This is a genomic window from Pseudonocardia sp. ZF1, assembly GCF_056835605.1.
In genome coordinates, this window is the sequence record NZ_JAJNBY010000001.1 from 3,974,420 (window position 1) to 4,204,373 (window position 229,954).

The window sequence follows — 229,954 nt, forward strand, 5'->3', positions numbered from 1 at the left end:
GTCCGGGATGACCCCCCGCTCCCGCAGCCGGGTGTTGACCTGGGCGAGGTCCTCGCGGCGCAGCGTGACGTGCCCGCCGCGGCGGTCCGGGTCGCGCGGTGAGGCCACGGTGACGCCGTGCGGGGCGAGCAGGGTGTCGGCGAGGTCGAGGGCGAACCCGGTGAGCCGCACCGACTTCACGCGGACGGCGTCGATCCCGGCCTGCTCCAGCAGCTCCACCCCGCACTCCAGCGGCACCGACGCCAGCACCGGCGGGGTGCCGGAGAGCAGGGCGCGCACGTCGGGCGCCGGCTCGTGGCCGGGCCCCATCGCGAACGGTGCGCGGTGGCCGAACCAGCCGGTGATCGGCTGGCGCAGCGTCGTGGTGTGCCGGGCGGCGAGGTAGCCGAACGCCGGCGCGCCCGGGCCGCCGTTCAGGTACTTGTAGCCGCAGCCGACGGCGAGATCGGCGCCCCACGCGTCGAGCCGGACCGGGACCGACCCGACCGAGTGCGACAGGTCCCAGAGCACCAGGGCGCCGGCGTCGTGGGCGGTCCGGGTGATCGCGGGCGCGTCGGCGAGGAACCCGGAGCGGTAGGCGACGTGGGACAGCAGCACCAGCGCCGTGTCCGGCCCGACGGCGGCCGCGACCTGCTCGGGCGTCACGCCCGAGGTCGGGTCGGAGGTGATCCACCGCAGGACCGCGCCGCGCTCGGCGGCGATGCCCTCGAGCACGTAGCGGTCGGTCGGGAAGTTGTCGGTGTCGACGACGATCTCGCGGCGCCCCGCCGCCGCCTGGTGGTCGACGGCGGCCCGGGCCAGCTTGTAGAGCAGCACGGTCGTGGAGTCGGCGACGACGACCTGCCCCGGCGCGGCACCGAGCGCGGCCGCCCCGATCCGGTCCCCCAGGCTGCGCGGCCGGTCGACCCAGCCCTCGTCCCAGCCGCGGATCAGCCGGGTGCCCCAGTCCGCGCGCACGAACCGCTCCATCCGCTCGGCCGTCGCCCGCAGCGGACGACCGAGGGAGTTCCCGTCGAGGTAGGCGACGACGCCGTCGGCGGGCAGGAACCGGTCGCGGTACCCGGCGAGCGGGTCCTCGGCGTCGAGCCCCGCCGCGACGGCCGCGAGGTCGGTGCCGAGGTCGGTGGTCGGGTCGGTGCTGCGGTCGGTCACGGTGTCCCCTCCGGTCGCGGTGTGCCCAGCCGGTGCAGCCGCAACGCGAGCTGCAGCTCCAGCCCGTGGTCCGGGTCCTGCCAGCGCGGGCCCAGCAGCGACGCGACCCGTTCGAGCCGCTGGGCCACGGTGTTGACGTGCACGTGCAGCGCCGCCGCGGCCCGGGTCGGGCTGGCACCCGCGGCGTAGTAGGCCTCCAGGGTGCGCAGCAGCTCGCTGCCGCGGCGCGCGTCGTGCTCGGCGACGGGCCCGAGGATGCCGCGCACGTACCCGGCGACGTCCGGGCGCTCGCCGAGCAGCAGCCCGGCGAACCCGAGGTCCGACGCCGACGCGCACTCCCCCTCCCGGTCCAGCGCGACCAGCGCCTCCGCCGAGCGACGGGCCTCGGCCAGCGCCGCGTCCGCGCCGTCGGCCGGCTGCAGCGGGCCGGCACCGCCGACCGTCACCGCCCCGTCGGGGTCCTGCTCCGACGCCGGACGCGCGAGCCGGGCACCGGCCGCGGCCGGGTCCGTGCCCGGCAGCAGCACGACCACCGCGCCGTCCCGTTCCCCGACCAGCCCGGAACGGCCGCCGAGAGCGGCCGCCTCCCGGGCCAGCGCCCGTCGCCGGGCGGGGTGGCAGCGGCAGACCAGCAGCACGTGCGGCCGCCGGGGCGACACCCCGAGCGCGGCGAGCCGGGTCAGCGTCGTCGGTCGCGGGGCCCCGGACGCGGCGAGGAGCTCGGTGAGGGCGTCGGCGCGGTCGGACCGGTCGGCCTCGTCGGCGCGCTGGGCGAACAGCTGCACCAGCGCCGTGACCATCGCGGCCCGCTCCACGGTGCGGACCTGGCCGGGGGTCAGGGCGTCCCCGGCGCCGAGCCCGCCGAGCAGCAGCGTCCCGAGACGCTGACCACCGGCGATCACCGCGGTCACCCAGACGCCGCCGGCGCACGGCACCGGCACCGGGCGACCGCCGCCGTCGCACTCCCCGGCGCGGCGGGCCGCGGCGCGGGCGTCCAGGCCCGGCGGGATCGGGCCGTGGGCCGCGGCGGTGGCGCCGTCGCCGTCGAGCACCGCGACCCACCCGCCGAGCAGCCTGCCGAGCGCCTCGGCGATGTCGCCGACGTCGCCGCCCTCCAGGACGACCCCGGCGAACCGGTCGTGGGCATCGGCGGCCTCGGCGATCGCGGCGTGCGCACCGCGCAGCTCGCGCAGCGTGGTGGCGGTGTCGGCGAGGCGGCGGGTCTGCACCAGCGACACCGCGGCGAGCGCGGCCAGCGAGCCGAGCAGGGCGACGTCCTCGGCGGTGAAGGGCCGGGCGGACCGGTTGGCGGCGAACAGGACTCCGACGAACTCGTCGTCGACCAGCAGCGGGGTGCCGCAGATGCCGACGATGCCCTCCTCGGCGACCGCGGTGTCGATCTCCTCGGTGTGCCGGTAGCGGCCGTCGCCGGCGTAGCGGCCGGTCCAGTGCGGGGTGCGGCTGGCCGCGACGAGACCGCCCAGCCCGGCCCCGAGCGGGAGCCGCAGCGACTGGAAGCGGTGCGAGACCGACCCGGAGGTGACCCGCATGAACGTGTCCCCGCGCTCGGGGTCGTGCAGGGTCAGGTAGGCGATGTCGGTGCCGAGCAGCCCGCGGGCCCGGCGCACGATCGCCTGCAGCACCGAGCCGGGGTCGGACTCCGAGGCGAGGTCGCGGGCGATGCCGACCAGCGCGGCGAGCTCGGACTCGCGGCGGCGCCCGGCGTCCATCGCCGCCCGCACCCGCAGGGTCAGCGCGCCGGCCTCCGGCTCGGAGGCCGCCAGCTCCGCGACGACGCGGTCCAGCTCACCGTCGCGGGCATCGCCGTCGGCCCGGTCGGCCAGCAGCCGGAGCAGGTCGAGGACGGTGCGCACGCGTCCATCCTGCCGTGCGCCCGGGCTCAGCCGCGCCAGCGCCGCTCGTAGCGCTCCCGGGCCGCGTCCCGATTCCCCGCGTCGGCCTGCTCCCGCACGGCGGCGGCGTGCCCGACCGGGTACCCGGCCTTCGCGACGCGGTGCTCGGCGGACTCGTACATGTAGGCCACCGAGTAGAAGTAGCCGAGGATCGCCCCGGCCAGCACCGACAGCGCCCGGACGTACACGGGGCCGGGGATGAGCAGGTACAGCAGCACCCCGACCGGCAGCAGCTGCACGGTGGTGCGCACGAGGTGGCGCAGCTGCCAGGTCCGGGTCGTGACGTCGTGCAGCACCCAGCCGCGGTGCCGGGCGGGCAGCCCGGCGCCGTAGACGTAGGCCAGCCACCGCAGTGGGTTCGGCCGCTCGTTCACAGTTGGTCCCCCAATTCTTGGTGCACCAACAATGTACGATGTCCGTCATGGCGAGCGCATCCCCGGACGAGGGTGACACGCGTGACGGTGACACGGGTGACGGTGCCGCGACCGACGGCGACACCGGCGGGGACCTGCTGCGGCTCGACCGTCAGGTCTGCTTCGCCCTCGCCGTCGCGGCCCGCAACGTGATCGCGCTCTACCGGCCGCTGCTCGAGCCGATGGGCCTGACCCACCCGCAGTACCTGGTGATGCTCGCGCTGTGGGAGCACTCCCCCCGCTCGCTGGGCGAGCTGGCCCGCGCGCTCGCCCTCGACCCGGGCACCTTGTCGCCGCTGCTCAAGCGCCTGGAGGCGGCCGGGCTGGTCGACCGCCGCCGGGTCCCCGGCGACGAGCGGACGATGGCGGTCTCCCTCACCGACGCGGGCCGGGCGCTGCGCGCGCGGGCCGAGGCGATCCCGCCGACGATCGTGGAGCGGCTCGGGATGCCGCTGCCCGAGCTGGAGGAGCTGCGGGCGGTGCTGGACCGGGTGATCGACGCGTCGCGGGGCTGACCGCGACGGCGTTGCCCGTACCGTCGGAGGCGTGTTGATGAACGCAGGCAACGCCGTCCTGCTGCTGGTCGACCTGCAGCAGCGCCTGATCCCCGCCATGCACGACGGCGAGCGGGTCGTCGCCCGGGCCGCCCGGCTCGCCGAGGCCGCGACCCTGCTCGAGGTCCCCGTGCTGGCCACCGAACAGGTCCCGGAGAAGCTGGGCCCGACCGTCGAGCGGCTCGCCGGGCTGCCGCACCTGGTGATGCCCAAGACCCGCTTCGCCGCCGACGACGACGTGCTGTTGCCGCCCGGCCGCGGCGAGATCGTCGTCGCCGGGGTGGAGGCGCACGTCTGCGTGCTGCAGACCGTGCTGGAGCTGCTCACCGACGACCGCCGGGTGGTGCTCGTCGCCGACGCGGTCGGCTCCCGCTTCGTCGAGGACGAGCAGCTGGCGCTGCAGCGCGCCCGCGCGGCCGGAGCCGAGATCGTCACCTCGGAGATGGTGCTGTTCGAGTGGCTGCGCGACGCCGCGCATCCGCGCTTCCGCGAGGTCCAGAAGCTGCTGAAGTAGGCCCGGTCACCCGTTGCGGGGCTGCAGGTAGGCCGGGTCCGGGTCGGGCAGCGGCACGTCGGCCCGCCCGGCGACCAGCGGGTCGACGGCCGCGAAGAACGGCGGCGCCGCGACGGTCCCGCCGAACGCGCCGTGCTCGCAGTCGCCCAGGTGCACGGGGTCCCCGGGGCAGATCTCGGACGGGTTCGGGCCGTCGGCGAACACCATCGAGGACCCGGCGACGCCGTCGATGCCCCCGGTGCCCCCGACGAACGCGACCGACTCCGAGGCGTTGGTCGTACCCGTCTTGCCGATGGTCGGCCGCGTCCAGCCCGCGGCCCGCGCCGCGGCCGCCGAGGTACCGGACACGGTGTCCCCGCCGAGCCCGGCGGACAGGGTGTGCGCGATCCCGGGGGCGACGGCCTGCTCGCAGGCGGGCCGGTTCACCGGCACCGCGGCGCCGTCCCGGTCGGTCACCGACAGCACGGCGTCCGGGGCGCACCACACGCCGTCGCTCTGGACGGTCGCGGCCACGTTCGCCATCTCCAGGGTGGACACCGGGCTGACCCCGAGGGTGAACGACGGCAGGTCGGCGAAGAAGGCCGACTGCGGCTGGGAGATCCGCGCGTCCGGCGACGACGGGTCCGGCGTCCCGCCCGCCGCGTTCGACGCCAGCGTGTCGCGCAGTCCGAGCCGGCGCGCCATGTCGACGACCTTCGCGATGCCGGTGCGCTCCTCCAGGTCGACGAACGCGGTGTTCGGCGAGGTCGCGAGCGCGACGGGCAGCGGGATCGGGTCCGGGTAGTCCGGCGTGTCGTTGCCGACGGGGTAGCAGCTGCTCCCGGCGCCGGGGAAGCACGCCGAGGCCGGGTCGAGCAGCGTGCTGTCGTAGCCGACGGTGCCCGCCTCCAGCGCCGCGGCGGTGGTGAAGATCTTGAAGGTGGACCCGGCGCCGAAGACGTTCGACGGCGCGGCGACGAGGTCGCGGGTGGTGTCGCCGGCCGTGGCATCGGTGCCGGGCCGCCGGTTGGCGACCATGGCGAGGATCTGGTGGTCGCCGGTGGCGGCGTCGCCGTGGCCGGGCCGGATCAGCGCCAGGGTGTTGGCGACGCCGTCCTGGGTGCGCGGCACGTTCGTGTCGACCGCCTGCTGCGCCGACGCCGTCGCGGCCGGGTCGAGGGTGGTGCGGATCGTGTAGCCGCCGGTGTCGAGCTGCTGCTCGGTGAACCCGGCCCGCTCCAGCTCGGACACCGCGTACTCGCAGAGGAACCCGGCGCCGTCGGTGGCGCCGTAGCAGTTGTGCCCGGGGACCTGCGGCCCGCCGGCGCGCACCCCGAGCGGCGCGGCGGTGGCCTCGGCGGCCTGGGCGGGGGTGAGCGACCCGGCGTCGCGCATGGCCGCGATCACGGTGTTGCGCCGGTCGGTCGCGGCCCGCGGGTGGCGGAACGGGTCGAACAGGGTGGGGTTGTTGACCGCGCCCGCGAGCAGCGCGGCCTGCGGGACCGTGAGGTGCGCGGCGTCGGTGCCGAACCAGGCGCGGGCGGCGGCCTCGACGCCGTAGACGTTGCCGGTGAACTCGACGGTGTTGAGGTACCCGGCGAGCACGTCCTGTTTGGACGTGTCGTGCGCCAGGCGCTGGGCCAGCACCGCCTCGCGGATCTTGCGGGTGGGGGTGTCGGCGTGGTCGGCCCGCTGGGCGGCGGGGTCGTCGCGGTCGACGACGTCGATCAGCCAGTTCTTCACGTACTGCTGGGTGATGGTGGAGCCGCCCTGCACCGCGCCGCCCGCGGCGTCGGTGACCAGCGCGCGCAGGGTGCCGACGGGGTCCACCCCGGACTCGTCGAAGAACCGGCGGTCCTCGACGTCCACGATCGCGGCGACCATCGCCGGGGCGATCCGGTCGTAGGACACGGGGATCCGGTACTGCTCGTCGAGGTAGGCGATCGGGGTGCCGTCGCGGTCGGTGAGGACGGTGGCCGCGGGCAGCGCCGCGGCGCTCGGCAGGTCGCCGGTCGTACCCGGCGGCACGACGGAGGCGACCGCCGCGACGCCGACCGCGGCGGGCGCCGAGCACCCGGCGAGGACGAGCCCGCCGGCCAGGATCCCGATCGCGAGCCGCCGCAGCACCGACGGCTCCGGGCGCCGCCACCGCCTCGGGGTGCGGGTCTCCCGGAGACGGTCGTTCCAGTGCTGTGCGATCAGGCGTTCCCCCACGCGGGCGATTGTGCGCCGCAACGCTGAGGGGTGCCTGAGACCCGCCCGCGCGAGTCGCTGAGAGTCAGCCGGTCAGGGCATCGAGCGCGGCCCGGGCCTGCTCGCGGAACCGCTCGACGTTGCCGAGCTTGACGTCCTCGTAGCCGCGCACCAGCTCCGCGGTCCCGGCGACCTCGACCACCGCCTCGACTGTGTCGGGGGCCAGGTGGTCGAGCGCCGCGCGGACCAGCGTCTGGTACTCCCCCACCAGCTCACGCTCCACGCGGCGGACCCCGGCCCGGCCGAACACGTCCAGCGGGGTGCCTCGCAGCCTCCGGGCCGCGCGCAGTGCCCGGAACGCGGGCGCGGCCAGCCGTCCGTCGAGAGCGATCTTGCGGTTCATCCCCAGCGCGCGCAGCACCGGCGGGTGCAGCATCACCGACACCCGGGCGTCGGGCCCGAACGCGGCGTCGCGGCGGGCGGTCTCCACCGGGTCCAGGTGCAGCCGGGCGACCTCGTACTCGTCCTTGTAGGCCATGAGCCGGTGCAGGCCGCGGGCGTAGGCGGCGCCGACGCGCTCACCGGCCGTGTCCCCGGCCCGCGCGGCGGCGATGGCCGCGACCCGGCGGACCTCCTCGGCGTAGCGGTGGGCGTAGGCGGCGTCCTGGTAGCCGGTGAGGTCGGCGATCCGGGTGGCGAGCAGGTCGGTGAACCCGGTGCCCGCGGCGACCGAGCGGGCCAGCGCCGCGGACGCCTCGTCGACGGCGACCGGGGCCGGCTGCGGGGTGACGAGCGCGCTGTGCACGGCGGCGGCGTCGATCGCGGCGGCCCGGCCCCAGCGGAACGCCGTCAGCGTGGTCTCCACGGCCGCGCCGTTGACCCGGATCGCCTCCTCCAGCGCCTCGGCCGACACCGGGAGCACCCCGTGCTGGTAGGCGGCACCGAGCAGCAGCATGTTGGTCGGGAGGTGGTCGTCGAACAGCGCCTCGGACAGCGTCTGGGCGTCGACGGCGAGCAGGTCCCGGGTGACCGCGCCGATCCGCTCGACGGCGTCGTCGGTGGAGCCGGGCAGCACGACGCGGCCGGTGACCATGGCCGCGGTCGGTACGAGCGAGGTGTTGACGACGGCGACGGTGTGTCCGGGCCGGGCGACCGCGAGTGTCGCGTCGGAGGCGGTGCCGACGAGGTCCATGCCGATCAGCACGTCGGCGGTGCCGCGGGAGGCGCGCAGGATCCCGTGGTGGGGCTGCTTGGAGATCCGGACGTCCGAGACGACCGGGCCACCCTTCTGCGCGAGCCCGACCTGCTCCAGCCCCGCGGCGAAGAGCCCGTCGAGGTGGGCGGCCATCTGCAGGATCGCCGAGGCGGTGACGACACCGGTGCCGCCGATGCCCGGCATCCGGATCAGGGTCGCGTCCGGGTCGACCCGCGGCTCGGGGGCGACGAGCGTGACCGGCAGCGCCGGGATCTCCCGGCGGGGCCGGGTGCCGGGCACCACGGTGAGGAACGACGGGCAGTCGCCCTTCAGGCAGGAGTAGTCGGTGTTGCAGGACGCCTGGTGGATGGCGGTCCTGCGACCGAACTCGGTCTCCACCGGCAGCACCGACAGGCAGGTGGACGCCTCGCCGCAGTCACCGCAGCCCTCGCAGACCCGCTCGTTGATCAGCACCTTCTCGGCCGGGGCCGGCAGCTTCCCGCGCTTGCGCAGTCGGCGCTCCTCGGCGGCACAGCGGTCGTCGTGGATCAGGACGGTGACGCCGTCGAGGGCCTTCAGCTCCTCCTCGACCGCGGGGAGCTCGTCGCGGTGACGCACGCTCGCGATCGGGTCGAGGGCGATGCCGCGGTAGTCACGCGGGCTGTCGGTGGTGACGACGATCCGGCGCACACCCTCGAGGGCGAGCGAGCGCGTGATGTCGGGGACGTTCATCCGGCCCTCGGCGCGCTGCCCGCCGGTCATGGCGACGGCGTCGTTGTAGAGCAGCTTGTAGGTCATGGTGACCCCGGCGGCGACGGCGGCGCGGACCGCGAGCGAGCCGGAGTGGTGGAAGGTGCCGTCGCCGAGGTTCTGGACGAGGGTGCGGTCGTCGGTGAACGGGGCCAGGCCGATCCACTGGGCGCCCTCGCCGCCCATCTGGGTCAGCCCGATCTGGTGGCCGCGGTGCTCGCCGTCGAGGGCGATCATCGCGTGGCAGCCGATCCCGACCCCGACGAGCGTGTCGTCGCCGGTGCGGGTGGAGGTGTTGTGCGGGCAGCCGGAGCAGAAGTACGGCGTCCGGTTCCCGAGCAGGTCCAGCCCGATCCGCGACGGCCTGGGCGGTGCGAGGCGCTCCAGGTGCGCGGTCGCCGCGGCGGGCAGGATCCGCCCGGCGGCGGTGAGCCGGGCGGCGAGGGCACGGGCGACGTCCTCGGCGCCGAGCTGGCCGCGGGCGGACAGCAGCGGGCGGCCGCGCTCGTCGCGGCGGCCGGTGACCGTGGGCCGGTGGTCGCGTCCGTAGAGCGCGTCGCGCAGGTGGCCCTCCAGGAACGGCACCTTGTCCTCGACGACGAGCACCTCCGCGCAGCCTCCGACGAGCCCGGCGAGCGCGTCGGCGTCGACCGGGAACGGCATGGCGAGGCGGATCAGGCGTACGCCGAGCGCGTCGAGCTCGGCCTCGCCCAGGCCCAGGTCCTCGCACGCCCGCAGCACGGTGGCGTAGCCGGTCCCCGAGGCGAGCACGGCGAGGTGCGGGTCGCGGGAGGTGAAGGTGACGCGGTTGAGCCCGGTCTCGCGGGCGTACTGGCGGGCCAGGTCGAGCCTGCGGGTCAGCTGGTCGTGCTCGGCCTCGACGGCGGCGGGCCCGACGAGCGGGCCGGACTGCGCGCGGTCGGTGGCGGGCGGGGCGGGGACGCCGACCAGTTCCGGGCGCAGCGCGCCGAGGTCGACGGTGCAGGACGCGTCGGCGACGTCGGCGATGATCTTCAGGCCGGTCCAGAGGCCGGTGGCCCGGGACAGCGCCACGGCGTGCAGCCCGAACTCGATCACCTCGGACACCGAGCCGGGCGCGAGCAGCGGCATCGCCAGTGACTGCGCCATCGGCTCGCAGGAGCTGGGCACGGTGGAGGACTTGCAGGACGGGTCGTCCCCGATGATGGCGACGGCGCCGCCGAGCCGGGCGGTGCCGGCCAGGCTGCCGTGCCGGATCGCGTCGGCGGCCCGGTCGAGGCCGGGGTTCTTGCCGTACCACCAGCCGACGACGCCCTCGTGGCGGCGGCCGGGGACGGCGTCGAGCAGCTGGGTCCCCGCGACGGCGGTGGCGGCGAGCTCCTCGTTGAGCCCGGGCCGGAACACCACGCGCTCGGCGTCGAGGTGGGCACGGGCGCGCCCGAGCTCGGCGTCGAAGGTGCCGAGCGGGGAGCCCTGGTAGCCGGAGACGAACGAGGCGGTGTCGAACCCGCGGGCGGTGTCGAGGCGGGCCTGCTCGAGCACGAGGCGGACCAGCGCCTGGATCCCGCTCATCGGGGCCCGACCGTGGGCGGCGAGGTACTTGTCGTCCAGCACGGTCATTCTCGGCTCCTCGGCGAGTCGGGCGGCGCGTCCGCACCAGGACAGCGCGACGACGGCCCCGACACAATGCCTGCGGTGGTGATCGCCGCGGATACGCAACAGATACCGTCGACGATCCACGAGAACGTGGATCCGTTGCGCTGGAGGTGCCGTGCCCGAGCCCGAGGTCGACGACCTGGACCACGCGATCCTGCGGTTGCTGCACGAGGACGCACGCCGCACCTACGCCGACATGGCCGAGCGGGTCGGGCTGTCCACCGCCGCGACCAAGCGCCGGGTCGACCGGATGCGCGAGTCCGGGGTGATCACCGGGTTCACCGTGCAGGTGGACCACGCCAGACTGGGCTGGCCGGTCGAGGCGTTCAGCGAGATCCGCTACGCCGGCACCGCGAGCGTCTCGGAGATCGTCGACTCGGCGTCGCGCCAGCCAGAGGTGCAGGCGGTCTACACCCTGGCCGGTGACCTCGACGCCCTGGTGCAGGTCCGGGTCCGCGATCTCGCGCACCTGCAGGAGGTGATCGACCGGCTGCGGCGCAACGGCACGGTCACCGGGACCCGGACGCTGATGGTGCTGGGCCGCTGGACCCGCACCTGATCATTTGCTTACCGCAACGATCGGGTCGATCATGATCGGGTGCTCGTCCTCTGCAGTGTCACCGGTTCCCCCTCGCACGGCCGGGCCGTGCTCCCCTTCGCCCGCGCGCTGGGCGACGCGGGCCACCGGGTCGTGGTGGCGTGCCCGCCCGACGTCGCGGGGGTGTTCGACGGTGCGCCGGTCGTCGTCGAGCCGGTGTTCGCGACGATGGCCGATTCCGCCGAGCACCTCGGCCCGGCCGTCGCCCGGCTCGGTGGTCCCGCCGCGCTGGCGACGCTGACCGCGACCGAGGTGACGACGGCGCTCCTGCCCACCCTGTTCGCCGGTCCGCAGGTGACGGGCTCGGCCCGGGCGCTGCTCGGGCTGGTGGAGTCGCACGGGACGCCGGACCTGGTGCTGCGCGACGGCGGCGAGACCGCGGGGTTCCTGGTGGCCGAGCACCTGGGGGTGCCGTGCGTGGCGGCGCCGTCGGGTGCGGGCAACGTCCTCTCGCCGGACGTCGTGGCCGACGCGCTGGCGGAGCGTCGCGACGAGCTCGGCTTCGCCGCCCCGGACGACCCGGCCGCGCTGCACCGGTGGGGGCGGCTGGACTGCATGCCGCCGCAGTTCTCGCTGGCGGGCCCGCAGATCGCGCCGGCGCGGGCGTTCCGCCAGGACGACCAGGTCTCCCGCGGCGAGACGCTGCCCGGCTGGGTCGGCGCGCTGCCCGGGAGCCGGCCGCTGGTCGTCGCGGGGCTGGGGACGGCGATGCCGGCGATGGCCGGGCGTGCCGAGCGCCGCGCCCCCGTCGACCCGCACGCCGCGCTTCGCACGGTGGCCGAGGCGGCGTCCCGGCTCGACGCCGAGGTGGTGCTGTCCACCGGTGGCCTCCCGGTCGACGACCTGGCGCTGCCTGCACACGTGCATCCCGCGCCGTGGGTGCCGCAGCCGCTGCTCCTGCAGGTCGCGGACCTGTTCCTGACCCACGGCGGCTACAACGGCGTCCGCGAGGCCGTGCGGCACGGCGTCCCGCTGGCGGTGCTGCCGCAGTTCGGGGACCAGGAGCACAACGCCCGCCGGATCGCCGAGCTCGGGCTGGGCGCGCACTGCACGCCCGACGCCGCCGAGATCGCCGCGACGTGCACCCGGCTCCTGGGCGACGACGACGTCCGCGCACGGATGCGCTCGGCCCAGCGCGCGATGCTGGCGCTGCCGCCGGTGGAGGACGCCGTCGGCGTCCTGGAGGACCTGGCCGCGCGTCGGGTCCCCGCGCTCGTGGCCTGACCTGCCGGGTCAGGCGGGCGGGCCGTGCGGGACGCGCGGCCCGCAGGCGACGACGGTGCGCGCCCAGGTGCCGAACAGCACGAGCACCCCGAGCACGGTGACGATCAGGCCCGGCCCGATGTCGTCGGTGCCGGCGACCGCGGTCTGCCGCGACCACACCGCCCAGAGCCCGGTGACCGCGCCGACGCCGGTGACGGTGGCCGCGGTCCAGGCCAGCGGCCAGAGCCGGGTCAGGAGGGCGAGCACCGACGCCCCCACCGCGACGACCGCGACCACGGTGAACAGCCACGGCAGCGGCCCCATCGCGGCCCGGCCGACGAGGACCTCCCACCCGGCGCCGCGGGTGGACCAGGGCATGAGCAGGGCGGCGACGACGGCGGCGACCCCCGCCCCGGCGACGACCGAGGCGGGACCGGGGTCGATCCAGCGGTCGACCCGCCATGCGATGCGAGTGAGCTCGTCGGCGAGCTCGGGTGACGCCTGCGGGGACAGCGGGACCGGGCCGGGCGTACGCGGTGCGCTCATGCGGCTCCCTCGTCGTCACTGGTGCCGGGATGTCGGGACGGCCATTGCACCACGACGGCGCCGGCCGCGGCGCCACCGACGGGGTGGCACCGACGGGGTGGCACCGGGGGCCGGTCGGCGAGCCCGCCGCGCGCACCGCCCGGCGGTTCCGGCCGCACCGGACCGGCTGCCCCGGTCGGCACCGCTCCCCTAGGCGGCGCGCACGGCGCAGCGGCAGGGTGCGCCCTGCTGGCAACCGCAGCCGCAGGTACTCGCGCACCCGCAGGCCGAGGGCACCACACCCACCGGGGCACGTCCCGCCGCCCCGCTGCAGCAGCCGCCGTCGAGACAGCTCAGCCGCGGGACGGCCGGGAGCGGTGGTGCCGGTGCCGGGGCGGAGACGCCGAGCGCGGCGAGTACCCGGTCGGTGAGATCGGGGAGCGGGTCCGCCGGACCGACCCGCGCGAGCCGTCCGAGCCGGTCGGCGCCGTCGGCGAAGGCGCGGCAGGACGCGCACCCGGCGAGGTGGTCCTCGGCCGCCGCGCGCTCGTCGTCGCCCGCCTCACCGTCGAGACGGGCGGACAGCACCTCGCGGTAGCCCTGACAGTCCATACCGTCACTGTCGTACACGAGGCCCGTCCGGTTCCACCCGACCCCCGTCTGTGTTCCGCCCGCGCGTCCCGACACCGACGACATGCGCGGTGAGGACGTTGCGCAGCCGCCGCGAGCTCGCGGCGCTGCTGCGCGCCGACGGCTTCTCATGCGTCGACGACGCCGTGGGCGCCGACCTCTGACGCCTGCGGCGGCCGGTGTTCCCGCCGGCCCCCCCTCCTCGCACCCCACGTCGCACACCTTTCTGCGACCTCGCAGCCCCTGCAGAGGGTGCGAGGTCACAGGAAGGCATGCGAGGTGCGCCGACCCCACCGGCAGGACGGGACCGGATGCGACTCCCACGAGAGAGTTCCACGGCCCCGACCACCGGCCCCGGGGGACCCGCGCCAGGGACCACAAACAGACACACTCATGCCCGGCCGGGCCGGAATCACGCATCGGACCGAAAACAATCCGGAAATGAGAAATGCCCCGGACTCGACAGTCCGGGGCACATCCCATGAAAGTTGAATGTCGGCGGCGACCTACTCTCCCACACCCTGGCGAGTGCAGTACCATCGGCGCTGGAAGGCTTAGCTACCGGGTTCGGAATGGGACCGGGCGTTTCCCTACCGCAATGACCACCGACAACACTATCCAACTATCACCCCACCCCGAACCCGGGACAGGGGTCGAGCACACACACCGACTCCACACCGGCCCGGGCATACCCGGGGGGAAGGTGTGGATGGTTGTGGACTCAGGGTCACACAGTGGATGCGAACAACTCGTTGTGGCAAGCCCTCGGCCTATTAGTACCGGTCAACTCCACCCCTCACAGGGCTTCCATCTCCGGCCTATCAACCCAGTCATCTACTGGGAGCCTTACCCACTCGAAGGTGGTGGGAGACCTCATCTTGGAACAGGCTTCCCGCTTAGATGCCTTCAGCGGTTATCCCTCCCGAACATAGCCAACCAGCCGTGCCCCTGGCGGGACAACTGGCACACCAGAGGTTCGTCCGTCCCGGTCCTCTCGTACTAGGGACAGCCTTCCTCAAGTCTCCAACGCGCGCGGCGGATAGGGACCGAACTGTCTCACGACGTTCTAAACCCAGCTCGCGTACCGCTTTAATGGGCGAACAGCCCAACCCTTGGGACCTACTCCAGCCCCAGGATGCGACGAGCCGACATCGAGGTGCCAAACCATGCCGTCGATATGGACTCTTGGGCAAGATCAGCCTGTTATCCCCGGGGTACCTTTTATCCGTTGAGCGACACCCCTTCCACAAGGTGGTGCCGGATCACTAGTCCCGACTTTCGTCCCTGCTCGACCCGTCAGTCTCACAGTCAAGCTCCCTTGTGCACTTACACTCAACACCTGATTGCCAACCAGGCTGAGGGAACCTTTGGGCGCCTCCGTTACTCTTTGGGAGGCAACCGCCCCAGTTAAACTACCCACCAGGCACTGTCCCTGAACCAGATCATGGCCCGAGGTTAAGACACCCAATTCGACCAGAGTGGTATTTCAACAACGACTCCACCACCACTGGCGTGGCGATTTCACAGTCTCCCACCTATCCTACACAAGCCGAACCGAGCATCAATACCAAGCTATAGTAAAGGTCCCGGGGTCTTTCCGTCCTGCCGCGCGTAACGAGCATCTTTACTCGTAGTGCAATTTCGCCGAGTCTGTGGTCGAGACAGCGCCCAAGTCGTTACGCCATTCGTGCAGGTCGGAACTTACCCGACAAGGAATTTCGCTACCTTAGGATGGTTATAGTTACCACCGCCGTTTACTGGCGCTTAAATTCTCCGCTTCGCCCCGAAGAGCTAACAGGTCCTCTTAACGTTCCAGCACCGGGCAGGCGTCAGTCCGTATACATCGTCTTGCGACTTCGCACGGACCTGTGTTTTTAGTAAACAGTCGCTTGGGCCTGGTCTCTGCGACCGGCCGTCCCTAGCCCGCAAGGAGCCTCAAGACAACCGGCCCTCCTTCTCCCGAAGTTACGGAGGTATTTTGCCGAATTCCTTAACCACAGTTCGCTCGATCGCCTCGGTATTCTCTACCTGACCACCTGTGTCGGTTTGGGGTACGGGCCGCAACAGCACTCGCTAGAGGCTTTTCTCGACAGCATGGGATCACCCTCTTCGCCTCAATCGGCTACGCATCACCTCTCACCCTTCGATGAGCCCCGGATTTACCTAGGACTCGGGCTACAGGCTTACACCACGACAACCACCGCGTGGCGGAGCTACCCTCCTGCGTCACCCCATCACTTGCCTACTACCAGATCGGATCCCACGCTCCCCCACAAACAACACTCCCGAAGGAACGAAGGTGGGTTCGGATGGTTAGCATCACCAGCCTCGGCATGGACGCACTATCACGAGCACGGGAATATCAACCCGTTGTCCATCGACTACGCCTGACGGCCTCGCCTTAGGTCCCGGCTCACCCTGGGCGGAACAACCTGGCCCAGGAACCCTTGGTCATCCGGCGGCAGAGATTCTCACTCTGCATTCGCTACTCATGCCTGCATTCTCACTCCCACACCCTCCACCCGTAAATCACTCCCGGGCTTCACCAGATGCAGGACGCTCCCCTACCCAACAACACCTAAGTGTCATTGCCACGGCTTCGGCGGTGCGCTTGAGCCCCGCTACATTGTCGGCGCAGGACCACTTGACCAGTGAGCTATTACGCACTCTTTCAAGGGTGGCTGCTTCTAAGCCAACCTCCTGGTTGTCCGGGCGATCCCACATCCTTTCCCACTTAGCGCACGCTTAGGGGCCTTAGCCGGTGATCTGGGCTGTTTCCCTCTCGACCACGAAGCTTATCCCCCGCAGTCTCACTGCCGCGCTCTCACTCACCGGCATTCGGAGTTTGGCTGACTTCGGTAAGCTTGTCGGCCCCCTAGGCCATCCAGTGCTCTACCTCCGGTGAGAAACACACGACGCTGCACCTAAATGCATTTCGGGGAGAACCAGCTATCACGAAGTTTGATTGGCCTTTCACCCCTACCCACAGCTCATCCCCCAGGTTTTCAACCCTGGTGGGTTCGGGCCTCCACGACGTCTTACCGACGCTTCACCCTGGCCATGGGTAGATCACTCCGCTTCGGGTCTACACCCCGCGACTCAGACGCCCTATTCGGACTCGCTTTCGCTACGGCTACCCCACACAGGTTAACCTCGCCACGAAGCATAACTCGCAGGCTCATTCTTCAAAAGGCACGCCATCACCCCGAAAGGCTCTGACGGCTTGTAAGCACACGGTTTCAGGTACTATTTCACTCCCCTCCCGGGGTACTTTTCACCTTTCCCTCACGGTACTTGTCCGCTATCGGTCATCAGGTAGTATTTAGGCTTGACGGGTGGTCCCGCCAGATTCACAGCGAATTTCACGGGCTCGCTGCTACTCGAGAACACGCCCACAACAGAACCCAGTGTTTTCGCGTACGGGGCTATCACCCACTACGGCCGACCATCCCAGAGTCGTTCCGCTAACACAGGCACTTGCTGTCCCACCCTCGGCAGAAGATGAACGACACGTCTCACAACCCCGCACCCGCAACGCCTGCCGGCTTGACACGGACACGGTTTAGCCTCTTCCGCTTTCGCTCGCCACTACTCACGGAATCACTATTGTTTTCTCTTCCTGTGGGTACTGAGATGTTTCACTTCCCCACGTTCCCTCCACGCACCCTATGAATTCAGGTACGGGTAACGCCCCATGACGGGCGCTGGGTTTCCCCATTCGGACACCCTCGGATCACAGCTCGGTTGACAGCTCCCCGAGGCCTATCGCGGCCTCCCACGTCCTTCATCGGCTCCTGATGCCCAGGCATCCACCATGTGCTCTTAACAACTTGACCACAACAAGATGCTCGCATCCACTATGCAACACTCAACCCACAACCACACCCAACCAAGAAACAACCACCACCCACACACGCAGGCGTTAGGAAGCCCTCAACCAGAGCGGCCAAAGAAAACAACCCCAGCTCCGAAGAACCACAAGATGTCCTCTCAGGACCCAACAGTGTGCCAAGCCAAACGGTCCGACGTACTGCGTTCCACCCAACGCACCCGACCCACGAACGAGGCCGCAAATGCGATTCAATGAAGGAACCACAGACTCACCATGAGCAGAACTCACAGAGCATCGTGGCGCCCCATCACATGATGGGACTCCTTAGAAAGGAGGTGATCCAGCCGCACCTTCCGGTACGGCTACCTTGTTACGACTTCGTCCCAATCGCCAGTCCCACCTTCGACAGCTCCCTCCACAAGGGTTGGGCCGCCGGCTTCGGGTGTTACCAACTTTCGTGACGTGACGGGCGGTGTGTACAAGGCCCGGGAACGTATTCACCGCAGCGTTGCTGATCTGCGATTACTAGCGACTCCAACTTCACGGGGTCGAGTTGCAGACCCCGATCCGAACTGAGACTCACTTTAAGGGATTCGCTCCACCTCACGGTCTCGCAGCCCTCTGTATGAGCCATTGTAGCATGTGTGAAGCCCTGGACATAAGGGGCATGATGACTTGACGTCATCCCCACCTTCCTCCGAGTTGACCCCGGCAGTCTCCCATGAGTCCCCACCATTACGTGCTGGCAACATGGAACAAGGGTTGCGCTCGTTGCGGGACTTAACCCAACATCTCACGACACGAGCTGACGACAGCCATGCACCACCTGCACACCAACCACAAGGGAAGCCCTATCTCTAGGGATGTCTGGTGCATGTCAAACCCAGGTAAGGTTCTTCGCGTTGCATCGAATTAATCCACATGCTCCGCCGCTTGTGCGGGCCCCCGTCAATTCCTTTGAGTTTTAGCCTTGCGGCCGTACTCCCCAGGCGGGGCGCTTAATGCGTTAGCTGCGGCACAGAAACCGTGGAATGGTCCCCACACCTAGCGCCCAACGTTTACGGCGTGGACTACCAGGGTATCTAATCCTGTTCGCTCCCCACGCTTTCGCTCCTCAGCGTCAGTATCGGCCCAGAGACCCGCCTTCGCCACCGGTGTTCCTCCTGATATCTGCGCATTTCACCGCTACACCAGGAATTCCAGTCTCCCCTGCCGAACTCAAGTGATGCCCGTATCGACCGCACGCTCAGAGTTAAGCCCCAAGTTTTCACGGCCGACGCGACACACCGCCTACGAGCTCTTTACGCCCAATAATTCCGGACAACGCTCGCACCCTACGTGTTACCGCGGCTGCTGGCACGTAGTTGGCCGGTGCTTCTTCTCCAGGTACCGTCAATCGCTCTTCGTCCCTGGCGAAAGAGGTTTACAACCCGAAGGCCGTCATCCCCCACGCGGCGTCGCTGCGTCAGGCTTCCGCCCATTGCGCAATATTCCCCACTGCTGCCTCCCGTAGGAGTCTGGGCCGTGTCTCAGTCCCAGTGTGGCCGGTCGCCCTCTCAGGCCGGCTACCCGTCACCGCCTTGGTAGGCCATCACCCCACCAACAAGCTGATAGGCCGCGGGCCCATCCCCCACCGAAAAAACTTTCCACCACCAACCATGCGATCAGTGGTCCTATCCGGTATTAGACCCAGTTTCCCGGGCTTATCCCAGAGTGGAGGGCAGGTCACCCACGTGTTACTCACCCGTTCGCCGCTCGTGTACCCCCGAAAGGGCCTTACCGCTCGACTTGCATGTGTTAAGCACGCCGCCAGCGTTCGTCCTGAGCCAGGATCAAACTCTCCAACAAAACCCTGACTTGCAACAAACAACTAGCCACAACACCCGACGGGATCGAATGCTGTAACCAAACAAACAATTTGGCACAAAACGCCAAACCGAATCAAAATAGCTCGACACACTGTTGAGTTCTCAAAAGACACCCGCACCGCACTCACCCAACCCCCAACAAGGAAGCAGGATCCTGAAGACGGATCGCCTTGACCCACAAAGGTAACCACACCGAGAAACTCGATGAACCACCGGGGGTCGCCGTCCGCGGGGCCTGTTGACCGAACCCCTCAGGGCCCGTTCTGTCCGGCTCACTCGCTGACGGAAAGAAAGTTACACGGTCCGTCGGACGCCGTTCACAGGGGGGTCGGTTTTCCACATCGCCGCAGGTCAGCGGGCTCGTGGCGCCGCCACCCCGGCACGCTGGGCCGACGGGCCGCAGGCGCGGCGTCGTCGCACCCCGTCCGGGACCGGGCCGGCGCGTGTGATCGGGACATTGACGACAAACGATAACCGTCGTGGTTATCGTTCCGGTGATGTCGACACACCCGAACGGACCCGGCTCCGCCACCCCCCTGCTCGCGATCGAGGCGCTGACGGTCACCGTCGGCGGTCGCGACGTCGTCGACGGGGTGGGCCTGCGGGTCGGACCGGGTGAGCGGGTCGCGCTCCTCGGCCCGTCGGGGTCCGGCAAGTCCCTGACCGCTGCCGCGGTGCTCGGGCGCCTCCCCGCCGTCGCGTCGCTGCGGGGCCGCGTCCTGCTGGGCGGTACCGACGTGGGCGCGGTCACGGCCGCGCGGCGGGACCGCGCGGTCCGGCTGGCGGCCGTCGGGCAGGACACCCGCACCGCGCTCAACCCCCTGGTGGCGGTGGGGACCCAGCTGCGGGCCGCGGTGCGGGCCAACGGGGGTGACGACCGGCCCGGGGCCCTGCGGGAGGCCCTCGCGGCGACCGGCATCGAGGACCCCGGCCGCGTCCTGGGCGGGCATCCCGGCGAGCTGTCCGGCGGGCAGCGCCAGCGCGTGCAGCTGGCGCTCGCCCTGGCCTGCCGCCCGCACCTGCTGGTCGCGGACGAGCCGACCACGGCCCTGGACCCGGTCAACCGGCGGCGCGTGCTCGACCTGCTGGCGTCCGGCCTGGCCGGCACCGGGACCGCTCTGCTGTTCATCAGCCACGACACCGCCGCCGCGCACGAGCTCTGCGACCGCGCCGTGCATCTGCGCGGGGGGCGCGTCGTGGATCCCGCCCCCCTGCCGGCGCACACCCCGCGGCCCGCTCCCGCGCCGTCCGCCGGCCCCGGTGGCCCGCTGCTCGTCGCCCGTGGCCTGCACCGCGTCCACCCCGGGCCCGGACGACGTCGCCCGGCGCCGGTGGCCGCGCTGCGCGGGGTCGACCTCACCGTGCACGCGGGCGAGCGCGTCGCCCTGGCCGGGACGTCGGGGGCGGGGAAGTCCACGCTGCTCCGGATCCTGCTCGCCCTCGAGCCCGCCGACGCGGGGTCGGTCACCGCCGACGGCGCGGACGTCCGTCCCGGACCCGTGCGGCGGCTGCGTGCCTTCCGCCGCGCCGTGCAGTACGTCCCGCAGGACCCCGCCGGGTCGCTCGACCCGCGGATGACCGCGCGCGACCTCGTCGCCGAACCGCTGCGCCGCCTCGGGGCCCCGGCCGCCCGGTCCGCGGCCGGGCGGGCCCGCGCGGCCGCGGCCGCGCTCGACGACGTCGGCCTGCCCGCGGCGCTGGCCGACCGGCGTCCGGGCGAGCTGTCCGGGGGCCAGGCCCAGCGGGTCGCGCTGGCGCGCGCGCTCGTCGTCGGGCCGCGCCTGCTGCTCGCCGACGAGCCGGTGAGCGGGCTCGACCCGGCGCTGCGCGACCAGGTCGTCGACCTGTTCGCCGACACCTGTGCCGCTCACGGCACCGGGCTGCTCCTGGTGTCGCACGACCTGGCGGTCGCGGCGGCGCTCTGCCCGCGCACCGTCGTCCTGCACGACGGCCTGGTCGTCGACGACCGCCCGACCGCCGAGCTGCTCGCCGCGCCGCAGCACCCCGCCGTCGCCGCGCTCGTCGGCGCCACGGCCCCCCTGTCCGTCTGAACCGTCCCGCCACCCACGAACCCGGAGGACACCTGTGTCCCGACCCCGCCGCATCGCGGCAGCCCTCGCGCTCGGAGCGTCCGCGCTGCTGCTCACCGGATGCTTCGCCGCCCCACCGCAGACCGGCGGGACGGGCGCGGTCGGCGACCGCGTCGCCGTCGCGATGCTGCAGCCGCCCCGCTCCGGCCTGACCCCCTTCAGCGACGACGCGTTCAAGCTGTCCCGCTGGCGCACCGCCGAGACCCTGGTGCAGCTCGACGCCGCCGGCGACGCCCTGCCGATGCTCGCCACCTCCTGGTCCCGCGTCGACCCCACGACCTGGCGGTTCACGTTGCGCGACGACGTCGCCTTCCACGACGGCACCGCGCTGACCGCCGCGCACGTCGCCGACGTGCTCACCCGTGCGACCCGGGCCTCGCCGCCCCCGCGGATCCTCGACGGCGTCGACCTCGCCGCCCGCGCCGACGGCGACGACGCGGTGCTGGTGACCACCGGCGTGGCCGACCCGCTGGTCCCGCAGCGCCTGTCCAGCCCGCAGCTGTCCGTGCTCGCCCCCGCCGCCTACACCGGGGACCGCGTGGACCCGGTCGGGCACGGCTCCGGCCCGTTCCGGCTCACCGCGGTGCAGGGCACCACCTCGGCCACCCTCGACCGCCACGACGGCTACTGGGGCGAGCCCGCCCGCGTCGCCGGCGTCGACGTCACCTTCGTCCCGGACGGCACCGCCCGCGCGGCGGCGCTGCGCACCGGCACCGCCGACGTCGTCGAGGCCGTCCCGCCCGGCCAGTACCCGCTGCTCGACCCCGCGCTGGTGCACGAGGTCCCCATGCCGCGCACCAACACGCTCTACCTGAACACCGCCCGCGGCCCGTTCGCCGACCCCGCCGTGCGCGCCGCCGCCCGTGCCGCCGTCGACCGCGCCGCACTGGTCGCGAGCGCCTACGAGGGGCGCGCCGACGTCGCGCAGGGCCTGCTCGGGCCCGCGCTGCCGTGGGCCGCGCCGCTGCGCGACGACCCCTCCTACGCGCAGGCGCTCGCCGCCCGCCCCGCGCCCGCCGCGGTGCGCGGCGTGCCGATCACGCTGGGCACCTTCACCGACCGCAGCGAGCTGCCCGAGGTCGCGGTGCTGCTGGAGCAGCAGCTGGAGGCGGCCGGGTTCGTCGTCACCCAGGACGTGCGCGAGTACGCGGCGATCGAGGCCGACGCGCTCGACGGCGCGTTCGACGCGTTCGTGCTGTCCCGCGCGACCGTGCTCGACTCCGGCGACCCCGTCGCCTACCTGGCCAGCGACTTCGGCTGCGGCGGCGGGTTCAACATCTCCCAGTTCTGCGACCCGGGTGTGCAGGCCGCGCTGGAGCGCGCCGCGGGCACCGAGGCCGGACCGGAGCGCCGCGCCGCGACCGCCCGCGCCGAGGCCGCCGTCCTCGCCGCCGACGCCGCCGTCCCGCTGCTGCACGAGCGGGTGATCCAGGGCGAGTCCGCGCGCGTCGGCGGGGTCGCCCGCGACCCCCGCGAACGCGATCTGGTCACCACGGACACGGTGCTGGGGGCGCCGTGACCGCGGTGGCCGTCCCGGCGCCGGTCCGGCCGCGGCGGTCCGGGCCGCGCGACGGCGCCGTCGTCGCGCTGTCGCGGGTGCTGGCCGGGGCCGCGGTGGTCGCCGGCGTCGGTGTGCTGCCCTGGCTGTCGCAGCGCTCCCCCGAGCTCGCCGTGCTGCGGGCCCGCTCCGCCGAGCAGGAGGCGACGCCGGCGGCGCTGGCCTCGATCCGCGCGGAGCTCGGGCTCGACGCCGGGCCGTGGGTGGTCGTCGGACGCTGGCTGTCCGGTGTCGCGACCGGGGACCTGGGCACCTCGTGGGCCTCCGGTGCGCCGGTGCTCGGGTCGGTGTTGTCCGGGCTCGGGGTGTCGCTGACCCTGGTGGGCTTCGCGCTCGTCGTCGCCGCGCTGGTGGCGGCGGTGCTGGTCGTCCCGGCCCTGCGCCGCGGTGTGCGCGGCGCGCGCGCCGGGACGGCGGGGGGCTCGGGCGCGGCCGGCGCCGCGCTGACGGCACTGCCGGAGTTCCTGCTCGCGACGTTCCTGCTGGTGGTCGTCGCGGTCTGGCTCGGCTGGCTGCCACCCTACGGCTGGGCTGGCCCGCGGTACGCGGTCCTGCCCGCGCTGGCGCTGGGCCTGCCCGCCGGCGGCCTGGTCGGACGCCTGCTCGCCGAGTCCGTCGCGTCCGCGGCGACCGAACCGTGGGTCGGCACCTGGCAGACCGCCGGATTGCCGCGCCGGCGGACCGCCGCGGCGGTGCTGCGCCGCGCGACCGCGCCGGTGCTGCCCCAGATCGGGCTGGTGCTGGTCGGGCTCACCGGCGGGGCCGTCGCCGTCGAGCAGGTCTTCGCCGTGCCCGGGCTCGGGCGCACGACCCTCGGCGCCGCGGCCACCCTGGACCTGCCGCTGCTGCAGGGCGGGGTGCTGGCCCTGCTCGCCGGCGCGGTGCTCGCCGGCGCCGGGGCGGGGGCCGCCCGCCGGGCGGTGCTCGGCCGGGCCGCCCGCACCGGTGACGTACCCGTCCCCACCGCGGTGACGGCGGTGCGCCGCTCCCGCTGGGTCGTGCCCGGGGTCGCGGGCGGGGTGCTCGCGCTCGTCGTGCTCGCCGGGCTGCCGCGCGACCCGTTCACCTCCGCCCACCCGCGGCTGGCGTCGCCCTCGGCGGCCCTGCCGCTCGGCAGCGACGCCGTCGGGCGCGACCTGCTCGCCCGGGTCGCCCACGGGGCGCTGCTCACCACGGGGACCGCGCTGCTGGTCGTGCTGGTGGCGCTGGTCGTCGGCGTGCTGATCGGGCTGGCGCCACGGATCGCGACCGGGTTCGCCGAGGTCGCGAACGCGGCGCCGCCGGTGCTCGCCGGTCTGGTCGTCGCCGCGGTGCTCGGCCCCTCGGCCGTCGGGGCCGCGGTCGGCGTCGCCCTGGTGAGCTGGGCGCCGCTGGCCGCGCACACGGCGTCGCTGGTGGCCGAGATCCGGGCGCAGCCGCACGTGCGGGTGCTGCCCGTGCTGGGCGTCGGGCCGGCCCGCGCGCTCGGGGCGCACGTGCTGCCCGCCGCGGCCGGCCCGCTGGTGCGGCACGCGGTGCTGCGGCTGCCGGGCACCGCGCTCGCGCTGGCCTCGCTCGGGTTCCTCGGCCTCGGCCCGCAGCCGCCGAGCCCGGAGTGGGGACGGCTGCTGGCCGACGGCATGCCCTACGTCGAGCGCGCCCCCTGGGCCGTGCTGGCACCGGCCGGGATGCTCGTGCTCGTCGCGGTGCTGGCGGTGTCGCTCGCGGCCGCCGGACGGCGGCCGCGAACGCGCTGATTCAGGCCGCTCGGGCCGCCGCCGGGCGGCGCCGCAGCCCGCGGCGCTCCCGGCGGTGCTCGGACTCGCGGATCCCGCGGGCCGGCAGCGACAGCCGCCAGATCGACCGCGTGGCCTGCCAGAACTGCCGCGGGAACGGGCCCGTGGTGTAGGGCAGGTCGTACTTCTCGCACAGCGCCCGGATCTTCACCGCGATCTCCGGGTACCGGTTCGACGGCAGGTCCGGGAACAGGTGGTGCTCGATCTGGTACCCGAGGCTGCCGGACATGACGTGCATCAGGCGGTTGCCGGTGAAGTTGGCCGAGCCGAGCAGCTGACGCAGGTACCACTCGCCGCGCGTCTCCCCCTCCAGCTCCTCCTCGGTAAAGACCTCGGCGCCGTCGGGGAAGTGCCCGCAGAAGATGATCGCGTAGGACCAGATGTTGCGGACGACGTTCGCGGTGGCGTTCGCGGTCAGCGTCGAGACCGCGGCGGGGCCGGTGAGCAGCGGGAACAGCAGGAAGTCCTTGCGCATCTGCCGGGCGTGCTTGCGGCCGACGTCGAGCAGCTTGCGGCGGAACTCCTCGGGGTCCTCCAGCTGCATCTTCAGCAGGCCGTCGACGTCGAGGTCGTGCAGCGACACACCGTGCTCGAACAGCAGCATCAGCAGGACGTTCCAGAACGGCTGCCCCAGGTAGGCGGGGTGCCAGGGCTGGTCGGCGCGGACCCGGAGGATCTCGTAGCCGACGTCCTTGTCCTTGCCGATCACGTTCGTGTACGTGTGGTGCAGGTAGTTGTGCGAGTGCCGCCACTGCTCGGCGGGGCACACGTTGTCCCACTCCCACGTCGACGAGTGGATCTCCGGGTCGTTCATCCAGTCCCACTGGCCGTGCATGACGTTGTGCCCGATCTCCATGTTCTCCAGGATCTTCGCGACCGAGAGCATGGCGGTGCCGGCGAGCCAGAGCGGCGGGATCCGGCTGCCGAACAGCGTGACCCGCGCGGCGACGTTCAGCCGCCGCTGCCAGGTGATCATCGTGCGGATGTAGTCGGCGTCGTGCTGGCCGCGACGCTCCTCGACGTCGGCGCGGATCGCGTCGAGCTCGTGCCCGATCGCCTCCACGTCGGCCTCGGTGAGGTGGGCGAACTCCTTGACGTCGGAGATGGCCACGACGTTCCTCCTGGGTGTGAGCGGTGTCGGGTCTCGGTGTCAGATCTCCAGGACGCAGTCACCGGCGGCGGCGGTGATGCAGGTCTGGATCCTCTCGGCGGGGGTGTCGGGGTCGCCGCGGCGTTCGGTGCCGTCGCGCAGGTCGCGCACCGAGCCCGACCGCAGGCCGACGGTGCAGGTGTGGCAGATGCCCATCCGGCAGCCGTAGGGCAGGTCGAGGCCGGCCTTCTCCCCGGCGTCGAGCAGGGTGGTGGCGCCGTCGATGTCGACGGTGGCGTCGCCGTCGCCCGAGGAGGTGGCGGCGGAGCCGCGGCGGACGAAGGTGACCGTGCCGCCCTCCGCCTCACCCCCGCGCAACGACGCGGAGAAGCGCTCGACGTGCAGCGCCGCGCCCCGGCCCGCGGACTCCCACAGGTCCTCGGCCTCGTCGAGCATCGCCTCCGGGCCGCACGCCCAGGTGCTGCGCTCGCGCCAGTCCGGGCAGTACTCGGCCAGCCCGTCGGGGGTGAGCCTGCCGTGCTCACCGGTGAGGTGCAGCTGCACCCGCAACGACGGGTGCCGCGCGGACAGGGCGTCGAGCTCGTCGGCGAAGATGACGTCGCCGTCGCGCGGGGCCGAGTGCACGAGCACCACGTCGGTGACGGTGTCGCGACGGTCCAGGGTCCGCAGCATCGCCATGATCGGGGTGATGCCGCTGCCCGCGGTGAGGAACAGCAGCCGCTCCGGTGGCGGGTCGGGCAGCACGAACTCGCCCTGGGGCAGCGCCAGGCGCACCACCGTGCCGGGCCCGACGCCGTCGACGAGATGGCGGGACAGGAAGCCCTCCGGCATCGCCTTCACGGTGATCGAGATGTGCCTGCGGTCGCGGCGCGGCTCGGAGGTCAGCGAGTAGGAACGCCAGTGGAAACGGCCCTCCACCTCGACGCCGATCCCGACGTACTGGCCGGCGCGGTGGTCGAACGACCACCCCAGGCCGGGGCGAATGACCAGTGTCGCGGCGTCGGCCGTCTCGGGCACGACCTTCACCACCCGCCCGCGCAGCTCCCGCGCCGACCACAGCGGGTTGAGCAGCAGCAGGTAGTCGTCGGGCAGCAGTGGCGTGGTGAAACGGGCGGCCGCCTTGCGTGCGCGGCGCAGCCCCCTCGGCAGTACGGCGTCGGTCATGACCCACCTCGTCGTCGCGGTCGGGGACCATCGGACCCGATCTCGGTGGTGACGGCAAGTTGGGACGGCGACACCCCCGTCACCAGTGAGGACGGCGTCGGCTTCCGACCTGCAGGAACGTTACATCGGTTTCTCCGTCAACGATGTCGAGATCGACTGTCTAGGATCGTCCGGGTGGCGGACTTCCCGATCGAGGAGCTGGCCCGCCGGGCGGGGATGACCGTGCGGACGGTGCGGTCCTACATCACGCGCGGGTTGCTCCCGCCGGGCGAGCGGGCCGGCCGGGCCGCCCGCTACACCGACACCCACCTCGACCGGCTGGACCTGGTCAACGGGTTGCGCCGGCGCGGCTTCTCCCTCGGGGCGATCGAGGTGCTCGTCACCCAGGACCCCGAACGGACCGCCGAGGAGGCGCTGCGGCTCTACCGCGGGATGCTCGCCCCGTGGCAGCCGGAGGAGCCCGTCGAGGTCGACGGGACGGAGCTGCCCACCCACCTCGGGCTCGACCCGGACGCGGTGTCGGCCGACGAGCTGGTCCGGCACCTGTGCGCGACGGGTGTCGTCGAGATCGCGGCGCACGGACGGCTGCGCATCCTGCGGCCCGACCTCGCCCGGGCCGCCGCGGAGGCCGTACGGTTGGGCATCCCGCCCGCGGCGCTGGTGGGGCTGCGCCGGCGCCTCGACGACCACACCGGCGCCGTCGCCGAGATGTTCGTCGAGCTGTTCGCCCGGCAGGTGTGGGACGAGCACGTCGAGGCCGGGCTGCCCGCCGGCGACGCGCCCCGGATCCAGCAGACCGTCGAACAGCTGCAGCCGGTCGCGACACTGGCGCTGCTGTCGTCGTTCCGCTCGCGCATGCAGGACGCGATGGACGCCTTCATCACCCGGATCTCCGACGACATCTCCCCCGAGGCCGGACGCGCGATGGGGATCCGGACGACGGACCTGGACGATCGTTGACTCTTCAACGATGATGCGCCGGTGAGCACCGTGACGACGGACGTCCTCGTGATCGGCAGCGGGCCCGCGGGCTCCTCGGCCGCCCTGTTCCTCGCCGGTCTCGGCGTGGACCACCTCGTGATCACCAAGTACCGGTGGACCGCCGACACCCCGCGAGCGCACATCACCAACCAGCGCACCGTCGAGATCCTGCGCGACCAGGGGGTGGAGGCCGACGTCGTCGCCGAGGGGACGCCGTCGCACCTCATGGGCGAGACGGTGTTCTGCACCGCGCTCGCCGGCGACGAGCTCGGCCGGGTCCGGACCTGGGGCACCCACCCCGCGCGACGCGCCGACTACACCCTGGCCAGCCCGTCGTCGCACTGCGACCTGCCCCAGAACATCCTCGAGCCGATCCTGGTGGGCCGCGCCGCCGAGCGCGGCAGCCGGGTCCGCTTCGACACCGAGTACAGCCATCACGTCCAGGACGACGACGGCGTCACCGTCACCGCGCGCGACCGGCTCACCGGGGCGGAGCTGACGATCCGGGCCCGCTACGTGATCGGCTCCGACGGTGGGCGCAGCGCCGTCGCCCGGGACGCGGGCCTGCCCTTCGACGGCCGCGGCGAGCTCGCGGGCAGCATGAACATCGTCTTCGACGCCGACCTCACCGCGCTGGTCGAGCACCGGCCGAGTGTCCTGTACTGGGTGCTGCAGCCCGGTGCCGACGTCGGCGGCATCGGGATGGGCGTGCTGCGCATGGTGCGGCCGTGGACCCGCTGGATGGCGATCTGGGGCTACGACCTCGCCGGTCCCCCGCCGGAGCTCGACGACGCCGCGGCTACGGCGATCGTCCACGACCTGATCGGTGACGACTCCGTGCCGGTGACGATCCGCTCGACCTCGGTGTGGACGGTCAACGAGCAGTGGGCCACCCGCTACCGGTCGGGCCGGGTGTTCTGCGCCGGTGACGCCGTGCACCGCCACCCGCCGTCGAACGGGCTGGGCTCCAACACCTCGATCCAGGACTCCTACAACCTGTGCTGGAAGCTCGCGATGGTGCTGCGCGGCACCGCCGGGCCGGGGCTGCTGGACTCCTACGACGCCGAGCGCGCCCCCGTCGGCGAGCAGATCGTGCGTCGCGCCAACCGCTCGGTGGAGGAGTTCGGCCCCATCTTCACCGCGCTCGGGCTCACCCCGGGCGCCGATCCCGAGGCCATGCGCGCCTCGATGGCGGCCCGCGCCGACGACTCCCCCACCGGGGCCCGGCGGCGCGCCGAGCTGCGGGCGGCGCTGGAGGCCAAGGACTACGAGTTCAACGCGCACGGCGTCGAGATGGGCCAGGCCTACACCGGCCCCGGCGTCGTCGCCGACGGCACGCCCGAGCCGCCGCCCGGGCGGGATCCGGAGCTGTTCTACCGGCCGACCACCCGGCCCGGGCACCGGCTGCCGCACTGCTGGCTGGGTCGCGACGGGCACCGGGTCTCCACCCACGACATCACCGGCAAGGGCCGGTTCGCCCTGCTCACCGGCATCGCGGGCGGTGCCTGGGCCACGGCCGCGGACACCGTCGCCGCCGAGCTGGGGATCGACCTGGCCGCGCACGTGGTCGGCCCGGGCCGCGAGCACACCGACCTCTACGACGACTGGGCCCGGCTGCGCGAGGTCGGCGAGGACGGCTGCGTCCTCGTCCGCCCGGACGCCCACGTCGCCTGGCGCAGCGACGCGCTCGTCGCCGACCCGGCGGCCGCGCTGCGCGAGGTGCTGGGGAGCATCCTGGACCGGACCCCGGAGGTGACCGCATGACCGGCTTCGTCCACGACCCCTCCCCCGCGCGGGTGGTGTTCGGCCCCGGCACGCTCGACGACCTCGCCGCGGAGGTGACGCGGCTCGGCCGGTCGCGGGTGTTCCTCGTCGGCGGCCGCCACCCCGCGGGCGCGGCGGACCGGGCGCGGGCCGCGCTCGGGTCGCTGCTCGCCGGACAGTTCGACCGGGCCGCCGTGCACACCCCGGTGACGGTGACCGACGAGGCGCTGGCGGCGTTCACCGCGGCCGGGGCGGACTGCGTCGTCGCGATCGGGGGCGGCTCGCAGATCGGGCTGTCCAAGGCGCTCGCGGTGCGGACCGGTGCGGACCAGGTCGTCGTCCCCACGACGTACTCGGGCTCGGAGTGCACCGCGGTGCTCGGCGAGCTGGGGGTGGACACGCCGGGGGTGAAGACCACCCGGACCGACCCGGCGATCCGGCCGGAGACCGTCGTCTACGACACGACGCTCGTCGCCGACCTGCCGTCGCGGGTGGGGGTGCCGAGCGCGGTGAACGCGCTGGCACACGCCGTCGAGGCGCTGTGGAGCACCGACCGCGACCCGCTGACCGACGCCGCCGCCCTGGAGTCGGTGCGGCTGCTCACCGCGGGGCTGCGCGACGGCGACACCGACGCGCTGCTGCGCGGGGCATGGCTGGCCGGGACCTGCCTGGACCGGGCCGGCATGGCGCTGCAGCACAAGCTCGCCCACACCGTCGGCGGCTCCCTGGACCTGCCGCACGCCCCGACCCACGCGGTGCTGCTGCCGCACGTGATCGCCCACAACGCCGCCGCCGCACCGCGGATCGCCGAGGCGCTCGGACCGGACCCGGCCGGGACGGTGTTCGACCTGCTCGTCGCCGCCGGCGGGCCGACGTCGCTGGCCGGGCTGGGCGTCGACGAGGCCGACCTGGACCGGCTCGCCGACCAGGCCGTCGCGCGGCCGTACCCGAACCCGGTGCCGGTGACCCGCGACGGCGTGCGCGCCCTGCTCGGGCGGGCCTGGGCCGGGGAGCGGCCGGGCGACCCGGTGCGCGCCACCCTGGACGCGCTGACCGCGCAGGTCACCGCGTCGTTCGGCGGGCCCGACGAGCGGCTCCGCACCCTGCTGGCCGCGCTCGCGGCCACCCTGCACGGCTACGCGCGCGAGCACGACCTGACCCAGGACGAGTGGCAGGCCGCGATCGACTTCCTCACCCGGACCGGGCACCTCACCGACGAGCGGCGCCAGGAGTTCGTGCTGCTCTCGGACACCCTCGGACTGTCCAGTGTGGTGGACGTGCTGACCAACTCCCGCACCCCGGACACCACGTCCTCGGCCGTGCTCGGGCCGTTCTACACCGACGGCCCGCCGGAGCTGGACCAGGGAACCGACGTCTCCGCGGGGAAGAAGGGCACCCCGCTGTGGGTGGACGTGGTCGTCACCGACACCGGTGACGAGCCGGTCGCCGGGGCGGTCGTCGACATCTGGCAGTCCGACGAGGACGGCTTCTACGACCTGCAGCTGCCCGAGACCGAGGGCCCCGTCCTGCGCGGCCGGTTCCGCACCGACGACGCGGGCCGGCTGCGGTTCCGCTCGATCCTGCCCGCCGCCTACCCGATCCCGGCCGACGGACCGGTCGGGGAGATGCTGCACGCCACCGGACGGCACCCCTTCCGGGCGCCGCACCTGCATTTCCTCATCCAGGCGCCGGGGCACCGGCAGCTGATCACGCAGCTGTTCGTCGCCGGTGGGGAGCACCTCGACTCGGACACGGTGTTCGGTGTGAAGGAGGACCTGGTCGTGGACTTCGCGCCGCGCAGCGGCCCGATGCCCGACGGCCTCGAGCCCGACGGGGAGTGGCGGCTGCTGGAGTTCACCTTCCGGATCGCCCGCGATCGCTGATTCCTGCCCGATTCCGGGCAGATTCCTGGCCCTCCGCCCCATGGCCGGTCAGGATCGGCGGCGTGGATCCGGATCTCGTGCGGCACGTGGCCGCCACCACCGGGCTCGCCGAGCCGGTGGCGGCCCGCGTGGTCGCCGACGTCGTCGCCTACTTCGGCGAGACCACCGAGGAGTTCGTCCGCCGCCGGCACCGCGAGCTGCAGGCCCGCGACCGGCGCAACGACGAGATCTGGCCGCGGATCGCGGCCGAGCTCGCCGCGCGGGTGGTCGGCCCTGGTGACGTCTCCCAGCGGCGGCTGCGCCGGATCGTCTACGGCTGAGCGGACGACGGGGGAACGTGCATGTGCGGGATCGTGGGTTATGTGGGGCCGCGGGAGGCGGCGGGCGTGCTGCTCGACGGGCTGTCCCGGCTGGAGTACCGGGGCTACGACTCGGCGGGCCTGGCCGTGGCGCACCGTCGGAAGGTGACGGTGCGGCGCACCGCCGGGCGGGTGGAGGACCTGCGCACGCTGCTGGGTGACGCCCCTCCACCGGGCCGGTCGGGCGTCGCACACACCCGGTGGGCCACCCACGGCGAGCCGAGCGAGGCCAACGCGCACCCGCACACCGACGCGTCCGGACGGGTCGCGATCGTGCACAACGGCATCGTCGAGAACGCCGAGGCGCTGCGTGCCGCGCTCACCGCCCGTGGGGTCGTGCTGCGCAGCGACACCGACTCCGAGGCGCTCGCGCACCTGGTCGCCGAGGCCCTCGCCGGCGGGGCCGCGACCCTCGCCGACGCGGTGCGCACGGCGCTCGCCGGCGTCGAGGGCACCTACGGCCTCGCGGTGCTCGACGCCCGCACCCCCGACGAGATCGTCGTCGCGCGCAACGGCAGCCCGATCGTGCTCGGGATCGGCGACGGCGAGATGGTCGTCGCCTCGGACCTGGCCGCGGTGGTGCGGCACACCCGGAAGGTCGTATTCCTCGACGACGGCGAGATCGTCACCGTGCGCGCCGACGGCATCGAGGGCTCGACCCGCATCAGCCCGACCACCGTCGACACCGGTTCCGAGGACTACGCGCTCGGCGGCCACCCGGACTTCCTGGCCAAGGAGATCGCCGAGCAGCCCGACGCCCTGCGCCGCGCGCTGGCCGGGCGGCTCGACACCCGGTTCGCCACCGCCCGCCTGGGCGGCCTGGGGATGGACCCGCGCGAGCTGCGCGGGGTCCGCCGGGTGCTGTTCCTGGGCTGTGGGTCGGCCTACTACGCCGGGGAGATCGGCGCCGGGCTGGTCGAGCAGCTGGCCCGGATCCCGGCGACGGCCGAACCGGCCGGCGAGTTCCGCCACCGCAACCCGGTCGTCGACCCGGACTGCCTCTACGTCGCGGTCAGCCAGTCCGGCGAGACCGCGGACACCCTCGCCGCGGTGCAGGAGCTGCGCCGCAAGGGCGGCCGGGTGATCGGCGCGGTGAACGTGATCGGCTCGGCGATCTCCCGCGAGTGTGGCGCGGGGGTGTTCCTGCATTCCGGGCCGGAGGTGTCGGTCGCCTCGACCAAGGCCGTCACCACGATGAGCGTGTCGTTCGCGATGCTCGCGGTGCTGCTGGGCCGGGTGCGCGACCTCTCGGTGGCCGACGGCAGGCGGCTCCTCGACGGCCTGGCGGCGCTGCCCCGCCACGTCGAGGCCGTGCTCGCCGAGGACGCCGCCCACGGCACGGTCGCCGCGGTCGCGCAGCGCTGGGCGCACGCGTCGTCGATGTTCTTCGTCGGGCGCACCCGGTGCAGCCCGGTCGCGCGGGAGGGCGCGCAGAAGCTCAAGGAGATCTCCTACTGCCACGCCGAGGCCTACCCCGCCTCGGAGCTCAAGCACGGCCCGCTGGCGCTGGTCACCCCGGACATGCCCAGCGTCGTCGTGGTGCCCGACGACGAGCTGCTCGCGAAGAACGTCGGCACGATCGAGCAGATCCGGGCCCGGGGCGGGCCGGTGATCGCGGTGACCGACGCCGAGCTGCCCGCCGGGCTCGCCGACGCCGTGCTGCGGGTGCCGCGCACCGAGCCGGAGCTGGCCCCGGTCCTGCTCGGGATCCCCCTGCAGCTGCTGGCCCGGCACGCCGCCGTCGCGCTCGGACGCGACGTGGACCGGCCGCGGAACCTCGCGAAGTCGGTGACGGTGGAGTGAGGGTCCTCGGGCTGCACGTGGCCGCGGGGCGGGGTGCGCCGATGCACGACGTCGAGCGGGTCGAGGTGGTCGCGGGCAGCGGTGTCGTCGGCGACCGGTACTTCGGCACCCGGCACCGGCACGTCTCGGTGCAGAGCCGCGACGAGCTCGACGCCGCGGCCGACGCGCTCGGCGCCCCGGTGCCCTCGGGCGGCACCCGGCGCACCGTCACCGTCGACCACGGCACCGTCCCGACGACGCCCGGCACCCTGCTGCGGCTCGGCGACGTCGAGCTGGAGGTGGTGCGGAAGGCCGCACCGTGCCGGGTGATGGAGACCGCCGTCGGGCCGGGGGCGCGCCGCGCGCTGCACGACCGCGGCGGCGCGGTCTGCCGGGTGCTGACCTCCGGCGCGATCGCCGTCGGCGACCCGGTGCACATGCCCGACGGGACGTGACCCGTCCGGTCACCGGCCGTCACCCGTCGGTGACACACCGATGTGGGCGGACCGTCACGGGAGCCCCGTCCGTGCGTTGGAGAGGGGGACGGACGTCGACGAGCGGGGAGCACCGGTGACGGAACCGATCAGGCGCCGGAGGACGGCGGCGACGATGGCGGGGCTGGTCGTCCTGGCCGGGGTCGCGAGCGCCGGGGTCGCCGCGGCCGACGCCGGCGCGACCGCCGCCTCGGACGTCGCCGAGGGCGAGAGCAGCCAGGTCGCGCGACAGACGCACGCCGAGTCACCGGTGCCCGGCACGCCGTGCTCGGTGTCGGCACGGGCGTGCGTGGACCTGGACTCGCAGCGGGCCTGGCTGATCACCGACGGCACCGTGTCCTACGGTCCGGTCCCGGTCGCGTCCGGCGGGGCGGGCCAGGAGACCCCGGTCGGACACTCGTTCCGGGTGTACCGCACGTCCGCCGACCACCGCAGCGGCGAGTTCGAGACACCCGACGGTGAGCCCGCCCCGATGCCGTGGTCGGTGTTCTTCGCCGACGGCGGGGTCGCGTTCCACGGCGGCGACCGGGACCGGGCGTCGGCGGGCTGCGTCAAGCTCGACCCGGAGCCGGCGGAGGAGTTCTTCGCCGGGCTCCGGGTCGGGGACAAGGTGCAGGTGCTCCGCGCCGCCACCGAGCGCGAGCACCGCGCCGCTCTCAGCTGACCGGCGCCTCCGCCACGGTCCGGCGGCGGACCAGCAGCGACAGCAGGACGGCCAGCACACCGACCCCGCCCGCGACGGCGAACGCGGCGTGCAGCCCGGCCGCGTCCGGGGAGGCCCCGGTGGCGGCGGAGCCCAGCGCGGCGACGGTGACGAACAGGGCCGTCCCCAACGCGCCCGCGACCTGCTGCAGCGTGGACAGGATCGCGCTGCCGTGGGAGTACAGCTCGTCGGGCAGCGAGCCCAGCGCCTCGGTCATCAGCGGCGTCATCATCAGCGCGAGGCCGCCCATCAGGACCAGGTGGAAGCCCACGACCACGCCGAGCGGGGTGCCGGGGCCGAGGGTGGAGAACAGCAGCAGACCGGTCGCCATCAGCACCGCACCGGGGATCACCAGCGGGCGGGCGCCGACGCGGTCGAACAGCGCGCCGACCGGGCGGCCGAGCAGGCCGAGCAGCAACCCGCCGGGCAGCACCACGAGCCCGGAGACCAGCGTGCTCGTCCCGAGCACGGTCTGCAGGTAGAGCGGCAGCAGCACCGCGGCGACGCCGATCAGCGACAGCAGCACCAGCGCGGTGAGCACCAGCGCCACGACGAACTGGCGGCGCCGGAACGGGCGCAGGTCCAGCAGCGCGCGGTCGGAGCGCATCAGCCGCAGCTGGCGCAGCACGAACACCGCCAGCGCGATCAGCCCGACGACGACCGGCGCCCACGGCGGGAGCCCCCCGCCGCCGTGGCCGCCCAGCGAGGACAGCCCGTAGACCAGGCCGCCGAACCCGACGGCGGACAGCAGCACCGAGACCACGTCGAGCGGGACCGGGCGGCCGCCGCCGTCGATGCGCAGCCACCGAGCGCCGGCCGCCGTGGCGAGCACGGCCAGCGGCAGGACCAGCCAGAACATCCAGCGCCAGCCCAGACCGGACAGGATCGCGCCGCCGATCGTCGGTCCGATCGCGGGCGCGACCGCGATGACGATCGTGATCGTGCCCATCGTCGCGCCGCGGCGCTCCGCGGGCACCAGACGCAGGATCGTGGTCATCAGCAGCGGGATCATCATCGCCGTGCCGCCGGCCTGCACGATGCGGCCGACGAGCAGCACCGCGAACCCGGGCGCGAAGCCGGCGATCGCGGTCCCCGCGGTGAACAGCCCGAGCGAGGTGAGGAAGACCTGCCGCGGGGTGAAGCGGTCGAGCAGGTAGCCGGTGGTGGGGATGACCACGGCCATCGTCAGCAGGAAGCCGCTGGTCAGCCACTGGGTGGTGGTGGCGGGGACACCGAGGTCGACGCTCAGGTCACGCAGCGCGACGCTCAGCACGGTCTCGTTGAGGATCATCACGAACGCGGCGCCGACGAGGACGGCGATCAGCGGTCCGGTCCGGTTCGCCGGTACCGGTTCGGTACGGGACGGGGTGGTGGTCACGCGGGATCTCCTGCCCGGGGAAGGGTCGTGGTGGCCGCGCGCAGGGCGCGGCCGAGTCGGTCGACGGGGTCGGCGCACCGGACGCCCGCGGCGAGCTCGACGGCGAGGTCCTCGCCGCTGATCCGCAGGGCGGCGGCGACGGCGGCGGCGTGCACCCGGACGTCCAGGTCGCCGGGTTCGCGGCCGGCGCGGGCCGCGATCACCTCGGCGAGCACCGGCTCGGCCCGCTCGTGCACCGCCAGCCACACCGCCCGCAGCCCGGGCTCGGTGCGCGACAGCGCGATGACGGCCATCGCGGCGTCGGCGTCGGCGGCGTCGACCGGGTCATCCGGCGGGCGGTACTCGGCGAGCAGGTGCTCGTCGAGGCCCACCCCCGCCGGCCAGCGCCGCAGCGTCGCGACGACGGCGTCGATGCTGCGGGCGAGGAGCGGCTCCACGCAGCTCTCCTTGGTGCGGAACCAGCGCCACAGCGTCCGGCCGGACAGCCCGACCTCCTCGGCGATCCGCTCGCCGCTGGTGGCGTGCACGCCGTGCTCCCGGAACAGCGCCACAGCCGCACGGGAGATCTCGAGGCGCTGCAACTCGCGCCGGCGGTCGCTCATCGGCGCCCGCCCGCGTCTGATGTCGTCGAGTGTCTTCATGTCACTGCCTGACAGTAATGAGACCGGCCGGGGCCGACCACGAGACGCTCGTCTCGCAGTGCCTTTCGGCAGGGTCTGCCAGACCTACGCGGTGCGCGTCGGACCCTGACCGGCCGCGCGTTCGCCGTCGACGCCGTGGGTCGCGGCGTCGACGGCCGCCGACAGCCGCTCGCGCAGCTGCGCGGCCGGTGGACGGCGCCCGTCGGCGGTGGCGGCGGCGATGTCCTCGGTCGCGACCCGCAGCGCCCCGTTGAGCGCGGCGGCCTGCACCCGCACGGCGACGTCGCCGGGATCACGGCCGAACCGGCCGGCGAGGATCCCGGCGAGGACCGGCTCGGCCCGCTCCTGCACGACCAGCCAGATCGCGCGCAGCGCGGGCTCGTCGCGGCTCATCCGGATCACGGCGAGCACGAGGTCGCCGTCGTCCGGGCCCGCGTCGGGGTGCTCGGCGTAGTCCGCGGCGAGATGCTCGGTCAGCCCGACGCCCGCGGGCCAGCGGGTCAGGCTCGCGGTGAACGCGTCGGTGGCCAGGCTCAGCACCGGCTCGACGCAGCTCTCCTTCGTGCGGAACCAGCGCCAGAACGTGCGCGCCGACAGCCCGACCGCCTCGGCGATCTGCTCCCCGCCGGTCGCGGCGACGCCGTTCTCGCGGAACAGCCGGATCGCGGCCCGGGAGATCTCCAGGCGCTGCCGGGTGCGGCGACGGTCGCTCATCGGCCGCCGTCCGCGCCGGACCGCCGTCCCCTCCGTCACACCGCACCCCCGAGTGCTCGCCGGGCGGTCAGCCTAGACGGCGGGCGTTGGCCCGCACCCGGGTGCGGATCGGCTCCAGCGCCCGCTCGAGGGTCTCCGGCCCCGGCTTCGAGGTGACCAGGACGACCGCGGCCCGGGAGAACCCGTCGACCTTCTCGGCCCACATCCGGTGGAACTCGCGGACCTCACGCGCCGGGGGCGGGAAGCCCGAGGTGAGCATCCGGGCGGTGCGACGCGCGATGACCAGCGGCGCGAACACCGCGATCTCGGCGAGCGAGAGGACGGCACGAGTGGTGGCGGGCACGGGACGGACGGTAGCCCCTGCCCCCGACACCCACGGGCCGCGCGCCGGTCACCGAGGGCTCGCCGCCGGTCACCGCCGGTTCGGGTGGCGACACCCCCTCCCGCGTTAACGATGGGGCGCGGGGCCACGACAGGTAACCGAACGCGACCCCGGGGAGGGCTCACACGCATGGCCGCCGAGACGTTCTGGGACGGGCTGGAACGGCGCATCGCCGCCGGCGAACCGCCGTACGGGGAGCACCCGGGCGTCGCGCCGGACGGGGTGACACCCGAGGCGCTGCGCCGCGTCCTGGACCTCGAGGCGCACCACCTGCGCCGCTCCGGCACCGCGCCGGTCGCCCAGCACCTGCTCGCCGGGGCCGTCCTGGCCGGGGAGGCCGCGCTGGCCGGGGCCGCCCGGGCCCGGCTCACCGCCCAGGGCGTCCCCGCGCTGACCACCCGCTGGCGCACCCGGCCGCCGTCGGCCGCGCTGAGCCGGGTCCTGGAGGGCCACGGGGACGCGGTCGTCGCGCTGCTCGCCGGACCGGACGGCCTGTTGCTGTCGCTCGACGCCTCCGGTGAGAGCGGTGCCTGGGACGCCGGGACCGGGCACGCGGTCCCGGACCCGCTCGCCGGGCCCGGCGGTCCGCGGCCCCCGGCCTCCGCGGTCCACGCCCGGACGGTCGCCCTGTCCCCCGACGGCGGCCTGGTCGCCCTCGCCGGTGACGACCCCGAGGTGCGGGTGCTGGCCACCGACGGCCCGGCCCGCGGCGCCGAGGTCACGACCCTGGCCGGGCGGCCCGGCCCGGTGACCGCGCTCGCGGTGACCGGGACCGCCCCGACCCGGGTGGTCGCGGGCGGCGCCGACGGCGCGGTGCGGGTGTGGGACGTGACCAGCGGCGCGGCCGTCTCGGTCGCCCGCGGGCACGCCGGCCCGGTGACTGCACTGACCGCGACCGGCCAGGGCACCGTCGTGTCCGGCGGGGTGGACGGCACGCTGCGGTCCTGGGACCCGGCCACCGGGGCCCCGCTGGGGCTGCTGGAGGGCGGGCCAGCCGTGGTCGCCGTGGTGGTGCCGACCGCGGGGCAGCTGCTCGCGGCCACCGCCGACGGTGCGCTGCACGTGTTCGCGCTGGTCGACGGGGTGCCACAGGACGCGGTGCGGCTCGACGTCCCCGGCGACGGCGTCGCGGTCACCGCGGCCGCGTGCGCCGGTGCGGGCCGGGTCGTCGTCGGGCGGGTGGACGGGACCGTGCAGCTCGTCCCGACCACCGGACCCGGCCCGGTCGCCGAGCTCGCCGGGCACGGCGCCGCGGTGCGGGCGGTCACCGCCGACGCCGCGGGCACCGTCGTCGCGACCGGGGACGACCACGGCCGCGTCCTGGTCTGGGACTCGGCACGGGCCCGGCCGGGTGCCGGCGGGCACACCGGGGTCTCCCCCGCGGTCGGTGCGGTCGCCGCGAGCACGGGCCTGGTCGTCTCGGCCGGTCGGCGCTCCGACGGGCTGCTCGCGCACGATCCGGCCACCGGCGCGCGTCGCTGGAGCGTCCCGGCCGGTGCGGGCCCGCTGTGGTTCGACCCGTCCGGGACGAGGATGTTCGCCGTCACCGGGACCGCGACCGTCGAGGAGCACTACGCGACGACCGGGGTGCGGGCCGGCGCGGTGTCGCTGCCCGGCCGTGTGCTGGCCGGGCGGGGCGCGCTGGTCGTGACCGGTGAGCCGGACGGCACGGTCGCCGTGCGCGACGCGCGCAGCGGGCGGGCCTTCCGCACCACCCGGCTGCCGTCGGCACCGCGGGTGGCCGCGCCGACCCCCGGCGGGGCGACGGTGCTGCTCGCCGCGGACGGCCTGCTGGCCTGCTGGCGGCCCGCCGCGGCGGAGGTGGTCACGGTGGCGCTGCCGGCCGGGCTGGTCACCGCCGTCGCCGTCGACGACGACGGCTGCCACGGCGTGGTCTGCGACGCCGACGGCCGGGTGCACGTCTGGCGGGCCGGGTCGGCCGCGGTGACGACGGTGCGCGCCGACGCGGCGCACCTGACCGCGGCCGCCGGTGCGGGCCGGTGCCGCGCGGTGACCGCGGGCTCGGACGGCACGGCGGTGCTGTGGGACCTGACCTCGGCGACGGCGCTCGGCCGGGTGCCGCTGGACGCGCCGCTGACCGCGGTCGCGGTGGGGGGCGGGACGGTGGTCGTCGGCGACGGGTGCGGCGAGGTGCACTGCCTCGACCTGCTCGCCGGGGCCGCCGCGGCCGTCCCGGACGGTGTCATCCCCGAGCAGGGCGGCGCGGCCGTGGTCCCGGCGCCACGCACCGGGACCACGGACCGCGAGGCGGCCGCTCAGCTCAGCGAGTAGCCCTCGAACTTCTCCCGCAGGGTCTTCTTGGAGAACTTGCCGACGCTCGTCTTGGGCACCTCGTCGATGAACTCGACGGCGTCGGGGAGCCACCACTTGGCGACCCGGTCGGTGAGGAAGGCGAGGAGCTCGTCGGCGGTGAGGATCTCGCCGTCCTTCACCACGACGCAGGCCATCGGGCGCTCCACCCAGCGCTCGTGCGGGATCGCGATGACCGCGGCCTCGGCGACCTTCGGGTGCGCCATGATCTCGTTCTCCAGCTCCACCGAGCTGATCCACTCACCACCGGACTTGACCAGGTCCTTGGTGCGGTCGACGAGCTTGACGTAGCCCGAGCCGTCGACGACGGCGACGTCGCCGGTGCGCAGCCAGCCGTCGGAGGTGAACTGCGTGCCGCCGCCCTCGCCGCGGTAGTACTCCGAGGCGATCCACGGGCCCGCCACCTGCACCTCACCGCTGGTGGTGCCGTCCCAGGGCTGCTCGGCACCGGTCTCGGGGTCGGCGATGCGCAGGTCGACGAGCGGGACCGGGGGGCCCTGCAGGGCGCGCACGGTGGCCTTGTCGTCGTCGGACAGGTCGTCGTGCTGGGAGCGCAGCACGCCCAGGGTCGCCACCGGCGAGGTCTCGGTCATCCCCCATCCCTGCAGGACCGGCAGGCCGATCGCGGTGCGGAAGCCCTCCGACATCGACTTCGGCACCGCCGAGCCGCCGCAGAGCAGGACCCGCAGCGACGAGCAGTCGTACTCGCCGAGCCTGGGCAGCAGGCCCATCCAGATCGTCGGGACGCCCGCGGCGACGGTGACCCGGTGGTCCTGGATCAGTGTCAGGACCGCGTCCGGGGTCATGCCGGGCCCGGGCAGCACCAGCGAGGTGCCGGCGAGCAGGCAGCCGTAGGGCAGGCCCCAGGCGTTGGCGTGGAACATCGGGACGACCGGCAGGACCACGTCGCGCTCGCAGAGCCCGACGCCGTCGGCGAACAGGGTCGCGAGCGAGTGCAGCAGCGTCGAGCGGTGCGAGTAGACGACGCCCTTGGGGTTGCCGGTGGTGCCGGAGGTGTAGCACATGGCGGCGGCGGTGTTCTCGTCCTCCACCACGAACCGGCCCGCGAACGGCTCGGCCGCGGCCAGGAGCTCCTCGTGGAGCCGGATGCGCGGGTCGTCGGGGATCTCGGTGGGCGCGCCGTCGTCGATGACGACGACGTGGCGCACCGCGGTCATCCGGTCCACGTGCGGCCAGAACAGGCCGAGCAGGGAGCGCTCGACGAACACGACCTCGTCCTCGGCGTGGTCGGCCACGTAGACGAGCTGGTCGGGGAACAGCCGCAGGTTGAGCGTGTGCAGGACCCGGCCGGTGCACGGCACCGCCAGGTACAGCTCCAGGTGCCGGTCGGTGTTCCAGCAGAACGTCCCGACCCGGCCGTCGGCGGAGACGCCGAGGGTGTCGAGCACGGTGGCCAGCCGGCGGGTGCGTACGGCCCACTCGGCGACCGTGGTGGTGCGGACCGTCCCCGCCGGGGTGGCGGTGACGATCTCCTTGTGTCCGAAGTACTGCTCGGCACGGTGGAAGACGTGCGGCAGCGTCAGGGGACGGTCCTGCATCAGACCGAGCATCGTTGCTCCTGGGGGCTTCCGGGGTGGGGTCGGCCCGACCCTACCGTAACTCGAGATATGGATTGGACTATCCGGTCACTGCATCCGGGGGTCGCGAACGCGGCGTCCGGAGTAATCGGACACCCGCTGTCAGCAGGGATGACGCATTGTCCTAACGTTCTTCCCGACGTCCGCGAACCGTCAGGTTCCGGACGCGAGTACGCAGGGTCAAGCAACCGGCCCGGCATCCCGGGGTCCACCCCGGGAACCGTTTCCGCAGACATCATCTGCCGGACGCGCCGGGCCAGGTCTCCGGTGCCGCTCGCCGCGGCACCCGCCGAACCGTCGCGTTCCGGCGCGGCGGAGGTCAGATGCTTTCCGGGCCCTCGGACGCGCAGATCCTGCGCGCCTGCTGCGACGATCCCGTGTTCCGTGCCACGCGCTCCCCGTACCTGGTCGTCGACGGGGAGCTCACGGTCGTGGGGGCGAACGCGGCCTTCTGTGCGGCGACCCTGCGCGCGTCCGGCGAGCTGGTCGGCAGACCGCTGACGGCCGCGCTGCCGGACGACCCGCACCGGCCCGGCGCCGACGGCGTCGCCAGGCTGACGGCGTCGCTGTCGCGGGTGCTGCGCCTCGGGCTGCGCGACCACCTGCCGGTGCAGCGTCACGACGTGCCCGCGGCGACGGGCACGCCCGGCTTCGTCGAACGGGTGTGGGTCACGGTGAACTCCCCGCTGACCGCCCCGGACGGGCGGGTCGTCGGGGTGCTGCACCACGTCGAGGACGTCACCGGGTTGATCAGCCCCGGCGCCGACGGCAGCGACCTCCCCGCCGCGGCACTGGCCCGTGCCCTGGACACCGAGAACAGCCACCTGCGGGCCCGCTTCGCCCGGCACGTCAGCATCGAGCAGGCGAAGGGGGCCCTCATGGCCCAGCGCGGCTGCTCCGCCGACGAGGCGTTCACCCTGCTGCGCCGGCTCTCGCACGAGACGAACCGGAAGCTGCACGTGGTCGCCGAGGCGCTGCTGGCGGACACGGTCGGGCAGCGGCCCTGAGTCGTCACCACCCGTTCGCCCGCAGACCGTGCCGGAGCGCGATCACTGGGGCACGATGGGTGGTCACGAGTCGATCGACGGAGGCGACATGGTGGAGCCGCACGCGGCCGTCCCGGGCCGGACCGCAGGCACGCTGACCGGCCGGTACCTGCTGGTGCTCAGCGATGACCTGGTGGCCGACCACGACACGGCACGCTCGGCGGTGGCGGAGCTGACCGGCCTGTCCGAGGTGACCAGCAGCCGCGACGACACCCCGGGGGCCCACCCGACGCTGTTCGCCCGGCTCGGCGTCGCCGTCGCCGAGCTGGACCCGGCCCGGCTGCGCACTGTGCGGGCCGACCGCCGGGTGCTGTCGGTGGAGCCCGAACGCGTGCTGCGCGCCCTGTCCGGGCCCGGGCTGAGCGCCGACTACCTGCGCGGGTTCGCCGACGCGGCGGGCTTCCTGGCCGAGCGCGCCGCCGCGTCGGAGACCGACGCGCCCGCCGCGGCCCGGTTCGCCGACAACGACCAGGTCACCTGGGGACTGCAGGCCACCGGCGCGGACGTCGCCGCCGAGACCGGCGCCGGGATCACCGTCGCCGTCCTCGACACCGGCCTCGACCTCGGCCACCCCGACTTCGCCGGGCGGCAGATCGAGTCGCGCTCGTTCGTCGACGGCCAGGAGGTCGCCGACGTGCAGGGGCACGGCACGCACTGCATCGGCACCTCCTGCGGGCCGCTCGCCCCCGGTTCGGGACGCCGCTACGGCATCGCCCACGAGGCGAGGATCCTGGTCGGCAAGGTGCTCGGTGACGACGGCTCCGGCACCGACGCCGGCATCCTCGAGGGCATCGAGTGGGCGATCTCCTCCGGCGCGCAGGTCGTCTCGATGTCGCTGGGCGCGGACCTCGACGAGGTCTCCGCCGCCTACGAGAACGCCGGGCGGCGCGCGCTGGACGCGGGCACCCTGATCGTCGCCGCGGCCGGCAACAACGCCGAGCGCTCGGCCGGGAACGTCGGTTTCGTCGGTGTCCCGGCGAACAGCCCGTCGATCATGGCGGTCGCCGCGGTGGACGCCGCGCTGGCCATCGCCGACTTCTCCGCGGCCAGCTCCGCGGTCGAGGGCGGGCAGGTCGACATCGCCGGCCCCGGTGTGGACGTCTACTCGTCGTGGCCGATGCCCCAGCGCACCAACACGATCTCGGGCACCTCGATGGCCACCCCGCACGTCTCCGGGATCGCGGCGCTGTGGTCGCAGCGCACCGGGGCCCGCGGGCGCGACCTGTGGACCCAGCTCACGCAGGCCGCCCAGCGGCTGGCGCTGCCCTCGGGCGACGTCGGCGCGGGACTCGTCCGGGCCCCGGGCCGATGAGCACGACCGGGAGGCTGCTGGTGTCGGTGGCCGACGGGCACGTCGCCGACGACGTCGCGCGGGCCTGCGCGGCCGCCGGGCTGCAGGTGGAGAAGGTGCTCACGGGGGTCGGGGTGGTCGTCGGGACGTGCGACGACCCGGACGCCCTGCGGGTGGTCACCGGGGTCGCCGCGGTCGAGCCGGACCGCGAGGTCCACCTCGACCGCGATCAGCCGGGGCCCGCGTAATCGGTCGACGCGCAGCCCGTATGTCCGATACGGTGGTGCCAGTCGATCGCGCCCGGTGACACGCCGGCCGCGACGAACCGCCCGGACCGTCCCCGGGAGGCGCCCACCCGGCGCCCCGGCCACGGCCGGTGCCACCGACCCCGTACCGGCACCGCGCGATCCCGCGCGGCGCGGCACTCCGCCGCGTACCGGACACCACCTCGACCGAAACGACCATTCCTGTGCAGGCCTCCGTCCACCCACCCGTCACCGACCCCACCGTCCGGGGCGCCGTCGACCGGCTCACCGCCGAGTTCGCCGGTCGTTTCTCCCCCGACCTCGTCGACCACGTCGTGCGCGGCTCCCGCCGCGACCTCGACGTCGTCTCCGCCGCAGCGCTCCCCGAGATGGTCGAGCGCCTGGCCCGTCAGCGGCTGATCGAACACCTCTGATCCGTCCGGCCCCGTCGCCGGGCAGGATGGTCGCCATGTCGCGTCCGCTGTCCGGTCTGCACGTCGTCGAGTGCGCGAGTTTCGTCGCCGGTCCCACCGGTGGCATGACGCTCGCGCAGCTCGGGGCCTCTGTCATCCGCATCGACCCGCTCGGGGGCGGCCCCGACCACGGTCGCTGGCCCGCCGCCGGGCACGGCACCGGCGACTCCTACTACTGGGCCTCGCTGAACAAGGGCAAGCGGTCGATCAGCATCGACCTGCGCTCCGACGAGGGCCGCGAGCTCGTCCTGGGCCTGGCGACGGCGCCGGGCCCGGACCGCGGTGTCCTCGTCGACAACGTCGTGGGCCGCCGCTGGATGGCCAACGACGCGCTCGTCGCGCGTCGCCCGGACCTGGTGCACGTGCGCGTGCAGGGCTACCCGGACGGCCGACCCGCCGTCGACTACACCGTCAACGCCGAGGTCGGGATCCCGCAGATCACCGGCAGCGAGGAGGGCGCGGCCCCGGTCAACCACGTACTGCCCGCGTGGGACCTGGTCACCGGCATGTCGGTCGCGACGGCCGTGCTCGCCGGGGTGTACCAGCGCTCCCGCACCGGCGCCGGGGTGTACTCCGAGATCGCGCTGTCCGACGTGGCGCTGGCCGGCGTCGCGAACCTGGGCTGGCTCTCCGAGGCCGACGAGCGCGGGCACGAGCGGCCACGGCACGGCAACCACGTCTACGGCAGCTTCGGCGTCGACTTCGCCTGCTCCGACGGGAACCGGGTGATGGTCGTCGCGCTGACCCCGGCGCAGTGGAACGCCCTGGTGTCGGTCACCGGGACCGGTGACGTGTTCGCCGCACTGGAGCCCGCCCTCGACGCCGACCTGACCTCGGAGACCGAGCGCTACCGGCTGCGCGAGACGATCGCGGCGGTGCTGCGGCCGTGGTTCGCCGCGCGCGACTCGGCGACCGTGGAGTCCGAGCTGAACCGGGCCCGCGTGCTGTGGGGCCGCTACCAGGGGATGACCCACGTCGTCGCCGAGCACCGCGCCGGAGGGCACCCGCTGCTCACCGATCTGGCGCTCCCCGGTGGCGCCACCGGTATCACCGCGCGCTCGCCGATCCGGTGGGACACCGACCACGGTGACCCCGGTGCCGCCCCCGAGCTGGGCCGGGAGACCGACGAGGTACTCGCCGACGTCCTCGGTCTCGACGAGCGCACCATCGGCGGGCTGCACGACCGCGGCGTCGTCGGGTAGAGAATCCCCGTGACCGACGCACAGCTGACCGAGGCGCGGTGGACCCACGTCGCGCTGCCCACCGGCGACCTCGACGCCGCCATCGACTTCTACACGACGATGACACCCCTCACCGTCGTCGAACGCTTCTCCGACGACGCCGGGCGGAGCGCCTGGCTGTCCAACGCCGGTCAGGTGGAGACGCCGATGGTGCTGGTCCTGGTGTCGTTCGACGCCGAGCAGGGTGGCGAGCTGGGGTTGCTGCGCCCCTTCGCCCACCTGGGGATCGAGGTGCCGACCCGCGACGACGTCGACGCCGCCGCCGACCGCGCCCGGGACGCGGGGTGCCTGCACTGGGAGCCGCGGCAGATGCCGGGGCCGGTGGGGTACATCTGCGCGCTGACCGATCCGGACGGGAACGTCGTGGAGTTCTCGTACGGGCAGAAGGTGTTCACCTCGGTGCGGGAGAAGTGGGGCTGAGGGCCCTGTCGGGCTCCGCGGTTCCGGGTCACGTCGGCCGGGTGGCGGCGTCGCTCCGGTGGCCGCACTCGTCCGCGCGTCGCCCCCCCGGCGCGGTCGCCGGACCCCGACCCGGACCGGTACCCAGAGCCGTGCGCGATCCGTCCTCGCCACCTCCTGCCGGTGGCAGCAACGCCGTCACGACGGGTACCCGGTGCGGCCGTCCCTCTCGCGTCACCTCACGACGCAGCCGGTCGGCATCGCACTGTCCCCTTACGGTGCGCAGTCACCCACACCACGAGGCACCGTCGCGAGCGGTCCGCATCACCGCAGGCCACGGATTCGCGATCGCGAACGGAAACTGGTCATCGAACACACGTTCGAGTATCCTCGATGGTGTGACCGCCACCCAGGAACCACCCGCCCACGCCACCGGCGTGCTCGCAGGTGGGTTCCCATCGGTGACCTCACCCTGCTCCGGTTCCACCTCGACCACGCCCTCGCCGCCGACACCTCCACGTTGTCCGAAGCCGAGCTGATCGACCAGATCCAGGAGATCGAGTCGCTCCGGGCCTCGCTCGCCGCACTGCAGTCGACGCGCATCCGGGCCTTCGCCCACACCCACGTGGAGAACGGCCCGACCGACCTGGATCCCGACAAGCTCCACCGCAGCGTCGTCGCCCAGATCCAGCTCGCCTGCCGGGTCTCCACCACCGAGGCCCGCACCCGCGTCGCCGACGCCCGCGACCTGCACGCCGGGCTCGACGACGTCCGGCGCCTCCATGAGACCGGGCAGCTCAGCGCCGCCAAGGTCACCGCGATCGCCGTCGAGTGCCGCGACCTCAACACATCTCAGCGGGCGCGGGTCGATATCCGGCTCGCCGCCGTGCGTGACCTGACCCGGTACGGGATCGGCCGGCTGCGGGCGATGACGCGGCGGCTGGTCGCCGAGATCGCCCCCGACCGTTTCCGCGCCCGCGTCCACGCGGCGAAAGCCGAACGCCGAGTGACACTGCGCCCGGCACCGGATGCGATGAGCTATCTGACCGCCTATGTCCCGGTCGAACAGGGCGCCGCATGTCTGGCGGCGCTGCATAGAGCGTTCGTCGAGGTCCAGGTCGCTCCGGAACCGCTGACTCGTACCCGTGGGCAGGTCCTCGCCGACACCCTGGTCGAACGCGTCACCGGGCAGGCCACCGCGACCGCCGTGAACCTGGAAGTCCAGGTCACCGTCCCCGTCCAGGCGCTGCTCGACCCCACCTCCCCGCTGCCCGCGGAGATCCCCGGCTTCGGACCGGTCCCGGCCGACCTGCTCGCCACCCCCGAGGGCGCCAAGTCCCTGCGCCGTCTGCTCACCGACCAGGGCATCGTGATCGGCGGGGACTCCCGGAGGCGTACTTTCACCGGCCTGCTCGCCACCCTCGTGAAGGCCCGGGCACAGAACCGGTGCACCGAGCCCTACTGCGACGCACCTGTCCGCCACCTCGACCACATCCATCGGGATGCCGACGGCGGACGCACCGAACTCGACAACGGGCGCGGGGTCTGCGAGTTCCACAACCACGTCCGCGAACAACCCGGGTGGCAGGTCTTCCGCGCACCGGACGGCATCGTGGTCACCGTGACACCGACCGGACACCGCTACTGCGGTCCGGCACCAGAACCGCCCACCGCGTGCACCGACCTGACCTCGACGCCGCGCGCACCCCACCGATCCGATGGGGTGCGCGAGGTGGCGACGAGCGGGTCAGGAGGTCGGGGCGGACAGGTCGTAGACGGTCTGACCGCCGACGGTCGTCGCCGTGTAGTGCTCGGCGACCCAGGTCGCGATCCGGCTGCTCGTCGAGTCGCTCTGCCCACCGGGGCCGCCGCCCTGGCCGCCCGCCACGTAGTAGGCGATCCGGCCCTGCTCCACGTAGGACCGGAACTCGGCGAGGGTGACGGCGGAGTCGCTGCCGGCCCACCCACCGGTCGACATGACCGCGGTCCCACTCGCCAGCTCCAGCGACGCGGCGGTCTGGGAGGTGGCGACCGCAGCCGCCCAGGTCGTCCCGGACGAGGACCGGGTCGCGGCGAGCAGTGAGGTCAGCTCCACCGAGGTCGCACCGCCGGAGCCGGGCCCGCCACCGCCCTGCCCCGGGGGCGTTGCCCCGGCACCACCGGACCCGTCCGCGCCGACGGCCGCACCCGGGCCGGCCGGGCCCGAGCCGGGACCGCCGGACGAACCGGCGGTGGTGCCGAACGAGCTCGACACCGTCCCGACCGAGGGGATGCTGCCGGTGTGCCCGGTCGACGCCGTCGCCACCGCGTACACCCCGGTCCCGAGCATCCCCGCCACCAGCACCGCGACCAGACCGGACCGCACCACCGCTCGCCCCCGGCCGGGCGCGAGCATCAGCCCCGCCGCGACCACCGTGACCACCCCGACCGGCCGGCACAGCCAGGAGAACGACTCCGCGCTCACCACCAGCAGCGCGACCGCCCAGCCACCGGTGACGAGCACCGTCGTCGCGGCGACGATCCGCGCCCACCGGGCACCCCGCTCCCGCCACAGCGCCGCCCCGCCGACGGCCACCACTCCGGCGAGCCCCGGGGCCAGCGCCACCGTGTAGTACGGGTGCATCGTGCCGCTCATCATCGAGAACACCGCCGCCGTGACGAGCGTCCAGCCACCCCACAGCAGCAGCGCCGCGCGGGTCCGGTCGGTCCGCGGCGCCCGCCGGGTGACCCACAGCCCCGCGACGAGCAGGATCAGCGCGGCAGGCAGCAGCCAGGAGATCTCGTAGGCGAGCTCACCGGTGAACAGCCGCAACGGACCGGCCGCGCCGCCGAAGCCGGTGTTGCCACCACCGCCTCCCCCGCCGGGGCCGCCACCGTTGCCGGTGCCGCCGAGCAGCCGGCCGAGGCCGTTGTAGCCCAGCGCGAGCTCGAGCAGCGAGTTCGTCGTCGATCCTCCGATGTAGGGCCGGTCGGACGCGGGCCACAGCTCCACCAGCGCGATGAACCACCCCGCGGAGACGACCATCCCCGCCACCGCGGCGCCCATCTGCACGATCCGGGTCCGCAGCCGCGGCGAGCCGGCGACCAGGTACACCAGCCCGAGCGCCGGGACGACCAGCAGCGCCTGCCCCATCTTCGTGAGGAACGCGAACCCGACCGCCGACCCGGCCGCGACCAGCCACCAGGTGGACGCCCGCACCGAGGCGGCGTCGACGGCGCGCGAGCCGGCCCAGGCCGCGGCGACCAGCAGCAGCGTCAGCAGCGCGTCCGGGTTGTCGAACCGGAACATCAGCACCGCCGCCGGGGTCAGCGCCAGCACCGCACCCGCGAGCAGCCCCGCGGCGGGCCCGGCCCACCGCCGCACCGTCGCGTGCAGCAGGGCCACCGCGCCCACACCCATCAGCGCCTGCGGCACGAGCAGGCTCCACGAGGAGAACCCGAACAGCCGCGCCGACGCCGTCATCACCCACAGCGCCGCGGGCGGCTTGTCGACGGTGATCGCGTTCCCGGAGTCCAGCGACCCGAACAGCCATGCCTTCCACGACTGCGTCCCGGCCTGCACCGCGGCGGCGTAGAAGTCGTTGGCATGGCCCGAGGCCGACAGGTTCCACAGGTAGAGCACGGCGGTCGCGGCGAGCAGTACCAGCAGCCCCGGCCGCGCCCAGCGCGGGCCGTCGTGGGGCCCGCGGAGCAGCCGCGCCACCCGCCCGGGCGGCGCGACGGACGGGCCGGAGCCGGTGGGCGGGACGGGTGGGGGACGGACGGCGGCGGGGGTGTCGCGGTGCCGTCCCGGTCGGACCGGGGTCGCGGTGCTCACGGGGGTCTCCTCGAGTCGTGGAGGTACGCGGACCACCGTCGTCCGCGGCTCTGTCGCACTCCTGTCCGGTTCCTGTGCGCGGTCTGTGAGCGATGAGTTCCGGACGCGACGCCGGTCACGCCTCACATGACCGAGCCGATCACCGCCGCCCTGCCCCCCGTCGTCGACACCGCCACCTGGGAGCGCGAGCTCGCCGCGCTGCGCGTCCGTGAGAAGGCCGCCACCCGCGAGCTCGACGCCATCGCCGCCGCCCGTCGCCGGCTGCCGATGGTCGAGATGCCCGACTACGTCCTGCGCGGAGAGGACGGCCCCGTCCGCCTCGCCGAGATCTTCGACGGCCACCCGCAGCTGATCGTCTACAGCCACATGTGGCACGACGGCGCCGACTGGCAGTGCGGCGGGTGCACGGGGTTCACCTCGCAGTTCACCCGGCTCGCCGGTCTGGAGAAGTTCGACGCCCGCTTCGTCATCGTCACCCAGGGCCCGATCGACGAGGCGCTGGCCTACCGGCGTCGCGTCGGCAACACCATGACCTGGTACTCGACGGCCCACAGCAGCTTCGGCACCGACGTCGGCGCCCCGCCCGGGGGCGGCTTCGCGGTCAACGTGTTCCTGCGCGACGGCGACCGCGTCTTCCGCACCTGGCACACCGACGGCCGCGGCACCGAGCAGCTGTCCTACCTGTTCCCGCTGGTCGACGTGCTGCCCTACGGCCGCCAGGAGGTCTGGCAGGACTCGCCGGAGGGCTGGCCGCAGGGCCCCACCTACAGCCGGTGGGCCGGGCCGCAGGAGATCGCCGCCGCCTACGGCGAGGCCTGAGCCCGCGCCCGTACCCCGGCCAGGACGGTGTCGACGACCGCCACCGCGTGACCCCGGGCGTCGTCGCGGGCGGCGAGGTGCGCGGGGGTGGTCGCGACGTGGTTGCGCACCGCCCCCGCGACCAGGTCCGCGACCAGCGCCACCGACGTCCCGGCCGGGAGCTCGCCGCGCTCGATGCCGCGACGCACCATCGTCCGGGCGCCGCGGACGTGCTCGGGATAGGCGTCGTCGGCGAGCGCCCCCGCGATCTCCGGGACCCGGTGGGAGTCGACGAGCAGCCGCTCGACCAGCCGGCCGTCGTCGCTCGTGGCGAACGCCGTCCACAGCTCGGCGAAGGTCACCAGGTCCTCGCGCAGCGAGCCGGTGTCGATGTCGGCGACGAAGCGGGCCCGGTCGCGCACCGCCGCCACGAGCAGCGCCGCCCGGGTCGGCCAGCGCAGGTACAGCGACCCCTTCCCGATCGACGACCGGCGGGCCACCTCCTCCAGCGACAGCCCGGACCAGCCGCGCTCGCCGTAGACCTCGCGGGCGGCGGCGAGGGCGCGACGGTCGACGTCCGGGTCGCGCGGACGTCCGCTGCGGCGCGACGGCGGGGGCACGGCGGCGATCCTGCCAGACGGTGCTGTGACCACCGACCCACTTCTGGACGGTGTCCGTCCGTAATACGCTCACCGGTGTGATCAGGACAGCGCTGACCGATCTGCTGGGCGTCGAGCACCCGATCGTCGGGTTCAACCGGTCCCCCGCGGTGGTGACCGAGGTGAGCCGCGCCGGGGGGTTCGGGGTGCTCGCCGCGGTCTCCTACACCGCCGAGGAGCTCGACGCGCAGCTGACCTGGATCGAGGAGCAGCTCGACGGGCGGCCCTACGGGGTCGACCTGCTCGTCCCGGAGAAGACCGCCGACACCGGGGCCGACCGGGAGGACCTCGTCGCCGCACTGCGTGCGCAGCTCCCGGCCGAGCACCTCGCCTTCGTCGACGACCTGCTCGACCGCTACGGCATCCCGCGGGTGCCGGTCGACCCCGGGCGCGACGCGATCGCGGCGGGGATGAGCCGGCGCGGCGCCGAGGCCCAGCTCGACGCGGTGTTCGCCCACCGGCCCGCGCTCGTCGCGAACGCGCTCGGCACCGCGCCGCCGCACCTCGTGGAGCGCGCGCACGACGCCGGGACGGTCGTCGCCGCGCTGGTCGGGACCCGCCGGCACGCCGAACGGCAGCTCGCGGCCGGGGTCGACGTGCTCGTCGCGCAGGGCACCGAGGCCGGTGGGCACACCGGCACCATCGCGACGACGGTGCTGACCCCGGAGATCGTCGGGGTCGCCGGGGACCGGCCGGTGCTGGCCGCGGGCGGCATCGCCTCGGGCGACCAGATGGCCGCCGCGCTCGCGCTCGGCGCGGCCGGGGTGTGGTGCGGCTCGGTGTGGCTGTCCAGTGTGGAGGACGTGGCGCCGGAGTCGGTGAAGCGCAAGTTCCTCGCCGCGGGCAGCGGCGACACCGTCCGCTCCCCCGCCCGGACCGGCAAGCCTGCCCGGCAGCTGCGCAGCGCCTACCACGACGCGTGGTCCGCACCCGGCGCGCCGGCGCCGCTGCCGATGCCGCTGCAGCCGCTGCTGACCCTGCAGGCCTGGTCGAGCATCGACGCCGCCGCCGACGCCGGGAACCCCGGCGCGACAGAGCTGCAGTCGTTCTTCGTCGGGCAGGTCGTCGGCGCGTTCACCGAGCTGCGCGGCGCGGGCGAGATCACCCGGGAGATGGCGCACGACTGCGAGCAGCGCATCGCCGCGCTCGCGGGGCTGGTCGGATGAACCTCGACCCGCGGACACCCGTCGTCGTCGGGGTCGGGGAGGCCTCCGAGCGGATCGGCGAGCCCGGTTACGCCGCGCTGTCACCGGTCGGGCTCGGTGCCGCCGCGGCCGCCGCGGCGCTCGCCGACACCGGTGCGGACCCGGCCGCGGTGGCGGCGGCGCTGGCCGTCGTCGCGGGGGTGCGGCAGTTCGAGATGTCGCTGCCCGGGGCGGTCGCGCCGCTGGGCCGGGCGGACAACTACCCGCGCGCGGTCGCCCGCCGCGTCGGCGCCGACCCGCGGCGGGCGGTGCTCGACGTCGTCGGCGGGCAGTCCCCGCAACGCCTCGTCGGCGAGTTCGCCGGCGCGATCGCCCGCGGGGAGGCCGGGGCGGTGCTGCTCGTCGGGGCCGAGGCGATGTCGACCGTGCGGGACCTGATGTCGCGCCCCGAGGCCGAGCGGCCCGACCACGGCGAGCACGTCGGCGGCACGCTGGAGGACCGCGGGTACGGCTCGGAGCTGCGCAGCCCGGTCGCCGAGGCGCACGGCGTGCTCTCCCCCGCCGCCTACTACGCGCTGTGCGAGAACGCCCGCCGCGCCCGGCTCGGCCTCGCACGGGACGCCCACGCCCACGGGATGGGCGAGCTGTTCGCGCCGTTCACCCGGGTCGCCGCCGGGCACCCGCACGCCGCCGCGCCGCGGGTCCGAACGCCCGAGGAACTCGTCACGACCGACGACCGCAACCGGATGATCACCGATCCGTACCCGCGGTTCCTCGTCTCGCGCGACCAGGTCAACCAGGGCGCCGCGGTCGTCCTCACCTCGGTCGGCACCGCCCACGACCTGGGGATCGACCCGCAGCGGTGGGTGTTCCTGCACGGCCACGCCGACCTCACCGAGCGCGCTGTGCTCGACCGCCCCGACCTGGGCGCCTACCCGGCCGCCGAGGCCGCCGTCCGGCACGCCCTGGACCGCGCCGGGACCCGCGTGGACGACCTCGCCGCGATCGACCTGTACTCCTGCTTCCCGATCGCGGTGTCCTCGGTCGCCGACCCCCTCGGGCTGGCCGCCGACGACCCGCGCGGGCTCACGGTCACCGGTGGGCTGCCGTTCTTCGGCGGGCCGGGGAACGACTACTCGATGCACGCGGTCGCCGAGGTCGTGCGACGCCTGCGGGCCGACCCGGGCACGTACGGCCTGGTCGGCGCGAACGGCGGGTTCCTGTCCAAGTACTCCGCGGGGGTCTACTCCACCCGCCCCGCCCCCTGGCGCGACGACGACAGCGCCGCGCTCCAGGCCCGGCTCGACGCCGTTCCCACCGTCCCGACGACGACCGCCGCCGACGGCGCGGCGACCGTCGAGTCCTGGACGGTGCGCCACGACCGCGACGGCAGCCGGCACGCGGTCGTCGTCGGCCGCCTCGACGACGACGGCGCCCGGTTCGTCGCCTGCGGCACCGACGACGAGCTGCTGGAGCTGCTCGCCGGCGACCCGGCCGGGGCGGCGGTCCGGGTCCGGCCCGACGGGAAGCTGACGATCGTCACGCCGCGCTGACGGGTATCCGGGCCCCGTGACCGGGAGGTCGCCGAGCGCGGGCCGTCACGTCGCTGCGCCACCGGACCGGCTCGCGGCCGCCGTCGAGGGCTGAGCCACCTCCCCCAGGGCCGTGCCGAGGATGTCCACGCCGCGGCGGATCTCGGCCTCGGTCGCGGTCAGCGGCGGCGCGATCCGGAACGTCCCGCCCATGCCGGGCAGCTGCACGATGTTCATGTGCAGCCCCAGCTCGGCGCACCGCGCGGTGACGGCCGCCCCGAGCGCGTCGGTGTCGGAGCCCGCCAGCTCCAGGCCCACCAGTAGGCCGCGGCCGCGGACGTCGCCGATCATCCCGGTCGTGCGGGCCAGGTCCCGCAGGCCGTCCTGCAGCAGCGTGCCCAACTCGCGGGCGCGCAGGTCGAGCCGGTCGCGGGTGAGCACGTCGAGCACGGTGAGCCCGACCGCCGCCGGGAGGGGGTCGTTGACGTGGGTGGTGAAGAACAGGAAGCCGCGCTCGTGCGCGACCTGTTCGATCGCGGCCGTGGTGAGGACGGCGGCGAGCGGCAGGCCGGCCCCGAGCGTCTTCGACAGCGTGAGGATGTCGGGGACCACGCCGTCGCGCTGGTGGGCGTACCAGTCGCCGGTGCGGCACAGACCCGTCTGGGCCTCGTCGAGGATCAGCAGCATGCCGCGCTCGTGGCACTTGTCGCGCAGCGCCGCCAGGTAGCCCGGCGGCAGGTCGACGACCCCGCCGGAGGACAGGACCGGCTCGACGATGCAGGCGGCGAGGCTGCCGACGGACTGGGCGTCGATCAGGGCGAACCCGAGGTCGAGCTGGCGGCGCCAGTCGAGCTCCCCGGCGTCGTCGACGAGGTCGGGGCGGTAACGGTCGGGCACCGGCAGCGCGAAGTTCCCGGGTGCGGCGGGACCGTACCCGGCGCGGCCGGCGACGTAGGTCGCGTTCGCCGCGGCCTGGGTCATGCCGTGCCAGGACCGGGCGAAGGAGACGACCTCGTGCCGGCCGGTGACGAGCTTGGCCATCCGGATCGCGGCCTCGTTGGACTCCGCGCCGGTGGTCAGCAGCATCGCCCGGTCCAGTCCGCCGCCGACCGAGGCGCACAGCCGCTCGCACAGCTCCAGCACCGGCCGCGACAGCATCCCGCTGTAGAGGTGGTCGAGCCGGCCGACCTGGTCGCGGACGGTCGCGACGATCTCCGGGTGCGAGTGCCCGAGGATCGCGCTCATCTGCCCGGAGGTGAAGTCGAGCAGCTCCCGGCCGTCCTCGGTGGTGACGGTGCTCCCCTGGGCCCGGGCGATCACGCCGGGGGTGAAGCCGCCGCGGCCGGAGTTGCGGATGAGGTGCTCGGTCATGGCCCGAGTGTGGCACCGGCGCTGCGGGCGGTCAGCCCATCCGGTCGACGAGGAACCGCAGTGCCTCCCGGCCCGCCGCGGAACACACCTCGACCGGCTCGCCGGTCAGGACCCGGCGGACGACCTCGGTGTGTGCCCGTCGGCGACGGCGAGGAACACCGTGCCGGGATCCTGACCGTCCTGCGGATCCGGGCCGCCCGCGCCGGTGAGGGCGACGGCGATGTCCGCGCCGAGCAGCTTGCGCACCCGTTCGGCCATCACCCGGGCCGCGTCGGGGTCGACGACCGGGCCGTCGGGGACGTCCAGCACATCGTGCTTGACCTGCGAAGAGTAGGCGACGAGACCGCCGCGGTACCACTCGCCGGCGCCGCTGGACGCGGCCAGTGCGGCGGACACCATCCCCCCGGTGAGCGACTCGGCCACCGCGACGGTCCGGCCCGCCGACGAGGCGAGGTCGGAGATACGGGCGGCGAGGTCGTCGAGCTCGTTCGGCACCCGGGTGAGCTACCCGAGACGTGGCGGCACAATCCCGCGGCCGGCTCGCCCGGCCCCCGATGCCCACACGGGACGGTGCGGCGACGGATACGGCAAGGTGGAGCCAGGAGCGGGAATCGGACGGGGGGGACGGTCGTGACCTGGAGCACCCGTGAGGTCGCCGAGCTGGCCGGCACCAGCCTGCGGGCGGTGCGGCACTACCACGAGATCGGGCTGCTGGCCGAGCCCGAGCGGCGGACGAACGGCTACAAGCAGTACGGGGTCGCGCACCTGGTGCGGCTGCTGCGGATCAAGCGGCTCGTCGACCTCGGGTTCTCGCTGGGCCAGATCTCCGAGATGAACGACGCCGACGCCCATCCGGAGGAGGCCGCCCGCGCGCTCGACGCCGAGCTGGCCGACACCATCGAGCGGCTGCAGCAGGCCCGCACCGAGCTGGCCCTGATCCTGGACGGTGCCGCGCCCACCGACCTGCCCACCGAGTTCGCCGCGGCCGCCGACCAGCCGATGTCCGACGCCGACCGGTCGCTCACCCTGGTCCTGCCGCGGGTGCTGGGCTCGGAGCGGCTGCAGGCCGTCGCGGACATGCTGGCCGACGCCCGCCCGGACCCGACGCAGAACCGGTTCGACACGCTCCCGGCCGACGCCGACGAGACCACCCGCCAGGAGCTCGCCGACCGGATGGTGCCCTACATGCGCGCGCTCTACGAGACCCATCCCGGCCTGGTCGCGCCGAACACCGACGCACCCGTCGGCGAGCAGCGGGCGGAGCAGACCCTCGGCCGGGCGATGCGGGAGCTGTACAACCGCGCCCAGCTCGACGTGCTCGTGCGCGCCGGGAAGGCCCTCGCCGCAGAGCGTGGGGACGGCTGAACCGGGCCCACCGCCGGCGATCATCAGTAGTGGGGATCGGCCCGGCCGACCGATAACGCCCCCGTCCGTTCCGCGATGCGCCGTGTGCACCGTCGGATCGGTCCGATGCGCGCAGGCGCGCACGGGAACAGGGGTGGGTCGTGCTCGGGAAGATGGTCGCCGCGGTGGTCGCGGTCACCGCGACCGTCGCGGGTGTGGGACTCGTGGCGAGCGGCGGGTCGGACCAGGCCGTCGTGACCCGCATCGTCGACGGCGACACGTTCGAGGCGACCCTGGACGGCCGCAGCACCACGGTCCGGCTGCTCAACATCGACACCCCGGAGACCGTCGATCCCGACTCCACCGTCCAGTGCCTCGGCCCGGAGGCGGCCGCCCGGCTCGCCGCGCTCATCCCGGTCGGCAGCACCGTCGACCTGTCCTACGACGACGAGCGCGTCGACGGCTGGGGCCGCACCCTGGCCGGGGTGCACGACACCGGGGGCCGGCTGGTCAACGCCGAGCTCGCCCGGGAGGGACTCGGCACCGCGATGGTGGTCGGCGGCAACGACCGCTACCTCGACGAGGTCACCGAGGCCCAGGAGGAGGCGCGCGCAGCGGGCCGCGGGCTGTACGCGACGACGGTGTCCTGCACCGTCCCCGCGCAGGTGGAGCGGGCCCGCGGCACCGTCGCGGGGCTGGCACAGCGGGCGTCGTCGCCGTCGCCGGACCCGGCGCAGCTCGACGCCGCGGGCCGGGAGGCCGTCGACGCGCTGACCGTGCTGGCGGGGCTGGACGCCGACGTCCGGGCACACCGGGCGGGTGTGGCCTGGGCGGTGCTGTCCGAGCTCGACCGGGCCCGTCTGACCGGGGTCCTCGACACCGCCTCCGACGACGCACGGACACTGCAGGTCCGTTTCGCCGAGCAGGCCTCGGACGTGCGGGAGGCACAGCGCCTGGCCGCCGAGCAGGCCGAGCGCGACCGCGTCGCCCGGGAGGAGGCGGCCCGCGCCGAGGCCGCCGCCGAGCAGGCGGCCCGCGACGCCGCCGCCGAGCAGCGTCGTCCCGCCGCCGCGCCCGCCCCGGCCCCGGTCACCCCGGCGGCCGCTCCGGCGGGCGGGGGCTGCGACTCGAACTACACCCCCTGCGTGCCGCTCTCGGCGACCGACCTCGACTGCGGGGACCTGTCCGGCGGGCCGTTCCGGGTCGTGGGGACCGACCGGCACCGCCTGGACGCGGACTCCGACGGGATCGGCTGCGAGTCGCAGGGCTGACCGGGCCGGCCGCGGGTCGCGGGTCAGCCGTGGGTGAGGCAGCCGCGCCGCCCGACGACCCGCGCCGGACCACGTGCGCGCCCCTGCGCCGTGACCGGCACCGGGCGCGACGCCGGCGCGGCCAGCACCACGTCCGGCAGCACCGTCCCCGGCCCCAGGTGCACGTGCTCGCCGAAGGGCGCGGGCCCGGCGACGGCCGGTGCGGCGACGAGCAGGTGCGTCCCGGCCGGCACGCGGACGGCGAACCCGCCGTCGTCGCCGGTGGTGACGCGGTCCAGCTGACGGCCCGCCCCGTCGACGACGGTGACCGTCGCCGCGGCGGGTGCGCCGTCGGGTCCGCGGACCCGCCCGACCGTGGCCGGGGCGGGCCCGTTCTCGCCGGTCTCCAGCAGCGCCGGGAGCTCGGCGGCCAGCAGCCCGGCCTCGCGGGCGAGCGCGGCGCCGCGTCCGGTCCCGCCGGCCGGGCCGATCAGCAGGTCGAGCACGGCCGCGCAGCTGCCCGCGGGCACCGGCCGCCCGGCGACGGCGTCCGCGGTGAGCTGCGCCAGGCGCGCACAGCCCGCGGTCAGCGCCGGGGTCCCCGACACCCCTTCGGCGGAGCGGGCCAGGCGCCGCGCGTGTTCGGCGACGGCGGTGCAGGCGGTCAGCCCGTGCACGACGTCGCGGTGGGTGGAGCCCAGCCAGGTCCGGGTCAGCGGACGCCCCAGCAGCAGCGTCTGGTGCAGCGCGGCATCGAGCGCGCGCGCCCCGGCACGCAGGTCCTCGCACGGGCCGGGCCGGCGCAGCGCCCGGTCGACCGTGCCCAGCAGCTCGGCCAGCGCGTCGAGCAGCCCGCGGCGGGCCTCCTCGGCGGCGGACCGGGTGCGGGTGGGCAGCACGAGCACCGACACCGCGCAGCCGATCAGACCGCCGACCACGGTCTCCTCCAGGCGCAGCACCATCAGGTCCACCGTGAAGGTGCCGAGCAGCGCGTAGAGCTCGCCGAGCATCAGCGTGATGAAGAAGATCATCAGCGCGTAGGAGAGCCGGAACAGGTAGAGCGCGCCGAAGATGCTGAGCAGGATCACCGGCAGCACCACGGCGACGTCGGGTCCCAGCACCGGCACCAGCGCGATCGCGCCGACCAGGCCGATCATGGTGCCGACGATGCGGTGCGCGGCCTTCCGCACCGTCTCGGCGACGGTCGCGGTGCCGGTGAAGGCGATGAACGCGGCCAGCACCGCCCAGTAGTAGCGCTGCTCGGACAGCGCGTCGCCCACCGCGATCGCGACCGCGGTGGCCACCGCGACCTGCACGGCCTGGCGGGTGGTCAGCGACAGCCGCGAGGCGGGACGGCCGGGGTCCGGCGGGCGGTGCAGCCGGGTCACCGTGCCCGCCGAGCCGGGCAGGTTGCCCGCGAAGAGCTGGACCGCGGGGGCGAACGCGGCTGCCTCCCCGACCGTCGCGGGACCTCCCTCCGGCGCGGTGTCGAGGGCGCCCTCCGGCGCGGTGTCGAGGGCGGCGGTCCAGTCGGCACGGGCGTCGGCGAGCACCGTGGCGTCGACGGCGAGCCGGCGCGGACCCGGGGCCGCCACCCGGTCGGCGACCCGTCCGGCCCGCTCGCGCACCGCGTCCCAGCGGCCGCCGTGCAGCGCGGTGAGGACCGCGCGGGCGTCGTCGCAGTCCAGGGCGCCGGGGCCGACCCGGGTCAGCGCGGTGACGGCCAGCTCGGCGTCGAACACCGCCCGGCGGACGATCCGGGCGGCGTCGTCGTCGGCGACGGCGGCCGGGGTCCCCAGCTGCCCGTCGATGACCAGCGCGGCCTCGTTCACCCGGACCAGAAGGCTCGCCAGCCGGGCCTCGGCGCGCTCCCGCTCCGCGGTGCCGAGGGCGTGCCCGTCGAGGGCCAGCACGGTCCCGGCGAGACCGGCGAGCCGCGCCTCGAACGAGCGCAGCATCCGGCGCAGCACCCGGTCGTTGCGGATCGGGAGCAGCACCAGCGTCAGCAGCATCACCCAGACGATCGCGACCGCGACGACGAACGCGACCCCCGGCAGCATCTCCGGACGCAGGCTCAGGAACAGGGCGAAGAAGTAGCCCATGAACCCGCCCATGCCGCACACGAAGTACCGCAGCCCGAAGCGGCGTACCCAGACCGCGACGAACACCACCACGACGAACGCGGTCAGCGACGCGAGCCGGTTCCGGTCGACGAGCAGCGCCACGCCCATCCCGGCGAGCATCGACAGGGCCAGGAAGCACAGCGTGACCGCCTGCCCTGCGCGGGTGGCGTCGACGACCCCGAACGAGGCCAGCATCGCCACCACCGCCCCGAGCATCATCGGCACCAGTGGCGGGGTGCCCGTCGTCGTCGCGACGAGGTACTCCACACCCAGCGTGCTGGCGATCGCCAGCACGGCGCGGACCGCCGAGACGAGCCGGACGAGGCCGGGGTCGGAGGCGACGAACCGGTCACGGGCCCGGAGGAGGCGGTCGGACGCGGTCGGCACAGTCCGTTGCATATGCTAACGGTATACCGGATCGTGATCTTCGCGCATCCCGGGCCCGCCGGACGTAGCGTGGGCGCCCGGGACCGATCACGGAGGTGGCGGGTGCGCGGGTACGGGTTCGTGGCGGCGGGTGGCCCGGAGCAGCAGGCGTTCGTCGAGGTCTCAGAGCCGCGGCCCGGGCCGGGTGAGCTGCTCGTGCGGGTCCGGGCGGCCGGGGTCAACCCGGGCGACTGGCGGATGCGCGACGGCGACTACGGCGTCGCCGGGCCCGCGGTGCTCGGCCGCGAGGTCGCCGGGACCGTGCTGGAGGTCGGCGACGGCGTCACCGGGTTCGCCCCCGGCGACGAGGTGTTCGGCGGCTGCCCGGACATGCAGGGCGGCTGGGCGCCGCGGGCGCGGGTCACCGCCGGGTTCGCCGCGCACCGCCCGCCGGAGGTCTCGCCCGAGCAGGCGGCGGCGCTGCCGGTCGCCGCGGGCACCGCCTGGGACACCCTCACGAACCTCGACCTGCCCGCCGGGGCGACGCTGCTGGTCAACGGGGCGGGCGGCGGGGTCGGCCTGCCGCTGGTGCAGCTGGCCCGCCGCCGTGGGCTGACGGTCGTCGGCACGGCGAGCCCCGGCAAGCACGCCCTGCTCGCCGGGTTCGGCGCCGTCCCGGTGGCCTACGGCGACGGCGTCGCCGACCGGATCCGCGCGGCCGCGCCCGGCGGCGTCGACGGCGCCCTGGACCTGGTCGGCGGCGACGCCCTGCGCGCGGTGGCCGGGCTCGTCCCGCCCGCGACGCTGTACTCGATCGCGGACAAGCCGCTGGTCGCGCAGCTGGGCGGCCGCGACGTCACCCGCGACCGCAGCACCGCGGTGCTCGACGCGCTCGCCGCCCTCGTCGCGGCCGGGGAGCTCGACCCGCTGGTGCGCGAGGTCCGGCCGCTGGCCGAGGCCGGGGCGGCGCTCGCCCTGGTCGAACAGGGTCACGTGACCGGCAAGGTCGTCCTGGTGCTCTAGTCCCGACGGAACAGGAACAGCCCGTAGCGGTGCTCGTCGTCGACCCACTCGGCCTCGGCCCGCAACCCGTGCCGGGCCACGTCGGTGCGCAGCCGGTCGGGCTCGAACTTCGCCGAGAACCCGACGTTGAGGCTGTCGCCGCGACGCAGCTCCAGCGTCCGGTCCAGGCCCGGCAGCACCACGGTCTGGTCCCGGCGCGCCCACAGCCGCCCGTCGACGACGTCGGCGGCGGCGTCGTAGTGCGCCGCCGGGTGCACCGCGTCGAGGGCGACGCTCCCGCCGAACCGGCGTGCCAGGTGGTCGAGGTGGTTGAGCCGGAACCGGGCGAAGGCGTCGTGTCCGGGCGGGTCGTTGTAGCAGGACTCGAACACCGCGGCGGGCTTGACGAGGTCCGCGGACACCAGCAGCGCGTCGCCGGGGCGCAGCGTGGCGCCGATCCGGGCGAGCAGCGCGGAGCGCTCGTCGGCCGTGGTGTTGCCGATGTTGGCGCCGAGGAACAGCACCGCCACCGGGGCGCCGCCGTCGTCGCGCAGCCGGTCGAGGCCGGCCTCGTAACGCCCCCACAGCCCGGTGACGGTCAGCCCCGGCAGGTCCGCCATGCGTTCGGCGCTGAGCACGAGCATCTCGCGGCTCACGTCGATCGGCAGGTAGGTCGTCGGCCGGGCCGCCGAGCAGTGTTCGAGCAGCAGCCGCGTCTTCTTCGCGCTCCCGGACCCGAGCTCGGCGACGCGTGGGCAGCCCAGCCGGGCCGCGATGTCGGTGCCGTACCGCTCCAGGAGCGCCCGCTCGCACCGGGTCAGGTAGTAGGTCGGCAGCTCGGTGATCTGTTCGAACAGCTCCGAGCCGAGCGCGTCGTAGCCGAACCAGGGCGGGATCCGCGGCAGCGGCTCGGCGAGGCGGGCGCGCAGCTCGTCGGTGTCGTCCCAGAAGGAGCCCTGTTCCAGCTCGACCGGGGCGGCGGTCACCGGCCCGGCCCGTCGTCGAGCGGCCGGCGCAGGCTCGGCTCCCCCGCCGCCCAGCGGGCCAGCACGTGCCCGCCGAGCCGGTCGCCGAGCAGCCCGGCGGCCCGGATCCCGAACACGACGTCGGCGGCCAGGCCGGGCTCGGTCCGCAGCAGCGGGGCGAGGACGTCGCGGCGCACGACCTGCTCGTGCACGGCGTCGGCCTCCACGTGCTCGTCGTAGAAGCGGAGGGCGGCGGGGCCGCAGCCGAGCCGGCGCATCGCGCGGACCAGGCGCTCCGATCCGGGCGAGGAGGTCAGCTCGACCAGCGCGAACTGCCCGACCAGCGCGCCGCGCAGGCTGCGCCGCAGCCCGCACAGCGACATGAAGTTGACCTCGGCGAGGGTCTCGGCACCGACGGCGTCGACGTGCGCGCCGTAGGCGTCGGACAGGCCGAGGTCGCGCATCATGCCGGCGAACAGCACGGCGTGCATGCCCGCGGCGTCGCCCGCGCCGTACTCGTCGTGCTCGACGGTGACCAAGCCCGCCTTGGCGGCCGGGGGGAGCCGTGGGATCACCCAGGCCTGCGGGTCGGCCTCCTTCAGGTGGTAGATCGAGCGGTGCACGACGTACTCGCGCAGCTGCCACAGCTCGCCGCGGCGCAGCAGGTGGTGGGTCACGCCGGTCTCCGCGCCCGGCCCGACCGGCTCGACGAGCAGCTCGGCGACGGTCGCGTCGACGTCGTCGCCGGGCGGGACCGCAGCACGCAGGGCGGCCAGGAACCGGTCCTCCAGCGCCACGCGCAGGCCGAGCAGCGCCACGTCCCACTCGTGCTCGTCGCCGACCCCGGCGAAGCCGCGGTAGTGCAGCTCGTAGCAGCAGTGCAGGGCCAGGTGCAGGTCCTCGCCCCACGGGTCGGCGTCGCCCGCGGCGGGCAGCGCGGCGGGGTCGCCGCCCAGCCGGGACAGGACGGCGCCGGACAGCGGGCCGCGCGCCGCCGGCAGCGGCGCGGTCCCGGTGCCCGGGTGCGGGGGTGCGGTCACGTCGGGTCCTCCTGTCGCACGCGGGTGCGGTGGCTGGTGTCGCAGAACGGCGGACGGCGGGTGCGCCGGCAGGTGCACAGCGCGGTGACCGGGCGCCGCGACGTCACCCGGGTGCCGTCGGGCAGCTCGACCTCCACCGGGCCGGTCACCAGGACCGGGCCGTCGTCGGTGAGCCGCACCCGGGTGGGCCCGGCGCCGGTCTCACGACCCACGGACGGCCTCGATCACCACGAGCTCCTCGTCGGCGGCGCCGGGCTCGACCAGGCCGCGGGCCTCGTGCAGCGCGGTGCGGGCCCGCATCACCGGGCCGAGCGGGATCCGGGACCGGTCGGCGACCCGCACGGTGAGCCCGGCCGCGGCGAGCCGGTCCAGCGAGGCCTGCACCCCGGAGACGGCGCTGTGCATCATGAGCAGCGCGCCGCCCGGTCCGAGGTGGGCGGCGACGCCGTCGCAGATGCGGTCGATCACGGCGCGGCCGTCGCGGCCGCCGTCCCAGCTGCGGGCCCGGCGGTACCGGACGAGCCGGTCGGTGTGCGACGGCACGTACGGCGGGTTGGCGGTGACCAGGTCGAACCGCCGGCCGTCGACGGGGCCGAACAGGTCACCGCGGTGCACCGTCAGCGCGGTGCGGTGCAGCCGGGCGTTGACCCGTGCCGCGAGCACGGCGCGCCGTGACAGGTCGACCGCGGTGACCGCACCGGCACCGCAGCGGGCCGCGGCGAGCGCCACGGTCCCGGTGCCGGTGCCCAGGTCGAGCACGGCCCCACGGGCCCGCCCGGAGACGGCGACGGCGCGGGCCAGCATCTGCGAGTCCGACTGGGGCCGGTAGACCCCGGGCGGCGTCAGGAGCATGGGCGCCACGTCAGTGCGCGACCGTCTCGCGGGCCACCTCGGCGTGCCGGGTGCGGGCCGCGGTGAGCACGCCCGCCCGGTTCTTGTGCTGCTCCTCGTAGCGCAGCACGGCCTGCACGTCCTCGGGCGTGTCGAGCTCGCGGACGGCGCGGGCCGCGTCGGGGACGGACAGGTCGTCGTAGCCGTCGACCGGGAGCTCGCCGGCGCCGAGCGCGCCGCGGGCCCGGCGGGTGTCGTGCAGCGCCCGGGCGGCGTCGCCGGCCCGCTCGCGGCGGGCGATGTCCTCGGCGCGCTCCAGGGCGGCGTCCAGCCCGGAGCCGAGGACGTCGGCGGCGTCGCGCCCGGCGCGGTCGGCGCCGTCGCCGAGTGCCGACGCGGTGCGCCGCACCCGTTCCCCGGCCCGGGACAGCTCGTGCCCGGCCCGGTTCAGGCCGACGACGCCGAGGCGGGCCGGGAGCCGCACGACGTCGGTGACGGCGCCGCGCACGACCTGCAGCGGGGTGGCCCGCAGCGGCGCGGGCCCGCCGACGGCCTCCTCGGCGAGCACGGTGGTCAGCCACTCGACGGTCTCGGTGTGGGCCTCGACGAGCTCGCCGGCGAGGCGGTGCACCCGGTCGGGCCCCAACGCGGTCAGCGCCTGCAGGTAGCGGGCGCGGTCCTGCAGCTGCCGCTCCAGCGCGAGGTCGCCGAGCAGCGCCTCGTCGAAGCGCTGGGCCTGCTCGACCTGGCTCTTCACGAACGCGAGGATCCGGCCGCCGACGGCACCGACCAGATCGGGAACGGCGCCGAGCTCGCGCAGGGCGTCCCGGATGCGGCCGAGGCGGGCCTCGGCGCGGCGGGCGTTGTCGGTGAGCTCGCGGCGGGTCTCGTCGGTGCGGGCCTGCACGGTGCGCAGGCCCGCGATCCGGTTCTCGGTGCGGGTCAGCTGCTCCAGCACACGGAGCTGGGCGACCACGGCGGCGGTATCGGTCACGAACACGTCCTCTTGCGGCGGCGACAGGGTCGGACCGCGCCTACCCGCGATCCGCGGTCCCACTCCTGCCCTCCGGTGCCGCTCCGGTCAGACCACCGGCATGTTCAGCTCGGTGCGCAGGTCGGCGGGGTCCATGTCCGGCGAGGGCTCGGTGAGGTAGACCTCCCAGAACACGTCGCCGCCGCGCAGGCCCTGGCCGGCGACCCACTCCCCCAGCCGCTGCCAGGCGGCGCCGAGCCCGTCGAACGAACCGGCGTGCACGACGCGGGCCACCCGGCAGGCGGGCAGCGCGCCGGCGACGACGTCGCCGTCCGGGGTGACCTCGCGGTCGGTGGGGAACCCCGTCTCGAGGTCGGCGGTCGCGGTCAGCGGCCCCCGGTACAGCGCGAACGCCGGGCCGGTGACCGTCACGCCCTGCCCGGAGACGGTCCCGGGGAGGACGGAGTAGGCGCGGTCGAAGAACGCGGGCAGGTCGGTGACCGGGACCGTGCCGCGGACGACGGCGGTGGGGCAGGCGGTGACCTCGAGGAGCTCGGGGGTGGTCATGGACGGGTCCTTCCGGCGGGGTGGGTGGTCCACCGGGGTGGACCGCGCCGGGTGTGCGGACTCATCGGTCCGCGCGGGGCGCGAGGTGGGTGGCGAGGAAGCGGTCGGCGGCCTCGAACATGGTGACCAGGTTCTCCGGGTTGACGATGGCGTGCCCCTCGTCGTCGAACACCAGGTAGTCGACGTCGACCCCGCGTCCGCGTAGCGCCGCGACGAGGTTGTCGGACTCGGCTCGCACCACCCGGACGTCGTTGGCGCCCTGCACCACCATCAGCGGGGTGCGGATGTCGTCGGCCCGGGTGATCGGCGAGCGGGCCAGCATGTCGGCCTCCTGCGCCGGGTCGGCCGGGTCGCCGACGTAGCGGTACCAGTTGTTGACCAGGCCGGGCCGGGTGAACTCCGGCACGGTGCGCAGGAAGTCCGCCAGGTTCGAGATGCCGACGTACTCCACCGCCGCGGCGAAGCGGTCCGGGGTGAACGCGACCCCGACCAGGGTGGCGTAGCCACCGTAGGAGCCGCCGAACATCGCGACCCGGTCCGGGTCGGCGTACCCGCGCGCGACGGCCCAGTCGACGGCGTCGATCAGGTCGTCGTGCATGGCACCGGCGAACTCCCCGACCGCGGCCTCCATGTGGGCACGGCCGAACCCGTAGGACCCCCGGAACTGCGGCTGCAGCACCGCGTAGCCGCGGTTCGCCCACAGCTGCACGCTCGCGTCGAAGCCCCACCAGTCCCGGGCCCACGGCCCGCCGTGCGGCATCAGCACCAGCGGCAGCCCCTCGGGCGCGACGCCGACCGGCAGCGTCAGGTAGGCGGGCATCTCCCGTCCGTCGCGGGCGGTGATCGTGACGGTCTCCATCGGTGCGAGCTGTGCCGGGTCGAGGTCGGGGCGCGGCCGGAACAGCAGCCGCGACTCCCCCGTGGCGTGGTCGTGGAACCACGTCTGCGGGTCGCGGTCGCGGGCGAACGTCGCCACCCAGCGGCGCCCGTCGACGTCGCCGGAGACGCCGGACAGGTCGCCGTCGCACAGGCCGCGCAGCGCGTCGAGGATCTCGGCGAAACCGGGGTCGACCGCGCGGATCTCCTGACGCGCCCCGAGGTAGCGGACGCCGAGCAGCTCCCCGGTGGCCCGGTGCCGGATCAGCGCCGACGGGAGGCTGGGGAAGATCTGGGCGCGGATGTCGATGTCGTGCTCGGGGTGCCGGTCGACCTCGGTGACCTCGCCGGTGGTGGTGTCGAGCCGGCCGAGGTGCAGCCGGTCGCCGTCGCCGTACGTGCCGACCCAGATGCCGGTGCCGTCCGGGGTCGGCTCGTAGGGGTACACGCCGATCGGATGGGCGTCACCGTCGACGGTCGCGACCAGGTCGTCGCCGCGCCACACCTGCGCGACGCCGTCCTCGGTGAGGGTCTCGCGCAGCAGCTCGTCGCCCGCGAGGGTCCAGCCCGCGCCGCCGCCGGGGCTCTGCGCGAGCACGGTGAACTCGCCGGTGGCGAGGTCGATCTCGCACAGGTCGAACTCGACGGGGTTGCGGGCGTTGCTCTGCAGCAGGACCCGTCCGGGACGTTCCGGGCGCTGTTCGACGCCGAACGCGGTCGCCCCCTCGAACGGGGTGAGGTCCACCGCCGCCGACGCGGGGGCGGTGAGGTCGACCCGGTACACGTGCCAGTTCTCGTCGCCGCCGGTGTCCTGTAGGTAGAGCAGGTAGCGGGGATCGTCGGTCCAGAGGTAGCGGAGCACGGTGCGGGTCTCGTCGGCGGTGACACAGCGCTCACCGCTGCCGTCCACATCGGACACCCACACGTTCAGGCGTCCCTTCCACGGGGCCAGGAAGGCGATACGGGTGCCGTCCGGGGAGATCGTGGCGGCGGTGCGGTCGGGCATGCGCAGCAGGTCGCGGGCGGGGATCCGGTCGGGCAGGGCCATGGTGGTCTCCGGGGTCGGGGTGGCGGTCGGGATGGCGGTCGGGGCGGCGGTCACAACGCGGTCGGGATCCGGTGGCGGCGCAGCGGCCGCAGCCGTCGGCTCACCGGGCACCCGCCGTCGCCGGGGCCGGGGCGGCGGCGTCGCCCGTACCCGGTTCACCGAGGTCACGGAACGCGGGCGCCACCAGCGCGACGAGCGCGGTGCCGACCGCGACCGCGGCGAGCGCGATCCCGGCGGCGCCGAGGCCGACCGCGGAGGCCAGCGCCGCGACCGGCGCCGCGGTCAGTGCGGGCGCGGCGAGCAGCAGGGTGTTCTGCGCTCCGAGGACGCGGCCGCGCAGGCCGTCCGGGGTGGCCTCGATGGTGAGGACCCCGAGCACCGCGCCGACCGGGGCGTTGGTGAACCCCACGAGCGCGGCGGCGCCGAGCACCACCCACGGTGAGGCCAGGCTCCCGACCAGCGCGAAGCCGGTGCCGAAGCCGAGCATCCCGAGCACGAACCAGGTCCGGCGCCGCACCCGGTTCACCAGCGCCGCGTACAGCACGGAGCCGGCCAGCCCGCCCGCGGCGAGCGCGCTCAGCGTCAGCCCGGCGAGCGCGGGCAGGTCCAGCGCCGTGAAGTAGGCGGGCATCAGCGTCGTCTGCAGGGCCGCGATGACGGCGACCAGCACCGCCGACACCAGCGTCGCCCCGAGCACCAGCCGCTGCCCGGCGAGGAACACCCACGACGCCGCGAGATCCCGCACGGCCCTGCGCACCGCACCCCCCGGAGCGGTGCGCAGGACCACCTCGACCCGCCCGGCCCGCGGGTCCAGCAGCGCCGCGGTCAGCGCCGCGAGCAGGCTCGTCGACGCGGTCACCACCAGCACCGTCGACGCCGGGCCGGCCAGGGCGACCAGCAGGCCGCCGATCGCCGGGCCGGCCAGCAGCAGCACGTTGGCCAGGTTCTCCCGCAGCGCGATCAGCCGGTCCAGCCGGCCGGGCCGCGGGTCGAGCCGGACCAGTGCCGGCAGCAGGACCTCCTGCGCGGTCATCGCGGGCACCCGCACGACCGCGCCGAGCACGCCGAGCACCAGGAAGGCGGTCATGCCGAGCCCCCACAGCGCGTCGACGACCGGCAGCGCCGCGACCACCGCGGCCCCCAGGACCCCGGCGACGACGGTCACCAGCCTGCGGTCGACGCGGTCGACGACCAGCCCCGAGACCAGCCCGGTCAGCGCGGACGCCGTGGTCGTCACCGTCGCCAGCACGCCCGCGGCCAGCACGTCCCCGGTGCGCTGCAGGACCAGCAGCGGCAGGACCGCCGCCATGATCCCGCCGCCGAGCAGGGTCAGCCCGTAGGCGGCGAGCCACAGTGCCGGGCTGCGTCGCAGCGTGCTCACCGGACCAGGGCCTTGGTGCTGCGCCGGAACGCCCAGACGACCACCAGCGCGGCCAGCACGGTCAGCGGTGTGCCCATGGCGACCCGGGCGATGCCCAGCCCGCCGGTCGCCTCGGCGACGTAGAGCCACTGCTGGATCCCGAACCGCGCGCCGAGCACCAGCGCCGCGGCACCGGTGGCGAGGTCGTGGGCGCGCAGGACCGCGGGCGTCGAGCGCCAGGGGTGCGTGCCCCCGTGGACGGCGTTCCAGATCACGCCGGTGATCGGCCGGCGGGCCAGCAGCGACCCGGCCGTGACGACGAACCCGGCCAGGGAGGCCCAGATGCCGATCACGAAGAAGTCGCGCGCCGACCCGGTCCAGGCGACGATCCCGGCCGCCAGCGCGACGCCGAGCAGGCTGCCGACCGCCGAGCTGAACTTCTCCCGCTGCAGCAGCCGGTACCCGAACAGGGCCAGGCCGGTCGCGACGGCGATGCCGATGGTCAGCGGCAGGGACAGGAACGCGTTCGCCGTCACGAACACGATCACCGGGATCGTCGAGTAGACGAACCCCGCGGTCCCGCCCATCTGGTCGAGCAGGCTCGGGGTGGCGCGGTCGCGGGTCCGGTCGTGCTGCGGCTCGGTCATGGTCATGCCGTCCTCCCTCGTCGTGATGTGCTGCAACGAGGGAAGGCCGTGCCGCCACGGCACACTCAAGCCCGAGGGCCCGTCGTGTGGTTCAGGTCACTGCCGGCTTGACCGTGCCGCGACGGCACGGTGTGGGCTCACCCCATGACGTGGAGCACCCGGGAGGTCGCCGAGCTGGCCGGCACCAGCCTGCGGGCGGTGCGGCACTACCACGAGGTGGGGTTGCTGACCGAGCCCGCACGACGGGCGAACGGCTACAAGCAGTACGGCGTCGAGCACCTGGTCCGGCTGCTGCGCATCAAGCGCCTGGCCGACCTCGGGTTCTCGCTGCCGCAGATCGCCGACACCCTCGACGACCGTGACCACCCCGAGCAGGCGCTGCGCACACTCGATGCCGAGCTGGCCGCCACCGTCGACCGGCTGCAGCGGGCGCGCGTCGAGCTCGCCGCGATCCTGGATCGGCGCGCACCGGCGGACCTGCCGGTCGAGCTGGTACCCGCGCAGGCGTCGTCGCTGACCGACGCGGACCGCTCGCTGGTACTGCTCATGACCCGGGTCATGGGGCCGCGCAAGCTCGCCGCGTACGGCGCGCTACTGCGCGACATGCCGGCCGACCCCACCGACGGCGAGTTCGACACGCTGCACGCCGACGCCGGGGAGGACGTCCGCCGCGACCTCGCCGAGCGCATGCTGCCGCACGTGCGTCGGGTGCAGGAGGCCCACCCGGAGCTGCGCGGCCCGGACGACGACGCCCCGCGCGGGGCCCGGGTGCTCGCCGAGACGACGAACGCGGCGATGCAGGAGCTGTACAACCCGGCCCAGGTCGACGTGCTCGTCCGGCTCGCGACGCTGCTGCGGGCCGACCACTGACCGCTGTCCATCACATGATCGATCGAGAGGGAGAGAGATGTTCGACCACAAGCTGCTGAAGTACAAGCTCGGCTGGAAGGGCTTCGACTACGCCGGGATGGAGCAGGAGCTGAACGAGCTCGGGACGCAGGGATGGGAGGCGGTGGGGACCCTCGTGCCCTCGTCGGGCAACGGGCAGGCGCTCGAGGTCGTGGTGATCATGAAGCGGGCGCGGGGGTGAGCGGACGGCCGGCGTCGATCCGGCCGGACCGGGTACCCGCGCGTGTGTCCGACTCCGCCCCACCACCCCGCCGGCATCCGTTCGACCTCGACCCGCGCTTCGGTGCGGCGCTGCTGCCGTTCGGGGTGTGCGACGCATCCGACGCCCACGTCGACCTCGACAGCGACGGCCTGCGGATCCGCTTCGGCCACTTCTCGCTCGTCACACCGGTCCGCAACCTCGCGGGGGCGCAGATCACCGGCCCGTTCCGCGCGGTGAAGGCGCTCGGCGTCCGGCTGTCGCTCGCCGACCGGGGCGTGACGTTCGGCAGCGCCACCGAGCGCGGGGTGTGCATCCGGTTCCACCGCCCCGTCCCGGCACTCGACCCACTCGGCGCGCTGCGCCACCCCGGGGTGACGGTGACCGTCGCCGACCCGGAGCGGCTGGCCGCGGCGGTGGAGCACCACGCCTCGCAGACCCGGCTCAGCACCGCACGCCGGGCGGATCCGACCCCGCAGCCGGGCCCGGTCCGCCGCGCCGGTGCGGTGGCGCGCTACCCCGCGGGCCTCGCGCTCGCCTCCACCCGCTACCTGCGCCGGCTCCCGCACGTCGACCGCACCGCGGAGACCGGCGACGCCTCCGACCTGCCACCGGCGCTGCCCGAGGAGTTCCTCGACGCGCACCTCAAGACCGTCGGGGAAGGCTCCGGCCCGCTGCTGCACCGCACCTTCACCGTCGACGTCCGCGGCAGTGACCTCGACGCCGCCGCCCTGATGGAACGGGTGTGCGCCGACCTCGACCGCGCCGCCCCCTCCGAGGTCGTCACCTTCCGCAAGAAGCGCGGCCGGCTCGGGGAGGTCTCGCCCGGCGACGAGTACGTCGTCCACATGCCCGCGCCCTGGGACGGCCCGGTGCGCGTGGTGCACCGTGACGCGACGTCGTTCCGCCTCGCGACCCTGGCCGGGCACCTGGAGGCCGGTCAGATCGAATTCTCGGCCCGCGACACAGGCCGGGGGCTCGAGTTCCGCATCGAGGCCTGGTCACGCCCCGGGGACCGCGCATCGGCGCTGGTGTTCGACGTGCTGCGGGTCGGGAAGGAGATCCAGCTACACATGTGGACGCACTTCTGCCTGCGCGCGGGAGACCTGTCGGGTGGGCGGGTCACCGACGGGGTGCGGGTGCGGACGCGGCGCGCGTCCTGGCCGCCGCGGGGTGGGCGGCGGGGCTGAGACCGCGAGCGGGGGCGGCGCACGGTCGGGTGACACGCCGGCCGGCCGGCGACGATGGGCGACGGTCCCCGTTCTGTCGGGGTGACCCGGCAAGCTGGCGCCGTGAGCGAACCCCTGCGCGCCGGGGCGCACGAACGTCTGCGCACCGCCCGGCTCGACACCGCCCTCGCCGCCGTCGGCGACCTGACCCCGCGCTGGGACGAGGTCGAGGAGGCCACCCAGCCGCGGGTGCTGTCCCGGCACGTGGCCGGGGTCGTCGAGCAGGCGCTGGCCGACCGGGATCCGGAGCAGCGGGTCGCGCTGGTCAACCGGCTGCTCGCCCAGGTCGAGCGCGAGGAACAGCTCTCCGCCGACCTGCAGCAGCTCATCGCGCTCACCCGGGAGATCGCACCCGGGGTGCACGAGGTCCGGCGCCCCCTGACCCCGCTGTCGGACGCGGCGCTGTTCACCAACGCCGCCGGCGAACCGAAGCTGCACACCGCGCTGCAGTCCGAGCTGTCCAGCGCCGACCGGGTCGACCTGCTGTGCGCGTTCATCCGCTGGCACGGCATCCGGCTGCTGGAGACCGAGCTCGACGTCCTGCACGAGCGTGGCGTCCCGTTCCGGGTCATCACCACCACCTACATGGGCGCCACCGAGCAGCGGGCGGTCGACGAGCTCGTCCGGCGGCACGGCGCCGAGATGAGGGTCAGCTACGCGAGCGCGACCACCCGGCTGCACGCGAAGGCGTGGCTGTTCCGCCGGGAGTCCGGCTTCGACACCGCGTTCGTCGGGAGCTCGAACCTGTCGCGGTCCGCGCTGGTCGACGGTCTGGAGTGGAACGTCCGGCTGTCCTCGGTGGCCACGCCGGAGCTGATCCGCAAGTTCACCTCGACGTTCGACTCCTACTGGGCTGCGCCCGACTTCGTCTCCTACGACCCGGACCTCCCCGCCGACTCGCAGCGTCTCGCCGACGCCCTGGGCCGTCACCAGGACGGCACCACCCCGTTGTCCGGGCTGGAGGTCCGCCCGTTCCCGCACCAGGAGCAGATCCTCGAAGCCCTCGCGACCGAACGCGAGGTGCACGACCGGCACCGAAACCTCGTCATCGCCGCGACCGGGACCGGCAAGACCGTCGTCGCGGCGCTGGACTACGCGCGGCTGCGCCACGCGCACCCGAGGCTGCTGTTCGTCGCGCACCGCAAGGAGATCCTCGACCAGTCCCGGCGCACCTACCGCACCGTGCTCGCCGACGGCGCCTTCGGCGAGACCTACGTCGGTGGGGACCGCCCGCAGCGCTGGAACCACGTGTTCGCCTCGGTGCAGTCACTGGCGTCCTACGGGGTGGAGAACATCCCGCCCGACCACTTCGACGTCGTCGTGATCGACGAGTTCCACCACGCGGCCTCGCCCACCTACCGCGCGTTGCTCGACCACCTGCGGCCCGCCGAGTTCCTGGGTCTGACCGCGACCCCCGAACGCTCCGACGGCGTCGACGTCCGTGACCTGTTCTTCGAGGGGCGTACCGCCGCCGAACTGCGCCTGTGGGATGCGTTGTCGGCGGACCTGCTGGTGCCCTTCCACTACTTCGGGGTCGCCGACGACGTCGACCTCACCGGGATCGAGTGGAAGCGCGGCAGCTACGACACCGTCTCCCTCGACGGCCTCTACACCGGCAACGACGCCCGCGCCGCCAAGGTCGTCCGCGAGACCCGTGCCAAGGTCACCGACGTGACCGCGATGCGGGCGCTCGGGTTCTGCGTCTCGGTCGCGCACGCCGAGTACATGGCGCGGGTGTTCACCGCGGCCGGCATCCCCAGCGAGGCGGTCACCGGGCAGACGGCCCGCGACGACCGTGACGGCGCCCTGCGGCGGCTGCGGGACCGTCGGGTGAACTGCCTGTTCGCCGTCGACGTGTTCAACGAGGGGCTCGACGTGCCGCAGGTCGACACCGTCCTGCTGCTGCGCCCCACCCAGAGCGCGACCGTCTTCCTCCAGCAGCTCGGCCGCGGGCTGCGACGCGCTCCGGACAAGGCGGTGCTCACCGTCCTGGACTTCATCGGCCAGCACCGCCGCGAGTTCCGCTTCGACCTGCGCCTCCGGGCTCTGACCGGCAGCAGCCGGGCCGGGGTCGTCCGCGACGTCGAGGAGGGCTTCCCGTTCCTGCCGTCCGGCTCGGCGATGGTGCTGGACCCGGTCGCCCGCGACATCGTGCTGGACAACGTGCGCAGCCGGCTCCGCCTGTCCCGCAGGGACCTCATCGCCGACGTCCGTTCGCACGGCGAGTCGGCCCTGGCCCGCTACCTGCACGAGTCCGGCGGCGAGCTGGCCGACGTCTACCGCGGCAAGGGCTCCTGGACGGCGCTCCGCCGGGACGCGGGCCTGACCGTCCCGGCCACCGGACCGGACGAGACCGCGCTGCTCCGGCGGCTCGCCATGCTGACCCACGTCGACGACCCCGAGCGGGCCGCCGTCTACGCCCGCGTCGCCGAGGCGGCCGGTCCGGGCTACGCCGAGCTGACCGAGCGCGAGCAGCGGCTGGCCCGGATGCTGTTCTTCCAGCTCTGGCCCGACCGCGGCGGGTTCGACAGCTACCAGGCCGGGGTCGACCACCTGCGCCGCCACCCCGCGGTCTGCGCCGAGATCCGCGAGCTGACCGCGTACACGCTCGACCAGGCCCGGCACCTGCCGCGCTCGCTGGGCGAGGGGCTGCAGAACGTGCCGCTGCAGAGCCACGCGCACTACCGGCGCGAGGAGATCCTGGCCGCCCTGGACTGGGCCTCCTTCGACCGCAAGGCATCCGGGCATGCGACCGGCGTGGTCTGGGCCGACGTCCCGCGGGTCGACGCGCTGCTGGTCAACCTGCACAAGACCGAGCGGGACTTCTCCCCCACCACGATGTACCGGGACTTCGCGCTGCAGCCCGACCTGTTCCACTGGGAGTCGCAGAACGCGGCCTCCCCGGAGACGGGGACGGGCCGGCGCTACCTGACCCACGCCGAGCAGGGCAGCCACGTGGTGCTGTTCGTCCGGGACTCCCCCGGCGACGACATCGGCCCGGGCGCGCCGTTCCTGTGCCTCGGCGCCTGCCGGTACGTCTCCCACCAGGGCAGCAAGCCGATCGCGATCACCTGGAAGCTGCGCCGCGCGATGCCGGGCGAGACGTTCCGGGCGGCGAGCGTCGTGGCGTCCTGACCCGGAGCGGGTAACGTGCCGGAGGCGGCATCGCCGGCCGGGGACAGATCCGTCCGGACACTCGCCCTCCGGTTCAGCCTCCCCCACTCGACGCGGCGGCCGCGTTCTGCTGCTCCCACACCGAGAGCACGACCGCGACGACGAACAGCTGCGCCGGCAGGCTCAGACCCGGCAAGGTCGCTTCGGCCCCGCCGCGCCACCAGCTCGACCTCCGGATCGTCCCGGCGGTCCGGTCGCCCTCGACGAGGTGCTGCTCGGAGCTCCACACCGAGGCCCGGCGGAAGCGGTAGGACCGGCCGTCGGCGGTGACGGTCCAGTGCTTGCGACCAGCCCGCTCCGCCGTGGCGACGACGGTCCCCGCGGAGTCGGTCATCGTGTAGGTCCTGCCCCAGACGGTCGATCCGATCCGGTACTCGCGGCCCTCGACCTGGATCTGCCCGCCGGAGCGCCACCAGTGCGAGCTGAAGGTGCTGACCGGCGCGCCGTCCAGTGTGAACTCGTAGTCGCGGCGCCATACGCTCGTCCGCTCGGCACGCAGCATGGGGTGATCGAACCATCCGAGTCCTCGGCACACCGCGCAGGCCGGGTGGGCGGGGACTCGGCCGGGCGGCGAGCTGATCATTGCCCGCCGCTTAGCGTCCCCTTAGGCCGAACGGCCGAATGCTGCCGCCGTGCTCACCACAGATCATGACAAGCGGACGACCCGGATCTTCGCGGCGGTACCGCTGCTGCTGGCCGCGGCGGCGGGCGCCCTGGACGGGGCCTCGTTCACGGCGTTCCACGACGTGGTCGTCAGCGCCATGACCGGCAGCTTCGTCGCGCTCGGCCGGGGGCTGGGGGCGGTCGCGGCGCTCGCCCCCGCGGCCTGGGCACTGGGCGGCTACGTGCTGGGCCTGGTCGCCGGCACCGTGACGGCGGGTCTGGCCGAGCGGAGGCTTCCGGCCCGGGGCGCCGTCGGTGTCACGCTCGGCCTGGAGCTCGCGGTCCTGTCCGCGTTCGGCCTCGCGTGGCTGCTCGGCGGGCCGGGACACGCCTTCCCCGTGGAGCCGATGATCGGGACGGCGACGCTGGCGATGGGGCTGCAGGGGGCGGCGCTGCGCCGGATCGGTCCGGCCGGCACTCCCACCAACTACTTCACCGGGGTCGTCACCAACTGGGTGTCGGGCATGGTCGACCCGGCCGGGCGCAGCTGGAACCCCGGCGCCGGAGCCCGCATCGCGGTCTTCGTGCTCGCCGTCGCCGCGACGGGCTCGCTGCACCGGGTCCTCCCGGCCGGAGTGGTCGCCGTGCCGGTGACCCTGGTCGCCGCCGCGACGGTGCTCGCCGTGGCCTCGGCGCGCTCCCGGCGCGCCGTCGGGCTGCGCCCGGCCGACCACACCGCGGCCCGGACCCGGTCGCTTGTGGTGACTCCGACCAGGGCGTGAGCCGCGGACGGTGACGGATTCGTCCCCGTCGGGCAGTCTGACCGGCGTGGCCGCAACGACGCGTCCACGCCGAGGACCGGGGGTCACATGACGACCGAACGGGAACGTTTCCTGCCCACCGGGCAGGGCGAAAAGGCCCCCAACGCCGGCCGGGTGCTGGCGCTGCTGTTCGCCGCCAACACGTTCAACTTCTACGACCGGGCCGTCCCGGCGATCGTCGCCGAGCCCGTCAAGCTCGAGTTCGGGCTCTCCGACCTGCAGATCGGCGTCCTGGCCGCCGCGTTCACCGTCGTCTACGCCCTGTGCGGGCTCCCCCTCGGGCGCCTCGCCGACCACCGCTCGCGGGCCCGGATCATGGGGTGGGGCATCGTCGCGTGGAGCCTGCTGACGGCCGCGAGCGGCGCGGCCTGGAACTACGTCTCGCTGCTGCTGATGCGGGTCGGCGTCGGTATCGGCGAGGCCAGCTACGCGCCCGCCGCGAACTCCACGATCGCCGACCTCTACCCGGCGGGGAAGCGCGCGCGGGCGTTCGGGCTGTTCCAGCTCGGGCTGCCGGTCGGGCTCGTGCTCGCCTACTTCTCGGTCGGTGCGATCGCCGAGGCGTTCGGGACGTGGCGGGCCCCGTTCGTACTGGCCGCGATCCCCGGGCTGCTCATCGCGGCCGGGTTCTTCCTGGTGCGCGAGCCCCGCCGCGGGGCGTCCGAACCGGCGTCGACGACCACTACCGAGGCGACGCCGGCACCGGTCGACCGGCCGTTCCGGCGGATCCTGGCCGTCCCGACGATGTGGTTCCTGATCGTCGCCGGGATCGGCGCGAACCTCGCCGCCTACTCGGTCAACACGTTCACCGTGCCGCTGTTCCAGCGCTACTTCGGTGCGTCCCTGACCGGGGCGGCGGTGCTGACCGGCGTCGTCGTCGGTGTGACGGGGCTGGTCGGGCTGCTCGTCGGCGGCTGGGTGTCGGACCGGGCGGCCCGCCGCTCGACGGGTGCACGGGTGCTGGTCGGTGCGGTGGCGACGCTGGTGTCGGTCCCGCTGACCTGGTTCGCGCTGTCCGTGGGACCGGAGGCGACGGGCACCTTCGTCGTGCTGTTCGGCGCCGGCTGGCTGCTGCAGTATCTCTACTACACCTCGGCCTACCCGGCCGTCGCCGACGTCGTCGGGCCGCGGCTGCGGTCGACGGCGACGGCGGTGTTCTTCGCCGCGTTCTACCTGCTGGGCGGCGCGGTCGGGCCGGTGATCGCCGGTGCCCTGTCGGACGCGTTCGCCGCGGACGCCCTCGCCGCGGGCGCGAGCCCGGCCGACGCCGCGGCGAACGGGCTGCGGCAGGCCCTCGCCGTGATCGTGCCGCTGTCGATGGCGATCGCGTCGGCCGGGCTGTTCCTCGCCGCCCGCACGGTGCGCCGGGACAACGAGCGGATGACCGCGGCCGCCGGCTGACCCGGACCCTCAGCCGGGCAGCCGGGTCCAGTCCCGGTCGTCGACGTCGGTGCCGAACGCGTCGAGCGTCACCGTCGTCGAGTCCTGGCGCTGCTCCGGCAGCCGGATCCGGCGCACGTGGGCGCCGTCGAGCCACACCTCGCCCGGCTCGCCGTCGCCGGTGGTGACGGTCAGCCGTCGCCACCGCTCGCCGCGGTCGGCGACGACGCCGTGGTCGTGGGCCTCGGTGACGTCGGCGAGCCGGTCGAACGCCGCCAGCGGGGTGACGATCCGGCCGGGATCGGTGAGGCCCAGCCGGTCGAGCCTGCGGCCGGGCCGCCCGCTCCAGACCCGGTCCTCGATCTGCACGAATGCGATGTGGTCGTGGCCCACCATGGCGCGGCGCCGGGTGAGGTCGAGGACTCCGCTGGTGACGACCTGCCGCGGCACCCGGCGCAGGATGGCCCGCGCCAGGGCCGGGATCGGGCGCCGACGCCGCGGGAGCGCCTCGCCCACGGTGCGGGTCCCGGACATGTCCATCAGCAGGGTGGCACGGGCGGTGCCGGCCGCGACGGTGCGGCCGACGGCGTCGCGCAGGCGGGCCAGGGCCGGGCTCTCGGTGGTCATCGTGGGGCCTTTCGCCGGTGGCTCGGGGACAGACACCTGCGAGCCTGCCCGTCGGCGCGGCCCGGCGAATCGGTCCAGGGGACGATTCGCGCCTCCACCGGAGGGAGGAGACGGACCGCACGAACTAGCCTCGCCCCGATGGACGCCGACACCCACTACCGCGCCCTCGTCGACGACCACGTCACCGGCCGGGTCCCGCTCGCCGGGTCCGTCGCCCGGTTCGCGGCGCCGCTGCGGGCGGCGTGGGTCGACGACCGCGTCGAGGGCCTGGCGTGGGCCGCCGGCGGTGCGGTGGCCGCCGACGCGACCGAACCGGCGCACCACGCGCGTCTCGCCGACCTGCTCGCCGGGGTGCGAGCGCTCGGGCCGCTGACCCGGTCCCCCGACGGTGCGGTCTGCACGGTGTGGGGGCTGACGGTGTTCACCGACCTGCCGTGCGTCGGCGCGCAGCTGCGCGAGGCGCTCGACGTGCACCCGTCCGCGACGCCCGCGCTGTTCGCCTTCGCCGCGCACCTCACCCGGGCCGGGGTCCTCGACTTCTCCGGCTGGGCCGGGTGGTCCGAGGTCGCCGGAGACGGCCCCGGGGTCTGAACACGGCGGGGTCCCCGTCCCTCCGCAGGGGTGCGCCCCGGCGGGCGAGCGTGTATCTCCTTCACCTGACGCCCAACGCATCGGAGGAACCCGTGGAGTTCGACATGCTGGTCGAGGTGCCGAAGGGCAGCCGCAACAAGTACGAGGTGGACCACGAGTCCGGGCGGATCCGGCTCGACCGCACCCTGTTCACCGCCACCCAGTACCCGGGCGACTACGGGTTCATCGAGAACACCCTCGGGGAGGACGGCGACCCCCTCGACGCACTGCTCGTCACCACCGGCGAGCCGCTGTTCCCCGGCGTCCTCGTGCTCGTGCGCACCATCGGCATGTTCCGGATGACCGACGAGGCGGGCGGCGACGACAAGCTGCTCTGCGTCCCGGCCCACGACCCCCGCCTGGAGAACCTGCGCGACATCCACCACGTGCCCGAGTTCCACCGGCGGGAGATCCAGCACTTCTTCGAGATCTACAAGGACCTGGAGCCGGGCAAGAGCGTCGAGGGCGCCGACTGGGCGAACCGGGCGGCGGCCGAGGCGGAGCTCGAGGCGTCGCGGAAGCGGTTCCGGGACACGCCGCACTGAGGTCCCCCCGAACCGTGTGGCCGGCTCCCGAGGGAACCGGCCCACACGTCCGGGCGCGCGGGGCCTGCCGTCAGCGACCGCCGTTGCAGGAGACCGCCGAGTAGTCGCCGTCGGCCGACTGCTCGGAGACCACGGCGCCGTCGACGAGGATCCGGCAGGACAGCTCGCCGGACCCGCCGGCGGCGGTGACCGAGTAGTCGGCGGGCTCATCGGCAGCCGGGGCGGTGCGCTCCCACGGCAGGTCCGCACCGGAGACCTGGGCCACCGAGGTACCCCGGCCGAAGGTGATCGTCACGTCCGAGCCGGCCCCGGTCACCTGGTAGGTGACCTGGGCCGCCGCGGGCGCCGAGGGGGCAACGGCGGCGTCGGTGGCCGCGACGACGCCGGGCTGGCCGCCGCCGGTCGAGGCTCCGAACGCGACCGTTCCCTCCCGCCACGCGGCCGGGGTCTCGTCCTCGGTGCCGCCGAACACGGCGAACCCGATCGGCACCGCGACCGCGGCGGCCGCAGCGACGACGGCCACCCACGGCCACCGTCGACGACGGGTGTCCCCGGTGACGGCGCGGCGACGTCCGCGAGTCGGGGGCTCGTCGAAGGATTCGTCGGGCACAGGTGCGGCGGGGTACTCGGATCCGCCGTCGTCCGGAGCGGGGCCGAGATCGAGCTCGCGCGGGTCGTAACCGAGGTCGTAGGGGTCCATCGGCCGGGCCTCGGCGGACGGCACGCCGTGGTGGCCCGCCCGGGGGGCAGGGGTGTCGCCGCGACCGGCGACACCGGCCCCGCCCATGTCGTACCGGGCGCCGGCGGACGGCGGCGGTGCGACGACGTCGCCGTCGGGCGCGCGACGTCGTCCGCCCCGGCGGGGACGGCCGGTGTGCTCGTGCCCGGGCAGCGCCGCCACGGTCGGCGGACGACCCCCCACCCATAGGTCGTCCGGGGGCGTCCCGGTCGCGTAGCCGCCCCCGGCGTGCAGATCGGGCGGGACGGTGTCCGTTCCGGGACCCTCCGGTGCGCGACGACGCCCGGGTCGCGGTCCGCGGTCGATCCGGCCCGCTCCCGGCCGACCGTAATCGTCACTTTCAGTGATCGCCTGCGAGCGGGGCGCCCCGTCGTCGGGGGAGTCCGGGCGACGCGCACGACCCGCGGCCGACCGGACCCCGGGCTCCCGGGCGGGCGCGAAGACGATCCCCGCAACGAGGTCCTCGGGCGAGAGACCCCTGGCCGGGGGCTCGTCGGTGCCGCCTGTCCGGTCCATCACCTCGGCCGATCGGCGTCGCCCACGTCGGGGCACCGGAGACGACTCGTCCCCGAGCACCCAGCGACCCGAGTCCGGGTCCCATCTCGGTGTTGACACGACGCCCCCTTTGGTAGCCGTGTCGATTCAACGAGTCGGACGCGCACCGGTTACGGAACGCGGTCACTGTGACGGGGACGACTCTCGTTCGGCCGTGTCGCGGAGCCCGTTCGGAGTGCACCGTTCTCGGCCCCGGCGGGCGGGCCCGCCACCACGACCCGGGCCACCACCCGGGGCGAACCGCCGAGGATCCGGGCGACGGCCGGCGGGGCGGACGGAGATCTGCGATGGGTGCGGCTCACCGCACCGTGCCCGAAGCGGCTCGACGGGTACGACCGGCGCTCAGGCGGCGAGCGCGTGGCAGGCGCGCCGCACGACCGCGTCGGCGTAGGCGTGGTCGAGCTCCCCCGTCCGCAGCTGCCACCGGTGGAACACCGGCGCGACGACCAGCTCGAACGCCTCGAGGTCGCCCACGGAACCCTTGATGTCACCGGCCGCCCTCGCCGACGCGAACCGGGAGGCGAACAGGCTGACCTGTGGGGCGACGACCTCCTCCCACACCCGTGCACCGACCGCGGTGTCGACGAGCGCCTCAACACACAGTGCCCGCAGCAACGCGTCCCATTCGGGCTGTTCGAGCTCATCGACGACGGAGCGCATCACCACCGTGAGGTCGGCGAGCAGGTCGCCGGTGTCCGCGATCCCGCCCCCGCCGACCGCAGCCATCGCGTTGCGGTGGGCCACGGCATCGACCAGCAGGGCCCCCCGGTGGGGCCATCGCCGGTAGAGCGTCGCCTTGCCGACGCCGGCGCGCGCCGCGATCGCCTCCATCGTGACCTGCGGGTACGACAGCTCCGAGGTCAGCGCCAGTGCCGCTTCGAGCGCGGCGGTGCGCGCACGTTCGGAACGGCTGATCGGGACCGGCGGGCGGTCAGGGCCGTCGTTGTCCACACGGACAGGATACTGATCAGAACGGAACGTTCCGTACAGCCTTTAGCGGGGCCGTGCGCGACGAGACGGCCGCGCCCGGGAGCACGGCCCCGGCAGGCCGGGGCTCGGTCAGTCTCTCGCCATGAAGACCTTCCGAGCTTCGGCGCGGTCCGGCGTCGACACGTAGGCCTGCCCTACGGACAGGTTCTCCAGGGCAACGGCGAGATCCTGGCCCGCGCGTCCCCGCATGAACCCCGCGACGGTCCGGCTCTCGGGGAAGTTGCAGCGGAAGGCGACCTTGCTGCCCGCGTTCGCGAGGACGTCCTTGTGGAAGTCGGCGACCCCCTGGCTCGCGACGACGACGGCGACGCCGTACTTCCTCCCCTCCTTCATGATCTTCGGGAGGGTGACGTCCTTCGCCAGTCGATGGGCCTCGTCGAGCACCACCGCAAGCCGCAGCTGTGGCGACTGTCCCCACTGGAACATCTCGCGGTACACCTTGCGCAGCACGAACGCGCCGGCAGCGATTTGGACCTGCTCCATCAGGCCGTGCACGTCCAGGACCACACCACGCTGCAGCAGGCCGGAGAACGGCCGGTCGGCGTCGTCGGTGAACAGACCGAAATCGCTCAACGGCCGCATCCGGGCGACGACGTTGCGGCCACGACCGGCGCTCTCGACCGCCGCGACCGCGTCGGCGAGCTCGTCCATGGTCGGCAGACGGTCCGGGCCGCCCGGGGAACCGAACCCGCGTGCCTTGTAGACCTCGCGCAATCCTTCGTACACCGCGTTGCGCTGGATCTCCCCCAGCCCGCAGACGTAGCCGATGACCTCGGACAGCTCCCAGGCCGCCTGCTGGAAGCGGGTGTGGTCGTCGCCGCGGAGCTCGAAGGGCGAGAAGGGGAGCCCGTCGGTCGCGTCGAGCACCGCCGACGTCCCGGGAGGCTCGGCAGCCATGTCGCCGTGGAAGTCCAGGACGAGCGACGGCAGCCCCTGTGCGGCGAAGGAGTTGAGGATGCGCCGGGTCGTGACGGACTTGCCCTGCCCGGGGATGCCGAGGACGAACAGATGCGGGCTACCGGCGGTGCTGATGCGCCAACGCGCCTGACCCGCATGCGCGTCGTCGCCGAGGTGCACGTCGACGGACTCCGGGAACGAGGCGGGCCGGGGTGTGCCGGCCGCCGGCACGGGGTCCGAGCCGGCACCGGACGGGGTGACCGGCCGGAGCGGCGCGGTCGCCTCGACCGCTCCGCCCGGTGGTGCGGGCGTACCCGGGTCCGGCGGCGCGGCCGAGCCGCTCGGGTTCCCCGGCGTGGCCGGCTGCGGGGACAACGACGGCACGGAGGGCGGCGCGGGCGGGCGCACCGGACCGGCCGGGGGCCGGCCCGGCTGCTGCCGATCCGCGTACGGCGCCGGTCGGGGCCGCGTCAGGGGCGACGCCGCAGCGGCAGGCGGTGGACCCGGCGGGGCCGACTCCCCGTGCTCGGTCGCGCGGGGCGCGGTGCGTGGGTGCGGCGACGGCCGCGGCGACCGGACCGGCGGGAGCTCCGGTTCCCCGCTGCTCACGCGCGCCGAGAAGCCGACTTCACCGAGATCGGCCGCGGTCAGGACGTCGATCCGAACGCCGCGGTGGGTCGCGGGGAAGCCCTCGGGCCCCGACAGGCTCACGACGTAGCCGCGGCGTCCGATCTCCGGGACCAGCGTGCCGTCCTCGACCTTCTCGAACAGCCGCTCGATGTCCGAACGGCGAGCGGAGTCGAGCAGGCCCATTGCGAGCGCCCGGTCGGCGTGATGGCGGAGGATGCCGCTGAGGCGGGCGCGCTGCAGCTCGGCGTCGATGCGCGGTGGGTCGGAGCGGAAGAACGTGTTCTGCAGCATCGACACCGTCGAGTCGAGCTGTTCGACGATGTCGTCGACGAGCGCGGTCGGCAGGGCCGCGGCCTTGCGCGACTTCACCTCGATGCATTCCAGGCGCAGGGTGCGCGCGGTGGAGCGGACCAGGACCAGGTCACAGCGCCGCGAGCCCGCCTCGGCACCGGACTCGCCGAAGACGTCCATGTGCGCGTCGACCGGTACGACCACGGTGCCGTCGAGCTCTCCTCGTCGGCGCAGGTGGGCCATCAGGGCGGCGAGGCTGACTGCCTCGGTCGCCAGGTTGGAGCGGCCGATCAGGCGCATCGCCAGCCGGCCGGACACGACCTGCAGGTGGTTGAGGATGTCGCGGACGGACTGGTCGACGGTCGCGAGGTCCAGTTCGAGCATGGCGTCCGCGAGCAGCCGCTCGACCTCACCGCGGTGGGTGGTCGTGACGGTCAGCCGCGGGCCGAGCCCCTCCAGGAAGTCGGGTGCGTAGTCGAGGATGTAGGGCCGCGCGGGGTCGGCCCTCCCGGCGGGCCCGGTGAACAGGTCGACCCCGAGGTTGCGGTCGAGGGTGAGGACCCAGTCGGCCCGTTCGTGGGCGGCACGCAGCGCGTCCTGCTGCCGGGGCCCGAGCCGCGCGGCCAGGGCGACCGAGCTCGCGGAGTAGCCGAGCTCCGTGGCCAGAGCTGCCTGGTAGGAGCGGTGCGCGTCGACGCTGTCGGCGGCCCCCTCGCGGGTGCGGGCGCGCAGCGCGGGCGCAGTGCGCCAGACGACGTCGCCGTCGACCGCGGCCCGCTGGTTCGAGGCCGGGGTGAGCAGGTTGCGGAACGACGCGGCGGGGTCCCTGACCGCGACGTCGGTGGCCTCGGCCGCGGCGTCGGCCCGGACGTCGGCAAGGTCGGAGACGACCGCGAGGTGGGCGGCGGCGTCGTCGGAGGCCAGCAGGTCAGACGGACGGACGCTGACGCCCAGCGGCGGGGTCAAGTACGAGGTGGTCCCCCGGACCTGGCGGGCGGCGACGCGGCGCTGCAGGTCGGTCAGCGCGGGGAGCGGATCGGTGAGGGAACGCCGCGAGCTGTACGCGGTGACCTCGACCCGGGCCGGTGCGACGGACAGTTCCTCGTCGCCACCCGTCTCGAGAACCGCGCTGGACAGGGCCCTGGCCAGCAGGTCCCCCGATCCCGGGTTGTAGGCGAGCAGGCGCATCGCGCTCTGGCCGGGGTTGACCGTCCGGTACGCCTCGACCCGTTCGGCCAGCACGGAGGCCGGGACCTCCGGGGTGACGTCACGACGGTCGAGCCCGAGCACGTCGAATACGGCCTGGATTGCTGCGCCCGGCTCGGGCTCGCCGGGGTCCAGATAGAGCCCCGTGCCCAGGGTCGCCTCCCGGACGTAGACGAACGGCGAACCGTCGGCCCCGAACACCGCGAAGGGCAGGTTGGCGGGCACGATCCGGGAGACGAGCCGGGCGTCGACGGCCTGCCGGCGAGCGACCTTCGACTTCCCGAGATCGGCGAGCTCGCGCGACCAGCGCCCGAGGGTCGCCGCATGCTCGGCGGCCCAGGCCAGTCGCATCGGGTGCAGCGGAAGGACGACGACGGATGCGATGGGCGCGTGCCCGGCCGTGGCGACGCTGAGCATGAGCGTGTCCATGGTCAGCAGCGCCCGCCGGGTCCGCGCGTCCGGCGCGGCATCGAGTGCCCGCTTGTAGGTCTGGCAGTACACGTCGACCTCGACGCGCAGGTCCTCGTCCCACTCGAGAGCCTCGACGACGTCCTGCGGGTGGCGCGCGGAGAGACGGTCGAACAGCTTGCGCCGCCGCTCGGACAACGTCTGCGGCAGCTCCTCGCGGATCGGCTCCACGGTGCCGATGTCGAGGGTCTCACCGAGCCGCCCCTGTGCCTCCCACGCGGTGGACAGGCCGCGCTCGTCCAGGATGCGTCGCTGCAACGCCGTCAGCGCCGGGCTGAGGGACAGCCGGACGGTCCGCCGCCCGCCGAGCCGGACGGAGAAGGTGCCGCCGTCCCAGGCGGGGGCGTCGGTGGCCAGATCGTCCTGGCCGTCGAGCGCGGCGTCGAGCCGAGCCTGGGCCATCGACGGTGCCGACGCGCGCCGGCCGGCGCTCGGGGTGGCCGCCTCGGCCTCCCAGCGGACGGCGAACTGCTGGCTCTCCTCGACCGCGTCCACGCCCCCGGCGAGCGCGACGGGCTGCCCGGTCTCGTCGAGCGCGGTCAGCCGCACGACCAGCAGCGCGGCGGCGGCGAGGTCCTCCTCGGCCAGGTCGACGCGGACGGTGCCACGGCGCTTGTCGCCCTTGACGGTCTGCTTGGCGAACGGCTCGGTGTCCTCGTCGCGCAGATCCTCCGGCGGCAGCGCCTCCAGCAGCCAGCGGTCGATCGCGGTGGTCGTTGCCGGATCGGTCTTCCAGGCGAGAGTGACCGACGCGGGGCTGTCCTCCCCCAGCTCCAGGTAGGGCAGCTCGCCGGGGCTGTCCTGCAGCAGCCGGGTCCCGGCCCGCAGCGCGCCGTCCTCCTTGAGGAACGGGGTGACCTGTAGCGACGTCACAGGCACGTACAGGGCCTGGCCGTGCGGCCAGTGCTCAAACGTCAGGGCATCCGCGCGGTCCGGGTCACCCAGGTCCCCGGCCCAGGACACCGCGTCGGAGAGATCGACGTCCGGCGCGGTGAGGAAGGCGGTGATGCGATCGCGGACCGCGCCCTCCGGAACGCCGGCGCCGCTGAGCCGGTCGGGAACCGATGCGACGGCACGCAGCGGCCGAGAGATGGCCTTGACACAGCGAGCGTTGCGCGAGAGCCGCTCGACGAGAGACTCCCCACCGAGGTCGGGGACCAGACCGACCATCCACAGCGCTCCCCCCGCGGTCTCCCACCGGGGGTCGTCGAGGACGGTCGCGACGTAGCGGGCCCATGCCTCGACCGGCCGGTCGCGGCCCAGCTCCCGTCCGACGCGGCGGACAGCGTCCTGCACCTCGGGGTCCCCGATGTCGGCGACGAGGTTCTCGCCGGTCTCGGTGAGCAGACCGGCGACGTCGATCCGGGCGAAGCTGTTGTCCAGCGAGCTGGCGCTGCTGCCGCTCCCGATGGGGACCATCAGGATCAGAGGGCGTTCCTTGCGGTTGCGCAGTTCCACCGCACGTTCCGCGGGGACGGCGAGGTCCCCGTCGGCCGGCCGGTCCTCCCCGGCCAGGACGTGTACGTCGGCGTCAGCGGGGGCGGCGAGCTTGCTGCGGACCGTACGGACCAGTGCCTCGGCGTCCGCCTGACGGATGCTGTCGATCCGCACGCAGTGCCCGGCTCCGTGACCCTCGATCGCGTCGACGATCTGCGCGGCGAGGGTCTCGATGATCAGTTCGGGCAGCCCGGTGCGGGCGGTTGCTGCGGTGGGTGCCGTGGTCATCAGGCGTCTCCGAGGGGGTGGCGGACGGTCTGCACGGAGAAGTCGTCGGACAGGCTGTCGAAGCAGCCCAGCAGCTGCAGGCGGCGCTTGAACGCCTCGACGTTCGCGGTCGCCGCGGCCCGGGCCTCGGCGCCGTCGAGGAAGGCCGGTGGCCGGTCGATGAGCAGCCCGTAGCGGTCGCGTAGTCCGGCGAGGACGTCCTGCAGCGGCATGGCACGCCGGTAGGAGGTGCCGTCCGGAGTCAGGAACAGGGCCATCAGGAGGGCTGTCAGCTGCTCGTCGCTGGGGGCGTAGCGCCAGGAGCGGCGGTTCGTGGACACGCCGTCGAGCAAGCCGTAGGGCTTGGTCAGGCCTCCGACGCTGCGAAGCCAACCTACGGAGTTCGTCAACGCCTTGCTCTGGCTGACGAACTGCATGACATCAAGGAGTTTGTCGAGTTCTGCGTGCTCTCGGCCCTGCACTTCGCGAAGAAAATCGATTTCAGTCTCTGTCACGGTATCGCTGCCCTCAGCCTCCGCGACCAGGTCGTCGATACGTGCTTCGCAATACGACTCCACGCGCCGATGACCGCGAAGCGACGCCAGCAGCCCGAGCTGACCGGGCCGGTCGAGACCATCGAAACGCGCCTTCTCAGCCGGGATCCGGTTCAATGCCTGCTCAATGACGACGAAGGTCATGCGGTCCCGGAATGCCAGGCGGGTCCGGTCCAGATCGCGTTCGACACAACGACGCGCGAGTCGGTCGGAGATCGACCCGAGGTCACCGGTGAGGTCGCAGTAGATCTCCAGATCGGACGGGCAGGCGGCACTGGCCCCGTCAGCACGCTGCATGTCCGGCGGCAGCTCGCCACCGCTAGCGAGGAGCATTCTTCCGGCTGCGTTGGCACGCAGCGTGAAGGTGTAGACGCCGGTAGCGAGCAGCGCTGCGAAACTCGCCATCAGCGACTGGGTCGGAACGACATTCCCGTAGGCACGAAGGTGACCCAGGAGGTCCGCACCGACTTGAGCTGCGACCGAAGGCATCGGGCTGTCGCCCGCGCGGCTCTCGATCGCTCGAGCGTCGGCCATGTCGAAGCCCTCGAGAAAGCGGAACTCCAACAGCGCGCCGATGTCGAGCTGTGACGGGTCGGAGAGCTGCGGCTCCCACCGGGGCTGCGGGCCGATCGACAATCCGCGGCCGACAGTGCGAACGACCAGCTCACGAAGTTCGGCCGCCGGGTTCTCCGACCCACCCCGAACGAGCTCCTCGATCAAGGCTTGGTAGGCGAAGTCATCCATCCCTCCATGCCGGGTCCGGTCTCTCGGTAGCCCGGCGCGGTAAGCGGCGAGGGTCAGCGGCGCGACCGCCAGCATCTGTTCCCCTCGATGTCCACGTCCGAAGGCGCCCATGTCGACGACGCAGGTACGTAGCCACCCGTCTACCAAGGACTGCCACTGATCGGAGTAGCCGACGATCGCGCCCTCGCGCAGCAGGGTGTCCCGGTAGCCGACGAAATCCTTCGAGTCGGTCCGCGACCGGCTCGACCGGCCGCCCTTCACACACATCTCGAACAGCTGCGGCAGCACCCGGTCGGTGTCGGTGTCGAGCAGCGAGAACACCGTGAGCGGCCGGTACTGGTAGGTGCGCAGCGGTTTGGGCAGGGTGATCGTCACGAGCCGTCCTCCAGGGCGATCCGCCCGCCGTCGATCACGGTCGCGCGGACGGCGCGGCCGGAGCCGTCCACCACCCGGACCGACCGTGCCGGCTGCAACCGCAGCCGGTTCCCGAAGCCCTCGATCTCCTGCCGCAGGGCGGCCGACGCGGTGTCACCGACGATCTCCCCGTCCGCGGCGCGCAGCAGCACCTCTGCAACGTCGACCGTCACGCGCAGCCGGGCGTTGGACCCGGGGTGCCGCAGCACGAGCTGGTCGGTGAACGACTCGACATACGGCGACGGCGACGCCGCCGGTTCGAGCCGGAACTCACCCGCCTCCAGCTCCTTGACCACGACGATCGCACGCACCGACGGGTCGTCATAGGCGCGGTCGCGCAGCGCGAGCTGCGCACCGTCGTAGCCGGGGTACGCCAGGATCCGCGAGACACCGAGGAGCATCCGGGGCAGGGCCGGGTTCGGGGTGCCGAGAGCGGCGAGGTACTCGTCGAGGTAGCGGTAGCCGCGGACCTCCCGGCGCGCCGAGGGCGGCGCCTCCCAGGCACCGAAGAACAGCGACCGCTTCAACGCCCCCATGACGTCCTTCTCGACCGCCGACAGGTCCGGCAACAGTCTCCGGTCGGCACGGGCTGCGCGGCCGACACCGGGTGCGGCGAGGCCGGCCGGGTCGAGTTCAGACCACTCGTCGACCAGGTAGTCGCCGGTGTCCGGAGTGAACGCGAGGTCCGGGGCGAGCCGCCCCGGACCGGAGGCGGGGTCCTGCCCGCGGTCGTACTCACGGTGCACGGCGTCGCAGGACAGGTCGCCGGTGATGACCCAGCCGAGCGCCGAGCGCACGTCGCGCACGGTCGCGCGCCGCCGTCGGCGCAGGTGGCTGGTGAGCAGGAGCTCCGACAGGGCGGTGCGGGCGCCGTCGGTCCGCAGGAGCGCGGCGTTGCGCCGCATGGGGCACACGTCGTGCGCTCTGCAGCCGGTGCAGAGGCTCCACCGGGGCGGGTCGGTCAGCACGTCGAGGATGCCGAGGCCGAGTCCGGTCCGCTCCGAGTCGGCGGGAAGTGCGAGGGCGCGGCGCTTGAGGTCGACGAGCACGACGCGGGCGCCGGGTGACGGCCGGTCCGCGCGTTGCCGGTCCAGCGCGGTGACCACCTCGGGGTAGCGGTCGGCGTGCTCGCCGAAGAACTGGGCGACGCGGCCGTCGTTGGCGGCGAGTAGCACGGTGCGCCTGGTCGGGTCGTCCCCGTCGCCGGGATCGAGAGCGGACCGCATCAGATCGTCGGCGGTGAGGTCGCCATGCGACTCCGACGCGTCGTAGACGGCAGCGAAGGTGCGCCCGCCGAGCCGCTTACGCCACCCGGCAGCGTCGGTCGCGAGGGTCTGCGCGCCGCGCTCGTCGAGCGCGCGGCCGACCTGGACCAGGAACGCCGTCTTGCCGTCGCCAGGGTTGCCGCTGAGCACGACGACGTCGAGATCCCCGTCCAGCACGGCGGGGAGGAGTTCGTCGTCGAGGCGGGTGTCGACGTAGGTGTCGTGGGCGAACTCGTCATCCATCCCGCGGTTGCCGGCGTTGCCGATCTCGCTGCGCCGGTAGAGGCCGCGCAATGCGCCGACAGTCGGGTTGACCAGGCGTGTGGTTCCGCTGGGCGGGGGCGAGGTGTCCCGTGCGCGGTCGACCTCGTCGGCGAAGGCACGGGCGTTCTGCGGCCGGTCCTTCTCGTCGAACGCCGCCGCCCGGAACAGCGTGTCGAGCAGCGCACCGCCGTAGCGGTGACGCTGAGCCTGTGACGGCGGCACCATGGTGCGGCGCTCGTCGAGCGACAGCCCCGCGTACGGATAGCGGCCGAGCACCGCGTCCAACACCGACACCGCGGCGCTGTAGATGTCCGCGGCGGGCGTCCAGTGCCGCCGGGTGATCACCTCGGGCGCGGTGTAGGGTGGGGATCCGACGGCGGACTTGGCATCGGTCACTCGCATCGACAACCCGAAGTCGATCAGTGCGGCGCTGCCGTCCTCCCGCACGATGATGTTGTTCGGGCTGACGTCGCGGTGGTAGAGCAGCTGCTCGTGGGCGTCGGCGAGCCCCCTCAGGACGTCGACGGCGATCCGCCGCACCTGCTCCTCGTCGGTGATGCGGTCGTTCTGCGCGGCGTCGTGCAGACTCTGACCGGGGACGTACTCCTGGACAAGCACGCCCGGGGCGGGCCTGGCCAGCACGTCGTAGACGCGGGCGCAGTAGCGGCTGGCCAGGGCGTCGGCGTTCATGTACTCGGCCCGCACGTGCTCGAACTGCGACCGGTGCGGATGCAGGTGTTTGAGCGTGCGCTGCACCTCCAGCCGCTCGTCCCAGGCCAGCCAGGTGACGGCCCAGGCGCCCTCGCCGAGACGGTGCAGCAGGCGGTAGCGGCCCGCGAGCAGCCCGTCCGGTTCCATGCGCTCGTCCTCGACCGGCGAGGGCGATACCACTGCCACGGCCGGCTCCGGCTCCGGAGCCGGCGGCGGGGCGGGACTGGTCAGAGCGGCCGCTTCCGCGGCGGTGGGCCGGACGGTGATGTCCAGGTCGAGGCACCGGCGCAGCAGGTCCCCGAACACCGTGTGCCCCGTGGCCCGGGAGCGGGCACGGTCGTGGTCGGGCTGGTCACCGGCGTCACCGTGCAGCCACTGCACGAGGCACAGGGCGAGGGCGTAGACATCGTCACCCGGCTGGAAGAACTCCGGGGCCGTCCCCGGCGGCTGGAACGCCGAGGACGGATGGTCGTCGGCGAGTACCGGCGCGATGGTCTGGGCGGACGGCAGGTGGGCGCGGCTCAGGTCGCGGAACCTGACCCGGTTCTGCGGCGGCGGAGTCACCTCGATGCTGCGCAGTTGCAGGGCCCGGTGGGTGATGCCCTGGGCGTGCACGTCGGCGAGTGCGGCGAACGCGTCCTGCACGACGGCCCGGCCCACCTCGTCGTCGACCGGACCCTGCGCCTCGTGGGCGAGCTTGCCGAGGCTGGTGCCGTCCATCGCGACCACGACGGGGGTGACGACGTAGCCCTCCCACTCGAACCAGCCCTGGACCCGCCAGGTCCGCTCACGGGCAGCCAGCGCCTGGAGCGCGTCGTGCTCGCGGGTGGCGAGCCGGTGCGCCGCGGCGGGATCGCTCCCGGTGACCGGCACGCAGTGGAGGTAGACGTTCTCCCCCGCCGGGTTGCGGGTGGGGAAGATGCGGGCGTTGCCCTGGGTCATCGACCGCCCGAGCACGCGATACTGCATGATCTTGCGCGGCGGCCGGTCGTCGCCGCGCTGCTGCAGCCCGAGCAGGTAGTCCATCAGGGCCGTACGCAGCGGGGCGAGCGCGGCGGAGAACGCGGCGTCGTGGTCGACGAGCCGCGCCGCGGCATCGGCCAGCCGGAGTACCACGCCCGGGCCGAGCTCCTCGGCGCCACGCAGTGCGAGGGCGTCGTGCGACAGGACGACATGCCCGGAGACGGGGCGGGTGCCCCGCGGGAGCCGGGTCAGGGCCGCCGCCCATCCGGGGACCTTCGTCCGCAGACGCCCGGCCAGCACCCGCGACGCATGCGCGACCTGGTTGGCGGGGTTGTGCCGACGGTCGCCGTCGACGTACCACGCGACTTCGCCCACCAGGACTTCCCGGCCCCACGCCTTCTCCTCGCAGACGAACACCGCGTGGTCACCGACGACGACCAGGTCCAGGTCCAGGTCGACCGTGCCCATCGAGTCCGGGACCTGCCGTCCGGCGATCACGTCCCACCGCGGTGGGAGGGCATCGGCGAGGTGGCGGGCGGACTTCTCCTCCCCGGGCCCGTGCCAGTCACCCAGAACGTGCAGGCGGGCCATCAGCGCGGCCCGAGGGCTGGGAGGAGATCCAGGATCATGTGGCCGCCGTTCCGCTCGTCGTGCCGCCGATTCATCGTCCCATCGACCCGAACGACCCTAGTGGCCCGACACGCAGCGTTTGCGGGCAGTGCCCGCATGTCACCGTTCCGAGCGAAACGGTCGCCCGGGAGCTGGGTCGATACCGGCTCGGCGCGACTCAGACCGTCCGATCGTGGTCCGTTCGAGTCTCCGGTCGAGGGACAACCACAGCCGACGCAATGCCGCGGACGTCCGCGAACACGACATCGCCCGAGTCCGGTCGAGTAGGCACGAACGGGCGTAAACATCCCGGTGCGGCCGAGCGGGGCCACCCCGCCGGAACAGCATGGCATATGATACGGAACGTTCCGTATCGTTTCTCCGGCCCGTTCACGACGACGAGGAGTTCCTATGACGGCCACCCCAGAACCCGTCTGGTTCGTGACCGGCGCCGGCCGGGGGCTGGGCCGGGCACTGACCCGGGCCGCGCTGGACGCCGGCGAGCAGGTGGTGGCGACCGTCCGGCAGGCCGACGCGCTCGCCGACCTGCGTACGGAGTTCCCGTCGGCGTTGCACGTCGCGACGGCGGACGTCCGCGACCGGGACGCGGTCCGGGCCGCGGTCTCGGCCGGTGTCGCGCGGTTCGGGCGTCTCGACGTCGTCGTCAACAACGCCGGCTACGGCCTCGTCGGAGCGGTCGAGGAGGCCGGGGAGGCGGAGGCGCGCGACATCGTGGACACGAACCTGCTGGGACCGCTGTGGGTCGCCCAGGCGGTGCTCCCCCACCTGCGCGCCCAGGGGGCGGGGCACATCGTCCAGATCTCCACGACCGGCGCGGTCGGTGCCATGCCGACCCTGGGTCTGTACAACGCGGGCAAGTGGGGGCTGGAGGGCTTCTCCCAGGCGCTCGCCGGTGAGGTGGCCCGGTTCGGCGTCCGCGTCACCGTGGCCCAGCTCGGCGGGTTCGACACGGACTGGGCCGGCTCGGGGATGCACTTCGCGACCCCGTCCGCCGTCTACGACGACCTGCGGCGCGAGCTGTTCGGGACGGCCGAGGTGCCGTGGCGGGCCGAGGGGCCGCTCGGGGCGCCCGTCGCGGAGGCGGTCGACGCCCTGCGCCGGCACGTCCACGCGCCCGACGGCCCGTTCCGGCTCCTGGTCGGGGCGGACGCCCCCGACCAGGTCACCGCGGCGCTGCGGGCGCGGTGCGAGGACTACGCCGAGGACGACCGCTTCACCTGGCCCACTCCGGCCGTCACCGCCTGACCGGACCGCGTCCCGGGGCTCACCCGGTCGCGGCCCGCACCCGGAAGTCACCCGGCTCGACCACCGCGGAGATCGCGACCCCCGCGACGAGCGCCCAGAACGGGCTGGAGATCCCCAGCGGCGCGACCCCGCTCATCGCCACCACCAGGGCCGTGAGCGCACCGGTCCGGAACCGGCCCTCCCCGAACGCACCCCGGAACGACGACACCAGCACCCCGATCATGGCGAGCCCCGCGACGACCGCCACCAGCTCGGTCGGCAGCGCCGTGACCGCGGTGACCGCGATCCCGGCGAGGACGCCGAACGCGACGAACAGCACGCCGTTGACGACGCTCGCGGCGTACCGGGCGTCGGGGTCCGGCCCGGCCTGCGGACCCGAGCAGATCGCGGTCATGGGGCCCGCGACGTTGGCGTTGTGGCCGCCGGTCAGCGGGGCCAGCAGCCCGCCCACGCCGCTCGCGACCGTCATCGCGTTGATCGGGGGCCGGTAGCCCTGGCTGAGCAGCACGCCGTAGGCCTGTGCGTTCTCCGCGGCGATCACCAGGACCGCCAGCGGGATCCCGACGGCCAGGATCGCGGCGAGGTCGAACGTCGGCGCCACGAGCACCGGTGCCGTCCAGCCCTCGACGGCGGTGGCCTGCGTGGTGAAGCCGCCCGTGGCCGCGGCCGCGGCCAGCCCGGCGACCAGCGCACCGAGCGCGCCGGGCACCGCCGGGACGAACCGGGACAGCAGCAGGAACCCGGCCACCGCGGCCGCGACGATCCACGGCGCGGACTCGGCCGCGGTCACCACCCCGGTGCCGAACCGGATCAGCGCCCCGGCGATCATCGCCATCACGATCTGCTGCGGCAGCCACCGGGACACGGTGCCGATCAGGCCGGACAGCCCGAGCACGAGCACGAGCAGTCCCGCGACGAGGAACGCGCCGACGACGGCGGAGAACGGGAACGTCCCCAGCGCCCCCACCACCAGGACGGCCCCCGGGATGGAGAAGGCGCCGACGACCGGCATCCGGTAGCGCAGGGCGAGGAACAGCGAGATCAGGCCGCCGAAGACGTAGATCCCGAAGATCCACGACGCGATCACCCGGCTGTCCAGGCCGTTCGCGGCGGCACCGTCGATCACGATCAGCGCCGGCCCGGTGCAGCCGAACACGGCCGCGACCACCCCGGCGCCGACCGTTGCGGGGTTCAGCCGCCGGGGCAGGTCGCGCAGCCCGGACCGGATCCCCGGGCCGGGTTCGATGCGGCGGGTCGGCCGCGGCTCGGCCGGCGGGGTGGGCGGTGCGGCGGCCGGGCCCTCGGCGGGCTCGTCGGTCGATGCGGTCATGGTGTCGCCTCCTTGCGATCACTCACCGGGCAGGGAGCGGGCGGCTACCGGCGCCGCAGTGTGCGGACGCGGGTGAGGCCCCGGCGGACGAGCGCGCCGACGGTGTCCCGGACGGTCCCCAGCACCAGGCGGAGCTGCGCACCGCGGCCGGGCTCGGTGACCGACCCGGTCTCGGCGGCCTCGTCGACGCTCGTCGCGAACTGCTCGAACAGCCGCCGCGAGACGTCACCGGCCAGCGCCCGGCCGAACTGTGCGACCCGGCCGGTGAGGTGGACGTCGGCGTGCGCGGTGAGGATCGTGCCGCCGTCCGGGCCGGCCTCGGCCGCCAGTACGACGTCGGCCTGGGTGGCGCTGCCGCCGGCGTCGGCGCCCTGGGCGTGGAACCGCAGCCGGTGCGCGGCGGGGTCCCGCTCGACGACCTGGGCCAGGCCGTCGAAGGACAGCTTCACCGGGCCTAGCGCGACGACGGCGCGGCCCCGGTAGCGGTCGCCGTCGAGCACCTCGGTGAGCCGGGCACCGGGCAGGCAGCGGGCGAGCAGGTCGAAGTCGTCGAGCACCGCCCAGACCCGCTCGACCGGCTGCCGGAGCGCGCTGGTGACGTCGACGACCGCGGACGGCGGACCGGAGGGCAGCCGCACCTCCTGCGCGAGCGCCGCCGCCGGCACGTCCTCGGCGGGGGCGCCGGCGCCGCTGCCGCCACCGGTCCCCCGCCCGACCAGGGTCCGCGCGCCGCACGCCCGGGGCCCCGGGACGCCGTCCGGGTGGCTCTGCCGCACGTCGTCGACGGCCGCGAGGATCCCGCGGTAGCCGGTGCACCGGCAGAGCACGCCGGACATCTGCTCGGGCAGCTCCTCGCTCTCCACCTCCGGGGTGTTGCTGAGCAGGTCGTAGCTGCTCATGAGCATCCCGGGGGTGCAGAACCCGCACTGCAGCGCGTGGTGGGCGGAGAACGCCTGCTGCAGCGGGTGCTGGTCCTCGGGGGTGCCCAGCCCCTCCACGGTCACGATCTCGGCGCCCTCGCACTGCACCGCGAACAGCAGGCAGGCGCGGGCGGCCTCGCCGTCGACGAGCACGGTGCACATGCCGCAGACGCCGTGCTCGCAGCCGAGGTGGGTACCGGTGAGGCCGAGCTGCTCGCGCAGCACGTCACCGAGGTGCGCACGGGGCGGCACGGTGACGGTCGTCCCGGTGCCGTTCACCGTCATCGTGATCCCGACGGTCTCGTCGGCGGCGACGCGGTCCCGTGGCTCCGCAGTACGTGTCCGCCTCGGCTCCACCGTGGTCATGAACGCTCCTTCCGGTCCCGGGCGCGGTGCAGCGCACGGGACAGCTCGCGGGCGGCGAGGACCCCGAACAACCGGCGCCGGTAGCCGGTGGATCCGTGAGTGTCCCCGCCGGTGTCGACGACGTCGTCGGCCAGCGCGGCGGTGGCCGGGCGCAGGTCGTCCTCGTGCTCGGTGAGCAGCGGTGTCACGTCGCGGGTCACGGCGCGGTCGGAGATCCCGAACCCGGTCAGCCGGGCCTCGGTCACCGCGCCGTCGTCACCGACCCGGACCCGGGTGACCACGCCGGCGAGCGCGAAGTCGCCGTGCCGGCGGGCGATCTCGGCGAACCCGAACCCCTCCCCCGGCCGGGCGTGCGGGAACGTCACCGCGACGACGACGTCCTCCGGCCCGGCCGCGGTGGTCATCGCGCCGGTCACGAACTCCTCGGCGAGCATGCTCCGCCGCCCGGCCGGGCCGGCCAGCTCGACCGTCGCCTGCGCACAGCAGGCGACGGCGGGCAGCTCGGCGGCCGGGTCGGCGTGGGCGAGGCTGCCGCAGACGGTGCCCCGGCTGCGCAGCTCCCGGTGCCCGACGAACGGCATGGCCATCCCGATCAGCGGGACGGCGTGGGCGGCCCGGTCGTGCTCGACCGCGCGCTGCCGCACCGCCGCGCCGATCCGGTACCCGTCCCGGTCCGGTCCGGCCGACGTCAGCTCGGGCACGGCGGTGATGTCGACCAGGGTGCCGGGGCGGCCCAGGCGCATCGCGAGGACCGGCACCAGGGACTGGCCGCCGGCCAGCACCTTGCCGTCGCCGCCGGCGAGCTCGCCGAGCACGTCGTCGAGCCGGCCGGGGCGGACGTAGGCGAACGGTGCGGCCTTCATCAGCGGCCCGTGAAGTTCGGGGTGCGCTTCTCCCCGAAGGCCTTCACGCCCTCGGCGAAGTCCTCGGTCGCCCGCAGCATCGAGTAGGCCTTCCGCTCCAGCTCGATGCCGGTGTAGAGCGGCCCGTCGACGCCGCGGTCGAGGACCTCCTTGGCGGTGCGCAGCGCGGCCGGGGAGAAGCCGGCCATCTTCAGTGCCAGCGCGTCGACCTCGGCGTAGAGCGCGTCGCGGTCGTCGTACAGGCCGGCCAGGATGCCCCAGTCGAGCGCCTGCTGGGCCTGGATCCGGGTCGCGGTCATGATGTGGAACTTCGCCCGGGACAGGCCGATCAGCCGGGCCAGGCGCTGGGTACCGCCGGAGCCGGGGATCATGCCGAGGTTCATCTCGGGCAGTGCGAGCTGGGTGCGGCCGGTGCCGAGCCGGATGTCGCAGGACAGCGCCATCTCCAGCCCGACGCCGAAGCAGTAGCCGTCGATCGCGGCGATGACCGGCTTGGTGCTGCGGGCCGGGGCGGTGACGTCCTGGCCGAGGTCGGTGAGGTCGATCGGGTCGACCTCCATGAACCCGGCGATGTCGCCGCCGGAGGTGAAGTGCTGGCCGTCGGAGCGGACCACCACGACGCGGACCTGCGGGTCCCGGTCGATCTCGGCGAAGCGCTCGGCGACGAGCCTGCGCATCTCCATCGTGACGACCGTGTACTTGCCGTGGGACAGGGTCAGGTAGGCGACCCGCCCGTCGTGCTCGCGGGTCAGGACGACGTCGCCGCCGGTGAGTGCCATGTCAGGAGTTCTCCTTCTCGGTGAGCAGCTGGTGTAGTACCTCGCCGTGCAGCGGCAGGCGGGTGATGTCGATCCCGCGGGGTGCCAGCGCGTCGGCGACGGCGTTGGCGTAGGCCACGGGAAAGCTCATGGACGACCCCTCGCCGCAGCCCTTGGCGCCGAGCGGGGTCAGCGGTGACGGGGTCACCACGTGGTCGGTACGCAGGTCGAACCCGGCCTCGGCGCTGGTCGGGCACAGGTAGTCGAGGAACGTCGCCGCCGTCGGCTGCCCGGAGTCGGCGTGGGTGAACTGCTCGTAGGCGGCGCCGCCGAGGCCGTGCACGAGCGCGCCGTAGACCTGGCCGTCGAGCAGGGTCTGGTCGAGGACGGTCCCGGCGTCGTGCACCGAGGACACCCGGTCGACCTCGATCTCCAGGGTGTCCGGGTCGATCCGCACCGCGACGATCTCGGCCACGAAGCCGTAGCAGAGCGAGGAGTTGATCCGGTCGTCCGCCGTGGCCGCGCGGGTCTCCCGCGGGGAGAACTCGGCCTCGGCGTAGAGCCGGGCGGGGACGCCGTCGGGCAGCGACGCCGGGTCCCAGTGCACGACGCCGGCGGCGTGCCGGAAGGCGACCGAACGGCCGTCCGGGTGGACGACCTTCCCGTCGAGCAGGGTCAGCTCGCCCGGGTCGGCCCCCTCCAGCAGCGTGGCCCCGGCCGCCTTCACCGTGGCGGCGATGGTGTCCGCGGCGGCGACGACCGCGCTCGTGACGAGCGGCGCGAACCGCGACGAGTACGACCCGGACGTGACCGTCCACGGGGTCGTCGCGGTGTCCATGTCGACGACCGCCCGTACCTGCGCGATCGGCAGCCCGAGCCGCTGCGCCGCGACCTTCCGCGCCACGGTGGCGTGGCCCTGGCCCTGCGGAACCGACCCGAGCAGCACGGTCACGATCCCCTGCAGGTCCACCGACATCCGGACGTGCTCGGTGGAGCCGGACTTGTCCCGGCCCGGCCTGCGGTCCTCGGCGGGGGTGGCCAGCCCGACGTAGCCGATGTTGGTGCCCGACGGGTCGACGACCAGGGCGGTACCGATGCCGTAGAAGGCGCCCTCGGCCCGGGCCGCCTCCCGCCGGCGCTCCAGCTCGGCGAGGTCCGCGTTCTTCACCGCCAGGTCCAGCGCCGCGGGATAGTCGCCGGAGTCATACACGCCACCGGTCGCCGTCTCGTGCGGGAACGCCGACACCAGGTTCCGCCGACGCACCTCGACGACGTCCAGGCCGGTCGCCGAGGCGACCGCGTCCATCAGCCGCTCCAGCCCGAAGTAGAGCTGCTGGCCGCCGAAGCCGCGGTTCAGCCCGGTCGGCATGGTGTTCGTGACCACGGCGCGGGCCCGGATCTCGACGGCGTCGATGCGGTAGGGCCCGGTGATGTTGCCGTAGCAGCGGTAGAGCGTGGACGGCTCCGGCGGGCGCAGGTAGGCGCCGACGTTGTCGATCAGGTCGGTGCGCAGGGCCGTCACGGTGCCGTCGGCGTCGACCGCGGCGGAGAAGGTCATCGCCCGGTCCGCACCGGTGGAGCTCGCCATCAGGTGCTCGACGCGGTCCTCGGCCCACCGCACCGGCGTGCCGGAGTGCTTCGAGGCCAGCGCCATCAGCACCACGTACGGGTAGATGCCCGCCTTGATCCCGAAGCTGCCGCCGATGTCGGCGGGGACGTGCAGCCGCACCCGCGACGTCGGGATACCGAGCGCGCCGGCCATGACCGGGACCATCGAGAACGGTCCGTGGAAGTTCGCCCAGGCCTCGACCGAGGGGCCGGCGTCGCCCTCGTTCCACTGCGCGATGACCGAGTAGCACTCCATCGGCACCGAGGAGTAGCGCGGGAAGTCGTAGCGACCGGTCACCACGTGCGCGGCGTCGCGGAACCGCTCCTCGACGGGGCCGAAGGAGAAGGTCCGGTCGGTGGCGACGTTGGACCCGGCGTCCTCGTGCAGCAGCGGCGCGTCCGGCTCCAGCGCGGCGCGGGCCGCGGTGACCGCACCCAGGTCGTCGTACTCGACGGCGACGAGCTCGGCGGCGTCCTCGGCGACGTAGCGGTCCGAGGCGACGACGACGGCGATCGGCTCGCCGACGAAGCGCACCTTGTCCACACCGGTGGGCAGGTAGGGCATCACCGCGCCGGTCGACAGGGGGAAGGGCCGCAGCGCGGCGCGCACCTCATCGGGGCCGATCACCGCCGCCACCCCCGGATGGGCCCGGGCGCGGCTCAGGTCGACCGAGCGCAGCCGGGCGTGCGGACGGGTGGAGCGCACGACGGTGGCGACCAGCGTGCCGGGCAGCGGGTCCAGGTCGTCGAGGAACGCGCCCCGGCCGGTGACCAGCGCGGCGTCCTCGTCCCGGCTGGGGACCCAGGTGCGGGCGGCCTCACCTACATCAGACACATCGGACACATCAGACACGTGCTTCTCCCCTCAGGTCGTACTCGCCCGCGACGAGCGTGCGGCGCAGCGTCTTGCCGACCCCGGACCGCGGGATCGAGTCGACGGCGATCACCCGCTTCGGCCGCTTCAGCGACGGCAGCTGATCCCGGGCCCAGGCCAGGGCCTGCTCGGCCGCGGCCAGCGGGTCGGTCCCGCGGACGGGGACCACGAACGCGGTCACCGCGTGTCCCCAGCGCTCGTCGGGCAGCCCGACCACGCAGACGTCGTCGACGGCGGGACAGCGGGTCAGGACCGACTCGATGTCGTCCGGGTAGATGTTCTCGCCACCGGAGTTGATCATGTCGTCGGTGCGGCCGGAGACCCAGAGGTCGCCGTCGGAGTCGGCGACGGCGAGGTCACCGGTGTGGTACCACCCGTCCCGGATGGCCTTGGCGTTCGCGTCCGGCCGGTTCCGGTAGCCGCCGAAGGCCTCGGGCGAGGCCATCGAGACGATCACCTGACCCTGCGTCCCGCGCGGGACCTCCTCGTCGACCGGGGCGCCCGCGTCGGGCGCGATCAGCCGGACCCGGGAGAACAGCCCCGCCCGCCCGGCGCAGCCGGGCTTGGCGGCGACGTCGGGCCCGATGGTGAAGGTGTAGATCTCGGTCGAGCCGAAGTGGTTGACGAACGAGGTGGGCGCGACCTGCTCGACCAGCTTCTCGGCGAGCGACGGGGTCATGGCGGCGCCGGCGTAGGCGAGGTTGTCGAGCGCACGGGCGTCCCCGAGCCGTCCGGTGCGCAGCAGCGACCAGTAGATCGTCGGCACCAGGTACAGGGAACCGACGTTCTCCTCGAGGATCAGCTGCATCGACTCGTCGGCGTCGAAGGCGGGCTGGCCCACCCACGTGCCCCCGACCACGACGGAGGCCAGCAGCGTGCGCAGGCCCATCGTGTGGAACAGCGGCATCACCCCGAGGGTCGCGACCCCCTGCCGCTGCCGGGTCTGCATCACGTGCGCGACCGCTGCCACGTGCTCGGCCCGGTGGGTACGCGGGACACCCTTCGGCTTCCCCGTGGTCCCCGACGTGTAGAGCATGACGCTGAGGTCCGACTCGTCCGGGACGGCGCAGACCGCGGTGTCGAGCCGCTCGGCGAGCTCGTCGACGGCCGCCACGTCCCGCAGCAGGTCCCCCAGGCCGGCGGCGGCGACCCGCTCGGCGTGCGCGGCGTCGGCGACCACCAGGCGGACGTCGGCGTCGCCCAGGCAGTAGCCGAGCTCCTCGACCCCGAACCGGGTCGAGAGCGGCACCGAGACCGCGCCGAGCTTCTGCACGGCCAGGTGCAGGCTCGCGAGCTGCTCGCCGCCGTGCATCACCAGGCCCACCCGGGCCCCCCGCTCCACGCCGAGGCTCCGCAGGGCCCCGGCCAGCCGGTCGGTCCGCGCGTCCCACTCCCGGTAGGAGAGCCACCTGCCGGTTCCGCGTACCGCCGGCCGGTCGGGGTTGCGCTCGGCCGCCCATCGCAGCGTCGTCACCAGGTCCATCCGACCCCCTCGTCGTTAGTCTGTTTCAGACCATACGGTTCAGACTGTCAGAGGGGAAGCCCCGGATTCCACCGGCCTCGGGAGCGACCCCGTACGGCGGGCTCCGGTGTCAGGAGGGGCGGTCGCGGGTGGCGGGACGCACGTGCGAGGGTCGAGCCGCATCCGCGGACCGACGACCCGCCTCGTCTAGAGTCCGCGGAGCACCGGCCGGCACGAGAGGAGCGCGGATGCGACTGTCCACGACGTCGTATCTGGTCCTGGGCATGATCGCGTTGCGCGGGCCCTCGACGCCGTACGACCTGAAGCGGGCGGTGAGCCGCTCCGTCGGCTACTTCTGGCACTTCCCGCACGCGCAGCTGTACTCCGAGCCGGACCGGCTCGCCGACGCCGGCCTGCTCGCCCTCGACACCGAGGAGCACGGACGGCGGCGCAAGACCTACTCCCTGACCGACGAGGGCCGGGCGGCCCTGCGTGAGTGGCTGGCGGCGCCCACCGCCGAGCACTTCCAGATGCGCGACATCGCCGAGCTCAAGCTGTTCTTCAACGAGGCGGGATCCCCCGACGACGTCGGGAAGCTCGCCCGCGAGCAGATCCGCCAGCACGAGAGCCGGATCGCCGACTACGAGGACATGGTCGCCCGGCACGGTCGCGAGGAGTGGGCCGAGCCGCGCATGATCACGATCGAGCTGGGCCTGGAGATGGAGCACGCCGCGCTGAGGTTCTGGAGCGCGCTGGCGAACGACGACCTCGACCGGCTCCGTCGCGAGCGGGCCGAGCGCGACCCGCGCGACTGAGCACCGGCCCTGTCGGGGGTCGTTCGCTCACTCCGATCCGTGGGTCCGTGACCACCCGGTCCACCGCCGCGTCGTCCGGGGCCCTGGTCAGCCCCGGACGACATCCGACCGGACACGGAGTCCGGGTCCGGCCGGATGTCGCACGTCAGTCGGTCGACGACGCAGGCCGTCCGGCGACGTCACGCGTGGCGGCCGTGCCATCCGTTCCGGTCCCGTCCACCGGCTGCTCGGAGAGATGCCCCCGCACCGTCACCATCCGGGGCGAGACCTCGGAACGGAGCCCGGCGACGAGGGCGAAGACCATCGCGAAGACCATGGTGAAGATCGGCAGCCCCACCACGGTGATCACCTGCTCCAGCGCATTCAGCGCGGCATCACCGCCCAGGACGATGAGCGAGGCGGCCAGCGCACCGATGGTGAGCCCCCAGTACACGCGCTGCCGGATCGGACTGGGCCGGTCGTCGCCGGTGCAGAGCATGTCGACGACGAGGGCGGCCGAGTCCGCGGACGTCGCGAAGAACAATGCGACCACGACGACGGCGATGCCGGAGACGAGTGTCGCCGCCGGGAAGTTCTCGAAGAAGGCGAACATCGCGAGCGGCACACTGTCGGCGACGGCGGCCGAGATCGGCCCCCCGGTCCCGCCGATGCCGTCGATCGCCATCGCCGACCAGCCGAAGATCACGAACCAGACGACCGTGAAGGTCGCCGGGGCCACGAGCACCCCGCCGACGAACTGGCGGATGGTGCGCCCCTTCGAGATGCGGGCGAGGAAGACACCCATGAACGGGGCCCAGGTCACCGTCCACGCCCAGTAGAAGACGGTCCATCCGGCCTGCCAGCCCCAGCCGTCCTCGTCGGTGTAGGGGGCCAGGGAGTCGTTCCAGAACGACAGCCTCGGCAGGCTCGACAGGTAGAGCCCGGTCGTCTCGATCATCTGCCGGAGGAGGAAGACGGTCTCACCGGCCACGAGTACGAACAGCATCAGCCCCACCGCGAGTCCGATGTTGAGGTTCGACAGCCGACGGATGCCCTTGTCCAGCCCGACCGCGATCGACCCCGTCGCCACGAGGGTGAGGACGGTGATGACCGCCACCCGTACGCCGACGGAGTCCGGCACCCCCAGCAGCGCACTCAGCCCGGCACTGATCTGCGAGGTGCCGAGGCCCAGCGACACCGCGACGCCGAACACCGTGCCGAGCACCGCGAAGATGTCGATCGTCCGCCCGATCGGGCCGTGGATCCGCTCCTTGAGGAACGGATAGAACACCGACGAGACTCGCATCGGCAGGTCGTAGCGGTAGATGAAGTAGCCGAAGGCCAGCCCCGGCAGCGTGAAGATGGCCCAGGTGTGCAGGCTCAGGTGGTACAGCGCGAAGGACATCGCGTCCTGCGCGGCTTGGGCGCTGTAGGGCTCGACACCGTCGACCGGGGGCGCCGTGAAGTGCGAGATCGGCTCCGCGACCCCCCAGAACATCAGGATGGTCCCGATCCCCCCGGCGAACAGCATGGTGAACCAGGACACGTTCGAGTAGGCGGGACGTGCGTCGTCACCGCCCAGGCGCAGGGTGCCGTAGCGGCTCAGGGCCACCCAGATCAGGAACACGAGCCAGGTCGTCACGCCCACGACGAAGTACCAGCCGAGGTTCGTCGTGATCCACCCACGACCCGCGTCGAACGCCGCGCCGATGGGGCCGGGCGCGAGCAGCAGCACCACGAGGAAGGCGATGATCAGACCTGCAGACCAGAAGAAGATCTGCGGGTGGGTGCGCAGGCCGAGCCTGCGCGCGAGTTCCTGCACGTCGCGCTCCTCCTCCGGCCGCCGACCGGTCCGCCCAGTGGTGGTGTTCGCCTCGGGTCGTCGGAGGCAGGGCGGACGGCGACGACGCAGTCGCGCAAAGATGTCCGATAAAGCGCTTGATGTCCACCTGTCGGGGGGTGCGGAGATCGTTGCCGGACCATGCGCGGTGGGTGTGACCAGGAGTCATCTCGGCTCGGCAACGGTCTCACCGGATCAGCCGACCGGGCCCGGATCGGACCGCCCCCGGGATGCCGGCGCAGGAGTACTCGCTTTTCAGCCGGGGCGGCTGTCGGAACTCAACCGCCCCGGCCTGGCCCTCGCACCGCCCCGGGGTCGATGCTCGGGATGCGACGCGTCTGCCCGCTGCACGGGTGCCCAAACGCCCGCCCGGGGCCGCTAGAGGGAGTCGATGTCCTGGGGACGCTCGGCGACGGTGCGGGCCAGGCGGGCCAGCTTCACGTTGATGTCCTGCGAGGTCCGGCGCAGCAGGTCGAAGGCCTCGTCGGCGTCCAGCCCGCGGCGGGCCATCAGGATGCCCTTGGCCTGGCCGATGACATCACGGGTCTCGATCGCCGTCTGCAGATGTGCCTGCTTGAGCTCCGCGGCCGAGATCGCGTCGGTGGTCGCCAGCGCGAGCGAGGCGTAGCCGGCCAGGATGGTCAGGCGGTCGAGGTCGGCGCGGCCGAAGGCCTGCGGCTCGGAGCCGTACACGTTGAGCGCGCCCGGCAGCCGGGGCGGCCGGGCGTCGGGGAGCAGCTCGACCGCGGCCACCGAGAGGAACCCGTGACCCACTGCGGTCCCGGCCAGCTCGGGCCACCGCTCCTCGCGCCGCAGGTCGTCCGACACCGCGGACGCGGGGCCGTCCTCCCGGGCGGCGTCGACGCAGGGACCGCGACCACTGCGGTACTGCACGACGTCGATCTCCTCGGCCGGCCCGCCGGTGGACGCCGGTGTGTAGTAGTGGCCTTCGTCGTCGCGCATCGTCACGCTCGCCATCGCCGCCACGGGCACGACGCGTGTCACGGCGTCGAGCACCCCGTCCAGCACCTCGGCGACCGTCGCGCAGTCCAGGAGCGTCGGTGCGAGACGCCGGAACTGGTCGACGACGTCGGCGTCGTCGACCGTGGCGGCGTGCCGGGTGGGGGACGCGCCGTCGGCGCTGCGCTCCGACTCGTCCGGCGTTCCGATCAGCTCTGGCCTCGTCAGGTCCACCCGTCGGGGTGACCCGTCGTAGGCACGGCTAAACACCGCGACGGGACACGCGCCCGGGCGGTGTCCGCCACCGGCTTCCGTGCCCCGGGCCGTCGGAGCTCGGCCGGGTCGACGCGCCTGCACCTCGACCGGTCGGGACCCCTCCCGAGTGACATCCGGACCATGGCCGGCATGGATCGAGCAGAATCACGCACGAGCATCAGGTCGACGGTGGGCAGGGTGTCGGCGGCCGTCGCACTCGCCGTCGGGATCGGCGCCGGGGAGTCGGCGTCCGTCCTGGCCGGCAACGACTACTGCTGGGGATGGGGACCGGAGGGGCCGCACGCCGACCAGCACAACGGCATGCGCTACTGCGACAACGCACCGCTGGACCCCTCCCAGGTCCAGGACCGGCGATGACCGGCCACCGCTGACCGGGCACCGCGTGGAGGTCCGCACCTCTCGTCGGGGCCCGGACCGTCGGCGGAGGAGGGCGGCGGCCCCCTCGCGGTAGGTCGTGACCGCGGACTCGGGGAACCGGGTCGCGAACGTCGACGAGTCGGACGTCGGTGCGGCTCCGGTCCGAGGCCGATGGGGTTGCGGATGGAGGGGCCGGGTTAGAGCGAGGTCCAGAGGGTCTCGGCGTCGACGACGCGGTGGTGCCGCCAGGTGAGTGCTCGCTCCACGGCGGCGACGACACCGGCGACCGTGAGGGTCCCGAGCAGCCAGCCGGGTAGGGGCACCGGTGAGGTGAACATCCCGACCCGGTCCGCCACCTCCGGGATCGAGGTGACCATCTCGAGCCATACGGGTGCGGCGAGGACGAGATTGACCAGCAGGATCAACACGGCGGTGACGGCGATCGCCCGGCTCGTCCGCGGGCGGTCCCGGGTCAGGGCTGCGCGACGGTACTCCAGGGTCCCCGGGGCCGGGGCCAGTCTGCGTTCCCGCCCGTCGGGGGTGACGAGATGGACCCGGGTGACGCCGTACAACCCGGCGTCGACCTCGATCCTCCCTCCGGGGACGGTGAAGGTGGCGGGCATCTCGGCCGTGCTGGTGCACTGCCCGTCCCGGTGGAGCCGGGCGCGGTGGTCCTCGGTCGCACGGGTCTCGACGGCCCAGACGGCTGGGCCGTCGGGGCCCGGCAGCGTGATCGTGTGGACGGTGCGGCTCAGTGCCTGGTGGAGTCGAACGGGTCGGAGGGCCATCGTCACCTTCTCCTGTCTGCGGGAACGGGGTGCCGAGCGGGTCAGAGGCTGCATCGGGCGTCGGCCGGCGGGGTCTCGAGGTCGAGGAGATAGGCGTCGACCGCATCGTCGACGCACGTGCTGCCACCCAGGAGGTAGGCGCCGTGCTGCTTGCCGTCGACGGTGAGCAGGCTCGCGCCGAGGGTTCGTGCCATGGAGACGCCACCCGGATACGGCGTCGCGGGATCGCCGGTGAGCGACACGACGAGCGCCTCGGGCAGACCCTCGACATCGGCGGGGAGCCACGGGACGTCGCGTGTCGGCGGGGCGGGCCACGCCTCGCACTCGCTGTGGTGGGTCCCCGCCGTCAGCAGGTCGATGCCGAACATGGGCGCGACGTTCGCGACCTCGCGCGCGTGCGCGGTCTGTTCCTCCGGTGTCAGGCGGGGCCAGTCCATGCAGCGCACGGCGATGTTCGTATCGATGTCCGTGGTGTAGACGCCGTCGGCGGTGCGGCTGTAGAAGCCGTCGCGCAGGGCGAGGATCTCCTCGGCCCGCCCCGCGTCGAGCGCGGTCAGAGCGGAGATCAGCGAGGGCCAGTGGGCCTCCGCCGCCAGGCCCGCGGTGATGCCGAGGTAGACGTCCCAGACGCTCACGTCCCTGCCCTCGGCGGTGGGCACCGGCGTCTCGACCAGCGGCGCGACGATCTCGTGCAGACGCTCGTTCGCCGCCGCCGGATCGGGGCCGAGGACACAGTCGGGTGACCGGGCGCAGAGCGCGGCGACCTCGTCGAACCGGGCCTGGGAGGCGGTGAACTGGGCGAGGCGGAGCTCGCTCGGTGTCCAGTCGGGGCCGACGGCGCTGTCGAGCACGACGGCACGGACCTTGTCGGGGTGCGCGGTGAGGTACATGGCGCCGATCTCGGAGCCGTAGCTGTAGCCGAGGTAGGTCAACCGCTCGTCGCCGAGGACCTCCCGCATGATGTCCATGTCACGCACGACGTTCGCCGATCCGGCGTTGACGAGGTTCTCGACGCCTCCGGAGCCCTCGATGCAGCGCTGCGCGTGGTCCACCGCCTGCTCGGCGCTGGTGATGTCGTAGACGGCGCCGAACCGGGGAACGTCTCCGGCGTCGTACTCCTCGTCGGTGTAGCAGTCGAGGGCCGGGGTCGACGCCCCGATCCCGCGCGGGTCGAAGCCGACGATGTCGAAGCGCTCGGCGACGGGGCCCTTCTGCCACTGGGGAACGAAGGACGCCACGAAGCTGGTGCCGGATCCGCCGGGGCCGCCCGGGTTGATCAGCAGCGACCCCTCGGCCTCTCCCCGGGCGGGGAGACGGGTGAGGGCGAGCTGTGCCCTCTCCCCCGCCGGAGCGTCGTAGTCGAGTGGGACCTCGACCGACGCGCACTCCAGTGCGGGGTTCGCGAACAGCTCGGCGTCCGCGGCGTTGGTCGCGGTGTCCGTACAGCTGCCCCAGTCCGGTTCCTGCGTCAGGTAGGCAGCCATGTCCGCCTGCCCACCGGGATCCGGAGGCGTCGCCGACGTGCAGGCCGCCGACAGGACGAGGGGGATGACGGTGATGGCTGCGGCGAGACGCGGCACGGTCCGTCGCGATCGGTGCGGGCGTCGGCGGTACGAGGACATGTCTCTCCTGGTCGGGTCCGGGTGCGGCGGCGACGGCGTTCGCCCGGGTCGACGACTCGCAGGTGTGGAAGGACCTGCCGACCGTGACCGGGATGCGCCGGACGCGGACCGCTGTGGGCTCGACGGCGGCGCGGGCCGGGCGGGTGCTACGCCCTGTCCGACCCGGTTTTTAGCATGAACGTGCTAGAAACGTAGCATGCTCGTGCCACATCGGGCGATAGAGTGGGGCCATGCCCAGACGCGTGGACCCGGATGCCCGGCGAGCGCAGGTCGCCGACGCCGTGATCGACGAGATCGCCGCGCACGGACTCCGCTCGGTGACCCTCGCCCGGATCTCCGCACGCTCCGGCCTGGCCATCGGGAGCATCCGGCACTACTTCGGCGACAACCTGCGGGAGGTCATGTCGTTCACGTTGGGCGTCCTGCTCCAGCGCGCGGAGCACCGCAACCCGGGGCTCTCCGGGGATCCGGCGAGCCGGGTCGCCGAGCTGGTCGTCCTCGTCGCACCCACCAGCGAGCAGGAACGCAAGGAGAACATCGCACTCGTCGAGTACCGGGTGATGGCGCGCACGGACCCGGGGTTCGCAGCCGAGGTCGCCGCGACCTCGCTCGCGGCCGCGGAGGCGATCCGGTCGCTCCTGCGCGCGGCGCTGGCCGACCGTGTGATCGACGAGGAGGCACTGCACCGCGAGGCGCTCCTGCTGCTCACCCTGGTCGAGGGCTTCTCGCTCGGTTCGGCGCTGAGCCCGGCCCCGCTGCAGGAGGCCGATGTCCGCGCCGTCGTCACGGACACCCTGCACCGCATCCGTGGTGCCTACCCACCTCGCCGGGAGGCGCCGGTGGAGCGCGCGGGGATCTGAGCCGCCGACGATCGCCACCCGGACGCGTGGCGCGGCGCCGCCCGGCGGCGCACCACCCCGTGGGGCCTCAGACGGTGAGGACGAGCTTGCCGCGACGATGACCGTCGTCGAGGGCCCGGTGGGCGTCCGCCGCCCGCTCGAGGGGGAATGTCTCCTCCACGTGCACCCGGAGCGCGCCCCTCTCGGCGAGGTCCACCAGGCCCCGCAGAGCCACCGGGTCGGGGTCCACCGCGATGCCGCTGAACCGCACGCCGGCGGCCTCCGCGTGAGCGATCGCCGCGGCGTCGTCCTCGGCGGTCGCGGTGATCAGGTGCCCCCCACGCCGGAGCACGCGCAGGGAACGCTCCGCGATGCCGGCGCCCACCGTGTCGAGAACGATGTCGACGTCGCGGAGCGACCCCGCGAAGTCGCCGGACCGGTAGTCGATCACTTCGTCCGCACCGAGGGCTTCGACGAACTCGCGCTTGTCCGCGCCGACCGTGGTGATGACGTGCGCCCCCGCGGCCTTCGCCATCTGGATCGCGACGTGGCCGACCCCACCACCGCCGGCGTGGATCAGGACCCGGTCGCCCGCGGCCACCCGCGCGAGATCGACCAGCCCCTGCCACGCCGTCAACCCGACGATCGGCAATGCCGCGGCCTCGACGTGGGAGAGCGAGGCCGGCTTGCGGGCGAGGTGCAGCGCCGGGACGGCGACGTACTCGGCATAGGCCTCGGCGGCACGAGGGAACAGGGACATCCCGAACACCTCGTCGCCCGGCCGGAACCTCCAGGTCAGCGCCTGCTCGACGACACCGCTGACGTCCCACCCGAGAACGAACGGCGGCCGGCCGAGCATCGGTGACTCACCCGCGCGCAGGCGGGCTTCCAGGGGGTTGAGGCCGACCGCCCGGACCCGCACGAGCACCTCGGTGGGCAGGGGGCGAGGCACGGGTGCCTCGACGACGGACAGGACAGCGGGGCCGCCGAACTCCTGTTGGGTGACGATTCGCATGAGTTCTCCTCCGGTGCTCCGGGCGGAGTCGGGAACCGCACTGCTGCCGATGCCCGCCCCTCCCACGACGGACCGGCAGCACGCGCCTCAGCCGTGGCCCGAGCGCCTCCTGGCGCGGTACCGCCCGGGCGTCTCGCCGACGAGCCGGGTGAAGGCCTCGATGAAGCTGCTCGGGTTCGCCCAGCCCAGTCCGACGGCGGTATTGGTGACCGAGGCCCCGCCGCTGAGCTCGACCACTGCCCGCTGGACACGGAGGAGCGTCCGCCACTGCTGGAAGCCCATGGACAGCTCGGCGTGGAACAAGCGGCTCAGCGTCCGCTCGCTCGAACCCGTCGTCCGGCCCAGCTCCGCGAGCGAGGCGCCGCTGGCGGGATCGTCGTGCAGGAGCGAGGTGACGTCCCGGAGTCGCGGATCGCGCGGCTCCGGCAGTCGCAGAGGCTCCTCCGGCGCCCGGGCGAGTTCCGCCACCACGACCTGCAGCAGGAGGCGGCCCCGTGCGCCGTCCGCGGGCTCCTGGTCGTCGACGAGGGCCAGGAAGGCCTCGCGCATCAGGGCGCTCGCGACGAAGACCGACGGGTGCGCCGGAAGCTGCGCGGCATGCGGTGCAGGCACCGTCACGAACCGGACGTGCGTCTCGCCGTACGAGCGGCTCCAGTGCGCGTGGAACGGCGGAATCCAGCTGATGCGATCGGTCGGCGCCATCCAGACACCCGCCGCGGTCGAGGTGACCAGCACCCCGGACACGGCGTACCGGAGTTGCCCGAACTCGTGGGAGTGCGCCGGCACCCGCTCGCCGTGGGCCAGCGGCCCGCAGGTCTCCGCCCCGTCGACGGAGGGCTCCGGCCGTTCCGGCGTCCTGCCCATGGGGGGGCGACCCTGGTGTTCTCAGCGCGCTCGCGACCGTGACGTCCGCCGGGGACGCGTCGCGATCCGGGAGGAGCCGGCGTGGGCTCACCGACCCTTGAGCCGGTTCCGGTTGGCGGCGAGGACCTCGTCCGACAGGTCCGGGGCGACGTCGGCGACCGCCCGGGAGAGCAGGAGCGCGCCGACCATCTGGCTGAACAGTGCCACCGCCTGCTCCCTGGCCTCGGCCGGGGTGATCCCGGTACCGGTCTCGCGGCCGTACTCGATCACCATGTCCGCGATGGCGTCGAAGTAGCCGTCCAGACCGCGGCGGTACTCGGCCTGCGCGTCGGCGCCGTGCCGTCCGGCGTCGGAGACGAGCGCAGCCGAGGGGCATCCGGCCTCGGGGTGGTCCCGGTGCTCGGCGTCGACGTACTGGTCGATCATGCCGTCCAGGGCGGCACGCGCCGAGCCGGGGTGTGCCGCCCGGAGGCCGTCGAGCACCGCCAGCGAGTCGATGAAGCCCTGGTGCAGGACCTCGACGGCGAGGTCGCTCTTGGACGCGAAGTGGTTGTAGAAGCCGCCGTGGGTCATGCCCGCCGACTTCATCAGCCCGTCGATGCCCGTGCCGTCGATGCCGCGCAGCCGGAACCCCTCGCCCGCCGCGGCCAGGATCCGCTCGCGGTTGCGCTGCTTCTGCTCCCGTGTGACGCGGGGCATGTCGACCACCTCCCAGGCCAGCACCCGGCCGAGTCTAGACGACTTTCGATGATGACCACCATCAAAATCGGCCGTCCGGCTTGACGGCACCCGCCTCCGGTCGTGTAGTTATTGATGTCGCTCATCATCAAAAGAGGTGTTCTCGTGCGGTTCGGAACCATCGGCGCCGGGACGGTCGCGCAGGCCGTGGCCGGTCATCTGGCGAGGGCGGGGCACACCGTCACCCTGAGCAACAGCCGCGGCCCCGACTCGCTGCGCGATGTCGTGGTGCGGCTGGGGTCGTCGGTGCGGGCGGCGCCGGTCGAGGACGCCGCGCGGGCCGACATGGTGTTCCTGACCGTGCCGTGGCCGCAGGTCGGCGACGCACTGGCCGGGCTCCCACCCTGGGACGGACGCATCCTGGTGGACACGACCAACCGGATGCCGGAGTCCGCGGACGTCGGTCCCGGCGCGGCGACGCCGAGCGAGCTCGTGGCGGCGCTGGCCCCCGGCGCACGCGTGGTCAAGGCGTTCAACACCCTCCACGCCCGCTACATCGCCGCCGACCCCCGGCATCCGGAAGGGCGGCAGCTGCTGTTCCTCGCCGGCGACGACACCGCGGCCAAGACCACGTTCCACGAGCTCGCCGACCGCATCGGGTTCGCCCCGGTCGACGTCGGACCGCTGCGCGACGGCGGACGGCTGATGCAGGTCGGCGGTCCCCTCTCGGCCCTGCACGCCCTGCGCCAGGACCCGGACGGAGAGGCGCGGTGAAGGCACTCGCCTACGAGCGGGCGCACCCGCTCGACGCATTCGCCATCGACCTGGTCGACGTCGCCGAACCGCGGTTACGGGCCGGTGACCTGCTGGTCGAGGTGCGGGCGATCGGTATCAACCCCGGCGAGGCCGCGATCCGGCGGACCCGCAGTGCGCCGCCGGGCGGTCGCGTCGTCCTCGGATGGGAGTTCGCCGGCGTCGTCGTCGCGACCGGGCCCGCGGCCACCGGATTCTCGGTCGGGGACCGGGTGATGGGCACCGGCGACATCACCCGCGACGGGAGCTGGGCCGAACGCGTCGCGGTAGACCACCGGGTCGTCGCCCCGATCGCCGACGAGCTCGCGTTCGCCGACGCCGCATCCCTGCCGATCGGTGTGCTCACCGCGTGGGAGGCGCTCGTCCGCGACGGCGACGCACTGCCCGCCGGAGTCGGGAACGTCCTGGTCGTCGGCGCCGCGGGCGGTGTGGGCTCGATGGCCACGCAGCTGCTGGCGACGTGGACTCGGGCGTTCGTGATCGGCACGGCGTCGCGGCCCGAGTCACGGGAGTGGGCCACCGCCATGGGGGCGGACCTCGTCGTCGACCACCACGGCGACCTCGCCGCCCAGCTGCGCTACGCCGGGGTCGGCCCCGTCGACCTCGTGCTGTCCACCTCGGACACCGGTAACCGGCTCACCTCCTTCGTCGAACTGCTGCGCCCGTTCGGACACCTCTCCTTCGTCGACGCGCCGGGGCGCTGGGACCTGGAGGCGCTCGCCGGCAGGTCACTGTCGCTGCACGGCGAGACGGTGTTCAGCACGATCCTCACCGGCGGCGACGACGCCCGTCAGGGCCGGATCCTCGCCCGCGCGGCGGGCGACGTCGTGGCGGGCCGCCTGCGTCCGATCGGGACGACGACGCTGCAGGGACTGACCCCCGAGGCCATGCGGGCCGCACACACGCTCGTCGAGAGCGGCCGGAGCGTCGGCAAGACCGTGATCACCCTCTGACCCGGCCCGCAGGGCCCGGGACCCCACCACGGAAGGAACGACCCGGCATGACACCGAACCTGCTGGACGGCGAGTACGTCCCCAGCTCCGACCCCACCACCCGCGACCAGGTCGAGCTCTACGAACGCACCGACGGCCGGGAGGGCGCGACCATGCTGGGCGGCCCCGTCGTCGTCCTGACCACCCGCGGGGCACGGTCGGGCACGCTGCGCAAGACCGCCCTGATGCGGATCGAGCGCGGCGGCGTCTACGCCCTCGGCGCGTCGGCCGGTGGGCAGGCCCGGCACCCGGGCTGGTTCCACAACCTGACCGCCCACCCGACGGTGCAGCTGCAGGACGGGGCCCGCCGGGCGCTGATGACCGCGCGCGTCGCCGAGGGCACCGAACGCGCGGACTGGCTCGACTACGCCGACGGGCTGTACCCGTTCTTCGCCGACCTGCGCGAGCGCGCCGTCCTGACCGGTGGCCGGGAGGTGCCGGTGGTGCTGCTCGAACCCGTCAGCAGCTGACCCGTCGAGGAGTCCCGGCACGGAGCCGACGGCCACGGGGCCGACCGCGAGTTGCTCGATGGTGGCTCCCTCACCAGGACCGCGGACCCGTCCGGGTGCCGGGCCGGGCTGTAGGCGCGGCCTCCGTCACTGCTCAGACGTCGCCATCAGTGTGACCGGGGCCGGCCGATGAGAGTGGGCGCGGCAGGGTTCGAACCTGCGACCGCTCGGGTGTAAACCGAGTGCTCTCCCGCTGAGCTACGCGCCCGGGACGGACATCTTCACACGGCTCTCAGGGCCCGACGCCACCCGTCCTGGTCCCGCGGCTCCCCCGGCCCGTTCACTTCGGCGAACGAGACGGTGCCGTCCGGGCGGACCAGGAATGTCCCCCGCAGCGCCATCCCCTTCGCGGTGTCGAACACCCCGTAGGCCGACGCCACGGCCCCGTGCGGCCAGAAGTCCGACAGCAGCGGGAACCCGAACCCCGCGGACGAGGCCCAGGCCCCGAGCGAGAACGTCGGGTCGCAGGAGATCGCCAGCACCTGGGTGCCGTCGTTCTGGAACTCCGGGAGCGACGCCTGGACCGCCGCCAGCTCCCCGCCGCAGATCCCGGAGAACGCGAACGGGTAGAAGACCATCAGCGCCGAGCGCCCCGACCCGAGGACCGACGCCAGCGAGACCGGCTGTCGATTCTGGTCGGGGAGCTCGAAGTCCGGGGCGGCCGCACCCTCGACTACTGGGCTCAGCGCTTGCCCTTCCCCTGCTTCGGCGGCACGAGCTTCGACCCCACCCAGTCGTCTCCGAGCGTCGCGTTGGACGTCTGCGACAGTCCGGCGGTCGGAGCCGCCTCGGCGATCTCGGAGGGCTGGATGTGGCCGTCACGGCCGGTCTTGGGTGTCAGGACCCACACGAAGCCCTCGTCCGAGAGGGGCGTTCGGGCGTCGACCAGGGTGTCGATCAGGTCGCCGTCCCCGTCGCGGAACCACAGGAGGACGACGTCGATGACCTCCTGGGCGTCCTCGTCGAGGAGCTCCTCACCGGTCGTGTCCTCGACGGCCTCTCTGACCTGGTCGTCGATGTCGGTGTCGTACCCGAGTTCCTGGACGATCATGCCCGGCTCGATGCCGAGCTTTGCCGCGATGTCGGACGCACCGGCATCTGCCGCGGTCACCACTCGTTCCCCTTTCACGCTGCTCACGCAGTCCATCGTCTTCGGTTCCGCGTGCGGGCGCCACCCTTCGCGCGAAATCGGATGGGGCATCCGATCACGGGGGCACGACCGGATGCAACCGGCTCGCGGTCCGCGGCGCGGTGACGCGCAGGTCACCCCGCCCTCCGTTCAGTTACGTACGAGTAGTACCTATCCTCGCGGCCAGAGCCCGACTTCGTGAACGACGAGTTTCGGGACCGCGCCGGAACAGGCACGATGGACCGAGCCACGGCCACGACCGTCGAGTCCGGCCGGCGACGTCGCCCCACAGCCGGCGGCGGACAGACAGGGCCGGGCGATCCCGGCCACCGACGGAATCAGGCAGGGAGAACCCTTGACCGCGCAGAGCAGCACGCCCGGCGACGACAAGCGCCGCGTCAACGTCATCCGGGACGGGCTGGCCGCCCACCTGCCGGACATCGACCCCGAGGAGACGGCCGAGTGGCTGGACTCCCTGGACGCGGTCCTGGACAACGCCGGGCAGCAGCGCGCCCGCTACCTCATGCTGACGATGCTGCAGCGCGCCCGTGAGAAGCACGTGGGCGTCCCGTCGCTGACCGCGACGGACTACGTCAACACCATCCCGACCGACCGCGAGCCGTGGTTCCCCGGCGACGAGGACGTCGAGCGCACCTACCGGCGCTGGCTGCGCTGGAACGCCGCGATGACCGTGCACCGCGCGCAGCGCCCGGGCATCGGCGTCGGCGGGCACATCTCGTCCTACGCCTCCTCGGCGACGCTCTACGAGGTCGGCTTCAACCACTTCTTCCGTGGCAAGGAACACCCCGGCGGCGGCGACCAGATCTACATCCAGGGCCACGCCTCGCCCGGCATCTACGCCCGCGCCTTCCTCGAGGGGCGGCTGTCCGAGGACCGGCTCGACGGCTTCCGCCAGGAGCTCAGCCACGCCGGCCCGGGCGGCGGCCTGCCGTCGTACCCGCACCCGCGCCTGATGCCGGACTTCTGGGAGTTCCCCACGGTCTCGATGGGCATCGGCCCGATGAACGCGATCATGCAGGCGCGGTTCAACCGCTACCTGGGCGACCGCGGGTTCAAGGACACCTCCCAGCAGCAGGTGTGGGCCTTCCTCGGCGACGGCGAGATGGACGAGCCCGAGTCGCGCGGCCTGATCCACGTCGCGGCCAACGAGGGCCTGGACAACCTGAACTTCGTCGTCAACTGCAACCTGCAGCGCCTCGACGGCCCGGTCCGCGGCAACGGCAAGATCATCCAGGAGCTGGAGGCGTTCTTCCGGGGCGCCGGCTGGAACGTCATCAAGGTGATCTGGGGCCGCGAGTGGGACTCGCTGCTGCACGGCGACCGTGACGGCGCACTGATCAACCTGATGAACACCACGCCGGACGGCGACTTCCAGACCTACAAGGCCAACGACGGCGCCTACGTCCGCGACCACTTCTTCGGCCGGGACCCGCGGACCAAGGCGCTCGTGGACCCGATGAGCGACGCCGAGATCTGGAAGCTCAAGCGCGGCGGGCACGACTACCGCAAGGTGCACGCGGCCTACGCCGCCGCGACCGCGCACCACGGCCAGCCGACCGTCATCCTGGCCAAGACCATCAAGGGCTACGGCCTGGGCACGCACTTCGCGGGCCGCAACGCCACCCACCAGATGAAGAAGCTCACGCTCGACGACCTCAAGCAGTTCCGCGACGAGCAGCGCATCCCGATCTCGGACAAGCAGCTCGAGGCCGACCCGTACCTGCCGCCGTACTACCACCCCGGCGAGAAGGACGAGGCGATCCAGTACCTGCGGGAGCGCCGTCGCCAGCTGGGCGGGCCGCTGCCGTCGCGCCGGACCGCCGGCAAGCCGCTGGTGCTCCCCGGCGACAAGGTCTACGACTTCGTCAAGAAGGGCTCCGGCAAGCAGGAGGTCGCCACGACGATGGCGTTCGTCCGGCTGCTGCGCGAGCTCATCAAGGACAAGGAGATCGGCCCGCGCTTCGTGCCGATCATCCCGGACGAGGCCCGTACCTTCGGTATGGACTCGATGTTCCCGAGCCAGAAGATCTACAACCCGAACGGCCAGAACTACACCTCGGTCGACGCGGACCTGATGCTCGCCTACAAGGAGTCCGAGCAGGGCCAGATCCTGCACGAGGGCATCAACGAGGCCGGTTCGGTCGGGTCGTTCACCGCGGCGGGCACGTCGTACGCCACGCACGACGAGCCGATGATCCCGGTCTACATCTTCTACTCGATGTTCGGCTTCCAGCGGACCGGCGACTCGATCTGGGCCGCCTCGGACCAGATGGCCCGCGGCTTCCTCGTCGGCGCCACCGCGGGCCGCACGACGCTGACCGGTGAGGGGCTGCAGCACAACGACGGGCACTCGCTGCTGCTGGCGGCGACCAACCCGGCCGTCGTCGCCTACGACCCGGCGTTCTCCTTCGAGGTCGCGCACATCGTCCAGGACGGGCTGCGCCGGATGGTCGGCGAGAAGCCCGAGAACGTCATCTACTACCTGACGGTATACAACGAGCCCTACCGCCAGCCGGCCGAGCCGGAGGACGTGGACCGCGAGGGCATCCTGCGCGGGATGCACCGCTTCGCCGCCGCGCCCGAGGGCAACGGCCCCGTGGTGCGGCTGCTCGCCTCCGGTGTCTCGCTGCCGTGGGCGCTGACCGCGCAGAAGATGCTGGCCGACGAGTGGGACGTCCGCGCCGAGGTCTGGTCGGTGACGTCCTGGGGCGAGCTGCGCCGTGACGGCGTCGAGGCCGAGCACGCCAACCTGCTCAAGCCCGGTGACGAGCCGGTCGTGCCGTACGTGACCCAGAAGCTGGGCGACGGCGAGCACGGCGACGCCCCGGTCGTGGCGGTCTCGGACTGGATGCGTGCGGTCCCCGACCAGATCCGCCAGTGGTCCCCGGCGCCGTTCCTGTCGCTGGGCACCGACGGGTTCGGCCTGTCCGACACCCGTCCGGCCGTGCGCCGCCACTTCGCGGTCGACGCCGAGTCGATCGTCGTCGGCGCGCTCTCGGTACTGGCCAAGCAGGGCCTGGTGAAGACCGAGACCGCGGCCGAGGCCGCGGCCGGCTACAAGATTGACGACCCGCAGGCCGCCGGCCCGCAGATCGGCGACGGCGGGGCCGCCTGACCCCACCGGCTCACGACGGCCCGCCGCCCCGCACGGGGCGGCGGGCCGTCGCCGATTTTCGCCCCTCCCAGGGCGGCGCAGATCACGATAGGCTCCGCGCGACGGCGGTGGCGGTGATCACTCGTCCTCGCGACTCGCCGTCCTGACCAGGGCGTCGACCGTGTGCGTCGCTGGCCCGCGGTTCCGGGCGAGGCGCTCCGGGCCGATGATCTCCAGGGAGCAGGAATGGCAGAAGGCACCGTCAAGTGGTTCAACAGCGAGAAGGGCTACGGCTTCCTCGCCCCCGACGGTGGTGGTGCGGACGTGTTCGTGCACTACTCGGCGATCCAGACGAACGGCTACAAGAGCCTCGACGAGGGGCAGCGCGTGTCGTTCGACATCGAGCAGGGGCAGAAGGGGCCGCAGGCCAGCGCGGTCACGCCGCTCTGAGCCACCCGGTCACCCGCCCGGCGCGGTGACCGGCAGCAGGCCGTACCGGCCGAGGCCCGCGCCCCGGCCGTGTTCCGCGGTGCCCGGGTGTCACCACCCCAGCGCCGCGTGCATCTCCCACACCAGGACCTCGGCCCCGTCCGGGCCGGCGGTGATCCGCCGGCCGCCGTCGTCGACGATCCTGGCCGCGTCGCCCGTACCGAGTTCGTCACCGGGCACGTCCTCCAGCGTCGCGCCCCCACGTGCCACGAACGCGTGCACGAACGGGGCGGTCGGCAGCTCCGTCGCCGCGCCCGGCGCGAGCCGTGCCACCGACAGGGCCGCCGCGCGCTGACGCAGCGGCAGCAGGGTCGACTCGCGGTGCCGTTCCAGGCCCGAGGCCAGGACGACCGTGTCCCCGCGCTCCCCCGCGTGCGCCGCACGCACGAGGTGGCGCGGCTCGCCGCCCGGTTCCTCGGGCACCACCCACATCTGCACGAACCGCACGCCCCCGTCCGGCGTCGCGTGCTCGGAGTGCCGCACCCCCGATCCCGCCCCCAGGTACTGCACCCCGCCCGGCCCGACCCGAGCGGTCCGCCCGGTGGTGCTGTCGCGGTGTTCCAGCTCGCCGTCGAGGACCCAGGTGAGGATCTCGGTGTCGCGGTGCGGGTGCTCGTCGTAGCCGCGCCCCGGGACGAGCCGGTCCTCGTTGTGCAGCAGCAGCAGCCCGAAGTGGGTGTTGGCCGGATCGTAGTGCGCCCCGGCGGAGAAGCTGTGCCGCGAGTCGAGCCAGCCGGTCTCCGTGCGCGCCCGCGAGCCGGCGCGGTACAGCGTGACGTGTCCTGTGGGTGCGTCCATCGTCGTGTCATGCTGCCCGACGTGCACCGCCACCCGGTCGCGGACGCGACGTTGCGCCGCCTCGAGCTCGCCTCGTCCCGGCTGGCCGCGGCCTGCCTGGCGGAGATGGAGCGGCGCTGCCCGTGGTTCGCGGGGCTGCCCGCCGACCAGCGCGCGGGCGTGGCCCTGGTGACCCAGACCGGCGTCGCGAACTTCGTGTCCTGGCTGCGCGAGCCCGACCGCACCACCCCGCTCACCGCCGAGGCGTTCCGGATCGCGCCGCGCGACCTGGCACGGCGGATCAGCCTGCGCCAGACCGTCGAGCTGGTGCGTATCGCCGCGGACGTGTTCGAGGAGCACCTGCCCCCGCTCGCCGACGACGGCACCGAGCGCCACGAGCTCACCGAGGCCGTGCTGCGCTTCGGCCGGGAGATCGCCTTCGCCGCCGCCACCGTGTACGCCGGCGCCGCGGAGTCCCGCGGCGCCTGGGACGCCCGGCTGGAGGCGCTCGTCGTCGACGCCGTGCTGCGCGGCGACACCGACGGCGCGCTCGTGTCCCGGGCCGCCGCGCTCGGCTGGGACCCCGCCGCCCCGGTGCACTGCCTGGTCGGCTCCGCTCCCGGCTCCGGCCCCGAGTCCCCGCAGCTGATCGTGGAGCTGCGCCGGGTCGCCGCGCGGCTCGGCCACGACGTGCTCGTCGGCGTCCAGGGGCGACGGCTGGTGGTCCTGCTGCACCTGACCGGCCGGCCCGCGCGCCGGGTCGCCGACCGGCTCGCCGAGACCACCTCGGCGCGTGCGGCGCCGACCGGGCCCGGCCCGGCCCCGGGGGCGAGCGCGGTCACCGCGCGGGTGCTCGCCGAGGTCGCGGCGCACTTCGGGCCCGGACCGGTCGTCTCCGGCCCGCCCAGCACCGATCTGGCCACCGCGGGTGCCGCCGTCGCCGAGGCACTGGCCGGACTGGCCGCCGCCCCCGGCAACCCCGACGCCCCGCGCCCGGTCGACGCCGCCGACCTGCTGCCCGAGCGCGCCCTGCACGGCGACCCGGCCGCGCGGCGACGGCTCGCCGAGGACGTCCTCGCCCCCCTGCACGACGCCGGGGGCGAGCTGCTGCGCACCCTGGCCGCCTACCTGGAGGGCGGGGCGAGTCTGGAGGGCTGCGCCCGCGCGCTCTACGTGCACCCCAACACGGTGCGCTACCGCCTGCGCCGTATCGGCGAGCTCGTCGGGCGCTCCCCCACCGACCCGCGGGAGGCGTTCGTGCTGCGCGCCGCGCTCGTCGCCGACCGCACCGCTCGCGCGTCCGACGGCCCGGCCGTCGCCGCGCACACCCCGCTGACTCCTCTGGACCCGACCGGGGAGCATGATCAGGAGGTCGACGGCGTCCGTGTCCCGGTGGGCGGGGCGTTGTCGTGAACCCTACAAACACCGGCCCCTACGGATCGGTAACGAGGCCCCGGTCACACCTGTGGTTCGTAGGTTTCCTACAACTTCGGTGGTCCGACTTCGTCGTAACCGGTATCCCGGCGCCGCCCCCGAGAGGTGTGTGATGTCCCCGTGATCGCCCTGCTCGCACCCGGCCAGGGGGCCCAGACCCCCGGCATGCTCGCTCCGTGGCTGGAGGACCCGGCCGCGGCGGAGGCCGTGGCCGGCTGGTCCGACGCCGTCGGGCTCGACCTGGCGCGTCTCGGCACCACCGCCGACGCCGAGGAGATCACCGACACCGCGGTCACCCAGCCGTTGATCGTCACCCTGGGCCTGCTGGCCGCGCGCCGCCTGCGAGAGCGGGTCGAGCTGCCGTCCGGGACCGTCGTCGCCGGGCACTCGATCGGCGAGATCACCGCCTGCGCGATCGCGGGCGTGCTGACCGAGGACGCCGCCGTCGCCCTCGCCGGGGTCCGCGGCCGTGAGATGGCCGCCGCCTGCGCCGTCGCGCCGACCTCGATGGCCGCCGTGCTCGGCGGCGAGGAGGAGGTCGTGCTGGCCCGCCTCGCCGAGCTGGGTCTCGACCCGGCCAACCGCAACGGGGCCGGCCAGATCGTCGCCGCCGGGGCGAAGGAGGCGATCACCGAGCTGGTCGCGTCGCCTCCGGAGAAGGCACGGGTCAAGGAGCTCCCGGTCGCCGGGGCGTTCCACACCGCGCACATGGAGCCCGCGCGTGCCGCGCTGGAGAGCCACGCGTCGTCGGTGCCGGTGTCGGACCCGACGCTCACGCTGCTGTCCAACGCCGACGGCGCGACCGTCGACACCGGCGCCGAGGCGCTGCGCCGGCTCGTCGCGCAGGTCACCCGGCCGGTCCGCTGGGACGCCTGCATGCAGACCCTCGCCGACCGCGGGACCGGTGCGACCCTCGAGCTGCCCCCGGGCGCGACGCTGACCGGGCTGGTCAAGCGCGCCGTCAAGGGCACCCCGACGCTGGCGCTCAAGACCCCCGAGCAGCTCGACGCCGCCGTCGACCTGATCTCCGAGCACGGGAAGTGAGCCCCATGCGAGCGACCCCGACCGTCGCGGGGGCCCGTTTCCTGGGCCTCGGCAGCTGGCAGTCCGAGCACGTGGTCACCAACGCCGACCTGGAGAAGCGGGTCGAGACCGACGACGCGTGGATCCGCAGCCGCGTCGGGATCGCCGAGCGCCGGATCGCCGACGCCGACACGTCGCTGACGTCCATGGCGACGGCGGCCGGGGCAGCGGCGCTGACCGACGCCGGCTTCGACCCGGCCGGGCTCGACGCCGTGATCGTTGCGACCTGCACGATGCCCAACCCGATCCCGAACGCCGCCGCCCAGGTGGCGACCGGCCTGGGCGCGAACGGCGTCGCCGCGTTCGACCTCAACGCGGCCTGCGCCGGCTTCAGCTACGCCACGGCCGTCGCCTCGGACATGATCCGGGCCGGTTCGGCCCGGCACGTGCTGGTCATCGGCGCCGAGAAGCTCTCGGACTGGGTCGACTGGGACGACCGCTCGACCTGCATCATCTTCGCCGACGGCGCGGGCGCCGCCCTGCTGGGACCGGCGGACGGCGAGGACGAGGTGGGCGTCGGCCCGGTCAGCTGGGGCAGCGCGGGCGACCACGCGTCGACCATCCGGATCCTCGGCGAGACCACGAACAAGCTGCACCAGGAGGGCCAGGCCGTCTTCCGGTGGGCGACGACGGCGATCTCCCCCGTCGCGCTGGACGCCGTCGAGCGGGCCGGGCTCACCCCCGCCGACATCGACGTGCTCGTCCCGCACCAGGCGAACCTGCGCATCGTCGAGGCGATCGCGAAGAAGCTGCGCCGCCACGGCGCCCGGGAGGACATGGTCGTCGCCGACGACATCGTGCACTCCGGCAACACCTCGTCCGCGTCCATCCCGATGGCGCTGGACCACATGCGCACGGCCGGCCGGGTACGGTCCGGCGACGTGCTGCTCCTCGTAGGCTTCGGCGCAGGACTGTCCTACGCCGGACAGGTCGTCGTCTGTCCCTGACGGGGCACCGGAGACCTGGCACCCGCACCCATCCACCGCGCAAGGAGAACCATCGTGGCTGACAACGCCGAGATCCTCACCGGGCTGGCCGAGATCGTCGAGGAGGTCGCCGGCATCGACACCGCCGAGGTGACCCCCGAGAAGTCCTTCGTGGACGACCTGGACATCGACTCGCTGTCGATGGTGGAGATCGCCGTGCAGGCCGAGGACAAGTTCGGCGCCAAGATCCCGGACGACCAGCTCGCCGAGCTGAAGACCGTCGGCGACGCCGTCGACTTCATCGCCAAGCACCAGTGATCCGTACCGGCGGGCTCGCACCGGTAGCGCTGTCCGCCGGGGAGAAGGAGACGTCATGACCGACGGAGTGGTCGTCACCGGTTTCGGGGCCACCACCCCGCTCGGCGGGGACGCCGCCTCCACCTGGGAGGCGCTGCTCGCCGGGAAGTCCGGGGTGGGAACCACCCGGGCCGACTGGACCGAGCGGTTCGACCTGCCGGTGTCCATCTCGGCCCAGCTCGCCGTGGAGCCCACCGAGGTCCTGCCCCGCGTGCAGGCCCGCCGGATGGACCGGTGCGAGCAGGTCGCGATGGTCGCCGCCAAGGAGGCCTGGGCGCACGCCGGGCTCGGCGCGATCCCCGGCGAGGACGGGGCCGCGGTCGAGGCCGAGCGGCTCGCCGTCGTCATCGGCGCGGGCATCGGCGGCGCGCCGACCCTGCTCGCGCAGGACGACCTGCTCGAGGAGCACGGGCTGCGCAAGGTCTCGCCGCTGACCGTGCCGATGCTCATGCCCAACGGGCCGGCCGCGCTGGTGAGCCTGGAGTACAAGGCCAAGGGCGGGGTGCACTCCCCCGCCTCGGCGTGCGCCACCGGCGCCGAGGCACTGGCCTGGGCCTACAAGCTGCTGCGCGACGGGGAGGTCGATGTCGTCCTCGCAGGCGGCGCCGAGTCCTGCATCGTGCCGATCACCGTGGCCGGGTTCGTGCAGTCGCGGACCCTGTCCACCCGCAACGACGACCCGGAGCGCGCCTCCCGGCCGTTCGACACCGGGCGGGACGGCTTCGTCCTCGGTGAGGGCTCGGGCGTGCTCGTGCTCGAGCGCGAGGAGTTCGCGAAGGCCCGCGGCGCCACCGTGCACGGCCGCCTCGCCGGGATCGGTCTGACGTCCGACGCGTACCACATCACCGGGCCCGACCCCGAGGGCGAGGGCCAGATCCGGGCGATGCAGAAGGCGGTGGCCGGGGCCGGTCTGACCGCCTCCGACATCGTCCACGTCAACTGCCACGCCACCTCCACGGTGGTCGGCGACGTGGGCGAGGCGACCGCCGTGAAGCGGGCGTTCGGCGACCACCCGGTGCTGACCGCACCGAAGTCGGCGCTCGGGCACCTCGTGGGCGGGGCCGGGGCCGTCGAGGGGATCATCGCGCTGCTCAGCGTGCGCGACGACATCGTCCCCGCGACGCTCAACCTGACCGACAAGGACCCGAAGGTCGAGCTGGACGTCGTCGCCGGCGAGCCGCGGAAGATGACCGTGGACGCCGCCGTCAACAACTCGTTCGGCTTCGGCGGGCACAACGCCTCGCTGGTGTTCACCAAGGCCTGACGGTTCCGTGCGGGTCCCCGGCCGGGGACCCGCACGCCCGCTCAGCAGGGGGCGCGCAGGATCCCGTCGGGGTTCCCGACGTCCATCCGCGGCGGCGAGCCCGCCATCGGGAAGGCGACCTGCCAGCAGATCCGGCCGACATGCAGGCCGGGCGGGCCGTCGTTCGGGTCCTGGACGCTGATGAAGCGCACCAGGGCGAGCACACCGCCGCCGGTCGCGGAGTCGATCCGGTCGATGCGGATGGTGCCGTCGGTGGTGGAGCCGATCCCCTCCAGCCACGACTCGCGGGGCTGCCGGTCGGCGGTCTCGGGGTTCACCACGCGGGTCCAGGTGGCGTGGTCGCGGCCGTTGACGGCGTTGAAGTAGAGCTGCACCTGCTGCATCACCAGCTGGGCCGCCGGATGCTCGGCCGCGCCCGCGCTGATCGTCACCTCGCTGCTGCCCGCGCCGCTGTCGGGAACGGTCTGCGGCGCGGAGGCGGGGGCGACGCCGGAACGGGTCGTCCCGGACACCGTCCACGCGACACCGCCGACGGCCACGAGCGCCACCAGCAGGACGCCGACCGTGATCGCGGCCCGGCCGTTCATTCCTCGCCCCCCATGGGACGACAGTCTGCCCGGCCCGGCTCGGCTCAGCCGACCCGGTGGGTCAGCAGCGTCACCGCCGCGCCGTCGCCGGCGAAGCGGAAGGACTCCAGCTCGTCGTCCCAGGCCGTGCCCAGCAGCTGGTCGAGACGCCGGGACAGCCCGGCGCCGCCGTGCTCGGCCATGACCGTGCGCAGCTGGTCCTCGGGCAGCACGACGTCGCCGTTGGCGCTGGTGCGCCCGTGCCACATACCCAGGCCGGGGACGTGCATGAACCGCTCCCCGTCCACGCCGGGGCTCGGCTCCTCGGTCACCTCGAACCGCAGCATCGACCAGGCCCTCAGCGCCCCCGCGAGGGCCCCGCCGCTACCGGCGGGACCGCTCCAGGTGCACTCGGCCCGCATCTGACCGGACGCCACCGGCTGCGCGGACCACTCGAGGGAGACCCGCGTTCCGAGAACGCCCGAGAGCGCCCACTCGACGTGCGGACAGACCGCAGTCGGCGACGAGTGGACGAACACCACTCCGCGTGTGCTCACTGCCAACCTCCGCTGTCGTCGACGAGGATCGTCTTCCCCTACGTCCTCGGCGCAGCGCGGCCGGTGCTCGGACCCGCGGTACTGATGTGCTGGATGTGGGTGTGGTGACCTCCGTGGCGTGAGTGGACTTCGGTGGCCTCACTCTGCCCGATTCCGCTCCGGGGAGCCACCCCGACACGACGACCGGGGGAACGGCACCCGGCGTGTCGCGGCCCGGCGCGCGGGTCAGGCGGTGTAGGTGGCGAGGGCGACCCCGGTGGCGGCGTCGGGAACCTCGGTCCGGCGCAGCTCGCCGAGGTCGGCGAGCACGTCGAGGTGCGCCCCGGTCTCCAGGACCGCGAGGGTCCGGTTGAACAGGTCCATGTCCTCCAGCCGGTGTTCCCGCCGGGTCCAGCGCAGGACCCGGGCGACGGCGTCGGCCGTCGGGTGGCCCGCGGCGACGGCGTCGCGGCACTGGGCGAGCCGGACGTCGTGGTGGGCCAGCAGCTCGTCGGTGCGGGCGTGCGCGCTGCCGCCGACCGGGCCGTGCGCGGGCAGCAGGGTCGCGTCCGGCCGGGACCGGACCAGGCGCAGCGAGTCGAGGAACTGCCCGAGCGGGCTCGCCACCGGCGACGGCTGCAGGCCGATCGACGGGGTGATCCGGGGCAGCACGTGGTCGCCGGCGAACAGCAGCTCATGGGCCTCGTCGGCGAACACGAGGTGCCCGCGGGTGTGCCCCGGGGTCTCCACGGCGGTCAGCGTGCGGGTACCCGCCGGGTCGGCGACGGCGATGGCGGCACGGTCGGCGATCCACTCGTCGGGGGCCTCCCACTCCTCGGGGAGCGGACGCGGCCACGGCCCGGCCCGGCCCAGCTCGTCGACGAGGCCGGCGGCGCCGGCACGCAGCAGCCGGGTCCGGTCGGGCTCGCCCTGCGGGCGGTCGGGATCGGTGATGACCTCCAGGTTGGGCCGCTCCCCCGCGCCGAGCAGCACACGGGTGCCGTACTCGCGGCGCAGCACCGCCGCCAGGGTGTAGTGGTCCCGGTGGGCGTGGGTGACCAGGAAGCGACGGACGTCGCCGAAACCGGAGCCCAGCGCGGCCAGCGCCTTGCAGAGCAGGTCGCGGGCCTCGTCGATCGCCCAGCCGGAGTCGATCAGGGTCCAGCCCGTGTCGTCGGCGAGTGCGTAGACGTTCACGGCACGCAGCCCGTCCTGCGGCAGCGGCAACGGGATCCGGTAGACGCCGGGGGCGCTGCGGAACACGCCCGGCGCGGTCCAGTCGCCGTCCGGGTCGTCATCGGTCACGGTGGGAGCGGCGGTCACCTCCCGACGATAGATGACCGCGCACGCGCGTCCGGGCCGGTGGCTCCCCCCACGGGGTCCCGTCATCACCCCGCGTGTCCGGACGGACACCGAGAGCCGACAGGTTCCGGACAGTCCACCCGAGGGTGGGACATGTTCGCACCGGGAGGGTGGTCCGATCCGCGCTACCGTCCCTGCGTTCGGTGATCAGAGGTCGACCTGGGGCGGGTCGGCGAAGGAGGGGCGCAGCATGGCGGCAGGGATCCCGGAGCAACGGTCCGGGCAGGACGCGCCGTTCCTCACCGTGGCGGAGGTGGCGGACCGGATGCGGGTCTCCCGGATGACGGTGTACCGGCTGGTGCACTCCGGGGAGCTGCCCGCGGTGCGCTTCGGGCGCTCGTTCCGCGTGCCACCCGAGTCGGTGGAGGCGTTGATCGAGTCGGCGCGCTACACCGGCGGGTGAGACACGGAGCCGGAATGATGCCGATCGACGCCGCGAGCGCGCGGCGGGTCGCGGACACCTACGACACCGCCGAGGCCCGCACCGAACGGGAGCGGACCCTGGAGCTGCTGGATCCGCGGGCCGGTGAGCAGATCCTGGTCGTCGGGACCGGGCCGGGACAGCTGCTCGACGAGGTCGCCCGGGCCGTCGGTCCGGGCGCCACGGGTGTCGACCCGGACCCGGTGATGGTGACGCTGGCGCGACGCCGGTGCGGCACCCGGGCCGTCGTCACGCAGCGCGCGCTGGCCGGTCCGGGCTCGCTGCCCGGCGGGCCGTACGACGCGGTGGCCTGCCTGCAGGTGCTCGAGTTCCTGGAGGACCTGCCGGCGGCCGTCGCCGAGCTGTACCGGGTCCTGCGCCCGGGCGGTCGGCTGCTGGTCCTGGACACGGACTGGACCTCGCTGCACTGGCCCGGGCCCGGGCAGGACCGGCACCGCCGCATCCGCGACGCGTGGTGCACCACGGTGCCGCGGTCGCGGCTGCCCTACGAGCTGGGCCCGCTGCTGCAGCGCGCCGGGTTCGGCGGGGAGTGGACGCGCCGGATGCCGATGCGCGGTCCGGCCTCCACCGGCTACGGCGCCGCACTGCGGGAGATGGTCGCCGACGCCGCGCCGGGCCGGTGCGGGCTCACCCGGGCCGACGTCGACGCGTGGGCGTCGGGCGTCGCGTTCTGCGGCGACGAACCGTTCTCGGTGGACCGCTGGTTCCTGGGCGCCGTCCGGCCCTGAACCGGCGGGCGTGGCGCGCGGGGCGCCGGTCGGGCAGCATCGCGGCCGTGGGCTCCCCGTCGTCGCAGACACCGATCACCGCGCGGGTGAGGATCGGGCAGCAGCCCGACTTCGTTCGCCTGTTCCAGACGCTGCCCCGGGCCGGCGAGTGGGTCAACTTCGCCCCGCCGGGCCGGCGGCGCGACGACTACGAGGTCGACTGGGTGCTGCACTGGGCGATCGACCCCGACGACACCGACAGCCCGGACGTCACCGTCGAGATCCAGCTCGTCGACCCGGAGTAGTCCGCTAGTCGAAGCCGTGGCTGCGGACCGCGGCGACGCCGCCGTCGCGCAGGGCCTCGAGCACCGCGCGTTCGTGCGGGACCGTGTCGGCGGGCAGGTCGGCGAGGGCGAACCAGTCCAGGCCCGCGGTCTTCCCGTCCTCGGCGCGACGTGGCTCGCCGGCCCAGTGTCGGCAGGTGAAGAAGAAGTCGACGCGTTCGTCGACCGGGTTCCCGTTGCGCCGGGTGCGGTGCACCGCGGTCAGCGGGACGAGGTCGGCGGGGTCGACGGTGACGCCGAGCTCCTCGTGGGCCTCGCGCACCGCGGCGGCGGCCGCGTCCTCGCCCGCCTCGACGTGCCCGGCCGCGGCGGCGGCCCAGTGGCCGTCCATGAACCCGGTGCCCGCACGCAGCTGGAGCAGTACCTCGGTGCGTTCACCGGTGCCGCGCAGCAGCAGGACGTAGGACGCCGGGACGACCCGGTAGCGCTCGCTCACGCCGTCGACCCTAGGTGCCGTACCGCCGTTCGCCGACGGCAACACCGGGGTAACCCGGCGGTCCTACCGTCGGGCGGATGGCGGCCCCCACCTCGCGCCCGGCACCGGTCGGCGACCGGCTCGGCGTCGTGCCGCCGCGGGACTCGGAGCTGCGGTTCCGCACCGTGCACGGCTACCGGCGGGCGTTCCGGGTGGCCGGCTCCGGGCCCGCGGTCGTGCTCGTGCACGGGATCGGCGACAGCTCGGCCACGTGGGAGGCGGTGTTCCCCGCACTGGCCCGGCGGCATCTGGTGATCGCCCCGGACCTGCTCGGGCACGGGCACTCGGACAAGCCGCGCGCCGACTACTCCGTCGCCGCCTACGCCAACGGGGTCCGCGACCTGCTCGGAGTCCTCGGGGTGCCCCGCGCGACGCTGGTGGGGCACTCGCTCGGCGGCGGCGTCGCCATGCAGTTCGCCTACCATACCCCGAACGCACCGAGCGTCTCGTGCTGGTCGGCACCGGCGGGGCGGGACCGGAGGTCACGCCGCTGCTGCGCGCGGTGAGCCTGCTCGGCGCGCACGCGGTGCTGGCGGCCTCGCAGCTGCCGCCGCTGCGGTGGCAGCTCGGGTGGGCCCTGGACGCGCTGCGCCTGGTCGGGGCCGACCTCGGCCGCGACGCCGCCGACCTGCTCCGGCTGGTCGACGCGCTGCCCGACGCGACGTCCCGGACGGCGTTCATCCGGACGCTGCGCGCCGTCGTCGACTGGCGCGGGCAGGTGGTGACCATGCTCGATCGCTGCTACCTGACCCGTGGGATGCCGACCATGCTCGTGTGGGGCGCCCGGGACGCCGTCGTGCCGCTGGCGCACGCCCGCACCGCGCACGCCGCGATGCCGGGCAGCAGGCTGGAGGTCTTCGACGACGCCGGGCACTTCCCGCACCACAGCGACCCGGCCCGGTTCGTCGGGGTGCTGGAGGAGTTCCTGGGGTCCACCGACCCGGCGCGGTGGAGTCCGGAGCAGTGGCGCCAGCTGCTGCGCTGCCCCGCTCCCCCGCCCGCCGGCGTCGCCGGGGCGCGGACGGGACCGGTCTCGGCGACCTGACCCCGGGCCCGCGGTCAGAACACGAACCCCAGCCAGGTGCCGGCACAGCCGTGGCAGGCGCCGTGCGTCGTCGCGGCGCGGTGCACCGGGCGCAGGCAGATCACGCAGTGGGTCAGCCGGCGCCGGGCCCGGCGCAGCAGACCGTCGCGCACCTGGCGGACGGCGAGCCCGGCGTCGCCGTCCGGGTCGTCGCAGCCGGGCAGGACGGGTACCTCCACCGCGTCCGCCGGGTCCAGCACCGGGAGACGGCCGTCCCGTCGTGGTTCCGGACGGGCCAGCAGCACCGGACCCGCCGGGGCGAACCCGAGCATCAGCTGCGGCGGCTCCCCGGCGACGAACCAGGCCACCGGGTCCGGCGTCGCGCCGGGCGGGAGGAGCCCCGCCGAGCGCAGGTCGGCGTCGGTCCAGCCGCCGCGACGCAGGTCGGCCGGGGTCAGCCCGAAGTGCCGCAACCCGTCGGCGGGCAGGTCGAGCTCGCGCAGCTCCGCCGGGGACGGGACGCCGACGTAGACGGTCCCGCGCTCCCCCGCCGGCTCCGGGACGGGCCCGGTGTCGTGGCCGTCCGCGACGCGCCACGGGGCGGCGACGAGTACGGCGAGCACCCGCGGGTCGACGCCGAGGCGCCCGGCCACCTCCGCGGTGCGGTCCTCGGTCACGTGGTCCCCGATCCCTGCCTCCGTCACACGCGCCGGGGCAGCTCCGGTGTCGGAGCCGCCCCGGTCTGGTGCGGTGTCGGTCAGCTGCAGCCGCTGGTGGAGCCGCAGCCCTCGCAGAGGTAGCAGGACCCGGCGGGGCGCATCTTCGTCCCGCAGGTCATGCACAGCGGTGCGTCGGCGGCCTTGCCCAGACGCAGCTCGAGCAGCTCGGTGGAGCTGCCGACCTCGACCGGCGCCGGATCGACACCGGCCTCCTTGCGCTCCTCGGTCGTCGGCACGGAGGAGCGGAACTCCTCCATGTCGAGCTTCTCGCCGGTGCCGTAGTCGTTCTCGACCTGGGCGGACCGCTCGTCGGAGGAGAAGATGCCCAGCTGGGCGCGCTTCTCGTACGGCAGGTGGTCCAGCGCCAGGCGGCGGAACAGGTAGTCCAGCACCGAGGTCGCGATCCGGACGTCCGGGTCGTCGGTCATCCCGGCAGGCTCGAAGCGCAGGTTGGAGAACTTCGAGACGTAGAACTCCAGCGGGATGCCGTACTGCAGACCCACCGAGATCGACATCGAGAAGGCGTCCATCACGCCGGCCAGGGTCGAGCCCTGCTTGCCGAGCTTGACGAAGATCTCGCCGAGACCGTCGTCGGGGTAGCTGCCGGCGGTGAGGTAGCCCTCGGCGCCACCGACGGTGAACGACACGGTCTCGCTGGGCCGCTTCTTCGGCAGCCGCTTGCGGACCGGCCGCTGCTCGACGACGACGTGCTTCTCCGGCTCGGCGTCGGCCTTCTTGTCGCCGCCCTTGCCTGCGGACAGCGGCTGGCCGACCTTGCAGTTGTCGCGGTAGATCGCCAGGGCCTTGAGGCCGAGGCGCCACCCCTCGAGGTAGATCCGCTCGACGTCCTCGACGCTCGCCCGCTCGGGCATGTTGACCGTCTTGGAGATGGCACCGGACAGGAACGGCTGCGCGGCGGCCATCATGCGGACGTGGCCCATCGGGGCGATCGTCCGGTCGCCCATGGCGCAGTCGAACACCTCGTAGTGCTCGGGCTTCATGCCCGGGGCGTCGACCACGTGGCCGTGCTCGGCGACGTACTCGACGATCGCCTCGGCCTGCTCGGCCTGGTAGCCGAGGTTGTCCAGGGCGCGGCGCACCGACTGGTTGACGATCTGCATGGAGCCGCCGCCGACCAGCTTCTTGAACTTGACCAGCGCCAGGTCCGGCTCGATGCCGGTCGTGTCGCAGTCCATCATCAGGCCGATCGTGCCGGTCGGGGCCAGCACCGACGCCTGCGCGTTGCGCCAGCCGTTGACCTGCCCGATGTCCTGGCACTGCTTCCAGACCTCGGTGGCGAGCTTCTGCACCGGGGTGCTGGAGGCGAAGGTGCGGATGCGGTCGTTCTCCGCGGCGTGCTTGCGGATGACGCGCTGGTGGGACTCGGCGTTGCGGGCGTAGCCCTCGTACGGGCCGACGACGCCGGCGAGCTCGGCGGAGCGCTTGTACGCGGCACCGGTCATCAGCGAGGTGATGGACCCGGCGAGCGCGCGGCCGCCCTCGGAGTCGTAGGCGTGGCCGGTCGCCATGAGCAGCGCGCCGAGGTTGGCGTAGCCGATGCCCAGCTGGCGGAACTTCCGGGTGGTGTCGGCGATCGGCTCGGTCGGGAAGTCCGCGAAGCAGATCGAGATGTCCATCGCGGTGATGATCAGCTCGACGGCCTTGGCGAAGGTCTCGGCGTCGAACCGGTCGTCGGAGTCGAGGAACTTCAGCAGGTTCAGCGACGCCAGGTTGCAGCTGGAGTTGTCCAGGTGCATGTACTCCGAGCACGGGTTCGACGCGCTGATGCGGCCGGACTCCGGGGTGGTGTGCCAGTCGTTGATCGTGCCGTCGTACTGGATGCCGGGGTCGGCGCAGTTCCAGGCCGCCTCGGCGATGCCGCGGAACAGCGTGCGGGCGTCGACGCGCTCGATGACCTCACCGGTCATGCGGGCACGCAGACCGAAGTCGGTGCCCCCCTCGACGGCGCGCATGAACTCGTCGGTGACGCGGACGGAGTTGTTGGCGTTCTGGTACTGCACCGAGGTGATGTCGGAGCCGCCCAGGTCCATGTCGAAGCCGGCGTCGCGCAGGACGCGGACCTTGGCCTCCTCCTTGGCCTTGGTCTCGACGAACTCCTCGATGTCGGGGTGGTCGACGTCGAGGACGACCATCTTCGCCGCGCGCCGCGTGGCGCCGCCGGACTTGATGGTGCCCGCGGAGGCGTCGGCACCGCGCATGAACGAGACCGGGCCCGAGGCGGTGCCGCCGGAGGACAGCAGCTCCTTCGACGAGCGGATGCGCGAGAGGTTCAGGCCGGCACCGGAGCCGCCCTTGAAGATCAGGCCCTCCTCGCGGTACCAGTTCAGGATCGACTCCATCGTGTCGTCGACCGAGAGGATGAAGCAGGCGCTGACCTGCTGCGGGCTGGCGGTCCCGACGTTGAACCACACCGGCGAGTTGAAGCTGAACACCTGGTGGATCAGCATCCAGGTCAGCTCGTGGTCGAAGATCTCGGCGTCGCCGTCGGTGGCGAAGTAGCCGTGCTCGAGACCGGCCCGCTTGTAGGTGCCGACGACCCGCTCGACGAGCTGCTTGAGGCTGGACTCGCGGGTGTCCGAGCCCACCGCGCCGCGGAAGTACTTGCTGGTGACGATGTTGGTGGCGTTGACCGACCAGCTGCGCGGGAACTCGACGCCGCGCTGCTCGAAGTTGACGGTGCCGTCGCGCCAGTTCGTCATGACGACGTCGCGGCGCTCCCACTCCACCTCCTCGTAGGGGTGGACCCCTTCGGTGGTGAAGACACGCTGCACGGTCAGGCCGGGCGCGCGCTTGGCGCCGGTCTTCCCGCGGCCACGCGACGGCTTGGCCGCCGCGCTCTCACCGGTGTCTGTCGTCGGGCCCCCGACGGTCTCGGTCATGAACTGCCTCCGCACATCCGACGCTTCTCCGCCCGCACGCTGGGGTGCGCGGACGGCTCTCTTCCCGGTACGACCGGCGACGACGACGCGCCGCTCAGCCGTCCGGGTGGTGACCGGCCTCGTCGTCGGCTGCTTCCCCGGCAGCCGCCGAACGCAGGTCGGCGATCTCCTTCTCGAAGTCCTCGATGGAGGAGAAGGACCGATAGACACTCGCGAACCGCAGGTACGCGACCTCGTCGAGCTCACGCAGCGGCCCGAGGATCGCCAGCCCGACCTCGTGGCTGGGGAGCTCCGCCGCCCCGCGCGCCCGCACCGTCTCCTCGACCCGGTGGGCGAGCTGTTGCAGGTCGTCCTCGTCGACCGGCCGGCCCTGGCACGCCCGCCGAACCCCGCCGACGACCTTCTGCCGACTGAAGGGCTCGGTCACCCCGCTGCGCTTGACGACGGCGAGCACGGCCTCCTCGACCGTGGTGAACCGTCGTCCGCACGAGGTGCAGGACCGGCGCCGGCGGGTGCAGGTCCCGTCGTCGGCGGTCCGGGAGTCGATCACGCGGGAGTCCGGGTGTCGGCAGAACGGGCAGCGCATGGACGCTCACACCCCTCTTCCGTGACGTTCCGGAAACTCTCCGCGGCGATCCGTCCCCCCAACCAGTGGCGGAACGACACCAATGTAACCCCTACATCTAGGGGTACGCCATCCCGGGCCCGGTGCCACGCCGAGCTTCGCCCGATCGGGAACCGAGCCTCGCACACCACGTTCCGCGACCGGTCCGTCGCCGACGATGATGGAGCGGGGCATCAGCGCTGGTGGCGCCGAGGAACGTCGCGGGCGGCGCCGTCCGTCGCGCCGGAGGGACCGCGACCGGCGGCCACCCGATGCGGGGACACGCCCTGCGGACGCGCCCGGCGGCACGTCGCCGACTCCTCCGGCGACATCCCGGCGACCATGTCCCGACACCCGCGCGCCACCCCGCGCACGCCGTCACCCGATGCGACGCCGACGCGGCGTCCGTCGCTCCGCACCGTCACCACCTCGGACCGCCCCGCAACGCACGGCCGTGCGAACCACGGGGTGCGGCGCCGCACTGCGCAGCGCCGGCCGACGTCAGCGCACGGCGCCGACCGACGGCACGGCGGCCGCGGGGGCGTTCCAGCCCGCCGCCGCGTCGCCCAGCAGCCCGAGCGCCACCACCGCGGTCGTCGCGCACAGCAGGGCCGCGACCCCGGTGAGGAACCGCTCCAGGCGCCCGCGGGCGCGGCTGCGGGCCGGACGCGGGCGCGCCGGGACCAGGCAGCGCCGGGACGGCGGACGGACGGTGCGCGGTGCCGGCACGGCCACCGACCGAGGACGGGGCGGCGCCGCGGCCGGCGCGGGCCGCGTCAGCGTCGCCGTCGCCCTCGGGGCCGGGTCCGCGGTGGTGCAGCGGGGCGTCCGGACCGCGGGGTTCGGACCGCCGGCGGGACCGGACACCGGGACACCGGCCCCGGGGGCGCCGGACACCGGAACGCGCCGGGAACGGGCGGCGGGATGGCGGGCCACCGACTCGGTCAGTGCGCGCTCGCGCGCCCCGTGGGCCGCCCACCGGTGGGCCGCGCGCGCGGCGGCCGACGAGCCGGCACCGGCCGCACCGGCGAGACCGTCGGCGGCCCGCACCCGCTCCCGGGCGGCGCGCCGGGCGCGCGAGGTGGGGGTGCCGGGCGCCGGGGCGCCGGTCAGGCAGCCGACCGCGCCGTGATCGCGGATCCGCTCGTCGAGCTCTCGCATGGTTCCTCCTGCCGTCGGACCGCCCGTCCCCCGGGCGGTCTCGTCTCCCCCGCTCCCGACCGGCCCTTCCCCGAGCCCGGTCGAACGGGTGTACGAGCGGTGTAGCACCCGGCACCGACAACAACCGCGTTCCCGCAGATCGTCGCCCGTGCCGGGGACGTTCTCAGCGTGGTGCGCCGACCGCGGGCGGCCCGACCGGGCCGTGGGTGGCGACCGCGACGTCGGCGAGCACCCCGAGCGCGACGACCGCGGCCGCCGAGGCGAGCAGGACACCCGACGCGGCCACCGCACGGCGCACGACGCCCGGCACCCGGCCGGGCCGCACCCCGTCGGTCGCGGCGCACCCCGGGACCCGCCCGATGACCGTCACGTCCCCGATGACCGCCGCACCCACGATCGCCACCCCCGCTGCCGTTCCCGCTGCCGGTCGCCCCCGCGCGGCCGGACGGCGACGCGGACCGCGTTCGATCGAACCAGTGTTCGATCGAACGCGTGTGCGATGTTGTACCACCGCGGCCCGACGGAATCCACGACACGCCCCGGGCGACTTCGAACGCATGTTTGGCGAACGGGCCCGTGGCGGCTAGGGTCGTCGCCGTAAGTACCCCGAGGAGGCGAATGCGATGGCAGCGGACGACACCGGACACGGTGGTCCCGGCGTGACCGGCACCGCCGCGGACCGGGGATCCGCGAAGGTCCGGGAGTTCCCCGACCCCGCGGCCGACACCCGCGGCCTGACCCCGCGGCAGAAGAAGGTCCTGGCCGTCATCCGGGACTGGGTGGACCGGTACGGCTACCCGCCCAGCGTCCGCGAGATCGGTGACGCGGTGGGCCTCACGTCCACCTCGTCGGTGCACCACCAGCTCCGCACCCTGGAGCGCAAGGGCTTCCTCCGGCGCGACCCGAACCGCACCCGCGCGGTCGACGTCCGCAGCCCGGAGCAGATCGCCGGTACCGACGGGACGGACTCCGACACCGACACCGCCGACCTGCGTTCCGCGCGGCCGGCGCCGGCGTTCGTGCCGCTCATCGGCGACATCGCCGCCGGTGGCCCGATCCTGGCCGAGCAGGCCGTGCAGGACGTGTTCCCGCTGCCGCGCGAGATCGTCGGCGAGGGCACGCTGTTCCTGCTCAACGTCAAGGGTGACTCGATGGTCGACGCCGCGATCACCGACGGCGACTGGGTCGTCGTGCGCCAGCAGCCGGTGGCCGAGCAGGGCGAGGTCGTGGCCGCGATGATCGACGGCGAGGCGACTGTGAAGACGTTCCGCCGCAAGGACGGGCACATCTGGCTGATGCCCGCGAACGACGCCTACGACCCGATCCCGGGTGACGACGCGTCGATCCTGGGCCGCGTCGTGGCGGTCCTGCGCCGCCTCTGACCTCCTCGGACGGCGCCCGCTCCCGCGATCAGCGGGACCGGCGGCGCCGTCCGTGCAGGGACATCGCGACGGCGCCGGCGGCCAGCAGCGCCCCGAGCGCCGCGGCCCCGCCCGCGGCAGGCAGCCACGACGGGTACGTGCGGTACTCGGGCACCGCGGCGGGCTGAGGCACGACCGGTGCCTGCGGAACGGTCGCCGCGGACACCGCGCCCGGGACGACCGTGACCGCCGCCGCGGTCAGGCCCCTCGCCTCGCTCCCGGAGTGCAGCGCGCCCCGGCCGTCCGGGGCGATCGCCTCACCCTGCGCCTCCCCCGGCAACGGCACCGGCAGCGGTGCCCCGCCCAGGGCCGCGACCAGCGCGTCGGCGGTCGCCGGTCCGCCGGCGGGCAGCGGGAACACCCAGGCGTCGGTGTAGGTCCGCAGCACGACGGCGCGCCCGCCATCGGCCCCGGCCGGCGAGAGCCCGCCGCCGGTGACCGTGCGCGACCCGGCGGCCCCGAGCGGCCCGCCGCCGGTGCCGGACCAGGGCAGCACCACCTGTGCCACCCGGCGCAGCTCCACGGGGTCCCCGCCATCGCGCAGCGGCGCGGCGGGCCGGTACACCCCGGCGGCCCCGGTGGTCTTGTCGACCAGCAGGGGCACGCCGTCGTCGCCGACCAGCAGTGCCTCGACGTCGCGCGGACCGTCGGGGTGGACGAGGTCGTGCACCCGTGGCGGCCCGGCCGGGGGCAGCACGACGAGCCGGACCGACCCGCGCCGCGCCCCGTTGTCGCCGGTGTCGGCGAGCCACAGCTCCCCGCCCGGTCCGAGGCCGAGGTCCTCGACGTCGGTGACCGGGACGTCGGCCTGCCGGGTGCCGGTGACCGCACAGCCGGCCGGGTCCAGGGTGAACGCCCGCGCGGTCCCGCCGCCGTCGACGACGGCGTGGTAGCGCTGCGGGGCCGCGCCGGGCGGGCCCTCGGCGACCAGTCCGGACAGCTCCGCCAGCCGCGGGTCGTCGATCGAGCAGGCCGGGATCGCCCCGGGCGGCGGCGCGGCCGCACCCGTGAGCGCGCCGGTCAGGCAGAGGACCGCGGTCAGGCGGCGGGCCACGGTCCCGGGACCCGGCCGCCCGGCCGGTGGGACGCTCAGTGGCCCGCCGCCGTCGCCGGCAGGTCGGTGCCGGTCCCGGTCGGCAGGGCCGAGCCCGCCACCGCGAACGGCAGCACCGCGGTGCCCAGCTCGGGCTTCACCCGCGCCCGGATCCGGGTGCCGTCGGCGGTGTGTTCCTCGGCGAGGACCTCGCCGTCGTCGTGCAGCCGCGCGACCAGCGCACCCTCGGTGTAGGGCAGCAGGAGGTCGACCTCGTACTCCGGGCGCGGCAGTCGCTCGGCGATGCGCTCCCGGAGCCGGCTGATCCCGTCTCCGCTGTGCGCGGAGACGAACACCGCGTCCGGCTGGGCGTGCCGCAGCCGGGCCAGCGCGAGGTCACCGGCCGCGTCGGTCTTGTTGATCACGAGCAGCTCGGGCGGCATCGTGTCGCCCGCAGCCTCACCGACCTCGACGAGCACCTGGCGGACCGCGGCGATCTGGTCGTCGGGCAGCGGGTCGGACCCGTCGACGACGTGCACCAGCAGGTCGGCCCGGGCTGCCTCCTCCAGCGTGGAGCGGAACGCCTCGACGAGCTGGTGCGGCAGGTGCCGCACGAACCCGACGGTGTCGGTGAGGGTGTACTCGTGCCCGTCGGGCGTCTGCGCCTTGCGGGTGGTCGGGTCCAGCGTCGCGAACAGCGCGTCCTGCACCAGCACGCCGGCGTCGGTGAGCTGGTTGAGCAGGCTCGACTTGCCCGCGTTGGTGTAGCCGACGATCGCGACCGACGGGATCTCGTTGCGGCGACGGCTGCCGCGCTGGGTCTCGCGGACCTGGCGCATCGCCCCGATCTCGCGGCGCAGCTTCGACATGCGCGCGCGAATCCGGCGCCGATCCAGCTCGATCTTCGTCTCACCGGGGCCACGGCCACCGATACCGACACCGCCCGCGGCGCGGCCACCGACCTGCCGGGACAGCGCCTCACCCCAGCCGCGCAGCCGCGGCAGCAGGTAGGACAGCTGCGCGAGCTCGACCTGGGCCTTGCCGTCCCGGGAACGGGCGTGCTGGGCGAAGATGTCGAGGATCAGCGCGGTCCGGTCGATGACCTTGACCTTGAGCCGCTCCTCCAGCTGGCGGAGCTGGCCGGGTGACAGCTCGCCGTCGCAGATGACGGTGTCGGCGCCGGTGGCGCGGACGGTTCCGAGCAGTTCCTCGACCTTGCCGGAGCCGATGAACGTGGCCGGGTCCGGGCTGGAGCGGCGCTGGACCAGGCCGTCCATCACCTCGGAACCGGCGGTCTCGGCGAGGCGGGCCAGCTCGGTCATCGAGTTCTCGGCCTGCTCGGCCGTGCCCTCGGTCCAGACGCCGACGAGCACGACCCGCTCCAGCTGGAGCTTACGGTACTCGACCTCGGTGATGTCGGTGAGCTCGGTGGACAGCCCGTGGATCCGGCGCAACGACGTGCGCTCCTCCAGGTCGAGCTCGCCACCCGTCGGAACCGGGTTCGACGCGGAGGGGGTCACGGAGGGGTGCGTGTGGGCATCAGTCATCTCGACCCCATCCTCCCACGTCGCGGGGCCCGTGTCCGCCCGGATTCGCGACGCTCAGGCGGGCGCGTCCCACCACGCCCGGTCCAGCTCCCCGGACGCGAGCAGCACGGCCGGGCCGTGCAGCGTCGTGGGCCCGGTCCGGTCGTCGGTACCCGCCTCCACCGTCACCCGCAGCAGCCCGCCCGGGACGGTGACCTGCACGTCGCCGGCGGAGTGCCCGGCGTGCCGCAGCGCGGCGACGGCGGCGGCGACGGTCCCGGTGCCGCAGGAACGGGTCTCCCCCACGCCGCGCTCGTACACCCGCATCCGGATCCGGCCGCCGTCGGCGGGACCGTCCAGCGGGGTCAGGAACTCGACGTTCACCCCGTTCGGGAACAGCGCCGGGTCGAACGAGGGCGCGCGGGTCAGGTCGAGGGTGTCCGGGTCGGCCGCGGTGACGCAGGCCAGGTGCGGGTTGCCGACGTCGAGGGCGATGCCGTCGACACGCGCGTCGCCGCTGGTGGCGACCGACGCCGGGCCGACGCCGACCGTGCCGAGCCCGACCGAGACCCCGTCCGGCCCGACCGCGGTGTCGAGCACCCCGTTGCGGGTGCCGACCGGCCCGCCGGTGGCCCAGCCGCGCTCGTGCAGGTAGCGGGCGAACACGCGCAGGCCGTTGCCGCACATCTCGGCGAGCGAGCCGTCGGCGTTGCGGTAGTCCATGAACCACTCGACGCCGTCGGCGGGCTCACCGACGCCGGGCTCCCCGGCGAGCTTCGCCCAGCGCACGACCCGCAGCACCCCGTCCGCGCCGAGGCCGCGGCGGCGGTCGCACAGGGCGGCGACGCGCGCCGGGGTGAGGTCGAGCGCGGCGTCCGGGTCGGGCAGCACCACGAAGTCGTTCTGCGTGCCGTGCCCCTTGCTGAACGCGATGCCGCCGGTCATGCCACCAGCCTACGAGCGAGCACCGCGCGCGCCGAGGCCATCAGGTCCGGGTCGGCACCGTCGAGCCAGTGGATGCGGCGGTCGCGGCGGAACCAGGAGCGCTGGCGGCGCACGAACCGCCGGGTCGCCCGGACCGTCTCCTCCCGGACACCGGCGAGGTCGGGGTGGGCGGGGTCGCGGTCGAGGGCCTCGATCACCTGCCGGTAGCCCAGCGCGCGGGACGCCGTGCGGCCCTGCGCCAGCCCGTGGCGGAGCAGGGTGCGGGTCTCGTCGACCAGACCGTCGTCGAGCATCCGGTCCACCCGCAGCGCGACGCGCTCGTCGAGCTCGGCGACGTCGCGGTCCACGCCGAGCAGCACGGCGTCGTAGCGGGGGGTGCCCGCCCCGGGCAGCGTCGCCCGGAACGGCCGGCCGGTCAGCGCGATCACCTCGAGCGCGCGGACGATCCGCCGCCCGTTCGAGGGCAGCACCTGCTCCGCGGCGACCGGGTCGACCGCGGCGAGGCGGGCGTGCAGCGCGCCGGACCCGTCGCGGTCCAGCTCGGCCTCCAGCACGGCGCGCAGCTCCGGGTCGGTGCCGGGGAACTCCAGCTCGTCCAGCACGGCCTGCACGTAGAGACCCGAGCCGCCGACGAGCACCGGGGTGCGTCCGGCGGCGCGCAGCTCCTCGACGACCGCCCGGGCCTCGCGCTGGTAGGCCGCGACCGAGGCGGTCTCGGTGACGTCGAGGACGTCGAGCTGGTGGTGGACGATGCCGCGCCGCTCGTGCGGGGCGAGCTTCGCGGTGCCGACGTCCAGGCCGCGGTAGAGCTGCATCGCGTCGGCGTTGACGACCTCCCCGCCCAGCGCCAGTGCCAGCTCCAGCCCGAGGTCGGACTTGCCGGTCGCGGTCGGCCCGACCACGACCACGAGCGGCGGTGCCGTCGACGGAGGGGCGTTCACGCCGGTTCCCACAGCGCCACGTGGTAGGCGACGCCGTAGGGCATCGAGGTGTGCCGGTGCGCCGCCGTCCAGGCCCGCCCGCGCGCGGCACCCGCGAGGACCTGCCAGGGCGCGCGGCCGGACGCCCAGAGTGCGGCGGCGCCGTCCGGGTCGAGCCGGGCGAGCGCCTCGGGGTCACCGGCGTCGAACGCGGCGGCGACGACGGCGTCGAACGCCTCGGCGCGGCCGTCGAACCCGCCGGGGGCCTTCGCGGTGTGCTTGGCCGCGCCGTCACCGACGACGAGCAGCCCGACCCCCTCGCCGGCGAGCTCCGCGCCCAGCGCCAGGCAGTCGGCGACCGGGGCGTCCGGCGCGACGAGCTCGCCGCGCGCCGACCCGACCCCGGTCGGCACCGCGGCCCAGGCCGCGACCAGCAGCGGGAGCGGGAGCTCCGGGCCCTCGTCGGGACCGGCCGGACCGGGCAGCGCGACGGGGACGTCGCGGCCGTAGCCGGCGAAGGTGCCGCGGGTACCCGGGGCGACGGTGCGCCGCCCGCCGGGATCGGCGCCGACGACGACCCAGCTGTCCGCGGCCGCGGCCAGACCCGTCACGGCGGTGGCGACGGCCTCGCGCAGCCCCTCGGTCTCGACCGCCGCGTCGCCGCTCAGGGCGGGGACGAGGAGCGGGGGCTGGGGCAGGACGGCGATCGCGGCGGGCACGGGATCCGAGGGTAATCAGCGCTCCCCCGCCGCGACGCCCGTACCCGGCCGGGGGCGCGCGGTTCCCCCGAAGGCGGTGGACCTGCTTGAATCGCCGTTCCGGCCTCCGCACCGCGCGAGGGGCCCGGTGCGCGCACGGCCCCGGACGGACATCCGCACCGGGGCGCCCGCCCCCGCGGCGGGCCGAACGAGGAGGACCTACCGGTGTCCGAGACCCACGCGACCGACGCTGCAGGACAGGGTGCCGAGCCCACCCGGCCCACCCGCCGAAGCCGGGGCCGCCCCGGCCCGGCCCACGGCCCGGACCGCCGCCCGCCGCGCGACCCGCGCCCACCCCGGCCGCGGTCGCACCGCCCGCGCCGCCCGCAGCGCTGCCGTCGCCGGTGCCCTCGGCGGCCGGTGACCCGGGGCGCTGGGGCCGCGCCGACGACGACGGGACCATCACCCTGGTCACCGCCGACGGCGAGCGGGTCGTCGGCTCCTACCAGGCCGGTCCGCCCGCGGAGGGCCTGGAGCACTACGCGAAGCGGTTCGACGCGCTGGTCACCGAGACCGAGGTGCTCGCCGCGCGGATCGCCGGCGGCGGGGACGCGAAGGCGTCGCTCACCGCGCTCACCGCGCTGCGCGAGGGCCTCGGCGAGGCGCACGTGGTCGGGGACGTGCCCGCCCTGCGCGAGCGGCTCGACGAGCTGGTCGGCCGGGCCGAGCAGGGCGTCAGCGCGGCGAAGGAGGAGCGCGAGCGCGCCCGGCACGACGCCGTCGCCCGCAAGGAGGCGCTCGCCGTCGAGGCCGAGAAGATGGCCGCGGACTCCACCCAGTGGAAGCAGGCCGGGGACCGGTTCAAGGCCATCCTCGACGAGTGGCGCACCGTCCGCGGCGTCGACAAGAAGACCGACGAGCAGCTGTGGAAGCGCTTCTCGAAGGCCCGTGAGGCGTTCAACCGGCGGCGCGGCTCGCACTTCGCCGACCTCGACCGCCAGCGGGTCACCGCGAAGGCCCGCAAGGAGGAGCTCGTCGACCGGGCCGAGGCCCTGGCCGACTCCGACGAGTGGAACGCGACCGCGGCCGCCTACCGCGACCTGATGACCGAGTGGAAGGCCGCGGGCCGCGCCCACCGCGAGGCCGACGACGCGCTGTGGGCCCGCTTCCGCGGCGCGCAGGACCGCTTCTTCGCCCGCCGCGGGGAGCACTTCTCCGCCCGCGACACCGAGTTCGCCGAGAACGCCGAGGCGAAGCGGGCCCTGCTCGCCGAGGCCGAGACGATCGACCTGTCCGACCCGGACGGCGCACGGGCCCGGCTGCGCGAGGTCCAGGAGCGCTGGGAGGCCATCGGCAAGGTCCCGCGCGAGGAGATCCGCACCCTGGAGGGGCGGCTGCGCGGGATCGAGGACAAGGTCGCCGCCGCCGCGGACGCGCAGTGGCGCCGCACCGACCCCGAGGCCCAGGCCCGCGTGGAGCAGTTCCGGGTGCGGGTCGAGCAGTTCGAGGCGCAGGCGGAGAAGGCCGAGGCGGCCGGCGACGGCAGGCGCGCCGAGCAGGCCCGTGCGCAGGCGGCGCAGTGGCGGGAGTGGCTGACCGCCGCCGAACAGGCGGTCGACGAGCGGTAGGGGGTCAGTCGCGCTGCAGCGCGGCGCCCGCCCACACGAAGGTCAGCAGCACGACCGCGATCACGCCGAGGACCATCCCGAACCCGGGGCCGGCCTCGGCGCCGGTCTGCTGCGACCAGATCGCCCACAGCCCGTTCACCGAGGAGATCCCGCAGCCGAAGGCCGCGAGCCAGGCGAGCGCCCACAGCCGGGTCAGCAGCGCGGCCGCGGACACCACGACGGCGAACCCGGTCATCGTGAACGAGAACAGCGTCGGCAGCGGCCCGGAGGTGCCGGAGGCCAGCACCTGCCAGCCCGGGGTGCCCGCCACCCACGGGAGCAGCAGCGCGGCGACGGCGGCGACGATCGCCACCGCGATCAGCATGGCGCGCGCGCCCGGGTCGATCCGGCGGGCGACACCGCGCCCGGCCCGGTCGATCTCGGCGCGGGTCTCCGGGGACACGTCGCTCATCGGGTACCTCCGGTGGTGGCGGGGACGCCGCAGGACGGCGCGGCGGGTGCCGGCTCGGGCGCCGGGGCGCCGAACGCGGGCAGTCCCAGGGTGGTGGGTGCCCCGGATGGGCGCTCGCCGGCCTCGGCTGCGTCACCGGCGCGGGTGCGGCGGTGGGTGAGCACACCGCCGTCGGCGACGAGGTGGTGCGGGGCACCGCGGTCGATCCGGACGGTGACGATGTCGCCCGGCCGGATGCCGGTCGCGTCCCCGGGCGCGAAGTGCACGAGCCGCCCGTCGCGGGCGCGGCCGGTGAGCCGGGCGGTCGCCGCGTCCTTGCGGCCCTCGCCGGTGGACACCAGCAGCTCGACCTCGGTGCCCTCCTGCTTGCGGTTCTCCTCCCAGGAGATCCGCTCCTGCAGCGCGATGAGGCGCTCGTAGCGCTCCTGCACGACGGCCTTGGGCAGCTGGTCGGGCAGGTCCGCGGCGGGCGTCCCGGGGCGCTTCGAGTACTGGAAGGTGAACGCCGCGGCGAACCGGGCCCGCTCGACGACGTCGAGGGTGTCCTGGAAGTCCTGCTCGGTCTCGCCGGGGAAACCGACGATGATGTCGGTGGTGATCGCCGCGTGCGGGATCGACTCCCGCACCTCGGCCAGGATCGACAGGAACCGCTCCGAGCGGTAGCTGCGGCGCATCCGGCGCAGGACGTCGTCGGAGCCGGACTGCAACGGCATGTGCAGCTGCGGGCAGACGTTCGGGGTCTGCGCCATCGCGGCGATCACGTCGGAGGTGAAGTCGCGCGGGTGCGGGCTGGTGAACCGCACCCGCTCCAGCCCCTCGACCTCGCCGCAGGCCCGCAGGAGCTTGGAGAACGCCCGCTTGTCACCCATGTCCGAGCCGTAGGCGTTCACGTTCTGGCCCAGCAGGGTCACCTCGAGCACGCCGTCGGCAGCGAGGGTCTGCACCTCGGCGAGCACGTCGCCGGGGCGCCGGTCGCGCTCCTTGCCGCGCAGCGACGGCACGATGCAGAACGTGCAGGTGTTGTTGCAGCCCACCGAGATCGACACCCAGCCGGCGTAGGCGGAGTCGCGGCGCGCGGGCAGCGTCGAGGGGAACACCTCGAGCGCCTCGGCGATCTCGACCTGCGCCTGTTCGTTGTGCCGGGCCCGCTCCAGCAGCGTCGGCAGGGCGTGCACGTTGTGCGTGCCGAACACGACGTCGACCCACGGGGCCCGCCGCGTGATCGTGTCGCGGTCCTTCTGGGCCAGGCAGCCGCCCACGGCGATCTGCATGTCCGGGTTCGCGACCTTGCGGGGGCGCAGGTGCCCGAGGTTGCCGTAGAGCTTGTTGTCCGCGTTCTCCCGCACCGCGCAGGTGTTGAACACGACGACGTCGGCGGTGTCGGGGTCCTCGGCCCGGGCGTACCCGGCGTCCTCCAGCAGACCGGCCATCCGCTCCGAGTCGTGCACGTTCATCTGGCACCCGTAGGTGCGCACGGTGTAGCTGCGGCTCACACACCCGAGGGTAGGCGCCCGGTGCGACGACGCCGGGACGGGGCCGTCGGGGATGATGGGCGGGTGCACCGGCCCGGGCCCCCGCTGACGAGGCGCACCGTGCTGCGCGCGGGGGCGGCGCTCGGTCTGGGGGCGGGGCTGGCCGCCTGTACCGGGCCCCGGCCCGCCGCCCCGCTGGTGATCGCCGGCGGGGTGCAGCCGGGGGTGTACATCAACCTCGCGCGCACGCTGTCGGAGATCTGGCGGGAACGGCTCGGGCTCGCCGCGGCCCCGCAGGTGCTGGAGACCGCGGGCAGCGCACAGAACATGGAGCTCCTGACCACCGGGGCGGCCGCGGTCACGATCAGCCAGGTCGACGTGGCCGCCGACGTCGCCGCCCGCACCACCGGCCCGGCCGAGCCGCGCGCACTGGCCCGGCTCTACGACGACGTCACCCACATCGTCGTGCGCGCCGACTCCGACCTGCGCAGCATCGCCGACCTGCGCGGACGACGGGTGTCGATCGGCCCGGGCGGCAGCGGCTACCAACCGATCGCGATCCGGCTGCTCGACGTCGCCGGGATCGGTGTCGCGGGCCTGGGCACCCGCGCGGAGCTGGGCCTCACGGACGCGACGGCGGCGCTGCGCGAGGGCACTCTCGACGCGTTCTTCTGGTCCGGCGGGGTCCCCACCGACGGCGTGCGGGAGCTGGCCGCACAGGTCCCGATCCGACTGCTGGAGCTCGGCGGCGTGCTCGACCGCATGCGCGACCGGTATCCCGTCTACTCGGTGGCGACGGTCCCCGCGAACACCTACGGCCTGCCCGGCCCGGTGTCGTGTCTGTCGGTGCGCAACGCGCTGCTGGTCACCGAGGGGATGGACGCCGACCTGGCCGGCGCACTCATCCGCGCCGCCTTCGACGAGCAGCCGCGGCTGGCCCAGGCCAGCCCGGCCGCGGTGACCGTCGACTCCCGCTCGGCGATCGGCACCCAGCCGATCCCGCTGCACGACGGCGCCGTCGCGTTCTACCGGGCCACCAAGGGCTACTGAGCCGCCCCCGGGCGCAGCCACAGCGTGACCCGCAGCCCGCCGCCCGGGGCGGCGCCCAGCTGCAGGCTCCCGCCGGCCGCGGCGGCGGTCCGCACCGCGATGGCCAGACCCAGCCCGCTGCCCTCGACGTTGGTCTGACCGGGCGCCCGCCAGAACCGGTCGGTGGCCCGGGCCCGGTCCTCCAGCGCCAGGCCGGGCCCGCCGTCGACGACGCTGACACCGATCCGGTCCGCGGTGCGCAGCGTCGCGACCCGCACCCGTCGCCCGGCCGGGGTGTACTTGAGCGCGTTGTCGAGCAGCGCGTCGAGCACCGACTCCAGCGCGGGCTCGCCGATCAGGGCGTGCAGGCCGTGCGGGCCGCTGCGGCGCAGCTCGATCCCGGAGTGCTCGGCCAGCGGCCGCCAGTTGTCCACCCGCTCGGCGACAACGACGTCGAGGTCGGTGTCCTCGGCGTCACCCGGGTCCTCCACCGCGCGCTCGGCGCGGGCCAGCGCGAGCAGCCCGTCGAGCACCCGGGACAGCCGCTCGGCCTCCTCCATCGCCGCGAGGTGGTCGTCGGCGGCGGCCGGGTCGACGTGCCCGTCGAGGTTGGACAGCCGCAGGCGCAGCGCCGTGAGCGGGTTGCGCAGCTGGTGGGAGGCGTCGGCGACGAACGCGCGCTGCGCGGCCAGCGCCTCGCGCACCGTCTCGGTCATCCGGTCGAACGACCCGGCCAGCGAACGCAGCTCCGGCGGGCCGCTGCGGCGCGACGGCGGACCGGGCGGCCCCCCGGCGACGACGGCGGTCCCGACCCGGCCCATCGCCTCGTCGAGCCGGCGGACCGGGCGCAGCACCCAGGCGGTCAGCGGCAGCGCGACCAGGGTGCCGGCGAGCAGCGCGAACACCGCGGCCCCGGCGATCAACGACCAGGTGCGCACCGCCTCGGCCCGCAGTGCGTCGGTCGGTGACACCGTCGCCACCGCGCCGACGACCTCGCCGTCGACGAGCACCGGCTCGGCCAGCACCAGCGGCCGGGCGTCCCACGGCATCAGCAGCGGGTAGGTCGACGAGCGGCGCCCGGCCAGCGCGACCGCGGTCCGCTCCGTGGCGTAGTCCCCCAGCTCGGGCAGCCGGTCGGCCGGGCGGGACGCGGTCAGTGTCCGGCCGGTCCGGTCGAACACGAGCACCGCGACCCCGTAGACGTCGTCGTAGCGGGTGATCTCGTCGGTGAAGGTGGTGAGCGCCGAGCTGCCCGCGGGGGCCTCGATGAGCGGGCGCTGCGCGGTGGAGGCGAAGGAGATCGTGTCGGTGAGCCGGTCGGTGAAGACCTCCTCCTGGGCGCGCTGGGCGGCGGTCCAGGCCAGCGGGATGCCCAGCCCGGCGGCGAGCAGGCCGACGAGCACGAGCACGACCAGCAGCAGCCGGCTGCGCACGGGTCAGTCCTCGGTGGCGGCGAAGCGGTACCCGACGCCGCGCACGGTGCGCACCAGCTCGGGGCGGCCGAGCTTGGTCCGCAGGGTCGCCACGTGCACGTCGAGGGTCCGGTTCGCGCCCGCCCAGCCGCGCCCCCACACCTCGGCGACGATCTGGGCGCGGGTGCAGACGGCGCCGTCGGCGCGGGCGAGCAGCGACAGCACCTGGAACTCCTTGCGTGTGAGCACCACCTGCTCCCCGGCGACGGTGACCTCGTGCCGTTCGGGGTCGACGCGGACGTCGCCGACGGTCACCGGGGCCGACCCGGCCGGGGCGACCGACCCGTCGTCACCGACCTTGCGGCGGCGCTGCACCGCGTGCACCCGGGCCACGAGCTCACCGATGTCGTAGGGCTTGACCAGGTAGTCGTCGGCGCCGGTGTGCAGCCCGGCGATGCGGTCGGTGACCTCGCCGCGGGCGGTCACCATCAGCACCGGGACCTCGGAGACGGCGCGGATCGCACGGCAGACGTCGAGCCCGTCGGCGTCGGGGAGGCCCAGGTCGAGCAGTACGACGTCGACGCCGTCGAGGTGGTCGACGGCGCCGCGGCCGTGGTCGAGGCGGGTCGTGGTCATCCCGTGCCGGTGCAGCGCCGGGCGCAACGCGGCGGCGACCCGGTCGTCGTCCTCGATCAGCAGGATGTGCACCGCTGCCCGCCCTTTCCGTTACGTGGCCGAGACCCTAAAGGTTCCTCAAGGTGGTGGACTCGCATGTCCGTTCCGTCCAGGCTCTCGCCATGTCCGGAGGCAGCATGACCAGCCCGCCCGCGTCCAGCACTCCCATGGTGCGGATGGCCGGGGTGCAGAAGCACTTCGGCGACCTCCACGTGCTGCGCGACATCGATCTCGACGTCGCCCGTGGTGAGGTCGTCGTCGTCCTCGGCCCCTCCGGTTCCGGCAAGTCCACACTCTGCCGCACGATCAACCGGCTCGAGCCGATCGACACCGGCACGATCGAGATCGACGGCACCGCACTGGCGGCGGAGGGCAAGGCGCTGGCCGCCCTGCGGGCCGACGTCGGCATGGTCTTCCAGTCGTTCAACCTGTTCGCGCACAAGACGATCCTGGAGAACGTCACGCTGGCCCCGCTCAAGGTCCGCGGCGCCTCCAAGGCCGAGGCCGAGAAGACCGGGCTGGCGCTGCTGGAGCGCGTCGGCATCGCGAACCAGCGCGACAAGTACCCGGCGCAGCTGTCCGGCGGCCAGCAGCAGCGCGCGGCGATCGCCCGCGCGCTGGCGATGAAGCCGAAGGTGATGCTCTTCGACGAGCCGACCTCGGCGCTGGACCCGGAGATGGTCAACGAGGTGCTCGACACCATGACCTCGCTGGCCAAGGAGGGCATGACGATGGTCGTCGTGACCCACGAGATGGGCTTCGCCCGCCGGGCCGCGCACCGCGTCGTGTTCATGAGCGACGGCGAGATCGTCGAGGACGCGACCCCGGACGAGTTCTTCACCGCTCCGCGCAGCGACCGCGCCAAGGACTTCCTCGGCAAGATCCTCTCCCACTGACCCACCCCACCCCGACGAGCGGAGCGAACGTGAAGAGAACCCGCATCCTGGTGGCGGCCGCCATGGCCGCCGCCCTGGCCCTGGCCGGCTGCGGCCAGGAGGGCGCACCGGGCGCCGAGGGCTCGGGCTACGAGCCCACCGTCGCACAGAACGTCGAGGTCGCCGGTTCGCCGACGTTCGCGGCGATGAAGCAGCGCGGCCGCGTGATCGTCGGTGTGAAGGACGACCAGCCGGGCCTCGGTTTCCGCGACGCCACCACGGGCCAGTTCACCGGCTTCGACATCGACATCGCCAGGATGGTCGCCGGCGGTCTCGGCTTCTCCCCGGACCAGATCGACTACAAGGTCGTCCCGTCCGCGGCACGTGAGGACGTCATCGAGCGCGGCGAGGTCGACTACTACGTCGGCACCTACACCATCAACGACAAGCGCAAGCAGCGCGTCGGGTTCGCCGGGCCGTACTACACCGCGGGCCAGGGCCTGCTCGTGCGCGCCGACGACAACGCGATCACCGGCCCGCAGACCCTGCAGGGCAAGAAGGTCTGCTCGGTCACCGGCTCGACCCCGATCCAGCGGGTCCGGGACCAGAACCTCACCGAGGCGGCGAACATCGTCGAGTTCCAGACCTACACCCAGTGCGTCGACCAGCTGATCAACAACCAGGTCGACGCCGTCACCACCGATGACGCGATCCTGCTCGGCTACGCCTCGCAGAACCCGGAGCAGCTGAAGGTCGTCGGGGAGAAGTTCTCCTCCGAGCCCTACGGCATCGGCCTGCCGAAGAACGACACCGCGCTGCGCACCAAGGTCAACGACCTGCTGCAGGCCGCGATCGACGACGGCACCTGGAAGACGATCTACGACGGCACCCTGGGCAAGTCCGGCACCCAGGCCCAGCCGCCCACGATCGACCGCTACTGACCCCCCGGCGCGGCCGGTCCCCGATGTCCCGGGGGCCGGCCGCGTCCACGAGTACGGAAGGAGGGCACCACGGTGAACGTCCTGCTGGACAACGCCGACGTGTACTGGCGCGCGATCCTCGGCACCGTCGGGCTGTTCGTCGTCTCGGCGATCGGCTCGCTGATCCTCGGCACCCTGATCGCCGGTCTGCGGGTCAGCCCGGTGCCGGTGCTGCGCAGCTTCGGCAGCCTCTACGTGACGCTGCTGCGGAACACGCCGCTCACCCTGGTGCTGTTCTTCTTCGCCTTCGCCTACCCGCGCCTGGAGCTGGTGGAGTTCTCGTTCTTCACCCTGGCCTGCATCGGCCTGACCCTCTACACCGCGGCGTTCGTCTGCGAGATCGTCCGGTCGGGCATCAACACCGTGCCGGTCGGCCAGGCCGAGGCGGCCCGGGCTCTCGGCTTCACCTTCACCCAGACTCTGGGCCAGATCGTGCTCCCGCAGGCCGTGCGCGCGGTCGTCCCGCCGATGACCAACATCCAGATCGCGCTGCTGAAGAACACCACGATCGCCTCCGGGTTCGCGGTGTTCCAGCTGGGCAGCGTCTACAGCGTGCTCTCCGAGCGCGGCTACAACGTCATGATCGGCCTGCTCTGGATCGCGGCGATCTTCGTGGTCCTGGTGGTCCCGCTGACGCTGCTGCAGCGGCGGCTCGACGCGAAGTGGGGTGTCGCCCGATGAGCTCGGTCCTCTACGACGTGCCCGGGCCGGCCGCGATCCGGCGCAACCGGACCCTCGGCGTGGTCGGCACGCTGGTCGTCCTGGCACTGGTCGGGTTCGTGGTCTGGCGGTTCTACGAAGCCGGGCAGTTCTCCCCGCGGCTGTGGGAGTGGATCACCTACGTCCGCATCCAGTACCTGCTGCTCGGGGCGCTCTGGGCGACGATCAGCGCCTTCGCGGTGGCCGCGGTGCTGTCGCTGGCCTTCGGTGCGTTCTTCGCCGCGGGACGGCTCTCGGACCACCGCTGGGTCAGCGTCCCGGCGACGACGGTCGTCGAGTTCTTCCGCGCCGTCCCGCTGCTGGTGCTGATCTTCATCCTGTACTTCGGCCTGTCCCGCGGGCTCGGCGTCGAGATCGACGCCTTCTGGGCGGTCGTGCTCGGCCTGATGCTCTACAACGGCTCGGTGCTCGCCGAGGTGTTCCGCGCCGGTGTCAACGCGGTGCCGCGCGGTCAGCGCGAGGCCGCCTACGCGCTCGGGATGCGCAAGACGCAGGTCATGACGAACGTGCTGCTCCCGCAGGCGCTGCGCTCGATGCTGCCGACGATCCTGTCGCAGCTCGTCGTGGTCCTGAAGGACACCGCGCTCGGGTTCATCATCCTCTACCCCGAGCTGCTCTACCAGGCGCGCTTCCTGGGCAGCCAGAACCAGCTCGGCTCGCCGATCCTGCCGGTCGCGCTCGTCATCGCGGTGATCTACATCGGGCTCTGCCTGATCCTGACCGGGATCTCGCGGCTGGTGGAGCGGCGGCTGTCGCAGGGGCCGCGCAGCGGCGGGGCGAAGCCCGCCGACCCGGAGCTGACCGCGCCGCAGGTGCCGTCCGGCGCCGGGTACGGGGGCGGCGCGGCCTGACGTTCGTGGACACGGCCCCGGGAGGACGTCCTGTCCTCCCGGGGCCGAGGTCGTCTACAGGTGCCGCAGGAATGCGTCCGGGTCGGCGAGGAACCCCCGCGTCAGCACGACCGGGAGCGCCTCGTCGTACCCGACGCGGCGGATCGCGCCGTCGTCGCCGATCTCCAGGATCGTCGCCCCGGGCAGCGCGAGCAGCACCGGCGAGTGGGTCGCGACGACGAACTGGCTGCCCCGCGCGGTCAGGTCGGTCATCCGGGCGAGCACCGCCAGGGCCCCGGTGACCGACAGGGCGGCCTCCGGCTCGTCGAGCAGGTAGAGGCCGCGCGGGAAGAACCGGTGGCGCAGCAGCGCCAGGAACGACTCGCCGTGGCTGCGCTCGTGCCCGGAGCCGCCGTAGGCCGGCAGCAGCGGCGGGCCGCCCGGCTCCCGGTCGAGTCGTTCCACCTCGGACGCGACGTTGTAGTACGACTCCGCACGCAGGAAGAAGCTGGTGCGCTCCCGGCCCGGCCGCCGGGCGACCCGCAGGTGCGACCCGAGGTCGGACTCGCTGGCCCGGGTCGCGAACCGGAACGACCGCGACCCGCCCTCGGGGTTCAGCCCCACTGCGACGGCGACCGCCTCCACCAGCGTCGACTTCCCGGACCCGTTCTCCCCCACCAGGAACGTCACGCCCGGGTAGAGCGCGAGCCCGCCCTGCTCGCGCAGCCACCGGACCACGGGGAGCTCGAACGGGTAGCCGCGCGACGGGGCCGCGGGATCGAGGGACATGCGGGCGATGAAGTGCCCCGCGCTCACAGGTTCTCGATCTCCACCGGCTCGATGCCCTCCTCCGCGGGCAGCGCGAACCCGAACACCCGGGAGTAGAACGCGAGCTCGGCGTCGAGGGCCCGGCGGATGTTCGCGGCCTGCCGGAAGCCGTGCTGCTCCCCGGCGAACAGCAGGTAGGCGACCGGCACCCCGCGCCCGCGCAGCGCGTCGACGATCATCTCCGACTGGTTGGGCGGGACGATGGCGTCCTCGTCGCCCTGGAGCACGATCAGCGGGGTGCGGAAACGCCCCACGTGGGTGAGCGGGGAGCGCTCGGTGTACACCGCCTCCGCCGCGGGCCACGGCCCGACCAGGCCGTCGAGGTAGCGGGACTCGAACTTGTGGGTGTCCCGGGCGAGCGCGGCCAGGTCGGCGACGCCGAAGTGGTCCGCCCCGGCGGAGAACGGGGTGTCGTCGCGGGCGAGGGCGGCCAGGGTGGTGAACCCGCCCGCGGAGCCGCCGCGGATCGCCATCCGGGCCGGGTCGACGCGGCCGGTGTCGGCGAGCGTGCGGGCCGCGGCGAGGCAGTCGGCGACGTCGACGATCCCCCAGGCGCCCTTCAGCTGCTCGCGGTAGGCGCGGCCGTAGCCGGTGGAGCCGCCGTAGTCGACGTCGACGACGCCGAACCCGCGGCTGGTCCAGTACTGCACGGCGACCGAGAGGACCGGGGTCGCGGAGCCGGTCGGCCCGCCGTGGATGACGACGAGCAGCGGCGGCAGCTCGCCCTCGGGGGCGTCGTGGCCGGCCGGCGGCGGGTAGAACAGCGCGTAGCCGGTGCGCGGGCTGCCCGCGGCGTCCGAGGACAGGAACGTGATGGGCTCGGGCACCGACACGGTCTCCGGGTGCAGGCCGAGGTCGCGCGGGGCGCGCAGGGTCTGCACCCCGGCCGCGCCGGGCTCCCCCGCGCCGTCCGGGGCGGGCACGACGCGGTGCACGCCCGGCTCGGCGGTGGGCGACCCGGCGACGCAGACGACGGCGTAGGGCCCGTCGGCGCGCACCGAGCCGATCGCGGTGAACGGGGTGTCGAGCTCGATGATCCGGCCGTCGACCTCCCGCACGACCAGCGCGTCGAAGCCCCGCGAGGAGCGGGCGAACACGACGCGGCCGTCCTCCAGGACGGCGTAGCGCGACCCGCCCAGCACCCAGCCGGGCACGCCGATCTCGGCGTCGATGCGCACGAGCGCCTCGATGTCGTGGCCGGGCAGCCAGCGGTAGAGGTTCCACCAGCCGGTGCGGTCGCTGATGAAGGTGAGCGACCCGTCGGGCTGCCACTGCGGCTCGGTGACCGACTCCCCCGGCCCGCCCGCGACGACGGTGTCCACCCCGGACGCCAGGTCGCGGACGGTGAGCTCGACGTCGTCCCACGGCATCGACGGGTGGTTCCAGGACAGCCAGGCCAGCGTGCCGCCGTCCGGGGAGATCCGCGGCGCGGCGACGAAGTCCGGGCCGCCGACCAGCACCTCCGGCTCCGACGGGGCGCGGGCGTCGAGCCACACGATCTCGTTGACGACCTCGGCGGCCGGGGTGTGCGCGGCGTGGTGGCGCTCGCGGACCACGACCATCCAGGTGCCGTCGGGGGCGACGTCGCCGTCGGCGTGGCGGTCGCCACGCGGCACCGCGGACTCCGGGGTGAGCGCGACCGGGGCGGCGCCGCGGTCGAGCCGGTACAGGCGCTGGTCGGCCCACTCGACGTACCAGACGACGCCGGGGCTGCCGGCGTGCAGCCACCACGCGCCGCCGCCGTACTCGTGGACCGCCGAGCGGGCGTTCGCGCCCTCGGGCAGCAGATCGGTGCGCGAGCCCGCGGCGTCGCCGCCGGTACGGCGCACCAGCTGGGTCCGGCCGCCCTCCGCGGCGCGGCCCTCGGCCCAGACCACGCCGGTGTCCTCGGTGCCGGGCGCACCGTCGGGGCGGACCTCCCCGAGCCGCACCGCGGCCGTCACCACCACTTCGGACGTGACCGGTGTCGGCCACGACCCGTACCCGGAGATCGTCACGGCGCCCACGCTAGTCATCGCCGGGCCGCCGTGCCCGTAGGTTGTCGCCGTGCCGACACTGCGTGCGCTGGAATGCCTGGTGGCCGTCCTCGACCACGGGTCGGCGACCGGGGCGGCCGCGGCCCTGCACCTGTCCCGGCCCGCGCTGTCCCACCAGCCGGCCCGGCTCGAACGCGAGATCGGCAATCCGCTGCTGGAGCGGCTGCCGCGCGGGGTGCGCCCGACCGTCGCGGGTCGGGCGGTGCGCGTCGACGCCGTCGCCGCGCCGGCAGCCGCGGACCGGGTGCCGACGACCGGGCGCCGCACAGTCCCGTCGCGCGATCGATGGTCCCGACCTGTGCGATGGCCGTCTCTTATGCCTCGGCCAGCCGCAGGGTCGCCCGGGCCCGGGCGAGCACCGGTGCGTCGACCATCTCCCCGCCGAACCGGAAGACCCCGGGGTGCCGCTCCGCCTCGGCAAGCAGAGCGCGGGCGTGCTCGGTCTCGTCGTCACCGGGCCGGAACCCGCGGCGGACGACCTCCACCTGCGACGGGTGGATGCACACCTTCGCCGCGAACCCGGCGTTCGCCGCGTCGACGGCGTCGGCGAGCAGGGTGTCGGTGTCGGCGATGTCGGTGAGCACCGTGTCGACCGGGGCCCGGCCAGCGGCGCGGGCGGCGTAGAGGATCCGGGTGCGGGCCTCGGTGAGGGCCGGTCCGTAGCCGCCGCCGGCCGCGCGCCCGGTGCGCCCGCCCAGGTCGGCGAGCAGGTCCTCGCTGCCCCACATCAGGCCCGCGCAGTTCGACGCCCGGGCGATCGACGGCGCCTCCAGCACCCCGTGCGCGGTCTCGCACAGCGCGATCACCGGGTGCGGGGCCAGCGCCTCCACCGCGGCGGCGCTCGTCGCCATCGGCAGCATCAGGGTGAGGTCGGGGTGGGCGGCCAGCGCGGCGACGTCGCCGTCGTGGGCGGGGGCGCCGGGCGCGTTGACCCGCACGACCACCCGGGTGCGGTCCAGCTCCGCCAGCGCGGCGACGACGGCGTCCCGGGCGCCGTCCTTGTCGTCCGGGCCGACGGCGTCCTCCAGGTCGAGGATGACGGCGTCGGCCGCGGCGAGCGCCTTGGCGAACCGGTCGGGCCGGTCGCCGGGGCAGAACAGCAGGGCCGGCCCGTGGTCGAGGGGGCGGGCGACGGTGTCCACGGGTGGGTCCCTCCGGTCGGACGGCGAGTCGGGTCCGACCAGGATCTCCGGTGCGTCGACGGCCGGCTCACCGGGGCCCGGCCTCAGCGCCGTACCGCGGCCGCCTCCCGCAGCAGCCGGACCGCGACCGGCAGCGCGCCGGGCCGCAGCACCGGCGCCAGCCCGACGATCCCGCGCATCCCGGTCCACCAGCGGACCTGCCCGTCGGTGCGGAGCACACCGACCGCGGGCGCCCGGCACCCGGCGACGGCGGCCGGCAGGTTCGGGTAGATCTCGGCCAGCCGTGGCTCGTGACAGGACCGCGCACGGACCCGGACGGTCACGCAGCCCGGCAGCTCCCGTGCGATCCGCGAGCACGGCGCGCAGGCCGCGTCGTGCACCACCACCAGCTCCCGGATCCGCGTGCGCGCCACGGCGCCATCATCGCCTGCCCTCAGCGACCGAGCACCGCCGCGGCCAGCGCGCCGGGATGCGACAGCATCGGGTGGTGCCCGCCGGGGACCATCTCGGGCACGACGCCGCGCAGCCGCCGGGCGAGCATCGTCCGGACGAACGCGGCCGGGAACAGCTTGTCCTCGCGGCACAGCAGGTACCGGGTCGGCACGTCCGGCCAGGCCGCACGCGGCCACGGCTGGGTCCACGGCGTCGCCGACTGGTCGCGCTCGTGACGCAGTGCCTCGTTCGCCACCGACTCCTCGACGTCGTGGTAGAAGAGCCCGACGACGTCGTCGGGGTCGCGCCCGTCGCGGGCGTCCTGCTCGGCGAGCGCCACCCCGGCGCCGGTCGCGTCGCCCCACTGCGCCGCGGACTCGCCCGGCAGCGGCACCATCGCCGTCACCAGGACGAGCCCACGCACCGCGATCCGGTCGCACACCAGCGGTGCGCTGAACCCGCCGAAGGAGTGCGCGACGACCACGAGGTCGTCGGCACCGCCGACCGCGGCCACGACGGCGTCGGCGTAGGTCTCCAGCCCGGCGGTGTCGTCGTCGCAGGGCAGCTCGACCGGCACCGCGCGGTGGCCGCGCCGGGTCAGCTCCCGTTCCAGCGGACCCCAGTACCAGGTGTCGGTCCCCGCCCCGGGGACCAGCGCGAAGGTCGTCATACCGGTGACGACCGCCCACCGGGGGCGTTCTCATCGCCTACCGTCGAGGGCGGAACCGAGGAGGCCCGATGACCGACCCGACCCACCTGCCCGCCGTCCCCGACCCGGAGCCGGTCGTGCCCGACCCTGCCGTCCCCGACCCGGTCGAGCCCGTCACCGACTACACCGACGACGGCGTCCCCACGTTCTCCTACGTGCGCGACCGCATCGAGGGCCGCGCCGCCACCGCGGCGGCCGCCGAGGAGCTCGCGGGCGGCGACGCGCGCGCCGCGGAGGCGGAGGACGCGTTCGCCGAGCGCGGGCGCAAGGCCGCCGACCGGCTCGCCGAGATCCGCCGGTCGATGGAGCGCTGAGCGACCCGTCGCACCCCCGGCGCGGTCCCCGCACCCCGTGCGGCGGGTGCGACGCCCGCCGCCGGGGTGCGCGGGCACGCTCAGCTCCCGGAGCGCCGGAAGATCTTGTCCCCCAGCCACACCAGCGGGTCGTACTTGCGGTCCACCGCGCGCTCCTTGAGCGGGATGAGCGCGTTGTCGGTGATCTTGATGTGCTCGGGGCACACCTCGGTGCAGCACTTGGTGATGTTGCAGAACCCCAGCCCGTGCTCCTCCTGGGCCTCGACGGCGCGGTTGCCGTGCGCGTCGAGCGGGTGCATGTCCAGCTCCGCCATCCGCATCAGGTAGCGCGGCCCGGCGAACGCCTCCTTGTTCTCCTCGTGGTCGCGGACCACGTGGCAGGTGTTCTGACACAGGTAGCACTCGATGCACTTGCGGAACTCCTGGCTCCGCTCGACGTCGACCTGCGCCATCCGGTACTCGCCCGGAGCCACGCCCTCGGGCGGGGTGAAGCTGGGGATCTCGCGGGCCTTGGTGTAGTTGAACGACACGTCGGTCACGAGGTCGCGGATCACCGGGAAGCTGCGCAGCGGCGTGACGGTGACGACCTCCGCGTCGTCGAAGGTGTTCATCCGCGTCATGCACATCAGCCGCGGCCGGCCGTTGATCTCCGCCGAGCACGAGCCGCACTTGCCCGCCTTGCAGTTCCACCGCACGGCCAGGTCGCCGGCCTCGGTGGCCTGCAGCCGGTGGATGACGTCGAGGACGACCTCGCCCTCGTTCACCTCCACCGGGTAGTCGACCAGCTCGCCCTTGGTGTCGTCGCCGCGCCAGACGCGGAAGTGGTGCAGGTGACTGCTCACTGGTTCCCCTCCGCGGAGTCGGCGCGGTGACCGCCCAGCTCGTCTCCGGTGTAGTACTTCTTCAGCTCGTCCATCTCGAACAGGTCGAACAGGTCCGACCGCATCGGGAGCTGCTCCTGACGGGTCAGCTCGACGTCGTCCTCGCCGATCGCCCGGCACACCAGCAGCAGGTGCCGCCAGTCCGAGTCCATGACCGGGAAGTCGTCGCGGGTGTGCCCGCCCCGGGACTCCTGGCGCTCCAGCGCGGCCTTGCCGGTGCACAGCGCGACGAGCAGCATGTTCCGCAGGTCCAGGGCCAGGTGCCAGCCGGGGTTGAACCGGCGGTGCCCCTCGACCGAGACGGTGCGGGTGCGGGTGGCGATGTCCTCGAGCTTCTTGAGGGCGAGCTCCATCTCGTCGCCCTTGCGGATGATCCCGACGAGCTCGTGCATCGTCTTCTGCAGTTCCTGCTGCACCACGAACGGGTTCTCCCCGCCCTCGGTGGCGCTGGAGAACGGCAGCATCGCCCGCTCCAGCGCGGCGGCGACGTCGGACTCGGCCACGGCGGGCCGGCCGGCGTCGGCGTGCTGCGCGGCGTGCAGCCCGGCGCGACGGCCGAACACCAGCAGGTCCGACAGCGAGTTGCCGCCGAGCCGGTTGGAGCCGTGCATGCCGCCCGCGACCTCGCCCGCGGCGAACAGCCCCGGCACCTTCGACATCGCGGTGTCCGGCTCGACCTCCACCCCGCCCATCACGTAGTGGCAGGTCGGGCCGACCTCCATCGGCTCCTTGGTGATGTCGACGTCGGCCAGCTCCTTGAACTGGTGGTGCATCGACGGCAGCCGCTTGAGGATCTCCTCGGGCTTCAGCCGGGTCGACACGTCGAGGAACACCCCGCCGTGCTCGGTCCCGCGCCCGGCCTTGACCTCGGAGTTGATCGCCCGGGCCACCTCGTCGCGGGGCAGCAGCTCCGGCGGGCGCCGGTTGTTGTCCGGGTCGGTGTACCAGCGGTCGCCCTCCTCCTCGGAGGTGGCGTACTGCTCCTTGAACACGTCCGGCACGTACTCGAACATGAACCGCTTGCCGTCGGTGTTGCGCAGCACGCCGCCGTCGCCGCGGACCGACTCGGTGACCAGCAGGCCCCGCACCGAGGGCGGCCACACCATGCCCGTCGGGTGGAACTGCAGGAACTCCATGTTGATCAGCGTCGCGCCGGCGCGCAGGGCCAGCGCGTGGCCGTCGCCGGTGTACTCCCAGGAGTTCGACGTGACCGAGTAGCTCTTCCCGACCCCGCCGGTGGCGAGCACGATCGCCGGGGCGTCGAAACGCACGAACCGGCCGTCGCCGCGGAAGTAGCCGAAGCAGCCCGAGATCGCGCCGTCGGTGGTGAACAGCTCGGTGATCGTGCACTCGTGGAAGACCCGGATGCGGGACTCGGCGTCGCCGGTCTCGGCGAGGTCCTCCTGCTGCAGCGAGACGACCTTCTGCTGCAGGGTGCGGATCAGCTCCAGGCCGGTCCGGTCGCCGACGTGCGCCAGCCGCGGGTAGGTGTGCCCGCCGAAGTTGCGCTGGCTGATCTTGCCGTCCGTGGTGCGGTCGAACAGCGCACCGTAGGTCTCCAGCTCCCAGACCCGGTCCGGGGCCTCCTTGGCGTGCAGCTCGGCCATCCGCCAGTTGTTGAGGAACTTCCCGCCGCGCATGGTGTCGCGGTAGTGGACCTGCCAGTTGTCGTTCGGGTTGGCGTTGCCCATCGACGCCGCGCAGCCGCCCTCGGCCATCACGGTGTGCGCCTTGCCGAACAGCGACTTGGAGATGATTGCCGTCCGCTTGCCCTGCAGCCGCGCCTCGATCGCCGCCCGCAGGCCGGCACCGCCGGCCCCGATGACGACGACGTCGTAGTCGTGCCGCTCGATCTGTTCGTCCATCTCGGTGCTCACCCCACGATCCGCAGGTCGCTGATCCAGCCGGCGGAGACGGCCATGACGTAGAAGTCGGTGACGGCGAGGCTCACCAGCGTCGCCCACGCGAACTGGTTGTGCCGCGTGTTCAGCTTCGAGACCTGGGTCCACAGCTTGTAGCGGACCGGGTGCTTCGAGAAGTGGTTGAGCCGCCCGCCGACGGCGCTGCGGCACGAGTGGCACGAGAGTGTGTAGCCGAACAGCAGCACCACGTTCACGACCAGGATGATGTTGCCCAGCCCCAGGCCGAACCCGCCGCCGGGCTTGGCGAAGGCCAGCACCGCGTCGTAGGCGTTGATCAGCGTGATGATCCCGGCGATGTAGAAGAAGTAGCGGTGCGCGTTCTGCAGGATCAGCGGGAAGCGCGTCTCACCGGTGTAGCGGCGGTGCGGCTCGGCGACCGCGCAGGCCGGCGGGGAGAGCCAGAACGCCCGGTAGTAGGCCTTGCGGTAGTAGTAGCAGGTCAGCCGGAACAGCAGCAGGAACGGCAGGGAGACCGCCGCGTAGGGCAGCCACCACACGTCGGGCAGGAACCGGCCGAAGTGCGAGGCCTCCTCCACGCAGCCCATCGAGACGCAGGGCGAGTAGAACGGCGTCAGATAGCCGTACTCGGCGACGAAGTAGTGGTCCTGCATGAAGGCCCGCACCGTGGCGTAGGCGACCCAGGCGACGAACGCGACGAAGGTCGCGAGCGGTGGGAGCCACCATCGGTCGGTGCGCAGCGTGCGTGCAGCGATGGTTGCCCGGCCCGAGCCGGCCCGGCCGCCGGTGTCAGTGGTGGATGACACGCGCGGGAGCTCCTGTCGTCTCACCGGCACCATGACCCGGTGCGGGCCCGGACACAGCGCCGTGTCCAACTCGTCACCACGCGGGGGCGCGGGACCGCCAGAGAATACGACGCGGATCACATGTGATCTACGTCGGTGCCCGATTCGGTCCCGAATGGAGATGTGGCTCACAGCGGCCGGGGTCACACCGTCTGTGATCCGATCGACGCCTCTGCGGAACGGCCGCGGTGGTCTCATGAACAGTCGACCCGGCCGATCCCGGGCATCCCCGGTCCGTGACCGGCCGCCGGCGCCCTGCCGGTCGCCGAGAGGAGAACGAGCAGCACCGATGCACCCCACCCTCGAACCCATCCACCAGCGCGTCCTGGACCGCAACCCGGGCGAGACCGAGTTCCACCAGGCCGTCCACGAGGTGCTGGAGAGCATCGGCCCGGCTGTGGACAAGCACCCGGAGTACGCCGAGGCGCGGATCGTCGAGCGGATCTGCGAGCCCGAGCGGCAGATCATCTTCCGGGTGCCGTGGGAGGACGACGACGGGGACATCCACATCAACCGGGGCTTCCGGGTGGAGTTCAACAGCGCGCTGGGCCCGTTCAAGGGCGGTCTGCGGTTCCACCCGACCGTGCTGCTCGGGACGGTCAAGTTCCTCGGCTTCGAACAGATCTTCAAGAACGCCCTGACCGGGCTGCCGATCGGCGGCGGCAAGGGCGGATCGGACTTCGACCCGCGGGGGCGCTCCGATCGCGAGATCATGCGCTTCTGCCAGAGCTTCATGACCGAGCTCTACCGCCACCTCGGTGAGTACACCGATGTCCCCGCCGGGGACATGGGTGTCGGCGGCCGCGAGCTCGGCTACCTGTTCGGCCAGTACAAGCGCATCACCAACCGCTACGAGTCCGGTGTGCTGACCGGGAAGGCGCTGGCCTTCGGCGGTGCGCAGGTCCGGCGCGAGGCCACCGGCTACGGCAGCGCGTTCTTCGCCCGTCGCGCCCTGGAGGTCCGCGGGGACTCGCTGGAGGGCAAGGACGTCGTGGTGTCCGGCTCGGGCAACGTCGCGCTCTACACCGTGGAGAAGGTCCACCAGCTCGGCGGCCGGGTCGTCGCGGTGTCGGACTCCGACGGCGTCGTGCACGACCCCCAGGGGGTGGACCTGGAACTGCTCAAGGACATCAAGGAGGTCCGGCGCGAGCGGCTGCACGTCTACACCGACAAGATCGGGCGCGCCGAGTTCTCCACCGACCGCTCCATCTGGGACGTGCCCTGCCAGGTCGCGCTGCCCTCGGCGACCCAGAACGAGCTCGACGCCGACGGCGCTCGCGCCCTGCTGCGCTCGGGATGCCTGTTCGTCGGTGAGGGCGCGAACATGCCGACGACCCCGGACGCGGTGGAGGTGCTGCGCGAGGGGGGCGCGATCTTCGCCCCGGGCAAGGCCGCGAACGCCGGCGGTGTCGCGGCGTCGGCGCTGGAGATGCAGCAGAACGCCTCGCGCGACTCGTGGAGCTTCGAGTACTCGGAGAACCGGCTGAGCGAGATCATGACCGACATCCACGACCGCTGCCACGCCACCGCCGAGGAGTACGGACGACCGGGCGACTACGTCGCCGGGGCGAACATCGCGGGCTACGCCCGGGTCGCCGACGCGATGCTGGCGCTCGGCCTGGTCTGAGCGACCGGCTCGCCGACGACAACGGGGCCCGGTCACCACTGCGGTGGTGACCGGGCCCCGGCCGTCGTCGCGGGTCCGCTACTTCTTGCGGCCGCCCACCGTGGCCGCGAGGTAGTCGCGGTTCAGCTGGGAGATCACGTCGAGCGGGATCTCCTTCGGGCAGGCGGTGGCGCAGGCGCCGGTGTTGGTGCAGCCGCCGAAGCCGGCGGCCTCGTGCTCCTCCACCATGCTGACGACGCGCTCGTAGCGCTCCGGCTGGCCCTGCGGCAGCTCACCCAGGTGGGTCAGCTTCGCGCCCAGGAACAGCGACGCCGACCCGTTCGGGCAGGCCGCGACGCAGGCACCGCAGCCGATGCAGTTCGCCGCGGCGAACGAGCGGTCCGCGGCGACCTTCGGCACGGCGTTGGAATTGGCCTCCGGCGCCGACCCGGTGTTCACCGAGACGTAGCCGCCGGCCTGGATCATCTTGTCGAACGCGGCGCGGTCGACGACGAGGTCCTTGATGACCGGGAAGGAGCCCGAACGGAACGGCTCGATGACGATGGTGTCGCCGTCGGAGTAGTGCCGCATGTGCAGCTGGCAGGTGGTGGTCGCCCGCTGCGGGCCGTGCGGCCGGCCGTCGATGACCATGCTGCACGAGCCGCAGATGCCCTCGCGGCAGTCGTGGTCGAACGCGACCGGCTCGTCGCCGGAGAGGATCAGCTTCTCGTTGAGCACGTCGAGCATCTCGAGGAACGACATGTCCTCGTCGGCGTCGACGGTGTAGTTCACCAGGCGACCCTTGTCGACCGCGTCGCGCTGGCGCCAGACCTTCAGATTGAGCTTCACGGGGTCCTCGCCTTACTTGTAGCTGCGCTGGGTCGGGTGCACGTACTCGAACGTGAGCTCCTCCTTGTGCAGGACCGGAGCCTGCCCGCGGCCGGTGTACTCCCAGGCCGAGGTGAAGGAGAAGTTCTCGTCGTCGCGCTGCGCCTCGCCGTCCTCGGTCTGGCTCTCCCCGCGGAAGTGACCGCCGCAGGACTCGCGACGCACGAGCGCGTCGAGACACATGAGCTCGCCGAGCTCGAGGAAGTCGGCCACCCGGCCGGCCTTCTCCAGGCTCTGGTTGAGCTCCGCGCCGGTACCCGGCACCTTGACGTTGTTCCAGAACTCGCGACGGAGCTCGGGGATGCGGTCCAGCGCCTTGCGCAGACCCTCCTCGGTGCGCTCCATCCCGCAGTAGTCCCACATGATCTGGCCCAGCTCGCGGTGGAACGAGTCCACCGTGCGGGTGCCGTTGATCGACAGGAACTGGTCGATCCGGTCGGTGACCGACTGCACGGCCTCGACGACCTCGGGCGCGTCGTCCGGGACGGCGTCGAGCTCGTTCTTGGCCAGGTAGTCGCCGATCGTGACCGGGAGGACGAAGTAGCCGTCGGCCAGGCCCTGCATCAGCGCGGAGGCGCCGAGCCGGTTCGCGCCGTGGTCGGAGAAGTTGGCCTCGCCCGCCACGTAGAGACCCGGGACGGTCGACTGCAGGTCGTAGTCGACCCAGAGGCCACCCATCGTGTAGTGCACGGCGGGGAAGATCCGCATCGGGACCTCGTACGGGTTCTCACCCGTGATCCGCTCGTACATCTCGAACAGGTTGCCGTACTTGTTCTCGACGGCCTTGCGGCCGAGCCGCTGGATGGCGTCGTCGAAGTCCAGGTACACGCCCAGACCCGACGGTCCGACGCCGCGCTTCTCGTCGCAGACCTCCTTGGCGGCCCGGGACGCGATGTCGCGGGGCACCAGGTTGCCGAACGCCGGGTACTTGCGCTCGAGGAAGTAATCGCGCTCGTCGTGCGGGATCTCGTTCGGCCCGCGGTCGTCGCCGAGCTTCTTCGGGACCCAGACGCGGCCGTCGTTGCGCAGCGACTCCGACATCAGGGTCAGCTTCGACTGGTGGTCGCCGGAGACCGGGATGCAGGTCGGGTGGATCTGGGTGAAGCAGGGGTTCGCGAACAGCGCGCCCTTGCGGTGCGCCCGCCAGGAGGCGGTCACGTTGCAGCCCTTGGCGTTCGTCGACAGGTAGAAGACGTTGCCGTAGCCGCCGGAGGCGAGCACGACCGCGTCGGCGGTGTGCACCTCGATCTCGCCGGAGACCATGTCGCGCGCGACGATGCCGCGGGCGCGCCCCTCGACCACGATCAGCTCGAGCATCTCGTGCCGGGCGTACATCTCGACGGTGCCGGCCTTCACCTGGCGCTCCAGCGCCTGGTAGGCGCCGATCAGCAGCTGCTGGCCGGTCTGGCCGCGGGCGTAGAAGGTGCGGGAGACCTGCACGCCGCCGAACGAGCGGTTGTCGAGCAGACCGGCGTAGTCGCGGGCGAACGGGACACCCTGGGCGACGCACTGGTCGATGATCTGGCGGGAGATCTCGGCGAGCCGGTGGACGTTGGACTCCCGCGCACGGAAGTCGCCGCCCTTCACGGTGTCGTAGAACAGCCGGTACACGCTGTCGCCGTCGTTGCGGTAGTTCTTCGCCGCGTTGATGCCGCCCTGCGCGGCGATCGAGTGCGCGCGCCGCGGGCTGTCCTGGTAGCAGAACGTCTTGACGTGGTAGCCGGCTTCGCCGAGCGTCGCGCTCGCGGAGCCGCCGGCCAGGCCGGAACCCACGACGATGATCTTCTTCGAGCGCTTGTTCGCCGGGTTGACCAGCTTGACGCCGAACCGGCGGCGCTCCCAGCGGGTCTCGATGGCACCCGAGGGGACCGCCTTGTCGACGACCGGCTCACCGGTCGCGTAGTCGGCGTAGGAAACGTGGTGGGACGAGGCGTCAGTGCTGTCAGTCATGGGATCAGACCACTCCGAACGTGACGGCGATGGGCACCGAGATGAAGCCGAGGGTCAGCACGGCGGCGAAGACCGTCGACACCACCTTGATGGTGCGCTCACGGCTGTTCGACGACCACCCGAGCGTCTGGATGCCCGAGAAGATGCCGTGCTGGACGTGGAAGCCCAGCGCGACCACCGCGAGGACGTAGAACAGGGTGACGTACCAGCGGGCGAGGGTGAAGTCGGCCGCGAGGTTGTCGGCCACCGCGAGGTGCACGCCGTTCGGGTTCAGCGTGCCCGCGGTGAGGTCGAGCAGGTGGTAGACCACGAACAGCGCGATGATCACGCCACCCCAGCGCATGGTGCGGGCCGCGTAGCTGCCCTTGACCTGGTAGGAGCCACCCGCGTACTTGATCGGGCGGGCCCGGCGCGCGCGGAGGGCGAGCATCGTCGCCGACCAGATGTGGGCGACCACCGCGACGACCAGCACCACGCGGACGATCCAGAGCATGCCCGAGTAGGGCAGCGCCGGCTCCAGGATGGTGCGCAGCCAGGCCGCGTAGTGATCGATCGCCTCGGGGCCGAAGAAGATCTTCAGGTTCCCGATCATGTGCAGCGTGACGTAGCCGAGCAGCACGACGCCGCTCACCGCCATCACGAACTTCAGCAGCGCACTGGGCGTGCGCGGGCGCCGGGGTGCGGCGGGCTTGGCTCCGCCGCCGGCCCGGGACTTCTCGGACATCGTGACCACGTCCTCCAGTGGACATACCAACGGGTAAGGCAGTCCAATGCATGAAACGGTCTCCACTCATAGCCGTAAGCTATGCACGTGACACTTCAGCAGCTCATGTACTTCGTCGCCGTGGCGAACGTGCGCAGCTTCACTCGGGCGGCCGACCAGGTGGGGGTCGCCCAGCCGACCCTGAGCCGCGCGCTGCGGGCGCTGGAGGACGAGCTGGGCTCCCCGCTGATCAACCGCGGGTCGGCCGTCACGCTGACCCCGGCCGGTGAGGCGGTGCTGCCACTGGCACGCAGGATGCTCGCCGATTCCGACATGGTCCGCACGACGGTGGCCGAGATGGTCGGTCTGCGCAGCGGCCGGGTACGGGTCGGGGCGACGCCGTCGCTGTGCATCGGCGTGCTGTCCGACGTGCTGCGGGTGTTCCACTCCCGGCACCCCGAGATCGCCGTCGAGCTCGCCGAGGACGGCTCGCAGCCGCTGGAGGCGGCGCTGGTGCAGGGGGAGCTGGACGTCGCGCTGGTGATCGTGCCCCCCGACGGTGTGGACCCGACCCTGCACACCGCTCCCCTGCTGCGCGAACGGCTCTCGGTCGCCTCGCCGCGGGCGCGCAGGCCGCTGACCCCGCGTGGGTCGATGACGGTGTCCGAGCTCGCCCGGCACGATCTGGTGATGGTGCGCCGGGGCTACGACCTGCGGGAGGTGACCCTGCGGGCCTACGCCGTCGCCGGGGTCACGCCGCGGATCGCCGTCGAGGGCGGTCAGATGGACGCGGTGCTGCGCATGGTCGAGGCCGGCACCGGGGTGGCGGTGGTGCCGGACCTGACGTTCATCGGGCGGCCGCGGCTGCGGCGCACGGTGCTCAACCCGGCGATCCACCGCACGGTGGCGCTGGCGCGGCGGGCCGACATCGCCCCCACCCCGGCCGTCATCGCCTTCGCGGACACGCTGCTGGAGCACATGTCCGACACCTCGGCGTCGCTGCGGGAGGGCACGACCGACGTCCAGGTGCTGCACCGGCACCGGACCGGCCGGGATCTGCTCGGCTGAGGGCGGGGTCAGTCGGGCACCGGGAACAGCGGGGCGTGGCCGCCGGGGCTCTCCGGCGGCGGGTGCGGGTCGAGCACCCGCAGGTGTTCCAGGGTGCCGGTGACCTGCAGGACCCGGCGGACCTGGCGCGCCGCGCCGCAGTACAGCTCCAGCACCACCCCGGCCGCGGCGGCGTCGCGGTGGCAGTCCAGCAGCGCCGCGATCCCGGCCGAGCCGAGGAAGCCGACCGCGGACAGGTCCAGCACGATCCGCGGGGCCGCGGCGAACCAGGCGCCCACCTGCTCGGCCAGGAACGGCGCGGTCGCGACGTCGACGTCGCCGACGGCGTGCAGCGCCACCGGCCCCGACGGGTGCGGCACCGCCTCCACGGCCAGGCCGCCGCCCTCCGCGGTCGCGGCGGACAGGCCGGGCACTCCTCCCGGGCCCTCCGTCGGATCGGTCATCACCGGCCGCCTCCCGCGGGGCGCCGCGCCACCGCCGGGGCCAGAGTGCCAGTACCGCACGCCGATCGCCCGATGACGGCGGCGTCGTCGCCCCGTCGACGCGCGGCACGCCGCCGGTCTTCCTACGCTCGGCGGGTGGCCCATCACGATCTCGCAATCGTCGGCACCGGATCCGGGAACATGATCGTCGACGACCGCTTCGACGGTCTCGATGTCGCCCACGTCGAGGCGACCCGGTTCAGCGGGACCTGCCTCAACGTCGGCTGCATCCCGACCAAGATGCTCGCCTACACCGCCGAGGTCGCCGAGACCGTGCGGGCGGCGTCGTCCTACGGCGTGGACGCCCGGATCGACCGGATCCGCTGGAGCGACATCCGCGACCGGGTCTTCGCCCGGCTCGACCCGATCGGCGACGAGGGCCGCGACCACCGCCGTGCCCACGGCACCGTCTACGACGGCGTGGCCCGCTTCACCGCGCCGCGCGCGATGACGGTGGACCTGGGCGACGGCGGCACCGCGGAGTTCACCGCGGACCGGATCGTGCTCGCCGTCGGGGGACGGCCGGTGGTCCCGCCACCGGTCGCGGACTCGGGCGTCCCGTTCCACACCTCCGACACGATCATGCGGATCGACGAGCTGCCCGAGCACCTGGCGATCATCGGAGGCGGCTACATCGCGGCCGAGTTCGCGCACGTGTTCGGCGGGCTGGGCTGCGCGGTCACGATCATCGAGAGCGCCGACACACTGCTGGGCGGGATGGACGAGACCGTCGTGGAGCGGTTCACCGACGCCGCCCGCGAGCGCTTCACCGTCCACACCGGCCGGACGGTGGAGAAGGTCACCGGCGGCGAGGGCGACGTGCGGCTGCACCTCGACGACGGCACGGAGGTCCGGGCCGACCGGCTGCTCGTCGCGGCCGGGCGCCGTCCGAACTCCGACCGGCTCGGCCTGGACCACGCCGGGGTCGACACCGACGACGCCGGCCGCGTCGTCGTCGACGCCCACGGCCGCACCACCGCCGACGGGGTGTGGGCGCTGGGCGACATCTCGACCCCGCACCCGCTCAAGCACGTCGCGAACCACGAGGCCGAGGTGGTCGGGCACAACCTCGCCCACCCCGACGACCTGCGCGAGGTCGACCACCGGTTCGTGCCGGCCGCGGTGTTCACCACCCCGCAGATCGGCTCCGTGGGGCGCACCGAGCAGCAGTGCCGCGAGGAGGGCCTGGAGTTCCGGGTCGGGCTCCACGAGTACGCCGACGTCGCCTTCGGCTGGGCGCTGGAGGAGCAGCGCGGGTTCTGCAAGGTCCTCGTCGCCCCCGACGGCACGCTGCTGGGGGCGCACCTGCTCGGCCCGCAGGCGTCGACGATGGTCCAGCAGCTGGTGCAGGCGATGGCGCTGGGCGTGACCGCGGAGCGGCTCGCCCACGTCCAGTACTGGATCCACCCCGCCCTGACCGAGGTGCTGGAGAACGCGCTGCGCGACGCCGTCGAGGAGGACTAGGCGCGCCGCTCGGTCAGCTCGGTGACCACGGCCAGCCCGACCACCACGGCGAGCACGACCAGGCCGATCACGATCGCGGGCAGCGCGTGCCCGGCGACGAGCGCGACCGCCGCGGCCGCGGCCAGCACGGCCGCGGCGACGTAGCGCGACCGCCCGACCGTCCCGGTGCGGCCCTGCAGGTAGAGCTTGTTGCCCACGAGGTAGAGCAGCGGACCGCCGACCGAGGTCAGCACCAGGGCCGGGGTGTTCTCCGGGTGTGTGAGGTGCAGGTCGATCGCGACCGCGAACAGCACCGCGCCGGCCACCATCAGGCCGTGTGCGTAGGCGAACGCGGCCCGCGCCGCGCGGGTCGACCCGTCGCCGGAGGCAGCCCGGGTGCCGTGTCCGGCGAGCGCGAAGTAGGACCACCACAGCGCGACCAGTCCGGCGAACCCGAGCAGGGTGATCACCACCGCGTAGGGGGTCACGACCTCCATCTCCGACAGCGTGAAACCCATGATCAGGATCGACTCGCCGAGCGCGATGATGAACACCAGCCGGTTGCGCTCGGCGAGGTGCTCCACGTCGGTCGGCCACTCCTCCGTCGGGGTGCGGCCGAGCCCCGGCACCCGGAACTCGAACCGCGGGCCCGCCATGTCGACGGCGACGGCGACGGCCCAGACCACGAGCCGCGCCACCGGCGGGAGGAACGCGCCGACGACCATCAGCACCGACGCGGCCGTGCTCCACACCAGCAGGTTGCGGTAGTTGCGGGCCATGACGTGCCCGCGCGCGCTCACGACGAGGAACAGCGGGCGGCCGATCTGGGCGGCGGCGAAGCACAGCGCGAACAGCAGCCCGGAGTAACCGAACGCGCCCGGCAGGGCCAGCGCCATCCCGAGCGCCGTCAGCATCAGGCCGGCGTTGAGCACCCGGACCGACGGGCGCGCCGGGTCCAGGTAGTTCATCGCCCAGGCCGAGTAGTTCCACAGCCACCAGACCGCGGCGAACAGCACCGCCGTCTCCAGCGCCCCGAGCGGGGTCAGGTGGTACAGCAGCGTGTGGGAGACCTGGACGATCGCGAACACGTAGACGAGGTCGAAGAACAGCTCGATCGGGGCGACCTCGGAGTCGCCCGCCCGGCGCAGCACCCGCGGCCGGGTGTCGGGTGTGGTGTCCGGTGTGGTCATCGGTGGGTCCTTCCCCGTGTCGGCGCAGCCGAAGGGTAGTGCGGCGCGCAACGATGCCCGGCGTGAACCTCGGTCTGCGCGCGATGCGCCCCCGCGACCCGGACGAGCCCCACCGGGCGGCCAGTCCGCTGGAGCTGTTCTTCGACCTGGTGTTCGTGGTGGCGGTGTCGCTGTCGTCGGCCGCGCTGCACCACTCCGAGTCCGGCGGGCACGTCGGTGCCGGGGTCGGGTCGTACCTGCTGGTGTTCTTCGGCATTTGGTGGGCCTGGATGAACTTCACCTGGTTCGCCTCGGCCTTCGACGTCGACGACTGGCTCTACCGCGTCACCACCCTGGTGCAGATGGCGGGGGCGCTGGTCCTGGCCGCGGGGACCCCGTCGGCGATGGCCGGTGAGGGCTACGGCGTGCTCGTCGCGGGCTACGTGGTGATGCGCCTGGCGATGGTCACGCAGTGGCTGCGGGCGGCCCGCTCGCACCGGGAGCTGCGGGTCACGGCGCTGCGCTACGCGGGCGGCATCGTCGTCGTCCAGCTGCTGTGGATCACCTGGGTGCTCGTGGACCCGCACCCGGTGGGGTTCGTCGTGCTGGCGCTGGCCGAGCTGGCGGTCCCGGTGGTCGCCGAGCGGGCGCGGACGACACCGTGGCACCCGCACCACATCGCCGAGCGCTACAGCCTGTTCACCCTGATCCTGCTGGGCGAGTCGGTCCTGGCCTCGACGACGGCCGTGGTCGACGCGCTGTCCTCCGCCGAGCACCTGGGCCCGCTGCTGCTGCTCTCGGCGTGCGGGCTCGTGCTGGCGGCGGGCATGTGGTGGGTCTACTTCGCCCGCGACCAGCACGAGCACCTGCGGGCCATGCCACGGGCGCTGGTGCACGGCTACGGCCACTACCTCGTCTTCGCCGCGGCCGGGGCGTTCTCGGCGGGCATCGAGGTGGCCGTCGACGTCGACACCACCGCGACCGGGCTGTCCGCCGCCGCGGCCGGGGCGACCCTGACCGTGCCGGTCGCGCTGTTCGTCCTCGGGGTGTGGGCGCTCGCGCTGCGCCCGACGCTCGCCGCCGGGCGCAACGCCGCCGTCGTCGTGCTGGCGGGGCTGCTGGGGCTGTCGGCGTTCGCGCCGTTCACCCCGGTCGTCGCCGCGGTGGTGATGGTGGCGGTGGTCGTGACCGTCGAGACGGCACCCGCCCGGAACACCGTCGCCGCGTGACGGGTTCGGAGGTGACATGGGCCGGGTGTGGATCGACAAGCAGACCCCCGAGGTGTTCCGGGCGATGACCGACGTCGTCGCGGTCGTGCGCGAGCGCGCCGCCGCGGCCGGGGTGGACCGGGACCTGCTGGAGCTGGTGAACCTGCGGGTCTCCCAGATCAACGGCTGCGAGACCTGCCTGGACACGCACTGGCGGTCGGGGCTGGCGGCCGGGCTGACCCCGCAGCGGATGGCGCTGCTCCCGGCCTGGCGCGACAGCGCCCTCTACGACGACCGCGAGCGCGCCGCACTCGGTCTCGCCGAGGCCGTCACCCGGACCGCCGGGACCCACCTCGACGACGACGCCTACGCCGCCGTCCGCGGTGACCTCACCGACGACGAGGTGTCGGTGCTGGTCTGGGCGGCGATCACCATCAACGCGTTCAACCGGGTCTCGATCCTGTCGGCGCACCCCGTCCCCGAGCGCGACGCCGACGGCCGCGTGGTGCGCCGCCGGGCGTCCTGAGAGGCTGAGCACATGTCCGGCGACACCGACGACACCGTGGTCACCCACGACACGGGCCACCACCGCTACGAGATCCTGCTCGACGGCACCGTGGTCGGCCGGGCCGAGTACGTCGACGACCACGAGCAGCGGATCTTCCACCACACCGAGGTCGACCCGGAGCTGTCCGGGCGCGGGCTCGCGAGCACCCTGGTCCGCTTCGCGCTGGACGACACCCGCGCCGCCGGGAAGCGGATCGTGCCGGTCTGCCCGTACGTGCGGCGCTGGGTGTCGACCCACCAGGGCTACGCCGACATCCTCGACCTGGTGACGCCCGACGCCGTCGCCACCGTCCGGCGGAGGGCGCGGTGAGCAACGTCGAGACCGTGCCGGAGGAGGTCGTCTGCGGGGGCGACACCGCCGCCGCGGAGCTGGTGACCCCGCGCGACGTGCCGTTGGGCGGGCCGCGTGCGATGACGGTGCGCCGCACGCTGCCGCGCCGCACCCGGTCGCTGATCGGGGCCTGGTGCTTCGTGGACCACTACGGCCCGGACCGGGTCGACGACACCGGCGGGATGGCCGTGCCGGGGCATCCGCACACCGGGCTGGCGACGGTGTCGTGGCTGTTCACCGGGGAGGTCGAGCACCGCGACACCACCGGCGCGCACGCGGTCGTGCGCCCGGGCGAGCTGAACCTGATGACCGCGGGGTCCGGCATCGCACACTCGGAATTCTCCACGCCCGGTACCGAGGTGCTGCACGGGGTGCAGCTGTGGCTGGCGCTGCCCGCCGCGCACCGGGACACCGCACCCCGCTTCGAGCACTACGCGCCGCCCCGGGTGCGGGCCGGGGACGCCGCGCTGCGGGTGTTCCTCGGGTCGCTGGCCGGGTCGTCGTCGCCGGTGGAGACGTTCACCCCGCTGCTGGGCGCCGAGGTCGTGCTGCCCGCCGGGGCGGCGGTGACGCTCGACGTCGACGCCGGGTTCGAGCACGGCGTGCTGGTCGACACCGGCGCGGCGCGGGTGTGCGGGACGGCGGCCGCGTCCGCCGAGCTCGTGTACCTCCCGCCGGGCCGTACGACCCTGGACCTGCACGCCGGCGACGACGGCGCGCGCCTGGTGCTGCTCGGCGGGGAGCCGTTGGGCGAGCAGATCGTGATGTGGTGGAACTTCGTCGGTTCCACCCACGACGAGATCGCGGCCTTCCGGGAGCAGTGGCAGGACGAACGTGCCGCCGGGGGGCGGGAGGGCGGGCGCTTCGGGGTGTTCCCGGACGCCTGGGAGTCGACGTTGCCGGCGCCGGAGCTGCCGAACGCGCGGTTGACCCCTCGGGGATAGCCCCGGATCAGCCCAGGTCGGCGCGCACCACCGGCACGACCCGGCGCAGCTGCTCGAGGAGCAGGTCGGCGTCCCGGCCGTCGCGGGTGACGACGAGGTCGACCCGGCCGATCTCGCCGGACATGTCGACCCGCAGCGAGCGGACCTTCCAGCGGCGCGACCGCAGCGTGGTGAGGACCTTGTACAGGCCGTCGTCGGCGTCGGTCAGCAGCAGCGAGACGACGTGACCGTGCTCGGCGGGATCGCTTCCGGGACGGGTGCGCTCGGCGGTGGGGGCGTTCATCGGATCTCCGGTGTTCGAGGGCGAACGTCAGGATCCGGCCAGGTCCGGCGGGCACGACGTGCCACGCGCCGGCTCCCTGGCTTCAGCCGGCGCGCCGGGTAATGATCCGACCGCGCACGGGCCGAGGGTAACAGCCGTCACCACCCCCGGGCCGAACCGTGGCGGCCGCGACGCGGATGCTGACCCCGTGCGGTACGTGGCGATCGGGGACAGCTTCACCGAGGGCGTGGGCGACGAGGACGCGGCGGGCATCCCCCGCGGCTGGGCCGACCGGGTCGCCGCCGGGCTGGCCGGCGCCTCCGGCGAACCGGTGCACTACGCGAACCTGGCCGTACGGGGCCGGCTGCTGGCCGACGTCGTCGGGCCACAGCTGGACGCCGCGCTGGCGCTGGACCCCGCACCGACGCTGATCACGCTCAACGGTGGCGGGAACGACATGCTGCGGCCCCGCACCGACGTCGCCGGGCTCGCCGCGCTGACCGCCCGCGCCGTCGACCGCTGCGCGGCGGCGGGGGTCCGGCTGGTACTGCTCAGCGGCGCCGACCCGTCGGACCGGCTCCCGCTGGGACGGGTCGTCCACCGCCGCGGCGCCGAGCTGTCGGCGACGGTGCGCACGCTCGCCGCCGCACAGGGGCTCACCTTCGTCGACGTGTTCGGCGACGCCGAGATCCGCAGGCCGGGCTACTGGTCGGACGACCGCCTGCACCTGGGCACGCCCGGGCACCTGCGCGCCGCCGGGCTGGTGCTGGAGGCACTCGGGGTGCGCGGCGCGACGCCCACGACGACCGTCGCCGCGACCTCGCCGACCGGGCGGGCCGCGGGACTCGCCTACTACCGCGCCCACGTCCTGCCCTGGGTCGGACGACGGCTCCGGGGACGGTCCTCCGGGGACGGCCGTCCGGCGAAGGCCCCGGCCTGGACGGTCGTCCCGGCACGCTGAGCTGCGCCGATCCGTGACCCGCCATCACGGAAGCCGCTGGAAGTGATCACCCCGACGGATCACCGTCCGCCATACCGTTGCGACTGACAACGATTTCTGCGGAAGGAGCAGACCATGACGGGGATCAGCAGGCGACGGGCCCTGGGCGCCGGCGTCGCGGGGGTGGCGGGGATGGCCGGACTGGCCGCCACGGGCGGGACCGCCGGGGCGGGCGCCCCGACCCCGCCGCGGACCGGGCAGCCCGGCCACCTGTTCCACCTCGCGGCGACCGAGCCCGTCACCTTCGACGGCGGATGGCTGCGCGGGGCGAACGAGCAGAACTTCCCGGTGCTCGCCGGACAGCAGGGGTCGGTGTACCTGGCCCACCTCGACCCCGGCGGGATCCGGGAGCCGCACTGGCACCCGACCGCGTGGGAGCTGAACTACATCGTCTCCGGCACCGCGAAGTGGACCGTCCTCGGGACCCACCCCGACGGCGAGTACCACAACAACGTCTTCACCGCGGAACGCGGTGACCTCGTGTTCGCGCCGACGGGCCTGTTCCACTACTTCGAGAACGCGTCGACGACCGAGCCGCTCGACGTGCTCATCGTCTTCAACACCTCGACCGCCGAGCCGGACGACGACATCGGCATCGTCGGCAGCCTCAACGCGATCCCCCGTGACGTGCTGGCCGCGTCGTTCGGGGTGCCCGAGTCGGCGTTCGCGCAGGTGCCCCAGCGGATCGAGCCGGTGGTGATCACCCGCCGTCGCTGAGCGCCGGGCGGGCTCAGAGGTCGGCGAGCGCGGACAGCGGCGACTCGACGGCATCGGCGACGAAGCGGAGGAACCCGCCCGCGGTGCCGCCGTCGCAGACCCGGTGGTCGAACACCAGTGACAGCTGGGTGATCGACCGCGGGACGACCGCGCCGTCGACGACCCACGGCCGCGGCAGCACCCGTCCGACGCCCAGCATCGCGACCTCGGGATGGTTGATGATCGCGGCACTGCCGTCGACGCCGAGCACCCCGTAGTTGTTCAGGGTGAACGAGCCGCGGGTCAGCTCCGCGGCGGTGACCGAGCCGTCCCGGGCGGCTGCGGTGAGCCGGCGGATCTCGGTGTCGAGGCCGCGCATCCCGAGGCGATGGGCGTCGGCCACCGACGGGACGACCAGGCCACGGTCGGTCTGCGCGGCGATACCGAGGTGCACCCCGTCGAGGTGCACGATCTCCCCCGCCTGCGTGTCGACCCGGGCGTTGAGCTCGGGGAACCGCGCGAGACCGGCGACGACGAACCGGGCCAGGATCGCGAGCAGCCCGACCGGGCGGCCGTCGGCGCCGGTGAGCTGCGGGCGCAGGGCGAGCAGGTCGGTGGCGTCGACGTCGACCCAGGTCGTGGCCTCGGGGATCTCGGCGCGGCTGCGGGTCAGGGTCTCGGCGACGGCGCGGCGGACCCCGCGCAGCGGCACGATCCCCCGCACCGCGAGCCCGGTGCGGGGGTCGCGGCCCGGTGCGGTGCCGGTCGTCGGAGCGGGCGGTGCAGGAGCAGGCGCTGCGGCGGCGGGCGGCGCGACGGGAGCGGCCGACGAGGCAGCGGACTGCGCGGCGGCGGACGGCCCGGCAGCGGACGGCCCGGCAGCGGCAGCCTCCGCCGCACGGGCGGCGGCGAGCGCCACGTCGTGGCGCAGCACCATGCCGCCGGGGCCGGTCCCCTCGACGGTCGCGAGGTCGATGCCGTGGTCGCGGGCGAGCCGCCGCACCACCGGGGACTGCACCGGCCGGCGCTCCCCCGGCGCGCGTTCGGCGACGGACGTCGCCGCCGGGACCGCGGACGCGGCGGCGGGCTCGGGCTCGGGCGAAGCGGCGGGTGCGGCGGCGGGTGCGGGCGCGGGGGCACGCTTCGCGGCCCGGCGACGCCGGCGGGCCCCCTCGTGCCCGCCGGACGTGCCGTACCCGATCAGGACGTTGCCCGACCCGGCTTCCTCGGCGTCCCCGACCGACACCAGCGGCTCCCCGACCCGCAGCGTCTCGCCCTCCGCGCCGTGCCGGGTCAGCACCGTGCCCGCGTACGGCGACGGCACCTCGACCACGGCCTTCGCCGTCTCCACCTCGGCCACGGGCTGGTCGACGCCGACGGTGTCCCCGTCGGCCACGAGCCAGCGGACCAGCTCGGCCTCGGTCAGTCCCTCCCCCAGGTCGGGCAGGGTGAACACCTGGGCACTCACGCCGCGTCCTCCCAGCCGAGCGAGTCGACGGCGTCGAGCACCCGGTCCACCCCGGGCAGGTGGTGCTGCTCCAGCTTCGGCGGCGGGTAGGGCACGTCGAACCCGGTCACCCGGCGCACCGGCGCCTCGAGGTGGTGGAAGCACCGCTCGGAGACCCGGGCGGCGATCTCGGAGGCGACCGAGGCGAACCCCGGGGCCTCCGCGACGACGACCGCCCGCCCGGTCCGGCGGACCTGCGCGCAGACGGTCTCGTCGTCGAACGGGACGATCGACCGCAGGTCGACCACGCCCAGGTCACGGCCCTCGCGGGCGGCCTCCTCGGCGGCGGCGAGCGCGACCGGCACCGTCGGGCCGTAGGCGATGAGCGTCGCGTCGACCCCGGGGCGACGGACGACGGCCCGTCCGATCGGCGGCACCGGGACGGTCGTGTCCACCTCCTCGGAGGTGAAGTAGTGCCGCTTCGGCTCCAGGAACACGACCGGGTCCGGGTACGCGATCGCCGCACGGAGCAGGCCGTGGGCGTCGGCGTTCGTGGCCGGGGCGAGCACGGTCAGCCCGGCGGTGTGGGCGTAGTACGCCTCGGAGGAGTCGCAGTGGTGCTCGACGCCGCCGATCCCGCCGGCGTAGGGCACCCGGATGACCATCGGCAGCCGCATCCGGCCCGAGGTGCGGTTGCCGAACTTCGCGACGTGGCTCGCGATCTGCTCGAACGCCGGATACGCGAACGCGTCGAACTGCATCTCGACGACGGGCCGCAGCCCGTTCATCGCCATCCCCACCGCCGTGCCGACGATGCCGGACTCGGCGAGCGGGGTGTCGAAGCAGCGGTGCTCGCCGAACTCGGCGGCGATCCCGTCGGTGACCCGGAAGACCCCGCCGAGCGGACCGACGTCCTCCCCGAACACGACGACGGTCGGGTCGGCGGCCATCGCCTCACGCAGCGCCGTGGTGATCGACTGCGCCATGGTGAGCTTCACGGGTCCGGTGTTCACGGCGTGACCTCCAGCTCGGCGCGCAGCCGGTCGCGCTGCTCGCGCAGCTGCGGGGTGGGGTGGGCGTAGACGTGCGCGAACAGGTCCTCGGGGTCCACCGGGGACTCGGCCGCGATGCCGGTGCGCAGGTCGGCGGCCATCCGCTCGGCGTCGTCGATGAGAGCGCGCTCGGCGTCGTCGTCGAGCAGGTCGTCGGCGCGCAGCCGGGCGCGCAGACGCAGCAGCGGGTCGCGGCCGGCCCAGGAGGCGACCTCGCTCTCGTCGCGGTAGCGGCCGGCGTCGTCGGCGTTGGTGTGGGCCTCCATGCGGTAGGTGTCGGCCTCGACCAGGGTCGGGCCGCCCCCGTCGCGGGCGCGGCGCAGCGCCTCGTCGAGCACGGTGAGCAGGGCGGGCAGGTCGTTGCCGTCGACGCACACCCCGGGCATGCCGTAGCCGAGCGCCTTGTCCGCGAGCCGGGCCGCGGCACTCTGCCGGTGCAGCGGCACCGAGATCGCGTACTTGTTGTTCTGCACCAGGAACACGACCGGGGCGCGGAACACCGCGGCGAAGTTCAGCGCCTCGTGGAAGTCGCCCTCGCTGGTGGCGCCGTCGCCGCAGAGCGCCAGGACGGCGTCGGGCTCGCCCTTGAGCCGCGCCGCGTGGGCGACGCCGACCGCGTGCAGCAGCTGCGTCGCGAGCGGGGTCGCCTGCGGGGCGACGCGGTGGGTGGCGACGTCGTACCCGCAGTGCCGGTCCCCGCGCAGCATCGTGAGCACCTCGACCGGGTCGACGCCGCGGGCGACGATCGCGGCGGTGTCCCGGTAGGTCGGGAACAGCCAGTCGCCGTCGGCCAGCACCATCGCCGCGGCCACCTGGCAGGCCTCCTGGCCACGCGAGGACGGGTACACGGCCAGGCGTCCCTGCCGGACCAGTGCACCGGCCTGCTCGTTGAGCCGCCGGGCGTGCACCAGGCCGCGGTAGCCGGCGAGCAGCCGGTCCGGCGGCGGGAGCTGCGCGCCGGGCACGGTGGTGCCGTCCGGTTCCAGCAGGCGGACGGTCTCGCGCCGGTCGTCCACGATGACTCCCCTCCGTGCGGACACAGTGCCTCGAGAATGGCGCATGATCCGTACGATCGACTGGAAGCGGTGAGATGACGAGACGATCGGCCCGCAGCGCGGCATCACTCCGGACGAGTGGTCCGGGTCACCGGTGCCCGGCGGGGCGCGGCGAGACGAACGGAGGGGCCGGTGCTCGACGACATCGACCGGCGGATGGTCGCGGAGCTGCAGCGCGACGGCAGGCTGACCGGGCGCGCGCTGGCCGAGCGCCTGACGATCTCGCGGGCGAACGCCTACGCCCGCCTCGCCCGGCTCGTCGACGATCGCGTGGTCACCGGGTTCACCGCACTCGTCGACCCGGACAAGGTGGGGCTGCACACCTCGGCGTACGTGACGCTGACGGTGCGCCAGAACAGCTGGCGCGAGCTGCGCGAACAGCTGCGCGCGATCCCCGAGGTCCGGCACATGGCACTGGTCGGCGGGGACTTCGATGTGCTGCTGCTGGTGCGCACCACCGGCAACGACGCGCTGCGCAGCGTCGTGCTCGAACGCCTGCAGGCGCTGCCGACGGTCGTGTCGACGCGGACGATCCTGATCTTCGAGGACGAGTCCCGCTGACGGGTCAGGCCTTCGGCTCCCGGTGGTCCTTGAGCCGCTGCAGCTTCCCGACCGAGCGCTCCAGGGTGTCGGGGTCGACGACGTCGCAGGTCACGGAGATGCCGACGGTCTCCTTCACCGCGCGCACGAGCTCCGCGGCGGCCGGGCCGCGGCGGTCGGCGGGTGTGTCGCCGCGGGCCTCCACGCGCACGGTCATCGCGTCGAGCCTGCCCTGTGTCGTCAGCTCCAGCTGGAAGTGCGGCGCGAGCCCGGGGGTGCGGAGCACGATCTCCTCGATCTGGGTCGGGAACACGTTCACCCCGCGCAGGATGATCATGTCGTCGGACCGGCCGGTGATCTTGGCCATCCGCCGCATCTGCGGCCGCGCGGTGCCCGGGAGCAGCGTCGTGAGGTCGCGGGTGCGGTAACGGATGATCGGCAGTCCCTCCTTGGTGAGGCTGGTGAACAACAGCTCGCCCTCGGAGCCGTCGGGCAGCGGGGTGCCGTCGAGCGGGTCGACGACCTCGGGCAGGAAGTGGTCCTCCCAGATGTGCAGGCCGTCCTTGGTCTCCACGCACTCCTGCGAGACACCGGGTCCCATGACCTCGGACAGCCCGTAGATGTCGACGGCGTGGATGCCGGCCCGCTCCTCGATCTCGGAGCGCATCTGCTCGGTCCACGGCTCGGCGCCGAAGATCCCGACCTGCAGGCTCGTCGACCGGGGGTCGACACCCTGGCGCTCGAACTCGTCGAGCAGGGTGAGCATGTAGCTCGGGGTCAGCATGATGACCTCGGGTGAGAAGTCGCTGATGAGCTGTACCTGGCGCGGGGTCATCCCGCCGGAGACGGGGATGACGGTCGCGCCCAGCTTCTCCGCGCCGTAGTGCGCGCCGAGCCCGCCGGTGAACAGGCCGTACCCGTAGGCGACGTGCACACGGTGCCCGGGGCGCCCGCCCGCGGCCCGGATCGACCGGGCGACGAGCCCGGCCCACCGGTCGAGGTCGCCCGCGGTGTAGCCGACGACGGTCGGGCGGCCCGTGGTGCCCGACGACGCGTGGATCCGCGCGATCCGCTCGCGCGGCACCGCGAACATGCCGAACGGGTAGGTCTCCCGCAGGTCGGCCTTGGTCGTCGTCGGGAAACGCGCGATGTCGGCGAGCTCGCGGCAGTCGTCGGGGTGGACGCCGTGGGCGTCGAACCTCGCACGGTAGTGCGGCACGTTGTCGTAGGCGTGCCGCAGCGACCACTGCAGACGCTCCAGCTGCAGCGCGCGCAGCTCGTCGACCGACATCCGCTCGGCGGGGTCCAGCAGCTCGGCCGGGGGCGCGTCGCCCGGGCGCTTCGTGGCGGTCGTCATCACGCGTCCTTCTTCGCGACGAGGGTGAGCACGTCGTAGCGGGCGACGGACTCGCCGTCCTGCCGCGTGACGTCGGCGTCCCAGCGGACCTCGCCGTAGCCGGCGGACTCGCGCGGGGTGAGCTGCTTGCAGGTCAGGGTCACGGTGAGCTCGTCGTCGAAGCGGACCGGGGTGAGGAACCGCAGCCCGTCGACGCCGAAGTTCGCGAGCACCGGGCCCGGGTCCGGGTCGACGAACAGGCCCGCGGCCAGCGAGACGACCAGGTAGCCGTGCGCGACGCGCTGCCCGAACAGCGGGTTCGCCGCGGCGGCGGCCTCGTCCATGTGCGCGTAGAACGTGTCGCCGGTGAACTCGGCGAAGTGCTCCACGTCCTCCCGGGTCACCCGGCGCGGGCCGGCGACCAGGCAGTCGCCGGGGCGCAGCTCCTCGAGATGCCTGCGGAACGGGTGCACGTCGGTGGTGTGGCGCTGCGCGCCGGTGACCCAGCGGCCGGTGATCGCGGCGAGCGAGTCGGGGTCGGCCTGGACCGCGGTGCGCTGCATGTGATGGAACACCCCGCGCACGCCGCCCATCTCCTCGCCGCCGCCGGCGCGGCCCGGGCCGCCGTGGACGAGCTGCGGCAGCGGCGACCCGTGCCCGGTGGACTCGCCCGCGTCGCGGGCGTTGAGCACGTGCACGCGGCCGTGGAACGGCGCGACACCGAGCACGACCTCGCGGACGAACCCGGGGTCGGCGGAGACGACGGACCCGGCGAGCGACCCCTGGCCGCGGGCGGCGTAGTCGATCAGCTGCGCAGGAGTGTCGTAGGGCAGCACGGTCGACACCGGGCCGAACGCCTCGACCTCGTGCGGCTCGGCGCGGTCCGGGTCACCGACCAGCAGCAGCGGGGAGACGAACGCGCCACGGTCAGCGTCGGCGCCGGTCACCTCGACGTGGTCGGGGTCGCCGAACACGATCCGGCCGGCGTCGCGCAGGGCCTTCACGCTGCGGCGGACCTCCTCGCGCTGGTCGAGGCTCGCGAGCGCCCCCATCCGGACGCCCTCGGCGTCGGGGGCGCCGACCACGACCGACGCGAGCCGCGCGGTGACGGCCTCGACGACGGCGTCGACGTGTGTGCGCGGCACGAACGCGCGCCGGATCGCGGTGCACTTCTGCCCGGCCTTGACCGTCATCTCAGTGGTCAGGGCCGTCACGAACAGGTCGAACTCCTCGGTGCCGGGCATCGCGTCCGGACCGAGCGCGGCCAGGTTCAGCGAGTCGGCCTCGGCGGAGAACCGCACGGAGTTCCGGACGATCCCGGGGTGGCTGCGCAGGGTCTGCGCGGTCGACGCCGAGCCGGTGAAACTCACCAGGTCCTGACCGGTGAGGTGGTCGAAGCAGTCCCCCAGCGACCCGGCGACGAACTGGACCGCGCCGTCGGGGAGCAGACCCGAGTCCACGATCAGCTCGACCAGCCTCGCGGTCAGGAACGCGGTCGGCGACGCCGGCTTGATCAGCGTGGGGACACCGGCGAGGAACGCCGGGGCGAGCTTCTCCAACGGCCCCCAGACCGGGAAGTTGAACGCGTTGACCTGCACCGCGACTCCGTGGCGCGGGGTCAGCACGTGCTGGCCGAGGAAGCTGCCGCCGCGGCCCAGCGGCTCGACCGCGCCCTCGACGAACACGGTGTCGTTGGGCAGCTCACGCTTGGCCTTCGAGGCGTAGGCGAGCAGGACCCCGATGCCGCCGTCGATGTCGAACTTCGAGTCGCCGAGGGTCGCGCCCGTGCGCGCGGAGACGGCGTAGAGCTCCTCACGGTGCTCGCGCAGGTGCCCGCCGAGTGCCTTCAGCAGCGCGGCGCGCTGGTGGAAGGTCAGCTCGCGCAGGGCCGGGCCACCGGTGCGGCGACCGTGGGCCAGGGCCGCGCCGAGGTCCAGACCCTCGGCGGAGACACGGGCGACCTCGTCGCCGGTCACCGCGTCGTACAACGGGCGACCGTCCCCGGATCCGGTCTGCCAGGTACCGGAGAGGTGGCTGCGGAGCAGGGTCATCGGCGAGCCTCCGTCGCACTTCGTCGTCGAAGTCAGCATTGAACCGACCGTTCGTTCGGGAAAACGTAGCACCGGACCTCGCCGACGCACCAGACTCAAGTCGCACCGGGGACCGATCGTTCGGTCGGCCGCTAGGCTCACCGGATGACCTCCCCCGCCGCCGGCACCGATCCCGCCGTCCTCGTGACCCGCGACGAGACCGACCCCTCGGTCGCGGTGGTCACGCTGAACCGGCCCGCGAAGTACAACGCGCTCACCGTCGAGCTCAAGGAGGCACTGCTCGCGGCGGCCGTGGAGGTCGCCGCGGACGAGACGGTGCGTGCCGTCGTGCTGACCGGCGCGGGGAAGGCGTTCTGCGTCGGGCAGGACCTGGGCGAGCACGCCGCGGCGCTCGACGCCGACCCGGTCGACGCCCTGGGCACCGTGCGCCGGCACTACAACCCGTTGATCCGCGCGCTCAACGAGGCACCGAAGCCGGTGGTCGCCGCGATCAACGGACCCTGTGTGGGCGCCGGTCTCGGCATCGCGCTGGCCACCGACCTGCGGATCGCCGCGGAGGGGCTGAAGTTCGCGACCGCGTTCACCGGGATCGGGCTGTCCACCGACAGCGGCCTCGCGGCGTCGCTCGCGCACGCCGTCGGCGTCTCCCGGGCGACGGAGCTGGTGCTGCTGAACGAGCAGTTCACCGCCGAGGACGCCCGCAACTGGGGCCTGGTGCGCGACGTCGTCCCGGCCGACGAGGTCCTCGGCACCGCACTGGAGCTCGCGCGCCGGTTGGCCGCCGGGCCCACCCGCGCCTACGCCGAGGTGAAGGGCGCGCTGCGCTTCGGCGCGGTCAACGAGCTCCCCGCCGTCCTGGAGTACGAGGCCGACGCCCAGGTCCGGCTGTCGACCACGCGCGACCACCAGCAGGCCGTGAGCGACTTCCTCGCGAAGAAGAAGCCCGTCTTCGAGGGCCGATGAGCTCGCCGGTCAAGCGGGCCCGGCGGCCCAGCGGCGGCCGCGACGCGCTGCTCGAGACCGCGGTCGGGGAGTTCATCGACCGCGGCTACGACGCGACGTCGATGGAGGACCTCTCGCGGGCCGCCGGGATCACGAAGTCGTCGTTCTACCACCACTTCGCGGGCAAGGAGGCCCTGCTGCGCGCGGCGCTGGAACGCGCCGTCGAGGGGCTGTTCGGCGTGCTCGACCTGCCCGAGGCCCGCACCGGCTCCCCCGCCGACCGGCTTCGGGTGATCGTCGCCGCGCAGGTCGGGGTGCTGATGGCCGAGCTGCCGTACGTCACCCTGCTGCTCCGGGTGCGCGGCAACACCGAGACCGAGCGCTGGGCGCTGGAACGCCGCCGTGCGTTCGACGCGGCCGTGCGCGCCCTGGTCCGCGACGCCGTCGACGCCGGCGAGGTCCGCTCCGACGTCGACCCCGCCCTGGCCGCACGGCTGCTGTCCGGCACGATCAACTCGATCGTCGAGTGGTACCGCCCCGGCCGCCCCGGGACCGCCACCCTGCCCGAGGACGTCGTCCGCGCCGCGTTCTCCGGCATCGTCCCGGCGCCGTGACCGACGTCCGGGTCCGCGTCCGCCCCGAGGTCGACGACGTCGCGCTCTCCGCGCTGCACGCCGCCGGGTTCGACGAGACCCCACGCCTGCGACGCTGGTCCGCCCAGCTCGCGGCACACAGTCTGAGCTGGCTCGACGCCCGCGACGGCGACGCGCTCGCCGGGTTCGTCAACCTCGCCTGGGACGGCGACCGGCACGCGTTCCTGCTCGACCTCGTCGTCGCCGACGGGTACCGCCGCCGCGGGGTCGGCCGGGCGCTGGTCGCCGGGGCCGTGGAGCAGGCCACCGCGGCCGGCTGCACCTGGCTGCACGTGGACTTCGCCCCCCACCTGACCCCCTTCTACCGCTCCTGCGCCCTCCCTCCCACCGACGCCGGCCTCCTGCGCCTGCACGGCTGAGCAGTCGATCAGCACGTTCTCGCCCGCGACGGGGCGGAAACGTGCTGATCGATCACGCGTGACCGCCTCGGGACGTCAGGCGGCGACGGACCTCGACGGCCAGGAGGTCGGGGCGGGCCAGGACCACGCGGGCCTCGGGACGGAGGATCTCCCAGCCCTGCGCGGTCAGGAACGCCTGCCGTCGCAGGTCCGCCCGGGCTCGGCTGCGGTCCAGGTGGTGCTCCCCGTCGTACTCGATACCGAAGCGCTGGTCGGGATAGGCGAGATCGATCCGGAACGGGCCCACCGGGTGCTGCAGCACCGGCCGCCGGATTCCGTGGTCGTGCAGGGCGAGCCGGACCCGGGTCTCCATCGGGGACTCGGCCAGCGGGTCCGCCAGGGCGACCAGGTCCGCGAGCCGCCGGCTCCCCCGGGCGACCGGACGGGCGGCGGCGAACGCCAGGACCTCCCCCGGTGGGTAGCCGCCGACCCTGGCCAGCGCGTCCAGCGCGATCACGGCGTCGGTCCGCCCGACCCGGCAGGCCAGGTCGAACGCGGTCCGCACCCGCGACGTCGTGACGACCGTCCGGCCCGGTAGGTAGCGGGGCCTCCGCTCACCGGGGACGGGGATCCGGACACCGGTCACGACGTCCGCGGCCGGGATGTCGCGGTGTCTCAGGACCAGTCCGGGCCGGCTGCGCCGGTGCCCGAGCGCCACCACGACCTCCACCGGGACCCCGCGCGGTGCGCAGTCCGCGCCGAGCATCTCGGCCGCGGCCCACCCGCACAGTGCCGCCCGGCCGGTCCCGGCCCCGATCGCCCCGACGGCGACCGCCGCGCCCTCGCACCGCAGCAGGAAGGAGTCCGGGATGTGAGCGGCGACGAACACCCCGCGCACGACCGGGCGGAACCGGGGCCCCCGCAGCTGCTTGGAGGTGACCACCCCGGCGCGCACCGCCGCAGCGCCGAGGAACGGTCGCGCGAGATCCATGCCCCTTGGACCGCCTCGCCCGCCGACCGGTTCCCCGACGTCCCCGGTCCGGCACCCGCCGCCGCGCGTCGATCAGCACGTTCTCGCCCCGTGCAGGGCGGAAAGGTGCTGATCGACGCCTCAGGGACACGGGGTTGCGGGATCCCCCGGTCATCCGCCACACTCGTAGCCGAACGAACATTCGGTACGGAGGTGTCCAGTGACGAGCACCGCGCCATCCCCGGCGGAGCTGGAGGAGCGGTTCGACGCGACGATCGCGGCGGACCAGCGGATCGAGCCGCGGGACTGGATGCCCGAGGCCTACCGCAGGACGTTGATCCGCCAGATCGCCCAGCACGCGCACTCGGAGATCATCGGGATGCAGCCCGAGGGCAACTGGCTGCTGCGGGCGCCGTCGCTGCGGCGCCGGGCGATCCTGCTGGCGAAGGTGCAGGACGAGGCCGGTCACGGCATGTACCTGTACGCGGCGGCCGAGACCCTCGGCGTCGACCGCGAGGAGCTCACCGAGAAGCTGATCGACTCCAAGCAGAAGTACAGCTCGATCTTCAACTACCCGACGCTGTCCTGGGCGGACATCGGCGTCATCGGGTGGCTGGTCGACGGCGCGGCGATCGCGAACCAGGTCCCGCTGTGCCGCTGCTCCTACGGGCCCTACGCCCGGGCGATGATCCGCATCTGCAAGGAGGAGTCGTTCCACCAGCGTCAGGGCTACGAGTCGCTGCTCGCCCTGACCGCGGGGACCGAGGCGCAGAAGCGCATGGTGCAGGAGTCGGTGGACCGCTGGTGGTGGCCGTCGCTGATGATGTTCGGCCCGGCCGACGGCGACTCCCCCAACACCCACCGGTCGATGGCGTGGGGCATCAAGCGCCACACCAACGACGAGCTGCGCCAGCGCTTCGTCGACATGACCGTCCCGCAGGCGGCGGTACTGGGCGTCACGCTTCCCGACCCGGACCTCCGCTGGAACCCCGAGCGGCAGGCGCACGACTTCGGCGAACCGGACTGGTCGGAGTTCACCGCCGTGGTCTCCGGGGCGGGGCCGGCGAACCGGCAGCGCCTGGACCACCGGCGTCGCGCGCACGAGAACGGGGCGTGGGTGCGCGAGGCGGCGCAGGCCTACGCCGAGAAGCAGGCCGGGAAGCAGGGGGCACGGGCATGAGCGAGCAGGACACGAGCACCGAGAGCAGCGCAGGCGGAACGAGCATGAACACCGAGAGCAGCGCAGGCGGAACGAGCATCACCACCGGGAGCGGCGCAGGCGGAACGGGCATGACCGCCGAGGGCGGCCACGGCGCCGTCCCGACGACGGGTGTCGAGACCGGGCGGGGTGCGAAGCCGAGCCGTCGCGCCTGGCCGCTCTACGAGGTCTTCGTCCGCGGCAAGCGCGGGCTCAACCACGTCCACGTCGGGTCGCTGCACGCCGCGGACGACGAGATGGCCCTGCACAACGCCCGCGACGTCTACACCCGCCGCAACGAGGGTGTGAGCATCTGGGTGGTCCGCGCCGACGCGATCACCGCGTCCAGCCCGGACGAGAAGGACCCGTTCTTCGCCCCGAGCGGGGACAAGGTCTACCGGCACCCGACGTTCTACGCGATCCCGGAGGAGGTGCCGCACCTGTGAGCGGCTCCGTCTACGACGGCCTCACCGAGGAGGGCGACGACCCGCGCTGGGCGTTCGGGTCGGGGTTCGAGGACAGCGAGGCGGACATCGTCGCGCCGGTTCCCGCGGGCACCGATCCGGCGGACCTCGCGGAGTACTGCCTGATGCTCGGCGACGACGCGCTGGTCCTGTCCCACCGGCTGACCGAATGGGTCTCCAACGCCCCGGAGCTGGAGGAGGAGGTCGCGCTCGCCAACACCGCGCTCGACCTGCTCGGCCAGGCCCGGGTGCTGCTGTCGCGCGCCGGGCACCTGACCGGCCGCGACGAGGACGCGCTGGCCTACTGGCGCGAGGTGTCGGAGTTCCGCTGCGTCGGGCTCGTCGAGCCGTCCGACGACCTGGACTTCGCCCGCGCCATCGCCCGGCTGCTGGTGTTCTCCACCTGGCGGCTCGCGCTGCTGCACCGGCTCACGGACTCCGCCGACCCGGTGGTCGCCGCCGTCGCCGCGAAGGGGGTCAAGGAGGTCACCTACCACCGTGACCACGCCGCGCGGTGGACGCTGCGCCTCGGCGACGGCACGCCGGAGTCGCACCGGCGCATGCAGGACGCGCTGGAGTGGGTGTGGCCGCACCTCGGCGAGCTGTTCCGCACCACCGACACCGAGCGACGCCTGGTCGCCGCCGGTGTCGCCGTCGACCCGGCGGACACCCGCGAGGAGGTCGACGCGGTCCTCGCGCAGGTGATCGGGCGCGCCACGCTGACCGTGCCGCAGGTCCCGGCCACCGGCACGGTCGGGGGCCGCGGCGGCCGCCAGGGCGTGCACACCGAGAAGCTGGAGCCCGCGCTCGTCGTGCTGCAGAGCCTCGCGCGCCGGCACCCCGGGGCGTCCTGGTGAGCGGGGCGGGCACGGTCGTCGCGCAGGTCGTCGACCCCGAGATGCCGATGCTCACCCTCGACGACCTCGGCGTGATCCGCTCGGTGTCCGAACAGGACGACCGCGTGACGGTCACGATCACCCCGACCTACTCCGGGTGCCCGGCGATCGAGGAGATGCGCGCGGACATCCGCGGCGCGCTCACCGCGGCCGGGTACGCGCGCGTCGAGGTGCGGACGGTGTTCTCCCCCGCCTGGAGCACGGACTGGATCAGCGAGGCCGGGCGGCGCAAGCTCGCCGAGGCCGGCGTCGCGCCCCCCGGGAGCGCCCCGCGGACGGACGGACCGATCCCGCTGACGCTGGACGCGCCGTCGACGGTCGTGCCCTGCCCGCAGTGCGGGTCCCGGGCGACCGAGGAGCTGTCGCGCTTCGGCCCGACCGCGTGCACCGCGCTGCGGCGGTGCATCACCTGCCGGGAGCCGTTCGAGCACATGAAGGAGATCTGAGGGTGTGTGAGCATCGCAGCGAGCCCCGGCGAGCGAGGAGCGGAGCGCGCCCGGTGATCGACCGGACCGGCGAGGAGATCCGATGAGCGAGCGGCGCGCGGCGGCGTGGCAGGCCCGGGCCAACCAGGCGTACGGCCGGACGACGCTCGCCCTGGACGACGAGATCGAGGCCCTGCTGGCCGAGGACGACGCGCTGCCCGCCGGCTTCCACCGGCTCGTGGTGACCGAGGTCGACCGGTTGTGCGACGACGCCGTGGCCGTCACCTTCGACGTCCCCGAGGACCTGCGCGGGCACTACGACTTCCGGCCCGGCCAGTACCTGACCCTGCGGAAGGTCACCGCCGACGGCGAGGAGCGCCGGTCGTACTCGATCTGCTCCGCCGCCGGGGCCGCACCGCGGGTGGGGGTGCGCCGGGTCGACGGCGGCCTGTTCTCCGCCTGGCTGGTCGACGAGGTGACCCCGGGCGACGTCGTCGAGGTCGGCCCGCCGGCCGGGTCGTTCACCCCGGAGCTGACAGCGGGCACGCACCACGGCCTCGTCGCCGCCGGGTCCGGGATCACCCCGGTGCTGTCGATCGCGGCGTCGCTGCTGGCCGCGCACGACGACGCCCGCGTCACCCTCGTCTACGGGAACCGGCGGACCGACACGGTGATGTTCACCGAGGAGATCGCCGACCTGAAGAACCGCTACGGCCCGCGGCTGCACCTGCTGCACGTGCTCTCGCGCGAGCCCACCGAGGCCGAGATCGTCAGCGGCAGGCTGGACGCCGACCGGCTGCGGCTGCTGTTCACCGCACTGGTCGACACCGGCGACGTCGACGACTGGTGGCTGTGCGGCCCGCTCGGCATGACCGAGGCCGCGGTCGCGGTGCTCGGTGAGCTGGGCGTCGAGCGGCGCCGGGTGCACCGCGAGCTGTTCTACGTCGACGAGCCGCCGCCGGAGCTCGACCGCCACGAGCCCGAGCCGGACGGCGACGGCGCCCAGGTCACGGTCGTCCTCGACGGACGGTCGACGACGCTGGCCGTCCCGGCGGGCGAGTACGTCCTCGACGCCGCCCAGAAGGTCCGCGGCGACCTGCCGTTCGCCTGCAAGGGCGGGGTGTGCGGGACGTGCCGCGCGAAGGTGACCGACGGCGAGGTGACCATGCGGCGCAACTACGCACTGGAGGACGACGAGGTCGCCGCCGGGTTCGTCCTCACCTGCCAGTCCCGCCCGGTGACCGACACCGCCACGGTCGACTACGACGCCTGATACCGGCGATCATGACCACGTCGCGTCGCGGCCACCCGGTGGGACCGACCGGGTCGGTCGTGGTGCGCGCGCTCGGCCTGCTCGACGCGTTCGGCCCCGACCGGCCCGCGCTGTCGCTCAGCGACCTCGCCCGGCACGCCGACGTCCCGTTGTCGACCGCGCACCGGCTCGTCGCCGACCTGGCGGCGTGGGGCGCGCTGGAACGTGACGACGAGGGCCGCTACCGGATCGGGCTGCGCGTCTGGGAGCTCGGCGCGCTCGCCCCGCGCGGGCAGGCGCTGCGCGAGACGGCGCTGCCGTTCCTGGAGGACCTGTCCCGGGTCACCCGGGAGAACGTGCAGCTCGCGGTGCGCGAGGGCACCGAGGTGGTGTTCGTCGAGCGGCTCGCGGGGTCCGGCGCGGTCCCGGTGCAGACCCGGGTCGGGGGGCGTTTCGCGCTCACCGCGACCGGGGTCGGGCTGGTACTGCTCGCGCACTCGCCGCCGGAGCTGCAGGACGAGGTACTGGGCGCGCGGATCGAGCGCTACACCCCGTTCACGGTGACCGACCCGCAGCGGATGCGCCGCATGCTCGCCGACGTCCGCCGCGACGGCCACTCGGTCAGCGACCGGCAGGTCACCGACGACGCGCTGTCGGTCGGCGCCCCCGTCTCCGACGCCCGTGGCCAGGTCGTCGCGGCCGTCTCGCTCGTCGTGCGGCACGGCAGCGTCTCCGCCCGCGCGCTCGCCCCGCTGGTGCGCACCACCGCCGCCGGGATCAGCCGCGCGCTCAGCACCTCCACGCGCTGAAACCCTTCCATTATCCGGAAGGAACTTACGGCGCGGCGCCCGTCGCCCCGCATCCTCGCTGCACCACCACGACCGCGCGGAGACGACGGAGTCCCACCATGCGCCCATCCCCCGCGGCGGACACCGTCCGCCGCCTGCTCGACGACGCACCGATGTCCCGGTACCAGTGGGGCGCGGTCGCGGCGTGCGTCCTGCTCAACGTCCTCGACGGCTTCGACGTGCTGGTCATGGCCTTCACGGGCCGCTCGGTCGCCACCGAGTGGGACCTGTCCGGCAGCCAGCTCGGGCTGCTCCTGTCCGCGGGCCTGGTCGGCATGGCCGCCGGTTCGGTCCTCATCGGACCGTGGGCCGACCGCGTCGGGCGGCGGCCGATCGTGCTGGGCTGCCTGGTCGTGGCGGGCCTCGCCATGCTGGGCTCGGCCGCGGCGCAGTCCCCCGGCCAGCTCGGCGCGCTGCGGCTGATCACCGGGCTCGGCGTCGGCGGCATCCTCGCCACCAGCAACGTCGTCGCCGCGGAGTACGCCTCGGCCCGCTGGCGGGGGCTCGCGGTCAGCCTGAACTCCACCGGCTACGCGATCGGGGCCGTCCTCGGCGGCGTGCTCGCGGCCACGCTGATCGGGCAGTTCGGCTGGCGGTCGGTGTTCCTCGCCGGGGGCCTGGCGACCCTGGCCGCGGTCCCGCTGGTCTGGTGGCGGCTGCCGGAGTCCCTGGACTTCCTGCTCGTGCGCCGCCCGGCCGGGGCGCTGGAGCGGGTCAACGCGCTGCTGGCGCGGATGGGGCACGCGGCGCTGCCCGCCCTCCCCGACGGCGCTCCGGTGCGGACCGGCGTCGCCGCGGGGTACGGGGCGCTGCTGCGCCCGGCGCTGCGCCGCACCACGGTGCTGCTCTGGATCAGCTTCTTCTGCGTGATGGCCGGGTTCTACTTCGTCACCAGCTGGACCCCGACCCTGCTCGTCGAGGCCGGGCTCTCCCCGGACGCGGGCATCGCCGGCGGCACGCTGCTCAACGTCGGCGGCATCTTCGGCGCCGCCGGGCTCGGCCTGCTCGCCGCCCGGTTCCCGCTGCGGCACGTGCTCGCCGGGTACCTGCTGGCCACCGCGGTGCTGCTGGCCGTGTTCATCGCCAGCACCTCCTCGCTCGCGGTGGCGTTCGTCGTCGCCGCGCTGGTCGGGCTGTTCGTCAACGGCTGCGTCGCCGGGCTGTACGCGATGGCACCGACCTCCTACGGCGCCGACGTGCGCACCACCGGCGTCGGCACCGCGCTCGCGGTCGGCCGGTCCGGGGCGATCCTCGCGCCGACCCTGGCCGGGGCGCTGCTCGACGGTGGCGCGACCCCGCAGTCGCTCTACCTGCTCTTCGCGGCCGTGTTCGTCGGCGCGGCCGCCCTCGTCCTGCTGCTCCGCCGATCCGACACCCCCACCACCCAGGGAGTCTCCGCATGAGCTCGATCCCCCGCGACCAGTGGTACGTCGCCGCCTACTCCGCCGAGATCGGCCGCGAGCTGTTCGGCCGCACGATCTGCGACGAGCCGATCCTGTTCTGGCGCACCGAGGCCGGCCAGGTCACCGCGCACGCCGACCGCTGCGTGCACCGCCGGTTCCCGCTGTCCCAGGCCCCGAGCCGGCTCGTCGGCGACACCGTCGTCTGCGGCTACCACGGCTTCACCTACGGCGCCGACGGGAAGTGCGTGGCGGTGCCGGGGCAGAACCGGGTGCCGCGCACGGCCCGGCTGGCGGCCTACCCCGTCGTCGAGCAGGACTCGCTGATCTGGGTCTGGATCGGGGACCCGGAGCGCGCCGACCCGCTGCGCATCCCCCGCGCGACCTACCTCGACGACGCCGCGTGGACCACGGTGCGCGGGATGGAGCCGCTGGCCGCACGGTTCTCGCTGCTGGTGGACAACCTGCTCGACCTGTCGCACGAGACCTACCTGCACGGCGGCTACATCGGCACCCCGGAGGTCGCCGCCACCCCGATCTCGACCGAGGTCGACGAGGACGCCGGCGTCGTCTACGTCTCGCGGCACATGGCCGACGCCGAGTGCCCGCCGTTCTACGAGCGCTCCACCGGCCTGTCCGGGCGGATCTCGCGCTGGCAGGACATCGAGTACACCCCGCCGTGCCTGTACAAGCTGCACTCCCGGATCGCGCCGGTCGGCTCCGTCCCGCACGCCGACGGCTCCGACCCGGACGCCTTCCACGTGGAGGTCGTCTACGCGATCACCCCGGAGACCGAGCACTCCACACACGACTTCTGGATGGTCGCGCGCGACTTCGCCCTCGCCGACGTCGAGGTCTCGGCGTTCCTCGCCGAGCAGAACCGCACCGTCGTGCTGCAGGACGTCGAGGCGCTCGACGTGCTGGAGAAGGTGATCGCGACCGAGCCGGCGGGCTACCAGGAGCTGTCGGTCAACATCGACACCGGCGGGCTCGCCGCGCGCCGGATGCTCGCCCGGATGGCCGGCGCGGCACCGGCGGTCCCGTCCCCGGCGCCCGCCCGGTGAGCGCGATCCCCGAGGCCCCGCCCGTCCTGCACGGGCACCGTGTCCAGCGCATCCACTGGGTGCTGGGCACCGACCTGCTGCGCGCGGTGTGCCACTGCGGCGCCGAACGCGTCTTCGACGACCCGGTGCCGCTGTGGGACTGGCTGCTGGGCTGCCCCGTGGACCACGAGACCTGGAGTACGTCGTGACCGACCCCGAGCTGCACCTGGTGGTGGAGAAGAAGGAGCTCCTCGCCGACGACGTCGTGCTGCTGACCCTGCGCGACCCGTCCGGCGCCGAGCTCCCGGAGTGGACGCCCGGTGCGCATCTCGACCTCGTGCTGACCGCGGACCTCGTCCGCCAGTACTCGCTGTGCGGGGACCCGGGCGAGCGCTCGGTCTACCGGGTCGCGGTGCTGCGCGAACCCGCCGGGCGGGGCGGCTCGGCGCACGTGCACGACGTCGTCGCCGAGGGCGACACGGTGCTCGTCCGCGGGCCGCGCAACCGGTTCGCACTCGTCGACGCCCCGGGCTACGTGTTCGTCGCCGGCGGGATCGGCATCACCCCGCTGGTCCCGATGATCGCGGCGGCGCACGCCGCGGGCGCGGACTGGCGGCTCGTCCACGGGGGGCGCAGCCGGGCGTCGATGGCGTTCACCGAGCTCGCCGGGCGTCATCCCGACCGGGTGACCCTGGTGCCGCAGGACGAGGCCGGACTGCTCGACGTCGCCGGGATCCTGGCCGCGGCCGCCGGGCGGCCCGTGTACTGCTGCGGGCCGGAGGGGCTGCTCGCCGCCGTCGAGGCCGAGGGGGAGCGTCTCGGCGTGCCGGTGCACGTCGAGCGGTTCTCCGCCCGGCCCGGCGCGCTCGACGGCCCGGACGAGGCGTTCGAGGTGGAGCTGTCGGGGTCGGGAACGGTCGTCGCCGTCCCGGCGGGCTGCTCGATCCTCGACGCCCTGGAGGGCGCGGGGATCGCGACGCTGTCCTCGTGCCGGGAGGGGACCTGCGGGACCTGCGAGACCGGGGTGCTGGCCGGCGAACCGGACCACCGGGACTCGCTGCTCACCGAGGAGGAGCGGGCGTCGAACGAGGTGATGATGCTGTGCGTGTCGCGCTCCCGGTCGCCGCGGCTGGTGCTCGAGCTCTGAGGCCCGGCGCCCCGTAGGGTCGGGCGCGTGTTCGTCAAGGTGTGCGGGCTGCGGACCCCCGGTGACGTCGACGCGGCCGTGGCCGCCGGCGCCGACGCGGTCGGGTTCGTCGTGTACCCGCCGAGCCCGCGCCACGTCGACCCGGCCGACCTCGGCGCGCTCGTCGCCCGGGTGCCGGACGGCGTGCGGTCGGTGGTCGTGGTCGCCGACCTGCCCGCCGACCGGGCCGCGGCGGTGACCGCCGACGCCGGCGCCGACGCGCTGCAGCTGCACGGCCGCTACACCCGCGACGACTTCACCGCGGCCGCCCGCGCGCCGATCACCCTGTGGCGGGCGACCTCGCTGGCCCACGACCCGGACCTCACCGTGGGCCTGTACGGCGAGGACGTGCTGCTGCTCGACTCGCCCGTCGCCGGGTCCGGCGAGCGCTGGGACGCCGAGGCGCTCGACCCGCGACCGGCCGGGAGGTGGCTGCTCGCGGGCGGGCTGGACCCGGACACCGTCGCCACCGCGGTGCGCCGGGTCCGCCCCTGGGGCGTCGACGTCTCCAGCGGCGTCGAGTCGTCCCGCGGCGTGAAGGATCACGCCCGCGTCCGCGACTTCGTCGCCGCCGCCCGCGCCGTGGGCTGAGGACCGCGCGGCCGATCCGATCAGCACGTTTCCGCCCCACCGGGGGCCGCAACGTGCTGATCGACGTGGCTCGACGTCGGGGATGCATGATCTCGTTGGATCATGCATTATTCCGGTGATCAGGCATCGTCTCGACGTCGAGGAGCCGTCATGGCCGCGGGCGCACTGCAGGGCAAGGTCGCGATCGTCACCGGGGGTGCGTCCGGCATCGGCCGGGACGACAGGCGGGGCATCTGATGGCGCTCCCCCTGGACGGGCTGGTCGTCGTGTCCTGCGAGCAGGCCGTCGCCGCCCCGCTGGCGACCCGGCATCTCGCCGACCTCGGCGCTCGCGTCATCAAGATCGAACGCGAGGGCTCGGGCGACTTCGCCCGCGACTACGACGAGACCGTCTACGGCATGTCCAGCCACTTCGTGTGGCTGAACCGGTCCAAGGAGTCGGTCACCCTCGATCTCAAGTCCGACGACGGCCGCGCCACGATGCTGCGGCTGCTGGACCGGGCCGACGTGTTCGTGCAGAACTTCGCCCCGGGCGCCGCCGAGCGGCTCGGGCTCGGTGCCGCGGCGCTGCGCGAGCGGTACCCGCGGCTGGTGACCTGCTCGATCTCCGGCTACGGCTCGTCCGGCCCGTACCGCGACGCCAAGGCCTACGACCTGCTCATCCAGTCCGAGGCCGGGCTGGTCTCGATCACCGGCACCGAGGACGCGCCCGCGAAGAGCGGCATCCCGGCCGCCGACATCGGCGCCGGCATGTACGCCTTCTCCGGCATCCTGTCCGCGCTCTACGAGCGGGAACGCACCGGGCGGGGCACCGACCTGGAGGTCAGCCTGTTCGACTCGCTGGTGGAGTGGATGGGCTATCCGCTCTACTACGCGGGCTACGGCGGCACCGCCCCGCAGCGGACCGGCACCAGCCACGCCGCGATCGCCCCGTACGGCACCTTCTCCGCCGGGGACGGCACCGACGTCGTCCTGTCGATCCAGAACGAACGGGAGTGGGCGACGTTCTGCGAGGTCGTGCTGGGACGCCCGGAGGTCGCGACCGACCCGCGGTTCGCGAGCGGCCGGGCCCGGGTGGAGAACCGTCCCGACCTGCACGCCGAGATCGACACCGTGCTCACGGGCCTGACCGGCGACGAGCTCGTCGCGCGGCTGGTCCAGGCGCGGATCGCGCACGCCCGGCAGCGCGAGGTCGGTGAGGTGCTGGAGCACCCGCAGCTCGCCGCGCGCGGCCGGTGGACCGAGGTCGGCAGCCCGGTCGGGCCGCTGCGCGCACTGCAGCCGCCGATCACCGTCGCCGGGCGGACCGCGCGGATGGACCCCGTCCCGGCCGTCGGCGAGCACACCGACGCCGTCCTCGCCTGGCTCGACGAGCGGTGAGCACCAAGCGGGACCGGATCGTCGACGAGCTGCGCCGCGACATCCTCGGCGGCGGCCTCGCCCGCGGGACGCCGCTGCGCCAGGACGAGCTGGCCCGCCGCTTCGGCGCGTCCATCACCCCGGTCCGCGAGGCGCTGAGCCTGCTGTCCGCGGAGGGGCTGGTCGTCGCCGAGCACCACCGCGGGGTGCGGGTCGCCGGCGTCGACGTGGACCGGGTGACCGCGACCTACGTGGTGCGCCGGCTCACCGAGGCCCACGCGGTCCGCCGCGCGACGCCGCGGGTCTCGCGGCACGACCTCGCCCGGGCCCGCGCCGTCCTCGACCGCCCCGCCGACGACCCGGCCGCCGCCCGCGAGCGGAACCGCGAGTTCCACTTCCTGCTCTACGACCGGTGCGGCGTGCCCGCGCTGCCGGAGCGGATCGCCGCGCTGTGGCAGGCGTTCCCGTGGGACCTGACCCTGCACGACGACGACCGCGCCGCCGCCTCGGCCGCCGAGCACCGGGCGATCCTCGACGCGGTGACCGACGGCGACGCCGACCGGGCCGCCGCCGCGACCGAGGCGCACGTGGCGGGCGGGTTCGCCTCGCTGCTCCGCGCGCTCGGCGGGGCGCGGGCCGGGGACCCGTTCGACGACTAGGGTCGCGCGGATGGACTGGGTACGGCACGCGATCTGGTGGCACGTGTACCCGCTGGGGTTCACCGGGGCCCACCCCGACCGCGGCGACGGCGCGGACCACTCGCTGCGGCGGATCGTCGGCTGGCTCGACCACGCCGTCGCGCTGGGGGCGAACGGGCTGCTGCTCGGCCCGGTGTTCGCCTCGGCCACCCACGGCTACGACACCACCGACCACCTGCGGATCGACCCGCGCCTGGGCTCGGACGCCGACTTCGACGCGCTCGTCGCGGAGGCGAAGGGGCGCGGCCTGCGGATCCTGCTCGACGGCGTGTTCAACCACGTCGGCCCCGAGCACCCGCGGCTGCTCGCCGCCCGCGCCGACCCCGGCGGGCCGGACGACGCCTGGTTCCGGCACACCGACGACGGGGAGATCGCCGTCTTCGAGGGCCACCCCGGCCTGCACACCCTCGACCACGACAACCCCGCCGTCCGCGACCATGTCACCGACGTGCTGTACCACTGGCTCGACCGCGGCGCCGACGGGTGGCGGCTCGACGCCGCCTACACCGTCCCCGACGACTTCTGGGCCGCCGTGCTCCCCCGCGTCCGCGAGCGCCACCCGGATGCCTGGTTCCTCGGCGAGGTCATCCACGGCGAGCACGACGCGGTCACCGCCGCCACCACGATCGACGCGCTCACCCAGTACGAGCTGTGGAAGGCGATCTGGTCGAGCCTCAACGACGGCAACCCGCACGAGCTGGCGTGGGCGCTGCAGCGTCACGACCGGTTCGTCGCCGCCGCGGTGCCGAACACCTTCGTCGGCAACCACGACGTCACCCGGCTCGCGTCGCAGCTGCACGACCGCCGCCACATCGAGCTCGCCGTCGCCGTGCTGTGCACGGTCGGCGGCACGCCGTCGGTGTACGCCGGCGACGAGCTCGGCCTGACCGGGGTCAAGGAGGAGCGGGCAGGCGGCGACGACGCGGTCCGCCCCGAGTTCCCCGCCGACGGGTCCCTCCCCTCCGGCGCCGACCCGCACGTCCTGGCCGTGCACCAGGAGCTGATCGGCCTGCGCAGGCGCCACCCCTGGCTGTACGACGCGCGGACCGAGGTGGCCGAGGCCACCGACGACCGGCTCGTCTACGTCAGCCACGGCGACGGTGGCGCCCTGCGGGTCACCCTCGACTACGCCGCGGGCACCTGGGACGTCCAGGACGCCTGACCCGACCTCGGCAACAGGTGGATCACGGTTGATCCTTCCGGCCGAGCGGCCCGCCACTCGCAGCACCGCGACAGCCGGTGGTCGCGGACCGGCCCCACGCGGACAACCCGATCCGTACGGTCGATCACGGAACGGTCACGGTCCTGATCCCCAGCAGGACCCGCGCGCCCCGCTCCCCAGGCACCCGGGCGCAGCCGTCTCCGACGAGGAAGGACGCCCTGCGTGCCGAGGAACATCCCCGGCTCCGTGGCGGCCCGGCGCTCCCCGAGCCGGACCGACCCGAGCCGACCCCTGCCGTCGACGACCGTCGTCACCCGTGACGTCGGCCCGGAGCGGGGCGGGAGGCACCGCCGCGCGGGGCGGGCCCGCACCCTGCAGGCACTCACCTCCGCGCTCGCCGGTGGCGGCCTCGTCGCCGCGCACGCCGCGACGGGCGGCGGGCTCCCCCGGGTCGACGACCTCGCGTTGCAGGCGTTCAGCACCCCGGCCGCGGACGCCTCGCTCGCCGACGCGGTCCCGGCCACACCGACGGCGCACGCCGGCGCGGCCCGGTCGCTGGCCGAGCCGCCGCCCCCCGTCGACGTCGACGCGATCGTCGGCGCCGCGGACGGTGCGGTCGGCTCCGCGGTGAAGGCCCGCGACGAGGCGCGCGAGCGCGCCCGTGCCGCCGCCCGCGAGGCACGGGAGGCGGCCGCCCGCGCCGCCGACTCCGCGCGGTCCTCGGCCGGGACCTCCGGCGCCCCCTCGGGTGGCGGCCCGACCGGGTCCACCACGTGTGCCCTGGGCACCGCGGGCATGGAGGGCGTCGCCGCGAACGTGGCGACGGCCGGGGAGAAGCTGCGCTGCCTGTTCGGCGTCGACTCCGTGCTGGGCATCGGCAGCCGCGGCAACGCCTCCGACCACCCCAGCGGCAAGGCTCTGGACTTCATGGTCGACAAGGCGACGGGCGACCGGCTCGCCGCCTACGCCCGGCAGAACCGGGACGAGCTCGGGATCTCCTACATCATCTGGCAGCAGCGCATCGACACCGGCAGCGGCTGGGAGGCCCAGGAGGACCGGGGCGGGGCGACGGCGAACCACATGGACCACGTGCACATCTCGTTCACCTGACGTCGCGACGACGATCGCCGCGTCCGAGGGGTCCGGTGCCGTTCCCGGCACCGGACCCCTCAGCCGTGACGATCTCCGCTCAGCCCGGCAGCGTCCGCATCTCCGCGATCTCCGCCTGCTGGGCGTCGACGATCTGCTGCGCCAGCTCCCGCGCCCGCGGGTCCACCCCGGCGTCGAGCTCGGCGCGGGCCATGGTCACCGCCCCCTCGTGGTGGGCGATCATCATCTGGAGGAACGACCGGTCGAAGGCGGCGCCGGACGCGCGCCCCAGAGCGGCCATCTGCTCGTCGGACATCATCCCGGCCATCCCGGCCATGTCGCCGTGACCGCCGTGGTGGTCCGCGGCGGGCGCGGCGCCCCAGTCGGCCAGGAACCCCTGGAGCCGGCCGATCTCCGGGCCCTGGGCCGCCTCGATCCGGGCGGCGAGGTCGCGCACCCGGGCTCCGGCGCGGCCGTCGGCGAGCCGCGCCATCGCGACCGCCTGCTCGTGGTGCGGGATCATGCCCTGGGCGAAGGCGACGTCGGCGCTGCTCGACGAGGCCGCGGGCGGGGCGGACGCTCCCCCGCCGGCGCAGCCGGTCAGGACGAGGGCGGCGGCCAGTGCCGTGGCGGCGAGCGCCACGTTCGTGCGTGTCATGTGTCGGTACTCCCGTGTCGTGGGTGCTCGGCGGCTCCGGCGCTCTCCCGCGCCGGAGGCCGGTCACGTCCGCGACACGCAGAGCAGCGCGAGCCGCCGCGGGACCGGGGGCGGACGGGCCGCCGGTGCGGTCCGCGGACTCGCCGGACCGGCCGGCCCCCGCGACGACGGCAGCGGCGCGACCCCGGCCAGCAGCACCGCCGCGGCCAGGACGACCCCGGCCGCGAGCACGGCCAGGCACAGGTGCAGCAGGTGCGACGCCCCGTCGTGGGGCACGCCGTGCGGGTCGGGATGCGCGGCCCCCGGTTCCCCGGCGGGCGCGACCCCGTGCGGGCCGGGATGCGACGGCCCCGGGGAGTCGTGGAGCGTGCCCCCGTGGGTGACGACGGGTGCGGCGGCGGGAGCGTGGTGTACACCGGAGGACACGGGCGGCGCCGCGAGCGCGTGCATCCCCAGCAGCCCGAGCAGCACCGGCAGCACGAGCACGAGCAGCCGGGTCCGGTCCGTCACACCCCGCACGCTACCGCCACGGTGGATACCGTTACCCCCTAGGGGTATAGTGACGGTGGACCCCGAGGAGGACGCGATGCCCGGCTACGCCGACACCAAGGACGCGCACGTCAAGCGGATGCGCCGGATCGAGGGCCAGGTCCGCGGCATCACCAGGATGATCGAGTCCGACAAGTACTGCATCGACGTGCTGACCCAGGTCGCCGCGGTCAACAAGGCCCTCGAGGCCGTCGCGCTGGGTCTGCTCGACGAACACCTGAAGCACTGCGTCGCCGACGCCGCCACCGAGGGTGGCCCCGTCGCCGAGGAGAAGATCCGGGAGGCCAGCGCGGCGATCGCCCGGCTGGTCCGGTCCTGAACCCGATGTTCCCCAACCCCGAACGGGAGAGAGCACGATGAGCACCGCCAGCTACACCGTCACCGGCATGACCTGCCAGCACTGCGTCGCCTCGGTCACCGAGGAGATCAGGGAGATCGCCGGCGTCACCGACGTGGCCGTCGACCTGCCGACCGGCGCCGTCACCGTCACCAGCGACGACGAGATCTCCCCCGACGCCGTCCGTGACGCCGTGCACGAGGCGGGTTACCAGCTCGTCTGAGCACCCCCTGACCACCCACCCGGCGCGGGTCGCCACCGCCACCCGCGCCGGGTCACCCCCGGAGGACCGACCATGAGCGACACGTCCCCGGCCCACGGACCCGTCACCGCCCTGCCCCGCGCAGCCGCGACCGGGACCGTCGCCGAGAACGGCGCGGGCAGCACCGTCACCGAGATCGAGCTCGCCGTCGGCGGCATGACCTGTGCCTCCTGCGCCAACCGCATCGAGCGCAAGCTCAACAAGCTCGACGGCGTCACCGCCACCGTCAACTACGCCACCGAGAAGGCGCGGATCAGCGCCCCGGGCGGCGTCGGGCTCGACACCCTGCTCGGGACCGTCGAGGCCGCCGGCTACACCGCCACCCCGCCGAGCGCCGGAGCCGACGAGGATCCCGAGCGCGACCTGCGCGACCTGCGGAACCGGCTCATCGGAGCCGCCGTGCTGTCGGTGCCGGTCGTCGTCCTCGCGATGACGCCCGCGTGGCAGTTCGTCGGCTGGCAGTGGGTGTCGCTGCTGCTGACGCTGCCGGTCTGGGGCTGGGCGGGCGCGCCGTTCCACCGCGCCGCCTGGACGAACCTGCGCCACGGCGCCGCCACGATGGACACCCTCGTCTCGATGGGGACGACGGCCGCGCTCGCCTGGTCGCTCTACGCGCTGTTCCTCGGCACCGCCGGGATGCCCGGCATGGTGCACCCCTTCGAGCTGACGATCTCGCGCACCGACGGCAGCGGGAACATCTACCTGGAGGTCGTCGCCGCGGTCGTCACGTTCGTGCTGGCCGGGCGCTACGTCGAGCTCCGCTCCCGGCGCCGGGCCGGTGCCGCGCTGCGCGCGCTGCTGCAGATGGGCGCGAAGGACGTGACGGTGCTCCGCGACGGCGCCGAGGTGCGCGTCGCCGTCGACGACCTCGCCGTGGGCGAGGAGTTCGTCGTGCGCCCCGGGGAGAAGGTCGCCACCGACGGCGAGGTCGTCGACGGCCGCTCGGCGGTCGACGTCTCGATGCTGACCGGTGAGTCGGTGCCGGTCGAGGTCCGGGCCGGGGACACCGTCGTCGGCGGGTGCGTGAACTCCGGCGGGCGGCTCGTCGTGCGCGCGACCCGGGTCGGCTCGGACACCGCGCTCGCCCAGATGGCGCGGCTGGTCGAGGAGGCGCAGAACGGCAAGGCCGAGGTGCAGCGCCTGGCCGACCGGATCTCCGCGGTGTTCGTGCCCGTCGTCGCCGTGATCGCCGCCGCGACGCTGCTGGTCTGGATCCTCACCGGCGCCCTCGCCTCGACGGCGTTCACCGCCGCCGTCGCCGTACTGATCATCGCCTGCCCCTGCGCGCTCGGGCTGGCCACGCCGACCGCGCTGCTGGTCGGCACCGGGCGCGGCGCCCAGACCGGCATCCTGATCAAGGGCCCCGAGATCCTGGAGTCCACCCGGCGGGTCGACACCGTCGTGCTCGACAAGACCGGCACCGTCACCACCGGGACCATGGCGCTGACCGGCGTGCACACCGCCGACGGCACCGACGAGGCGACCGTGCTGCGCCTCGCCGGGGCCCTCGAGAGCGCCTCGGAGCACCCGGTGGCCGCCGCGATCGCCGGTGCGGCGACCGAGCGGGTCGGTGACCTGCCGGCCGTCACGGACTTCGCCAACCACGAGGGCCTCGGCGTGCAGGGCGTCGTCGACGGCCACGCCGTGCTCGTCGGCCGTCCGCGGCTGCTGGAGCAGTGGTCGGTCCCGCTGCCCGACGACCTCGCCGCGGTCGCCGCGGACGAGGCCGCGCGGGGCCGTACGACGGTCGCCGTCGCGTGGGACGGGGCCGCCCGTGCCGTGTTCGTCGTCGCCGACACCGTGAAGCCGACGTCGGCCGAGGCGATCGCGGAGTTCCGCAGGCTCGGGCTGCGCCCGGTGCTGCTCACCGGGGACAACCGGGCCGTCGCCGAGACCGTGGCCCGTGAGGTCGGCATCGAGCCCGGCCCGGACAGCGTCATCGCCGACGTGCTCCCCGCGGACAAGCTCGCCGTGGTGGAGCGGCTCCAGGAGCAGGGCCGGGTCGTCGCGATGGTCGGCGACGGGGTGAACGACGCGGCCGCGCTCGCCCGGGCCGACCTGGGCCTGGCCATGGGCACCGGCACCGACGTGGCGATCGAGGCGTCGGACATCACCCTGGTCCGGGGTGACCTGCGGGCCGCGGCCGACGCCGTCCGGCTCTCCCGGCGCACCCTGGGCACGATCCGGGGCAACCTGTTCTGGGCGTTCGCCTACAACACGGCCGCGATCCCGCTGGCCGCGTTCGGACTGCTCAACCCGATGATCGCGGGGGCGGCGATGGCGTTCAGCTCGGTGTGCGTGGTGCTCAACAGCCTGCGGCTGCGCCGGTTCCGCCCGCTGGCGGACTGACCCCTGCTCGGCGTCGTCGGCGCGGAACTCCGACGACGCCCCCCGACAGGTCGTCGGCGCTCGTCGTGCGTGCGCGGTGATCGGAGTGGTGTTGGGGGCGGCCCCGCCGGCTGCAGGATCTCAACCGACAGGACCTGGGCCGGCGTACGCCCCGGGTACGAGCGCCGACATGGACCTGACGTACCCCGTGGGCGGCCGCCCACACGTCACCGTTCCGCCGGATGCAGATCCGGGCTGCGGTCGGCCGGTCCGGCGTGCAGGTGGTCCAGGCAACGCCGCAGGTGCAGCACGATCCCCGACGCGGCGAGGCTGTCCTCCCAGCCCGCGCGCTGGGAGTCGAGCCGGTCGGTGACCCGGTCCAGCGCGTCCCGGGCGGCGGCCAGGTGGCGGCGGTGCCCGTCGAGCCCGGCGGGTGCGGGGCCGCGGGTCAGGTGCGCGAGCTCCGCCGACCGGATCGCGGTGGCCAGGCCGCCCATCGCCTCCGCGACCGGGGTGCGCAGCGCGGGGTCGAGGACGAGCACGGTGCGCTCGGCCCACGCCGTCTGGGCCAGGACCGTGCTGATGTCGCGGACGAGCACCGCGAGCTGTTCCAGGGTCTGCGCGGCCTCGTAGAGCTGCTGGCCGCGCGCCCGGTAGGCACGAGCCCGCAGGTTGGCCCGCCGCCCGGCGTCGGCGGAACGGACCGCCTCCCGGGTCGCGTCGATCAGGGGCTCGAAGTGGTGGCGGTGGCGTGTCCACTCCTCGCGCTCCGGCGGCCACTGCTCGGCCAGGACCTCCGCCATCTCCTGCAGGTGGTCGGCGATGCCGTCACGCAGCCGCGCCACCACGCGGTGCGCGCGGGCGTTCTGCGGCGGGGGCGGCAGGACCAGGGTGACCGCGACCCCCACGACCACCCCCAGCAGGGTCTGCCCCAGGTAGCCGGCCATGAACCCGGACGGGTCGGTGGCTCCGATGAGGATGGTGAACAACGCCGCGGTCGGGATCAGGTCCCGGGCGGTGGCCAGCACGGGGACGGCACCCGCCGCGATCCCGGCCAGCACAGCCGCGGCCACCGCCCACCACTGCGCGCCGCCCAGGTGCAGGGCGGCGGCGCCGAGACCGACACCGAGCCCGGTGGCGAGCACGGCGTGCAGGCTCTGGCGCAGCGAGTCGAAGACGGTCGGGTAGCAGACGAGCAGGGCACCGAGCGGTGCGTAGTAGGGGTACTGGCCGAGCACACCGGGGACGAGGGTGGCGAGGTACCAGGCCGCGCCGGCTGCGGCGCCGGCCCGCCACGCCAGTCGCATGCGGTGGCGCAGCCCCTCGGTGAACGGGGAGGCCGGGGAGTTCGGGTGGTGCGGGATCAACGACGGCTCCGTCGGTCGTGCAGGTGATACGGGAAGCGGGGCCGGCTGTTCGACCGCGGAGGAGCCCTGGCCACCCGACGGCCGCGGAGAACGCGGTGGAGTCCGGGGTGGCGCCGTGCGCACACGGGCGCGGGCCGCTGGAGGACTACCCACGACCGCGCGGCACAAACCCGGGCGGTGGCAGGATGTGCCGGTGCGCGCCGTCGTGATCGGCCACGACCACGTCGCCGGCCTCGGGGCGCTGGGACCGGCCCTGGAACGACGCGGGATCCGTCCGGAGTGGACGACGGTGGTGCCCGCGGACCGGTACGACGCCCCGGACGTCGACGCCGGGTTCCCCGACCCGACGGGGGCCGGCCTGGTGGTCACCCTCGGCGCGCCGTGGCCGAGGGAGCGGATCGCGGGGTGGGCGGTCCGTGAGGTCGCGTTCCTGCGCCGGGCGCACGACGCCGGTGTGCCGGTGCTGGCGATCTGCTTCGGCGCCCAGCTCCTCGCCGAGGCGCTCGGCGGCTCCCGGACGACGCTGCCGACCGCCCGGATCGGATGGCACACGGTCGACCCGGCCGACGGCCGCCTCCCGGCCGGGCCGTGGTTCTGCTGGAACGCCGAGCAGCTCGTCGCACCGCCCGGGGCGGAACTGCTCGCCGCCGGCGGGGCCGGACACGAGGCGTTCGTGGCCGGTCGCAGCGTGGGCGTGCAGTTCCACCCCGAGATGACCGTGGACCTGCTGGAGCGCTGGTACACCCTCGGTGTGCCCGACGGCCTCGACGCGGGGGCCCTGCGGGCGGCGACGGCGGCCCAGGACCCGCAGCGGCTCGCCGAGCGGGCCGAGCGGGTCCTGGCGCTCGCGCTCAGGCCCCCAGGAAGTGCTCCAGGGTGATCGGCAGCGACCGGACCCGCACGCCGGTGGCGTGGTGGGCGGCGTTCGCGACGGCCGCGGCCACCCCGACGATCCCGATCTCCCCGATCCCCTTGGCGCCCACCGGGTTGACGTGCGGATCGTCCTCGTCGACCCACTCGGCGTCGATGTCGCCGACGTCGGCGTTCGCCGCCACGTGGTAGCCGGCGAGGTCGTGGTTGACGACGTGCCCGCGGGCCGGGTCGACGACGCCCTCCTCGTGCAGCGCCATCGACAGCCCCCACACCATCCCGCCGAGGAACTGCGAGCGCGCGGTCAGCGGGTTGAGGATGCGGCCCGCGGCGAACACCCCCAGCATCCGCGGCACCCGGATCTCGCCGGTGTCGGCGTGCACCGCGACCTCGACGAAGTGCGCCCCGTGCGCGCCCATCGCGTACTCGGCCATCGCCGGGTCGTGCCCGGCGACGCCGTCGGCCTCCGCCGCGTCCTCGGGGTCGGTGCCCCACTTGTCGCGGAACCGGTCGGCGGCCTCGACGATCGCCGTCGCCCAGGACGCGGTACCCGCCGACCCACCGGCCATGGTCGCGTGCGGCAGCCCGGTGTCGCCGAGGTTCAGGTCGACCTGCGCGGGCCGCACCCCGAGCGCCTCGGCCGCGATCTGGGTGAGCACCGTGCGGGCGCCCTGCCCGATGTCGGCCGCGGCGATGTCCACCCGGTAGCGGCCCGGCGCACCGGCACCGCCGTCGGCGTACCGGATCGCGGCGGCGGAGCCGGGCATCGCGAAGGTCGGGAAGAACGCGGCGGCGACGCCGGTGCCGTGCCACCAGCCGTCGACGAGCCGGGTGCGCGGGCGCGGGTCCCGGTCGGCCCAGCCGAACCGCTCGGCGCCGCGCCGCAGGCAGGCCACGAGGTTGCGGCTGGAGAACGGCCTGCCGGTGTCGGGGTCGACGTCGGGCTCGTTGCGGATCCGCAGCTCGACCGGGTCGATCCCGAGCGCGACGGCGAGCTCGTCCAGCGCGGACTCCGCGCCGAAGCTGCCGGGCGCCTCGCCGGGTGCGCGCATGTACGTCGGCGTGGACAGGTCCAGCGGCACGACCCGGTGCGAGGTCCGCCGGTGCGGCGACGCGTAGAGGTGCCTGCTGATCACTGCGGTCGGCTCGCCGAACTCGGCCATCCGCGCGCCGGACTCGACGACGTCGTGGGCGAGGGAGTGCAGCCGCCCGTCGGTCCCGGCACCGAGCCGGACCCGCTGCACGGTCGCCGGGCGGTAGCCGGTCAGGTCGGTCATCTCGCGGCGGGTCAGCGCCAGCTTGACCGACCGTCCGGGGACCGCCCGGGCGGCGACGACGGCCAGCACCGACCCGCCGTGCAGCGTGCCCTTGGTACCGAACCCGCCGCCGACGTGCGGTGAGACGACGGTGACGTCGTCGTCGCCGATACCGAACATCTGCGCGAGCTCGCGCCGGGCCGACCACACCGCCTGCGAGGCCTCGAACAGCGTGAGGTGGTCGCCGTCCCAGCGGGCGACGGTGCTGTGCGGCTCCATCGGGTGGTGGTACTCGATCGGCGTCCGGTAGGTGGCGTCGACCTGCACCGGGGCCGCGGCGAACGCGGCGTCCGGGTCGCCGGTGGTGGCGTCCGGCGGGAACGCGACGACGACCTCGGGGGTGTAGGCCTCCGGCGAGGCCGGGTCGAACGCGGTGGTGGCCGGCTCGGCGTCGTAGGTGACGACGACCAGGTCCGCCGCCTCCCGGGCCGCCTCGGCGGTCTCGGCGAGCACGGCGGCGACGTACTGGCCGCGGTGGTGCACCTCGCCGGACTGCAGCACCGTCTGTTCGGGGGTGGCGCTGCCGTCGATCCGGGGCGCGGTGTCCGGGGTGAGCACCGCGACCACCCCGGGCACTGCGGCCGCGGCGGTGGTGTCGACGGCGCGGACCCGACCGCGGGCGACCGTGGCGCCGACGCCGCGCAGGTGCAGCGGGTCGACCGCGTCCTGCTCGTAGGCGTAGACGGCGTTGCCGGTGACCTTGGCGGGGCCCTCGATCCGGGTGTGCGAGGTGCCCGCGGCGCCGTCGGTCGTGGTGCCGGGGGTGACGGTGCTGGTCATGCGGCCTCCGTCCGGTGCGCGGCGAGGCCGCGCAGGGTGGCGGTGACCGTGCCGGCCACCAGCGGGATCTTGAAGGCGTTGCCGCCGACGGCGGTGTCGACGGCACGGGCGTCGGCGGTCTCGGCCGCCGCGGCGGCGCGGAACGCCTCGTCGGTGGCGGGCCCGCCGAGCAGCGCCTGCTCGGCGCGGTGCGCCCGCCACGGCCGGTGCGCGACCCCGCCGAGGGCGATCCGCACGTCGCGGACGGTGCCGTCGTCGGCGACGTCGAGGGCCGCGGCGACCGACACCAGTGCGAACGCGTACGAGGCGCGGTCGCGGACCTTGCGGTAGGTGGAGTGCGCGGCGACCGGCAGCGCGGGCAGCTCGACCGAGGTGATCAGCTCCCCGTGCTCCAACACGGTGTCGCGGCCCGGGTCGTCGCCGGGCAGCCGGTGCAGCTCGGTGGCGGCGACGGTGCGCTCCCCGTCCGGGCCGAGGACGTGCACGCGGGCGTCGAACGCGGCCAGCGCGACCGCCATGTCCGACGGGTGGGTCGCGATGCAGCCGCCCTCGGGTGCGCCGAGGATCGCGTGGTGGCGGGCCCAGCCGTGCTGCGCGGAGCAGCCCTGCCCGGGGTCACGCTTGGTACAGGGCGCGGTGAGGTCGGCGAAGTAGGAGCAGCGGGTGCGCTGCAGCAGGTTCCCGCCGGTCGTCGCCATGTTGCGCAGCTGCCCCGAGGCCCCGGCGAGCAGCGCCGCGGACAGTGCCGGGTAGTCGCGCCGGACCCGCGGGTCCACGGCGACGTCGGTGTTGCGGGCGCCCGCGCCGATGGACAGGCCGCCGTCGGCGGTCGGGGTGATCCCGGTGGGCAGCAGGCCGGTGACGTCGACGAGCGTGCCCGGCTCGACCAGGCCCAGCTTGAGGTGGTCGACGAGGTTGGTCCCGCCGGCCAGGTAGGCGGCGGACGGGTCGGCGGAGACGACGGCGACCGCAGCCGCGGCGTCGCCGGGACGGGTGTAGGCGAACGGCTTCACCGCGACGCCCCCGTCCCGGTGCCCACGGCACCGACGGCGTCGACGATTCCGGAGTAGGCGGCGCAGCGGCACAGGTTCCCGGACAGGCGCTCGGCGATCTCGGCGCGGTCCAGCACGGCCGGCCCGTCGCCGGACAGGTCGGCGGTGACCGCGCTGGGGTGCCCGGCGCGGGCCTCGTCCAGCATCCCGACGGCCGAGCAGATCTGGCCGGGGGTGCAGTAGCCGCACTGGTAGGCGTCGTGCGCGACGAAGGCCTCGGCGAGCGGGTGCAGGTCCGCGCCGGCGCCGAGGCCGTCGGCGGTGGTGACCGCGGCGTCGTCGTGGGCGACGGCGAGCGAGAGGCAGGACAGCACGCGGCGGCCCGGCCCCTGTTCGCCGGGTGCGGCCAGCAGGACGGTGCACGCACCGCACTGGCCGTGGTCGCAGCCCTTCTTGGCGCTGGTCACGCCGAGCCGGTCACGCAGCGCGTCGAGGACGGTGGTCCGGGTGTCGACCGTCAGCTCGTGGCGACGGCCGTCGACGGTGAGGGAGATCGTGGAGTCCACGATGGTGCGCTCCTTCGGGAGACGGAGTGGAGAGCTCGAAACGGAGCCTCCTCCGGAAATATAGGAACGCTGTTCCGGTTACGCAACCCGGAGGCCCGCGAGGAAGAAGCCGACGGCGCGGCGGGCGTCGTAGGCGGAGTCGGCCTCGGCACCGAAGCACAGGTTGCCGATCCCCCGCAGCACCTCGTAGGCGGTGACGTCGGACGGCAGCTGCCCGGCCTCCCGCGCCGCCCGGACGATCTCCTCCCCCGCCGGCAGCAGGCGCTCCAGGAACAGCTCGTGCAGCGCGGCGGAGCGGCCGTCGTCGTGGACGAGCATCGCGACCAGCCCGTGCTTGGTGACGAGCAGGTCGACGAACTCCCCGACCCAGGCCGTGAGGGCGTCGAACGGCGTCGGACCGGCGTCCAGGCAGGTCCGTGCGGCCGCCGCACACCCCTCGACCTGGTGCCGGTAGACGGCGACGACCAGGTCGGGCCGGGTCGGGAAGTGCCGGTAGACCGTCCCCACGCCGACCCCCGCGCGGGCGGCGATCGCCCGGACCGGCGCGTCGACGCCCGCGGTCACGAACTCGGCCGCGGCGGCCTCGAGCAGGGCGGCACGACTGCGCCGGGCGTCGGACCGGACCGGTTCCCGCTGCACTCCCACCGCACACTCCCTTGCTGACCGGAACACTGTTCCGCATCGTACCCGGAACACTGTTCCGTTTCATCGTCCGCACTCGCCCCGCACAGGAGTTCCCGTGTCCCGAGCGTCCATCGGCATCATGACCGCCCAGATGCAGACCACCTACGACGACCTGCTGCGCGTCTGGCTGGAGGCCGACGAGCTGCCCGGCATCGAGCACGCCTGGCTGTTCGACCACCTCATGCCGATCGGTGGCGACCCGCTGGGACCGGCCCTCGACGGCTGGACCACCCTGTCCGCGCTCGCCGCTCGGACCCGACGGCTGCGTCTGGGTCTGCTGGTCACCAGCAACCGTTTCCGCCCGCCCGCGGTGCTGGCCAAGATCGCGACGACGGTCGACGTCGTCTCCGGCGGACGGCTCGACCTGGGCATCGGCGTCGGGTCCCGCCCGGACCACCCGCTCGCCCGCCGCGAGTACGAGGCGCACGGCCTGCCCTTCGCCGCCACCGCCGACGCCGTCACCGCGCTCGACGAGGCCTGCACGGTGATCCGGCGGCTGTGGACCGAGACCGAGCCGTTCGACGTCGACGGCGAGCAGGTGCGGCTCACCGGCGCGTTCGGCAGCCCGAAGCCGGTGCAGGCCCACCCGCCGATCGTGATCGGCGGACGGGCCAGGGCGACGCTGCGGATCGCGGCCCGGCACGCCGACGTCTGGAACATCCCCGGCGGCGACCTCGACGACGCCGTCGCCCGCAGCGCGCTGCTCGACGAGCTGTGCGCCGACATCGACCGGGACCCGGCGGAGATCACCCGGTCGATCCACCTGGGCGTCTCCTACGACGACCCGGCGGACGCCCGCGAGCGGGTGTCCGCCGCCGTCGGCGCGGGCTTCGGGCACGTGGTCCTGGGGCTGCCCGCCCCGTTCCCGCAGGGTGCCGCCCGCTGGGTGGCCGACGAGATCGTCGCGCAGGTTTAGCCGACCGGATAGTTCGGTCATCTAACTACCATGGCCTCCTCCCGGCACGCCCTCATCTCCGGCGCCGGCATCGCCGGCTCCGCGCTCGCCCTGCGCCTGGCCGCGTACGGCTGGCGGACGACCGTCCTGGAGCGCGCGCCGCGGCAGCGCGACGAGGGGCACAACATCGACGTCCGTGGCACCGCCCGTGAGGTCCTGCGCCGGATGGGCCTGGAGGACGCCGTGCGGGCCGCCGGCACCCGCGAGGTCGGCTTCCGCGTGATCGGCGACGACGGGCGCCCGGTCGCCGAGATCCCGATGGACCCGACCGGGTCGGCCGACGGTCCGACCGCCGAGCTGGAGATCCTGCGCGGCGAGCTGGCCCGGGTGCTGATCGGGGCCGCGCCGGGGTCCACGGCGTTCCGGTTCGGCACCCGGATCACCGGCGTCGAGGACCGGGGCGCCGGCGACGGCCCGGCCCGGGTCGCCCTCGACGACGGCACCACGGTCACCGCCGACCTCGTCGTGGTCGCCGAGGGGCTGCGGTCGCGAACCCGCGACCTGGTGTTCGCCGACGTCACCGTCCGCGAGACCGGCCTGTACGGCGCCTACCTGACGGTCCCCCGCACCGCCGACGACGACGCCTGGTGGAACTGGTTCCACGAGACCGGCTCGCGCGGGGTGCACCTGCGCCCGGACAACCTGGGCACCACCCGCGCCATGCTGACCTTCCTGTCCGGGGTGCGCGGCCTGGAGACCCTCGGCGACGCCGACGTCCGCACCGTCCTGCGGCGGACCTTCGCCGATGCGGGCTGGGTCGCCCCGCGGATCATGCGGGAGCTCGGCGACGGGCCGGGCGGGGCCCCGATGTACTTCGACGCCGTCGGGCAGGTCACGGCCCCGCGCTGGAGCTCGGGACGGGTGGTACTGCTCGGCGACGCCGCGTACTGCCCGTCGCCGCTGGGCGGCGGGGGCACGAGCCTGGCCCTGATCGGTGCCTACGTACTGGCCGGGGAGCTGGCCTCCCGCCCCGGCGACACCGCGGGTGCGCTGCACCGCTACGAGGAGCTGCTGAGGCCCGCGACCGAGCAGGCGCAGAAGCTGCCGCCGCTGACGCTGGCCAACCCGCGGACCCGGGCCGGGATCCGGACGCTGCGCACCGCGTTCCGGGCCGTCGCGAGCCCGGTCGGGAAGCGGGTGACCGGGCTGCTCGGGGCCACCCCGACCGGCGCGGTCGACGCGTTCCGGCTCCCGGACTACCCGGCGCCGAGCTCGTCGAGCGTGGCGACGACCGCGCGCAGGTAGCGCTCGACGACCTCGCCCTCGTCGGCGGAGAGGCGGCGGGCGACGTCGTCGAGGGCCCGGACGGCCGGCTCCCACTGCGCGAGCCGCGCGCGGAAGGACTCCTCCCGCGAGCGCACGGTGACCCGGCGGCGGTCGTGCGGGTCGGGGACACGCTCGAGGTGGCCGGCCGCCTCGAGCCGGTCGATCAGCGCGGTGGTCGAGGCCGGCCGCAGGTCCAGCCGCCGGGCCAGCTCGGTCGGCCCGAGCGAGCCGTGCACGTCGAGCAGCCGCAACGCCCACAGGTCGGTCGGGTGCAGCCCCGCCCGCCGGGCCTGCCTGCCGGTGAACTCGTGGGTCGCCCGGTTCACCGCCTCCAGCGCGACGGTCGGGCCGGCCAGCCCCTCCAGCAGGTGTCGTCGCTCGCCCATGCGGCCTCCCGGCGTCGGTCCACGGCACCGTAGCCGGACGGGCCCGGCCGCAGCCGCGGCAGGACCGGTCACGAGGTGGTCACGAATTCGCGACGCCGTTTCGGGGACACCTCCCCGCTCTCGACCGTCGAATGGGAATGAATCCGCATTAACTGATCGACGACCCGCAGGTGACGGCCCTGCGCAACCTTCCACCCGATCGGGTGACGCCATATTTCTGCGCACCATTCCCGACGGCGACCCGACGATTTCCCGGAACCGCCCCGTGCGTAATCTCCGGAATCGTGATCGAGCTGGAGGGGGTCTCCAAGGTCTACCGGACCGGAGCCCTCGAGCTGCGCGCACTCGACGCCGTGGACCTGCACGTCGACGACGGCGACCTCGTCGCGATCATGGGCCCCTCCGGCTCGGGCAAGTCCACGATGATGAACATCCTCGGCTGCCTCGACGTGCCGAGCTCCGGCGCCTACCGGCTCGACGGCATCGACGTCGGCCGGATGTCGGACAACCGGCTCGCCGACGTCCGGCTGCAGAAGATCGGTTTCGTCTTCCAGTCGTTCAACCTGCTGCCGCGCACCTCGGCGCTGGCCAACGTGGAGCTGCCGCTGGTCTACGCCGGCGGGCGCGACCGCCGGGGCCGGGCGCGGCGCGCGCTGGAACGGGTCGGGCTCGGCGACCGCGGCGACCACCGGCCCAACGAGCTCTCCGGCGGCCAGCAGCAGCGCGTCGCGGTGGCCCGTGCCCTGGTCACCGACCCCTCGATGATCCTGGCCGACGAGCCGACGGGGAACCTCGACACCGCCTCGACCACCGACGTCATGAACCTGTTCGTGGAGCTGAACGAGAGCGGCCGCACCGTCGTGCTGATCACCCACGAGCCCGAGGTCGCGGAGTTCGCCAAGCGCGTGGTGACCCTGCGCGACGGCCGGATCGTGGGTGACGAGCGCCGATGACGATCTGGGAGTCCGCGCGGATCGCGGTACGGGGCCTGCGGGCCGGGCCGCTGCGGTCGCTGCTGACGATGCTCGGGATCATCATCGGGGTCGCCGCGGTGATCGTGCTGGTCGCGTTCGGCAACGGTCTGCAGCGCTTCGTCGCCGACGCGTTCGGCCCGCTCGCCAACCAGATCCAGATCACCCCGGACCGCGGTGGCATCAGCGGCAGCGGCACGCCGCGCGACCTCACCGACGCCGACGTCCGCGCCCTGCGGGACCGGGCCTCCGCACCCGCGGTCGCCTCGGTCAGCCCGACGGTGACCGGCTCGGCGCAGCTGCAGCTGGCCGGTGGCGGGAGCGTCCGCAGCGGCGTGACCGGCGCCGACGCCGACTACCTCGACATCACCAACCGGGAGCTCGTCGTCGGGTCGTTCTTCGACGACCGCCAGGCCACGACCCGGGCGAAGGTCGTCGTGCTCGGCCCCAACCCGGTGGCGACGCTGTTCGGCGGCCGCGCCGGCGAGGCGCTCGGCTCGGAGGTGCGGATCGGCCGCACCTCGTTCCGGGTGATCGGCGTGCTCGCCGCCAACGGTCAGCAGGACGACATCGCCGTCATGCCGCTGGGCGCCGCACGCGCCTACCTGACCGGTGGCGGCGACGTCGTCGACCAGATCACCGTGCGCGCGGTGTCCACCGACGCGGTGCCGCAGGCGGTCGAGCAGGTCACGACGGTCCTCGACGACCGGCACCGCATCGACGACCCGCAGGACCGCGACTACACCGTCACCGCGCTGCAGAGCCTGCTCGACCAGTCCTCGCAGGTCCTGAGCTTCGTGACGATCTTCGTCGCGGCGGTCGCGGGCATCTCGCTGCTGGTCGGGAGCATCGGCGTCGCCAACATCATGCTGGTCACGGTGACCGAGCGGACCCGCGAGATCGGTATCCGCAAGGCCATCGGCGCGCGCCGCCGCGCGATCCTGCAGCAGTTCCTCATCGAGGCGATGGTCCTCACCGGCATCGGCGGGGTCATCGGGATCCTGGTCGGCGTCGGTGTGTCCGTGCTGGCCGGGATCGTCCTGCCCCGCCTCGTACCCGACTTCCCCGCCCCGACGGTGTCGGCCGGATCGGTGGTGCTCGCCTTCGGGGTGAGCCTGCTGATCGGGCTGCTCGCGGGCGGTTTCCCCGCCAACCGGGCCGCGCGGATGCGGCCCATCGACGCCCTGCGGCACCAGTGACAGCGCCCGCGACAGCACCGAGGAGCACTTCATGACCCGACTGCGGCTCGCGGGCAGCCTGCTGCTCGCCGGACTCGTCGGCCTCACGGCCTGCACCGGAGGGGACCAGCCGTCGCCGACGGCCGTCGTCGACCGGGGTGTGGTCTCCACCGGGGTGTCGGCGTCGGGGTCGCTGGTGTCGATCACCCAGCAGAACCTCGGGTTCACCGACGGCGGCCGGGTCACCGAGCTGCTCGTGGAGGTCGGCGAGACCGTGGCCGCCGGGCAGCCGCTCGCCCGGCTCGACGACGCCGAGGCCCTGTCCCAGGTCGCCGCCGCGCAGGCGGGGCTGGACCAGCAGCAGGCGTCGCTGGGCAAGCTGACCGGCGCGAACACCGTCGAGGCCGCGCAGGCGTCCCTGGCCTCGGCCGAGTCGGTACTGGCCGCGACCCGCGACCAGGTCGGGGCGCAGAACGCGGCGAACGACACCGCCGTCGAGCGGGCGAGGGTCCAGCTCGCCTTCGACCGCAAGCAGCTCGCCGCGGCCCAGGAGAAGCTGGAGACCGACCGGCGGGCCTGCAAGCGCTCCGGCGGCAGCACCGCGTCCGCGACCCCGGAGCCCACCGCCGACCCGTCCGGCGGCGGGCTGCTCGGCGGGCTGTCCGGCGGGTCCGGCACCTCGGGCGGGTCCGGCCTCGGCGCGGCGACGACCGACCCGGCCTGCACCGCCGTCGCCACCGACGAGCAGGCCGTGACGACGGCGAAGGGCCAGGTCATCACCTCGCAGACGGCGCTGGCGCAGGCCGAGGGCACCCGCGACACCGGCGCCGCCTCCGGCCGGGTCTCGATCGCGAACGCCGAGAGCGCGGTGTCCGACGCCCGCTCGCAGCTCACCGGGGCGAACAACGACGCACCGGCCGACGTCGCGGTGCAGGACGCCGTGGTCGCCGACGCCCGCAACACCCTCGCCGATGCCCAGCGCGCCCTCGACGACACCCTGCTGCGCGCCCCGGTCGCCGGCACCGTGTCCGCGATCAACGGCGCGGTCGGTGACGTCGTGCCCGCCGCGAGCGCCGCGACCGCGCTCGCCCCCGGCACCGACGCCCGGATCCCGCAGGCCGTCGGGTCGGCGTCGGCGGCCTCGGGCGGCGCGGGGGCCGCCGGTGGCGGCGCGTCCGCGGCGGGCGGGGCACCGTTCCTCACCCTCAACGACCTGCAGACCTATCAGCTGGTCGTCCCGTTCGAGGAGAGCGACGCCGCGCGGGTCGCGCCGAACCAGACCGTCGACGTCACCGTCGACGCGCTGCCCGGGGTGAGCCTGCCGGCGACCGTGGTGGCCGTCGCGCCGACCGCGACGCAGCTGTCGGGCGTCGTGAGCTACTACGCGACCGTCGTGCTGAACCGCACCGACCCGCAGCTGCGCGACGGCCAGACCGCGCAGGCCGACGTGCGCACCGAGGCCCGCAACGGGGTGCTGCGGGTGCCGAACACCGCCGTCCGGCAGGAGGGCGGCCGCTCGGTCGTCGACGTGCCCGGCGACGACGGCGCCGCGGTGACCCGGCAGTTCGTCCCCGGCCTGGTGGGCGACCAGTTCACCGAGGTGCGGTCCGGCCTCGACGACGGCCAGCAGGTCCTGCTGCCGCAGGCCACCGTCGAGGCGACGCCGGGCCGTCCTGGCGGCGGGCCCGGCGGGGGTGGCCAGGGCGGGAACTGACCGCCGCGGGATCACGCTCGGCGGCCCGCTCGCCCGTTCACCGAGTCACGGGTGTCGGTCGTTCGGTCCCGCAACGATCACTGCCAGGCTGGCCCACGCACATCCGTAGGACGCGGTCCCGGGCCGCATCGGGAAGGAGCAGTCGTGGGCGACATCGCCGGCAAGTTCGACAAGGCGTACGAGGGCAAGGGTGTCGAGGAGCTGGCCGACGCCCCCGTCGACCGCTGAAGGGCGTCTCCGAGGGCGACGCGAAGCTCCTCAAGGAGGCGTTCAACATCACGACCGTCCGTGACCTGGGCACCAACAAGTTCTTCCTCTGGGCGCAGGCGATCAGCAAGCTCGCGGACTGAGCAGCCCGGTGCGGGGCGGTGCGCGCGTCACCGCCGCCCCGCCCCGCACCCCGCGGCGGACACACACTCTTCACACGGTTACCCCGCGCGGCCCTACCCCGGTCCGGCCCGTACTTCCTAGCTTGTCCCCACACCCGGCGGTCCCCGCCGGTGCGGACGCGCCCAGGAGGACGACATGGCCCAGGATCCATCGGACTACCTGGAGCGACGCCGGCTGCGGACCGGGGCCGCGGGCTGGGTCCTGCTGGCCGGGCTCGGCGTCAGCTACGTCATCTCCGGCGACTACTCCGGCTGGAACTTCGGTCTCGCCCAGGGCGGGTTCGGCGGGTTGCTGATCGCCGGTGTCGTCATCGCGGGCATGTACTTCGCGATGGTGCTGGGCATGGCCGAGCTGTCCTCGGCGCTGCCCGCCGCGGGCGGCGGCTACACCTTCGCCCGCCGCGCGCTGGGCCCGTGGGGCGGGTTCGCGACCGGCACCGCGATCCTCATCGAGTACGCCATCGCCCCCGCGGCGATCGCCACCTTCATCGGCGCCTACGTCGAGTCACTCGGCCTGTTCGGGATCACCGACGGCTGGTGGGTCTACCTCGCCGCCTACCTGGTGTTCATCGGTATCCACATCGCCGGGGTCGGCGAGGCCCTCAAGGTCATGTTCGTGATCACCGCGATCGCCGTGCTCGGGCTGCTGATCTTCGCCGTCGCCGCCGTGCCGCTGTTCGACGCCGCGAACCTCGTGGACATCGCGCCGACCGCGGCCGCCGGGGCGTCACCGTTCCTGCCGTTCGGCTACCTGGGGATCTGGTCGGCGGTGCCGTTCGCGATCTGGTTCTTCCTCGCGCTGGAGGGCGTCCCGCTGGCCGCGGAGGAGGCACGCGACCCCGAGCGCAACGTGCCCCGTGGGATCGTCGCCGCGATGCTGGTCCTGCTCGTCACCGGGGCACTGGTGCTGGTCCTCGCGACCGGCGCGCTCGGCGCGCAGGCGCTGTCGGAGTCGGGAAACCCGCTCGTCGAGGCGCTCGGCGGGTCGACCGCCGGGGTCGTCGTCAACTACGTCGGTCTGGCCGGGCTCGTCGCGAGCTTCTTCTCGATCATCTACGCCTACTCCCGCCAGACCTTCGCGCTGTCGCGTGCCGGGTACCTGCCGCGGGTGCTGTCGGTGACCAACAGCCGCAAGGCCCCCACCCTCGCCCTGATCGTCCCCGGCGCGATCGGATTCCTGCTCTCGCTGACCGGGCAGGGGGACGTGCTGCTGAACATGGCGGTGTTCGGGGCCGCGCTGTCGTACGTGCTGATGATGGTCAGCCACATCGTGCTGCGCCGGACCGCGCCGGAGATGCCGCGGCCCTACCGGACCCCCGGCGGCGTCGTCACGACCGGGTTCGCGCTGGTCGTCGCCGTGCTCGCCGTCATCGCGACGTTCCTCGTCGACCCGGTCGCGGCGGGCGCGACCCTCGGCGCCTTCGCCCTGTTCATGCTGTACTTCGCGCTCTACTCCCGACACCACCTGGTCGCCGCGGCCCCCGACGAGGAATTCGCGGCGCTGGCACAGGCGGAGGCCGAGTTCACGTGACGACCCGCAGGGCCTCCGTCGGGGGGCACACCCACGAGTTCGCGGACCTGCGGGCGCTGCTGGCCGCCGCCACCCCGGAACGCTCCGGGGACGTGCTGGCCGGTGTCGCCGCCCGCTCGGAGTCCGAGCGCGTGGCCGCCCAGACGGTGCTCGCCGACCTGCCGCTCGCGACGTTCCTGACCGAGCAGGTCGTCCCCTACGAGGACGACGACGTGACCCGGTTGATCGTCGACTCGCACGACCGCGCGGCGTTCGCCCCGGTCGCGTCGATGACCGTCGGCGGGTTCCGTGAGCACCTGCTCGACCCGACCACCGACACCACCGCGCTCGCGCCCGGCCTGACCCCGGAGATGGTCGCGGCGACGGCCAAGCTGATGCGGCTGCAGGACCTGATCGCCGTCGCGCGGCGCACCCCGGTCGTCACCGCGTTCCGCTCGACGGTCGGGCTGCCCGGCACGATGGCGACCCGGCTGCAGCCCAACCACCCCACCGACGACCCGTCCGGGGTGACCGCGTCCATCGTCGACGGGCTGCTGCTCGGCTGCGGCGACGCCGTCATCGGCATCAACCCGGCGACCGACTCGCCGCAGCGCACCACCGACCTGCTGCACCTGGTCGACGAGGTGCGCACCCGCTACGACATCCCCACCCAGTCCTGCGTGCTCGCCCACGTCACGACCTCCATCGAGATCATGGAGCGCGGCGCCCCGGTGGACCTGGTGTTCCAGTCCGTCGCCGGCACCGAGGCGGCGAACACCGGGTTCGGGGTGACCCTGGCGATGCTGCGCGAGGCACACGACGCGGCGCTGTCACTGGGCCGGGGCACCGTCGGCACGAACTGCATGTACTTCGAGACCGGGCAGGGCTCCGCGCTGTCCGCCGACGCCCACCACGGCGTCGACCAGCAGACCCTCGAAGCCCGCGCCTACGCCGTGTGCCGGGCGTTCGACCCGCTTCTGGTCAACACCGTCGTCGGGTTCATCGGGCCGGAGTACCTCTACGACGGCAAGCAGATCACCCGCGCCGGTCTGGAGGACCACCTGTGCGGGAAGCTGCTGGGTGTCCCGATGGGCGTCGACGTCTGCTACACCAACCACGCCGAGGCCGACGCCGACGACACCGACGCCCTGCTCACCCTGCTCGGCGCGGCCGGTTGCTCATTCGTGATCTGCGTGCCCGGCGGCGACGACGTGATGCTCCACTACCAGTCGCTGTCCTTCCACGACGCGCTCTACGCCCGTCAGGTGCTGGGCCTGCGTCCCGCCCCCGAGTTCGAGGGGTGGCTGTCCACCATGGACATGCTGGCACCGGACGGACGGCTCAAGGAGCTGGCCCCCGCGGCGGTCCGTGCGCTGACGGCGGGTGTGGGGTGAGCGCGGCGGACCCGCTGGAGCTGCTGCGGGCCTCCACCCGGGCGCGGGTGGCGCTCGGGCGGGCCGGGGACGCGCTGCCGACCGCGCGGCTGCTGGAGCTGCGCGCCGCGCACGCCGCGGCCCGCGACGCCGTGCACACCCCGCTCGACGTCGACGCGCTCACCGACCGGATCGCCGCGCTCGGGGTGGACACGCTACGCGCCGCCGGGGCCCCGGCCGACCGCACCGAGTACCTGACCCGGCCCGACCTGGGCCGCCGCCTCGCCGACGGCGCCGACCTGCCGCGCGGGGAGCACGACGTGGTGCTCGTCGTCGCCGACGGGCTCTCGCCCCGCGCGGTCGCCGAGCACGCCCCGGGGATGCTGGCCGAGATCCTCGACCGGCTCGACGGGTGGCGGATGGCGCCGGTCGTCGTCGCCACCCAGGCCCGGGTCGCGCTCGGCGACGAGATCGCGACCGCGGTGGGGGCGCGGCACGTCGTCGTGCTCGTCGGGGAGCGGCCGGGGATGAGCTCGGTCGACTCGCTCGGGCTGTACTTCACCTACGACGCCCACCGCGGCCGCCGCGACTCCGAGCGCAACTGCATCTCCAACGTCCGCCCGCCGCACGGCACCGGCTACGCCGCCGCCGCGACCACGCTCGCCCTGCTGATGAGCGAGGCGCGACGGCTCAAGCTGTCCGGGGTCGCGCTCAAGGCGGGCCCGGCACTGCCCTCGGGAGACGCCGGGAGCTGAGCCCGCGCCCGGCAGGTCTCCCTGCGCGCCGTCCTGTCGAGACGCGCGGCGGGATGGACCGGGACCCCCTCCGTCAGCCGCCGACCCGCGGGTGGACGTCGGTGGGCCAGTCGTCGCCGCCCGCTCGCGCCTCCTGCCGGGTCGTCCCGTCCCGCGACGGGCCGGTGGACGCCGCGTCGGCATCGGCGTACTGCTCCCGGATCGCCTCCTGCGCCGAGGACGGCAGCTCGTGCAGCATCGCCTGGACCCGCTCCCGACGACGGTGCACCGCCTGCCGGTCGGGCATCCCGGTCGAGGCCACGAGCTGGGGCTTCATCTCGGGACGCCCCTCCAGCTCACCGCCGGCCTCCTCCATCTCGCGGGCGGCCTGGGCGGCGTCCTTCTCCTCCGACATCCCGATCGGACCCTCCCGACGCCCGTTCAGGAACTGCGCCACCACCGGCTCGTCGGAGGTCAGCAACACCTCACGGGGGCCGAACATCGCCAGGTGCTTGCGGTAGAGCAACCCGATGTTGTCCGGCACCGTCTGCGCCGAGTTGATGTCGTGGGTCACGATCAGGAACGTCGAGTCCGTCATCGCATTCAGATCGATGATCAGCTGGTTCAGATACGCCGTACGCACCGGATCCAGACCCGAGTCCGGCTCGTCGAACAGAATGATCTTCGGATCCAGCACCAACGCCCGCGCCAGCCCCGCCCGCTTACGCATACCACCCGAGATCTCACCCGGCAGCTTGCCCTCGGCACCGACCAGACCGACCATGTCGATCTTCTCCATGACGATGTCGCGGATCGCCGACTCCGACTTGCGCGTGTGCTCCCGCAACGGGAACGCGATGTTGTCGAACAGGTTCATCGACCCGAACAACGCACCGTCCTGGAACAGCACCCCGAACAGCTTCCGGATCTCGTACAGCTCGGACTCCGAGCACTTGCACAGGTCGACGCCCTCGATCACGATCGACCCCCGCTCCGGCTTGAGCAGCCCGATCAGGGACTTCAGGAACACCGACTTACCGGTACCCGACGGTCCGAGCAGCACCGACACCTCACCCGCGGGCAGCGTCAGGGTCACGTCCGACCAGATGTTGGCCCGACCGAAGGACTTCGTCAGCCCCTCGACCTTCACCTCGACACCCGTCATGGGGTCACGTCTCCTTCTCGCCTAGAAGTTGCGCAGGTCGGACACGAGCCACCGGCCGTCGACCCGCTCGACCGTGACCTCGGCGCGGCCCGGGGTGGTGCGCGGCGGCTCGCCGGTGCGGGCGGCCTCCTGCGTGAAGTAGAGCAGGGCGGTGACCCGGTCGTCGTCGGCGGACACCACGCCGGCCCGGGTGACGACGGTCCGTGTCCCCACCCCGCGGTCCAGGGCCGGGCGCCCGGATGCCGATCCTGGAGGGCGCGCGGGCGCCGGCCGAGCGCCGCGGCCGCGGTTCACCGGGGCCTGAGCGCGGCGGGCCCGGCCCCGACGAGGCGCAGCGCGAACTCCGCGAGCTGCCAGGCGACCTCGTTCTCCCCCGGGCCCGCGTCGTCGCGGAACCACACCGCGACGCCCATCCCCTGGTCGAGGATCGCGTACGACGCGAGCTGCGGCGACGCGACCGAGAACACCCCGGCGTCGGCGCCGTCGGCGATCAGCCGCCGGAAGCGCCGCTCGTAGTCGGCGCGTCTGGCGAGGATCTCCGACCGGTGCGGTTCGGTCAGGCTGCGCAGCTCCCGGTTGCCGACGAAGGCCTCCACCCGGTTCCGGGCGTGGAAGCGCACGTGCGCCTCGACGGCGCGGCGCAGCCGTTCGACCGGGTCGTCGATCCCGGCCACCGCGGCGTCGTGCTCGCGGATCAGCGCGTCCATGGTGGCGTCGATGACCGAGGCGAGCAGCTCCTGCTTGGAGCGGACGTGCTTGTAGAGGCTCGGCCCGCGGATCCCGACGGCGGCTCCGATGTCGGCCATGGTCGTCGCCTCGTAGCCGCGGCGGGCGAACTCCGCCAGCGCCGCCGACCGGATCTCATCGCTCCGCACGGCTAGCAGTCTATAGCCGTGATGTGAGATGTGGCTCCCGACGCTGTCCCCGGCTGCCGCGATGCTGCTACAAGATGGCTAACAATCATTAGCCGATGGAGGAGACATGGCGGTCGACCTCGCCCAGGACGCGCACGTGCAGGACCTCGCGGAGCGGACGGCCCGCTTCGTCCGGGAGGTGGTGGTCCCGGTCGAGGAGGCCCACGGCGGCGTCCTGCCGTCGGACGGGGAGCGGGTCCGGCTGCAGGACGCCGCCCGCGCCGCGGGGGTGTTCGCCCCGCACGCCGCCCCCGAGTTCGGCGGGCACGGCCTGGACATGTGCGGCCGCGCCGCGGTGTTCACCGAGGCCGGGTACTCGCTGCTCGGCCCGATCGCGCTGAACATCGCCGCGCCCGACGAGGGCAACATCCACCTGCTCGAGCGGATCGCCTCGGAGGACCAGAAGGTCCGCTACCTCGCCCCGCTCGCCGCCGGGGACGTGCGCTCGTGCTTCGCGATGACCGAGCCCTCCCCCGGCGCCGGGTCCGACCCCGACGCACTGTCCACCACGGCCACCCGGGTCGACGGCGGCTGGCGGATCGACGGCCGGAAGTGGTTCATCACCGGCGCCGACGGCGCCGCGTTCGCCATCGTCATGGCCCGCACCAGCGGCGTGCCCGGTGACCGTGGTGGTGCGACGATGTTCCTCGTCGACGCCGACAACCCCGGCATGACGATCGGCCGGCACATCCCGACGCTGGACGAGTCGCTCTACGGCGGGCACCTGGAGGTGGGGTTCTCCGACTGCCGCGTCACCGACGACGCCGTGCTGGGTGAGGTCGACGAGGGCTACCGCTACGCCCAGGTCCGTCTCGGCCCGGCCCGGTTGACCCACTGCATGCGCTGGCTGGGCATCGCGCGCCGCGCCCAGGACATCGCCGTGGCCTGGGCGGCGGAGCGGCAGGTGTTCGGGTCACGGCTGGCCGACCTCGGCATGGCGCAGGCGATGATCGCCGACAACGAGATCGACATCGCCGCCGCGCGCGGGCTGGTCCTGCGCGCCTGCTGGGAGCTCGACCAGGGCCGCCCCGCCGGGATGGAGGTCTCGATCGCCAAGACCTTCACCGCGGAGGCCGTGTGGCGGGTCGTCGACCGGGCCCTGCAGCTCAACGGCGGCCGCGGCGTCTCCGGGGACGTGCTGTTGAGCCGGTTCCTGCGCGAGGTGCGCCCGTTCCGCATCTACGACGGCCCCTCGGAGACCCACCGCTGGTCGATTGCCCGCCGCACCGTCGCGCGGGCCACCCGATGAGCCCCGACGGCCTGGACCTGACCGCGCTGGACGCGTTCCTGCGCCGGCACGTCGACGGCTACCGCGGCGGGGTCACCGCCGAGCTCGTCTCCGGCGGGCGGTCCAACCTCACCTACCGGGTCACCGACGGGGAACACGTCTGGATCCTGCGCCGCCCCCCACTCGGCACGCTGACCCCGTCCGCGCACGACATGGGCCGCGAGTACCGGGGCGTCGCCGCCCTCGCCGGGTCCGGGGTCCCCGTCGCACCGGCGGTCGCGCTGGCCGACGCGTCGGTGCTGGGGGTGCCGTTCGCGCTCACCGGGTTCGTCGACGGGATCGTGGTGCGCAGTGAGGACGACCTCGCCACCCTCGACGACGCAGGCGTGCGGGCGACCGCGTTCTCCCTGGTCGACACCCTCGCCGCGCTGCACGCCGTCGACGTCGCCACCGGCCCGTTGTCCGAGCTGGGCCGCCCCGCCGGGTACCTGCGCCGCCAGGTCGAGCGCTGGTACGGCCAGTGGCAGCGCGTCGCCACCCGCGAGCTGCCCGACGTGGACACCCTGCACGGCCTGCTCGAGGCGAGCTGCCCGGCCGAGAGCGACCACGCCGTCGTGCACGGGGACTTCCGTATCGACAACGCCATCCTCGACCGCGACGACCCCACCGTGGTGCGCGCCCTGGTCGACTGGGAGATGGCCACCCTCGGCGACCCGCTGGCCGACCTGGCCCTGCACGTCGTCTATGGCGACCCCGTGTTCGCCCCGGTCCTGGCCGGGGCCGCGGCCTCCACCAGCACCCGGATGCCGGGTGCCGACGAGCTGGTGGAGCGCTACGCCGCGGCGTCCGGGCGCGAGCCGCGGGACTGGGCGTTCCACCGCGGCCTGGCCTACCTCAAGGTCGCCGTCATCGCCGAGGGCATCCACGCCCGGCACCTGCGTGGCGACACCCGCGGCGACGGGTTCGCGACCGTGGGCGAGGCGACCGCACCGCTGGCCGCGGCCGGGGTCGTCGCGGCCCGCGGCTGAGCGACGGCGGGCCGGGCCGTCGGGCAGGACGCTCAGCGGGTGAGGCGCTCGGTGTGCTCGAGCAGCCGCCGCAGCCGCCCGGCGATCGCGTCCTTGGTCATCGGCGGGTCGGCGAGGCGGCCCAGCTCCTGCAACGACAGCTCCGGGTTGCGGGCCCGCAGCAGGCCGGTGGCCAGCAGTCGCTCGGGCACCCCTGCGGGCGGGTCCGCCAGCAGCGCCTGGACGCGCAGGGTCGTCATCGCCGCGGCCTGGGAGGCGCGCTCCCGGTTGGCGTCGTGCAGCGCGCCGCTCACCGGCACCTCCCCGGTCCCGCGCCGCAGGTCGGGGTTCCACGCCTGCGCCGCGCACGGCGCACCCATCCGGCCGAGCACCGCGCGCACGTCGACGGGGTCGCGGACGACGACGCGGTCGCCGTGGATGCCGGGGCGGGTCAGCGCGGCGACGCCGAGGCGCCGGGCCGCTCCGGTGAGCGCCATCGCCGTCTCCGGGGACGGGCAGAGCAGCTCCAGCCCGGCCCGGCCGCGGCCGCCGAGCGCCCCGGCCACCAGGAACGCGGCGCGCCAGGCCCCGGCCAGGACCGCGTCGTCGCCCGCGACGACCGGCGGCGGCAGGCCGCGTACCCAGCGGCCGGTGCTGTCGCACAGCCGGGTGCGGCGGGCCAGCTCCGGGACCCGTGCGACGACCCGGAGGGACTCGGCGGACAGCCGGACGACGGGGATCTCGAACAGGTCGGTGATCTGCCGGGCCAGGCGACCGACGGCGCGCGCGCACCCGGCTGGGACGTCCAGCACCGGGACCGATGCCGCCCCGACGGTCCGGTCGAGGGTCCCGGCGCAGGCGAACCGGAGTGTCGTCGCCGCCTCCGCGCGTCCGATGTCGGCCCGCGCGGGGCGGTGCCGGAACAGCTCGTCCCGGACGTCGAGGATGTCCACCTGAGGCTCCTTCGGATCCGATCGGCGTGCTCCGCCGGCGCGGGCTCGGCCCCGCGACCGTCGGACGACGCCCCGGCCGAGGGGACGGCCGGTCCGGGACGTACCGCCCTGGCGGGGGCGACGCGCCTCGGACCGGCCGGTGCCGCACGCCGGGCTCCCGGTCGGCGTGCACCACATCCCGGACAACGATCGACCGCCGCAGGACGAGGCGGATCCGCTTGCCCGCCACGACAACCGGGCCACCGGGGACGCCGGGCGCGGCGACCGGGACGACCGGTGGTCGACGGACCGCCGACCGGTGACCCTGCGTGATCTTCCCCCCGGGGCGGCCCCGGCGCACGCCACCGGTCCGGCCCCGATCGGGTCCGTGGACGGTTGGGATCGCTCCGGCCGGGTAGCGCGTCCACAGCGGGCGCGCCCCCGACGGGGGCGCCGCCCGACGGTCGTCGAACGCGGAGGTAGCCCCATGGACGGACACAGCGACGACTACTCGGAGGCCGACCTGGAGGTCGGCACGCCCGAGGACCACGCCGTCGGGGCGACGGCCGTCGCGGTGTCGATGAAGCGGTCGCTGGAGCGGATGGGACCGTCCCGCACCGCGCGCACGCTGCTCAAGCTGAACCAGGCCGAGGGCTTCGACTGCACCAGCTGCGCCTGGCCGGACCCCGACCCCGGGCACCGCTCGGTGGCCGAGTTCTGTGAGAACGGCGCGAAGGCGATCGCCGAGGAGGCGACGACGCGGCGCGCGACCCCGGAGTTCTTCGCCCGCCACAGCGTCGCCGAGCTCGACGAGCGGTCGGAGTACTGGCTCGGCCAGCAGGGCCGGATCACCCATCCCATGGTCCGGCGACCGGGCGGGACCCACTACGAGCCGATCGGCTGGGACGCGGCGTTCCGGCTGATCGGCGACGAGCTGAACGCCCTGGACGACCCCGGCGAGGCCACCTTCTACACCTCCGGCCGGGCGTCCAACGAGGCCGCGTTCGTCTACCAGCTCTTCGCCAGGGCGTTCGGGACCAACAACCTGCCCGACTGCTCGAACATGTGCCACGAGTCGACCTCGATCGCCCTGCAGGAGTCGATCGGGATCGGCAAGGCCAGCGTGACGCTGCCCGACCTGCTCGAGGCGGACGTGATCGTCATCGCCGGACAGAACCCGGGCACCAACCACCCGCGGATGCTGACCCAGCTCGAGCACGCCAAGCGCAACGGCGCCACGATCCTCACGATCAACCCGCTGCGCGAGGCCGGGCTGATGCGGTTCAAGAACCCGCAGACCCCCCAGGGGGTGCTCGGACGCGGCACCGACATCTCCGACCTGCACCTGCCGGTCCGGGTCAACGGCGATCTGGCGCTGTTCCAGGCCATCGGCTCACTGCTCGTCGAGTGGGACGCCCTGGACCACGAGTTCCTCGACCGGCACACCAGCGGCTTCGACGCCTGGCGCGACCACGTCGCCTCGATCGATCGCGACGCCGTCACCCGGTCCACCGGGCTGTCCTGGGCCGACATCACCCGGGCCGCGGCCCTGTTGCGGGACTCGCGCAAGACCGTCTTCTGCTGGGCGATGGGTCTGACCCAGCACCGCAACGGCGTCGCGACGATCAAGGAGGTCGTCAACGTCGCCCTGGCCCAGGGCAACATCGGCCGTCCGGGCGCCGGGCTCTTCCCGGTCCGCGGCCACTCCAACGTCCAGGGCGACCGCACCATGGGCATCTGGGAGCGCGTCCCGGACTCCTTCCTCGACGCCCTGCAGGCCGAGTTCGCGTTCGACCCGCCCCGTGAGCACGGCCTGGACACCGTCGACAGCATCCGGGCCATGCGTGACCGGAAGGTCAAGGTCTTCGTCGGCCTCGGCGGCAACTTCCTGCAGGCCGCACCGGACACCGACGTCACGACCGCGGCGCTGACCGGCACCCGGCTGACCGTGCAGATCTCGACGAAGATCAACCGGTCGCACCTGCACGGCGGCCGGACCGCGCTGATCCTGCCCACCCTGGGCCGGACCGAGCGCGACGTCCAGGAGTCCGGACCGCAGTTCGTCTCGGTCGAGGACTCCACGTGCTCCGTGCACTCGTCCCGCGGCCCGCTGCCGCCGGCGAGCCCGCACCTGCGCTCGGAGGTCGCGATCCTCACCGGGATCGCCGAGGCCACCCTGGGCGACCGGTACGGCATCGACTGGGCGGCGATGCGCGGGGACTACCGCCGCATCCGCGACCACATCTCCCGCGTCGTGACCGGCTGCGAGAGCTACGAGGTGAACGTCCGTCGCCCCGGTGGGTTCGTGCTGCCGCACCCGCCGCGGGACTCGCGGACCTTCGAGACCGGGTCCGGGCGCGGCGAGTTCGCGGTGTCGCCGATCGAGGTGCTGGAGGTCCCCGACGGGCACCTGCTGCTCCAGACCCTGCGCAGCCACGACCAGTTCAACACCACCATCTACGGCCTGTCGGACCGCTACCGCGGCATCGAGGGCGGGCGCCGGGTCGTGTTCTGCCACCGCGAGGACATCGCGGCGCTCGGGTACTCCGAGGGCGACCACGTGGACCTGATCACGCGCTGGGAGGGCGACGAGCACGTGCGCTGCGCGTCCGACTTCCGCCTGGTGGCCTACGACGTCCCGCGGGGTACCGCGGCGGCGTACTACCCGGAGACGAACCCGCTGGTCCCGCTCGACGCCACCGCGCTGAAGAGCAACCAGCCGGCGTCGAAGTCGGTGGTGGTCCGGCTCGGCGTGGCCGGGAGCGAGGAGTGCGACCCGCGGGGCGCCCAGGGAGCGGTCGGCGACGACGACGGCCACAAGTCCCGGCCGGAGGTGTCGCACCTGTCCTGACCGTGAGGCGTGCCGGGGCTCACCAGGGGACGACCGCTCCGGTGTGGTCGAGGAACTGCAGGCCGCCGTCGTGCGCGTGGCCCACCAGGACCTCGGCCACCCCGCGCGCGCTCTCCGCGACGGTCAGCCGGGCCCCGGGGCCGCCCAGCTCGGTCTGCACCCACCCCGGGTGCAGGAGCAGCAGGGTGCGCGGGTCCTGCGCCGTCCGGGCGGCGTAGCTGCGCATGAGCTGGTTGAGCGCGGACTTGCTCGCCCGGTAGACCTCGTGCCCGCCCCGGG

General features: G+C 74.0%; 206 protein-coding genes, 1 tRNA gene, 3 rRNA genes and 2 pseudogenes (2 of these 212 cut by a window edge). 105 read left to right on the plus strand and 107 right to left on the minus strand.

What is annotated here, in order from left to right:
• The 3 genes in view from ZF1_RS19165 to ZF1_RS19175 are tightly spaced (at most 26 nt apart) and all read right to left on the minus strand, a layout consistent with a single transcriptional unit that may run on beyond the window.
• Positions 1–1,152: the 5' portion of a kynureninase gene (locus tag ZF1_RS19165; protein ID WP_482637967.1), read on the minus strand. Its footprint begins 105 nt before the window's first position; 1,152 of the gene's 1,257 nt are visible here — the first part of the coding sequence; its start codon is at positions 1,150–1,152; the stop codon falls past the left edge of the window.
• On the minus strand, positions 1,149–3,026 hold the full coding sequence (locus ZF1_RS19170) for a helix-turn-helix domain-containing protein (RefSeq protein WP_482637968.1): 1,878 nt from the start codon (positions 3,024–3,026) through the stop codon (positions 1,149–1,151). The genes ZF1_RS19165 and ZF1_RS19170 overlap by 4 nt, the downstream gene beginning before the upstream one ends.
• Before the next feature lie 26 nt (positions 3,027–3,052).
• Entirely contained in the window at positions 3,053–3,439 is a 387-nt protein-coding gene (locus ZF1_RS19175; RefSeq protein WP_224401945.1) for a DUF5313 family protein, read from the minus strand.
• Positions 3,440–3,486: 47 nt separating this feature from the next.
• On the opposite strand from ZF1_RS19175, the gene ZF1_RS19180 reads away from it, so the two are divergent.
• Complete coding sequence (locus tag ZF1_RS19180; protein ID WP_482637969.1) at positions 3,487–3,993, plus strand: MarR family winged helix-turn-helix transcriptional regulator; 507 nt, start codon at positions 3,487–3,489, stop codon at positions 3,991–3,993.
• A gap of 37 nt (positions 3,994–4,030) precedes the next feature.
• Complete coding sequence (locus ZF1_RS19185) at positions 4,031–4,546, plus strand: isochorismatase family protein (RefSeq protein ID WP_482638727.1); 516 nt, start codon at positions 4,031–4,033, stop codon at positions 4,544–4,546.
• Positions 4,547–4,552: 6 nt separating this feature from the next.
• Here the strand turns inward: ZF1_RS19185 and ZF1_RS19190 are convergent, their stop codons facing one another.
• Together ZF1_RS19190 and ZF1_RS19195 are read right to left on the minus strand one after the other, a co-directional pair.
• Positions 4,553–6,739, minus strand: a complete 2,187-nt coding sequence (locus ZF1_RS19190) for a transglycosylase domain-containing protein (RefSeq protein ID WP_482637970.1) — start codon at positions 6,737–6,739, stop codon at positions 4,553–4,555.
• Between the two features lie 64 nt (positions 6,740–6,803).
• Positions 6,804–10,262 carry an indolepyruvate ferredoxin oxidoreductase family protein gene (locus ZF1_RS19195; RefSeq protein ID WP_482637971.1) on the minus strand — a complete coding sequence of 1,153 codons (3,459 nt, stop codon included), beginning with the start codon at positions 10,260–10,262 and terminating at the stop codon, positions 6,804–6,806.
• Positions 10,263–10,413: 151 nt separating this feature from the next.
• Here ZF1_RS19195 and ZF1_RS19200 point away from each other — a divergent pair, with 151 nt between their 5' ends.
• On the plus strand, positions 10,414–10,857 hold the full coding sequence (locus tag ZF1_RS19200) for an Lrp/AsnC family transcriptional regulator (protein WP_073576942.1): 444 nt from the start codon (positions 10,414–10,416) through the stop codon (positions 10,855–10,857).
• A gap of 39 nt (positions 10,858–10,896) precedes the next feature.
• On the plus strand, positions 10,897–12,120 hold the full coding sequence (locus tag ZF1_RS19205) for a glycosyltransferase (protein ID WP_073576943.1): 1,224 nt from the start codon (positions 10,897–10,899) through the stop codon (positions 12,118–12,120).
• A gap of 9 nt (positions 12,121–12,129) precedes the next feature.
• Here ZF1_RS19205 and ZF1_RS19210 read toward each other — a convergent pair whose 3' ends face one another.
• From ZF1_RS19210 to ZF1_RS19230, 5 genes are all read right to left on the minus strand, one after another.
• On the minus strand, positions 12,130–12,645 hold the full coding sequence (locus ZF1_RS19210; RefSeq protein ID WP_073576944.1) for an Rv2732c family membrane protein: 516 nt from the start codon (positions 12,643–12,645) through the stop codon (positions 12,130–12,132).
• A gap of 189 nt (positions 12,646–12,834) precedes the next feature.
• Positions 12,835–13,236: a zf-HC2 domain-containing protein gene (locus tag ZF1_RS19215; RefSeq protein WP_073576945.1), complete on the minus strand. Its 402-nt coding sequence runs from the start codon at positions 13,234–13,236 to the stop codon at positions 12,835–12,837.
• A 511-nt stretch (positions 13,237–13,747) separates the two neighbouring features.
• Positions 13,748–13,864: ribosomal RNA gene (gene rrf, locus ZF1_RS19220) — 5S ribosomal RNA — on the minus strand.
• A gap of 143 nt (positions 13,865–14,007) precedes the next feature.
• Positions 14,008–17,090, minus strand: a 23S ribosomal RNA gene (locus ZF1_RS19225).
• 324 nt (positions 17,091–17,414) lie between these two features.
• Positions 17,415–18,934: ribosomal RNA gene (locus ZF1_RS19230) — 16S ribosomal RNA — on the minus strand.
• The 16S, 23S and 5S rRNA genes sit together here, the layout of an rRNA operon.
• Positions 18,935–19,451: 517 nt before the next feature.
• Between ZF1_RS19230 and ZF1_RS19235 the strand changes: the two genes are divergently transcribed.
• From ZF1_RS19235 to ZF1_RS19245, 3 genes are read left to right on the plus strand one after another with little or no spacing between them, the layout of a single operon-like run.
• Complete coding sequence (locus tag ZF1_RS19235) at positions 19,452–21,005, plus strand: ABC transporter ATP-binding protein (RefSeq protein WP_482637972.1); 1,554 nt, start codon at positions 19,452–19,454, stop codon at positions 21,003–21,005.
• Positions 21,006–21,039: 34 nt separating this feature from the next.
• Positions 21,040–22,563 carry an ABC transporter substrate-binding protein gene (locus ZF1_RS19240; protein ID WP_482637973.1) on the plus strand — a complete coding sequence of 508 codons (1,524 nt, stop codon included), beginning with the start codon at positions 21,040–21,042 and terminating at the stop codon, positions 22,561–22,563.
• Positions 22,560–24,338 carry an ABC transporter permease subunit gene (locus ZF1_RS19245; RefSeq protein WP_482637974.1) on the plus strand — a complete coding sequence of 593 codons (1,779 nt, stop codon included), beginning with the start codon at positions 22,560–22,562 and terminating at the stop codon, positions 24,336–24,338. Before ZF1_RS19240 ends, ZF1_RS19245 begins: the two co-directional genes overlap by 4 nt.
• A gap of 1 nt (position 24,339) precedes the next feature.
• On the opposite strand, the gene ZF1_RS19250 is transcribed toward ZF1_RS19245, so the two are convergent.
• Both ZF1_RS19250 and ZF1_RS19255 read right to left on the minus strand, forming a co-directional pair.
• Positions 24,340–25,488 (minus strand): fatty acid desaturase family protein, encoded by a 1,149-nt coding sequence (locus ZF1_RS19250; RefSeq protein ID WP_251786481.1) that lies wholly within the window; start codon positions 25,486–25,488, stop codon positions 24,340–24,342.
• 39 nt (positions 25,489–25,527) lie between these two features.
• Positions 25,528–26,652 (minus strand): ferredoxin reductase, encoded by a 1,125-nt coding sequence (locus tag ZF1_RS19255; RefSeq protein ID WP_482637975.1) that lies wholly within the window; start codon positions 26,650–26,652, stop codon positions 25,528–25,530.
• 174 nt (positions 26,653–26,826) lie between these two features.
• On the opposite strand from ZF1_RS19255, the gene ZF1_RS19260 reads away from it, so the two are divergent.
• The 7 genes from ZF1_RS19260 (at position 26,827) to ZF1_RS19290 (ending at position 34,579) form a co-directional block, all read left to right on the plus strand.
• Positions 26,827–27,612 carry a MerR family transcriptional regulator gene (locus tag ZF1_RS19260; protein ID WP_482637976.1) on the plus strand — a complete coding sequence of 262 codons (786 nt, stop codon included), beginning with the start codon at positions 26,827–26,829 and terminating at the stop codon, positions 27,610–27,612.
• Between the two features lie 21 nt (positions 27,613–27,633).
• Positions 27,634–29,397, plus strand: coding sequence for an FAD-dependent oxidoreductase (locus ZF1_RS19265; RefSeq protein WP_482637977.1), 1,764 nt, complete (start codon positions 27,634–27,636; stop codon positions 29,395–29,397).
• Positions 29,394–31,280 carry a maleylacetate reductase and hydroxyquinol 1,2-dioxygenase domain-containing protein gene (locus ZF1_RS19270; protein WP_482637978.1) on the plus strand — a complete coding sequence of 629 codons (1,887 nt, stop codon included), beginning with the start codon at positions 29,394–29,396 and terminating at the stop codon, positions 31,278–31,280. Before ZF1_RS19265 ends, ZF1_RS19270 begins: the two co-directional genes overlap by 4 nt.
• 62 nt (positions 31,281–31,342) lie before the next feature.
• Positions 31,343–31,600: a hypothetical protein gene (locus ZF1_RS19275; RefSeq protein ID WP_083658930.1), complete on the plus strand. Its 258-nt coding sequence runs from the start codon at positions 31,343–31,345 to the stop codon at positions 31,598–31,600.
• Between the two features lie 21 nt (positions 31,601–31,621).
• Complete coding sequence (glmS, locus tag ZF1_RS19280) at positions 31,622–33,442, plus strand: glutamine--fructose-6-phosphate transaminase (isomerizing) (protein ID WP_482637979.1); 1,821 nt, start codon at positions 31,622–31,624, stop codon at positions 33,440–33,442.
• A 41-nt stretch (positions 33,443–33,483) separates the two neighbouring features.
• The gene (locus ZF1_RS19285) at positions 33,484–33,876 is read left to right on the plus strand and encodes an MOSC domain-containing protein (protein ID WP_482637980.1); all 393 of its coding nucleotides are present in this window, start codon (positions 33,484–33,486) and stop codon (positions 33,874–33,876) included.
• 115 nt (positions 33,877–33,991) lie between these two features.
• On the plus strand, positions 33,992–34,579 hold the full coding sequence (locus ZF1_RS19290; RefSeq protein ID WP_482637981.1) for a L,D-transpeptidase: 588 nt from the start codon (positions 33,992–33,994) through the stop codon (positions 34,577–34,579).
• On the opposite strand, the gene ZF1_RS19295 is transcribed toward ZF1_RS19290, so the two are convergent.
• From ZF1_RS19295 to ZF1_RS19310, 4 genes are all read right to left on the minus strand, one after another.
• Entirely contained in the window at positions 34,572–35,996 is a 1,425-nt protein-coding gene (locus tag ZF1_RS19295; RefSeq protein ID WP_482637982.1) for a DHA2 family efflux MFS transporter permease subunit, read from the minus strand. The genes ZF1_RS19290 and ZF1_RS19295 overlap by 8 nt on opposite strands.
• A complete protein-coding gene (locus ZF1_RS19300; RefSeq protein WP_357440660.1) occupies positions 35,993–36,637 on the minus strand; it encodes a TetR/AcrR family transcriptional regulator in 645 nt (214 codons plus the stop codon). Before ZF1_RS19300 ends, ZF1_RS19295 begins: the two co-directional genes overlap by 4 nt.
• 84 nt (positions 36,638–36,721) lie before the next feature.
• Positions 36,722–37,351 (minus strand): TetR/AcrR family transcriptional regulator, encoded by a 630-nt coding sequence (locus ZF1_RS19305; protein ID WP_482637983.1) that lies wholly within the window; start codon positions 37,349–37,351, stop codon positions 36,722–36,724.
• A 67-nt stretch (positions 37,352–37,418) separates the two neighbouring features.
• Positions 37,419–37,694 (minus strand): hypothetical protein, encoded by a 276-nt coding sequence (locus tag ZF1_RS19310; RefSeq protein ID WP_346103426.1) that lies wholly within the window; start codon positions 37,692–37,694, stop codon positions 37,419–37,421.
• A gap of 168 nt (positions 37,695–37,862) precedes the next feature.
• On the opposite strand from ZF1_RS19310, the gene ZF1_RS19315 reads away from it, so the two are divergent.
• Positions 37,863–40,025 (plus strand): WD40 repeat domain-containing protein, encoded by a 2,163-nt coding sequence (locus ZF1_RS19315; RefSeq protein WP_482637984.1) that lies wholly within the window; start codon positions 37,863–37,865, stop codon positions 40,023–40,025.
• On the opposite strand, the gene ZF1_RS19320 is transcribed toward ZF1_RS19315, so the two are convergent.
• Positions 40,010–41,635, minus strand: coding sequence for a long-chain fatty acid--CoA ligase (locus tag ZF1_RS19320; RefSeq protein ID WP_482637985.1), 1,626 nt, complete (start codon positions 41,633–41,635; stop codon positions 40,010–40,012). The genes ZF1_RS19315 and ZF1_RS19320 overlap by 16 nt on opposite strands.
• 350 nt (positions 41,636–41,985) lie before the next feature.
• On the opposite strand from ZF1_RS19320, the gene ZF1_RS19325 reads away from it, so the two are divergent.
• The 6 genes from ZF1_RS19325 (at position 41,986) to ZF1_RS19350 (ending at position 46,378) form a co-directional block, all read left to right on the plus strand.
• Positions 41,986–42,669, plus strand: coding sequence for an ANTAR domain-containing protein (locus ZF1_RS19325; RefSeq protein WP_482637986.1), 684 nt, complete (start codon positions 41,986–41,988; stop codon positions 42,667–42,669).
• Between the two features lie 88 nt (positions 42,670–42,757).
• On the plus strand, positions 42,758–44,020 hold the full coding sequence (locus ZF1_RS19330; RefSeq protein WP_482637987.1) for a S8 family serine peptidase: 1,263 nt from the start codon (positions 42,758–42,760) through the stop codon (positions 44,018–44,020).
• The gene (locus tag ZF1_RS19335) at positions 44,017–44,247 is read left to right on the plus strand and encodes a hypothetical protein (protein ID WP_337825823.1); all 231 of its coding nucleotides are present in this window, start codon (positions 44,017–44,019) and stop codon (positions 44,245–44,247) included. Before ZF1_RS19330 ends, ZF1_RS19335 begins: the two co-directional genes overlap by 4 nt.
• Before the next feature lie 221 nt (positions 44,248–44,468).
• On the plus strand, positions 44,469–44,678 hold the full coding sequence (locus tag ZF1_RS19340; RefSeq protein WP_062396439.1) for a hypothetical protein: 210 nt from the start codon (positions 44,469–44,471) through the stop codon (positions 44,676–44,678).
• Between the two features lie 35 nt (positions 44,679–44,713).
• Complete coding sequence (locus ZF1_RS19345; protein ID WP_482637988.1) at positions 44,714–45,919, plus strand: CoA transferase; 1,206 nt, start codon at positions 44,714–44,716, stop codon at positions 45,917–45,919.
• Positions 45,920–45,928: 9 nt separating this feature from the next.
• The gene (locus tag ZF1_RS19350) at positions 45,929–46,378 is read left to right on the plus strand and encodes a VOC family protein (RefSeq protein ID WP_060711293.1); all 450 of its coding nucleotides are present in this window, start codon (positions 45,929–45,931) and stop codon (positions 46,376–46,378) included.
• A gap of 265 nt (positions 46,379–46,643) precedes the next feature.
• Here ZF1_RS19350 and ZF1_RS19355 read toward each other — a convergent pair whose 3' ends face one another.
• Positions 46,644–47,915 carry a hypothetical protein gene (locus ZF1_RS19355; RefSeq protein WP_482637989.1) on the minus strand — a complete coding sequence of 424 codons (1,272 nt, stop codon included), beginning with the start codon at positions 47,913–47,915 and terminating at the stop codon, positions 46,644–46,646.
• 189 nt (positions 47,916–48,104) lie between these two features.
• On the minus strand, positions 48,105–50,060 hold the full coding sequence (locus ZF1_RS19360) for an ArnT family glycosyltransferase (RefSeq protein WP_482638728.1): 1,956 nt from the start codon (positions 50,058–50,060) through the stop codon (positions 48,105–48,107).
• A 240-nt stretch (positions 50,061–50,300) separates the two neighbouring features.
• On the opposite strand from ZF1_RS19360, the gene ZF1_RS19365 reads away from it, so the two are divergent.
• The gene (locus tag ZF1_RS19365; RefSeq protein ID WP_482637990.1) at positions 50,301–50,993 is read left to right on the plus strand and encodes a DUF899 family protein; all 693 of its coding nucleotides are present in this window, start codon (positions 50,301–50,303) and stop codon (positions 50,991–50,993) included.
• On the opposite strand, the gene ZF1_RS19370 is transcribed toward ZF1_RS19365, so the two are convergent.
• Complete coding sequence (locus tag ZF1_RS19370) at positions 50,978–51,592, minus strand: TetR/AcrR family transcriptional regulator (RefSeq protein WP_482637991.1); 615 nt, start codon at positions 51,590–51,592, stop codon at positions 50,978–50,980. The two genes, ZF1_RS19365 and ZF1_RS19370, sit on opposite strands and share 16 nt — an antisense overlap.
• Positions 51,593–51,669: 77 nt before the next feature.
• Here ZF1_RS19370 and ZF1_RS19375 point away from each other — a divergent pair, with 77 nt between their 5' ends.
• Positions 51,670–52,797, plus strand: a complete 1,128-nt coding sequence (locus ZF1_RS19375) for an NAD(P)H-dependent flavin oxidoreductase (RefSeq protein WP_357440680.1) — start codon at positions 51,670–51,672, stop codon at positions 52,795–52,797.
• Complete coding sequence (locus tag ZF1_RS19380) at positions 52,794–54,329, plus strand: acetyl-CoA acetyltransferase (protein ID WP_482637992.1); 1,536 nt, start codon at positions 52,794–52,796, stop codon at positions 54,327–54,329. The genes ZF1_RS19375 and ZF1_RS19380 overlap by 4 nt, the downstream gene beginning before the upstream one ends.
• 45 nt (positions 54,330–54,374) lie before the next feature.
• Here the strand turns inward: ZF1_RS19380 and ZF1_RS19385 are convergent, their stop codons facing one another.
• Complete coding sequence (locus ZF1_RS19385) at positions 54,375–55,679, minus strand: aspartate aminotransferase family protein (RefSeq protein ID WP_482637993.1); 1,305 nt, start codon at positions 55,677–55,679, stop codon at positions 54,375–54,377.
• 105 nt (positions 55,680–55,784) lie between these two features.
• Positions 55,785–56,174, minus strand: coding sequence for a CinA family protein (locus ZF1_RS19390; RefSeq protein WP_405416073.1), 390 nt, complete (start codon positions 56,172–56,174; stop codon positions 55,785–55,787).
• Between the two features lie 135 nt (positions 56,175–56,309).
• Between ZF1_RS19390 and ZF1_RS19395 the strand changes: the two genes are divergently transcribed.
• A complete protein-coding gene (locus ZF1_RS19395) occupies positions 56,310–57,044 on the plus strand; it encodes a helix-turn-helix domain-containing protein (RefSeq protein ID WP_482637994.1) in 735 nt (244 codons plus the stop codon).
• 140 nt (positions 57,045–57,184) lie between these two features.
• Complete coding sequence (locus ZF1_RS19400) at positions 57,185–58,294, plus strand: thermonuclease family protein (protein WP_482637995.1); 1,110 nt, start codon at positions 57,185–57,187, stop codon at positions 58,292–58,294.
• Between the two features lie 23 nt (positions 58,295–58,317).
• Here the strand turns inward: ZF1_RS19400 and ZF1_RS19405 are convergent, their stop codons facing one another.
• A complete protein-coding gene (locus ZF1_RS19405; protein ID WP_482637996.1) occupies positions 58,318–60,795 on the minus strand; it encodes an FUSC family protein in 2,478 nt (825 codons plus the stop codon).
• A gap of 90 nt (positions 60,796–60,885) precedes the next feature.
• On the opposite strand from ZF1_RS19405, the gene ZF1_RS19410 reads away from it, so the two are divergent.
• Positions 60,886–61,785 carry an NADP-dependent oxidoreductase gene (locus ZF1_RS19410; protein WP_357440700.1) on the plus strand — a complete coding sequence of 300 codons (900 nt, stop codon included), beginning with the start codon at positions 60,886–60,888 and terminating at the stop codon, positions 61,783–61,785.
• Here the strand turns inward: ZF1_RS19410 and ZF1_RS19415 are convergent.
• From ZF1_RS19415 to ZF1_RS19455, 9 genes are all read right to left on the minus strand, one after another.
• The gene (locus ZF1_RS19415) at positions 61,782–62,750 is read right to left on the minus strand and encodes an L-histidine N(alpha)-methyltransferase (protein WP_357439715.1); all 969 of its coding nucleotides are present in this window, start codon (positions 62,748–62,750) and stop codon (positions 61,782–61,784) included. The genes ZF1_RS19410 and ZF1_RS19415 overlap by 4 nt on opposite strands.
• Positions 62,747–63,769 (minus strand): iron-containing redox enzyme family protein, encoded by a 1,023-nt coding sequence (locus ZF1_RS19420; protein ID WP_482637997.1) that lies wholly within the window; start codon positions 63,767–63,769, stop codon positions 62,747–62,749. Before ZF1_RS19420 ends, ZF1_RS19415 begins: the two co-directional genes overlap by 4 nt.
• Entirely contained in the window at positions 63,766–63,981 is a 216-nt protein-coding gene (locus ZF1_RS19425) for a CDGSH iron-sulfur domain-containing protein (protein ID WP_100878269.1), read from the minus strand. The genes ZF1_RS19420 and ZF1_RS19425 overlap by 4 nt, the downstream gene beginning before the upstream one ends.
• Entirely contained in the window at positions 63,971–64,621 is a 651-nt protein-coding gene (locus ZF1_RS19430; RefSeq protein ID WP_482637998.1) for a HemK2/MTQ2 family protein methyltransferase, read from the minus strand. Before ZF1_RS19430 ends, ZF1_RS19425 begins: the two co-directional genes overlap by 11 nt.
• Positions 64,622–64,631: 10 nt before the next feature.
• On the minus strand, positions 64,632–65,594 hold the full coding sequence (locus ZF1_RS19435) for a DUF8129 domain-containing protein (protein WP_482637999.1): 963 nt from the start codon (positions 65,592–65,594) through the stop codon (positions 64,632–64,634).
• Positions 65,595–65,681: 87 nt separating this feature from the next.
• Positions 65,682–66,140 carry a GyrI-like domain-containing protein gene (locus ZF1_RS19440; protein ID WP_482638000.1) on the minus strand — a complete coding sequence of 153 codons (459 nt, stop codon included), beginning with the start codon at positions 66,138–66,140 and terminating at the stop codon, positions 65,682–65,684.
• Between the two features lie 61 nt (positions 66,141–66,201).
• Positions 66,202–68,118: a S9 family peptidase gene (locus ZF1_RS19445; RefSeq protein WP_482638001.1), complete on the minus strand. Its 1,917-nt coding sequence runs from the start codon at positions 68,116–68,118 to the stop codon at positions 66,202–66,204.
• Between the two features lie 46 nt (positions 68,119–68,164).
• Positions 68,165–69,445 (minus strand): MFS transporter, encoded by a 1,281-nt coding sequence (locus tag ZF1_RS19450; RefSeq protein WP_482638002.1) that lies wholly within the window; start codon positions 69,443–69,445, stop codon positions 68,165–68,167.
• Entirely contained in the window at positions 69,442–70,077 is a 636-nt protein-coding gene (locus ZF1_RS19455; protein ID WP_100878273.1) for a DUF3159 domain-containing protein, read from the minus strand. The genes ZF1_RS19450 and ZF1_RS19455 overlap by 4 nt, the downstream gene beginning before the upstream one ends.
• 138 nt (positions 70,078–70,215) lie before the next feature.
• On the opposite strand from ZF1_RS19455, the gene ZF1_RS19460 reads away from it, so the two are divergent.
• The 4 genes from ZF1_RS19460 to ZF1_RS19475 all read left to right on the plus strand — a co-directional run bounded on the left by ZF1_RS19460 (position 70,216) and on the right by ZF1_RS19475 (position 75,543).
• Positions 70,216–70,941: a MerR family transcriptional regulator gene (locus ZF1_RS19460; protein ID WP_482638003.1), complete on the plus strand. Its 726-nt coding sequence runs from the start codon at positions 70,216–70,218 to the stop codon at positions 70,939–70,941.
• A 37-nt stretch (positions 70,942–70,978) separates the two neighbouring features.
• Positions 70,979–71,161 (plus strand): DUF4177 domain-containing protein, encoded by a 183-nt coding sequence (locus ZF1_RS19465; protein ID WP_482638004.1) that lies wholly within the window; start codon positions 70,979–70,981, stop codon positions 71,159–71,161.
• Positions 71,162–71,205: 44 nt separating this feature from the next.
• Positions 71,206–72,369, plus strand: a complete 1,164-nt coding sequence (locus ZF1_RS19470; protein WP_482638005.1) for a DUF1990 family protein — start codon at positions 71,206–71,208, stop codon at positions 72,367–72,369.
• A gap of 102 nt (positions 72,370–72,471) precedes the next feature.
• Positions 72,472–75,543 (plus strand): DEAD/DEAH box helicase, encoded by a 3,072-nt coding sequence (locus ZF1_RS19475; RefSeq protein WP_482638006.1) that lies wholly within the window; start codon positions 72,472–72,474, stop codon positions 75,541–75,543.
• A gap of 73 nt (positions 75,544–75,616) precedes the next feature.
• Here the strand turns inward: ZF1_RS19475 and ZF1_RS19480 are convergent, their stop codons facing one another.
• A complete protein-coding gene (locus ZF1_RS19480; protein WP_357547258.1) occupies positions 75,617–76,084 on the minus strand; it encodes a hypothetical protein in 468 nt (155 codons plus the stop codon).
• Between the two features lie 130 nt (positions 76,085–76,214).
• On the opposite strand from ZF1_RS19480, the gene ZF1_RS19485 reads away from it, so the two are divergent.
• Together ZF1_RS19485 and ZF1_RS19490 are read left to right on the plus strand one after the other, a co-directional pair.
• Positions 76,215–76,967, plus strand: a complete 753-nt coding sequence (locus ZF1_RS19485; protein ID WP_476652130.1) for a DUF1275 family protein — start codon at positions 76,215–76,217, stop codon at positions 76,965–76,967.
• 87 nt (positions 76,968–77,054) lie between these two features.
• Entirely contained in the window at positions 77,055–78,407 is a 1,353-nt protein-coding gene (locus tag ZF1_RS19490) for a spinster family MFS transporter (protein WP_482638007.1), read from the plus strand.
• Positions 78,408–78,416: 9 nt separating this feature from the next.
• Here the strand turns inward: ZF1_RS19490 and ZF1_RS19495 are convergent, their stop codons facing one another.
• Positions 78,417–79,013 (minus strand): hypothetical protein, encoded by a 597-nt coding sequence (locus tag ZF1_RS19495; RefSeq protein WP_482638008.1) that lies wholly within the window; start codon positions 79,011–79,013, stop codon positions 78,417–78,419.
• Positions 79,014–79,151: 138 nt separating this feature from the next.
• Here ZF1_RS19495 and ZF1_RS19500 point away from each other — a divergent pair, with 138 nt between their 5' ends.
• Positions 79,152–79,604, plus strand: a complete 453-nt coding sequence (locus tag ZF1_RS19500; RefSeq protein ID WP_482638009.1) for a DUF3632 domain-containing protein — start codon at positions 79,152–79,154, stop codon at positions 79,602–79,604.
• A gap of 92 nt (positions 79,605–79,696) precedes the next feature.
• Positions 79,697–80,188: an inorganic diphosphatase gene (locus ZF1_RS19505; protein ID WP_379673901.1), complete on the plus strand. Its 492-nt coding sequence runs from the start codon at positions 79,697–79,699 to the stop codon at positions 80,186–80,188.
• A gap of 70 nt (positions 80,189–80,258) precedes the next feature.
• Here ZF1_RS19505 and ZF1_RS19510 read toward each other — a convergent pair whose 3' ends face one another.
• From ZF1_RS19510 to ZF1_RS19530, 5 genes are all read right to left on the minus strand, one after another.
• On the minus strand, positions 80,259–81,110 hold the full coding sequence (locus tag ZF1_RS19510; protein WP_379673902.1) for an MmpS family transport accessory protein: 852 nt from the start codon (positions 81,108–81,110) through the stop codon (positions 80,259–80,261).
• Positions 81,111–81,824: 714 nt separating this feature from the next.
• Positions 81,825–82,433: a TetR/AcrR family transcriptional regulator gene (locus ZF1_RS19515; RefSeq protein WP_379673903.1), complete on the minus strand. Its 609-nt coding sequence runs from the start codon at positions 82,431–82,433 to the stop codon at positions 81,825–81,827.
• Positions 82,434–82,541: 108 nt separating this feature from the next.
• Entirely contained in the window at positions 82,542–87,689 is a 5,148-nt protein-coding gene (locus tag ZF1_RS19520; RefSeq protein WP_379673904.1) for a helicase HerA domain-containing protein, read from the minus strand.
• A complete protein-coding gene (gene mads7, locus ZF1_RS19525) occupies positions 87,689–89,341 on the minus strand; it encodes a methylation-associated defense system protein MAD7 (protein ID WP_379673905.1) in 1,653 nt (550 codons plus the stop codon). Before mads7 ends, ZF1_RS19520 begins: the two co-directional genes overlap by 1 nt.
• The gene (locus tag ZF1_RS19530) at positions 89,338–93,174 is read right to left on the minus strand and encodes a serine/threonine-protein kinase (protein ID WP_482638010.1); all 3,837 of its coding nucleotides are present in this window, start codon (positions 93,172–93,174) and stop codon (positions 89,338–89,340) included. Before ZF1_RS19530 ends, mads7 begins: the two co-directional genes overlap by 4 nt.
• 429 nt (positions 93,175–93,603) lie before the next feature.
• Here ZF1_RS19530 and ZF1_RS19535 point away from each other — a divergent pair, with 429 nt between their 5' ends.
• Entirely contained in the window at positions 93,604–94,458 is an 855-nt protein-coding gene (locus tag ZF1_RS19535) for an SDR family NAD(P)-dependent oxidoreductase (protein ID WP_379673907.1), read from the plus strand.
• Between the two features lie 19 nt (positions 94,459–94,477).
• Here ZF1_RS19535 and ZF1_RS19540 read toward each other — a convergent pair whose 3' ends face one another.
• From ZF1_RS19540 to ZF1_RS19565, 6 genes are read right to left on the minus strand one after another with little or no spacing between them, the layout of a single operon-like run.
• A complete protein-coding gene (locus tag ZF1_RS19540) occupies positions 94,478–95,788 on the minus strand; it encodes a benzoate/H(+) symporter BenE family transporter (protein ID WP_482638011.1) in 1,311 nt (436 codons plus the stop codon).
• Between the two features lie 44 nt (positions 95,789–95,832).
• Positions 95,833–97,074, minus strand: coding sequence for a 2Fe-2S iron-sulfur cluster-binding protein (locus ZF1_RS19545; protein WP_482638012.1), 1,242 nt, complete (start codon positions 97,072–97,074; stop codon positions 95,833–95,835).
• Positions 97,071–97,937, minus strand: coding sequence for an FAD binding domain-containing protein (locus tag ZF1_RS19550; RefSeq protein WP_482638013.1), 867 nt, complete (start codon positions 97,935–97,937; stop codon positions 97,071–97,073). The genes ZF1_RS19545 and ZF1_RS19550 overlap by 4 nt, the downstream gene beginning before the upstream one ends.
• A complete protein-coding gene (locus ZF1_RS19555; protein WP_208819023.1) occupies positions 97,937–98,716 on the minus strand; it encodes an enoyl-CoA hydratase/isomerase family protein in 780 nt (259 codons plus the stop codon). Before ZF1_RS19555 ends, ZF1_RS19550 begins: the two co-directional genes overlap by 1 nt.
• 1 nt (position 98,717) lies before the next feature.
• The gene (locus ZF1_RS19560) at positions 98,718–101,138 is read right to left on the minus strand and encodes a xanthine dehydrogenase family protein molybdopterin-binding subunit (protein WP_482638014.1); all 2,421 of its coding nucleotides are present in this window, start codon (positions 101,136–101,138) and stop codon (positions 98,718–98,720) included.
• A 10-nt stretch (positions 101,139–101,148) separates the two neighbouring features.
• Positions 101,149–102,660, minus strand: a complete 1,512-nt coding sequence (locus tag ZF1_RS19565) for a class I adenylate-forming enzyme family protein (protein WP_482638015.1) — start codon at positions 102,658–102,660, stop codon at positions 101,149–101,151.
• A 227-nt stretch (positions 102,661–102,887) separates the two neighbouring features.
• Between ZF1_RS19565 and ZF1_RS19570 the strand changes: the two genes are divergently transcribed.
• Positions 102,888–103,454, plus strand: a complete 567-nt coding sequence (locus ZF1_RS19570) for a PadR family transcriptional regulator (RefSeq protein ID WP_062396568.1) — start codon at positions 102,888–102,890, stop codon at positions 103,452–103,454.
• 145 nt (positions 103,455–103,599) lie between these two features.
• On the opposite strand, the gene ZF1_RS19575 is transcribed toward ZF1_RS19570, so the two are convergent.
• Complete coding sequence (locus tag ZF1_RS19575; RefSeq protein WP_482638016.1) at positions 103,600–105,255, minus strand: BCCT family transporter; 1,656 nt, start codon at positions 105,253–105,255, stop codon at positions 103,600–103,602.
• Positions 105,256–105,651: 396 nt separating this feature from the next.
• Complete coding sequence (locus ZF1_RS19580) at positions 105,652–106,467, minus strand: GAF and ANTAR domain-containing protein (RefSeq protein ID WP_482638017.1); 816 nt, start codon at positions 106,465–106,467, stop codon at positions 105,652–105,654.
• Between the two features lie 219 nt (positions 106,468–106,686).
• On the opposite strand from ZF1_RS19580, the gene ZF1_RS19585 reads away from it, so the two are divergent.
• Entirely contained in the window at positions 106,687–106,866 is a 180-nt protein-coding gene (locus ZF1_RS19585; protein WP_482638018.1) for a hypothetical protein, read from the plus strand.
• A 197-nt stretch (positions 106,867–107,063) separates the two neighbouring features.
• On the opposite strand, the gene ZF1_RS19590 is transcribed toward ZF1_RS19585, so the two are convergent.
• Together ZF1_RS19590 and ZF1_RS19595 are read right to left on the minus strand one after the other, a co-directional pair.
• Positions 107,064–107,654, minus strand: coding sequence for a hypothetical protein (locus ZF1_RS19590; RefSeq protein ID WP_482638019.1), 591 nt, complete (start codon positions 107,652–107,654; stop codon positions 107,064–107,066).
• 41 nt (positions 107,655–107,695) lie between these two features.
• Positions 107,696–109,138 (minus strand): alpha/beta hydrolase, encoded by a 1,443-nt coding sequence (locus tag ZF1_RS19595; protein WP_482638020.1) that lies wholly within the window; start codon positions 109,136–109,138, stop codon positions 107,696–107,698.
• Positions 109,139–109,506: 368 nt separating this feature from the next.
• On the opposite strand from ZF1_RS19595, the gene ZF1_RS19600 reads away from it, so the two are divergent.
• A complete protein-coding gene (locus ZF1_RS19600; protein WP_482638021.1) occupies positions 109,507–110,136 on the plus strand; it encodes a TetR/AcrR family transcriptional regulator in 630 nt (209 codons plus the stop codon).
• A gap of 67 nt (positions 110,137–110,203) precedes the next feature.
• On the opposite strand, the gene ZF1_RS19605 is transcribed toward ZF1_RS19600, so the two are convergent.
• The 3 genes from ZF1_RS19605 to ZF1_RS19615 all read right to left on the minus strand — a co-directional run bounded on the left by ZF1_RS19605 (position 110,204) and on the right by ZF1_RS19615 (position 112,717).
• The gene (locus ZF1_RS19605) at positions 110,204–111,130 is read right to left on the minus strand and encodes an NADP-dependent oxidoreductase (RefSeq protein WP_482638022.1); all 927 of its coding nucleotides are present in this window, start codon (positions 111,128–111,130) and stop codon (positions 110,204–110,206) included.
• A gap of 87 nt (positions 111,131–111,217) precedes the next feature.
• Positions 111,218–111,994 (minus strand): AraC family transcriptional regulator, encoded by a 777-nt coding sequence (locus ZF1_RS19610; protein ID WP_482638023.1) that lies wholly within the window; start codon positions 111,992–111,994, stop codon positions 111,218–111,220.
• An 87-nt stretch (positions 111,995–112,081) separates the two neighbouring features.
• Complete coding sequence (locus ZF1_RS19615; RefSeq protein ID WP_482638024.1) at positions 112,082–112,717, minus strand: TetR/AcrR family transcriptional regulator; 636 nt, start codon at positions 112,715–112,717, stop codon at positions 112,082–112,084.
• Between the two features lie 120 nt (positions 112,718–112,837).
• Between ZF1_RS19615 and ZF1_RS19620 the strand changes: the two genes are divergently transcribed.
• Genes ZF1_RS19620 through ZF1_RS19630 form a run of 3 tightly spaced genes read left to right on the plus strand, consistent with a single transcriptional unit; the run spans position 112,838 to position 114,947 of the window.
• Positions 112,838–113,446 carry an NADPH-dependent F420 reductase gene (locus ZF1_RS19620; protein WP_482638025.1) on the plus strand — a complete coding sequence of 203 codons (609 nt, stop codon included), beginning with the start codon at positions 112,838–112,840 and terminating at the stop codon, positions 113,444–113,446.
• Positions 113,443–114,438 carry an alcohol dehydrogenase catalytic domain-containing protein gene (locus ZF1_RS19625; RefSeq protein ID WP_482638026.1) on the plus strand — a complete coding sequence of 332 codons (996 nt, stop codon included), beginning with the start codon at positions 113,443–113,445 and terminating at the stop codon, positions 114,436–114,438. Before ZF1_RS19620 ends, ZF1_RS19625 begins: the two co-directional genes overlap by 4 nt.
• A 47-nt stretch (positions 114,439–114,485) precedes the next feature.
• A complete protein-coding gene (locus tag ZF1_RS19630; protein ID WP_482638027.1) occupies positions 114,486–114,947 on the plus strand; it encodes a nitroreductase/quinone reductase family protein in 462 nt (153 codons plus the stop codon).
• Positions 114,948–115,122: 175 nt separating this feature from the next.
• Here ZF1_RS19630 and ZF1_RS19635 read toward each other — a convergent pair.
• The 3 genes from ZF1_RS19635 to ZF1_RS19645 form a co-directional block, all read right to left on the minus strand.
• Positions 115,123–115,194, minus strand: a tRNA-Val gene (locus ZF1_RS19635).
• Positions 115,195–115,207: 13 nt separating this feature from the next.
• Positions 115,208–115,720 (minus strand): peroxiredoxin, encoded by a 513-nt coding sequence (locus ZF1_RS19640; protein WP_482638729.1) that lies wholly within the window; start codon positions 115,718–115,720, stop codon positions 115,208–115,210.
• Positions 115,669–116,100, minus strand: a complete 432-nt coding sequence (locus tag ZF1_RS19645) for a DUF3052 domain-containing protein (protein ID WP_020624178.1) — start codon at positions 116,098–116,100, stop codon at positions 115,669–115,671. Before ZF1_RS19645 ends, ZF1_RS19640 begins: the two co-directional genes overlap by 52 nt.
• A gap of 370 nt (positions 116,101–116,470) precedes the next feature.
• Between ZF1_RS19645 and aceE the strand changes: the two genes are divergently transcribed.
• Both aceE and ZF1_RS19655 read left to right on the plus strand, forming a co-directional pair.
• Complete coding sequence (gene aceE / locus ZF1_RS19650; RefSeq protein WP_253067501.1) at positions 116,471–119,251, plus strand: pyruvate dehydrogenase (acetyl-transferring), homodimeric type; 2,781 nt, start codon at positions 116,471–116,473, stop codon at positions 119,249–119,251.
• Positions 119,252–119,476: 225 nt separating this feature from the next.
• Complete coding sequence (locus ZF1_RS19655) at positions 119,477–119,680, plus strand: cold-shock protein (RefSeq protein ID WP_020624180.1); 204 nt, start codon at positions 119,477–119,479, stop codon at positions 119,678–119,680.
• Between the two features lie 90 nt (positions 119,681–119,770).
• Here ZF1_RS19655 and ZF1_RS19660 read toward each other — a convergent pair whose 3' ends face one another.
• Positions 119,771–120,517 carry a pirin family protein gene (locus ZF1_RS19660; protein WP_178372967.1) on the minus strand — a complete coding sequence of 249 codons (747 nt, stop codon included), beginning with the start codon at positions 120,515–120,517 and terminating at the stop codon, positions 119,771–119,773.
• A gap of 9 nt (positions 120,518–120,526) precedes the next feature.
• Between ZF1_RS19660 and ZF1_RS19665 the strand changes: the two genes are divergently transcribed.
• The 5 genes from ZF1_RS19665 to ZF1_RS19685 all read left to right on the plus strand — a co-directional run bounded on the left by ZF1_RS19665 (position 120,527) and on the right by ZF1_RS19685 (position 125,560).
• Positions 120,527–121,909: a PucR family transcriptional regulator gene (locus ZF1_RS19665; RefSeq protein WP_482638028.1), complete on the plus strand. Its 1,383-nt coding sequence runs from the start codon at positions 120,527–120,529 to the stop codon at positions 121,907–121,909.
• A gap of 141 nt (positions 121,910–122,050) precedes the next feature.
• A complete protein-coding gene (locus tag ZF1_RS19670; RefSeq protein WP_482638029.1) occupies positions 122,051–122,974 on the plus strand; it encodes an ACP S-malonyltransferase in 924 nt (307 codons plus the stop codon).
• The gene (locus tag ZF1_RS19675; RefSeq protein WP_482638030.1) at positions 122,971–123,960 is read left to right on the plus strand and encodes a beta-ketoacyl-ACP synthase III; all 990 of its coding nucleotides are present in this window, start codon (positions 122,971–122,973) and stop codon (positions 123,958–123,960) included. The genes ZF1_RS19670 and ZF1_RS19675 overlap by 4 nt, the downstream gene beginning before the upstream one ends.
• Positions 123,961–124,014: 54 nt before the next feature.
• Positions 124,015–124,257 (plus strand): acyl carrier protein, encoded by a 243-nt coding sequence (locus ZF1_RS19680; protein ID WP_020623056.1) that lies wholly within the window; start codon positions 124,015–124,017, stop codon positions 124,255–124,257.
• Positions 124,258–124,312: 55 nt separating this feature from the next.
• Positions 124,313–125,560 (plus strand): beta-ketoacyl-[acyl-carrier-protein] synthase family protein, encoded by a 1,248-nt coding sequence (locus ZF1_RS19685; RefSeq protein ID WP_062396635.1) that lies wholly within the window; start codon positions 124,313–124,315, stop codon positions 125,558–125,560.
• Between the two features lie 41 nt (positions 125,561–125,601).
• Here ZF1_RS19685 and ZF1_RS19690 read toward each other — a convergent pair whose 3' ends face one another.
• The 3 genes from ZF1_RS19690 to ZF1_RS19700 form a co-directional block, all read right to left on the minus strand.
• Positions 125,602–126,147: a hypothetical protein gene (locus tag ZF1_RS19690; RefSeq protein ID WP_062396637.1), complete on the minus strand. Its 546-nt coding sequence runs from the start codon at positions 126,145–126,147 to the stop codon at positions 125,602–125,604.
• A gap of 44 nt (positions 126,148–126,191) precedes the next feature.
• Positions 126,192–126,683, minus strand: coding sequence for a DUF3145 domain-containing protein (locus ZF1_RS19695; protein ID WP_043277342.1), 492 nt, complete (start codon positions 126,681–126,683; stop codon positions 126,192–126,194).
• A 225-nt stretch (positions 126,684–126,908) separates the two neighbouring features.
• Positions 126,909–127,985, minus strand: a complete 1,077-nt coding sequence (locus ZF1_RS19700; RefSeq protein ID WP_253067496.1) for an MBL fold metallo-hydrolase — start codon at positions 127,983–127,985, stop codon at positions 126,909–126,911.
• Positions 127,986–128,214: 229 nt separating this feature from the next.
• Between ZF1_RS19700 and ZF1_RS19705 the strand changes: the two genes are divergently transcribed.
• Genes ZF1_RS19705 through ZF1_RS19715 form a run of 3 tightly spaced genes read left to right on the plus strand, consistent with a single transcriptional unit; the run spans position 128,215 to position 129,478 of the window.
• A complete protein-coding gene (locus ZF1_RS19705; RefSeq protein WP_020623051.1) occupies positions 128,215–128,427 on the plus strand; it encodes a helix-turn-helix domain-containing protein in 213 nt (70 codons plus the stop codon).
• Between the two features lie 14 nt (positions 128,428–128,441).
• Positions 128,442–129,194: a methyltransferase domain-containing protein gene (locus ZF1_RS19710; protein ID WP_482638031.1), complete on the plus strand. Its 753-nt coding sequence runs from the start codon at positions 128,442–128,444 to the stop codon at positions 129,192–129,194.
• Positions 129,195–129,241: 47 nt separating this feature from the next.
• Positions 129,242–129,478 carry a hypothetical protein gene (locus ZF1_RS19715; RefSeq protein ID WP_062396644.1) on the plus strand — a complete coding sequence of 79 codons (237 nt, stop codon included), beginning with the start codon at positions 129,242–129,244 and terminating at the stop codon, positions 129,476–129,478.
• A 4-nt stretch (positions 129,479–129,482) separates the two neighbouring features.
• Here ZF1_RS19715 and ZF1_RS19720 read toward each other — a convergent pair whose 3' ends face one another.
• Positions 129,483–129,953 (minus strand): NUDIX domain-containing protein, encoded by a 471-nt coding sequence (locus tag ZF1_RS19720; RefSeq protein ID WP_253067494.1) that lies wholly within the window; start codon positions 129,951–129,953, stop codon positions 129,483–129,485.
• A gap of 77 nt (positions 129,954–130,030) precedes the next feature.
• On the opposite strand from ZF1_RS19720, the pseudogene ZF1_RS19725 reads away from it, so the two are divergent.
• A pseudogene (locus tag ZF1_RS19725) lies at positions 130,031–131,037 on the plus strand (alpha/beta fold hydrolase).
• A 14-nt stretch (positions 131,038–131,051) separates the two neighbouring features.
• On the opposite strand, the gene ZF1_RS19730 reads toward ZF1_RS19725, so the two are convergent.
• From ZF1_RS19730 to ZF1_RS19750, 5 genes are all read right to left on the minus strand, one after another.
• Positions 131,052–131,693, minus strand: coding sequence for a hypothetical protein (locus tag ZF1_RS19730; protein WP_357439309.1), 642 nt, complete (start codon positions 131,691–131,693; stop codon positions 131,052–131,054).
• Between the two features lie 80 nt (positions 131,694–131,773).
• Positions 131,774–134,635, minus strand: a complete 2,862-nt coding sequence (locus ZF1_RS19735; RefSeq protein WP_253067492.1) for a vitamin B12-dependent ribonucleotide reductase — start codon at positions 134,633–134,635, stop codon at positions 131,774–131,776.
• 94 nt (positions 134,636–134,729) lie between these two features.
• Entirely contained in the window at positions 134,730–135,221 is a 492-nt protein-coding gene (nrdR, locus tag ZF1_RS19740; protein ID WP_062396654.1) for a transcriptional regulator NrdR, read from the minus strand.
• Between the two features lie 519 nt (positions 135,222–135,740).
• Positions 135,741–136,400, minus strand: a complete 660-nt coding sequence (locus ZF1_RS19745) for a hypothetical protein (protein ID WP_476652163.1) — start codon at positions 136,398–136,400, stop codon at positions 135,741–135,743.
• A gap of 163 nt (positions 136,401–136,563) precedes the next feature.
• The gene (locus ZF1_RS19750) at positions 136,564–136,794 is read right to left on the minus strand and encodes a hypothetical protein (protein ID WP_476652165.1); all 231 of its coding nucleotides are present in this window, start codon (positions 136,792–136,794) and stop codon (positions 136,564–136,566) included.
• A 229-nt stretch (positions 136,795–137,023) separates the two neighbouring features.
• Here ZF1_RS19750 and lexA point away from each other — a divergent pair, with 229 nt between their 5' ends.
• Positions 137,024–137,782: a transcriptional repressor LexA gene (lexA, locus tag ZF1_RS19755; protein ID WP_062396661.1), complete on the plus strand. Its 759-nt coding sequence runs from the start codon at positions 137,024–137,026 to the stop codon at positions 137,780–137,782.
• 28 nt (positions 137,783–137,810) lie between these two features.
• On the opposite strand, the gene ZF1_RS19760 is transcribed toward lexA, so the two are convergent.
• From ZF1_RS19760 to ZF1_RS19780, 5 genes are read right to left on the minus strand one after another with little or no spacing between them, the layout of a single operon-like run.
• On the minus strand, positions 137,811–138,875 hold the full coding sequence (locus ZF1_RS19760) for a hypothetical protein (protein WP_482638032.1): 1,065 nt from the start codon (positions 138,873–138,875) through the stop codon (positions 137,811–137,813).
• A 35-nt stretch (positions 138,876–138,910) separates the two neighbouring features.
• Entirely contained in the window at positions 138,911–140,401 is a 1,491-nt protein-coding gene (gene hflX, locus ZF1_RS19765; RefSeq protein ID WP_253069226.1) for a GTPase HflX, read from the minus strand.
• A gap of 54 nt (positions 140,402–140,455) precedes the next feature.
• Positions 140,456–141,325: a diaminopimelate epimerase gene (gene dapF, locus ZF1_RS19770; protein WP_350591381.1), complete on the minus strand. Its 870-nt coding sequence runs from the start codon at positions 141,323–141,325 to the stop codon at positions 140,456–140,458.
• Complete coding sequence (gene miaA, locus ZF1_RS19775; protein ID WP_482638033.1) at positions 141,322–142,266, minus strand: tRNA (adenosine(37)-N6)-dimethylallyltransferase MiaA; 945 nt, start codon at positions 142,264–142,266, stop codon at positions 141,322–141,324. The genes dapF and miaA overlap by 4 nt, the downstream gene beginning before the upstream one ends.
• Positions 142,263–142,964 carry a class III extradiol ring-cleavage dioxygenase family protein gene (locus ZF1_RS19780; protein WP_476652170.1) on the minus strand — a complete coding sequence of 234 codons (702 nt, stop codon included), beginning with the start codon at positions 142,962–142,964 and terminating at the stop codon, positions 142,263–142,265. The genes miaA and ZF1_RS19780 overlap by 4 nt, the downstream gene beginning before the upstream one ends.
• Positions 142,965–143,335: 371 nt before the next feature.
• Between ZF1_RS19780 and ZF1_RS19785 the strand changes: the two genes are divergently transcribed.
• Entirely contained in the window at positions 143,336–144,571 is a 1,236-nt protein-coding gene (locus ZF1_RS19785; protein ID WP_208821050.1) for a DUF349 domain-containing protein, read from the plus strand.
• A 4-nt stretch (positions 144,572–144,575) separates the two neighbouring features.
• On the opposite strand, the gene ZF1_RS19790 is transcribed toward ZF1_RS19785, so the two are convergent.
• Positions 144,576–145,022 (minus strand): Rv2732c family membrane protein, encoded by a 447-nt coding sequence (locus tag ZF1_RS19790; RefSeq protein WP_226350500.1) that lies wholly within the window; start codon positions 145,020–145,022, stop codon positions 144,576–144,578.
• Positions 145,019–146,515: a tRNA (N6-isopentenyl adenosine(37)-C2)-methylthiotransferase MiaB gene (miaB, locus tag ZF1_RS19795; protein ID WP_482638034.1), complete on the minus strand. Its 1,497-nt coding sequence runs from the start codon at positions 146,513–146,515 to the stop codon at positions 145,019–145,021. The genes ZF1_RS19790 and miaB overlap by 4 nt, the downstream gene beginning before the upstream one ends.
• A gap of 63 nt (positions 146,516–146,578) precedes the next feature.
• Between miaB and ZF1_RS19800 the strand changes: the two genes are divergently transcribed.
• Positions 146,579–147,544 carry a TAXI family TRAP transporter solute-binding subunit gene (locus ZF1_RS19800; protein ID WP_357439322.1) on the plus strand — a complete coding sequence of 322 codons (966 nt, stop codon included), beginning with the start codon at positions 146,579–146,581 and terminating at the stop codon, positions 147,542–147,544.
• Here the strand turns inward: ZF1_RS19800 and ZF1_RS19805 are convergent.
• Positions 147,538–148,956 (minus strand): sensor histidine kinase, encoded by a 1,419-nt coding sequence (locus ZF1_RS19805; protein WP_482638035.1) that lies wholly within the window; start codon positions 148,954–148,956, stop codon positions 147,538–147,540. The genes ZF1_RS19800 and ZF1_RS19805 overlap by 7 nt on opposite strands.
• A 3-nt stretch (positions 148,957–148,959) precedes the next feature.
• Positions 148,960–149,643, minus strand: a complete 684-nt coding sequence (locus ZF1_RS19810; protein WP_251786614.1) for a response regulator transcription factor — start codon at positions 149,641–149,643, stop codon at positions 148,960–148,962.
• Positions 149,644–149,777: 134 nt separating this feature from the next.
• Here ZF1_RS19810 and ZF1_RS19815 point away from each other — a divergent pair, with 134 nt between their 5' ends.
• From ZF1_RS19815 to ZF1_RS19830, 4 genes are all read left to right on the plus strand, one after another.
• The gene (locus ZF1_RS19815) at positions 149,778–150,506 is read left to right on the plus strand and encodes an amino acid ABC transporter ATP-binding protein (protein WP_251786687.1); all 729 of its coding nucleotides are present in this window, start codon (positions 149,778–149,780) and stop codon (positions 150,504–150,506) included.
• A gap of 62 nt (positions 150,507–150,568) precedes the next feature.
• The gene (locus ZF1_RS19820; protein WP_357439589.1) at positions 150,569–151,426 is read left to right on the plus strand and encodes a glutamate ABC transporter substrate-binding protein; all 858 of its coding nucleotides are present in this window, start codon (positions 150,569–150,571) and stop codon (positions 151,424–151,426) included.
• Between the two features lie 72 nt (positions 151,427–151,498).
• Positions 151,499–152,146 (plus strand): amino acid ABC transporter permease, encoded by a 648-nt coding sequence (locus tag ZF1_RS19825; RefSeq protein WP_062396684.1) that lies wholly within the window; start codon positions 151,499–151,501, stop codon positions 152,144–152,146.
• Positions 152,143–153,036, plus strand: a complete 894-nt coding sequence (locus ZF1_RS19830; RefSeq protein WP_357439328.1) for an amino acid ABC transporter permease — start codon at positions 152,143–152,145, stop codon at positions 153,034–153,036. The genes ZF1_RS19825 and ZF1_RS19830 overlap by 4 nt, the downstream gene beginning before the upstream one ends.
• A gap of 54 nt (positions 153,037–153,090) precedes the next feature.
• Here ZF1_RS19830 and ZF1_RS19835 read toward each other — a convergent pair whose 3' ends face one another.
• Both ZF1_RS19835 and ZF1_RS19840 read right to left on the minus strand, forming a co-directional pair.
• Complete coding sequence (locus ZF1_RS19835; protein WP_482638036.1) at positions 153,091–153,831, minus strand: AAA family ATPase; 741 nt, start codon at positions 153,829–153,831, stop codon at positions 153,091–153,093.
• Positions 153,828–155,840: a S9 family peptidase gene (locus ZF1_RS19840; RefSeq protein WP_482638037.1), complete on the minus strand. Its 2,013-nt coding sequence runs from the start codon at positions 155,838–155,840 to the stop codon at positions 153,828–153,830. The genes ZF1_RS19835 and ZF1_RS19840 overlap by 4 nt, the downstream gene beginning before the upstream one ends.
• 49 nt (positions 155,841–155,889) lie before the next feature.
• Between ZF1_RS19840 and ZF1_RS19845 the strand changes: the two are divergent.
• A pseudogene (locus ZF1_RS19845) lies at positions 155,890–156,066 on the plus strand (helix-turn-helix domain-containing protein); the annotation flags it as partial.
• Positions 156,067–156,193: 127 nt separating this feature from the next.
• Here the strand turns inward: ZF1_RS19845 and ZF1_RS19850 are convergent.
• From ZF1_RS19850 to ZF1_RS19860, 3 genes are all read right to left on the minus strand, one after another.
• Entirely contained in the window at positions 156,194–157,021 is an 828-nt protein-coding gene (locus tag ZF1_RS19850) for an HpcH/HpaI aldolase/citrate lyase family protein (protein WP_476652175.1), read from the minus strand.
• Between the two features lie 83 nt (positions 157,022–157,104).
• Entirely contained in the window at positions 157,105–157,434 is a 330-nt protein-coding gene (locus tag ZF1_RS19855) for a hypothetical protein (RefSeq protein ID WP_073577418.1), read from the minus strand.
• Between the two features lie 20 nt (positions 157,435–157,454).
• Positions 157,455–158,123 (minus strand): alpha/beta fold hydrolase, encoded by a 669-nt coding sequence (locus ZF1_RS19860; protein WP_208820956.1) that lies wholly within the window; start codon positions 158,121–158,123, stop codon positions 157,455–157,457.
• Between the two features lie 68 nt (positions 158,124–158,191).
• On the opposite strand from ZF1_RS19860, the gene ZF1_RS19865 reads away from it, so the two are divergent.
• Positions 158,192–158,476, plus strand: coding sequence for a hypothetical protein (locus ZF1_RS19865; protein WP_482638038.1), 285 nt, complete (start codon positions 158,192–158,194; stop codon positions 158,474–158,476).
• Between the two features lie 80 nt (positions 158,477–158,556).
• Here the strand turns inward: ZF1_RS19865 and ZF1_RS19870 are convergent, their stop codons facing one another.
• Genes ZF1_RS19870 through ZF1_RS19880 form a run of 3 tightly spaced genes read right to left on the minus strand, consistent with a single transcriptional unit; the run spans position 158,557 to position 162,043 of the window.
• Positions 158,557–159,318, minus strand: a complete 762-nt coding sequence (locus ZF1_RS19870) for a succinate dehydrogenase/fumarate reductase iron-sulfur subunit (RefSeq protein WP_224401794.1) — start codon at positions 159,316–159,318, stop codon at positions 158,557–158,559.
• Positions 159,315–161,222: a fumarate reductase/succinate dehydrogenase flavoprotein subunit gene (locus tag ZF1_RS19875; protein ID WP_224402406.1), complete on the minus strand. Its 1,908-nt coding sequence runs from the start codon at positions 161,220–161,222 to the stop codon at positions 159,315–159,317. Before ZF1_RS19875 ends, ZF1_RS19870 begins: the two co-directional genes overlap by 4 nt.
• A gap of 8 nt (positions 161,223–161,230) precedes the next feature.
• Positions 161,231–162,043, minus strand: a complete 813-nt coding sequence (locus ZF1_RS19880; protein ID WP_161152220.1) for a hypothetical protein — start codon at positions 162,041–162,043, stop codon at positions 161,231–161,233.
• 328 nt (positions 162,044–162,371) lie between these two features.
• Here ZF1_RS19880 and gdhA point away from each other — a divergent pair, with 328 nt between their 5' ends.
• Positions 162,372–163,709, plus strand: coding sequence for an NADP-specific glutamate dehydrogenase (gene gdhA, locus ZF1_RS19885; RefSeq protein WP_161152219.1), 1,338 nt, complete (start codon positions 162,372–162,374; stop codon positions 163,707–163,709).
• Between the two features lie 78 nt (positions 163,710–163,787).
• On the opposite strand, the gene ZF1_RS19890 is transcribed toward gdhA, so the two are convergent.
• Genes ZF1_RS19890 through ZF1_RS19900 form a run of 3 tightly spaced genes read right to left on the minus strand, consistent with a single transcriptional unit; the run spans position 163,788 to position 167,250 of the window.
• Complete coding sequence (locus ZF1_RS19890) at positions 163,788–164,537, minus strand: succinate dehydrogenase/fumarate reductase iron-sulfur subunit (protein ID WP_062396708.1); 750 nt, start codon at positions 164,535–164,537, stop codon at positions 163,788–163,790.
• Positions 164,538–164,549: 12 nt separating this feature from the next.
• Positions 164,550–166,526 (minus strand): fumarate reductase/succinate dehydrogenase flavoprotein subunit, encoded by a 1,977-nt coding sequence (locus ZF1_RS19895; RefSeq protein WP_350589118.1) that lies wholly within the window; start codon positions 166,524–166,526, stop codon positions 164,550–164,552.
• Between the two features lie 4 nt (positions 166,527–166,530).
• Positions 166,531–167,250: a succinate dehydrogenase cytochrome b subunit gene (locus ZF1_RS19900; protein WP_482638039.1), complete on the minus strand. Its 720-nt coding sequence runs from the start codon at positions 167,248–167,250 to the stop codon at positions 166,531–166,533.
• A gap of 87 nt (positions 167,251–167,337) precedes the next feature.
• Between ZF1_RS19900 and ZF1_RS19905 the strand changes: the two genes are divergently transcribed.
• Positions 167,338–168,297, plus strand: a complete 960-nt coding sequence (locus ZF1_RS19905) for a LysR family transcriptional regulator (protein WP_350589121.1) — start codon at positions 167,338–167,340, stop codon at positions 168,295–168,297.
• An 8-nt stretch (positions 168,298–168,305) separates the two neighbouring features.
• On the opposite strand, the gene ZF1_RS19910 is transcribed toward ZF1_RS19905, so the two are convergent.
• Positions 168,306–168,740, minus strand: a complete 435-nt coding sequence (locus tag ZF1_RS19910) for an STAS domain-containing protein (RefSeq protein ID WP_350589122.1) — start codon at positions 168,738–168,740, stop codon at positions 168,306–168,308.
• Positions 168,741–168,875: 135 nt separating this feature from the next.
• Between ZF1_RS19910 and ZF1_RS19915 the strand changes: the two genes are divergently transcribed.
• Positions 168,876–170,243, plus strand: a complete 1,368-nt coding sequence (locus tag ZF1_RS19915) for a mycothione reductase (RefSeq protein ID WP_405415906.1) — start codon at positions 168,876–168,878, stop codon at positions 170,241–170,243.
• On the opposite strand, the gene ZF1_RS19920 is transcribed toward ZF1_RS19915, so the two are convergent.
• Positions 170,240–171,412, minus strand: coding sequence for a low temperature requirement protein A (locus tag ZF1_RS19920; RefSeq protein WP_482638040.1), 1,173 nt, complete (start codon positions 171,410–171,412; stop codon positions 170,240–170,242). The two genes, ZF1_RS19915 and ZF1_RS19920, sit on opposite strands and share 4 nt — an antisense overlap.
• A gap of 53 nt (positions 171,413–171,465) precedes the next feature.
• On the opposite strand from ZF1_RS19920, the gene ZF1_RS19925 reads away from it, so the two are divergent.
• From ZF1_RS19925 to ZF1_RS19940, 4 genes are read left to right on the plus strand one after another with little or no spacing between them, the layout of a single operon-like run.
• A complete protein-coding gene (locus tag ZF1_RS19925; RefSeq protein ID WP_405415904.1) occupies positions 171,466–172,620 on the plus strand; it encodes a low temperature requirement protein A in 1,155 nt (384 codons plus the stop codon).
• Between the two features lie 16 nt (positions 172,621–172,636).
• Entirely contained in the window at positions 172,637–173,125 is a 489-nt protein-coding gene (locus ZF1_RS19930) for a carboxymuconolactone decarboxylase family protein (RefSeq protein ID WP_100878385.1), read from the plus strand.
• A gap of 12 nt (positions 173,126–173,137) precedes the next feature.
• A complete protein-coding gene (locus tag ZF1_RS19935) occupies positions 173,138–173,476 on the plus strand; it encodes a GNAT family N-acetyltransferase (protein ID WP_179762151.1) in 339 nt (112 codons plus the stop codon).
• The gene (locus tag ZF1_RS19940) at positions 173,473–174,441 is read left to right on the plus strand and encodes a pirin family protein (RefSeq protein WP_482638041.1); all 969 of its coding nucleotides are present in this window, start codon (positions 173,473–173,475) and stop codon (positions 174,439–174,441) included. Before ZF1_RS19935 ends, ZF1_RS19940 begins: the two co-directional genes overlap by 4 nt.
• Positions 174,442–174,448: 7 nt before the next feature.
• Here the strand turns inward: ZF1_RS19940 and ZF1_RS19945 are convergent, their stop codons facing one another.
• Positions 174,449–174,724: an ACT domain-containing protein gene (locus ZF1_RS19945; protein ID WP_208820980.1), complete on the minus strand. Its 276-nt coding sequence runs from the start codon at positions 174,722–174,724 to the stop codon at positions 174,449–174,451.
• A 187-nt stretch (positions 174,725–174,911) separates the two neighbouring features.
• Here ZF1_RS19945 and ZF1_RS19950 point away from each other — a divergent pair, with 187 nt between their 5' ends.
• On the plus strand, positions 174,912–175,664 hold the full coding sequence (locus tag ZF1_RS19950; protein ID WP_476652188.1) for an SGNH/GDSL hydrolase family protein: 753 nt from the start codon (positions 174,912–174,914) through the stop codon (positions 175,662–175,664).
• Between the two features lie 114 nt (positions 175,665–175,778).
• On the plus strand, positions 175,779–176,420 hold the full coding sequence (locus tag ZF1_RS19955; protein WP_482638042.1) for a cupin domain-containing protein: 642 nt from the start codon (positions 175,779–175,781) through the stop codon (positions 176,418–176,420).
• A 13-nt stretch (positions 176,421–176,433) separates the two neighbouring features.
• Here ZF1_RS19955 and ZF1_RS19960 read toward each other — a convergent pair whose 3' ends face one another.
• From ZF1_RS19960 to ZF1_RS19970, 3 genes are read right to left on the minus strand one after another with little or no spacing between them, the layout of a single operon-like run.
• Positions 176,434–177,867, minus strand: a complete 1,434-nt coding sequence (locus ZF1_RS19960; protein WP_482638043.1) for a dihydrolipoamide acetyltransferase family protein — start codon at positions 177,865–177,867, stop codon at positions 176,434–176,436.
• Positions 177,864–178,832: an alpha-ketoacid dehydrogenase subunit beta gene (locus ZF1_RS19965; RefSeq protein ID WP_482638730.1), complete on the minus strand. Its 969-nt coding sequence runs from the start codon at positions 178,830–178,832 to the stop codon at positions 177,864–177,866. Before ZF1_RS19965 ends, ZF1_RS19960 begins: the two co-directional genes overlap by 4 nt.
• 23 nt (positions 178,833–178,855) lie before the next feature.
• A complete protein-coding gene (locus ZF1_RS19970) occupies positions 178,856–179,914 on the minus strand; it encodes a thiamine pyrophosphate-dependent enzyme (protein WP_405415890.1) in 1,059 nt (352 codons plus the stop codon).
• A 195-nt stretch (positions 179,915–180,109) separates the two neighbouring features.
• Between ZF1_RS19970 and ZF1_RS19975 the strand changes: the two genes are divergently transcribed.
• A complete protein-coding gene (locus ZF1_RS19975) occupies positions 180,110–180,514 on the plus strand; it encodes an Lrp/AsnC family transcriptional regulator (protein WP_208821063.1) in 405 nt (134 codons plus the stop codon).
• 4 nt (positions 180,515–180,518) lie between these two features.
• Here the strand turns inward: ZF1_RS19975 and paaK are convergent, their stop codons facing one another.
• Positions 180,519–181,850, minus strand: a complete 1,332-nt coding sequence (paaK, locus tag ZF1_RS19980) for a phenylacetate--CoA ligase PaaK (RefSeq protein ID WP_476652191.1) — start codon at positions 181,848–181,850, stop codon at positions 180,519–180,521.
• A complete protein-coding gene (gene paaZ, locus ZF1_RS19985; protein WP_476652193.1) occupies positions 181,850–183,880 on the minus strand; it encodes a phenylacetic acid degradation bifunctional protein PaaZ in 2,031 nt (676 codons plus the stop codon). The genes paaK and paaZ overlap by 1 nt, the downstream gene beginning before the upstream one ends.
• 144 nt (positions 183,881–184,024) lie before the next feature.
• Here paaZ and ZF1_RS19990 point away from each other — a divergent pair, with 144 nt between their 5' ends.
• From ZF1_RS19990 to ZF1_RS20000, 3 genes are read left to right on the plus strand one after another with little or no spacing between them, the layout of a single operon-like run.
• Positions 184,025–184,843 (plus strand): enoyl-CoA hydratase/isomerase family protein, encoded by an 819-nt coding sequence (locus ZF1_RS19990; protein WP_251786640.1) that lies wholly within the window; start codon positions 184,025–184,027, stop codon positions 184,841–184,843.
• Positions 184,840–185,436, plus strand: a complete 597-nt coding sequence (locus ZF1_RS19995) for a TetR/AcrR family transcriptional regulator (RefSeq protein WP_062396736.1) — start codon at positions 184,840–184,842, stop codon at positions 185,434–185,436. The genes ZF1_RS19990 and ZF1_RS19995 overlap by 4 nt, the downstream gene beginning before the upstream one ends.
• Positions 185,433–185,834 (plus strand): GNAT family N-acetyltransferase, encoded by a 402-nt coding sequence (locus ZF1_RS20000; RefSeq protein ID WP_405415877.1) that lies wholly within the window; start codon positions 185,433–185,435, stop codon positions 185,832–185,834. Before ZF1_RS19995 ends, ZF1_RS20000 begins: the two co-directional genes overlap by 4 nt.
• 52 nt (positions 185,835–185,886) lie before the next feature.
• Here ZF1_RS20000 and ZF1_RS20005 read toward each other — a convergent pair whose 3' ends face one another.
• Positions 185,887–186,804 carry an endonuclease domain-containing protein gene (locus tag ZF1_RS20005; protein WP_405415875.1) on the minus strand — a complete coding sequence of 306 codons (918 nt, stop codon included), beginning with the start codon at positions 186,802–186,804 and terminating at the stop codon, positions 185,887–185,889.
• A 199-nt stretch (positions 186,805–187,003) separates the two neighbouring features.
• On the opposite strand from ZF1_RS20005, the gene paaA reads away from it, so the two are divergent.
• From paaA to ZF1_RS20080, 15 genes are all read left to right on the plus strand, one after another.
• Positions 187,004–187,963, plus strand: a complete 960-nt coding sequence (paaA, locus tag ZF1_RS20010; RefSeq protein WP_208820999.1) for a 1,2-phenylacetyl-CoA epoxidase subunit PaaA — start codon at positions 187,004–187,006, stop codon at positions 187,961–187,963.
• 44 nt (positions 187,964–188,007) lie between these two features.
• Entirely contained in the window at positions 188,008–188,427 is a 420-nt protein-coding gene (gene paaB, locus ZF1_RS20015) for a 1,2-phenylacetyl-CoA epoxidase subunit PaaB (RefSeq protein WP_482638731.1), read from the plus strand.
• Entirely contained in the window at positions 188,424–189,302 is an 879-nt protein-coding gene (paaC, locus tag ZF1_RS20020) for a 1,2-phenylacetyl-CoA epoxidase subunit PaaC (RefSeq protein WP_350589136.1), read from the plus strand. The genes paaB and paaC overlap by 4 nt, the downstream gene beginning before the upstream one ends.
• A complete protein-coding gene (gene paaD / locus ZF1_RS20025; protein ID WP_482638044.1) occupies positions 189,299–189,787 on the plus strand; it encodes a 1,2-phenylacetyl-CoA epoxidase subunit PaaD in 489 nt (162 codons plus the stop codon). The genes paaC and paaD overlap by 4 nt, the downstream gene beginning before the upstream one ends.
• Positions 189,788–189,869: 82 nt before the next feature.
• Positions 189,870–191,039: a 1,2-phenylacetyl-CoA epoxidase subunit PaaE gene (paaE, locus tag ZF1_RS20030; protein WP_482638045.1), complete on the plus strand. Its 1,170-nt coding sequence runs from the start codon at positions 189,870–189,872 to the stop codon at positions 191,037–191,039.
• 11 nt (positions 191,040–191,050) lie between these two features.
• The gene (locus ZF1_RS20035) at positions 191,051–191,827 is read left to right on the plus strand and encodes an IclR family transcriptional regulator (protein ID WP_482638046.1); all 777 of its coding nucleotides are present in this window, start codon (positions 191,051–191,053) and stop codon (positions 191,825–191,827) included.
• Positions 191,828–191,925: 98 nt separating this feature from the next.
• Positions 191,926–193,269 carry an MFS transporter gene (locus tag ZF1_RS20040; protein ID WP_482638047.1) on the plus strand — a complete coding sequence of 448 codons (1,344 nt, stop codon included), beginning with the start codon at positions 191,926–191,928 and terminating at the stop codon, positions 193,267–193,269.
• Positions 193,266–194,330, plus strand: a complete 1,065-nt coding sequence (locus ZF1_RS20045; protein ID WP_178373008.1) for an aromatic ring-hydroxylating oxygenase subunit alpha — start codon at positions 193,266–193,268, stop codon at positions 194,328–194,330. The genes ZF1_RS20040 and ZF1_RS20045 overlap by 4 nt, the downstream gene beginning before the upstream one ends.
• On the plus strand, positions 194,327–194,518 hold the full coding sequence (locus tag ZF1_RS20050; RefSeq protein WP_073577386.1) for a hypothetical protein: 192 nt from the start codon (positions 194,327–194,329) through the stop codon (positions 194,516–194,518). The genes ZF1_RS20045 and ZF1_RS20050 overlap by 4 nt, the downstream gene beginning before the upstream one ends.
• Positions 194,515–195,456, plus strand: coding sequence for a PDR/VanB family oxidoreductase (locus tag ZF1_RS20055; RefSeq protein WP_482638048.1), 942 nt, complete (start codon positions 194,515–194,517; stop codon positions 195,454–195,456). Before ZF1_RS20050 ends, ZF1_RS20055 begins: the two co-directional genes overlap by 4 nt.
• Before the next feature lie 27 nt (positions 195,457–195,483).
• Complete coding sequence (locus tag ZF1_RS20060; RefSeq protein WP_482638049.1) at positions 195,484–196,086, plus strand: phosphoribosylanthranilate isomerase; 603 nt, start codon at positions 195,484–195,486, stop codon at positions 196,084–196,086.
• Positions 196,087–196,322: 236 nt separating this feature from the next.
• A complete protein-coding gene (locus ZF1_RS20065) occupies positions 196,323–197,465 on the plus strand; it encodes a CaiB/BaiF CoA transferase family protein (RefSeq protein WP_482638050.1) in 1,143 nt (380 codons plus the stop codon).
• Entirely contained in the window at positions 197,462–198,103 is a 642-nt protein-coding gene (locus tag ZF1_RS20070; protein WP_167409985.1) for a GntR family transcriptional regulator, read from the plus strand. The genes ZF1_RS20065 and ZF1_RS20070 overlap by 4 nt, the downstream gene beginning before the upstream one ends.
• Before the next feature lie 10 nt (positions 198,104–198,113).
• Positions 198,114–199,304: an alpha-amylase family glycosyl hydrolase gene (locus ZF1_RS20075; protein WP_482638051.1), complete on the plus strand. Its 1,191-nt coding sequence runs from the start codon at positions 198,114–198,116 to the stop codon at positions 199,302–199,304.
• Between the two features lie 222 nt (positions 199,305–199,526).
• Positions 199,527–200,414 (plus strand): VldE C-terminal domain-containing protein, encoded by an 888-nt coding sequence (locus ZF1_RS20080; RefSeq protein ID WP_482638052.1) that lies wholly within the window; start codon positions 199,527–199,529, stop codon positions 200,412–200,414.
• Positions 200,415–200,493: 79 nt separating this feature from the next.
• Here ZF1_RS20080 and ZF1_RS20085 read toward each other — a convergent pair whose 3' ends face one another.
• Both ZF1_RS20085 and ZF1_RS20090 read right to left on the minus strand, forming a co-directional pair.
• The gene (locus ZF1_RS20085) at positions 200,494–201,051 is read right to left on the minus strand and encodes a DUF305 domain-containing protein (RefSeq protein ID WP_482638053.1); all 558 of its coding nucleotides are present in this window, start codon (positions 201,049–201,051) and stop codon (positions 200,494–200,496) included.
• Positions 201,052–201,114: 63 nt separating this feature from the next.
• Positions 201,115–201,561 carry a DUF6153 family protein gene (locus ZF1_RS20090; RefSeq protein WP_482638054.1) on the minus strand — a complete coding sequence of 149 codons (447 nt, stop codon included), beginning with the start codon at positions 201,559–201,561 and terminating at the stop codon, positions 201,115–201,117.
• A 76-nt stretch (positions 201,562–201,637) separates the two neighbouring features.
• Here ZF1_RS20090 and ZF1_RS20095 point away from each other — a divergent pair, with 76 nt between their 5' ends.
• The 3 genes from ZF1_RS20095 (at position 201,638) to ZF1_RS20105 (ending at position 204,548) form a co-directional block, all read left to right on the plus strand.
• Complete coding sequence (locus tag ZF1_RS20095; RefSeq protein WP_226350647.1) at positions 201,638–201,919, plus strand: metal-sensitive transcriptional regulator; 282 nt, start codon at positions 201,638–201,640, stop codon at positions 201,917–201,919.
• Between the two features lie 37 nt (positions 201,920–201,956).
• Entirely contained in the window at positions 201,957–202,160 is a 204-nt protein-coding gene (locus ZF1_RS20100; protein ID WP_357439469.1) for a heavy-metal-associated domain-containing protein, read from the plus strand.
• 195 nt (positions 202,161–202,355) lie between these two features.
• Complete coding sequence (locus ZF1_RS20105; RefSeq protein WP_357439607.1) at positions 202,356–204,548, plus strand: heavy metal translocating P-type ATPase; 2,193 nt, start codon at positions 202,356–202,358, stop codon at positions 204,546–204,548.
• A 206-nt stretch (positions 204,549–204,754) separates the two neighbouring features.
• On the opposite strand, the gene ZF1_RS20110 is transcribed toward ZF1_RS20105, so the two are convergent.
• Positions 204,755–205,894, minus strand: coding sequence for an FUSC family protein (locus ZF1_RS20110; protein WP_405415851.1), 1,140 nt, complete (start codon positions 205,892–205,894; stop codon positions 204,755–204,757).
• A gap of 193 nt (positions 205,895–206,087) precedes the next feature.
• On the opposite strand from ZF1_RS20110, the gene ZF1_RS20115 reads away from it, so the two are divergent.
• A complete protein-coding gene (locus ZF1_RS20115) occupies positions 206,088–206,774 on the plus strand; it encodes a type 1 glutamine amidotransferase (protein ID WP_482638055.1) in 687 nt (228 codons plus the stop codon).
• Here the strand turns inward: ZF1_RS20115 and ZF1_RS20120 are convergent.
• The 4 genes from ZF1_RS20120 to ZF1_RS20135 all read right to left on the minus strand — a co-directional run bounded on the left by ZF1_RS20120 (position 206,746) and on the right by ZF1_RS20135 (position 211,063).
• Complete coding sequence (locus tag ZF1_RS20120) at positions 206,746–208,860, minus strand: xanthine dehydrogenase family protein molybdopterin-binding subunit (RefSeq protein ID WP_482638056.1); 2,115 nt, start codon at positions 208,858–208,860, stop codon at positions 206,746–206,748. The two genes, ZF1_RS20115 and ZF1_RS20120, sit on opposite strands and share 29 nt — an antisense overlap.
• Positions 208,857–209,873, minus strand: a complete 1,017-nt coding sequence (locus ZF1_RS20125; protein WP_346102881.1) for an FAD binding domain-containing protein — start codon at positions 209,871–209,873, stop codon at positions 208,857–208,859. The genes ZF1_RS20120 and ZF1_RS20125 overlap by 4 nt, the downstream gene beginning before the upstream one ends.
• Entirely contained in the window at positions 209,870–210,418 is a 549-nt protein-coding gene (locus ZF1_RS20130; protein ID WP_346102879.1) for a 2Fe-2S iron-sulfur cluster-binding protein, read from the minus strand. The genes ZF1_RS20125 and ZF1_RS20130 overlap by 4 nt, the downstream gene beginning before the upstream one ends.
• Positions 210,419–210,496: 78 nt before the next feature.
• Positions 210,497–211,063, minus strand: coding sequence for a TetR/AcrR family transcriptional regulator (locus tag ZF1_RS20135; RefSeq protein ID WP_251786662.1), 567 nt, complete (start codon positions 211,061–211,063; stop codon positions 210,497–210,499).
• A gap of 130 nt (positions 211,064–211,193) precedes the next feature.
• On the opposite strand from ZF1_RS20135, the gene ZF1_RS20140 reads away from it, so the two are divergent.
• Together ZF1_RS20140 and ZF1_RS20145 are read left to right on the plus strand one after the other, a co-directional pair.
• On the plus strand, positions 211,194–212,018 hold the full coding sequence (locus tag ZF1_RS20140; RefSeq protein ID WP_237453547.1) for an LLM class flavin-dependent oxidoreductase: 825 nt from the start codon (positions 211,194–211,196) through the stop codon (positions 212,016–212,018).
• A gap of 30 nt (positions 212,019–212,048) precedes the next feature.
• Positions 212,049–213,302 carry an FAD-dependent monooxygenase gene (locus tag ZF1_RS20145; RefSeq protein ID WP_346102876.1) on the plus strand — a complete coding sequence of 418 codons (1,254 nt, stop codon included), beginning with the start codon at positions 212,049–212,051 and terminating at the stop codon, positions 213,300–213,302.
• Here the strand turns inward: ZF1_RS20145 and ZF1_RS20150 are convergent.
• Positions 213,254–213,709: a MarR family winged helix-turn-helix transcriptional regulator gene (locus tag ZF1_RS20150; RefSeq protein WP_073577371.1), complete on the minus strand. Its 456-nt coding sequence runs from the start codon at positions 213,707–213,709 to the stop codon at positions 213,254–213,256. The genes ZF1_RS20145 and ZF1_RS20150 overlap by 49 nt on opposite strands.
• Before the next feature lie 284 nt (positions 213,710–213,993).
• On the opposite strand from ZF1_RS20150, the gene ZF1_RS20155 reads away from it, so the two are divergent.
• The 6 genes from ZF1_RS20155 to eutC all read left to right on the plus strand — a co-directional run bounded on the left by ZF1_RS20155 (position 213,994) and on the right by eutC (position 221,599).
• Positions 213,994–214,662, plus strand: coding sequence for an ABC transporter ATP-binding protein (locus tag ZF1_RS20155; RefSeq protein WP_073577370.1), 669 nt, complete (start codon positions 213,994–213,996; stop codon positions 214,660–214,662).
• On the plus strand, positions 214,659–215,879 hold the full coding sequence (locus tag ZF1_RS20160; protein ID WP_073577369.1) for an ABC transporter permease: 1,221 nt from the start codon (positions 214,659–214,661) through the stop codon (positions 215,877–215,879). The genes ZF1_RS20155 and ZF1_RS20160 overlap by 4 nt, the downstream gene beginning before the upstream one ends.
• A gap of 31 nt (positions 215,880–215,910) precedes the next feature.
• Positions 215,911–217,572, plus strand: coding sequence for an HlyD family efflux transporter periplasmic adaptor subunit (locus tag ZF1_RS20165; RefSeq protein WP_346102872.1), 1,662 nt, complete (start codon positions 215,911–215,913; stop codon positions 217,570–217,572).
• A gap of 525 nt (positions 217,573–218,097) precedes the next feature.
• Positions 218,098–219,492: an ethanolamine permease gene (gene eat, locus ZF1_RS20170; RefSeq protein ID WP_482638057.1), complete on the plus strand. Its 1,395-nt coding sequence runs from the start codon at positions 218,098–218,100 to the stop codon at positions 219,490–219,492.
• Positions 219,489–220,865, plus strand: coding sequence for an ethanolamine ammonia-lyase subunit EutB (locus ZF1_RS20175; protein ID WP_482638058.1), 1,377 nt, complete (start codon positions 219,489–219,491; stop codon positions 220,863–220,865). Before eat ends, ZF1_RS20175 begins: the two co-directional genes overlap by 4 nt.
• Complete coding sequence (gene eutC, locus ZF1_RS20180; protein ID WP_482638059.1) at positions 220,862–221,599, plus strand: ethanolamine ammonia-lyase subunit EutC; 738 nt, start codon at positions 220,862–220,864, stop codon at positions 221,597–221,599. Before ZF1_RS20175 ends, eutC begins: the two co-directional genes overlap by 4 nt.
• A gap of 73 nt (positions 221,600–221,672) precedes the next feature.
• Here the strand turns inward: eutC and ZF1_RS20185 are convergent, their stop codons facing one another.
• The 3 genes from ZF1_RS20185 to ZF1_RS20195 all read right to left on the minus strand — a co-directional run bounded on the left by ZF1_RS20185 (position 221,673) and on the right by ZF1_RS20195 (position 223,618).
• Entirely contained in the window at positions 221,673–222,743 is a 1,071-nt protein-coding gene (locus ZF1_RS20185; RefSeq protein WP_482638060.1) for an ABC transporter ATP-binding protein, read from the minus strand.
• A 21-nt stretch (positions 222,744–222,764) separates the two neighbouring features.
• Positions 222,765–222,956 carry a hypothetical protein gene (locus tag ZF1_RS20190; RefSeq protein WP_357439503.1) on the minus strand — a complete coding sequence of 64 codons (192 nt, stop codon included), beginning with the start codon at positions 222,954–222,956 and terminating at the stop codon, positions 222,765–222,767.
• A gap of 77 nt (positions 222,957–223,033) precedes the next feature.
• Complete coding sequence (locus ZF1_RS20195) at positions 223,034–223,618, minus strand: TetR/AcrR family transcriptional regulator (RefSeq protein ID WP_350589171.1); 585 nt, start codon at positions 223,616–223,618, stop codon at positions 223,034–223,036.
• A gap of 106 nt (positions 223,619–223,724) precedes the next feature.
• On the opposite strand from ZF1_RS20195, the gene ZF1_RS20200 reads away from it, so the two are divergent.
• Both ZF1_RS20200 and ZF1_RS20205 read left to right on the plus strand, forming a co-directional pair.
• Positions 223,725–224,906 carry an acyl-CoA dehydrogenase family protein gene (locus ZF1_RS20200; RefSeq protein ID WP_251787303.1) on the plus strand — a complete coding sequence of 394 codons (1,182 nt, stop codon included), beginning with the start codon at positions 223,725–223,727 and terminating at the stop codon, positions 224,904–224,906.
• Positions 224,903–225,913, plus strand: a complete 1,011-nt coding sequence (locus tag ZF1_RS20205) for a phosphotransferase family protein (RefSeq protein WP_482638061.1) — start codon at positions 224,903–224,905, stop codon at positions 225,911–225,913. The genes ZF1_RS20200 and ZF1_RS20205 overlap by 4 nt, the downstream gene beginning before the upstream one ends.
• A gap of 32 nt (positions 225,914–225,945) precedes the next feature.
• On the opposite strand, the gene whiA is transcribed toward ZF1_RS20205, so the two are convergent.
• Entirely contained in the window at positions 225,946–226,845 is a 900-nt protein-coding gene (gene whiA, locus ZF1_RS20210; RefSeq protein WP_357439510.1) for a DNA-binding protein WhiA, read from the minus strand.
• A gap of 466 nt (positions 226,846–227,311) precedes the next feature.
• On the opposite strand from whiA, the gene ZF1_RS20215 reads away from it, so the two are divergent.
• Entirely contained in the window at positions 227,312–229,675 is a 2,364-nt protein-coding gene (locus ZF1_RS20215; RefSeq protein WP_482638062.1) for an FdhF/YdeP family oxidoreductase, read from the plus strand.
• A gap of 19 nt (positions 229,676–229,694) precedes the next feature.
• On the opposite strand, the gene ZF1_RS20220 is transcribed toward ZF1_RS20215, so the two are convergent.
• A protein-coding gene (locus ZF1_RS20220) for an SDR family oxidoreductase (RefSeq protein WP_073577358.1) crosses the window boundary here: on the minus strand, positions 229,695–229,954 show its end. Its footprint extends 427 nt past the window's final position; 260 of the gene's 687 nt are visible here — the last part of the coding sequence; its start codon lies beyond the right edge, outside the window; its stop codon occupies positions 229,695–229,697.

Excerpts from the sequence above, each read along its gene's own strand:
- ZF1_RS19180 (WP_482637969.1), top strand. The coding sequence starts at position 3,487 with ATGGCGAGCGCATCCCCGGACGAGGGTGACACGCGTGACGGTGACACG.
- ZF1_RS19185 (WP_482638727.1), top strand. The coding sequence starts at position 4,031 with ATGAACGCAGGCAACGCCGTCCTGCTGCTGGTCGACCTGCAGCAGCGC.
- ZF1_RS19195 (WP_482637971.1), bottom strand. The coding sequence starts at position 10,262 with ATGACCGTGCTGGACGACAAGTACCTCGCCGCCCACGGTCGGGCCCCG.
- ZF1_RS19210 (WP_073576944.1), bottom strand. The coding sequence starts at position 12,645 with ATGAGCGCACCGCGTACGCCCGGCCCGGTCCCGCTGTCCCCGCAGGCG.
- ZF1_RS19215 (WP_073576945.1), bottom strand. The coding sequence starts at position 13,236 with ATGGACTGTCAGGGCTACCGCGAGGTGCTGTCCGCCCGTCTCGACGGT.
- ZF1_RS19235 (WP_482637972.1), top strand. The coding sequence starts at position 19,452 with ATGTCGACACACCCGAACGGACCCGGCTCCGCCACCCCCCTGCTCGCG.
- ZF1_RS19255 (WP_482637975.1), bottom strand. The coding sequence starts at position 26,652 with ATGACCGACGCCGTACTGCCGAGGGGGCTGCGCCGCGCACGCAAGGCG.
- ZF1_RS19270 (WP_482637978.1), top strand. The coding sequence starts at position 29,394 with ATGACCGGCTTCGTCCACGACCCCTCCCCCGCGCGGGTGGTGTTCGGC.
- glmS (WP_482637979.1), top strand. The coding sequence starts at position 31,622 with ATGTGCGGGATCGTGGGTTATGTGGGGCCGCGGGAGGCGGCGGGCGTG.
- ZF1_RS19285 (WP_482637980.1), top strand. The coding sequence starts at position 33,484 with ATGCACGACGTCGAGCGGGTCGAGGTGGTCGCGGGCAGCGGTGTCGTC.
- ZF1_RS19300 (WP_357440660.1), bottom strand. The coding sequence starts at position 36,637 with ATGAAGACACTCGACGACATCAGACGCGGGCGGGCGCCGATGAGCGAC.
- ZF1_RS19305 (WP_482637983.1), bottom strand. The coding sequence starts at position 37,351 with ATGAGCGACCGTCGCCGCACCCGGCAGCGCCTGGAGATCTCCCGGGCC.
- ZF1_RS19315 (WP_482637984.1), top strand. The coding sequence starts at position 37,863 with ATGGCCGCCGAGACGTTCTGGGACGGGCTGGAACGGCGCATCGCCGCC.
- ZF1_RS19320 (WP_482637985.1), bottom strand. The coding sequence starts at position 41,635 with ATGCTCGGTCTGATGCAGGACCGTCCCCTGACGCTGCCGCACGTCTTC.
- ZF1_RS19325 (WP_482637986.1), top strand. The coding sequence starts at position 41,986 with ATGCTTTCCGGGCCCTCGGACGCGCAGATCCTGCGCGCCTGCTGCGAC.
- ZF1_RS19330 (WP_482637987.1), top strand. The coding sequence starts at position 42,758 with ATGGTGGAGCCGCACGCGGCCGTCCCGGGCCGGACCGCAGGCACGCTG.
- ZF1_RS19335 (WP_337825823.1), top strand. The coding sequence starts at position 44,017 with ATGAGCACGACCGGGAGGCTGCTGGTGTCGGTGGCCGACGGGCACGTC.
- ZF1_RS19345 (WP_482637988.1), top strand. The coding sequence starts at position 44,714 with ATGTCGCGTCCGCTGTCCGGTCTGCACGTCGTCGAGTGCGCGAGTTTC.
- ZF1_RS19365 (WP_482637990.1), top strand. The coding sequence starts at position 50,301 with ATGACCGAGCCGATCACCGCCGCCCTGCCCCCCGTCGTCGACACCGCC.
- ZF1_RS19380 (WP_482637992.1), top strand. The coding sequence starts at position 52,794 with ATGAACCTCGACCCGCGGACACCCGTCGTCGTCGGGGTCGGGGAGGCC.
- ZF1_RS19385 (WP_482637993.1), bottom strand. The coding sequence starts at position 55,679 with ATGACCGAGCACCTCATCCGCAACTCCGGCCGCGGCGGCTTCACCCCC.
- ZF1_RS19405 (WP_482637996.1), bottom strand. The coding sequence starts at position 60,795 with ATGCAACGGACTGTGCCGACCGCGTCCGACCGCCTCCTCCGGGCCCGT.
- ZF1_RS19430 (WP_482637998.1), bottom strand. The coding sequence starts at position 64,621 with ATGCTCCTGACGCCGCCCGGGGTCTACCGGCCCCAGTCGGACTCGCAG.
- ZF1_RS19440 (WP_482638000.1), bottom strand. The coding sequence starts at position 66,140 with ATGACCACCCCCGAGCTCCTCGAGGTCACCGCCTGCCCCACCGCCGTC.
- ZF1_RS19455 (WP_100878273.1), bottom strand. The coding sequence starts at position 70,077 with ATGACCATGACCGAGCCGCAGCACGACCGGACCCGCGACCGCGCCACC.
- ZF1_RS19460 (WP_482638003.1), top strand. The coding sequence starts at position 70,216 with ATGACGTGGAGCACCCGGGAGGTCGCCGAGCTGGCCGGCACCAGCCTG.
- ZF1_RS19465 (WP_482638004.1), top strand. The coding sequence starts at position 70,979 with ATGTTCGACCACAAGCTGCTGAAGTACAAGCTCGGCTGGAAGGGCTTC.
- ZF1_RS19480 (WP_357547258.1), bottom strand. The coding sequence starts at position 76,084 with ATGCTGCGTGCCGAGCGGACGAGCGTATGGCGCCGCGACTACGAGTTC.
- ZF1_RS19490 (WP_482638007.1), top strand. The coding sequence starts at position 77,055 with ATGACGACCGAACGGGAACGTTTCCTGCCCACCGGGCAGGGCGAAAAG.
- ZF1_RS19495 (WP_482638008.1), bottom strand. The coding sequence starts at position 79,013 with ATGACCACCGAGAGCCCGGCCCTGGCCCGCCTGCGCGACGCCGTCGGC.
- ZF1_RS19500 (WP_482638009.1), top strand. The coding sequence starts at position 79,152 with ATGGACGCCGACACCCACTACCGCGCCCTCGTCGACGACCACGTCACC.
- ZF1_RS19520 (WP_379673904.1), bottom strand. The coding sequence starts at position 87,689 with ATGACCACGGCACCCACCGCAGCAACCGCCCGCACCGGGCTGCCCGAA.
- ZF1_RS19530 (WP_482638010.1), bottom strand. The coding sequence starts at position 93,174 with ATGGCCCGCCTGCACGTTCTGGGTGACTGGCACGGGCCCGGGGAGGAG.
- ZF1_RS19535 (WP_379673907.1), top strand. The coding sequence starts at position 93,604 with ATGACGGCCACCCCAGAACCCGTCTGGTTCGTGACCGGCGCCGGCCGG.
- ZF1_RS19540 (WP_482638011.1), bottom strand. The coding sequence starts at position 95,788 with ATGACCGCATCGACCGACGAGCCCGCCGAGGGCCCGGCCGCCGCACCG.
- ZF1_RS19545 (WP_482638012.1), bottom strand. The coding sequence starts at position 97,074 with ATGACCACGGTGGAGCCGAGGCGGACACGTACTGCGGAGCCACGGGAC.
- ZF1_RS19550 (WP_482638013.1), bottom strand. The coding sequence starts at position 97,937 with ATGAAGGCCGCACCGTTCGCCTACGTCCGCCCCGGCCGGCTCGACGAC.
- ZF1_RS19555 (WP_208819023.1), bottom strand. The coding sequence starts at position 98,716 with ATGGCACTCACCGGCGGCGACGTCGTCCTGACCCGCGAGCACGACGGG.
- ZF1_RS19565 (WP_482638015.1), bottom strand. The coding sequence starts at position 102,660 with ATGGACCTGGTGACGACGCTGCGATGGGCGGCCGAGCGCAACCCCGAC.
- ZF1_RS19570 (WP_062396568.1), top strand. The coding sequence starts at position 102,888 with ATGCGACTGTCCACGACGTCGTATCTGGTCCTGGGCATGATCGCGTTG.
- ZF1_RS19590 (WP_482638019.1), bottom strand. The coding sequence starts at position 107,654 with ATGGCCCTCCGACCCGTTCGACTCCACCAGGCACTGAGCCGCACCGTC.
- ZF1_RS19595 (WP_482638020.1), bottom strand. The coding sequence starts at position 109,138 with ATGGCTGCCTACCTGACGCAGGAACCGGACTGGGGCAGCTGTACGGAC.
- ZF1_RS19600 (WP_482638021.1), top strand. The coding sequence starts at position 109,507 with ATGCCCAGACGCGTGGACCCGGATGCCCGGCGAGCGCAGGTCGCCGAC.
- ZF1_RS19605 (WP_482638022.1), bottom strand. The coding sequence starts at position 111,130 with ATGCGAATCGTCACCCAACAGGAGTTCGGCGGCCCCGCTGTCCTGTCC.
- ZF1_RS19610 (WP_482638023.1), bottom strand. The coding sequence starts at position 111,994 with ATGGGCAGGACGCCGGAACGGCCGGAGCCCTCCGTCGACGGGGCGGAG.
- ZF1_RS19630 (WP_482638027.1), top strand. The coding sequence starts at position 114,486 with ATGACACCGAACCTGCTGGACGGCGAGTACGTCCCCAGCTCCGACCCC.
- ZF1_RS19655 (WP_020624180.1), top strand. The coding sequence starts at position 119,477 with ATGGCAGAAGGCACCGTCAAGTGGTTCAACAGCGAGAAGGGCTACGGC.
- ZF1_RS19660 (WP_178372967.1), bottom strand. The coding sequence starts at position 120,517 with ATGGACGCACCCACAGGACACGTCACGCTGTACCGCGCCGGCTCGCGG.
- ZF1_RS19665 (WP_482638028.1), top strand. The coding sequence starts at position 120,527 with ATGCTGCCCGACGTGCACCGCCACCCGGTCGCGGACGCGACGTTGCGC.
- ZF1_RS19685 (WP_062396635.1), top strand. The coding sequence starts at position 124,313 with ATGACCGACGGAGTGGTCGTCACCGGTTTCGGGGCCACCACCCCGCTC.
- ZF1_RS19690 (WP_062396637.1), bottom strand. The coding sequence starts at position 126,147 with ATGAACGGCCGGGCCGCGATCACGGTCGGCGTCCTGCTGGTGGCGCTC.
- ZF1_RS19705 (WP_020623051.1), top strand. The coding sequence starts at position 128,215 with ATGGCGGCAGGGATCCCGGAGCAACGGTCCGGGCAGGACGCGCCGTTC.
- ZF1_RS19710 (WP_482638031.1), top strand. The coding sequence starts at position 128,442 with ATGATGCCGATCGACGCCGCGAGCGCGCGGCGGGTCGCGGACACCTAC.
- ZF1_RS19735 (WP_253067492.1), bottom strand. The coding sequence starts at position 134,635 with ATGACCGAGACCGTCGGGGGCCCGACGACAGACACCGGTGAGAGCGCG.
- nrdR (WP_062396654.1), bottom strand. The coding sequence starts at position 135,221 with ATGCGCTGCCCGTTCTGCCGACACCCGGACTCCCGCGTGATCGACTCC.
- ZF1_RS19745 (WP_476652163.1), bottom strand. The coding sequence starts at position 136,400 with ATGCGAGAGCTCGACGAGCGGATCCGCGATCACGGCGCGGTCGGCTGC.
- lexA (WP_062396661.1), top strand. The coding sequence starts at position 137,024 with ATGGCAGCGGACGACACCGGACACGGTGGTCCCGGCGTGACCGGCACC.
- hflX (WP_253069226.1), bottom strand. The coding sequence starts at position 140,401 with ATGACTGATGCCCACACGCACCCCTCCGTGACCCCCTCCGCGTCGAAC.
- dapF (WP_350591381.1), bottom strand. The coding sequence starts at position 141,325 with ATGACCGGCGGCATCGCGTTCAGCAAGGGGCACGGCACGCAGAACGAC.
- ZF1_RS19790 (WP_226350500.1), bottom strand. The coding sequence starts at position 145,022 with ATGAGCGACGTGTCCCCGGAGACCCGCGCCGAGATCGACCGGGCCGGG.
- ZF1_RS19815 (WP_251786687.1), top strand. The coding sequence starts at position 149,778 with ATGGTGCGGATGGCCGGGGTGCAGAAGCACTTCGGCGACCTCCACGTG.
- ZF1_RS19820 (WP_357439589.1), top strand. The coding sequence starts at position 150,569 with ATGGCCGCCGCCCTGGCCCTGGCCGGCTGCGGCCAGGAGGGCGCACCG.
- ZF1_RS19830 (WP_357439328.1), top strand. The coding sequence starts at position 152,143 with ATGAGCTCGGTCCTCTACGACGTGCCCGGGCCGGCCGCGATCCGGCGC.
- ZF1_RS19860 (WP_208820956.1), bottom strand. The coding sequence starts at position 158,123 with ATGACGACCTTCGCGCTGGTCCCCGGGGCGGGGACCGACACCTGGTAC.
- ZF1_RS19865 (WP_482638038.1), top strand. The coding sequence starts at position 158,192 with ATGACCGACCCGACCCACCTGCCCGCCGTCCCCGACCCGGAGCCGGTC.
- ZF1_RS19875 (WP_224402406.1), bottom strand. The coding sequence starts at position 161,222 with ATGGACGAACAGATCGAGCGGCACGACTACGACGTCGTCGTCATCGGG.
- gdhA (WP_161152219.1), top strand. The coding sequence starts at position 162,372 with ATGCACCCCACCCTCGAACCCATCCACCAGCGCGTCCTGGACCGCAAC.
- ZF1_RS19895 (WP_350589118.1), bottom strand. The coding sequence starts at position 166,526 with ATGACTGACAGCACTGACGCCTCGTCCCACCACGTTTCCTACGCCGAC.
- ZF1_RS19900 (WP_482638039.1), bottom strand. The coding sequence starts at position 167,250 with ATGTCCGAGAAGTCCCGGGCCGGCGGCGGAGCCAAGCCCGCCGCACCC.
- ZF1_RS19910 (WP_350589122.1), bottom strand. The coding sequence starts at position 168,740 with ATGACCGATCCGACGGAGGGCCCGGGAGGAGTGCCCGGCCTGTCCGCC.
- ZF1_RS19920 (WP_482638040.1), bottom strand. The coding sequence starts at position 171,412 with ATGACCACACCGGACACCACACCCGACACCCGGCCGCGGGTGCTGCGC.
- ZF1_RS19925 (WP_405415904.1), top strand. The coding sequence starts at position 171,466 with ATGCCCGGCGTGAACCTCGGTCTGCGCGCGATGCGCCCCCGCGACCCG.
- ZF1_RS19930 (WP_100878385.1), top strand. The coding sequence starts at position 172,637 with ATGGGCCGGGTGTGGATCGACAAGCAGACCCCCGAGGTGTTCCGGGCG.
- ZF1_RS19935 (WP_179762151.1), top strand. The coding sequence starts at position 173,138 with ATGTCCGGCGACACCGACGACACCGTGGTCACCCACGACACGGGCCAC.
- ZF1_RS19945 (WP_208820980.1), bottom strand. The coding sequence starts at position 174,724 with ATGAACGCCCCCACCGCCGAGCGCACCCGTCCCGGAAGCGATCCCGCC.
- ZF1_RS19955 (WP_482638042.1), top strand. The coding sequence starts at position 175,779 with ATGACGGGGATCAGCAGGCGACGGGCCCTGGGCGCCGGCGTCGCGGGG.
- ZF1_RS19965 (WP_482638730.1), bottom strand. The coding sequence starts at position 178,832 with ATGGCGCAGTCGATCACCACGGCGCTGCGTGAGGCGATGGCCGCCGAC.
- ZF1_RS19975 (WP_208821063.1), top strand. The coding sequence starts at position 180,110 with ATGGTCGCGGAGCTGCAGCGCGACGGCAGGCTGACCGGGCGCGCGCTG.
- paaK (WP_476652191.1), bottom strand. The coding sequence starts at position 181,850 with ATGACGACCGCCACGAAGCGCCCGGGCGACGCGCCCCCGGCCGAGCTG.
- paaZ (WP_476652193.1), bottom strand. The coding sequence starts at position 183,880 with ATGACCCTGCTCCGCAGCCACCTCTCCGGTACCTGGCAGACCGGATCC.
- ZF1_RS19990 (WP_251786640.1), top strand. The coding sequence starts at position 184,025 with ATGACCTCCCCCGCCGCCGGCACCGATCCCGCCGTCCTCGTGACCCGC.
- ZF1_RS19995 (WP_062396736.1), top strand. The coding sequence starts at position 184,840 with ATGAGCTCGCCGGTCAAGCGGGCCCGGCGGCCCAGCGGCGGCCGCGAC.
- ZF1_RS20005 (WP_405415875.1), bottom strand. The coding sequence starts at position 186,804 with ATGGATCTCGCGCGACCGTTCCTCGGCGCTGCGGCGGTGCGCGCCGGG.
- paaB (WP_482638731.1), top strand. The coding sequence starts at position 188,008 with ATGAACACCGAGAGCAGCGCAGGCGGAACGAGCATCACCACCGGGAGC.
- paaE (WP_482638045.1), top strand. The coding sequence starts at position 189,870 with ATGAGCGAGCGGCGCGCGGCGGCGTGGCAGGCCCGGGCCAACCAGGCG.
- ZF1_RS20035 (WP_482638046.1), top strand. The coding sequence starts at position 191,051 with ATGACCACGTCGCGTCGCGGCCACCCGGTGGGACCGACCGGGTCGGTC.
- ZF1_RS20040 (WP_482638047.1), top strand. The coding sequence starts at position 191,926 with ATGCGCCCATCCCCCGCGGCGGACACCGTCCGCCGCCTGCTCGACGAC.
- ZF1_RS20045 (WP_178373008.1), top strand. The coding sequence starts at position 193,266 with ATGAGCTCGATCCCCCGCGACCAGTGGTACGTCGCCGCCTACTCCGCC.
- ZF1_RS20065 (WP_482638050.1), top strand. The coding sequence starts at position 196,323 with ATGGCGCTCCCCCTGGACGGGCTGGTCGTCGTGTCCTGCGAGCAGGCC.
- ZF1_RS20075 (WP_482638051.1), top strand. The coding sequence starts at position 198,114 with ATGGACTGGGTACGGCACGCGATCTGGTGGCACGTGTACCCGCTGGGG.
- ZF1_RS20085 (WP_482638053.1), bottom strand. The coding sequence starts at position 201,051 with ATGACACGCACGAACGTGGCGCTCGCCGCCACGGCACTGGCCGCCGCC.
- ZF1_RS20095 (WP_226350647.1), top strand. The coding sequence starts at position 201,638 with ATGCCCGGCTACGCCGACACCAAGGACGCGCACGTCAAGCGGATGCGC.
- ZF1_RS20100 (WP_357439469.1), top strand. The coding sequence starts at position 201,957 with ATGAGCACCGCCAGCTACACCGTCACCGGCATGACCTGCCAGCACTGC.
- ZF1_RS20105 (WP_357439607.1), top strand. The coding sequence starts at position 202,356 with ATGACCTGTGCCTCCTGCGCCAACCGCATCGAGCGCAAGCTCAACAAG.
- ZF1_RS20120 (WP_482638056.1), bottom strand. The coding sequence starts at position 208,860 with ATGACCAGCACCGTCACCCCCGGCACCACGACCGACGGCGCCGCGGGC.
- ZF1_RS20140 (WP_237453547.1), top strand. The coding sequence starts at position 211,194 with ATGCAGACCACCTACGACGACCTGCTGCGCGTCTGGCTGGAGGCCGAC.
- ZF1_RS20145 (WP_346102876.1), top strand. The coding sequence starts at position 212,049 with ATGGCCTCCTCCCGGCACGCCCTCATCTCCGGCGCCGGCATCGCCGGC.
- ZF1_RS20150 (WP_073577371.1), bottom strand. The coding sequence starts at position 213,709 with ATGGGCGAGCGACGACACCTGCTGGAGGGGCTGGCCGGCCCGACCGTC.
- ZF1_RS20160 (WP_073577369.1), top strand. The coding sequence starts at position 214,659 with ATGACGATCTGGGAGTCCGCGCGGATCGCGGTACGGGGCCTGCGGGCC.
- ZF1_RS20165 (WP_346102872.1), top strand. The coding sequence starts at position 215,911 with ATGACCCGACTGCGGCTCGCGGGCAGCCTGCTGCTCGCCGGACTCGTC.
- eat (WP_482638057.1), top strand. The coding sequence starts at position 218,098 with ATGGCCCAGGATCCATCGGACTACCTGGAGCGACGCCGGCTGCGGACC.
- ZF1_RS20185 (WP_482638060.1), bottom strand. The coding sequence starts at position 222,743 with ATGACGGGTGTCGAGGTGAAGGTCGAGGGGCTGACGAAGTCCTTCGGT.
- ZF1_RS20200 (WP_251787303.1), top strand. The coding sequence starts at position 223,725 with ATGGCGGTCGACCTCGCCCAGGACGCGCACGTGCAGGACCTCGCGGAG.
- ZF1_RS20205 (WP_482638061.1), top strand. The coding sequence starts at position 224,903 with ATGAGCCCCGACGGCCTGGACCTGACCGCGCTGGACGCGTTCCTGCGC.
- ZF1_RS20215 (WP_482638062.1), top strand. The coding sequence starts at position 227,312 with ATGGACGGACACAGCGACGACTACTCGGAGGCCGACCTGGAGGTCGGC.